Source organism: Orrella marina (assembly GCF_003058465.1).
In the GTDB taxonomy this organism is placed as follows: domain Bacteria; phylum Pseudomonadota; class Gammaproteobacteria; order Burkholderiales; family Burkholderiaceae_B; genus Algicoccus; species Algicoccus marinus.
The window spans coordinates 1,383,458-1,614,143 of sequence record NZ_CP028901.1 but is presented as its reverse complement, the minus strand read 5'-3'; the positions used below and the strand labels follow the sequence as shown (position 1 = coordinate 1,614,143).

194 protein-coding genes, 2 tRNA genes, 9 pseudogenes and 1 riboswitch (2 of these 206 cut by a window edge) are annotated in these 230,686 nt (G+C 55.0%); of the genes and pseudogenes, 123 read left to right on the top strand and 82 right to left on the bottom strand.

All coding sequences use genetic code 11. The annotated features are described in order from the left end of the window. Positions 1-1,499, bottom strand: partial view of a bifunctional [glutamate--ammonia ligase]-adenylyl-L-tyrosine phosphorylase/[glutamate--ammonia-ligase] adenylyltransferase gene (glnE, locus tag DBV39_RS07200; protein WP_108620960.1) — the 5' portion only. Its footprint begins 1,315 nt before the window's first position; 1,499 of the gene's 2,814 nt are visible here — the first part of the coding sequence; its start codon is at positions 1,497-1,499; the stop codon falls past the left edge of the window. Positions 1,500-1,606: 107 nt separating this feature from the next. Between glnE and DBV39_RS07195 the strand changes: the two genes are divergently transcribed. Both DBV39_RS07195 and DBV39_RS07190 read left to right on the top strand, forming a co-directional pair. Beyond that, complete coding sequence (locus DBV39_RS07195; protein WP_108620959.1) at positions 1,607-4,549, top strand: YhdP family phospholipid transporter; 2,943 nt, start codon at positions 1,607-1,609, stop codon at positions 4,547-4,549. Further along, positions 4,543-5,523, top strand: a complete 981-nt coding sequence (locus DBV39_RS07190) for a YhdP family protein (RefSeq protein ID WP_108620958.1) — start codon at positions 4,543-4,545, stop codon at positions 5,521-5,523. The genes DBV39_RS07195 and DBV39_RS07190 overlap by 7 nt, the downstream gene beginning before the upstream one ends. A 190-nt stretch (positions 5,524-5,713) precedes the next feature. Here DBV39_RS07190 and tnpA (DBV39_RS07185) read toward each other — a convergent pair. Beyond that, positions 5,714-5,992: pseudogene (gene tnpA / locus DBV39_RS07185) on the bottom strand (IS200/IS605 family transposase); the annotation flags it as partial. On the opposite strand from tnpA (DBV39_RS07185), the gene DBV39_RS19700 reads away from it, so the two are divergent. After that, complete coding sequence (locus tag DBV39_RS19700; protein ID WP_193853095.1) at positions 5,936-6,283, top strand: transposase; 348 nt, start codon at positions 5,936-5,938, stop codon at positions 6,281-6,283. The pseudogene tnpA (DBV39_RS07185) and the gene DBV39_RS19700 sit on opposite strands and share 57 nt — an antisense overlap. Before the next feature lie 5 nt (positions 6,284-6,288). Beyond that, on the top strand, positions 6,289-6,609 hold the full coding sequence (locus DBV39_RS07175) for a hypothetical protein (protein ID WP_108620956.1): 321 nt from the start codon (positions 6,289-6,291) through the stop codon (positions 6,607-6,609). Positions 6,610-6,736: 127 nt separating this feature from the next. On the opposite strand, the pseudogene rho reads toward DBV39_RS07175, so the two are convergent. Continuing rightward, positions 6,737-7,992: pseudogene (rho, locus tag DBV39_RS07170) on the bottom strand (transcription termination factor Rho). Positions 7,993-8,109: 117 nt separating this feature from the next. Then, positions 8,110-8,436, bottom strand: a complete 327-nt coding sequence (trxA, locus tag DBV39_RS07165) for a thioredoxin TrxA (RefSeq protein WP_108620955.1) — start codon at positions 8,434-8,436, stop codon at positions 8,110-8,112. 1,086 nt (positions 8,437-9,522) lie between these two features. On the opposite strand from trxA, the gene parE reads away from it, so the two are divergent. The 16 genes from parE (at position 9,523) to DBV39_RS07090 (ending at position 31,131) form a co-directional block, all read left to right on the top strand. Next, positions 9,523-11,487, top strand: a complete 1,965-nt coding sequence (gene parE / locus DBV39_RS07160) for a DNA topoisomerase IV subunit B (protein WP_108620954.1) — start codon at positions 9,523-9,525, stop codon at positions 11,485-11,487. A gap of 67 nt (positions 11,488-11,554) precedes the next feature. Next, the gene (gene parC, locus DBV39_RS07155) at positions 11,555-13,876 is read left to right on the top strand and encodes a DNA topoisomerase IV subunit A (RefSeq protein WP_108620953.1); all 2,322 of its coding nucleotides are present in this window, start codon (positions 11,555-11,557) and stop codon (positions 13,874-13,876) included. 12 nt (positions 13,877-13,888) lie between these two features. After that, the gene (locus tag DBV39_RS07150; protein ID WP_108620952.1) at positions 13,889-14,929 is read left to right on the top strand and encodes a CDP-6-deoxy-delta-3,4-glucoseen reductase; all 1,041 of its coding nucleotides are present in this window, start codon (positions 13,889-13,891) and stop codon (positions 14,927-14,929) included. Between the two features lie 48 nt (positions 14,930-14,977). Beyond that, complete coding sequence (locus DBV39_RS07145; protein ID WP_108620951.1) at positions 14,978-16,234, top strand: D-amino acid dehydrogenase; 1,257 nt, start codon at positions 14,978-14,980, stop codon at positions 16,232-16,234. Between the two features lie 72 nt (positions 16,235-16,306). Beyond that, entirely contained in the window at positions 16,307-17,593 is a 1,287-nt protein-coding gene (locus DBV39_RS07140) for an extracellular solute-binding protein (RefSeq protein WP_108620950.1), read from the top strand. A 576-nt stretch (positions 17,594-18,169) separates the two neighbouring features. Next, a complete protein-coding gene (locus tag DBV39_RS19450) occupies positions 18,170-18,445 on the top strand; it encodes a hypothetical protein (protein WP_159078854.1) in 276 nt (91 codons plus the stop codon). Positions 18,446-18,678: 233 nt separating this feature from the next. Continuing rightward, positions 18,679-19,434 (top strand): TcpQ domain-containing protein, encoded by a 756-nt coding sequence (locus DBV39_RS07135; RefSeq protein WP_159078853.1) that lies wholly within the window; start codon positions 18,679-18,681, stop codon positions 19,432-19,434. Between the two features lie 2 nt (positions 19,435-19,436). After that, positions 19,437-21,011, top strand: a complete 1,575-nt coding sequence (locus DBV39_RS07130; protein WP_108620948.1) for a type II secretion system protein GspD — start codon at positions 19,437-19,439, stop codon at positions 21,009-21,011. A gap of 1 nt (position 21,012) precedes the next feature. Further along, positions 21,013-22,422, top strand: coding sequence for a type 4b pilus protein PilO2 (locus DBV39_RS07125; RefSeq protein ID WP_159078852.1), 1,410 nt, complete (start codon positions 21,013-21,015; stop codon positions 22,420-22,422). An 82-nt stretch (positions 22,423-22,504) separates the two neighbouring features. Next, positions 22,505-22,801: a hypothetical protein gene (locus DBV39_RS07120; protein ID WP_159078851.1), complete on the top strand. Its 297-nt coding sequence runs from the start codon at positions 22,505-22,507 to the stop codon at positions 22,799-22,801. Between the two features lie 113 nt (positions 22,802-22,914). Beyond that, positions 22,915-24,690: an ATPase, T2SS/T4P/T4SS family gene (locus tag DBV39_RS07115; RefSeq protein WP_108620945.1), complete on the top strand. Its 1,776-nt coding sequence runs from the start codon at positions 22,915-22,917 to the stop codon at positions 24,688-24,690. Positions 24,691-24,697: 7 nt separating this feature from the next. Next, positions 24,698-25,864, top strand: coding sequence for a hypothetical protein (locus DBV39_RS07110; RefSeq protein ID WP_159078850.1), 1,167 nt, complete (start codon positions 24,698-24,700; stop codon positions 25,862-25,864). Positions 25,865-25,983: 119 nt separating this feature from the next. Beyond that, complete coding sequence (locus DBV39_RS07105; protein WP_322348752.1) at positions 25,984-26,868, top strand: type 4 pilus major pilin; 885 nt, start codon at positions 25,984-25,986, stop codon at positions 26,866-26,868. Between the two features lie 196 nt (positions 26,869-27,064). Beyond that, complete coding sequence (locus DBV39_RS07100) at positions 27,065-28,126, top strand: hypothetical protein (RefSeq protein ID WP_159078849.1); 1,062 nt, start codon at positions 27,065-27,067, stop codon at positions 28,124-28,126. A gap of 121 nt (positions 28,127-28,247) precedes the next feature. Further along, positions 28,248-30,875 carry an alanine--tRNA ligase gene (gene alaS, locus DBV39_RS07095; protein ID WP_108620942.1) on the top strand — a complete coding sequence of 876 codons (2,628 nt, stop codon included), beginning with the start codon at positions 28,248-28,250 and terminating at the stop codon, positions 30,873-30,875. A gap of 1 nt (position 30,876) precedes the next feature. After that, positions 30,877-31,131 (top strand): sulfurtransferase TusA family protein, encoded by a 255-nt coding sequence (locus DBV39_RS07090; RefSeq protein ID WP_108620941.1) that lies wholly within the window; start codon positions 30,877-30,879, stop codon positions 31,129-31,131. A gap of 53 nt (positions 31,132-31,184) precedes the next feature. Here DBV39_RS07090 and DBV39_RS07085 read toward each other — a convergent pair whose 3' ends face one another. Then, positions 31,185-32,357 carry an IS4 family transposase gene (locus DBV39_RS07085; protein ID WP_407669199.1) on the bottom strand — a complete coding sequence of 391 codons (1,173 nt, stop codon included), beginning with the start codon at positions 32,355-32,357 and terminating at the stop codon, positions 31,185-31,187. A gap of 212 nt (positions 32,358-32,569) precedes the next feature. On the opposite strand from DBV39_RS07085, the gene rpsP reads away from it, so the two are divergent. Genes rpsP through trmD form a run of 3 tightly spaced genes read left to right on the top strand, consistent with a single transcriptional unit; the run spans position 32,570 to position 34,461 of the window. Then, positions 32,570-32,830, top strand: coding sequence for a 30S ribosomal protein S16 (gene rpsP, locus DBV39_RS07080; protein WP_108620940.1), 261 nt, complete (start codon positions 32,570-32,572; stop codon positions 32,828-32,830). 47 nt (positions 32,831-32,877) lie between these two features. Continuing rightward, complete coding sequence (gene rimM, locus DBV39_RS07075) at positions 32,878-33,693, top strand: ribosome maturation factor RimM (RefSeq protein WP_108620939.1); 816 nt, start codon at positions 32,878-32,880, stop codon at positions 33,691-33,693. A gap of 6 nt (positions 33,694-33,699) precedes the next feature. Then, positions 33,700-34,461 carry a tRNA (guanosine(37)-N1)-methyltransferase TrmD gene (gene trmD / locus DBV39_RS07070; RefSeq protein WP_108620938.1) on the top strand — a complete coding sequence of 254 codons (762 nt, stop codon included), beginning with the start codon at positions 33,700-33,702 and terminating at the stop codon, positions 34,459-34,461. 192 nt (positions 34,462-34,653) lie between these two features. Here trmD and DBV39_RS07065 read toward each other — a convergent pair whose 3' ends face one another. Then, the gene (locus DBV39_RS07065; RefSeq protein ID WP_108620937.1) at positions 34,654-37,545 is read right to left on the bottom strand and encodes a valine--tRNA ligase; all 2,892 of its coding nucleotides are present in this window, start codon (positions 37,543-37,545) and stop codon (positions 34,654-34,656) included. A 251-nt stretch (positions 37,546-37,796) separates the two neighbouring features. Between DBV39_RS07065 and ndk the strand changes: the two genes are divergently transcribed. The 22 genes and pseudogenes from ndk to DBV39_RS06950 all read left to right on the top strand — a co-directional run bounded on the left by ndk (position 37,797) and on the right by DBV39_RS06950 (position 62,313). Continuing rightward, a complete protein-coding gene (gene ndk / locus DBV39_RS07060; protein ID WP_108620936.1) occupies positions 37,797-38,222 on the top strand; it encodes a nucleoside-diphosphate kinase in 426 nt (141 codons plus the stop codon). A gap of 94 nt (positions 38,223-38,316) precedes the next feature. Beyond that, positions 38,317-39,498: a 23S rRNA (adenine(2503)-C(2))-methyltransferase RlmN gene (rlmN, locus tag DBV39_RS07055; protein ID WP_108620935.1), complete on the top strand. Its 1,182-nt coding sequence runs from the start codon at positions 38,317-38,319 to the stop codon at positions 39,496-39,498. Further along, positions 39,495-39,989 (top strand): helix-turn-helix domain-containing protein, encoded by a 495-nt coding sequence (locus DBV39_RS07050; protein ID WP_108620934.1) that lies wholly within the window; start codon positions 39,495-39,497, stop codon positions 39,987-39,989. The genes rlmN and DBV39_RS07050 overlap by 4 nt, the downstream gene beginning before the upstream one ends. Further along, positions 39,986-41,263 (top strand): flavodoxin-dependent (E)-4-hydroxy-3-methylbut-2-enyl-diphosphate synthase, encoded by a 1,278-nt coding sequence (gene ispG, locus DBV39_RS07045; RefSeq protein WP_108620933.1) that lies wholly within the window; start codon positions 39,986-39,988, stop codon positions 41,261-41,263. The genes DBV39_RS07050 and ispG overlap by 4 nt, the downstream gene beginning before the upstream one ends. Positions 41,264-41,488: 225 nt before the next feature. Further along, a complete protein-coding gene (gene hisS / locus DBV39_RS07040) occupies positions 41,489-42,784 on the top strand; it encodes a histidine--tRNA ligase (RefSeq protein WP_108620932.1) in 1,296 nt (431 codons plus the stop codon). A gap of 108 nt (positions 42,785-42,892) precedes the next feature. Continuing rightward, the gene (locus tag DBV39_RS07035; RefSeq protein WP_108620931.1) at positions 42,893-43,528 is read left to right on the top strand and encodes a YfgM family protein; all 636 of its coding nucleotides are present in this window, start codon (positions 42,893-42,895) and stop codon (positions 43,526-43,528) included. 5 nt (positions 43,529-43,533) lie between these two features. Continuing rightward, positions 43,534-44,694, top strand: coding sequence for an outer membrane protein assembly factor BamB (gene bamB / locus DBV39_RS07030; protein ID WP_108620930.1), 1,161 nt, complete (start codon positions 43,534-43,536; stop codon positions 44,692-44,694). Positions 44,695-44,766: 72 nt separating this feature from the next. After that, positions 44,767-46,040, top strand: a pseudogene (gene der, locus DBV39_RS07025) (ribosome biogenesis GTPase Der). Positions 46,041-46,048: 8 nt separating this feature from the next. Beyond that, entirely contained in the window at positions 46,049-47,125 is a 1,077-nt protein-coding gene (hisC, locus tag DBV39_RS07020) for a histidinol-phosphate transaminase (protein ID WP_108620929.1), read from the top strand. Positions 47,126-47,236: 111 nt separating this feature from the next. Further along, positions 47,237-47,476 carry an RNA chaperone Hfq gene (gene hfq / locus DBV39_RS07015; protein ID WP_108620928.1) on the top strand — a complete coding sequence of 80 codons (240 nt, stop codon included), beginning with the start codon at positions 47,237-47,239 and terminating at the stop codon, positions 47,474-47,476. Positions 47,477-47,515: 39 nt separating this feature from the next. Beyond that, a complete protein-coding gene (hflX, locus tag DBV39_RS07010) occupies positions 47,516-48,622 on the top strand; it encodes a GTPase HflX (protein WP_108620927.1) in 1,107 nt (368 codons plus the stop codon). Continuing rightward, positions 48,588-49,904: an FtsH protease activity modulator HflK gene (gene hflK / locus DBV39_RS07005; RefSeq protein ID WP_108620926.1), complete on the top strand. Its 1,317-nt coding sequence runs from the start codon at positions 48,588-48,590 to the stop codon at positions 49,902-49,904. Before hflX ends, hflK begins: the two co-directional genes overlap by 35 nt. 11 nt (positions 49,905-49,915) lie before the next feature. Further along, positions 49,916-50,812 carry a protease modulator HflC gene (gene hflC / locus DBV39_RS07000; RefSeq protein ID WP_108620925.1) on the top strand — a complete coding sequence of 299 codons (897 nt, stop codon included), beginning with the start codon at positions 49,916-49,918 and terminating at the stop codon, positions 50,810-50,812. A gap of 254 nt (positions 50,813-51,066) precedes the next feature. Continuing rightward, positions 51,067-52,230: an ATP phosphoribosyltransferase regulatory subunit gene (locus DBV39_RS06995; RefSeq protein WP_108620924.1), complete on the top strand. Its 1,164-nt coding sequence runs from the start codon at positions 51,067-51,069 to the stop codon at positions 52,228-52,230. Between the two features lie 30 nt (positions 52,231-52,260). After that, the gene (locus tag DBV39_RS06990) at positions 52,261-53,556 is read left to right on the top strand and encodes an adenylosuccinate synthase (RefSeq protein ID WP_193853053.1); all 1,296 of its coding nucleotides are present in this window, start codon (positions 52,261-52,263) and stop codon (positions 53,554-53,556) included. 4 nt (positions 53,557-53,560) lie between these two features. Beyond that, positions 53,561-54,094 carry a phosphoribosyltransferase gene (locus DBV39_RS06985; RefSeq protein ID WP_108620923.1) on the top strand — a complete coding sequence of 178 codons (534 nt, stop codon included), beginning with the start codon at positions 53,561-53,563 and terminating at the stop codon, positions 54,092-54,094. Positions 54,095-54,291: 197 nt separating this feature from the next. Beyond that, positions 54,292-54,504, top strand: a complete 213-nt coding sequence (gene rpsU, locus DBV39_RS06980) for a 30S ribosomal protein S21 (RefSeq protein ID WP_108620922.1) — start codon at positions 54,292-54,294, stop codon at positions 54,502-54,504. Positions 54,505-54,560: 56 nt separating this feature from the next. Further along, entirely contained in the window at positions 54,561-56,450 is a 1,890-nt protein-coding gene (gene dnaG / locus DBV39_RS06975; protein WP_108620921.1) for a DNA primase, read from the top strand. 678 nt (positions 56,451-57,128) lie between these two features. Then, complete coding sequence (gene rpoD / locus DBV39_RS06965; RefSeq protein ID WP_108620919.1) at positions 57,129-59,426, top strand: RNA polymerase sigma factor RpoD; 2,298 nt, start codon at positions 57,129-57,131, stop codon at positions 59,424-59,426. A gap of 46 nt (positions 59,427-59,472) precedes the next feature. Beyond that, positions 59,473-60,204: an SIMPL domain-containing protein gene (locus DBV39_RS06960; RefSeq protein ID WP_108620918.1), complete on the top strand. Its 732-nt coding sequence runs from the start codon at positions 59,473-59,475 to the stop codon at positions 60,202-60,204. 110 nt (positions 60,205-60,314) lie between these two features. After that, positions 60,315-60,878: a DUF2062 domain-containing protein gene (locus DBV39_RS06955; RefSeq protein ID WP_108620917.1), complete on the top strand. Its 564-nt coding sequence runs from the start codon at positions 60,315-60,317 to the stop codon at positions 60,876-60,878. 100 nt (positions 60,879-60,978) lie between these two features. Beyond that, positions 60,979-62,313: pseudogene (locus tag DBV39_RS06950) on the top strand (IS4 family transposase). Between the two features lie 138 nt (positions 62,314-62,451). Here the strand turns inward: DBV39_RS06950 and DBV39_RS06945 are convergent. Then, a complete protein-coding gene (locus DBV39_RS06945; RefSeq protein ID WP_159078848.1) occupies positions 62,452-63,033 on the bottom strand; it encodes an HdeD family acid-resistance protein in 582 nt (193 codons plus the stop codon). Positions 63,034-63,194: 161 nt separating this feature from the next. Then, complete coding sequence (gene tnpA / locus DBV39_RS06940) at positions 63,195-63,668, bottom strand: IS200/IS605 family transposase (protein WP_108620915.1); 474 nt, start codon at positions 63,666-63,668, stop codon at positions 63,195-63,197. Between the two features lie 129 nt (positions 63,669-63,797). Between tnpA (DBV39_RS06940) and DBV39_RS06935 the strand changes: the two are divergent. Further along, a pseudogene (locus DBV39_RS06935) lies at positions 63,798-64,298 on the top strand (transposase); the annotation flags it as partial. A gap of 1,153 nt (positions 64,299-65,451) precedes the next feature. On the opposite strand, the gene DBV39_RS06930 reads toward DBV39_RS06935, so the two are convergent. From DBV39_RS06930 to DBV39_RS06915, 4 genes are all read right to left on the bottom strand, one after another. Next, the gene (locus DBV39_RS06930) at positions 65,452-66,027 is read right to left on the bottom strand and encodes a YceI family protein (protein ID WP_108620914.1); all 576 of its coding nucleotides are present in this window, start codon (positions 66,025-66,027) and stop codon (positions 65,452-65,454) included. Between the two features lie 98 nt (positions 66,028-66,125). After that, on the bottom strand, positions 66,126-66,695 hold the full coding sequence (locus tag DBV39_RS06925; RefSeq protein WP_108620913.1) for a YceI family protein: 570 nt from the start codon (positions 66,693-66,695) through the stop codon (positions 66,126-66,128). Between the two features lie 94 nt (positions 66,696-66,789). Continuing rightward, positions 66,790-67,353: a cytochrome b gene (locus tag DBV39_RS06920; RefSeq protein ID WP_108620912.1), complete on the bottom strand. Its 564-nt coding sequence runs from the start codon at positions 67,351-67,353 to the stop codon at positions 66,790-66,792. A gap of 114 nt (positions 67,354-67,467) precedes the next feature. Further along, on the bottom strand, positions 67,468-68,181 hold the full coding sequence (locus DBV39_RS06915; RefSeq protein WP_108620911.1) for a pirin family protein: 714 nt from the start codon (positions 68,179-68,181) through the stop codon (positions 67,468-67,470). A 171-nt stretch (positions 68,182-68,352) separates the two neighbouring features. Here DBV39_RS06915 and DBV39_RS06910 point away from each other — a divergent pair, with 171 nt between their 5' ends. From DBV39_RS06910 to DBV39_RS06885, 6 genes are all read left to right on the top strand, one after another. Then, complete coding sequence (locus DBV39_RS06910) at positions 68,353-69,321, top strand: LysR family transcriptional regulator (RefSeq protein ID WP_108620910.1); 969 nt, start codon at positions 68,353-68,355, stop codon at positions 69,319-69,321. Positions 69,322-69,677: 356 nt separating this feature from the next. After that, positions 69,678-70,229: an NADPH-dependent FMN reductase gene (locus tag DBV39_RS06905; RefSeq protein WP_108620909.1), complete on the top strand. Its 552-nt coding sequence runs from the start codon at positions 69,678-69,680 to the stop codon at positions 70,227-70,229. 275 nt (positions 70,230-70,504) lie between these two features. Beyond that, positions 70,505-72,100, top strand: coding sequence for a UxaA family hydrolase (locus DBV39_RS06900; protein WP_108620908.1), 1,596 nt, complete (start codon positions 70,505-70,507; stop codon positions 72,098-72,100). A 280-nt stretch (positions 72,101-72,380) separates the two neighbouring features. Further along, positions 72,381-73,799: an MmgE/PrpD family protein gene (locus tag DBV39_RS06895; RefSeq protein ID WP_108620907.1), complete on the top strand. Its 1,419-nt coding sequence runs from the start codon at positions 72,381-72,383 to the stop codon at positions 73,797-73,799. A gap of 57 nt (positions 73,800-73,856) precedes the next feature. After that, positions 73,857-75,026 carry an acyl-CoA dehydrogenase family protein gene (locus DBV39_RS06890; protein WP_108623150.1) on the top strand — a complete coding sequence of 390 codons (1,170 nt, stop codon included), beginning with the start codon at positions 73,857-73,859 and terminating at the stop codon, positions 75,024-75,026. Beyond that, positions 75,023-76,243, top strand: a complete 1,221-nt coding sequence (locus DBV39_RS06885) for a CaiB/BaiF CoA transferase family protein (RefSeq protein WP_108620906.1) — start codon at positions 75,023-75,025, stop codon at positions 76,241-76,243. Before DBV39_RS06890 ends, DBV39_RS06885 begins: the two co-directional genes overlap by 4 nt. A gap of 48 nt (positions 76,244-76,291) precedes the next feature. Here DBV39_RS06885 and DBV39_RS06880 read toward each other — a convergent pair whose 3' ends face one another. Continuing rightward, positions 76,292-76,606 (bottom strand): DMT family transporter, encoded by a 315-nt coding sequence (locus DBV39_RS06880; RefSeq protein ID WP_108620905.1) that lies wholly within the window; start codon positions 76,604-76,606, stop codon positions 76,292-76,294. A 192-nt stretch (positions 76,607-76,798) separates the two neighbouring features. Between DBV39_RS06880 and dtd the strand changes: the two genes are divergently transcribed. Beyond that, on the top strand, positions 76,799-77,248 hold the full coding sequence (gene dtd / locus DBV39_RS06875; RefSeq protein ID WP_108620904.1) for a D-aminoacyl-tRNA deacylase: 450 nt from the start codon (positions 76,799-76,801) through the stop codon (positions 77,246-77,248). Between the two features lie 6 nt (positions 77,249-77,254). Then, a complete protein-coding gene (locus tag DBV39_RS06870) occupies positions 77,255-78,217 on the top strand; it encodes a PCC domain-containing protein (RefSeq protein ID WP_108620903.1) in 963 nt (320 codons plus the stop codon). Positions 78,218-78,451: 234 nt separating this feature from the next. Here the strand turns inward: DBV39_RS06870 and DBV39_RS20600 are convergent, their stop codons facing one another. Next, positions 78,452-78,649 carry a transposase gene (locus tag DBV39_RS20600; protein ID WP_227870849.1) on the bottom strand — a complete coding sequence of 66 codons (198 nt, stop codon included), beginning with the start codon at positions 78,647-78,649 and terminating at the stop codon, positions 78,452-78,454. Between the two features lie 288 nt (positions 78,650-78,937). Between DBV39_RS20600 and DBV39_RS20595 the strand changes: the two genes are divergently transcribed. From DBV39_RS20595 to DBV39_RS20590, 10 genes are all read left to right on the top strand, one after another. After that, the gene (locus DBV39_RS20595) at positions 78,938-79,402 is read left to right on the top strand and encodes a hypothetical protein (RefSeq protein ID WP_407669272.1); all 465 of its coding nucleotides are present in this window, start codon (positions 78,938-78,940) and stop codon (positions 79,400-79,402) included. 10 nt (positions 79,403-79,412) lie between these two features. Continuing rightward, on the top strand, positions 79,413-80,828 hold the full coding sequence (locus DBV39_RS06855) for a hypothetical protein (protein WP_227870848.1): 1,416 nt from the start codon (positions 79,413-79,415) through the stop codon (positions 80,826-80,828). After that, entirely contained in the window at positions 80,822-81,763 is a 942-nt protein-coding gene (locus DBV39_RS06850; protein WP_108620901.1) for a hypothetical protein, read from the top strand. The genes DBV39_RS06855 and DBV39_RS06850 overlap by 7 nt, the downstream gene beginning before the upstream one ends. Beyond that, positions 81,760-82,620, top strand: coding sequence for a hypothetical protein (locus DBV39_RS06845; RefSeq protein WP_108620900.1), 861 nt, complete (start codon positions 81,760-81,762; stop codon positions 82,618-82,620). Before DBV39_RS06850 ends, DBV39_RS06845 begins: the two co-directional genes overlap by 4 nt. A 171-nt stretch (positions 82,621-82,791) precedes the next feature. Continuing rightward, positions 82,792-83,805 (top strand): Flp pilus assembly protein CpaB, encoded by a 1,014-nt coding sequence (gene cpaB, locus DBV39_RS06840; RefSeq protein ID WP_108620899.1) that lies wholly within the window; start codon positions 82,792-82,794, stop codon positions 83,803-83,805. Further along, on the top strand, positions 83,805-85,556 hold the full coding sequence (locus tag DBV39_RS06835; RefSeq protein ID WP_108620898.1) for a type II and III secretion system protein family protein: 1,752 nt from the start codon (positions 83,805-83,807) through the stop codon (positions 85,554-85,556). The genes cpaB and DBV39_RS06835 overlap by 1 nt, the downstream gene beginning before the upstream one ends. Then, positions 85,553-87,178, top strand: coding sequence for an ATPase, T2SS/T4P/T4SS family (locus DBV39_RS06830; RefSeq protein ID WP_108620897.1), 1,626 nt, complete (start codon positions 85,553-85,555; stop codon positions 87,176-87,178). Before DBV39_RS06835 ends, DBV39_RS06830 begins: the two co-directional genes overlap by 4 nt. A gap of 31 nt (positions 87,179-87,209) precedes the next feature. Then, on the top strand, positions 87,210-88,082 hold the full coding sequence (locus tag DBV39_RS06825; RefSeq protein ID WP_159078846.1) for a type II secretion system F family protein: 873 nt from the start codon (positions 87,210-87,212) through the stop codon (positions 88,080-88,082). After that, a complete protein-coding gene (locus tag DBV39_RS06820; protein ID WP_108620895.1) occupies positions 88,079-88,963 on the top strand; it encodes a type II secretion system F family protein in 885 nt (294 codons plus the stop codon). Before DBV39_RS06825 ends, DBV39_RS06820 begins: the two co-directional genes overlap by 4 nt. After that, entirely contained in the window at positions 88,953-89,312 is a 360-nt protein-coding gene (locus DBV39_RS20590) for a DUF192 domain-containing protein (RefSeq protein WP_108620894.1), read from the top strand. Before DBV39_RS06820 ends, DBV39_RS20590 begins: the two co-directional genes overlap by 11 nt. Before the next feature lie 84 nt (positions 89,313-89,396). Here DBV39_RS20590 and DBV39_RS06810 read toward each other — a convergent pair whose 3' ends face one another. The 3 genes and pseudogenes from DBV39_RS06810 to DBV39_RS06800 form a co-directional block, all read right to left on the bottom strand. Beyond that, positions 89,397-90,203: a BPSS1780 family membrane protein gene (locus DBV39_RS06810; protein WP_108620893.1), complete on the bottom strand. Its 807-nt coding sequence runs from the start codon at positions 90,201-90,203 to the stop codon at positions 89,397-89,399. Next, positions 90,203-91,179: pseudogene (locus DBV39_RS06805) on the bottom strand (homoserine kinase). The gene DBV39_RS06810 and the pseudogene DBV39_RS06805 overlap by 1 nt, the downstream one beginning before the upstream one ends. Positions 91,180-91,464: 285 nt before the next feature. Further along, positions 91,465-92,820, bottom strand: a complete 1,356-nt coding sequence (locus tag DBV39_RS06800) for an NAD(P)/FAD-dependent oxidoreductase (RefSeq protein WP_227870847.1) — start codon at positions 92,818-92,820, stop codon at positions 91,465-91,467. Positions 92,821-93,392: 572 nt separating this feature from the next. Between DBV39_RS06800 and DBV39_RS06795 the strand changes: the two genes are divergently transcribed. Next, positions 93,393-93,605: a heavy-metal-associated domain-containing protein gene (locus DBV39_RS06795; RefSeq protein WP_108620892.1), complete on the top strand. Its 213-nt coding sequence runs from the start codon at positions 93,393-93,395 to the stop codon at positions 93,603-93,605. 516 nt (positions 93,606-94,121) lie between these two features. Then, positions 94,122-95,615 (top strand): hypothetical protein, encoded by a 1,494-nt coding sequence (locus DBV39_RS06790; protein WP_159078845.1) that lies wholly within the window; start codon positions 94,122-94,124, stop codon positions 95,613-95,615. Between the two features lie 63 nt (positions 95,616-95,678). Here DBV39_RS06790 and DBV39_RS06785 read toward each other — a convergent pair whose 3' ends face one another. Further along, positions 95,679-96,473: a YdcF family protein gene (locus tag DBV39_RS06785; protein ID WP_108620890.1), complete on the bottom strand. Its 795-nt coding sequence runs from the start codon at positions 96,471-96,473 to the stop codon at positions 95,679-95,681. Between the two features lie 626 nt (positions 96,474-97,099). Between DBV39_RS06785 and DBV39_RS06780 the strand changes: the two genes are divergently transcribed. Both DBV39_RS06780 and DBV39_RS06775 read left to right on the top strand, forming a co-directional pair. Further along, complete coding sequence (locus DBV39_RS06780; protein WP_108623147.1) at positions 97,100-98,014, top strand: YihY/virulence factor BrkB family protein; 915 nt, start codon at positions 97,100-97,102, stop codon at positions 98,012-98,014. 698 nt (positions 98,015-98,712) lie between these two features. Continuing rightward, a complete protein-coding gene (locus DBV39_RS06775) occupies positions 98,713-99,753 on the top strand; it encodes a TAXI family TRAP transporter solute-binding subunit (protein ID WP_265416041.1) in 1,041 nt (346 codons plus the stop codon). 72 nt (positions 99,754-99,825) lie between these two features. Here DBV39_RS06775 and DBV39_RS06770 read toward each other — a convergent pair whose 3' ends face one another. The 5 genes from DBV39_RS06770 to ahpC all read right to left on the bottom strand — a co-directional run bounded on the left by DBV39_RS06770 (position 99,826) and on the right by ahpC (position 105,211). Further along, on the bottom strand, positions 99,826-100,320 hold the full coding sequence (locus tag DBV39_RS06770; protein ID WP_108620888.1) for a hypothetical protein: 495 nt from the start codon (positions 100,318-100,320) through the stop codon (positions 99,826-99,828). Between the two features lie 309 nt (positions 100,321-100,629). Continuing rightward, complete coding sequence (fghA, locus tag DBV39_RS06765; protein WP_193853052.1) at positions 100,630-101,472, bottom strand: S-formylglutathione hydrolase; 843 nt, start codon at positions 101,470-101,472, stop codon at positions 100,630-100,632. A gap of 28 nt (positions 101,473-101,500) precedes the next feature. Beyond that, a complete protein-coding gene (locus DBV39_RS06760) occupies positions 101,501-102,610 on the bottom strand; it encodes an S-(hydroxymethyl)glutathione dehydrogenase/class III alcohol dehydrogenase (RefSeq protein WP_227870908.1) in 1,110 nt (369 codons plus the stop codon). A 373-nt stretch (positions 102,611-102,983) separates the two neighbouring features. Then, positions 102,984-104,564, bottom strand: coding sequence for an alkyl hydroperoxide reductase subunit F (gene ahpF / locus DBV39_RS06755; protein WP_108620885.1), 1,581 nt, complete (start codon positions 104,562-104,564; stop codon positions 102,984-102,986). Between the two features lie 83 nt (positions 104,565-104,647). Next, positions 104,648-105,211 (bottom strand): alkyl hydroperoxide reductase subunit C, encoded by a 564-nt coding sequence (gene ahpC, locus DBV39_RS06750; protein ID WP_108620884.1) that lies wholly within the window; start codon positions 105,209-105,211, stop codon positions 104,648-104,650. Between the two features lie 668 nt (positions 105,212-105,879). Between ahpC and pncA the strand changes: the two are divergent. After that, a pseudogene (gene pncA, locus DBV39_RS06745) lies at positions 105,880-106,511 on the top strand (bifunctional nicotinamidase/pyrazinamidase). 167 nt (positions 106,512-106,678) lie between these two features. On the opposite strand, the gene DBV39_RS06740 reads toward pncA, so the two are convergent. The 3 genes and pseudogenes from DBV39_RS06740 to DBV39_RS06730 all read right to left on the bottom strand — a co-directional run bounded on the left by DBV39_RS06740 (position 106,679) and on the right by DBV39_RS06730 (position 111,355). Further along, positions 106,679-108,892: an AsmA family protein gene (locus DBV39_RS06740; protein ID WP_108620883.1), complete on the bottom strand. Its 2,214-nt coding sequence runs from the start codon at positions 108,890-108,892 to the stop codon at positions 106,679-106,681. Positions 108,893-109,457: 565 nt separating this feature from the next. Then, a complete protein-coding gene (locus DBV39_RS06735) occupies positions 109,458-110,702 on the bottom strand; it encodes an MFS transporter (protein WP_159078844.1) in 1,245 nt (414 codons plus the stop codon). Between the two features lie 246 nt (positions 110,703-110,948). After that, positions 110,949-111,355: pseudogene (locus DBV39_RS06730) on the bottom strand (VOC family protein). Between the two features lie 404 nt (positions 111,356-111,759). Here DBV39_RS06730 and DBV39_RS06725 point away from each other — a divergent pair. From DBV39_RS06725 to DBV39_RS06700, 6 genes are all read left to right on the top strand, one after another. Further along, the gene (locus DBV39_RS06725; protein ID WP_108620881.1) at positions 111,760-111,981 is read left to right on the top strand and encodes a hypothetical protein; all 222 of its coding nucleotides are present in this window, start codon (positions 111,760-111,762) and stop codon (positions 111,979-111,981) included. Positions 111,982-112,304: 323 nt separating this feature from the next. Beyond that, positions 112,305-112,583 (top strand): hypothetical protein, encoded by a 279-nt coding sequence (locus DBV39_RS19445; protein ID WP_159078843.1) that lies wholly within the window; start codon positions 112,305-112,307, stop codon positions 112,581-112,583. Positions 112,584-112,600: 17 nt separating this feature from the next. After that, positions 112,601-112,960 carry a DMT family protein gene (locus tag DBV39_RS06715; RefSeq protein WP_108620879.1) on the top strand — a complete coding sequence of 120 codons (360 nt, stop codon included), beginning with the start codon at positions 112,601-112,603 and terminating at the stop codon, positions 112,958-112,960. Positions 112,961-113,020: 60 nt separating this feature from the next. Beyond that, positions 113,021-113,536 (top strand): GNAT family N-acetyltransferase, encoded by a 516-nt coding sequence (locus DBV39_RS06710; RefSeq protein ID WP_159078842.1) that lies wholly within the window; start codon positions 113,021-113,023, stop codon positions 113,534-113,536. Positions 113,537-113,772: 236 nt separating this feature from the next. Continuing rightward, on the top strand, positions 113,773-113,898 hold the full coding sequence (locus tag DBV39_RS20260) for a hypothetical protein (protein ID WP_265416040.1): 126 nt from the start codon (positions 113,773-113,775) through the stop codon (positions 113,896-113,898). Positions 113,899-115,747: 1,849 nt separating this feature from the next. After that, on the top strand, positions 115,748-116,809 hold the full coding sequence (locus DBV39_RS06700; RefSeq protein WP_108620876.1) for a helix-turn-helix transcriptional regulator: 1,062 nt from the start codon (positions 115,748-115,750) through the stop codon (positions 116,807-116,809). A 30-nt stretch (positions 116,810-116,839) separates the two neighbouring features. On the opposite strand, the gene DBV39_RS06695 is transcribed toward DBV39_RS06700, so the two are convergent. Further along, positions 116,840-117,649: a GntR family transcriptional regulator gene (locus DBV39_RS06695; protein WP_108620875.1), complete on the bottom strand. Its 810-nt coding sequence runs from the start codon at positions 117,647-117,649 to the stop codon at positions 116,840-116,842. A gap of 693 nt (positions 117,650-118,342) precedes the next feature. On the opposite strand from DBV39_RS06695, the gene ectA reads away from it, so the two are divergent. From ectA to ehuA, 8 genes are all read left to right on the top strand, one after another. Beyond that, positions 118,343-118,912: a diaminobutyrate acetyltransferase gene (gene ectA / locus DBV39_RS06690; RefSeq protein ID WP_108623146.1), complete on the top strand. Its 570-nt coding sequence runs from the start codon at positions 118,343-118,345 to the stop codon at positions 118,910-118,912. Between the two features lie 133 nt (positions 118,913-119,045). After that, on the top strand, positions 119,046-120,311 hold the full coding sequence (ectB, locus tag DBV39_RS06685; protein WP_108620874.1) for a diaminobutyrate--2-oxoglutarate transaminase: 1,266 nt from the start codon (positions 119,046-119,048) through the stop codon (positions 120,309-120,311). Positions 120,312-120,393: 82 nt separating this feature from the next. Further along, entirely contained in the window at positions 120,394-120,783 is a 390-nt protein-coding gene (locus DBV39_RS06680; protein WP_108620873.1) for an ectoine synthase, read from the top strand. A gap of 11 nt (positions 120,784-120,794) precedes the next feature. After that, positions 120,795-121,724 (top strand): ectoine hydroxylase, encoded by a 930-nt coding sequence (thpD, locus tag DBV39_RS06675; RefSeq protein ID WP_108620872.1) that lies wholly within the window; start codon positions 120,795-120,797, stop codon positions 121,722-121,724. Positions 121,725-121,890: 166 nt separating this feature from the next. Beyond that, positions 121,891-122,748 (top strand): ectoine/hydroxyectoine ABC transporter substrate-binding protein EhuB, encoded by an 858-nt coding sequence (ehuB, locus tag DBV39_RS06670; protein WP_227870846.1) that lies wholly within the window; start codon positions 121,891-121,893, stop codon positions 122,746-122,748. A gap of 66 nt (positions 122,749-122,814) precedes the next feature. Continuing rightward, entirely contained in the window at positions 122,815-123,537 is a 723-nt protein-coding gene (ehuC, locus tag DBV39_RS06665; RefSeq protein WP_108620871.1) for an ectoine/hydroxyectoine ABC transporter permease subunit EhuC, read from the top strand. Next, entirely contained in the window at positions 123,537-124,214 is a 678-nt protein-coding gene (ehuD, locus tag DBV39_RS06660) for an ectoine/hydroxyectoine ABC transporter permease subunit EhuD (protein WP_108620870.1), read from the top strand. The genes ehuC and ehuD overlap by 1 nt, the downstream gene beginning before the upstream one ends. Beyond that, positions 124,211-125,035, top strand: a complete 825-nt coding sequence (gene ehuA, locus DBV39_RS06655) for an ectoine/hydroxyectoine ABC transporter ATP-binding protein EhuA (protein WP_108620869.1) — start codon at positions 124,211-124,213, stop codon at positions 125,033-125,035. Before ehuD ends, ehuA begins: the two co-directional genes overlap by 4 nt. A 367-nt stretch (positions 125,036-125,402) precedes the next feature. Here ehuA and DBV39_RS06650 read toward each other — a convergent pair whose 3' ends face one another. From DBV39_RS06650 to DBV39_RS06620, 6 genes are all read right to left on the bottom strand, one after another. Continuing rightward, on the bottom strand, positions 125,403-126,428 hold the full coding sequence (locus DBV39_RS06650) for a DctP family TRAP transporter solute-binding subunit (protein ID WP_108620868.1): 1,026 nt from the start codon (positions 126,426-126,428) through the stop codon (positions 125,403-125,405). Between the two features lie 70 nt (positions 126,429-126,498). Beyond that, positions 126,499-127,797, bottom strand: coding sequence for a TRAP transporter large permease (locus DBV39_RS06645; protein ID WP_108620867.1), 1,299 nt, complete (start codon positions 127,795-127,797; stop codon positions 126,499-126,501). Then, positions 127,794-128,294 (bottom strand): TRAP transporter small permease, encoded by a 501-nt coding sequence (locus DBV39_RS06640; RefSeq protein WP_108620866.1) that lies wholly within the window; start codon positions 128,292-128,294, stop codon positions 127,794-127,796. The genes DBV39_RS06645 and DBV39_RS06640 overlap by 4 nt, the downstream gene beginning before the upstream one ends. Positions 128,295-128,520: 226 nt before the next feature. Further along, positions 128,521-129,408 carry an outer membrane protein gene (locus tag DBV39_RS06635; RefSeq protein WP_108620865.1) on the bottom strand — a complete coding sequence of 296 codons (888 nt, stop codon included), beginning with the start codon at positions 129,406-129,408 and terminating at the stop codon, positions 128,521-128,523. Positions 129,409-129,707: 299 nt separating this feature from the next. Further along, positions 129,708-131,396 (bottom strand): FMN-binding glutamate synthase family protein, encoded by a 1,689-nt coding sequence (locus tag DBV39_RS06625; RefSeq protein ID WP_108620863.1) that lies wholly within the window; start codon positions 131,394-131,396, stop codon positions 129,708-129,710. 104 nt (positions 131,397-131,500) lie between these two features. Then, on the bottom strand, positions 131,501-132,448 hold the full coding sequence (locus DBV39_RS06620; RefSeq protein WP_108620862.1) for an AEC family transporter: 948 nt from the start codon (positions 132,446-132,448) through the stop codon (positions 131,501-131,503). A 113-nt stretch (positions 132,449-132,561) separates the two neighbouring features. Between DBV39_RS06620 and DBV39_RS06615 the strand changes: the two genes are divergently transcribed. After that, entirely contained in the window at positions 132,562-133,080 is a 519-nt protein-coding gene (locus DBV39_RS06615) for a GNAT family N-acetyltransferase (RefSeq protein WP_108620861.1), read from the top strand. Positions 133,081-133,157: 77 nt separating this feature from the next. Here DBV39_RS06615 and queE read toward each other — a convergent pair whose 3' ends face one another. From queE to katG, 4 genes are all read right to left on the bottom strand, one after another. Next, positions 133,158-133,799 (bottom strand): 7-carboxy-7-deazaguanine synthase, encoded by a 642-nt coding sequence (gene queE, locus DBV39_RS06610; RefSeq protein WP_108620860.1) that lies wholly within the window; start codon positions 133,797-133,799, stop codon positions 133,158-133,160. A 60-nt stretch (positions 133,800-133,859) separates the two neighbouring features. Beyond that, positions 133,860-135,005 (bottom strand): 6-pyruvoyl trahydropterin synthase family protein, encoded by a 1,146-nt coding sequence (locus tag DBV39_RS06605; protein ID WP_108620859.1) that lies wholly within the window; start codon positions 135,003-135,005, stop codon positions 133,860-133,862. Positions 135,006-135,180: 175 nt separating this feature from the next. Further along, complete coding sequence (queC, locus tag DBV39_RS06600; protein WP_108620858.1) at positions 135,181-135,882, bottom strand: 7-cyano-7-deazaguanine synthase QueC; 702 nt, start codon at positions 135,880-135,882, stop codon at positions 135,181-135,183. A gap of 484 nt (positions 135,883-136,366) precedes the next feature. Then, complete coding sequence (gene katG / locus DBV39_RS06595) at positions 136,367-138,553, bottom strand: catalase/peroxidase HPI (protein WP_108620857.1); 2,187 nt, start codon at positions 138,551-138,553, stop codon at positions 136,367-136,369. Between the two features lie 780 nt (positions 138,554-139,333). Here katG and DBV39_RS19880 point away from each other — a divergent pair. The 3 genes from DBV39_RS19880 (at position 139,334) to DBV39_RS06585 (ending at position 140,303) form a co-directional block, all read left to right on the top strand. Beyond that, a complete protein-coding gene (locus tag DBV39_RS19880) occupies positions 139,334-139,681 on the top strand; it encodes a tRNA-specific adenosine deaminase (RefSeq protein WP_227870845.1) in 348 nt (115 codons plus the stop codon). A gap of 139 nt (positions 139,682-139,820) precedes the next feature. Beyond that, on the top strand, positions 139,821-140,069 hold the full coding sequence (locus tag DBV39_RS19875) for a hypothetical protein (RefSeq protein ID WP_227870844.1): 249 nt from the start codon (positions 139,821-139,823) through the stop codon (positions 140,067-140,069). A gap of 12 nt (positions 140,070-140,081) precedes the next feature. After that, the gene (locus DBV39_RS06585; protein ID WP_108620856.1) at positions 140,082-140,303 is read left to right on the top strand and encodes a DUF3820 family protein; all 222 of its coding nucleotides are present in this window, start codon (positions 140,082-140,084) and stop codon (positions 140,301-140,303) included. An 83-nt stretch (positions 140,304-140,386) separates the two neighbouring features. Here the strand turns inward: DBV39_RS06585 and DBV39_RS06580 are convergent, their stop codons facing one another. Next, positions 140,387-140,887: an aminotransferase class III-fold pyridoxal phosphate-dependent enzyme gene (locus DBV39_RS06580; protein ID WP_108620855.1), complete on the bottom strand. Its 501-nt coding sequence runs from the start codon at positions 140,885-140,887 to the stop codon at positions 140,387-140,389. On the opposite strand from DBV39_RS06580, the gene DBV39_RS06575 reads away from it, so the two are divergent. Next, positions 140,868-141,119 (top strand): zinc ribbon domain-containing protein, encoded by a 252-nt coding sequence (locus tag DBV39_RS06575; protein ID WP_407669271.1) that lies wholly within the window; start codon positions 140,868-140,870, stop codon positions 141,117-141,119. The two genes, DBV39_RS06580 and DBV39_RS06575, sit on opposite strands and share 20 nt — an antisense overlap. A gap of 235 nt (positions 141,120-141,354) precedes the next feature. Next, a riboswitch (yybP-ykoY riboswitch) is annotated at positions 141,355-141,522 on the top strand. Positions 141,523-141,531: 9 nt separating this feature from the next. Beyond that, complete coding sequence (locus DBV39_RS06570) at positions 141,532-142,107, top strand: TMEM165/GDT1 family protein (protein ID WP_108620854.1); 576 nt, start codon at positions 141,532-141,534, stop codon at positions 142,105-142,107. 300 nt (positions 142,108-142,407) lie between these two features. Here DBV39_RS06570 and cadR read toward each other — a convergent pair whose 3' ends face one another. Next, positions 142,408-142,848, bottom strand: coding sequence for a Cd(II)/Pb(II)-responsive transcriptional regulator (cadR, locus tag DBV39_RS06565; RefSeq protein WP_108620853.1), 441 nt, complete (start codon positions 142,846-142,848; stop codon positions 142,408-142,410). A gap of 784 nt (positions 142,849-143,632) precedes the next feature. Here cadR and DBV39_RS06555 point away from each other — a divergent pair. Both DBV39_RS06555 and DBV39_RS06550 read left to right on the top strand, forming a co-directional pair. Beyond that, positions 143,633-145,834 carry a heavy metal translocating P-type ATPase gene (locus DBV39_RS06555; RefSeq protein ID WP_108623144.1) on the top strand — a complete coding sequence of 734 codons (2,202 nt, stop codon included), beginning with the start codon at positions 143,633-143,635 and terminating at the stop codon, positions 145,832-145,834. A 182-nt stretch (positions 145,835-146,016) separates the two neighbouring features. Next, on the top strand, positions 146,017-146,298 hold the full coding sequence (locus tag DBV39_RS06550) for a peptidylprolyl isomerase (protein WP_108620851.1): 282 nt from the start codon (positions 146,017-146,019) through the stop codon (positions 146,296-146,298). Positions 146,299-146,643: 345 nt separating this feature from the next. Here DBV39_RS06550 and DBV39_RS06545 read toward each other — a convergent pair whose 3' ends face one another. Continuing rightward, positions 146,644-147,453, bottom strand: coding sequence for a TlpA disulfide reductase family protein (locus DBV39_RS06545; RefSeq protein WP_108620850.1), 810 nt, complete (start codon positions 147,451-147,453; stop codon positions 146,644-146,646). 285 nt (positions 147,454-147,738) lie between these two features. On the opposite strand from DBV39_RS06545, the gene DBV39_RS06540 reads away from it, so the two are divergent. The 8 genes from DBV39_RS06540 (at position 147,739) to DBV39_RS06505 (ending at position 156,402) form a co-directional block, all read left to right on the top strand. Continuing rightward, positions 147,739-148,776 (top strand): MBL fold metallo-hydrolase, encoded by a 1,038-nt coding sequence (locus tag DBV39_RS06540; protein WP_108623143.1) that lies wholly within the window; start codon positions 147,739-147,741, stop codon positions 148,774-148,776. A 166-nt stretch (positions 148,777-148,942) separates the two neighbouring features. After that, entirely contained in the window at positions 148,943-149,413 is a 471-nt protein-coding gene (locus tag DBV39_RS06535; protein WP_108620849.1) for a YaiI/YqxD family protein, read from the top strand. A gap of 178 nt (positions 149,414-149,591) precedes the next feature. Beyond that, positions 149,592-150,494: a class I SAM-dependent methyltransferase gene (locus DBV39_RS06530; RefSeq protein ID WP_108620848.1), complete on the top strand. Its 903-nt coding sequence runs from the start codon at positions 149,592-149,594 to the stop codon at positions 150,492-150,494. Positions 150,495-150,553: 59 nt separating this feature from the next. Beyond that, complete coding sequence (locus tag DBV39_RS06525; protein WP_159078841.1) at positions 150,554-151,870, top strand: NAD(P)/FAD-dependent oxidoreductase; 1,317 nt, start codon at positions 150,554-150,556, stop codon at positions 151,868-151,870. A 138-nt stretch (positions 151,871-152,008) separates the two neighbouring features. Beyond that, complete coding sequence (locus DBV39_RS06520; protein WP_108620846.1) at positions 152,009-153,139, top strand: ligand-gated ion channel; 1,131 nt, start codon at positions 152,009-152,011, stop codon at positions 153,137-153,139. 733 nt (positions 153,140-153,872) lie between these two features. Beyond that, the gene (locus tag DBV39_RS20255) at positions 153,873-154,649 is read left to right on the top strand and encodes an ABC transporter substrate binding protein (protein WP_265416039.1); all 777 of its coding nucleotides are present in this window, start codon (positions 153,873-153,875) and stop codon (positions 154,647-154,649) included. Then, a complete protein-coding gene (locus DBV39_RS20250) occupies positions 154,613-155,140 on the top strand; it encodes an ABC transporter substrate-binding protein (protein WP_407669270.1) in 528 nt (175 codons plus the stop codon). Before DBV39_RS20255 ends, DBV39_RS20250 begins: the two co-directional genes overlap by 37 nt. After that, complete coding sequence (locus DBV39_RS06505; RefSeq protein ID WP_108620843.1) at positions 155,137-156,402, top strand: GGDEF domain-containing protein; 1,266 nt, start codon at positions 155,137-155,139, stop codon at positions 156,400-156,402. The genes DBV39_RS20250 and DBV39_RS06505 overlap by 4 nt, the downstream gene beginning before the upstream one ends. A gap of 69 nt (positions 156,403-156,471) precedes the next feature. On the opposite strand, the gene DBV39_RS06500 is transcribed toward DBV39_RS06505, so the two are convergent. Next, positions 156,472-157,437, bottom strand: coding sequence for a Bug family tripartite tricarboxylate transporter substrate binding protein (locus tag DBV39_RS06500; RefSeq protein ID WP_407669282.1), 966 nt, complete (start codon positions 157,435-157,437; stop codon positions 156,472-156,474). A 136-nt stretch (positions 157,438-157,573) separates the two neighbouring features. On the opposite strand from DBV39_RS06500, the gene DBV39_RS06495 reads away from it, so the two are divergent. Next, a complete protein-coding gene (locus tag DBV39_RS06495; RefSeq protein WP_108620841.1) occupies positions 157,574-158,740 on the top strand; it encodes a mandelate racemase/muconate lactonizing enzyme family protein in 1,167 nt (388 codons plus the stop codon). Positions 158,741-158,754: 14 nt separating this feature from the next. On the opposite strand, the gene DBV39_RS06490 is transcribed toward DBV39_RS06495, so the two are convergent. Continuing rightward, on the bottom strand, positions 158,755-159,594 hold the full coding sequence (locus DBV39_RS06490) for a hypothetical protein (RefSeq protein WP_159078838.1): 840 nt from the start codon (positions 159,592-159,594) through the stop codon (positions 158,755-158,757). Positions 159,595-159,758: 164 nt separating this feature from the next. Here DBV39_RS06490 and DBV39_RS06485 point away from each other — a divergent pair, with 164 nt between their 5' ends. Continuing rightward, positions 159,759-159,998 carry a hypothetical protein gene (locus tag DBV39_RS06485; protein ID WP_108620839.1) on the top strand — a complete coding sequence of 80 codons (240 nt, stop codon included), beginning with the start codon at positions 159,759-159,761 and terminating at the stop codon, positions 159,996-159,998. 77 nt (positions 159,999-160,075) lie between these two features. After that, entirely contained in the window at positions 160,076-161,299 is a 1,224-nt protein-coding gene (locus DBV39_RS06480; protein WP_108620838.1) for an ISAzo13 family transposase, read from the top strand. Between the two features lie 233 nt (positions 161,300-161,532). Here the strand turns inward: DBV39_RS06480 and DBV39_RS06475 are convergent, their stop codons facing one another. From DBV39_RS06475 to DBV39_RS06460, 4 genes are all read right to left on the bottom strand, one after another. Continuing rightward, entirely contained in the window at positions 161,533-162,123 is a 591-nt protein-coding gene (locus DBV39_RS06475; RefSeq protein ID WP_108620837.1) for a hypothetical protein, read from the bottom strand. Positions 162,124-162,260: 137 nt separating this feature from the next. Then, on the bottom strand, positions 162,261-162,812 hold the full coding sequence (locus DBV39_RS06470; RefSeq protein WP_159078837.1) for a hypothetical protein: 552 nt from the start codon (positions 162,810-162,812) through the stop codon (positions 162,261-162,263). Positions 162,813-162,892: 80 nt separating this feature from the next. Then, complete coding sequence (locus DBV39_RS06465; RefSeq protein ID WP_108620835.1) at positions 162,893-163,558, bottom strand: hypothetical protein; 666 nt, start codon at positions 163,556-163,558, stop codon at positions 162,893-162,895. A 435-nt stretch (positions 163,559-163,993) separates the two neighbouring features. Beyond that, the gene (locus DBV39_RS06460) at positions 163,994-164,965 is read right to left on the bottom strand and encodes a GGDEF domain-containing protein (protein ID WP_159078836.1); all 972 of its coding nucleotides are present in this window, start codon (positions 164,963-164,965) and stop codon (positions 163,994-163,996) included. A 467-nt stretch (positions 164,966-165,432) separates the two neighbouring features. Between DBV39_RS06460 and DBV39_RS06455 the strand changes: the two genes are divergently transcribed. From DBV39_RS06455 to DBV39_RS06445, 3 genes are all read left to right on the top strand, one after another. Then, entirely contained in the window at positions 165,433-165,822 is a 390-nt protein-coding gene (locus DBV39_RS06455; RefSeq protein ID WP_159078835.1) for an NAD(P)-binding domain-containing protein, read from the top strand. Positions 165,823-165,919: 97 nt separating this feature from the next. Next, positions 165,920-167,605: an IS1634 family transposase gene (locus DBV39_RS06450; protein WP_108623142.1), complete on the top strand. Its 1,686-nt coding sequence runs from the start codon at positions 165,920-165,922 to the stop codon at positions 167,603-167,605. A gap of 49 nt (positions 167,606-167,654) precedes the next feature. Then, entirely contained in the window at positions 167,655-168,257 is a 603-nt protein-coding gene (locus DBV39_RS06445) for an NAD(P)-dependent oxidoreductase (protein ID WP_108620832.1), read from the top strand. 193 nt (positions 168,258-168,450) lie between these two features. Here the strand turns inward: DBV39_RS06445 and DBV39_RS06440 are convergent, their stop codons facing one another. The 7 genes from DBV39_RS06440 to DBV39_RS06410 form a co-directional block, all read right to left on the bottom strand. Continuing rightward, positions 168,451-169,668: an FAD-dependent oxidoreductase gene (locus DBV39_RS06440; RefSeq protein ID WP_108620831.1), complete on the bottom strand. Its 1,218-nt coding sequence runs from the start codon at positions 169,666-169,668 to the stop codon at positions 168,451-168,453. A gap of 3 nt (positions 169,669-169,671) precedes the next feature. After that, on the bottom strand, positions 169,672-170,394 hold the full coding sequence (locus tag DBV39_RS06435; RefSeq protein ID WP_227870843.1) for a TIGR04282 family arsenosugar biosynthesis glycosyltransferase: 723 nt from the start codon (positions 170,392-170,394) through the stop codon (positions 169,672-169,674). A 15-nt stretch (positions 170,395-170,409) separates the two neighbouring features. Continuing rightward, complete coding sequence (locus tag DBV39_RS06430; protein WP_227870842.1) at positions 170,410-171,198, bottom strand: TIGR04283 family arsenosugar biosynthesis glycosyltransferase; 789 nt, start codon at positions 171,196-171,198, stop codon at positions 170,410-170,412. Further along, positions 171,174-172,019 (bottom strand): S-methyl-5'-thioadenosine phosphorylase, encoded by an 846-nt coding sequence (gene mtnP, locus DBV39_RS06425; RefSeq protein ID WP_108620829.1) that lies wholly within the window; start codon positions 172,017-172,019, stop codon positions 171,174-171,176. Before mtnP ends, DBV39_RS06430 begins: the two co-directional genes overlap by 25 nt. 40 nt (positions 172,020-172,059) lie before the next feature. Beyond that, positions 172,060-174,405, bottom strand: a complete 2,346-nt coding sequence (locus DBV39_RS06420; protein ID WP_193853051.1) for an FAD-dependent oxidoreductase — start codon at positions 174,403-174,405, stop codon at positions 172,060-172,062. Beyond that, a complete protein-coding gene (gene arsS, locus DBV39_RS06415) occupies positions 174,405-175,439 on the bottom strand; it encodes an arsenosugar biosynthesis radical SAM (seleno)protein ArsS (RefSeq protein WP_108620828.1) in 1,035 nt (344 codons plus the stop codon). Before arsS ends, DBV39_RS06420 begins: the two co-directional genes overlap by 1 nt. A gap of 359 nt (positions 175,440-175,798) precedes the next feature. Continuing rightward, a complete protein-coding gene (locus DBV39_RS06410) occupies positions 175,799-177,499 on the bottom strand; it encodes a YncE family protein (RefSeq protein WP_159078834.1) in 1,701 nt (566 codons plus the stop codon). 433 nt (positions 177,500-177,932) lie between these two features. Between DBV39_RS06410 and DBV39_RS06405 the strand changes: the two genes are divergently transcribed. Continuing rightward, entirely contained in the window at positions 177,933-178,697 is a 765-nt protein-coding gene (locus tag DBV39_RS06405; RefSeq protein ID WP_108620826.1) for a fumarylacetoacetate hydrolase family protein, read from the top strand. Positions 178,698-178,750: 53 nt separating this feature from the next. Here DBV39_RS06405 and DBV39_RS06400 read toward each other — a convergent pair whose 3' ends face one another. The 5 genes from DBV39_RS06400 to hydA form a co-directional block, all read right to left on the bottom strand. Next, complete coding sequence (locus DBV39_RS06400) at positions 178,751-180,202, bottom strand: amidase (protein WP_108620825.1); 1,452 nt, start codon at positions 180,200-180,202, stop codon at positions 178,751-178,753. Beyond that, on the bottom strand, positions 180,181-181,473 hold the full coding sequence (locus DBV39_RS06395) for a TRAP transporter large permease (protein ID WP_108620824.1): 1,293 nt from the start codon (positions 181,471-181,473) through the stop codon (positions 180,181-180,183). The genes DBV39_RS06400 and DBV39_RS06395 overlap by 22 nt, the downstream gene beginning before the upstream one ends. An 11-nt stretch (positions 181,474-181,484) precedes the next feature. Further along, on the bottom strand, positions 181,485-182,123 hold the full coding sequence (locus tag DBV39_RS06390) for a TRAP transporter small permease subunit (protein WP_108620823.1): 639 nt from the start codon (positions 182,121-182,123) through the stop codon (positions 181,485-181,487). Positions 182,124-182,233: 110 nt separating this feature from the next. Further along, on the bottom strand, positions 182,234-183,286 hold the full coding sequence (locus tag DBV39_RS06385) for a TRAP transporter substrate-binding protein (RefSeq protein WP_108620822.1): 1,053 nt from the start codon (positions 183,284-183,286) through the stop codon (positions 182,234-182,236). A gap of 121 nt (positions 183,287-183,407) precedes the next feature. Beyond that, positions 183,408-184,826, bottom strand: a complete 1,419-nt coding sequence (gene hydA, locus DBV39_RS06380) for a dihydropyrimidinase (RefSeq protein ID WP_108620821.1) — start codon at positions 184,824-184,826, stop codon at positions 183,408-183,410. 641 nt (positions 184,827-185,467) lie between these two features. Here hydA and DBV39_RS06375 point away from each other — a divergent pair. The 3 genes from DBV39_RS06375 (at position 185,468) to DBV39_RS06365 (ending at position 187,604) form a co-directional block, all read left to right on the top strand. Next, a complete protein-coding gene (locus DBV39_RS06375; RefSeq protein ID WP_227870841.1) occupies positions 185,468-186,190 on the top strand; it encodes a maleate cis-trans isomerase family protein in 723 nt (240 codons plus the stop codon). A gap of 65 nt (positions 186,191-186,255) precedes the next feature. Next, the gene (locus DBV39_RS06370) at positions 186,256-186,948 is read left to right on the top strand and encodes a GntR family transcriptional regulator (protein WP_407669281.1); all 693 of its coding nucleotides are present in this window, start codon (positions 186,256-186,258) and stop codon (positions 186,946-186,948) included. Beyond that, on the top strand, positions 186,945-187,604 hold the full coding sequence (locus DBV39_RS06365; protein ID WP_108620819.1) for an aspartate/glutamate racemase family protein: 660 nt from the start codon (positions 186,945-186,947) through the stop codon (positions 187,602-187,604). Before DBV39_RS06370 ends, DBV39_RS06365 begins: the two co-directional genes overlap by 4 nt. Here the strand turns inward: DBV39_RS06365 and DBV39_RS06360 are convergent. After that, positions 187,585-188,262: a GntR family transcriptional regulator gene (locus DBV39_RS06360; protein WP_108620818.1), complete on the bottom strand. Its 678-nt coding sequence runs from the start codon at positions 188,260-188,262 to the stop codon at positions 187,585-187,587. The two genes, DBV39_RS06365 and DBV39_RS06360, sit on opposite strands and share 20 nt — an antisense overlap. 218 nt (positions 188,263-188,480) lie before the next feature. Here DBV39_RS06360 and DBV39_RS06355 point away from each other — a divergent pair, with 218 nt between their 5' ends. The 3 genes from DBV39_RS06355 to DBV39_RS06345 all read left to right on the top strand — a co-directional run bounded on the left by DBV39_RS06355 (position 188,481) and on the right by DBV39_RS06345 (position 191,218). Continuing rightward, a complete protein-coding gene (locus DBV39_RS06355) occupies positions 188,481-189,722 on the top strand; it encodes a pyridoxal-phosphate-dependent aminotransferase family protein (protein WP_108620817.1) in 1,242 nt (413 codons plus the stop codon). A 295-nt stretch (positions 189,723-190,017) separates the two neighbouring features. Continuing rightward, positions 190,018-190,581: a sigma-70 family RNA polymerase sigma factor gene (locus tag DBV39_RS06350; RefSeq protein WP_108620816.1), complete on the top strand. Its 564-nt coding sequence runs from the start codon at positions 190,018-190,020 to the stop codon at positions 190,579-190,581. A 67-nt stretch (positions 190,582-190,648) separates the two neighbouring features. After that, on the top strand, positions 190,649-191,218 hold the full coding sequence (locus tag DBV39_RS06345; protein WP_159078833.1) for a DUF1109 domain-containing protein: 570 nt from the start codon (positions 190,649-190,651) through the stop codon (positions 191,216-191,218). A 274-nt stretch (positions 191,219-191,492) separates the two neighbouring features. On the opposite strand, the gene DBV39_RS06340 is transcribed toward DBV39_RS06345, so the two are convergent. From DBV39_RS06340 to DBV39_RS06330, 3 genes are read right to left on the bottom strand one after another with little or no spacing between them, the layout of a single operon-like run. Continuing rightward, the gene (locus DBV39_RS06340; RefSeq protein WP_108620814.1) at positions 191,493-192,239 is read right to left on the bottom strand and encodes a sulfite exporter TauE/SafE family protein; all 747 of its coding nucleotides are present in this window, start codon (positions 192,237-192,239) and stop codon (positions 191,493-191,495) included. Beyond that, positions 192,239-194,704, bottom strand: coding sequence for a serine hydrolase domain-containing protein (locus DBV39_RS06335; protein ID WP_159078832.1), 2,466 nt, complete (start codon positions 194,702-194,704; stop codon positions 192,239-192,241). The genes DBV39_RS06340 and DBV39_RS06335 overlap by 1 nt, the downstream gene beginning before the upstream one ends. 36 nt (positions 194,705-194,740) lie before the next feature. Beyond that, positions 194,741-195,634, bottom strand: a complete 894-nt coding sequence (locus tag DBV39_RS06330; protein WP_108620812.1) for a LysR family transcriptional regulator — start codon at positions 195,632-195,634, stop codon at positions 194,741-194,743. 124 nt (positions 195,635-195,758) lie between these two features. Here DBV39_RS06330 and DBV39_RS06325 point away from each other — a divergent pair, with 124 nt between their 5' ends. Next, positions 195,759-196,655 carry a DODA-type extradiol aromatic ring-opening family dioxygenase gene (locus DBV39_RS06325; protein WP_227870840.1) on the top strand — a complete coding sequence of 299 codons (897 nt, stop codon included), beginning with the start codon at positions 195,759-195,761 and terminating at the stop codon, positions 196,653-196,655. A 578-nt stretch (positions 196,656-197,233) separates the two neighbouring features. Here the strand turns inward: DBV39_RS06325 and DBV39_RS06315 are convergent. From DBV39_RS06315 to DBV39_RS06300, 4 genes and pseudogenes are all read right to left on the bottom strand, one after another. Further along, positions 197,234-199,096 carry an amidohydrolase gene (locus tag DBV39_RS06315; RefSeq protein WP_108620810.1) on the bottom strand — a complete coding sequence of 621 codons (1,863 nt, stop codon included), beginning with the start codon at positions 199,094-199,096 and terminating at the stop codon, positions 197,234-197,236. 184 nt (positions 199,097-199,280) lie between these two features. Beyond that, positions 199,281-199,490 carry a hypothetical protein gene (locus DBV39_RS06310; RefSeq protein WP_108620809.1) on the bottom strand — a complete coding sequence of 70 codons (210 nt, stop codon included), beginning with the start codon at positions 199,488-199,490 and terminating at the stop codon, positions 199,281-199,283. Next, positions 199,487-199,999 (bottom strand): annotated as a pseudogene (locus DBV39_RS19865) (Zeta toxin family protein). Before DBV39_RS19865 ends, DBV39_RS06310 begins: the two are co-directional and overlap by 4 nt. A gap of 474 nt (positions 200,000-200,473) precedes the next feature. Further along, positions 200,474-200,558 (bottom strand) — tRNA-Leu (locus DBV39_RS06300). A 156-nt stretch (positions 200,559-200,714) separates the two neighbouring features. On the opposite strand from DBV39_RS06300, the gene rnr reads away from it, so the two are divergent. From rnr to aspT, 6 genes are all read left to right on the top strand, one after another. Then, on the top strand, positions 200,715-203,093 hold the full coding sequence (rnr, locus tag DBV39_RS06295) for a ribonuclease R (protein ID WP_227870904.1): 2,379 nt from the start codon (positions 200,715-200,717) through the stop codon (positions 203,091-203,093). 87 nt (positions 203,094-203,180) lie between these two features. Beyond that, positions 203,181-203,930 (top strand): 23S rRNA (guanosine(2251)-2'-O)-methyltransferase RlmB, encoded by a 750-nt coding sequence (rlmB, locus tag DBV39_RS06290; protein ID WP_108620807.1) that lies wholly within the window; start codon positions 203,181-203,183, stop codon positions 203,928-203,930. A gap of 470 nt (positions 203,931-204,400) precedes the next feature. Beyond that, positions 204,401-205,660: a cystathionine gamma-synthase family protein gene (locus tag DBV39_RS06285; RefSeq protein ID WP_108620806.1), complete on the top strand. Its 1,260-nt coding sequence runs from the start codon at positions 204,401-204,403 to the stop codon at positions 205,658-205,660. 217 nt (positions 205,661-205,877) lie between these two features. Further along, a complete protein-coding gene (locus DBV39_RS06280) occupies positions 205,878-206,150 on the top strand; it encodes an HU family DNA-binding protein (protein WP_108620805.1) in 273 nt (90 codons plus the stop codon). 380 nt (positions 206,151-206,530) lie between these two features. Then, a tRNA-Val gene (locus DBV39_RS06275) sits at positions 206,531-206,606 on the top strand. 947 nt (positions 206,607-207,553) lie between these two features. Then, positions 207,554-209,245: an aspartate-alanine antiporter gene (gene aspT / locus DBV39_RS06265; protein ID WP_108623137.1), complete on the top strand. Its 1,692-nt coding sequence runs from the start codon at positions 207,554-207,556 to the stop codon at positions 209,243-209,245. A 64-nt stretch (positions 209,246-209,309) separates the two neighbouring features. Here the strand turns inward: aspT and DBV39_RS06260 are convergent, their stop codons facing one another. Continuing rightward, the gene (locus tag DBV39_RS06260; RefSeq protein ID WP_108620803.1) at positions 209,310-210,086 is read right to left on the bottom strand and encodes an enoyl-CoA hydratase/isomerase family protein; all 777 of its coding nucleotides are present in this window, start codon (positions 210,084-210,086) and stop codon (positions 209,310-209,312) included. A gap of 332 nt (positions 210,087-210,418) precedes the next feature. Here DBV39_RS06260 and DBV39_RS06255 point away from each other — a divergent pair, with 332 nt between their 5' ends. Together DBV39_RS06255 and DBV39_RS06250 are read left to right on the top strand one after the other, a co-directional pair. Beyond that, on the top strand, positions 210,419-210,625 hold the full coding sequence (locus DBV39_RS06255; protein ID WP_108620802.1) for a cold-shock protein: 207 nt from the start codon (positions 210,419-210,421) through the stop codon (positions 210,623-210,625). 317 nt (positions 210,626-210,942) lie between these two features. Then, the gene (locus tag DBV39_RS06250) at positions 210,943-211,599 is read left to right on the top strand and encodes a peroxiredoxin (protein WP_108620801.1); all 657 of its coding nucleotides are present in this window, start codon (positions 210,943-210,945) and stop codon (positions 211,597-211,599) included. Positions 211,600-211,787: 188 nt separating this feature from the next. On the opposite strand, the gene DBV39_RS06245 is transcribed toward DBV39_RS06250, so the two are convergent. The 5 genes from DBV39_RS06245 to DBV39_RS06225 form a co-directional block, all read right to left on the bottom strand. Then, the gene (locus tag DBV39_RS06245) at positions 211,788-214,838 is read right to left on the bottom strand and encodes a diguanylate cyclase domain-containing protein (protein WP_108620800.1); all 3,051 of its coding nucleotides are present in this window, start codon (positions 214,836-214,838) and stop codon (positions 211,788-211,790) included. 492 nt (positions 214,839-215,330) lie between these two features. Next, positions 215,331-216,686: an MFS transporter gene (locus DBV39_RS06240; protein WP_227870839.1), complete on the bottom strand. Its 1,356-nt coding sequence runs from the start codon at positions 216,684-216,686 to the stop codon at positions 215,331-215,333. Positions 216,687-216,841: 155 nt separating this feature from the next. After that, positions 216,842-218,062, bottom strand: coding sequence for an argininosuccinate synthase (locus DBV39_RS06235; RefSeq protein ID WP_108620799.1), 1,221 nt, complete (start codon positions 218,060-218,062; stop codon positions 216,842-216,844). A gap of 67 nt (positions 218,063-218,129) precedes the next feature. Then, positions 218,130-219,071: an ornithine carbamoyltransferase gene (gene argF, locus DBV39_RS06230; RefSeq protein WP_108620798.1), complete on the bottom strand. Its 942-nt coding sequence runs from the start codon at positions 219,069-219,071 to the stop codon at positions 218,130-218,132. A 17-nt stretch (positions 219,072-219,088) separates the two neighbouring features. Continuing rightward, positions 219,089-220,270: an aspartate aminotransferase family protein gene (locus DBV39_RS06225; protein ID WP_108623135.1), complete on the bottom strand. Its 1,182-nt coding sequence runs from the start codon at positions 220,268-220,270 to the stop codon at positions 219,089-219,091. A 383-nt stretch (positions 220,271-220,653) separates the two neighbouring features. Here DBV39_RS06225 and DBV39_RS06220 point away from each other — a divergent pair, with 383 nt between their 5' ends. Continuing rightward, positions 220,654-220,983, top strand: a complete 330-nt coding sequence (locus DBV39_RS06220) for a DUF3579 domain-containing protein (RefSeq protein ID WP_108620797.1) — start codon at positions 220,654-220,656, stop codon at positions 220,981-220,983. Here DBV39_RS06220 and DBV39_RS06215 read toward each other — a convergent pair. The 10 genes from DBV39_RS06215 to DBV39_RS06160 form a co-directional block, all read right to left on the bottom strand. Next, positions 220,938-221,894 (bottom strand): 2-hydroxyacid dehydrogenase, encoded by a 957-nt coding sequence (locus DBV39_RS06215; RefSeq protein WP_108620796.1) that lies wholly within the window; start codon positions 221,892-221,894, stop codon positions 220,938-220,940. The two genes, DBV39_RS06220 and DBV39_RS06215, sit on opposite strands and share 46 nt — an antisense overlap. A gap of 654 nt (positions 221,895-222,548) precedes the next feature. Further along, a complete protein-coding gene (rpsT, locus tag DBV39_RS06205) occupies positions 222,549-222,812 on the bottom strand; it encodes a 30S ribosomal protein S20 (protein ID WP_108620794.1) in 264 nt (87 codons plus the stop codon). Between the two features lie 345 nt (positions 222,813-223,157). Beyond that, positions 223,158-224,741: a murein biosynthesis integral membrane protein MurJ gene (gene murJ, locus DBV39_RS06200; protein WP_108620793.1), complete on the bottom strand. Its 1,584-nt coding sequence runs from the start codon at positions 224,739-224,741 to the stop codon at positions 223,158-223,160. Further along, the gene (locus tag DBV39_RS06195; RefSeq protein ID WP_108620792.1) at positions 224,738-225,496 is read right to left on the bottom strand and encodes a 3-hydroxyacyl-CoA dehydrogenase; all 759 of its coding nucleotides are present in this window, start codon (positions 225,494-225,496) and stop codon (positions 224,738-224,740) included. The genes murJ and DBV39_RS06195 overlap by 4 nt, the downstream gene beginning before the upstream one ends. Before the next feature lie 77 nt (positions 225,497-225,573). Beyond that, the gene (gene adk, locus DBV39_RS06190) at positions 225,574-226,224 is read right to left on the bottom strand and encodes an adenylate kinase (protein ID WP_108620791.1); all 651 of its coding nucleotides are present in this window, start codon (positions 226,222-226,224) and stop codon (positions 225,574-225,576) included. Between the two features lie 104 nt (positions 226,225-226,328). Continuing rightward, on the bottom strand, positions 226,329-227,108 hold the full coding sequence (gene kdsB / locus DBV39_RS06185) for a 3-deoxy-manno-octulosonate cytidylyltransferase (protein ID WP_108620790.1): 780 nt from the start codon (positions 227,106-227,108) through the stop codon (positions 226,329-226,331). Continuing rightward, a complete protein-coding gene (locus DBV39_RS06180; RefSeq protein WP_108620789.1) occupies positions 227,108-227,293 on the bottom strand; it encodes a Trm112 family protein in 186 nt (61 codons plus the stop codon). Before DBV39_RS06180 ends, kdsB begins: the two co-directional genes overlap by 1 nt. 324 nt (positions 227,294-227,617) lie before the next feature. Continuing rightward, positions 227,618-228,790, bottom strand: a complete 1,173-nt coding sequence (gene lpxK, locus DBV39_RS06170) for a tetraacyldisaccharide 4'-kinase (protein WP_159078831.1) — start codon at positions 228,788-228,790, stop codon at positions 227,618-227,620. A gap of 22 nt (positions 228,791-228,812) precedes the next feature. Further along, entirely contained in the window at positions 228,813-229,223 is a 411-nt protein-coding gene (locus DBV39_RS06165) for an ExbD/TolR family protein (RefSeq protein ID WP_108620786.1), read from the bottom strand. Between the two features lie 11 nt (positions 229,224-229,234). After that, on the bottom strand, positions 229,235-229,834 hold the full coding sequence (locus DBV39_RS06160) for a MotA/TolQ/ExbB proton channel family protein (RefSeq protein ID WP_108620785.1): 600 nt from the start codon (positions 229,832-229,834) through the stop codon (positions 229,235-229,237). Positions 229,835-230,386: 552 nt separating this feature from the next. On the opposite strand from DBV39_RS06160, the gene xseA reads away from it, so the two are divergent. Then, positions 230,387-230,686, top strand: the 5' end (the start) of a protein-coding gene (gene xseA, locus DBV39_RS06155) for an exodeoxyribonuclease VII large subunit (protein WP_407669269.1). Its footprint extends 984 nt past the window's final position; the window shows 300 of its 1,284 coding nt (coding positions 1-300); it begins with the start codon at positions 230,387-230,389; the stop codon falls past the right edge of the window.

Sequence of the window (230,686 nt, the reverse complement as noted above, 5' to 3'; positions counted from 1 at the left end):
GCCGACAGGCTGCGTATCCTGTGACCGTCCAGAAACGCATCAATCCTGGATTGCACTTGTTCGCTGCTCGCACCGAACAGCAGGATCATGGACTCGAGTGAATCATCCTCGGCCACTTGGTTGACTGCCTGGGCAGGGTCTGCGCCATTCTCCTGTAGCGGGTCAGTATCTGGTAACGGGTGCCCGGCGAAGTGGCTGCCCGTCAAACCAGCCAGCCGGAACGCATCCCTGAATGTCGCTTCAACAAATCTGCGGTGCTCGGCAAGCTGGGCTTCGAACGCACGGGGCTCCATGCGCAGCGCCTGGGCGAGGCTGGCACGAGACATTTCATCGCTCGGCAGTAGATGTGTCTGTCCGTCTTCACGGTATTGCAATGCGTGCTCGACCTGTCTTAGAAACACATAGGCTTTTTTCAGTGAGTGGGCGATCTGGGCAGGCAGAACTCCTGATCTTACCTGCGCACTCAGGGCCGACAATAGTCCTCGCTTCTGCAGGGCCGGCATCTTGCCGCCACGTATCAGTTGAGTGAGCTGGACAACAAACTCGATCTCCCGGATGCCACCATCACCGAGTTTGATGTTGTGCTGGGCATCTACCCCGGTTCGGGCACTCGCCTTGCGGTTCCAGTCTTGCCGGATTCTTTCACGCAGATCCCTTAGCGCAGACAGCGCGTCGAAGTCGAAATACTTGCGATAGACAAAGGGCAGTCGCATGCTCTCGACGTGCTGCAACGTGACGGTGGATTCGCTATCCGCAAATGCCTGTGCCTCGATGACTCTGCCCTTTAACCATGCATATCGTTCCCACTCGCGGCCTTGCGTGAAGAGGTAATGCTCGAATGCGTCCAGACTCCAGGCCAGTGGACCAGAATCTCCGTCTGGCCTTAAACGCAAGTCTGTCCTGAACACCTGTCCGTTCTCGTCGGGCTCGGACAGGATGGGCATCATCATTCGCGTGAGCTTGCCATAGAACTCATGATGAGAGATTGGCCTGCTGCCAGAGGTTTCTCCTTCCTCGCCGTACAGCATGATCAGGTCGATATCTGAAGAGACATTGAGTTCTCGTCCACCGAGCTTGCCCATGCCAACAATGATCATTTCCTGTGGCCTGCCGGTGTCTGGATCAACCGGGTGCCCATGGCGCTCGCACAGTTGCGCCATGACCGATCGATAGGCCTGCGCAATCGCAAGGTCTGCCAGACTGGTCATGGCACGGGTCACTTCTTCAAGCGAAGCCAGACCGGCGAGATCACGAACCATCACGCCATAGAAAACTCGCTCCCGGAGCTTTCTGAGAACCCGGCGACAGTCTGGCGTGGCGAGCGCTTGCTCGCTCATGGGCTGTCCCCCAAGCTCTTCTAGCCATGTGCGAATTCGCTGGTCGGTGATAGGCGCTTCGCAATGGATCTGCAGCCATTGCATAAAATCTGTGTCATTGAGCGTTCGGCGCGAAAGCGCTCCAGACCATTGGAGCGCGGGTTGCAGCAGGGGTGTTTGCATGAGTTTCTACGTGCTACAAAAAGCTTGACCTACAAGGTCAATCATATGTTGGTAACTGTTAAAACACGGTAACCTTATGCTATCTGAAACCTGATGAATAGTCCCCCATGACTTTACGAGTGCTCAAAGGATTTTTACGCGTCGTTCTGCTACTGATCATCGTGTCCTACTTTGTGGTGGCTGGGCTCTTGCTTGCTACAAAGTACTGGTTCATGCCCCGGATCGATTCATGGCGCCCCACGATCGAGTCATCTTTGTCGGAGGCGCTCGGAACCAAAGTGGTGCTCGACAAGATCAAGGCTGAGTGGGGAGGTCTGTCTCCGGCTTTCGAGCTTGACGGTTTGACTGTATATGACAGCCAGGGACACGAAGCGCTAGTTGTGCCGAGAATACACGCAAATTTTTCATGGCGCTCTGTCCTGGCATTTGAGCCTAGCTTCAGCTATATCGGTATCGAGGGGTTGGCGCTAGCGATTCAGCGCAGCAAGGAAGGTGTCATCCGTGTAGCAGGGTTCGATCTTGAACCGGCGTCTGATCAGGATGCTCCGTCACAGTCTGATGAGACGGACCAAGTCTGGCACAGAGCCGAGCCGGTCCGGTGGTTGCTTTCCCAGCGTCGTATCGATCTGAATGACGCCATCATCGTCTGGATCGATCAGGAACGCGAAGCCCCGCCGCTTGAAGTCAAGGGCTTTTCATTAAGCCTTAGAAACAGCCTGCTTTCACACCGCTTTGAGGGGGAGTTCGAGCTTTCTTCAGCACCTGAACAGAAGGTCGAGTTCGCGATGACGAGCGACCGGCTGGGGGGGCGGTTTGACCTGGTGGGTGATGAGGAGATTGACGGAGAGCTATACGTTGAACTGTCGGATATTGTTCCGGCGTCACTTGCTCCATGGGTTGATCTGCCTGAGGTGAAAGGTCGTTACTCCGCAAGAAACTGGCTTTCCCTGGAGCAGGGAAAGGTTGCCAATGTCACGCTGGAGGCGGCGGGAACTGATGCGGGAACAGGGGTGGCCAGCCCTGAGTTGACGTCCTGGACAGCCGATTACGTCAAACTTCGGCTCGATGGTCCTCTGGGCATGTTTCTGCCGGTTTCCGAGTACGCCGCATACATTAGCGAGATCGGAGTTGGCAATCCCGTCGCACTGCAATTTGACGGGCAGGGCCTCACGATTGATCCTCCCGCTGACGTGATGGCCACTGTACGGCTTGATGAACTTCGCACAAAGGCGCAGGTTCGTCAGAGTCCGCAGGGAGACCTAACCCTGACGATTGAGGACGTTAAAGCACAGACCCCTGATGGTCTTTTGACATTGCGAGGTGGATGGAACAAGCGGCACGACTCAGAGGCCGGTGACCTGAATCTGCAAGGGTCGCTTGCCGAGTTCAATGCTTCGCGTCTCTATCATTACATGCCAGCAGAAGTTGGAGGGGATGTGATTGGCTGGATGAAACAGGCTTTCACTTCTGGCACGATCCCGAAGGCATCATTTGTCGTTCGCGGGCCGCTTGCCGAATTTCCGTTTGAGGGTGAGTCCAAAGGTGTTTTCACGTTAGATGGAAGCGTGCAGGATTTGACCATTGATTACGCGCCGGCAGAAGGAGACAAGGAGCCAGGCTGGCCAGCACTTGTCGGGTTGAACGGCAAACTCAGTTTGAACCGGGATATCCTCACGGCATCAATTCAGTCCGGTGGACTGGCGGTTGCTCCGGACACCCGGGTTGATGTGACTCGCCTGGATGCGTCGTTGGAGAATCTTTTCTCGAATCCAGTGCTCAAGGCACAGGCTCGGACCCGCTCGCCGGCGCAAGGTTATCAGAAAGCATTGACAGATACGGCGCTGGCAGCGTCATTACCTGATATGGTGGCCGATCTCAAAGGTGCTGGTGACTGGACCTTGAACCTTGATCTGACTATGCCGCTCGATGATCTCGAGGCTGTCGCTTTCAAGGCCTCGCTGGATCTGCATGGAGGCACATTGCAGCTCGCAGATTTTCCCGCGCTTGAGTCTGTGACCGGCCAGGCGATCTTTACGGGAAGTGGTTTCAGTAGCAATAACCTTCAGGCAAAAGTGCTGGGCAGTGATTTGCGAGTTTCGGGCGCATTTGGCGAACCTGATTCGACACTGGCCATTCAAGGTGAACTGGCCATGCAGCCGCTGAACAATCATTTCAAAATGCCGTCCCTGAATCAGTGGGTCAGGGGCACTTTGCCATTTGAGATGACGGTGGCCCAGCCGGTTGCTGATGGACCTTTCAGGATTGCACTGGATTCCAGCATGAAAGGAGTGCAGCTGCTGTTTCCAGCACCTCTGACACTGGCATCCGGAACACCACTGAACACGCGTGTTCAGTGGGAAATCGATCCGAGCAGTGCATCGGTTGGATCTGGTACGTTGCGCATTGGCAATCTGATTCAGATCAATGCCTCTGGCCGAAATGGTGGCCAAGGCTCTGCTTTGTCCGCTGTTGCTGTCGGCATCGGCACAGCGCCGATTGCATCCAAGGATTCCTTGACAGTCAACATCGCCACCAACACGCTTGATGCGACGGCCTGGATGGCGGTTCAGGAAAGCCTGATGAAAGACCTTGGCACATCGAGTCCGTCTTCACAGCCGTTCATGCCTGCGCTCAGTTCAGTGCGGCTTTCGACAAAGTTGGCGAAATGGGGTGACAATAAGCTGAATGATGTTAATGCAACCATGCAGGTGACGGGAGATCGGTATGCTGTCAATTTCTCGTCAACGCAGACGAACGGTGCCTTGAACTGGCAAATGGAGAATGGTGAGTTCGTGGGCCGGCTGCAGGCTCGTGTGGCCAGGCTCGAGTTGGGGGCAGACCGGCCAGAAGATGCAACGGTAAAAGCTTCGTCAGCCCAAGCGAAGAGCTCAGCCCCCGTTTTGCCTGACGAAGCGACGCTTTCAACGATTCCGCCCGTTGATGTGGTGGTGGATGACTTGGTGCTCCACGGCATGAAGCTTGGCCGACTCGAACTGATTGGACAGAATGCCCCGGCAATCGGCATTGGAATATCGAGAAACTCATGCTGACCGGACCGGCGGCCTCGTTAAGTGCGACCGGGCAGTGGCGTTTTATTCAGTCCAATCCAGGCATGAATGCAGACATTGAGCTTGATATCAAGGATCTGGGAGAGTTTATGGGTGCGCTGGGTCACCCAGGGCAGATTCGTCGAGGCAAAGGTACTGTAAAAGCCCAGATTGATTGGCAGAATTTTCCGTGGTTTCTTGGATATGAAGGTATGCAAGGCAAGGCGCAGATTGATCTGAGCGAAGGTATTTTCGATCACGTCAACTCGGAGAGTGCCCGTGTGCTGGAGTTGTTGTCCCTGCAGTCGTTCAACCGGATTCTGAATATAAATGTGAATCGCGGTGAGACGTTTGCAAATGGTTTCCCATGGAGCAGCATCCGGGGCAATTTGGATATCAACAAAGGGCAGATTAATACAGCGGATCTGCTGATTGACAGTCCAGTGGCGACTATTGCGTTCAATGGTGGAGCAAACCTCGTGTCTGAACAGTTGAACATTCGTGCAACCGTCCGTCCTAATCTGGACATGAGTGGAACGGCCATGGCAACGGGTTTTTTACTGAATCCGGTGATTGGTCTGGGAGCGCTGGTTGGGAACTATCTCTTGCGTACCCCTCTTGAGAGTGCGTTGTCTCTGCGATATGAAGTCAGGGGACCGTGGACTGATCCTCAGCTCAAGGAGGTTGGCGCGACTGAAGAACCGCTTCCGGATAGTGTGCGTGAGCTTCAGGAGCAGGCGCTGAAAGAAAGTGGCAAGCAGGATGCCGTTCCTGGTGATACGCCCGCCTCAGTTGATTCGAAACCCTCCAGTCCAACGGGCACAAGTGATGCAGCCCAGAGTAGCTCGACTGAGGAGCCTGCACCCCGTGTTGAGCGGGAGGTTTACAGGATCGAACTAGGCAGGGACTCGGGGTTTGATCCGAAAGCCACCAGTGGGGTTCAGGGAAAGGCGCAAGCTCAGCAACCTGCTCAGTAGATTCGCACCTGGAAAGATACCCGGCGCACTCTGGGAGGGTTCCCTTACGCTGGAAAATTTTAGCCAGTCCGCAGTGAACCCTCGCTCCAGTCGGTCCCGGACGCGTAGCGTCCTTTAGCCGGAGGTGACCCGATTGGGCGGGGATACAAGGTGGGGATACAAGGCGCGCACGCCAAGGGCGTCCTTGGGTTTAAGTCGGTGTTCTCTGTCGCTCGACATACTGCGGAATGATTTCCAGTGGTGCACCGCCGCAGGAAGCGGCAAAATAGCTGCGACTCCAGAGCACATTTTTTCAGTACCGATTCTCAAGCTCAGGGAACTGCTTGCGGAGCAAGCGGCTTGAAACGCCCTTGAGGCCGTTGACCAGCTTCGAGAGTTCGACGCCCGGCGGGAAGTTGACCAGCAAGTGAACATGGTCACTTTCCCCGTTGAACTCGGCAAGTTCAACATGAAACCGCTCGCAGACGCGCTTCAAGAACAAGCACGCATCCCGGCAAAGCATCGCGTACCCCAGCGCGTGAAACTTGAGGGCAACCTCGCCTGTTTGCCAAAGGTTGGCTGGGTGAAAGCTGTTGTACACCGCGAGATCGTGGGCAAAATCAAAACTGTCACCATCTCACGGGAATCGACGGGGAAATATTACGCCTCGATTCTCGGGGATGACGGCTTGCCGGAGATCGAACCGCCAACCCATATCGAGCGCGTTACCGGCGTCGATCTGGGGCTAAAGGATGCGCTGGTATCCAGCGCCGGGCGCTGAAGAACTTGAAACGCAAGCAGCAGGCCATGTCGCGCAAGATCGAAGCGGCGAAACGACGCTTTGAAGCCACGAAAGCAGCCGACCACGGCAAGGCGTGTCGGCTGCGGGACTTCTTTGGCGCGAACATCGCCAAAGATCGGAAACGGGTATCAGTCGAGCACCTGGCGTGCCCGCAACCGCCTTTGAAGTGGGAAGCCTCCGCCCTCAGGCGTGAGGAGCAGTCGCATCTCATGACTGATCAATCAAAGATATTTTTAGTTATGGCTCGGTTTTTTGTGGCCTGGCACAACTGGCAAAGTAGCAGTTTGAGTTACGTTGGATCGTAAGAAAAAGCCGGCTCCTCGCAGAGACCGGCTATGGGGAAGTGTTTGTCCGGGTTTGCAATCCTACGGGAGGATTGATCTCCCGGGCGAGTCGACGTTGCAGCGTCGGACATCGCACCTTCTGAGAGGCTTACCTCTTCATCAACTCGAAGAATTCATTGTTGGTTTTGGTCGTTCTCATCTTGTCGAGAATGAACTCCATTGCTTCTACCTCATCCATGTCATGGATGAATTTGCGCAGTACCCATATCTTGGGGAGCAGGTCAGGTTTGATCAGCAACTCTTCACGACGTGTACCAGATTTGTTCAGGTTGATTGCCGGGTAGACCCGTTTCTCGGCCAGACGTCGTTCCAGGTGGATTTCCGAGTTGCCGGTACCCTTGAACTCTTCGTAGATGACCTCGTCCATCCGACTGCCAGTCTCGATCAGGGCGGTGCCAATAATCGTCAAGGAGCCGCCTTCCTCAAGATTACGTGCAGCACCAAAGAATCGCTTGGGGCGCTGCAGAGCATTTGCATCCACACCGCCGGTGAGTACTTTGCCTGAAGATGGAACCACAGTGTTGTATGCCCTGGCCAGGCGGGTGATTGAGTCAAGAAGAATAACGACATCCTTCTTCAGTTCAACCAGGCGTTTTGCGCGCTCGATGACCATCTCGGCAACCTGAACGTGACGTGTTGCAGGTTCATCGAAGGTAGACGCCACAACTTCCCCCGAACGGTGCGTTGCATCTCGGTGACTTCTTCAGGGCGCTCGTCAACCAGCATCACGATCATGACGGCTTCAGGGTGGTTGGTGGTGATGGCATGGGCGATATGCTGCATCATCACCGTCTTGCCCGATTTGGGGCTTGCCACAATCAGGCCGCGCTGGCCTTTACCAACTGGTGCGAAGATGTCAAGAATACGACCGGTCAGATTTTCTTCACTCTTGATGTCGCGCTCAAGGCGCATCGGCTCATTCGGATGCAGCGGAGTCAGGTTCTCGAACATGATCCGGTGCTTGATTGAGTCCGGTGGCATGCCGTTCACTTTGTCGACCTTGACCAGTGCAAAGTAACGTTCACCGTCTTTGGGCGTACGGACTTCCCCTTCGATCGAGTCGCCTGTGTGCAGGTTGAAACGCCTGATCTGGGAGGGCGAGATGTAAATATCGTCCGTGCTGGCCAGATAGGAGGTGTCTGGTGATCGCAGGAATCCAAAGCCATCTGGCAGGACTTCGAGAACACCGTCACCAAATATCTGTTCGCCCTGTTTGGCGCGACGTTTCATGATGGCAAACATCAATTCCTGCTTGCGCAGACGGTTTGCGTTTTCGATTTCCAGGCTTGCGGCCATTTCCAGCAACTGCGAAACGTGCAGCGCCTTGAGTTCGTTCAGGTGCATGAATTTAAGAGAATTCTTTAAGAAAGCAGATATAGGGGCGAGTAGAGGACAATCCGGGGGAGGTGCTGGCAGGATCCGACGGGATCCTGCGCAAAGCGACTGGATTGAAGTCAGGAATCAGATGGATTTGTCGAGAAACTCGGTCAGTTGCGACTTGGACAGAGCGCCAACTTTGGTTGCCTTGGCCTCTCCGTTCTGGAACAGCATCAGTGTGGGAATGCCGCGAATGCCAAACTTGGCAGCAGTCTGAGGATTTTCGTCGACGTTCAGTTTTGCAATCGTGACGCGGTCACCATACTCTTTCGCAACGTCTTCAAGCATGGGGGCAATCATCTTGCACGGGCCGCACCACGCGGCCCAGTAATCCACGAGAACCGGTTTGTCAGAACCGAGGACATCGGTTGCAAAAGTGTCATCACTGACGTTCTTGATGTTTTCGCTCATCGAAACACTCACTATCAAAAAATGGAATCTTGTTTAGGGCAACACATGTTCAGGACAGGTGCCCAGGCCTCAAGCCTTCAGGCAAAACGCTGACTGTGGCAAGACAGTACGCGGTACATGCTGTGACGGGGTATCAGCACCTGCACGTAAAGCGTCGAACTTGGTGTTGTCTTCAAACCAATACAGCAAGACTACCAGAAAGCAGAATTGAATGAAGATCAATATGACTACCCTGGTAGTCGGTTCACTATCCGGCGACAGACAACGCTGCTTGGTCGCTTTAGCCGTAGATGGCGAGATGTTGCACCTGATCGGTGCCTTAACATCTGTTTTAACCAGACTGATAAAAGCATAACACCGATTCTCTCAGTACACGAAACACTCCACCGGGAAGAGTTGAAACGAGTCGGCTACCAGTTTTGTATAAATGGCCTTTCACATGTTTACGGGTCAGGTCTTGTGTCGGCAGACTGAACTCGCTGCGTCAAGTGAGGTGGCCGGGCCCGGATCACAGAAGGTGGTTGCATACATGGTGCTAATAAATCATGTTTTTCTAATTGATTTTTTGATTTGTACCTGATTCGATGATGATGTTGCCAGACTCGAAGCAAGGCCACTTGTTTTGCGTCACTTAAGCTCCTGCCCCCTGGCGGTGGCGTCGGATTTGATTCACGATTGCTTACAAATTTCCAGGTGCGATTTTGCAACATATCGGCGGGAATGATGCGGCAGACGTCTCGCTACTCGGTGCAAGTTCTTCCGGTAGTTCGTAGCGAGTCACCTGTTTGTTCCTATATACTGTTTAAATAATCAGATTAAATTTGAATATAAGGAACTCCGTAGCTGGCAGCTTCCGGAGCAAGGCGTGTCGTCCCGACAGCCGGCTTTGGTGCGATCCGGAGGGGAGGGCTAGATGCAAATGCGTGATGCGTCCAGGTGAGCAAATTTTAAGCAGACGCTCAGGGGCGGTAAACTTGGCGTCGAACGGGGTTTGCAAAAGTAGAATACGTTGCATCAATACGTTCAGGGCTTTATGCGCGATAGCCAATGTGATTGAGTCCAGAACATGACAGAAATGGGGATAGCTTGACTTCACCTTCCTACAACGAATCATCCATACGGGTTCTGAAGGGTCTCGAGCCCGTACGGCAGCGTCCGGGCATGTACACCCGAACAGAGAATCCGCTGCACATTATTCAGGAAGTCATTGACAACGCTGCGGACGAGGCACTTGCTGGCTATTGCAAGCAAATTGATGTCACGTTGTATACAGATGGAAGTGTGGCGGTTCAGGATGATGGTCGCGGAATTCCTGTGGGGCTGCATGCGGAAGAGAACGCACCTGTTGCTGAACTCGTTTTTACGCGTCTGCACGCAGGTGGAAAGTTCGAGAAGCACGCCAGTGGAGGCGCGTACGCGTTTTCGGGGGGGTTGCACGGTGTGGGTGTTTCAGTCACCAATGCATTGTCCCGACGCCTTGAACTCACCGTCTGGCGCGATGGTGGTCAGCACGAGATGGTGTTTGAACAGGGTAATGTTGTACAGGAATTGAGCAAGACTGGCGAGGTCGGGCGCAGGAACACGGGTACCCGTGTTCGGGTCTGGCCGGAGCACAAGTATTTTGATTCGGCAACGCTACCGACACACGATCTCGTTCGTCTTTTGCGCAGCAAGGCGGTGCTTTTGCCAGGTATCACGGTTACGCTCAGAAGTGAAAAGTCGGGCGAGCAGCAAACCTGGCAGTACAAGGATGGATTGGCAGGCTACCTGATCGATGAGATTGGTACCGACGGGTTGCTGGTCCCGCTTTTTGCGGGGGAGCAGTTTGCAGCTCAAGACGACGACACTTTCTCGCCTGGAGAGGGCGCGCAATGGGTTGTTGTGTGGAATGAAGAAGGACCGATGTTTCGAGAGTCTTACGTCAACCTGATCCCCACGCCGGCAGGCGGTACGCATGAGGCGGGCTTGAGGGAGGGGCTGTTCAATGCGGTCAAGGCGTTTGCTGAAATGCATAGTCTGCTGCCCAAAGGTACTCGATTGTTGTCCGAGGATGTGTTTTCCCGAGTGAGTTTCGTCCTGTCTGCGAAAGTACTTGATCCACAGTTTCAAGGTCAGATCAAGGAACGTCTCAACAGTCGGGATGCCGTCAGGCTTGTGAGTGGGTTTGTCCGGTCAGCGTTGGAGCTCTGGCTTAATCAGCACGTCGAGTATGGTCGCAAGCTGGCCGAGCTGGCCATCCGGCAGGCTCAAGCGCGCACCCGGGCGGCACAGAAGGTCGAGAAGCGCAAGAGCTCTGGTGTGGCTGTTTTGCCGGGTAAGCTCACTGACTGCGAGTCAAGTGATATTTCCCGCACGGAAGTTTTTCTGGTCGAAGGAGATTCGGCGGGCGGTTCGGCCAAGATGGGACGGGACAAGACGTTTCAGGCAGTTCTGCCTTTGCGTGGGAAGGTATTGAACGCCTGGGAAGTCGACCGGGACCGGCTTTTCGCGAACAACGAGATTCACGATATTTCGGTTGCGATTGGTGTCGATCCGCATGGTCCAGGCGATGACCCTGATTTGACCAGCTTGCGTTACGGTCGTATCTGCATCCTGTCGGACGCCGATGTGGACGGGTCACACATCCAAGTGCTTTTGTTGACGCTTTTTTTCAAGCACTTTCCGAAACTGGTAGAAAAAGGGCATGTCTATGTTGCTCGCCCGCCGTTGTTCAGGGTTGATGTGCCAGCGCAAGGAAAGAGGCCAATGCGCAAGTTTTACTGCCTGGACGAGGGTGAGCTTGAGGCGCTCCAGGACAAAATGCGTCAGGAGGGTGTTCGTGACGGCAGTTGGTCAATCGGTCGCTTCAAGGGTCTGGGCGAAATGAGTCCGGAGCAGTTATGGGAGACCACTATGAATCCTGATACCCGTCGACTACTCAAGGTCTCGTATGGGGATCTTGGATTTGACCAGACGCGCTCCATGTTTACCATGCTGATGGGTAAAGGTGAGTCCTCGCAGAGAAGATTGTGGATTGAAGAGAAGGGCAACCTGGCCCAGCTTGACCTGTAAACGCGCTCCATTCGAACCTGCTTTCGATTCTGCCGTATTTTAGTAATTTCTAGGACAGTAACTGTTCATGAGTGATGATCAACAAGCGTCTTTGTTCGATTTCGAATCTGACGACACATTAACCCTCGGGCTTTATGCAGAACAGGCCTATCTGGACTATGCCGTATCGGTGGTGAGGGGCAGGGCACTGCCTGATCTGGGTGATGGTCAGAAGCCTGTGCAGCGGAGGATTCTGTATGCCATGCAGGCGATGGGGCTCAGTGGTGGCGCACGACCTGTCAAGTCGGCTCGCGTCGTGGGCGATGTGCTCGGAAAATATCACCCTCACGGCGATCAGGCGGCATACGATGCGTTGGTACGCATGGCACAGTCCTTTACATTGCGCTATCCGCTGATCGACGGTCAGGGCAATTTCGGTTCGAGAGATGGCGACAATGCGGCGGCCATGCGGTATACCGAAGCCCGACTTACCCCGTTTTCGCGCCTGTTGCTTGATGAACTCAACGAAGGAACTGTCGACTTTGTTCCGAACTACGATGGCAGCCAGATGGAGCCCGCAGCATTGCCAGCCCGTCTGCCCGTCATGTTGCTCAATGGTGCCTCCGGGATTGCAGTTGGAATGGCAACCGAGATCGTTTCGCACAATCTGAGGGAAGTTGGCCAGGCCTGCGTTGCGCTGGTCAAAGATCCGGGTCTGGACGATGAGGCGCTCATGCGCTTGATTCCCGGGCCGGACTTTCCAGGGGGAGGCCATGTCATCAACGCGCCCGAGGACATCTCTCAGGTCTATGCTTCAGGGCGTGGATCGCTCAAGGTGAGAGCGCGCTGGCAGTTTGAGGAAATGGCGCGCGGACAGTGGCAACTTGTTGTCACCGAACTTGCCCCGGGGACTTCCGGACAGCGAGTGCTCGAAGAAATTGAAGACATCACCAACCCCAAGGTCAAGGCTGGCAAAAAGACACTGACTCCCAAGCAACAGCAAGCCAAGGCAATGATGCTGGGCCTGCTTGACACTGTGAGGGATGAGTCAGGCAAGGATGCGGCAGTGCGTCTGGTCTTCGAGCCCAAGACTTCAAGAATCGATCGCGACGAGCTGGTCAACACGCTGCTGGCCCAGACAAGCCTTGAAACCAATGTTTCGGTCAATCTGGTGTGCGTGGGAACCAACGGACTGCCGCGACAAAAATCTCTGCGTGACATCCTGACTGAGTGGGTCGAGTTTCGCTTGCAGACCATGTTGCGACGCAGCCAGCATCGCCTGGATGCAGTCAATGACCGGATCCATGTGCTTGAAGGTCGCATGATCGTATACCTGAATGTAGATGAGGTGATTCAGACGATCAGAGAGTCAGACGAGCCACGACAGGCACTGATGTCACGCTTTCACCTGACTGAGCGCCAGGCGGAAGATATCCTTGAGATGCGGCTGCGACAACTCGCCAGACTCGAGGGTATTCGCATCGAACAGGAGCTTGAGAGCAAGCGCAAGGAAGGTGTGCAGCTAGCTGAACTTATCGATAAGCCATCGGCTCTTAGACGTTTGATGATCAAGGAGGTCGAGGCGGACGTCAAACAGTTTGGTGATGATCGTCGTACCTTGATTGAGCCAGCACAACGTGCAGTGCTCGAGGTCAAGGTGGTTGACGAGCCTGTGACAGTGGTTGTGTCGACCAAAGGCTGGCTGCGAAGTCGCCAAGGGTGGGGGCACGACGCGAGTCAGTTCAATTTCAAGAACGGAGACGGATGCTACGGCGCATTTGAGGTACGCACGACTGATCAGCTTGTTGCAATCGGCTCAAACGGTCGCGTCTATTCAGTGCCAGTCGCTTCGTTGCCGTCAGCGCGCGGGGATGGCAGCCCGGTGACAGCAATGATCGATCTCGAGCCTGGGACACAGATCATTCACTTTCTGGCCGGAAACGAGGACTCAGTCTGGCTGTTCGCGCACTCTGCCGGATTCGGTTTCCGAGCACCCCTACGTGCAATGAGTACTCGACAGAAAGGTGGCAAGCAGTTCATTACACTGGAGCCTGGAGAGTCACTGCTTAAGCCTTTGCAGCTGGTTTCTCAGGCCAGCCACCTTGCGCTGCTTTCGTCCAACGGCAAACTGGCCGTCATCGATCTTGCCGAAGTCAAGAAGCTGTCAGGCGGTGGCCGTGGAACAGTATTGATGGCGCTTGATGCAGCCAGCATGCTTGCGCAGATTGCCGCGGTCGATGCGCAAGGCTTGCGCGTCGAAGGGGTTTATCGTAACCAGACGAGAATCGATGTCCTCGTCGGTGATACGCTAGAGCCCTATTTGAGCAAGCGTGCACGCAAGGGCCGGGTGTTCCAGACCAGACTGAAGTCTCCCGTGCTTTTGAATCCGCAATCCCCATCGAGTATTTGAGTTATTACAGATATGGCAACCTTTCAGATCAAGATTGAACCCAGTGAACATCAGTTCAGCGCAACCGATGACCAGAGTGTTCTGGACGCAGCGCTAGCCGCTGGCATAGTTCTACCCTACAGCTGTCGTAGCGGGGCATGTTCGAGCTGCAAAGGCAAGGTCCTTTCTGGTGAGTACGATGCAGGGAATGCGCCAGAGCAGGTTCTGTCGGCTGACGAACTAGACGCTGGCTTCACGCTATTGTGCCAGGCCATGCCGCGCTCGGATATGGTGATCGAGTCCCGGGAGGTCCGGATGGCTTCGGATATTCAGATTCGAAAGTTGCCTGTGCGGGTTGTCGGAATCGAGATGCCATCGCACGACGTGGCAGTGCTCACTTTACAACTGCCGGCAGCAGAGACCTTTAGATACTACGCTGGCCAGTATGTTGACTTGCTGCTCAAGGACGGCAAGCGGCGCAGTTTCTCAATGGCCACGCCGCCTGAGGGCGCCAATCAGCTTGAGTTGCATGTACGCCACATGCCGGGAGGCTATTTTACGGATCATGTGTTTGGTGCTGGAGCTACCAAGATGAAAGAGAGGGAGATCCTGCGCTTTGAAGGGCCTCTCGGGTCGTTTTTTCTGCGTCAGGATAATGACAAACCTATCATCTTCCTGGCTAGCGGGACTGGATTTGCGCCTATCAAGGCAATCATCGAACAGATGATCGCGCAGTCCAATCCCAGGCCTGCGATCCTGTATTGGGGAGGTCGACGTCCCCGTGACCTTTACATGAGCGATCTGGCGAGCAGTTGGCAGGAGAAGCTGCCTGGTTTCCGTTACATTCCAGTCATCTCTGATGCCCTGCCGGAGGACGGCTGGACGGGGCGGACAGGTTTTGTACATCAGGCTGTTCTGGACGATTTTCCTGATCTGGGCAGTCACGAGGTGTATGCTTGCGGCAATCCGGCCATGGTCGAGGCGGCTCGCCACAGTTTTGATGCTGCAGGACTGCCGGAAGAGGCATTTTTTATGGATGCTTTTACGCCAGCAGCTGATGCAGCACAAGGCTGAAGCTAAACTAAGTTGATCTGATAACCATAGAACGCCGGGAGGCTTTTCATGAAGGTTGTCGTACTTGGCAGTGGGATTGTGGGCACCAGCTCCGCTTGGTGGCTTCGTGAAGCCGGCCATGATGTGGTGGTCATTGATCGCGAGACGGGAGTCGCCCAGGAAACCTCTTTTGCCAATGGTGGGCAGATATCTGTTTCGTATGCGGAGCCCTGGGCGAATCCGCAGGCGCCTCTCAAGTTGCTCAAGTGGCTCACCAAAGATGACGCACCTCTGCTATTCAGACCACAGTTCGACTGGCGGCAATGGATCTGGGGTCTGGCGTTTTTGCGGGAGTGTTTGCCGTCACGACTGGTTCCGAATATCGAGGCGATGGTCAGACTTGCGCAGTACAGTCATGAGACACTCAAATTGATGCGCGAATCTCTGCAGATCGATTACAAGCACCTCGAGCTCGGAATTCTGAATTTTTATCGGGATCCCAAGGAGTTTGAGGGGTCTCAGAAGGCCGCCGACGTGATGCGGGATTTTGGTGTTGACCGCAGGGTGATCACAGCTGACGAAGTTGTTCAGATTGAGCCTGCACTGGCTGCGCATCGCGCATCAATTGTGGGTGGCGATTTCACTGCCACAGACGAGAGCGGTGATGCCAGGGTCTTCACACAGGAACTCGCCGAGAGGGCTGAGTCTAAAGGTGTGAAATTTATGTTCTCGACACGAATCACGCGGGTGATCTGCGAGAACGGACGTGCGGCAGCTGTCGAGATTATTCGTGATGATGGTAGTTATGGGCGGGTCGATGCTGATGCATTCGTGGTTAGTCTGGGGAGTTTCACTCCTCAACTGATGCGCCCACTCGGTGTTCACTGCCTGATCTATCCGACCAAAGGTTATTCAGCCACGTTTCCGATTCTTGATCCTGATGCAGCACCCAAGGTCAGCCTCACGGACAGCTTGAACAAGGTGGTTTTCTCCCGTCTTGGCAACGAGCTGCGCATGGCTGGCACTGCGGAGCTTTCAGGATATTCGAGAACGCTCAATCCAGCTCGTTGCACAAGGATGTCAGAACTGGCCCGGGAACTATTTCCCGAAATTCTTGACTTTGACAATGTCAGATACTGGTCCGGGCTTCGTCCGTCCACTCCCTCTAACGTACCGCTGATCGGTAGGACACGAATTCCCAATCTGTATCTCAACACTGGACACGGGACGCTGGGCTGGACGATGGGCGTGGGGTCGGGCAGAGCTCTGGCAGACATCGTCAACGGGCAGAAGCCCGAACCGGAATTTCCGTTTGTAGGAATCTGAGTTTCGCCTGCAGCGCCATCTTGGCTATAGTCTGCAGGTTTTTTGTAAAAGGAAGGGTCTGTGAAATATTTGATGCGCAATTTGATTGCTACATCCGCAGTCATGATCGGTGGTGCAGTCATTCCCGTACATGCGGTCGAGATCGAGGTCTGGCACTCCCTGACCGGACCGAATCGTACGGCCTTTGAGGCACTGGTTTCTGATTTCAACAAGCAGGCCAAAGGTGCTTCGGTTGATCTGACTCGTTTCTCCAGCCAGCAGGACTTGGTTGAGGCGGCCCAGAAAGCCATCAAGGGAGATCGCAAGAAGCCTGATCTTGTGCAATTGCACGATACACATGCACCGGAAGTGATTGCTCAGCACAAGGAGGTGTTGCCTCTTTACCGGCTTCTGTCCAAGTATCCGATCAAGGATGCCTCCTGGTTCCTCGAGAAAACGACTTCTTTTGTGAGAGACTCGAAAGGACGGCTGCTGGCGTTCCCTTTTATGGCTGAAGTTCCGGTCATGTTCTACAACACGGACGCTTACCGAAGTGCCGGGCTGGACATTAACAAACCGGCAGACACCTGGGCCGATCTGCAGCATCATTTGCTTGAGCTGCGCAATGTCGGCAATTATCAGTGTCCATACGCCTCGGCCCAGCAAGTCAATGTCCATCTTGAAAACCTGGCTCCTGTTAACGGGGAGCTTTATCTCAAGCCGGATAACGGGTTGACCAATGCAAAGAATCTGAGCTTTAACTTTGGCACCTTGTACATGCGGCATCTTTCGCTAATGGTGTCCTGGAAGAAAACAGATCTGCTGATCATGAGTACCGATGATAGCGAGCCGGACCGTGCATTTGCTGAAGGGCGATGTGCCGTCCTGACCACGACCTCATCTGCGTTGGGAACACTGCGCCCGTCGGGCGTGCGCTTTGGTGTGGCGCCTGTACCCTATTATCCTCAAGAGACCAAGACCCCAGGTGCCCCATTCGTGGGTGGTGGCGCTCTGTGGCTGTTGAGTGGTCAGTCGGCAGACCGAAACAAGGCTTCTGCGGAGTTTCTTGCTTTTTTAGCGACACCTGTAATTGCAGCCAGATGGCATCAGCAGACAGGTTTTCTGCCGTTGACTGATGCTGCTTTCCGAGCATCAGATGTGGCTTTTTACGATCGTGCGCCCGGCGCACGTGAGTTCATCGAGAAGATGCATAAGACTCATAACAAGGATAGCCGCGGATTTCGTGCGCCCCACTATCCCCGCGCGCGTGCAATCTTGAATACGGGCTTTAACCGTGCGATTAACGATGAGGCCCCACCTATGTCAGCCTTGCAGGAAGCGAAAGCTCCAGCTGAGCGGATGATCAACACTGGTAAGTAAGATCTGCTCAGCCTTGCGTCAAGGCTGAGCGACTCTCGATCGAAGTAAAAGGATTGCTCAAGCGCTGAGTGTACGCCCACCAGGGGGTGGGCGTGATCGGACTCCCTGTTAACTCCATGTCCCGGCAGCCCATTATCGGAAATGTCTCCTATAAAGCACCTGCCAACTTGAGCAAGCTTCGTTTTCCCAGGAACCTGTCGGACTCAGGATTTCTCGGCACGCCACGAATGCGATTCGCTAAGCTTTTGCGAAAACCCGCCTCACGAAATCGCTGTATTTCGTCAAAAACAACTAAGTAAAAGTTTATTTTTGACCGGTCTCAATCGATTTTTGAGAAGTCCGATAGACTCCAGGAGGGGAATGTGTTCGCTATTTATCAAAGCAGCATCAAGGCTTGTCAGTAGGGCCGCGTGGTTTCTCGTTTCGAAACCTTGATATTTCGAGGCTCCATGACCTTTGGCACGTCTGACAGGCGACTGTTGGGTGTCATAAGTGATTCAGATAAACCTGATGCTCAGATTGCTTCGGCTTGTCAGATGCCTTGGAAGGCGATGAGTTTTCTCATCGGTCGTGACGATGCGAGAATCAAAGAATATTTCATCTGTCCTACGCTACGTAGTCAGCCGAACCTATACGCGGAAGCCAGTCCGGTTTCGCTACTTTCATCGAGTGTTCAGCAAACTCTCTGTTTGCTTACGATGGCTCTCTCCTGCCTTGTTGCTCGATGAGCTGCGTGGAGATCTGTACCGTAGCGTGGGTATTCCGGTCGATCGTGACCACCTTAGGGTCATCGGTTGGGTCATGAGTGCAGCGTTGGGTCTTGATGTCCGACTCGCCTGGAAACAGGACTAAACCGGAACTCATCCTGCTCGCGAACTTCCTTCTGTTACAAAACAGGGTGGTGTTGCTCATAGTATTTTTCGTACTGTGGCATTTTCTATTGTTGCTCAACACAATTGTTGATCTGCCCGGCAAGGTGCATGATTCGGCCCTTGATCAACAAAGGGGGTCGTCTTTGATCCTCTCCCGACAAGTGTGTCGCGGTATCCGGGAGTATTGTGATGAGCAGGAGATGTCTTTGCGCGATGACAGCGGCCTTGGCAGGTGTGCTCGTGCTATCCGGTTGCAGTTCGGATAAGGATGGCTCTGCACGTACCCTGCGTCCACCAGCAGACCAGTTTCAACTGATTGGCGAGCCCGATTTCGACTGGTATCTCAGCGGTGATCGCCGGGTTGCCCCATTACAGATTTTCTCGGATCAGTGGCGTGTATGGCTACAGTGGCACCCAGGCCAGCCAGTTCCCTCCGTATTTGTGCTTGATGCCGGTCAGTGGCAAGTCGCTGAACCGCGCAGGCACGGCAAGTTCTCGGTGATTGACGGGCAGTGGCGCCAGCTTCGCTTTCAAGGAGGAATGCTCAGGGCTGATGCCAGACATGGTCGCGAGCATTTCAACGCCAGTCGCCAACCTCAGGTCAGGGAGCGACCTGCTTCAGCGATCGCCAGCTCTGCCACAGATACACAAGGCGCAAGACAGAAATTTGAGGCGGATTTGTTTGAACTGCAGATGCAGGATCAGACTATTCGGCAGGCGCTGATGCGATGGGCGGCAGACCATCGATGGCATTTCGAGAATGGTCACTGGGCTGTCCCGGTTGATTTGCCGATTACAGCTAGCGCCCGTTTTGAAGGGAGTTTCATCTCTGCGGTACGTGCGTTGCTTGCTGCTACCGACATAGCAGGTCGGCCCTTGCAACCGTGCTTCTATGCCAATAGAGTGCTACGCGTGATCTCGGCAAACGAATCCTGCGACCCTACCGCCAAACAGATCGGAGGGCAGTGATCATGCGTCCTCTCTCGATGCTCAGCCTGACTTTTGCATGCGTCTTAAGCGCATGCGGACTTGACCAGGATCTCGCTCAGAGTCAAAACACCATCGAAGTCGCCAAGTCCCAGATGGCGATGGCGCGTGAAACTTTCAACGAACCACGTGCGAGCGAGGGGGCTCAGATTGTCTCCAAGCCATGGGTGTCCGGAAAGCCAGTCGCACTGGCTAGTGAAGTGACTATGCCAGAGGCTTTGCGCACTCAGTTAAAGACAACTCTTGTTTTTCAGGACAAGCGAGGTTCGCTACAACAAGTTGCGAACAGGATCGCGCTTGCGACATCGATTCCAGTCAGAGTTCTGCCTGATGCACTGCTGCCTGCTCATCACTTCATGCCCAGATTGCAAGGCCTGGAGTCGGTTCAGCATTTGTCGCAGCCGATGCAAAGGCAGATGCCAAGTGGAACATTCCCACTGGCTACTATCCTGGATGTTGTGGCCGCCGAGCACGATGTTCACTGGCGCTATACCTCACGCGGCATTGAGTTCTATCGAACTCAGACCCGTGTGTTCGATGTGAGGGCTCTAACCCTTTCAGCGGCAAGCGAGATGAAGCTCGGACGTGGTGGGTCGTCTGCCAGCGAGGGCTTTCAAAGTGCCGCTCAGACGACGTTGACTCTGGATCGAGAACCCGTTCTGGATGCGATCAGGCATCGTCTGGAGCCGTTTCTGACCCGAGCAGGTAATGTCTCGGCCCAGGCGGGATCCTTGACATCTATTGTCGTGACCGATACGCCAGCGGCACTAGAGTCGATCGCGACTTATCTCGAAGCAATTAATCGATCGATGAGCCTGCGGGTCAGACTTGTATTTGAGGAGATGACCGTTACTCAGAAGGCGGGACAGGAGCAAGGCCTTGACTGGTCTCTGGCGTTTGCGCACGGTCTCATGGCTGTCGGCGGGGGCAATCACTCAACTGGTTCTGCGCCTGCAGTCATGCAAGCAAATGCGAGCGCCGGGATGATAAGCGCCAGCTTGACGGTAAAAGCATTGGCCGACTATGCCAACGTATTGCGTCACACGGTGGTTCCAGTCGTCACACTTAACCGACGACCAGTGACTCACGCAGTTCGATCCACTTTCACGTATGTGGATCAGGTTCAGGCTCTCTCAAGCACCACTCGCAAGGGTGAGGAAAGCGTGAATCAGCCCGGGGTAGCTGTCAGCCAGAAACGTGAGACAACCGGGGCGTTCCTGACGCTCGTGCCAGATGTCCAGGACGATGGGCAGATTCTGCTCTCTGTGGCCTATGACAACACAGTTGCGATGCCGCTCAAAGCACTACAGTTTGGCAGCGAACGTAATTCCTATCAAATTCAGCAGCTGACCGTCCACGGAAGCGGGACCGTCCAGCAGGTTGCGTTGCGTCCAGGTAGCCCCGTTCTGATTGCGGGTTTTGAAGAGCGAGAAGAGCAGAATGAGGGTAGTCGGCTCGCTCCCGATATGCCCCGAGCAACAGGTGGGCACGACCGACTGGCCAAACAGCAGCGAATGACGTTGATTTTTGTCACTGCCCAGATCGAGGAGGGACTCTGACGTGGATGCCATAGAGACCACGACCTCCGTCACGGATCCGGGTTGGACCTGGCACGAGTACGCACCTGGTTGCAGGGTCTTGCACTGCCCAGGCAAACGTCAGTATTGGGTGTTCGGGTTGAAATGGTTGCCCACGGTTGGAGCCAGAAGCCGGAAGTTGCTACTTAGACAATTGCGTCGGGAGCGTATTCGGTGGTGGGCAGGGCCGCAGACAGGCGCCGGTACTGTCGGCTTTCTGCCGCATGCTCCAAAAGGATCGATACGGGAGGCACACGGGCACAGTGCGGCGGTGCAGTATGCAAGTCAACGCCCAGTCGGGGCGCACATGCTGATTCTGCGACTTCAGGGGGGACGGCATTGGGTGGTTGCAGTCAGCGAGGGAAATGTTCTCAGCCAGACGGATTGTTGGGTTGACTCGCAAGAACAGGTGCAGGATATTGAGTCCTCAATCCGCCAGCGATTTATAAATTTGCAGATCGATCAGCACGATTTGCCAGAGTCCGATCTGAGTTCGGCATCAGCTTTGGATTTCCTTCGCAATCCCCGCGCCGACTCCAGAGCAACACTGCGCCGGCTTCGCACGTTCCCCGCAAAGTGGATCTTGCTTCTTGCTCTGGTTACTTTGTGCCTGATCGCATGGGTGAGATGGGCTCCGTCTGTTGATGGGCGTGGCTCGCACCGTGAGAGCGCACACCATCAGTTGCACATACCTCCGAACGAGAAAGCAGTGATTGAGCTAATCACTCCTGCCGATGTGAGCCGAGTTGCGCAGATCTGGAATGGCCTTCCCGTTGATCCACCTGGATGGCTTCTGGAGCGTGTCTTTTGTGACTGGGGACTCCGAACGGTGGATTGCCGTGCCATTTATTCGAGGCAGGCGCCAGGTGTGACGAATCTCCATTTGTCATCAGTTGTCGAGGCTGGTTGGCAAATTGTTCCATCCTCGATCGACAGAACCGAAGCAGTTCGAAGTCTGCCTTACCGGCCACGCCGCCTGAGGCATGATGAACTTTCATCTCAGCCGGTGGAAAAGGAGGCAGGATCCGGATGGCTTACAAGCTTGCAGGATCTTTCTGCATTCACTTATTCAATCGAGCTCAGCCAACCAGTTCCGGTGATCGATCTGATCTCGGCAAATGTAGCGGACGAGCTCGGCTCACATTCCCAAACTGACGGAACGGGGGCGTATGACGGGGATGGCCGGCCTGCCAGTTCTCTGCCTGCACAACGACTTCAACGCCGGATGATTCGGCTGAGCCTGCCTTTGCGTCATCTGTCCAGAGTAGAGAGTCTGCCCGTTCTTGTTCGATGGAAATCCATGCATCTGGAAGTGCTCAGCCCAAGCTTAGAACAGTCCAGAACAACTCGGCTACGTGCCTATCTTGAAGGAGATCTGATTGATGTGTCATAAGCAACCTGAATCGATTAGAAAATTGGCCGTCCGTTTGTTTTCAACTGTTTTGTTGTCTGGTTTGCCGGTTCTGGTCTCGTCAATGACTGTAGGTGACTTGCTGCACGAAGAGTCTGTGGCTATGTTGCGCGCTCAGAACCGGGCACCGTCCGGCGTGGTAACTCCTGTGTTTGAGCTGGTTGGGATCTGGGGTGTTGAGCCCAGCCTTCATGCACAGGTGCGCTACCGGGGTAAGACGGTGGAGTTTGTTCAGGGTCAGCGATCTGCCCAAAAGCCGTTCGAGCAGTCATTCCAGCTAGTTGCAATTCAGCCGCCTTGCCTGGCCTTCAGGTTCAAAGGGACTCGCCAGAAGATGTGCATCAACGGGGGCCGATCGTGACGGTTCAATATGTTTAGGCCGCTTTGATTGAGCATGTTGTCGTCAATGGTAAACGGGACTGAAACGCCGGTTTCCTCGTGCAGCAGTGTCCTGGAAATGAAGGAGTATATCCAATGAGGGCTTTTTCTCAATCTCGCCATACTGCTTTGAGTGATGTGGACCGGACCGTTCGATGGTGCGAGTACAGGGATCTTCCTGAATTGCAGTCTGGTCAGTTTGTTTCAGTAATGCACAGACTCGACGTCGACAGCAGTCAACTCGCAGACAGAATGTGCGCAGTACAGTTGCCAAGTCAGGAATGCGTCATTCTTGTCCTGCCCGAGTATTTGCATGACGACGGTGTCCTGGCCTTGCGCATTGCGATGGGACAGGTTGGGCTCAGACTCGCGGCAAGATCCGTGGTCACTGTGCCAGCGTCCGTGCTTAGTGCGATTGCTCGCAAAGGGCGCATCGAACAACGTGCGGGTGTCTCGCAGTCTCGTCTCAAAACCGGCTCTACCTCAGGGCATGTCCTGTTCAGTCTGCTCGACGATTTGCTTGGCTGGGCAGTCAGGCATGACGCCAGTGACGTCCATATTGGCGTATTCCGAGGTCAGGCGCATGCAGATGTTGCCTTCAGCGTACGTGGTGTCCTGGTGCGTCCAGTGCAATTTGCCAAGCTCTCAATAGAGATCATGCACGAAATGTTGTCAGTTGCATGGATGCGGGTCCAGGGGGGTAACGGCGCAGTGTTCGAACCTCAGTACGAACAGCAGGGGCGTCTTGAACGATTGGTTGGTGGTAGTCGGGTTAGTTTGAGGTGGGCGTCAATTGTGAGTCACAAAGGACCGAGCGTTACGCTTCGTCTGTTACAGCGGGAACGAAGTGTGGCGACGACTGATCTGAGTGGTCTTGGGTACTCAGAGCCTCAACTTCAGTGTCTTTACCGTGCGCGGCTTTCGACGGGAGGAGCGGTCCTGCTTGCTGGCTCAGTTGGTAGTGGAAAGTCCACCACGCTGGCAGCATTGATTCGTAGTCTGCCGCCGGAACGCAAGGTGATCACGCTGGAGGATCCAGTGGAGTTTGATCTGCCCAACGCGATTCAGTGCGGTATCACTGCGTTCGGTGACGGCGAATCAGATCGTGCTCGATTCGATATCAAACTTCAGGCTCTTAAGCGCAGTGCGGCTAATGATGTGCTGATAGGGGAGATCAGGGATCAAGGTAGTGCGCGGGCTCTCGCTGATCTCCTCTTGGCGGGAACCAATGTCTATTCGACTGTGCATGCGGGCTCTGCATTACAGATTGTTCCAAGACTGTGCTCGCCCACCCTGGGTGTCTCACCCGACCTCCTGGCTGTTCCAGGAGTTCTCAAGTTGTTGGTTTATCAGACATTGCTCAACGCACTTTGTGTCGAGTGCTGCCTGGATCATTCGCAATGGTTGAGTGAGGGTGAGCGGACCTGCCCGCTTGGGATGCCGATCACTCATGATCATGCTGCTGCATGGCTGGAAATGATTGAGGGGTGTCTTCAGATAGACCGCAGTCAGTTCCGGTTTCGACACCCTCAAGGATGTTCGCGATGCCAGCCACTACTTGCCGTTTCTGATTCGGGCATGTCTGGCAGGCACCCGGATGGTGAGGTTCGTGCCCAGGTTTCATGCGCTAGCGGGCATCATTCGACTGGATATCGAGGTAGCCTGATGGCTGCAGAGTTCATCGAGCCTGCTCGGATCGTGCACTTCTGGTCCTGGATCCAGAGCTTGTCCCGGATGACAGACGTTCGTGAGCAAGCTCGTCATCAATCTTGGATCGATGAGCAGCAAAAGGCTTCTGAAATGGCGAAAATCTATGTCAGTCAAGGTCTACTTGACCCCCGGGAGTATGTTTTGCGATTCGGAAGTGCCTGAGATGTTCATGAAAATTCTCGGTCGACAAAACAGTCTTAATGCGGCCCATCAGCGCACTGAAGCAACTGCACAACCTGGTCGGCTACCGCTTGGTGTCCGGTGGGCGGCATGGCGATTTTCTGGAGAGCGCAGCGACTATTACGATTATGTAGCGTCGAGCCTGTCTGCCGGATCCAGGCATCGTTCGTTACTTGATCTGTTTCAGGCTGACGCAATCAGGCACCCGCCACGCTCGGCTCGAGCTGTGCTCTCGAACTGGTGGGCGTCACGTTATCTGGCGTCTGGTGCAAATCTGGGTGAAACATTTGAATGCACCTTGCCTGTCGAGGACGTTGCGTGCCTTGAAATGTCTCGACTGGCGGGGCAGCAAGCATTGGTGCAAATTTTGCAGTCCATGTCGAACCGCGGCACTGCGCTTGAAGAATGCCGTCGCGCGTTTCTGCAGACGGTGCTGGCTGGCGTCATTGCGATGGCGACGGCGATGCTCGTTATGACGATTTTTCCGCTCTTTACTCTCAAAGAGTTACTGAACGCGTTCTCTTCGGTCGATCCTCAACAGGCAGGAACGGCCACCCGTTCATTGATCGCCTGGGTGCACTGGTTGCAATCGTTTGGTTTTTGTCTGCCGATTGTGCTCGCCGGTGCGACCGGGTGGGTGGTCTGGTCGCTGCGTGGATGGGTGGGGGACACCCGAGACCGGTTCGATGGGTTTGGAATCTGGAGGCTGGAGCGAGATCGACAGGCGCTTCAGTTCCTCAGCCTGACGGCGACTTTGATCCGTAATCTCGGGCCTCACGGTGTTTCCCTTCGGGCCATTGTTGAGATGCAGTTGGCATGCGCCCAACCTTGGATAGCCCGGCATCTGATGAAAATGCTGGCGATGATGGATCTTGGTGCAGACCCACTGGATGCAATGAATACCGGATTGCTCGATGTCGATAGCTGGGCAAGGCTCAATGATGTGGTGCTTGGATACGGGCTGACACAAGGTTTCGCGCAAGCGGGTGATCGGGTTCAGTCTTTGCTCGTGACTCGAGTAAATCGTCAAGGGGCCACTTTGCGCTGGTTAATGCTGCTGCTCTCTGCCTTGATTGTGCTCTTGATGGGGGCTTGGCATGCCAGCGTGATGGAAGAATTGAGGCAGGCAATGCTGCTCGGACTGGCGGAGTATTAGGCCGATCAGTTCGTCTTCTGGTCAGGGCGAACGGGTGATGGCTGTGAGTATGTGTTGGCGGCAATGTCCGTTGCAAGGTGGGTGTGAACAGTTTCGTTGGCAAGTCTTTGGGAGAAAGAATGGAAGAGCAGTTGCTTGAGTGTGAGGGTGAGGTGATTCGGGGTTGCGTCAGAACCCGAGGGCTGGCATCGAGGCAGGTGCGACATGAATCAGGAACCGGTTTGACCAGCGGTGGTAAGCGTGCGAGGAAAAGTCAGAGGCATTCACCAAACGATCAGGTGCAAGAGCATGCAGTAGGGGAAACAAGGTTCGGGTTGACGATTCCGCAAGTCAGAGTAGTCATGGCAAGGGCGATCCGGGGGCGATTGTCAGCCCGGTCGATCACGGAGGTGAATCGGCGAGCCACCGTACCCATTGTCAATCTGTTTCGACAGCGAGGCTTTTCGCTGGTTGAAGTTTCAATTGTCACCGCACTCATGATTCTGATTGCAATCATTGGTATTCCCGCGATTCAGGGGTATGTGATCGAGAACAAGGTGCCAAGAGTCGCAGAAGACTTGCAGCGGTTTATCGCGCGGATGAAAGTGTCTGGGATTGGTGCGGGTCCTGCTCCTTATCTGAGTGTAAGTCAGCGCACGCTGGTCAATGGCCTGCGTGACGCTGCTGCGATCCATGTTCAGTCTAAGGACCAGGCCGTGGTGCATGGGCTCGGCGGTGCGGGTCAGGCAGGCAAAGGTACGGTGTCGTTGCTCCCGGCGACGTTGCCAGGCGGTGTGGAGGGTAGCGCGTTCAAGCTGGTCCTCACGAATGTGAATCATGCAGCGTGCCCGGCACTTGCGGCTGTCATGCAGCGAATGGCGGTTCAGGTCAAGGTCGGCGGCCAAGGGCCTGGACAGGAGGTCAAGAATAGCGCGGCGATTCCGGCTCGAGAATATGACCCGATTCTGGCTGATGCACAGTGCATGGCTGGTGATGTGAATACTTTCGAGTTTGTCATTCAGTAGGGCCAGCGCAGTTTGTCCAAATCTGATCAGATCTGGCTCGCGAATTGCCCGGGCCAGATCTGGAATAGTGCTTGGCGAACTGTAGGAGTATCGGATCTGAGCCACCTGATCCTTCGGGGTTTCTTAGGGGTGTGGTATGTGCAGTGTTGGTCTGTTGGAAAAGAAGAAAGAGCTGGATGTCGCAGGAGTTAGGTGTGTGTTTGTGAGAGGAGCCGCAAGCCGGCAGCAAGGACAGGCTCTGCTTGAGTGTGTGCTGGTACTGGCGATCTTGTTGGCGGCGGCAATATGGGGGGCGTCACAGTGGCAGGGGCGTGTGGCTAACACCCGTATCCGTGCGATGGCTGCCTGGATTCTCACGATAGAGAGGGCCATCGGGCAGGACACTGATTTCATGGCGAATACGAACAGTGGCTTGTTTGACGATTTGGCTGGTCGCGGGGGTGACACCGGACTGGCGTCGCCTGTGGCGCTCGTGCGTGCGCTAAAGCGCTCTTCCCGGTTGCCGCCAGGTTTTAGCGAGGCGCCGCCGATGTCCTACGACCTCGCGTTGCTGCCAGTCACATCAGGCCAGTGCGCTGCGGGAGCGCCGTGTGTCCGTGAACTGCTTCTTGTGCTTAAACCAGTGGCTGGGCTGGGCCAGGCCGATGCGCAGATGCAGGCGCTGGATCTGTTGATGGCTCTCGAAGGCAAGGGGGCTGCTGTTTTGGAGGAGTCTGCGAATGTGCTCAGGGGTGCCACCATACAGTTCACGAATCCGCTTTCAGGGCATCCTGTATTACCAGTTGGTAGCGTAGGGCTGCTCTTGTGGCGCTCGGGATATCAGGCGCCCTATGTGCGCCTCGATGAGGACCGTCCAGTGCGTTTTCGGGGTGATGTGGCGTTTGACGGGCCGGTCTCGGTGACCCGTCCTTTGCTTGCCAATGGTGGGGTTGTACTGGGGAGACAGGTCCGTCAGGACGACGCATGTCATCCTTCAGGGCTACTTGCGACGCTGGTCGACGGTAGTCTGGTGATATGCAAGTCTGGACGCTGGGTTCAGGATGGGCTTAGGGCCAGGTCGTTCCAGTCTTGCAGACTATCGAGATCGCGCATGACATTGGGGAACGAATTGTTTGATTTCGTACACCCGTTTGCGGGGCCGACACGTCCGGGTGGCCATTGTGAGTGTGACGATGGCCAGGTGCCACGTTACCTAGGGCAAGATGTGACGATGTTTCAGGGGGTGCAGGTGCATGATGGTTTTGTATGTGAGTCGTGACGGGATGTGTGAGCCGACCTTATCAGTTTGCATCCAGACTTTGGCGTCGCAAGGTGTTGGCAAGCCACTATAATTGGCTTTTTATTGAGCACTTCCGTCTCAAGTTGCGAGAGTTTTTCTGATGAAAGCGTCCGAAATACGTGAGAAGTTCCTGGGTTTCTTCGAGTCCAAGGGGCACACGATTGTGCCGTCCTCCTCTCTGGTGCCAGGCAACGATCCCACATTACTGTTTACCAACTCTGGTATGGTCCAGTTCAAGGACGTCTTTACTGGCCAGGAGTTGCGTCCCTACAGTCGAGCAACGACTTCGCAGCGTTGTGTCCGTGCTGGAGGCAAGCACAATGACCTTGAGAACGTGGGCTATACCGCCCGGCATCACACTTTTTTCGAAATGCTGGGGAATTTCAGTTTTGGTGACTATTTCAAACGTGATGCAATTCACTACGCGTGGGAGTTGTTGACCAAAGTTTATGGGCTTGCGCAAGAACGTCTCTGGGTCACTGTCTATCAGGAAGATGATGAGGCCTACGACATCTGGCACAACGAGATCAAGGTACCGGCGGACCGTATTGTCAGAATTGGCGACAACAAGGGCTCGCGATACGCTTCGGATAACTTCTGGCAAATGGCCGATACAGGTCCATGCGGGCCGTGTTCAGAGGTTTTCTTCGATCATGGGCCTGATGTTTGGGGAGGTCCGCCAGGATCGCCTGAAGAGGACGGAGACCGGTATATCGAAGTGTGGAACCTCGTCTTCATGCAATTCGAGCGCGATTCGCAAGGTGTCATGCACCCACTTCCCAGACCGTGTGTTGATACCGGCATGGGCCTTGAGCGCATTGCGGCAGTCTTGCAACGAGTGCATTCGAATTACGAGATTGATTTGCTTCAGTCTTTGATCCGGGCAGCTTCGCGCGAAACAGGCTGTCAGGACTTGGCAAACAATTCTCTCAAGGTCATTGCAGACCATATTCGCGCGTGCTCGTTTCTGGTGGTTGACGGTATTATCCCGAGTAATGAGGGGCGTGGCTATGTCTTGAGGCGCATTATCAGGCGAGCACTCCGTCATGGGTTCAAGCTTGGTCAGACCGAGCCGTTTTTTTACAAGATTGTTCCAGATCTGCTTAAGGAAATGGGTCAGGCTTATCCGGAGCTTGAGCAAAATGGCCAGCGTGTTGCCAAAGTGCTGATGCAGGAGGAGGAGCGGTTTGGTGAGACGCTCGAGAATGGCATGCGTATTCTGGAAGCTGCGGTTTCCGATTTAAAGCCGGGGCAGCGTCTTGATGGACAGACGCTGTTCATGCTTTACGATACATACGGTTTTCCGGTGGACCTCACCGCCGATATTTGTCGTGAGCGCGAACTGGAAGTTGATCTTGAGGGGTTCGAGCAGGCAATGGCGCGCCAGCGGGAGCAGGCGCGTGCAGCAGGTCGGTTCAAGTCGGTCGAAGGGCTGCAGTATGACGGTTCCCAGACAGTCTTCGAGGGGTATGAGAGCCTCGAAGCGGACTCGGAAGTGGTCGCTCTCTACGTAGATGGCTCACAAGTGGATGTGGTTAAGCCTGGTCAGAGTGCGATTGTGGTGCTCGATCGCACGCCGTTTTATGCAGAATCAGGTGGGCAGGTTGGTGATGCAGGTGTGCTCACGCTCGGAGATACTGTCTTTGTTGTCTTTGATACCCAGAAAGTGCAGGCTAACGTTTTTGGGCATCACGGTGAAATTCGGCAGGGATCGCTGGCAGTGGGTGACCGGGTGCATGCTGTCGTTGATCAAACGCGACGTGGCCGCACAGTGCGCAATCATTCTGCAACTCATCTGATGCACAAGGCGCTCAAACAGGTTCTTGGCGAGCATGTTCAGCAGCGTGGTTCGCTCGTCGATCCTGAGAAGACCCGTTTCGATTTTGCTCATGATGCGCCGATGAGTGCGGATGAAATCGCTCGCGTCGAAGAAATTGTGAACAGAGAAATTCTGAGCAATGCACCGGCACGCGCGAGTGTTATGTCTTATGAGGACGCAATCAAGACGGGCGCGATGGCGCTGTTTGGAGAAAAGTACGGCGACTCTGTTCGAGTGCTGGATATCGGGTTTTCCAGAGAGCTCTGTGGTGGTACGCATGTCAGGCAAACCGGCGACATTGGTCTCTTCAAGATAGTGTCAGAGTCCGGCGTGGCTGCGGGTGTGCGTCGGGTCGAAGCCATCACGGGTGACAACGCATTGCATTGGCTACAGAAACTGGAGCGGACCTGCAATCAGATTGCGGCCCAGGTGAAGGCGACAGTGGCAGACGTGCCCCAGCGGATCACTCAGATCCAGGAGCAAATGAGAAGTCTCGAGAAAGAGCTCGAGCAGGTGCGGGCCAAGCTCAATGCTGGTACGGGTGCTGCACTTGCGGATCAGGCGGTTACGCTTGATGCAGGGTTTCGCCTCCTCTCTAAAGAGGTTAAAGGAGTCGAGCCCAAGGCCTTGCGAGAGATGGTTGACCAGTTGAAGGATAAACTCAAGTCTGCCGTGATCCTGCTTGCAGTCGCAGGTACGGATGGTAAGGTCAGCCTTGTGGCGGGTGTGACAGCAGATTTGACCAGTCGGATCAAGGCAGGTGAGCTCGTCGGGCATGTTGCGCGTGAGCTAGGTGGCAAAGGTGGTGGTCGTCCGGATATGGCGATGGGTGGTGGATCTAGTGCACAAGGGCTTGCGCAAGCGCTTTCGGGAGTCCGAAACTGGGTCGAATCGAGGGTTGAGGTCTGACATGAGTGGAGAACAGATTGATGTTCCTGTTCCGACCCAGACCGTCGATGCGAGAGGTCTTGCGTGCCCTTTGCCCATCCTGAAAGCAAAGAAGGCTTTGTCGGCGATGCAGTCGGGTGATGTGCTCGAGGTTATCACCACTGATCGCCACGCAATGCGCGATTTTCAGGCGTTTTGCAAGCAGACTGGCAATCCTTTGTTGTTACAGAGGCAGGAGGATGATCTTGCGTATCACTATCTCCAGCGCCGGGCATGATGCAGGAAGTAAAAATTCCGTTGAAACCAATATTCATGCTCACTGCTGTCCGGTTAACTTTCGAATAATTTCAATTGCTTAGGAAGATCGGTTCGTTCATTCTGGTCATCAGTCTCTCGAAAGACGCATAAAAGCTGGGTTTTCTCGAAGACAGACACCGACAGAATCTGTAGCAAAGTGTAGAGTGAGGCCTCAATTTGAAGTTCCTTTTTCACAATGGCAATCAGTACGTAGGTCGAGACAGCGCACCAGATCTGCGTCTTGACCGCGTTCTCGCTGTTGCCCAGGAATTTCTTGATCCTGAGGTGTTGCTTGATCCACTTGAAGAACAGTTCGACCTGCCAGCGATTCTTGTAAAGCGTGGCAATCGTCAGGGGCGCGAGCGCAAAGTTGTTGGTCAGAAAGACCAGCGTTTTGCCCGTCGTGGGATCTTTGAACCGGATCCTTCGCAGTTGCTCTGGGTAGTGTCGTGCGGCAAGAAATCCGTTGAACACCACCGTCTGATCGCAGATGACGCCACTCTGTCGATCGGTACGCCGCGAGTAGATCCTTCGCATCCGGGTATTGGACTTGGCTCGGGTGACAAAGAACGCGCCGCGCTGATGCATCGCAAACAGACGAGCAAAGTCGAGGTAGCCGCGGTCCATGACATAGAACGAACCTGCCTCCACAGGCATGACGTCGAGCACGTTGACGTCGTGCATCTTGCCGTTGCTGATATGGATGAAAGCCGGGATGCTTCCTCGAAGATCGAGCAGTGTATGCATCTTGACCGCTGCTTTGGTCTGTCGAAAGCTGGCCCAGTCGAACAGACTCAGGCAGAGGTCGATCGTAGTGGAGTCCAGTGCATAGACTGTGTTCTTGAGATCGAGGCCGACCAGATCCGTGTCGCTGTACAGTTTGCGGGCACGTTTGATCAGCAACGCCGCAAGATCGGACCAGATGCGCCAGTCCCGAGACTCGTTGGCATCGGCCAGGGTCGAGCGACGAATGCTGTGACGAAAGCCCATACCGTAGAGCTTGCTGGGATGTGCACCGAGCGTGACTTCGATATCTCTCAGACTTTCTCGCCAGGTCAACTGCGCAAAGGCCATGACTCGAAATTGCTCTGCACAGCTCAACCGGCGAACCCGTGTGTTGCCACCGTAGCGCTCGACAATCCGGCCAAAGCTCGTCCAGGGCACGAACTCCATGAGTTGCGCAAACAAGGTCTTGCCGACGTTCATGAGCCACTCCCAAAAGGTCTACCCTTTCGAAAGTACTCAAAAATGAAGAATTCAGTTTCAAATCGGCACCAAACAAAATCGTCTCGAAAGCCGCGCCAATACTGGCTTTCACTGAAAAAATTACCGGTTTAACCGGACACTAGTGATTCATGCTAGAATCTTGGGCTTGGTTCTACATTTGATTATCTTCACTTATTTAAAAGGGATTACCTATGGTGGTGATTCGTATGGCACGCGGCGGCTCCAAGAAGCGCCCGTTCTACAGTATCGTTGCAACTGACTCGCGTGATCGTCGCGATGGTCGCTTTATTGAGCGCGTCGGTTTCTATAATCCAGTCGCCAACGAAGGCGAAGAGGGTCTGCGTATCGCGATAGATCGTCTCGAGTACTGGAAAGGCGTAGGTGCTCAAATGTCGCCCGCAGTGGCTCGTTTGGCCAAGCAGTACGCCGGCAAGGTGACCGCGGCCGTTTGACGGGTGTTCGTGGAAATTGAAAGCCTAAAGATTGTTGCTCCTTCGGTATGACTGACTCGCGAGCGCAATCTAAATCGCCTCAATCTCACGAGGCGCAATATGACCCGCCTGCAGACCTTGTCGAAGTCGCTCGTGTTGCGGGTGCTCATGGGGTTCGTGGCTGGGTTAAGTTGCAACCGTTTTCTGCAGACTCCACGGTTCTGGATTCGGTCCGGACCTGGTGGGTCAGCGCGCCTCAGAAGGCGCTGGAACAGGCCTTGCGTGTGTCTGCCGATCGCGATGCCCATCGCTCGGGTGAGATGCCTCTTGGCCCTGTTGTTCCCCACCGAGTTGTCTGGAGCAAGGTTCATGGATCCACGTGGCTAGCTTGTCTCAAAGGGCTTGTTGATCGTGATCAAGCCCATGCGCTGAAAGGATCATCTGTCTGGGTGTCCAGAAAGGACTTCCCCGAACCTGATGCCGGTGAGTATTACTGGGTAGATCTTGTCGGGTGTGAGGTTTACTCGACAGACGCGGGTAACCAGCCTGCCGATTCAGGCGATCAGCCAGGAAGGTCCAGCATTTCTCTCGAGCAAGACGCGTCGATAGGGTCTGATAGTGTCGACTCTTCTGAGCCGCCAGTCACACTTCCGTCTGATCAACCCTCCTTACGCATTGGAGTCGTGGATCAGATTGAGGACAATCCTGCGCATCCCTTGCTTTCGGTTCTGCGGCAAAAGCCTGGCGCCGGCGGTCAATGGGTGCCTGATCTCAATGCACGTGGCAAGCCCATCCATACGCTCATACCATTTGTTGCTGCTCACGTTTTGTCCGTTGATCTGGAACGAAAGCGCATCATGGTTGACTGGCCAGCGGACTTTTAGTCTTCGATGCGAATAGATGTTCTGACTCTGTTCCCAGAGTACTTCGATGTATTGACCCGTCTGGGTGTGACGTCTCGTGCAGCGGACCGAGCCTTGTGGTCTTTGCACGCGTGGAATCCTCGCAATTTTGTTCATGATGTGCATCGGACGATAGACGATCGATCCTATGGTGGGGGTCCTGGCATGGTCATGCTAGCCTCACCGTTGACTGATGCTTTGCTCGCTGCCCGCGAGTCACGCGCTGATTCGGCAAAAGTAATTCTGATGGCGCCCGGGGGCAAACGATTTACTCAATCCGTTGCTTCGGAGCTCGCAGAGTCCTCTGGTGCGATTTTTGTTTGTGGACGTTACGAGGGAATCGATCAGCGCTTCATCGATCGTTTTGTTGATGATCAGTGGTCCCTTGGGGATTTTGTATTGTCAGGTGGTGAGCCCGCGCTTGTCGCGATGCTTGATGCTGCCATTCGCCTGCTTCCCGGTGCATTGAATCAAGGAGATTCGCACGGTCAGGACTCCTTTCAGGAGGCTCTGGATGGATTACTTGATTGTCCTCACTACACTCGCCCCGAGGTGCTCGGTGGTGATCGTGTGCCAGAGGTGTTGATGTCCGGGCATCATGCTCGGATACGTCAGTGGAGGCGCGAGCAATCACTTAGACTGACCCAACTCAACCGACCTGATCTTATTAAAACAGCGCGTGAGAAAAAACTCCTTTCCGATACCGATGAGGCGTTCTTGCGCGGTATGTTTCAGAACCATGAGTCGTGACTTACTCGAAACGCCGACCCCCTGACTATGCTGGAACTGCTTAACTATGTTGCGTCATCTTGCAAACAGGATGGGCATAAGAAGTCTGGGTGTGAGATTGGCGCGTGAGAAACAGCGCAAGTGCGCCCGGTTTTTCCTATAGGAATGCCATCCGGGTGCCAGCGCCACCCGGATGTGCTTTAAAGGCAGAAATCAGTTCGACGGGCTGTTTTCGGCCAGTCGGACTCTCTGCTGTCTGACGTTTTCCAGCGTTTGAGTGAAGTTCGCCACACGTTGCCTTTCCTGTTCGACGACGTGGGTTGGCGCACGTTGCACGAACGATGGATTGCCAAGTTTGCCATTTGCCTTGGCAATTTCATTCTCAAGCCTTGCGATCTCTTTGTCCAGTCTGGCAAGTTCCGCCTGAACATCAATTTCGACTTTCAGCATTAGCCGAGTTTCTCCAACGACTTGGACAGGTGCTCCTTGATCTTGCGGTAATGCGTCAACAACTTCCACCTCGGAAAGCTTGCCCATGAACGCCAGGTACGGCGCATGGGTTTGCAAGATTTCCATGGACCCTTCAGCGTACAGAGGCACCCTCTGGGCTGGAGATAGCTGCATTTCGCTGCGTAATGCACGAATGGCTTCTATCTCGGATTTGAGTGATTCAAATGCCTTCTCTGCCTGTTCAGAAATGCGGTCGATCTGTGGCACAGGGAAGGGTTGAACGCTGACGCTGGTTTGTTCGCCGGGGTTGCGGGTCCCAGTCACTAGCGAGATTTTTTGCCAGAGCTCTTCTGTAATGAAAGGTGTGATTGGATGTAACAACAGGAGAATCTCTTCCAGTACTTCGATCAGGGTCTGTCGGCATCCTGCTCGTACCTTTGGGTCATCAGACTGAAGCTGGACTTTTGCGAGCTCCAGATACCAGTCGCAGTACTCGTCCCAGACAAAGTGATAAAGCGCGTTTGCAATGTTGTCAAACCGGTAGTCGGCGAATCCCTTTTCTACCTGGGTCTTGACCTGTTGCAGGCGAGAAAGGATCCATTGTTCCGGTAGACCGGAGATGTTGACTTCCGTGCCAGACTCGTGTTTGTCCTGTGTGTGCATAAGCACGAAGCGAGCGGCATTCCAGAGTTTGTTGCAGAAGTTGCGATAGCCTTCGCAGCGCTTGAGGTCGAAATTAATGTTGCGGCCGAGAGATGCGTAGGCAGCCATGGTAAATCGCAGTGCATCTGTTCCAAACGAAGGGATTCCATCCGGGTAATGTTTCCGTGTTGCCTCTTCGATGGAGCTGGCTTGCTTGGGATTCATCAGTCCATACGTGCGTTTGGCAACAAGGTCTTCAAGCCCGATTCCATCAATCAGGTCAACCGGATCAAGTGTGTTGCCTTTGGATTTGCTCATCTTCTGGCCGTCGGCGTCCCGAATGAGTCCGTGCACGTAGACATGCCGGAAGGGCACCTTGCCCGTCAGGTGGGTGGTCATCATGACCATTCTGGCCACCCAGAAGAATATGATGTCAAATCCTGTGACCAGAACGCTCGATGGCAGGTATTTCTCAAGATCCGGTGTGGACTCTGGCCAGCCGAAGGTGGTGAATGGCACCAGCGCTGAGGAAAACCAGGTGTCAAGAACATCCGGGTCGCGGACAAGCTTGCCGGTGTAGCCTCCATCCCTGGCTTTTCGGTAAGCCTGATCTTCGTCGCGTGCTACAAACACCCGTCCATCATCTGCGTACCAAGCCGGAATCTGATGGCCCCACCAAAGTTGTCTTGAAATGCACCAGTCCTGGATATTTTCCAGCCACTGGTTATATGTACTAGTCCAGTTGGATGGGTAAAACTGAATCTGGCTGTTCTCCACGACATCAAGCGCCACCTCGGTGATGCTGCGTCCCGGATGCATGCTTCCGCTTGGAGCGGGTTTGCTCATTGCAACGAACCACTGATCTGTGAGCATCGGCTCCAATACCACGCCGGTGCGATCTCCTCTGGGCTGCATCATGGTGTGAGGATCAACCTTGATCAGATAGCCTTGCTCCTTCAGCGCGGCAACCACTGCCTTGCGAGCTTCGAAGCGCTCCATTCCTCGAAACGCCTCGGGTCCGTTCTCGTTGATATGCGCATCCGGGGTAAAAATCTCGATCAACGCAAGTCCATGGCGAAGCGCGCACTGATAGTCATTGAAGTCGTGGGCGCCAGTGATTTTGACCACACCGGTCCCGAACTCCGGGTCAACAAACTCATCTGCGATGATCGGAATCTGGCGATCGCACAAAGGCAGATCGACCATGCGTCCGATCAAGTGCTGATACCGATCGTCCAGGGGATGAACGCACAGTGCGCCATCTGCGAGCATCGTCTCAGGGCGCGTCGTGGCGATTGTCAGTCCACGTAGCTTGACCTTTTCTCCGTCCTGGTGGATTGTTTGTGGGCCTTCTACAAACGGGTATTCAACATGCCAGAGCGATCCCTGGGTCTCGACCATCTGAACTTCCAGGTCCGATACAGCTGTCAGCAACACAGGGTCCCAGTTCACCAGCCGCTTGCCACGATAGATCAGTTCCTCTTCGTACAGACGGACAAAGGTCTCGACTACCCCGACAGACATCCGCGCGTCCATCGTGAAGTATTCGCGTGGCCAGTCCGCTGAAGCCCCGAGTCGACGAACCTGGCTGGTGATCGTGCCACCTGACTGCTCTTTCCATTGCCAGACTTTCTCGACAAACTTTTCCCGACCGAGGTCGTGGCGGGAGACTTTCTGTGCGTCAAGTTGTCGCTCGACGACGATCTGGGTGGCAATTCCCGCGTGATCCGTGCCAGGTACAAACACTGTGTCATGTCCTCGCATGCGGTGGTACCGAATCAGGCCGTCCATGATCGTCTGATTGAAAGCATGCCCCATGTGCAATGTTCCTGTCACGTTTGGTGGAGGGAACTGAATCACGTAGGGAGCTTGTCCGGCGTGTGTGCTATCGACATGCCTGCCTGCCTGAAAGTATCCCGCCTGCTCCCAGCGTGGGTACCAGTAGGATTCAATCTGCGCGGGTTCGAAACTCTTGGGTAAGTCCTGGTCGGGTGTATCGGGTTTATTGGTCATTGAAATGCAACTATGGTCAGAGTGTCTGGTCGATCACAGGAGCGCCACTCCAGTTGTATGCAAGAAAAGGTCAGTGGATCGCACTATTGCTTGCGGCAACACCTTTCTTGCGGGCAGGTTTGTGACGAGCGATTAATCCTCTATTTTAAGGTGCTGGGCCGATCTCGGTCATGTTAGAATCTTCGGCTAACTTTAATTTTTAAAAGTCCCTGTTTTTATTGGGAATTACTGGTGCCCTTTAGGAGTTTCTGATGTCAGTTGAACGTACATTGTCGATCATTAAGCCCGATGCAGTAGCAAAGAACGTGATCGGCCAGATTGTCAGCCGCTTTGAGCAGGCTGGTTTGAAGGTGATTGCCGCGCGCATGATGCAGCTTTCGCGTGAAGATGCAGAGCGTTTCTATGCTGTGCACAAAGAGCGTCCTTTCTTCAAAGATCTGGTTGATTTCATGGTCTCCGGCCCTGTTTTTGTGCAGGCTCTGGAAGGGGAGTCGGCCATCCAGAAAAATCGCGACCTGATGGGAGCAACAGATCCAAAGAAGGCTGACAAGGGTACGATTCGTGCCGATTTTGCGGATAGCATTGATGCCAACGCCGTACACGGTTCTGATGCCCCCGAAACTGCTCGTAACGAGATCGCCTTTTTCTTCCCGGAAATGAATATTCACAGCCGTTGATCTGGCTATTGCCTTTTCAGCAAGCAGGGTGCGATAGGGAAAATCAATACCGTCCAGCACCCTACATTCTTTAAAAGTCAAACCGGAAAGCCTCATGTCGACGCAACCAATCAACCTGATGGGGATGGATTCAGCCAGACTGGCCGAGATGGTGGCTCAGTGGGGCGACAAGCCGTTCAGGGCTCGCCAGCTCTTGCGCTGGATTCACCAGCGGGGGGTGTCCGAGTTTGACCAGATGACCGATCTGGCCAAGGCATTCCGAGCCAGATTGCAAGAACAGTGTGTGATTCAGGCTCCGTCGGTGGTGTCACGTCATGTCTCTACTGATTCGACTCGCAAATGGCTCTTTGATGTCGGACAGGCGAATGCAGTGGAGACGGTTTTTATCCCTGAGGATGACCGCGGTACCCTTTGCATATCGAGTCAGGCAGGTTGTACTGTAGCCTGCCCGTTTTGCTCCACTGGTCATCAGGGTTTCAACCGTAACTTGACGACCGCAGAAATCATTGGTCAGCTCTGGTGGGCGCGACATGAATTGTCAGCCACCGGAGCGGTCACGCGTCTGCAGGCAGGCATCAATCAGGATGAGGACGGTGGTTCGGGCTCTCCGGATCCACGCATCATCACCAATGTTGTGTTCATGGGCATGGGAGAGCCTCTGCTCAATTACGACGCCGTGCTCGGTGCTCTGCGTCTGATGCTGGCGGACAACGCCTGGGGGCTTTCACGGCGCCGAGTGACTGTGTCGACCTCCGGAGTTGTCCCTATGATGGATCGACTGGCACTTGACTGCCCGGTTGCTCTGGCTGTTTCATTGCACGCGCCAAATGATGAGCTTCGTGATCGACTCGTTCCTTTGAACAGAAAGTATCCCTTGGTGGATCTGCTTGAGTCCTGTCGTAATTATCTTGTGCATGCGCCGCGTGATTTCATTACATTTGAGTATGTGATGCTTGACGGAGTCAATGATCAGCCCGAGCATGCCGAGCAACTGATTGAAATCTCCAGACAAGTGTCATGCAAACTGAATTTGATACCCTTCAATCCGTTTCCGCAGTCCGGATTGCGTCGCTCTCCTCTGTCCAGAGTAAGAGAGTTTGCTGATCGCCTGCAGTCTGCTGGTGTGGTGACAACTGTTCGCAAGACACGTGGCGATGATATTGACGCAGCTTGCGGTCAGCTTGCCGGAGAAGTGAAAGACCGCACGCGACTTGCCGAGAAACGTCTGGCTGCGGCTGGTTTACAACCGATTCGTATGGTGGAGAAGTCTTCATGAGCGACCAGGGTGAGCTCGAGAATCCTTTAAAGGTGGCATCTGAGCCGATGTCGGAAGTACCTGGCAACGCGTTGGCGGCACTCAAAGCCATCCGCCAGTCCAGGGGCCTGAGTCTCGAAGATGTTTCAGCCCGGCTAAAGTTTGCACCCCGACAGGTCGAAGCATTTGAGAACGGACAGTGGGATGCGCTTCCGAATGGCATTGGGCTGAGAACGCTGGCCAAGAATTATAGTCGTCTGCTCGGTGTGGACATGATGTCCATCGAGCCTTTGTTGCCGAAACAGGATGTGCGAGGTGGTTCCACGATTGCCCGTCAGCACTCGTCAGGCCCTGGCCTGGGTATGACGATGGAGCAGGTGGAGTCTCACCGGTCATGGCCCTGGATGCTGATCATTATCCTGGTGGTGGTGGTGGTGCTTGCTATCGCAATCTGGCAGGGCATCCTGCCCCGGACAATGCTGCCAGAGTGGGTGAGAGGATTATTTGAATGACAGGCTTGATCGCAAACAGCCACGACACCGTTGTTGGGCCAGCATCGCGTAGAAAGACCCGTTCCGTCACATGTGAGTGGGGTGACCATCGTGTGCAGATTGGGGGTGATTCGCCTGTGGTCGTGCAGTCGATGACGAATACGGATACTGCCGACGCCATTGCAACTGCGATACAGGTTAAGGAGCTTGCGCTGGCCGGATCGGAGATCGTTCGCATCACGGTTAATTCGCCAGAGGCTGCAAGAGAGGTTCCTGTCATTCGCGACCAACTCGACAGAATGGGTGTAAGTGTTCCTCTCTGTGGGGATTTTCATTTCAACGGACATAAATTACTGACCCAGTACCCCGAGTGCGCGCAGGCCTTGTCAAAGTATCGTATCAATCCTGGCAATATGGGTGGAGGTAAGCGACGCGACGACAATTTTGCGCAAATGATCGAGGTAGCCTGCCGCTGGGATAAACCAGTCCGGATCGGGGTGAACTGGGGAAGTCTTGATCAGGAACTGCTGGCACGCATGATGGATGAGAACAGTGGTTTGTCCAGACCACGTGATGCGCAGGCAGTGATGCGAGAGGCTTTGGTCGTCTCGGCGATCAACAATGCGCAGCGTGCCGAGGAACTCGGGCTACCTGGCAACGCGATCGTGCTCTCATGCAAGGTTAGTCATGTTCAGGACCTGATTGCTGTTTACCGCGAACTTTCAAGCCGATGTGACTACCCATTGCATCTCGGTCTGACCGAGGCCGGAATGGGATCTAAGGGAATTGTGGCATCCACGGCCGCTTTAAGCGTGCTCTTGCAAGAAGGTATTGGAGATACGATTCGGATCTCTTTGACACCGGAGCCAGGCGGAGACCGCTGCCGTGAGGTGGTTGTTGCTCAGGAAATACTGCAGACCATGGGGTTGCGGGCTTTTACACCGATGGTGATTGCATGTCCTGGCTGTGGTCGCACGAGTAGCTCATTTTTTCAGGAGCTTGCCGATCAGATTCAGAGTTATCTGCGTGTGCAGATGCCCGTCTGGCGTTCTAAGTATCCGGGGGTTGAGAGCATGAATGTGGCCGTGATGGGATGTGTGGTCAACGGACCTGGCGAGAGCCGTCACGCTGATATCGGTATCAGCCTGCCAGGAACTGGCGAGATGCCGGCGGCACCCGTATTCGTGGATGGCGTCAGAACTGTAACGCTCAAAGGGGATGGAATTGCCCAGGAATTTCAGGCAATTGTCCAGGACTATGTTCAGCGGCGATATGGGTCAAAGGCCAACGCCTAAGACGCTCTCAGGCTGAAGGCGGCCGACTTGGTTCCATCGACGTGGGTAGATGTGCATGACAAGCCCGATCTTTTGTGTGTGCAGACACCTGGCGCGAACAGAGCAGTTTTGGTTCGAGTTTCAAACAGAAAGATATTTTGAAAGGAGATACGGGAATACTGGGTAGGCTGAGCCTTTGCATCACCTGCCGCCAGGCGATAGTGGCGAGCGTTTCCGTATATTAGGATGACAGAAAGTTTCAAGAAAGTATCCGCCATTCGTGGCATGAATGACTTGCTTCCTGATGTGTCGCATCAGTGGGAAGCGCTTGAGTTGACCTTGCAGAAGTGGCTGCATCTTTACGGCTATCGCAATATGCGGGTCCCGGTGCTGGAGCACACGCGTCTTTTTACACGCGGTATCGGTGAGGTCACTGATATCGTCGAGAAAGAGATGTACACGTTCACCGATTCGCTTAACGGTGAGTCGCTCACATTGCGCCCCGAGTTCACGGCGGGTGTGGTGCGGGCGTCGATCGAGCATAACCTCCTGTACGAACGCCCTCAGCGTATCTATAGCATTGGACCTGTTTTCAGGCATGAGCGACCACAGCGCGGACGCTATCGCCAGTTTCATCAGCTTGACGTGGAAGGTCTGGGATTTGCCGGACCAGATATCGATGTCGAGATGATTCTGATGACCGCGCGTCTTTGGCGCATGCTGGGTATTGATGGTATCGAACTGGAGTTGAACACGCTTGGTCAGCTTTCTGAACGACAGGCTCATCGGACAGCGCTGATTGCTCATCTGGAAGCGCACAAGGATACGCTGGACGAGGACGGTCTGCGTCGTATGTATTCCAATCCTCTGCGTGTACTTGATACGAAGAATCCTGCCATGCAGGAAATGGCCAACGCAGCGCCAAGGCTGTTTGATTTTCTGGGCAAAGAGTCAAGGGCGCACTTCAAGAGCATTTGTGATCGTCTTGACGATGCAGGGATTGCCTATCGGGTCAATCCTAGAATGGTTCGCGGGCTCGATTATTACAATCTGACGGTTTTCGAATGGGTGACAGATCGACTCGGTGCCCAGGCAACGGTTTGTGGAGGCGGGCGCTACGACGATCTGATATCTTTGCTTGGCGGAAAGCCGGCACCGGCTGTTGGTTTCGCTATTGGACTCGAACGCCTGGTCGACCTGTGGTCGCAGTCACAGGAACTGGGGGCACCTCCTCAGTGTGATGTCTACGTCGTACACCAAGGGGATTCAGCGTTGACGCAGGCGTTGCGTCTTGGTGAAGCTATCAGGGATGCGGGTATGCGAGTCATTGTTCATGCGGGGTCTGGCAGCTTCAAGGCCCAGATGCGCAGAGCGGATCACAGCCAGGCTGCAATTGCGGTTATTCTAGGCGAGTCGGAAATCGAGTCAGGTCAGGCGTCAGTCAAGACGTTGCGCCGTGCGGGCGAGGCGATACAGGGCGATCAGGCAAGCGTATGGTTTGCTGATGTGCCGGCGTATCTTCAAAGGCAGATTATCGGTTGAGGGCATGTGGTCTGGTCAGACCAGGACTTCAATACATGAATATCTTGTTTGGACAAAAAGGGCCGAACAAGATTTGCAGAAATAGTGAATTAGATAAGGTTCAAGTGCATGGCATACGATCTGGAAGAGCAGGAACAAATTGAACAGTTGAAAGCCTGGTGGAGCAAGTACGGCACGTTGACCTTGCTGCTCCTGTCATTGGCTCTGGCAGTTGTTCTTGGCTGGCAGGGATGGAACTGGTATCAAAACCATCAGGCGACTCAGGCCAGGGGTTACTTCGAAGCGCTGCAAAAGGCTTCGACCCAGATGGATTCGCCGGAGTCTGTCAACAGGGTGCAGGCCGCTATGACAACCTTGCAGTCTGACTTTCCCGCAACCGACTATGCAGCCCGGGCTGCTCTCGTGGCTGGAGATGCTCTGGCGCGTGACGGTAATAATGCCGGGGCCGAGGCGGCGCTTGCCTGGCTGGCACGCAGTGAGCATGAGGCGTTTGCGCCGATCGCACGCCTGCGTCTGGCTGGTTTGCTGATGGATCAGAAAAAATTTGATGACGCACTCGCTTTGCTGGATGAGCCACCACCCTCATTTGAAGGGGTTTTTGCGGATCGTCGTGGCGATGTGTTGCTGGCCAAGGGTGATGTCAAGGCAGCGAAAGCGCAGTGGGGGCGTGCTCTAGAGTTGCTGGGGGCAGCCAATCCGCTCATCAGCATCGTCCAACTGAAAATTGAAACCTCAGGTGCCTGATTAATATGTTTCGTACAGATTCTCTGAGATCGGTAGTTCGCGGCCTGGTCCTTGTGACAGCGTTAGTCGCTTCGGGATGTTCATGGTTTGGCTCTCGCGACACAAGAAATGATCCCGCACCATTAGTTCCGCTTTCGAGTGCGACATCACAAGGGGCGATTGTCTGGCGTGCCCCGGTTGGTGTGGGCACAGGTTTCGGGTTTGCCCCGGCAGTCGTGGGTGACTCCGTTTATGCTGCCGCGGCCAACGGTGTTGTCACACGAGTGGATCTCGCTACTGGCGCCACGGTCTGGACGAAAACCGTCGCACCAAAGCTTCAGGCAGGTGTGGGTTCTGATGGCGAGACTGTAGTGGTTGTGACGCCTCAGGGCGAGGTGGTTGCTCTTGATGCCCAAGGCGAAGAAAAATGGCGCGAACAAGCGACCAGCGAGGTGGGTGTGCCTCCCTGGGTTGGTAAAGGTGTTGTGATTGTTCGTTCAGGCGACTACCGGATTCAGGCCTTCAACGTGGAGAATGGTGATCGGATCTGGAACTTTCAGAGACCAGGTCCGACGCTGGCTTTGAGGGCACCGACCCGCATGACGATGGTGCAAAATTTGGTCCTCGTGGGGATGCCCGGAGGACGCCTGCTCGCAGTGGAGCCAGTTATTGGTGCTGTGGTGTGGGAGGGAATCGTTGCTGTGCCCTATGGAGCAAGTGATCTGGATCGGGTCAATGATGTTGTTGGCATTCCGATTGTTCAAGGTGATCGATTGTGTGCCGTCGCTTACCAGGGCAGGGCTTCCTGCTTTAACCTGGAAGAGGGCGGTGTGACGTTGTGGACCCAGAACTTCTCAAGCGTGGTCGGAATGGGTGCAGATTCCCAAAAGCTGTACATTCCGAACTCCCGTGACAGCATCGTCGCGCTTTCCATTGTGGATGGCGAAGTTGTGTGGCGGCAGGATACGCTGCGTAACCGTAAGCTTAACGAGCCTGCAGTGAGTATGGGTGTGATAGTGGTGGGGGACCTCGAAGGTCAGGTTCACCTGCTTTCGACAGAAAATGGTGAGCCACTTGGGCGTTTGCCAATCGGTGGGGGGGCAATGATTGCGCCTGCACAGGAAACATCCCAAGGCGTGTTGGTGCAGGCGGGCGATAGTTCGCTTGCCATGATTCGAGTGAATTGATCCGTGATCTTTAAGCCTGTAGTGACCCTGGTGGGTCGTCCCAATGTCGGAAAGTCGACACTTTTTAACCGCCTGACGCGTTCGAGGGCAGCGCTTGTCGCGGATTTTTCCGGCCTGACCCGCGATCGTCATTACGGGGAGGGGCGTGTCGGCGACAAGCCTTTTATCGTCGTTGACACAGGAGGGTTCGAGCCAGTTGCCAAGACAGGCATTCTGTCTCATATGGCACGACAGACCGAGCAGGCGATCGCCGAATCAGATGTGGTCATTTTTCTGGTTGATGCGCGTAATGGTCTGAACGCGCTCGATCACGAGATTGCGGCCATGCTGAGGAAAACCGGACAGAAGGCTATCTTGTGTGTAAATAAAGCCGAAGGCATGTCGCACAATGCTGCTGTGGCCGAGTTTCACGAGCTGGGTCTGGGAGAGCCGCATGCCATTTCAGCGTCTCACGGTGACGGGGTCGTTGACCTGATCGAGCGAGCATTGGCAGAGTTTCCTCAGGTCGAGGAAGAGCCAGTTGATCCGGATCTGCCGGTCGATCACCGGATCAAGCTAGCCGTGGTGGGCAGGCCCAACGTTGGAAAGTCCACACTGATCAATACTCTGGTGGGTGAGAACCGTGTTATTGCATTTGACATGCCAGGAACCACCCGGGACGCGATAGAAATTGAGTTTGAACGACAGGGTAAAAAGTACACGCTCATTGACACGGCGGGTCTGCGCAGGCGTGGCAAGGTGTTCGAGGCAGTCGAGAAATTCTCAGTAATCAAGACGTTGCAGGCGATCGAGGCATGTAACGTGGTCTTGCTCATGCTGGATGCCCAAGCCGAGATCTCGGATCAGGATGCACATATTGCCGGATTTATCCTAGAGTCTGGAAGGGCGCTTGTCATTGCCATTAACAAATGGGACAACATCGATAGCGACCAGCGCGAGCGGGTGCTGAGAGAGTACGAGCGCAAACTGCGTTTTCTGTCGTTTGCCAAGGTTCATCACATCTCCGCTTTGCGGGGTCAGGGCGTCAATGCGGTGCTTCGCGCTGTCAACACGGCCCACGCGGCCGCCTTCACGAAACTGTCAACCCCCAGGCTTACGCGGGTCCTGCAGGATGCTGTTGAACAGCAACCGCCGCCAAGAAAAGGAATATTCCGCCCGAAAATGCGCTACGCACACCAGGGGGGCAAAATCCTCCCCGTATAATCATCCATGGCAATGCGCTGGATTCCATATCCGATTCTTATCGCAGATATTTGGAGGCGCGTTTCAGGGATGCGTTTGAGCTTGCTGGTACGCCATTGAGAATCGAGTTCAAATCCTCCTATAACCCTTACGTGGATGCGTAATTCATAACATGAGTCGTTTTTGGAGCCGGTCAGTCAGTTCACTTGACCCATATGTTCCGGGTGAGCAGCCATTGGTGCACAATCTCATCAAGCTCAATACTAACGAGCATCCGCTCGGGCCTTCGCCTCGGGTGCTGGAGGCGATCGCCCAAGCGAGTACTGCATCGTTGCGTCTGTACCCTGATCCCAATGCGACTGCCCTGACTCAGGCGATTGCCCGCCGGTACGGGCTTGCTGCTGCTAACGTGTTTCTTGGCAATGGTTCGGATGAAGTGCTTGCACACGTTTTTTACGGGTTGCTCAAGCAGGACCGACCGCTTTTTCTGCCTGATCTGACGTATGGTTTCTATCCAACGTACTGCCGGTTGTACGGGATTGACTATCACTTTGTTCCGCTTGATGAGCAGTTTCAGATTCGCGCGGAAGATTATTTTCCAGGTCAGGCCGAGGTTCAGGCTGGTGCCATCATTATTGCAAATCCAAATGCTCCTACGGGGCATGCCCTCAATCTAGGGCAGATCAAGGATATCCTGAGTGGAAACCCTGATATACCGGTTGTGGTTGACGAGGCGTACGTTGATTTTGGTGCGCAGAGTGCTGTTTCACTCATCTCTGATCATCCAAATCTGCTGGTTGTACATACATTTTCCAAATCTCGCTCGCTTGCAGGGTTGCGTGTCGGATATGCGATGGGATCTGCGGAGTTGATTGACGGGCTTGAGCGCGTCAAGAACAGTTTCAATTCCTATCCTCTTGACAGCCTGGCTCAGGCTGGAGCACTTGCAGCAATTGAGGATGACGCCTACTTCGAGGCGGCATGTCGTCAGGTAATCGAAACGAGAGAGTCCTTGAGGCAATCATTGCGGGAATTAGGCTTTGAGGTTTTGCCATCAAGCACCAATTTCTTGCTCGCTCGGCATCCCGATCACAAAGGTGAAGATCTAGCCGCCTGGCTGCGGGAGCGGGCAATTCTGGTGCGCCACTTCAATAAGCCCAGAATTCGTGATTTCCTACGTATCACAGTTGGAACTCCGGAGCAGTGTCGGTGTCTGATTGAGGCACTGATTGCGTGTGTGAAACCCTGACAGGGCTGGAAAGCGATTTTCCTAAAAATTCATTAGAATCGAATCGCTTTTCCCTGCATTGGGTTTAGGCACCACTATTTCCAGAATAATTACTACACATTGGAGTTATCAATGAGCAACAAGGGGCAGACCCTGCAGGATCCCTTCCTGAATGTTTTAAGAAAAGAACACATTCCCGTCTCAATTTATCTGGTGAACGGAATCAAGCTTCAGGGCCACATTGAGTCATTTGATCAGTATGTCGTATTGTTGCGAAATACGGTGACTCAGATGGTATACAAACATGCCATCTCCACGGTCGTTCCTGCCAAGCCGGTTTCCTTGCCTCTGGAGGCCAATGAGGCAAGTTAACTTTCACGGTTTAACCGGGGCCAGTGTGAGAGAGTGTCAATGCGCGCTTTGGTGATTGGCGTAGATCTGGGACATCCGGACTATCTGGCCCAGCATGAAGAGTTTGAGCTGCTCGCCAAGAGTGCAGGTGCGCAACTGTGTGCAGACATTACTGTCCGGCGTGATCGTCCCGACGCAGCGTATTTTATCGGTACCGGAAAAGTTCAAGAGGCGGTCGAACTATGTAGTCTTGCACAGGCGGATATTGTGCTGTTCGATCAGCCCTTGTCGCCCGCCCAGCAGCGTAACCTTGAGCGAAAACTCGGTGTTCGAGTCGTTGACCGTGTCGCATTGATCCTCGATATCTTTGCGTTGAGAGCCCAAAGTCATGAAGGCAAGCTGCAGGTTGAGCTCGCCCAGTTGCAGCATTTGGCGACTCGCCTGACAAGACTCTGGACTCACCTTGAGCGGCAGCGCGGTGGAATCGGCATGCGCGGACCAGGCGAATCACAGCTAGAGATGGACCGCCGTATGATCGGGACGAAGGTCAAGATGCTCAAGGAGCGTCTCGAAAAAGTTCAGAGGCAGCGGGCGACCCAGCGACGTGCGCGTGCAAAGGGACCGACGCTCTCTGTTTCCTTGGTCGGTTATACCAACGCGGGAAAATCTACTCTATTTAACGCAATGACGCGTGCCGGTGCCTATGCAGCCGACCAGTTGTTCGCGACACTCGACACCACGACGAGGCGAGTCTGGATCGAAGGGGCAGGTCAGGTCACACTGTCTGATACCGTCGGATTTATTCGCGATCTTCCTCACACGCTCATTGCGGCTTTTAGGGCCACGCTCGAAGAAGCTGTTCATGCTGACTTGTTGCTGCATGTCGTTGACGCATCCAGTGAGCAGCGTGATGAGCAGATATTTCAGGTGCAGCAGGTTCTGGAGGAAATTGGTGCGAACCAGATTCCTCAGATTCTGGTCTATAACAAGATCGACAGCACTGGCCTGGAACCAAGGGTAGAGCGTGACGCACATGGTACGATTCGAAAGGTTTACATCAGCGCGCGGCAACGCCAGGGCCTGGACCTTTTGCGGCAGTCTATAGCCGAATTTGCATCATCTTCAGGAAACCATGCGACTTCTAACGAGAATTTTCAATTTGAATGATCCCGGCTGGGGCCGCGGTTCGGGCGGTCAGAATGGATCGGAACCGCCCAAGCGCCCCAAGCAGGACGGTCCACCTGATCTGGATCAGGTCTGGAGTGACTTCAACCGCAAACTGAGTAATCTGTTTGGCAAGGGGGGAGCAGGGGGCGGTCGTCCACGCGGGCCATCAGACGGAGGACCTTCTGGCCCGACGCCAAGGCAGGCTAAGGCAGGGTTTGGCATCGTTGTGGCTGGTGGCATACTGCTATGGCTTGGAAGCGGTTTTTTTATCGTCCAGGAAGGTCAGGTAGCGGTGATCACCCAGTTTGGTGCATATAAGAGTACAGCTCAGCCTGGCTTCCAGTGGCGTATGCCGTATCCGATCCAGGCACAGGAAATCGTGGATGTGTCCCAGTTGAGGACCTATGAAAGCGGTTTTCGTGGCAATGCGCGCAACAAGGTCCCATCCGAAGGGTTAATGCTGACCGAGGATGAGAACATCGTCGATGTTCAGTTTGTGGTTCAGTATCGCGTGCAGCCCAACGGAGCACCTGATTACCTGTTCAAGACGCGTGACCCGGATGATTCTGTCCATCAGACAGCTCAAAGCTCCATGCGTGAGATCGTGGGTCGTCGAACCATGGACTTTGTCCTCTACGAAGGTCGTACTCAAGTTGCGTCGAGTGTCCAGAATCTGATGCAACAGATTCTGGACCGTTATCAGACGGGAATCCTTATCAGTAGCGTGGCCATTCAGAACGTTCAGCCGCCCGAGCAGGTGCAGGCTGCTTTTGATGATGCGGTTAAAGCCGGTCAGGATCGTGAGCGTCAGATCAACGAAGGGGAAGCCTACAAGAATCAGGTTGTCCCGCTCGCTCGCGGTCAGGCATCTCGAATGCTTGAAGAGGCAGAGGGCTATCGTGCTCGAATCGTGGGTGACGCGCAAGGTGATACCGCCCGTTTCCTGAGCGTACTCATGCAGTATCGTCAGTCTCCTGGCGTGCTCAGAGAAAATATGTATCTGATGACTATGGAGGATGTGTTCCAGCGTTCCAGCAAAGTGTTTATCGATACCGAGCAGAGCAATAACATGCTTTATCTGCCATTGGATCGAATCATGCAGCAAGCGGCAGCGGGTGCCGAGTCGTCGAGAAACATGACTCAGCCAGCTAGTACGATGACGCCAGCAGCATCGACGCCACAATCGACAACCTCGATGCCGGCACGATCAAATAGCACGGGTCGACCGACGCTATCCGAGAACTATCCGAACACGCTTTCGCGTGATCGCACAGCTCGTTAAGGAGTCTATGAATGAGTAACAAATTGACTGCCTTGCTGGTCGCGATTGCGTTGATTGGTGGGCTATTGTCGAGCATGATGTTCACGGTCGGCGAGCGTAACTATGCCTTGGTCTTTGCTTTGGGTGAAGTCAAGCGCGTGATTCGTGACCCCGGTCTGCATTTCAAGCTACCCCCACCGTTCCAGAACGTTGTGATGCTTGATCGGCGGCTGCTGACCATCAGCTTTCAGGAGCCTGAGCGGATTCAGACGTCCGAGAAGAAGAACCTGTTGATCGACTCGTTCGTAAAGTGGAGGATTGCGGATCCCCGTCTCTACTATGTGACCTTTGCGGGTAACGAGCGTGCAGCGATCGCCCGCTTGCAGGCCCAGATTCGAGATGCGCTTAACGCGTCGGTGAACATCCGCACCGTCAAGGATGTTGTTGCCCTTGAGCGTGATGTCATCATGACTGAAGTGCTTGAGAACGTGAAACGTCGTGCGGAGCCACTTGGTGTAGAAGTCGTGGATGTGCGTCTTATGCGAATCGAGTTCGCTCCTGAGATCGCCGAGTCTGTCTTCAGGCGTATGGAATCTGAGCGTCTGCGTGTTGCAAACGAACTGCGTTCGATTGGTGCGGCCGAAGGCGAGAAGATTCGTGCCAGTGCCGATCGTGAAAGGCAGCAGATACTTGCCGAGGCGTATGCCCGTGCTCAGTCCATCATGGGTGAAGGTGACGCCCAGGCCGCAGAGCTTTATAGAAAGGCTTATGGTCAGGACTCGGATTTCTTCAGCTTCTATAGAAGTCTTGAAGCGTACCGTGAGGCATTTGGCAAACAGAGTGACGTGATGGTGGTTGATCCGAGTTCAGATTTCTTCCGTTACATGAAGTCGGCCACGGGTGGGGTGGTGCCAGCGTCAGTCCGGTGATCTCGACCTCGCGCCCGTGCAGAGAAATCTCGCGGGCGCATGGCCTGATGCACTGCGAGGTTTGTTGTGCACGTTATAATGCGCTGCAAGCCTAGGAATAGGTGTGAAGTGGCGGCTTGTTGGGTTCTTCCCCAAGCCGCTTTTCTTTTGTTTTTCCTGCAAATCAGGGATTGTTTGCTTCGGCCTGCACAGGCAGATGAGGCAGGGTCATGGTTTGCAACAGGAACTGAATTCGGAACCGGGACTCGTTTGACATGAACGGCCACTGGCTACTACCTGAACATCTGGCAGATGTGTTACCTGCCGAAGCACGGCGCGTTGAAGAATTGCGTCGGTCTTTGCTGGACCTTTTTCGTACCTACGGCTTCGAGACTGTATCTGCTCCAATGGTTGAGTATCTTGATTCTCTGCTCGCAGGTGCGGGAGAGGACCTTCGTCTGCGTACCTTCAAGCTTGTTGATCAGCTCTCTGGACGTACGCTTGGTTTGCGCGCAGACATGACTCCGCAGGCCACGCGCATCGATGCTCACCTGTTGAACCGTCAGGGTGTCACCCGTTTATGCTACTGTGGGCCGGTGTTGCACACTCGTCCGAATGGTCTGCTTGCAAGTCGTGAGTTGTTGCAGATCGGGGCCGAGATCTATGGTTATTCGGGGTTTCAGGCTGATCTTGAAATTATCCGACTGGCTATTGCGACCTTGAGCAAGGCAGGAATCACGAATAGCCATCTGGTTCTTTGCCATGATGGTTTGATTCAGGCCATCATTAACTCGGATTCCGCCGCGGTTGCGCGTGCGGATGAGATCATATCCCTGCTGCGTGACAAGGATCTGCCGGGCATCTCCGGCCTGGCTGACATCGAGGGCGGGTTGCTCGGACAGACGGTTGAGGCTCTGCACTGGCTTGCCCGGTTGAATGGGGGGGTTGAGGTTCTGGAGTCTGCCAGAGAGCACTTGCCTCCCTTGCCAGAGGTTACGCAAGCCTTGCAGACGCTGGAGGCCTTGCTGGCCGGACTGGATATGACATCCCTGAGTATCGATCTGGCGGATGCCGGCCAGTATGGATACCATTCGGGAGTGACTTTCATGTTCTATGCGCCTAACTGGCACGATGCGCTGGTTCGTGGCGGGCGCTATGACAATATCAGCATGGCTTACGGCCGTGCACGAGCGGCGACAGGATTCAGTCTTGACCTTCGTCGTCTGGCAGCATTGCTTGAGCCTGCTGCACCTGTCCGCGCTGTTCTCGCACCTGCGGGCTATGATGCGGAGTTGAACAAGTCGATCGACAAGCTTCGAGATTCCGGCGAGATCGTAGTGCAGTTGCTGCCGCATGAATGTGCCGAACATGCAGAATTTGAAATTGACCGTGAGCTGGCAAATGTGGGCGGCCGCTGGATCGTCAGGCCGTTGAACTGATAACCGTTTTGGGTTTGAGTGAATATCATTATGGGTAAGAATGTTGTCGTGATCGGCACTCAGTGGGGTGACGAAGGAAAAGGAAAGATTGTTGACTGGCTTGCCGAATCTGCACAGGGTGTCGTGCGGTTCCAGGGTGGTCATAACGCAGGTCACACGCTGTGGATCAAGGGGCGAAAGACGATTCTGCGATTGATTCCCTCAGGGATCATGCACGAGGACAAGCATTGTTTTATCGGGAATGGTGTGGTTCTCTCACCCCAGGCTTTGCTGGGCGAGATAGAGGAGCTTGAGCTTGCCGGGCTTGATGTTCGTACCCGCTTGAAGATCAGTCAGGCTTGTCCGCTCATCCTTCCATATCATGTGGCACTTGATCAGGCTCGCGAGGTGCGTAAAGGGGCTGGAAAGATCGGTACGACCGGACGCGGAATCGGCCCTGCTTACGAGGACAAGGTCGCACGACGTGCCTTGCGAGTGCAGGACCTGTTCAGGCCTGATCATTTCCGCAGTCAGCTCGAAGAGGTCCTTGATCTCCACAATTTTGTACTGACTCAGTATTTGAAAGCGGACGCGGTTTCAGCTGATGAGGTGTTCGATCAGGCGATGGCGCTTGCGGAGCGGCTTGCTCCCATGGTCACAGATGTCAGTGCTGAGCTTAACCGGATTCAGAAGGATGGTGGCAGTCTGTTGTTCGAGGGCGCTCAGGGTGCTCTTCTGGATATCGATCATGGGACCTACCCTTATGTCACAAGTAGCAATTGTGTGGCAGGTGCTGCAGCAGCGGGGGCTGGTGTCGGTCCGCAGTCGCTTCAGTATGTGCTTGGTATTACCAAGGCGTATGCGACCCGGGTTGGTTCTGGACCATTCCCCACCGAGCTTGATGATGAAGTTGGCGCACGGCTTGCCAGTGTCGGCAAAGAGTTCGGTTCGGTTACTGGACGCGCCCGACGTTGTGGCTGGTTTGATGGTGCCGCGCTCAAACGGTCTGTCCAGGTCAACGGTGTGAGCGGTCTTTGTATTACCAAGCTCGATGTGCTTGACGGTCTGGAAGCGATTCGTCTTGGTGTTGGTTATCGAGTCGATGGCCAGTTTACAGAATTGTTGCCGTTTGGTGCGCACGCGGTCAGCCAGGTCGAGCCGGTATTCGAAGAGTTGCCAGGCTGGTCGGAATCAACGGTGGGTGTCACAGAATTTGATAAACTTCCAGCCAATGCGCGTCAGTACCTGATGCGTATTTCGGAAGTATGCGAAGTACCGATCGATATCGTGTCCACAGGGCCGGATCGGGACGAGACAATTCTGTTGAGACACCCGTTCAAAGGTTGATTCGATGGCACAACAGCCCGATACTCCCCAGGATATCTGGATTAGTTGGGATCAGTACAACAAGCTGATTGAGCAACTCGCCTTGACTATTTATAAGTCAGGGTGGGAGTTCGACCAGATCATCTGTCTGGCTAGAGGTGGTATGCGAGTGGGAGACGTGTTGTCGCGTCTTTATCGTATTCCGCTGGCCATCCTGTCAGCCAGTAGCTATCGTGAGAATGCAGGAAAAGACCAGGGGCAACTGGATATTGCGCCATACATTTCCATGGCGTACGGTAGTCCGGAGGGAAGGGTTCTGCTTGTCGACGATATGGTGGATACTGGTCTGACGTTTGGTAAGGTGCGTGGCCACTTGCTATCAGCCTATCCGCGCATTACGGAATTACGCAGCGCCGTTGTCTGGTGGAAATCGCATTCTGTCGTGTCACCGGATTACCATGCCCAGTACCTTGAGAACAACCCCTGGATTCATCAGCCATTTGAGTCGTACGATACCCTGACGCTGAATGAATTGCGCCATGCCCACAATCGAGACTGACTTTATGTCTTTGGGGCCACACTTCAGGGCGACCGAGCGCAACCTTTGCGCAAGTTTGCCAGGATAACTCCAGTGCAGATGTGTTTGTGAATCTGGAAGAAGCCCTGATCTGTCACAAAAGCTAGCCTTCCTGTGCTTGTGTATGTTATAGTCACGGGCTATCCAATCGCAACCTTAACGTAATCACAAGACCTTATATGCCTATTGTCCGTCTGAAAGAAAATGAACCGTTCGAAGCCGCTCTGCGTCGCTTTAAGCGCACCATTGAAAAAACCGGCCTCCTGACCGAACTGCGTGCGCGTGAGTTCTATGAGAAGCCAACAGCTGAGCGCAAGCGTAAGCACGCTGCTGCGGTGAAGCGCCATTACAAGCGCATTCGTAGCCAGCAACTGCCTCCGCGCATGTACTGATCGCGGGCACGAGCTCTGGCGCGTGCCTTGGTGATAGCGCTTGACTTGAACCCGAGTTGATACCCGACTCCTTCATTCAGTCACTGCTGGCCCGGGTCGACGTCGTAGACGTCGTGGGTCGTTACGTGCAGTTGCGTAAAGGTGGCGCAAACCTGATGGGTTTGTGCCCCTTTCATAAAGAAAAGTCCCCTTCCTTTACCGTAAGTCCCACCAAGCAGTTTTATCACTGTTTTGGGTGCGGGGCGCACGGTAGCGCCATCACGTTCCTTATGGAGCATACAGGCGCAAGCTTTCCGCAGGCTGTAGAGACTCTGGCACAGAGCGTAGGCCTGCAAATTCCCCAAGAGAAGCAGTCACCTGCCGCCCGGCAGCGGTCCGCTCAACGTCGTGATGAACGTAATGCGCACACGCGTGTGCTTGACTCTGCAAGCCATTCTTACCGGCAGTCGTTGCGCTCGTCTGAGCCCGCGATTCAGTATCTAAAGCAGCGAGGGTTGACTGGCCAGATCGCAGCTCGCTTCGGGCTGGGCTGGGCACCGGACGAGCGGCAGGGGCTGTCAAGCGTATTTGCTCGATACGACGATCCGATCCTTGTTGAAGCTGGACTGGTGATTGAATCTGATGACGGTCGACGCTACGATCGGTTCAGAGGGCGAATCATGTTTCCGATTCGTAATCAGAAAGGTGAGCTGATCGGGTTTGGTGGGCGCATTATTGGCAAGGGTGAGCCCAAATATCTCAACTCCCCGGAAACCCCTGTTTTTAACAAGGGAAGCGAGCTTTATGGGCTATGGGAGGCGCGACAGGCAATTTCCCGAGCGCGCGAGGCGATCGTTGTCGAAGGGTACATGGATGTTGTCGGACTGGCGCAGCTTGGTGTCGAGAACGCTGTAGCGACGCTTGGCACGGCGACGACTCCCGAGCATCTGCGCAAGCTGGTGAGATTTACGGATCGAATCGTTTTTAGTTTTGATGGTGATGCTGCAGGCCGTCGAGCTGCCTGGCGTGCACTGCAGGCTGCGTTGCCGATTTTACGTGATGATCTGTCTGTGCGGTTCTTGTTTTTGCCGGCTGAACACGATCCTGATAGCTATATCAGGGCGTTCGGTCAGGCGGCATTTCGTGCTTGCCTGGACGAATCGGTCGCCTTGTCCGGATTTCTCCTTCAGGAGCTTTCAGGCAGACACCGTCTTGATGAGCCTGAAGGACGTTCTGCATGCATTCATGAGGCGGCACCGTTGTTTGCCGAGATTCCTGATAGTGCGATCAAGAGGCAGATCATGAACGAATTTGCGCATCTGGTCAGGCTCACTAGCCAGGAGCTCGAGCAGGCGTTGACTGGTACGTTGAACAAGCGCCTGATCGCACCTGGGCGACGACCAGGCGCAGCAACCGGGTCGGAGCCGTATGTGTCGCAGGACAGTCGCCTGCACAGTCAGCGAGACGCTGAAAGTGACTCTCCCCGGCGAAGAGATAGAGGGTCGGTGATGTCGGATTTTGAGGCACCTTCGCGACCACACAAGCGTTCCGTGACTTCACTTGCCAGACGACTGCTCACCCTGCTGCTTGCGCACCCTGAACTTGCGAAGTCAGTTGGTGAACAACAGCTTGAAGTGCTGGATAATGGAGCGCACCTTGAGTTGGTCAGGGATTTCATTCTCTTAGCACAGTCCAGTTCGGCTTCCCATCTTGGGGCTCTGATTGAAGCCTCTGATCCCGATGCGGATCTGACCGAGGTCCTGAAGGGGCTGTCGGCAGATCTGATGGGGCAGGCTGACTTGCCTGATCCCCAGGCTGAATGGGAAGATGCTTTGCAGCGCATCGAACTTGATAGTCTCAAAGCCGAACAGGCCAGACTGGTTGAACATGGACTCGACAGTGAGTCTGCCAGGACGCGCTATCAGGAACTTTCAAGACGCATTCAGAGTCTAATAAAAATACGTTGATTTTTCCGTAAGCTCCGGGACCAACAAAACGCGGATGACCTCAGGTACAATCAGAAGTCATTTCTCCGTTTCTATTGTTGGTTGCGGCAAGCCGCAATCGTCCTTCAGGTTCAGCCAGATAAATCCGCTGGGATGTCAGCACACCCGCCAATGCTTGCGAGGTCTGCTCTCCCACTGACTTCATAGTCAAAAGTGGCTGACAATCGAGACGACATAACGGGAAGCGAAGCGTATGAAGGAGACGTCGGGCGTTCGCGAGATCGAAAGCGTTTGTATGAGAGACGACTTGTGTCGTATTCGTGTATGAATGCTTTCTTTTCGTAATGAGGCCTGAGCGGTGCTTTGTCTCGACTGGGCCTCAGTGGCTCCGGCTGGGACAGGGTTGCGCCTGGACCGTGACGGCTTGAGTTGATTTCAATCCAGGTCATGAATGAAATCGGTCGGGCGGTTTGTTTGCAGTTGTAGATGTACGTATCAAGAGACTCATTTGACAGGGCTATGATGACGACAGTGCGACGCCGGACGACCACCAGAAAAGCTCCTTCTGCTACAGACCAATCCGCCAGAAAACGTTCGCCGGGCGATACAGGCCCCGGAAGCGGGTCCATTTCTCAAATCGAGTCAGTGCTGCAACCTGACCGGCATGCAGCCAAAGCCAGAATAAGTTCGAAGGACACTATGAAGTCACAATCCAAGGCAACATCCAGCGAAGATAACGACGTGACCGCCAAAACAGCGACCACGAAGGCAGTGAAGGCCACCAAAACTGCGCGCAAGACGACGGCTACCAAGACAACCGCGACCAAGACCGCCCGTGCCACCAAAACGACACGAGCTGCCAGCAAGACCGCCAAATCAGCAGCATCAACAGAGAAGACGGCAACCCGTCGCAAGGCGAGTGCGACTAGCTCCTCGAGTGATGACGATTTTGATGGTGATGACTTAGAGGCGGCTGCTCCGGTTCGCAAGAAGCGCGCAGCCAAGTCGACGGGGCGCCGTCCAGGTCGTCCTGCCAAGAACGCCAGTGTCGATCAGGACTTCGATGACGGACTGGACAATGATGACGGTGAGGTGATTCCTGATATCAAGCCTGTCAAGCGTGGCAAGCGTGGCAAGGGCGATCCGCGAGACATCATCTCCAAAGGTCCTCTCACGCCAGAAGAGTACGAAGCCCGTCGTAACCGCCTCAAACAGCTGATCAAACTGGGCAAGGATCGTGGTTATCTCACCTACGGCGAGATCAACGATCATCTGCCAGATGACCTTGTCGACGCCGAGGCGATCGACGGCATCATCAGTACTTTTAGCGACATGGGCATCGCGGTCTATGATCAGGCACCAGACGCCGAGACGCTGCTCATGAGCGAGAACGCGCCCATGGCGAGCAACGATGACGACGTTGAGGACGAGGCTGATGCCGCGCTGACAACGGTTGATTCAGACTTCGGTCGAACAACAGATCCAGTTCGTATGTACATGCGCGAAATGGGTACGGTCGAGTTGCTGACCCGTGAAGGCGAGATCGAGATTGCCAAGCGAATCGAGGATGGCCTCAAGCATATGGTGATGGCAATCTCGGCTTGCCCGACTACGATCAACGAGATCCTCAGCCATGTTCAGCGCGTACACGAAGGCGCTGCACAGATTGACGAAATTGTGGATGGTCTGGTAGACCCTGATGACGGTTCCGAGTATGCGGGTGCTGGAGTCAGTGACCCCGGCGATGATGGTCCTGCCGGGGGCATGAGCAGCAAGCAGCTTGAAGACCTCCGGGTACAGGCGCTGGACAAGTTCAGCATCGTTGGCAAGCAGTTTGAAAAAATGCGCCAAGCCTATCAGAGTGAGGGTTACAAGTCTGCTGGTTACCTGGCAGCCCAGGAGGCCATCCAGAAGGAAATGATGGGCATCCGCTTCACAGCCAAGATGGTCGAGCGCCTTGCTGACACATTGCGTGGGCAAGTAGAAGAGGTGCGTGAACTTGAGCGCGCTGTGCTCTATACCTGCGTGCAACGGGCAGGGATGTCACGTGCGTACTTTATCAAAGTATTTCCGGGTAACGAAACCAATCTTGACTGGGTCCTTCGTGAAGTCGAGGCCGGGCATGCCTATTCAGATGTGCTCGAGCGCCATATTCCTGCTGTGCAGGAACTCCAGCAGAAGCTGATCGATTTGCAGACCCGCGTGGTTTTGCCGTTGAAGGATCTCAAGGAAGTCAACAAGCGCATGGCGACTGGTGAGGCCAAGGCACGCAAGGCCAAGCGCGAGATGACGGAAGCCAACTTGCGTCTGGTGATCTCGATCGCCAAGAAGTACACCAATCGCGGTCTGCAGTTTCTGGATTTGATTCAGGAAGGCAACATCGGGTTGATGAAGGCTGTGGACAAGTTTGAATACCGTCGTGGTTACAAGTTCTCAACCTATGCGACCTGGTGGATCCGCCAGGCGATCACTCGCTCGATTGCGGATCAGGCTCGTACGATTCGTATTCCGGTTCACATGATCGAGACGATCAACAAGATGAATCGGATCAGCCGCCAGATTCTGCAGGAAACGGGTGCAGAGCCTGATCCAGCAACACTGGCAGCCAAGATGGATATGCCTGAAGACAAGATCCGAAAAATTCTGAAGATTGCCAAAGAGCCGATTTCGATGGAGACACCGATCGGGGACGATGATGACTCCCATCTCGGCGATTTCATTGAAGATCTGGCAACACTTGCACCTTCGGATGCTGCCTTGCACGGATCCATGCGCGATGTGGTCAAGGAGGTCCTTGATTCGCTTACACCACGTGAAGCAAAAGTGTTGCGGATGCGTTTCGGTGTTGAGATGAGCTCTGATCAGACACTTGAAGAAGTTGGTAAGCAGTTCGATGTGACACGTGAACGGATCCGTCAGATCGAAGCCAAGGCACTGCGCAAATTGCGTCACCCGAGTCGGGCTGACAAGTTGCGTAGTTTTCTCGAAGGTCAATAAACCTGGGTTTGGCCTGCAAGTTCGCAGGCAGCAGGAGGGATGAACCATGTCAGCTCTGGTACAGAAATGGATACCCGCTATCATTGTGGCAGCCGGTCTGGCCGGTGCTGGCTGGTTTGTCGGACAGGGTGTCGAGGGATTTCGCAAGGCGGACCGATACATCACGATTAAAGGGCTTGCCGAGAAGGATGCCAGAAGTGATTACGCGATCTGGGTGATTTCATTTCGCAGAGCCTCTCAGACGTATCAGGAACTACAGCAGGTTCTGATGAAAGATCGTGAAGAGGTTGTTTCATTTCTGAAAAACCAGGGCTTTAGTGAGCAGGATATCGAAGCTCGGTCCTTGCAGATGACAGATCTGATGGCAAGGGAGTACGGCCAGCAGGACGGTTTTACTTTCAGGTATACCGGTCAAGGCTCGGTTGTTGTTCGCACAAGCCAGGTCGAGGAAGTCTCGAGGATATCCAATCAACTCGACCCTTTGATTCAGGCGGGCGTTCAGATTTCTTCTGATGGCCCGAATGGCGGGGCACCGCGTTATCTGTTGCGCGGTTTCAATGACATCAAGCCTTTGTTGCTTGAACAGGCAGTGAAGAACGCTGCCGAACAAGCGGAAAAATTCGCTGCAGATGCAGGTGCCAAGCTTGGCAAGATCAAGCAGGCCAATCAGGGTAGCATCCAGATTCTGGACGATGATGGTACGGATGAGTATTCCTCCGGTATGACAATAGGCAAGCGCTTGCGTGTTGTCAGTACGTTCGTGTATTCGCTGGAGTGATCGCGATCAGGATGTTGCTAAAATTCGCTTGCAGGCAGCAGTGAAACTGCGATAATTCACCCTCCGTGCACGGCACGCCTCATCAATATCCATGCCCATAACGGGGACTCATGTTTGGTAAGTCTGTAAAGCGATATCTGCCTGCCCCTGAAAAGGTAGCAAATAACCGATGGTTACGTTGGTTGGGCCCAAAACTTACCCAGCCAAGTCTGTGGCAAGCTAACCGCCGAACTATCGCACTGGGCTGTGCAATCGGTGTATTTATGGGTTTACTGATCCCGCTGGCCCAGATCCCCGCCGCGGCCTTACTCGCCGTTATTTTGAGGGCGAATCTGCCGATGGCAATGGTCAGTACACTGGTTACGAACCCGTTTACGTTCGCGCCAGTCTATTTTCTGGCATACAAACTAGGGAACCTCGTATTGAGTTTGGGTGAGTCTGACCTTAGTGACGAAGCCATCGATCAGAGGCTTGCTGCAGTGACCGAGGGTGTTGACAGTTTGTCCTGGTTTGATCACATTGGTAACGTAGGAGCCCCACTTTTTACGGGGTTATTCATCATCGCTACAGTAACGTCTGTTGCGCTTTATTTTGGAATCAGCTTTCTCTGGCGCTTAGGTGTGGTGTTTCGGCAAAGGAAGCGTCGCAAGTTGCGTAATGGTGAGTCTGTCTGATACGCGTCAGATTATCAGGGCAGCGGGCCAATTCAGCGCATCCCATTACACACAACTTTAGGAATAGTGCGTAACATACTGACTTTGTTTTGAGTTACGGATGAATGGCGTGAGTTGGGCAGCAGATGAATTCAAGAATATCGATCTGGGCGACAAGCGCCTGAACAAACATACGGCGCTGCTGGCCGAGTAAATGGCAGCCAATCCGATGGCGAACATCCCGCAAGCGTGTGGTGGCTGGGCTGAAACCCAGGCGGCCTATCGGTTTCTGGCGCAGGATGAGATCGGATGGGAAGACATTCTGACGCCGCACTGGAAGTGTGCCGAGACGCGCATGCGAGCGCATCAGGTGGTGCTATGTCTGCAAGACACCACGGAGCTGGACTTCAACGGTCAGAGCATTGATGGGCTGGGTCCGTTGTCCTATGAGGCACAGCGCGGGATGTATCTGCATCCCACGTATGCTGTCACCCCTGAGCGTGAACCACTGGGCGTGCTCGATGCCTGGATGTGGGCACGGGAGCCACGCGACGAGAGCGGCCAACGAGCAGGCGTCACCGAGAGTACGCGCTGCAGCGATGGCTACAGCTGTGTTGCAGAGCTGGCATCCACTCTGTCCGAGACCCGGCTGGTGTATGTGGCCGATCGCGAAGCTGACATCGCAGCACTGATGGCGCAGGCCCGGGATCTGGGTCATCCGGCCGACTGGCTGATCCGCTCGCAGCACAACCGGGCATTACCGGATGGTGGCATGCTGTGGTCGACGGTGACCGAGGGCGACCCACTGGGAGGTATCTGCTTTACGATGCCCTCGCGCCAGGGCCAGAAGGCTCGTGAAGTGCGGCAACGCATCTGGGCGCGACGATTGATGATTGCCGATGGCAAGGGTGGCGAAGTCGAAGTCAGTTGCCTGGTCGCACGCGAAGACGAGGCGCCCAAAGGTGTCAAGCCAGTCGAGTGGCGGTTGCTCACCAATCGTGGGGCACAAACACTCGAGTCAGCCATTGAGCTGATTGACTGGTATCGGGCGCGATGGGAGATCGAACTGTTCTTTCATGTGTTGAAAAATGGCTGCAAGATCGAAGCCTTACAGCTGAGTACCGTGAATCGACTGGAGCGGGCACTGGCCTTGTTCATGGTGGTGGCGTGGCGCATTGCGCGACTGATGCGTCTGGGCAGAACCTGTCCGGATCTGGATGCAGCTCTGCTGTTTGAAAAAGACGAATGGCAGGCCGCATACATTCTAAATCGCAAGAAAGTGCCCAAGTCACCCCCTAAACTCAATGAGGTGATCCGCCTGATTGCCATGCTCGGCGGATTCCTGGGTCGCAAGGGGGATGGGGAGCCCGGCGTCAAAACGGTCTGGCTCGGATTGCAGCGGGTGGTCGACTTTGCTGCCGGACTCAAATTTGCCCGGGAACTTCAGGACGAATGACTTGTGTGTAATGACATGCATTCAACGATCTCCCAACCGTTACATCCTAATTATGACGCGAGAACAATGGCCCCTCAAAGGGGCCATTGTTATGACTGGCATGGACTCGTTCGTACTCCGTCATTTTTTCGAAACGAATCAGGCACTGCCGCTGCGTTTGAGCGCGCTTCCCAATGCAATCAGTGCCCATCCTTGCAAGAGCAACTCTATCGCCAGTAGCATTCCAGGAACCCATAGGCTCGCTTCGGGCCAGTTGTTCAGGATAAGAATGCCGAGAACGATCGACAACCCGCCTGAGATGGCAGACCACATTCCATTCCCGAGTGACCAGTTCTGGAACGCCGAGATCAGTCGCATAACACCTGTCACCAGAAACAGGGCCGCCAGCCAGATCGTCAGTCCTTGAAGCGCAGCGACTGGTGCCACCCAGATGAAGATTCCCAGCCCGATATAGAGAGCAGCAAACAGTGACTGAATCAGAAACGTTTTCCAGACTCCTGCCTGAAACGCGTGCATGCCCATCAGTACGCCACCGATAATCGCAACGATGCTCAGGATGGTAATCGAAGCGAAGGAGAACGCGACCTCAGCTAACAGGCCAATCGTCCCGCAAACAACCAGAAGAATCCCAATCACGACCAGCTTGCTTGCGTGTTGTGACGCCTGCTTGAATAGCCGCTTCTGGCTTTCGTTGAGATTGGAAAAAGGATCGTTATTCATCAGATGCTCCGGTGAAGCTCCAGCCGACAAGGTGTTATGGCTGGGGTGGAAGGGGCGTAGCCGACTGGCCACGCGATTGAACACTTGCCCGCGCATTCCCCTTGCTAGTCCGACTGGTTCGCGTGCGAACCTTTATGCGAAGCCGACCGGACAGGAGGGGGTCAAGCGGGCGGTCTGGTAATGGGTGACCCTGAACCATTTGCCTTGGCGACTGTTTTGCGGGCATGCTCTTCGGTTCCCTGAGCGTCGACATAGGCCCGCACTGTCTCAAGCGTTACGCCGCCGACACTGCCGACAAAATAGGCGCGGTGCCAGAACTGCGGTTTCTTGTAGAAAGCCGCAATATGTTCGGTAAAGCGGTTTCTGGCACGGCGGGCGCTGGCCGTCTTGAGGTTGTTGATCAGTACCGAGATATCCAGCGCCGGATGGATATCGACCAGCAAGTGCACATGATCGGGTTCCCCGCCAAATTCCACCAGATTGCAGCGCCAGGCGGCGAGGCAATCCGCAAACGCTTCCTTGAGATAATCAAGCAGTTCCGGCGTCAGCGTTTCGCGGCGATACTTTGTCACTAAAACGATATGTAGCTTAATGTTATAAACAGCGTTAGAGCTTGATTTGTTAGCATTTTCCATGCTTGCGCCTCAACGAATTGTGCTAGTGTAACAGCACTTGATTGGAAACGAACCTCAGCTAGGCTGGTGTGCTTCTCCAATCTCACGTGTACTGATCTAAAAAATCAGTATGCTTGATGAGATGGCACGATGGCGATGAATCGAATTCAATTTGAACCGGGACTCTCCTTGCCGGAATTCATTCGGCAGTTTGGCACAGAACCTCAGTGTGAGTCAGCTCTTGAGAAGGCTCGCTGGCTCAGCGGATTTGTCTGCCCACGTTGTCATGAGTCCAGTCACAGCAAGACTGGCGGTCGTACGCATGCCTTGTTTCAATGCCAGGCCTGCCGGCATCAGACATCACTCATTGCGGGCACCGTGATGCAGGGTACCAAGTTGCCATTGACCACCTGGTTTCTGGCCATTTACCTGATCAGTCAGGCCAGGACGGATCTTTCAGTACTGGCGCTCAAACGCCATCTGGGCGTGAGCTACCCGACAGACTGGCTCATGCATCACAATCTGAGGCGTGCCATGGCTCAGAGGGAGAGACGCTATACCCTCGAAGGGCTAGTGCAACTGGATGATGCCTCCTGCTGCGCTCTCAGGCTGCAAACGCCTGAGTCACAGGAGTCACAGCGGCGCGCTCCAGGTTCACTGGACGGCCTGATTGCGCCGTTGTTTCGCTGACCATGAAAGCATGCCCTGTTGTCGCTAGTATATCCATCGAGCTGGACCAGATAGAAGTTATCCTTAAATCACCCGGGAGGGGGATAAGTCGCTTTTCGCCTGATCCCGCCCGGGTTGCTGCATCGCATCCGGTTATAGAGCAAACATTCTTGCACGTCGAGCTGGAGTCAACTGGAGGCAAGACTGTCACATGCCAATCTTCGTCTTTATCAGGGGATTCGGTCTTTTTGTGCAAACTGGGTCTTAGGTTACAATAGCCACGCTTTGTAAGCTGACGTTTGTATCGGACGTGATGTCCTGACAAAGGTTATTCGTCAAAGCGGTTGGGCCTCTAGCTCATGCCTGGTTAGAGCAGCGGACTTGATGGCAGATAGCCTACGGAATTTTCTACGGCTGTCTGCGTATGGGTTGCATTGGGGCAAGTTAACTCTGCCCTGATGTAGAACTACTCAAATTCGGGGAAGCCTCTGCGTAATGCGTGGTGATCCCGAGCCAAGCGTTGACCTGTTGGTTGACGAAGGTGTAGAGACTGTACGGGTAGGTCGTAATGACAAGAGACAGTCCAGACCACGAACCGGAAACGGGCAGTGAAAACTGAAGTGGTAAGCATAATCCGTTGGTGCTCGGTTCGACTCCGAGGGGGCCCACCACAATTTTAAAGTCGTTGTTACGCGATTGGTGCCGAATGTGCGTGCCTTCCCGTTGTGTCCGCGTTTCTTGATGCATTTCATGTTCCCGTTGTCCAGAGGATAGTCCAGCCAATCAGGGACGATGCCTGCCTAGGAGTCTATTGGACTTGAGGTTTGTCGGCGCGCCACGAATGCTACCCGCCATACTTTTGCGAAACCTCTCACGAAATCGCTGTATTGTGTCAAAGATCGCTAAATAAAAGTTTAATTTCGACCGATCTCTACCTGTTTTTGAAAGGTCCGACAGGCTCCTGGCTCCGGTGATCAATAGTGCCGGGTCTGTCGTGCTTTTTTACTCAGGCAGCCGTACGTTGATTTGGAAAGGGCCTGCCCGCAAAATTCGGACAGGCCCTTTATGATGAGCGTTCACCAAGATCTACGGATCAGCTCAGCTGATGTGGTTTGTGACGACATCAGACCTTGCTTTACTGTTCAATCGCTTCGATCGCGATGTCAATGCGGACTTCGTCACCCACGGCTGGTGCGAATTTGCCGGCATTAAATTCCGAACGCTTGATTGTGGTGTAGGCGTTTGCACCGATCGCATTCTTTTTGAGCATCGGGTGTTCCTTGTTAGTGAACGACGTGACAGTCAGCGTCACAGGCTTGGTGACACCCTTGATCGTCAGGTCACCATTGATCCTGGCAGGCTGGCCATTCTCAAAGAGTACGCCAGTGGATTTAAAAGTTGCTTGCGGAAATTGGGCAGTATCGAGAAAGTCAGCGCCCTGGATATGTTCGTTAAATGTCGGAAAACCTGTTTCGACCGAGGTAGTATCGATGACGATATCGACAGATCCTGTTTGCGCTTCTTTATCAAACACAACCGTTCCGGCTGTGTCCTTGAATTTGGAAAGCTGCGTTGACAGTCCCATATGGTTGTATGAGAAGCTCGGGAACGTGTGCGTGTTGTCGATGACATAAGTCTGGGGAGCAGCCCAGACAGATGTGGCGGCCATTGATGCGATTGCGAGTGCTGCAAGTTTGTTTTTAAAGCTCATTGAACTCTCCTTCATGGGTAAATGGGTGGAACCTTCGGGTCGGGTTCCGCTTCAATATGTACTGCATCGAATCCGAAGCAGTTTCACTATTCTGTGGGTCAGTTAGGCAGTGCCGTGATCTGGAATTTCACTGTTACGTCGTTTGCAACAATGTCGTATTTTGCCCACGAACCTTCACCAATACTGAACTGACCACGCTCAATCGTGAACTGCCCTTCAAATATGCCTTTTTCACCGTCCTTCTGAAAGGATGCAGGTACTGTGATGGTCTGGCTCTGGCCTTTGATAGTGAGAGTACCTGACACGTCATACAGGTTGTCTGCCGTCTGGGAAATGACGCTGGACGTAAAAGTGGCAGTAGGGAAATTTGCAGCGTTGAACCAGTCAGAACTCAAGGCCTCTGAGTCAAAGTCGGGCGAACCGAGATCAACGCTGCCTAGAGCAACGTGGATCTCAGCCGATCCTTGTGCCGGGCTATCAGGATCAAACTGCAGTTTCGCGTCGAACTCGCGGAACTGACCATCCATACGAACGCCCATCTGTTCAAAGGTGAAGGCGACCTGACTATGCTCAGGCTGTAGTTGTCCGTATGTCTGAGCATGTATGGAACTAACGAACGCCAGTGCGGCACTTGCCACCACGAACTTCATTTGTGTGCTTGATAACATTCTTGATACCTTTCGAATTAAACAATCGAACAAATCGCAAACCGCAACGTCAGAAAGCCAAAGCGGTTGACCAGTATTCTTCAAACCTGCACTGCTATTGCTGAGGATCTCCGGGCAACATGCGCTTCATCACCTGGTCTTTGTCTATGAAGTGATGCTTCAATGCTGCGGCTACATGGCCGACAACCACGATTGCAAGGAGAACATTTAGATACCAATGGGCGCTTTGCAACAGATCACCAAGGTCACGATCGCGCTGCACCAGGTCGGGAAGTGCCCAGAGGCCAAAGAGCACCGTTGGTACACCTTTGGCTGAGCTCATCAGCCAGCCGGAGACCGGGATCGTAACCATCAGTAGGTAAAGTCCAAGGTGACCAAAGTGGGCGCCGGTCTTTTGCCAACGACCCATTGTTGCTGGCATGGCAGGAGGGCGATGGGTAAACCTCCATAACAGACGAAATACCACCAGTGCCAGAGCAATGATCCCGGCCCATTTGTGCCAGGAGATCAACTTGAGCTTTTCCGGTGAGAACGATAGTCCCGTCATATAAAGACCAAGCGCAAAAATGCTGGGCAGTAGCAAAGCCATCAACCAGTGCAAAAGCTTTGCTACCGGGTCGTATCTCGCGGAAGTGACTGAAGAAGGTTGTGATGTCATGGATATCGGATGTTTCAGGATCGTCAGTTTCAGGTGTCTGGTAGTCCTGATATTTCAGGCCTGCCCTCACAAGACTGCTTCAAACGCTTGATTTCTGATCTTCTTTGTCGTTTCTCATTGCTGTGGATGATTACTTAGGTCAAACAGCAGAACTTCCGCTTTGACTGCATCATTGAGAACCAGTTCACTTTCATCGGCTAGTCTGGCAGCATCTCCGCTTTCAAGCGCCTGGCCGTTGACAGCAACCCGTCCCTGAACAACATGCAGGTAATACCGACGCGAGCTGTCGAGCTCAACCGACACTTCATCGGTTTCGTCCAGCAACGAGCCATATAGAAGTGCGTCTGCATGAATCGTGACTGAACCATCGCGGCCGTCAGGTGAGGCAAGCAGGCGCAGGCGACCACGTTTCTCCTCGTCACTAAATGACTTCTGTTCGTAGCCTGGTTCGATGCCGGCCTGATCAGGTTCGATCCAGATCTGCAAAAAATGCGTTGTCTGTCCATCTGCATGGTTAAACTCACTGTGTCGCACTCCAGTGCCGGCACTCATTCGTTGCACCTCTCCTGGTTTAATCGAGGCGCCATTTCCCATGCTGTCGCTGTGTGCCAGTTCCCCTGATATGACGTAACTGACGATCTCCATGTCTCGATGACCATGGGTGCCAAAACCCGTTCCAGGTGCGATCCGGTCTTCGTTGATGACCCGCAGGTTTCCCCACCCCGTGTGCTCCGGGTCGTAGTAGCCCGCAAATGAGAAGGTGTGAAAGCTTTTGAGCCACCCGTGATCGGCGTAACCTCGGTCGTTTGATCGACGAATACTAAACATGATGTTTGCTCTCCTGAATCTTGTGTCTGGCACTTGCAGTGAGCACGACCTTTGTGGATCGGGGCCTTGCTGTGCGATTGTGATGCAATACCGTAACTTTAGATCCGTGCGGTTGTTTTGCAGGTGAGCCGCTTTGATGGCATCATTCAATTTATTTGAATTAATCAGCGCATGAAACTAGAAAGTAATTCGACTCCTCGCGATGTTTTGACACCTGAAGCGCTAACCATGTTGCAGCATATTGCCGACTGCGGAAGCTTTGCTGCCGCCTCCCGACTAGTTGGAATGGTGCCAAGCGCATTGACCTATCGGGTCAGGCAAATCGAGGATGCCCTTGATGTGCTGCTGTTTGACCGGAGCTCCCGTCAAGCCAGACTGACTCCGGCCGGAGAGGAATTGATCCGTGAGGGTGCGCGGCTTCTGGATGAAATTGACGCTGTTGCCAACAGGGTCAAACGAGTTGCAACCGGGTGGGAGCCTCAGTTAACCGTCGCGGTGGACAGTATCGTGAATCTGAACGTAGTGATGGAACTCTGTGAAGCATTCTTCTCAATGGATCCGCCCACCCGGATACGGCTGCGCTCCGAGACGTTGTCCGGTACTCTGGAGGCGCTTTCACTCGGGTACGCAGATCTCGCCCTAGGTGTTGTGTCCGATGTTATGAGCAATCAGGGGTTGCAGAGCAAGCCACTGGGCACACAGTCATTTGTATTTGCAGTGGCTCCCCATCATCCGTTGGCGCATGCCCCTGAGCCCCTGAGTGATGATGTGATTGTCGGGCACCGTATTGTTGCTGCGGCCGATACTGTTCAGCGAGGTAGCGGCATGAGTGTTGGTCTGCTCAGGGGTCAGAACGTGTTCACCGTCACAACACTCGAAGCCAAGTTGCAGGCCCAGCTCAGAGGGTTGGGGTGCGGATTCTTGCCGCAAGCCATGGCCAGACCTTATCTTGAGACTGGGCGTCTGGTAGCCCGGCGGGTCGAGCGTAAGGTTCACCAGATCAATACAAGCTATGCGTGGCGCCGGACCGCGCCATCCGCCCAAGGTCAGGCACTGAGTTGGTGGCTTGAACAACTGGACAAGCCGGCGACACGGGCTGCGTTGATGAGCATGAATCCAAATACGCCAGGAGTTGATTGATTCACTTGGTTGGAGGTCCTGGTGCGAGGGCTGAATCCCTCCAGGGCTATGAACAACCCGGGTTGATTCTGATGTGCGAATTCCGGAATGTTTGTTTGATTGCCGTGTTTAAATTCAAAAATTTTGAAGATAAACGTGAAATCATTTCGTCCCCCTGATCCGTTGAATAAGCAACAATAGAAGTGTTGGCAGTCAAGATCGAACGCATTCAAATACGCACTTCTTTCTGCTGCCGTAAACGCAGATATTGATTCGGACTGCAACGCGGTCTGGTTTTAGTTCAGTTTTTCTGATATCGAAAGCTGTCACTCTATCGAATGAGGCTGCTTGTCTGAGTTAAAAAATGGAGCTGTTACATGTCACAATTTAAAATTGCCATTATCGCTGGAAGCCTTCGCAAGGACTCTTATAACGTCCGTCTCGGACAGGCCATTTCATCCATGCTCCCTGAGGGATTCGAGGCCAAATTGATTGAGATCGGCGATCTGCCACTTTACAACCAGGACGAGGACTACACTCCGGCAGCTTCTGTGGCTCGCCTGCGTGAGGAAATCAAAGGCGTAGACGCAGTGATATTTGCAACACCTGAGTACAATCGTTCAATCCCCGGTGTTCTGAAAAACGCTTTGGATCACGCATCTCGTCCTTGGGGTGAAAGCGTATGGCAAGGCAAGCCAGCTGGTGTCATCGGTGTTGCAGGTGGAGCAATCGGAACCGCCATGGCGCAGCAGCATCTGCGTAACATTCTGGCTGCTTTGAATATGCCCACGATGGGTCATCCCGAAGCATTCCTTCAGTATAGCGATGATCTGTTTGATGATCAGGGTGGAATTGGAGCCAAGAGCCGTGACTTCGTTCAAGGCTGGGTGGACTCGTTCGCCAAATGGGTCAAGACACATGTGAAGTGACGATCAGTCCTGACGGACGAACAAGTTCGAACAAAGCCCCGCAAGCGTTTGATGCTTGCGGGGCTTTGTTTTGCGCAACCGGCATGGGCGAACCCGGTGCGAGGGAGCTGGGCCAGTGAGCCCCCTTGTTGGCTGCCCACTATGCCGATTGCATACTGCTCGGAGAATCGGGCAAATATATCTCCAGTGCTACAAGGGTAAGGCCGGATACAAGCCAGTCACGCCAACCGATAGGCTAGATGATCATGTTCCGTGTCTCGTTAGGAGTACCGTCAATGCCTGAGTCGTCCCTTCAGTTGTCCAGTGTTGATCCAGTCGGATCGCAGGCTGCAGATCAAGGCCAGAGCCCATCTGTCAGTCCAGTCATCAAGCTTGATGCGGCAGATAACGTCGTGGTCGCTCGACAGGAAATTGCGGCAGCGGTATCGCTGCCAGAATTCAATGTGGTGACGCAAGGTGTCATTCCACTTGGGCACAAAGTTGCGATTCACGCTATCAAACAGGGTGAACCGGTTCTCAAGTACAACACCGTTATTGGGTATGCCTCTGAGGACATTGCTCCTGGTATGCATCTGCACAGTCATAACATCGTGTTTGATGAGGTCATCAAGGACTACGCGCCGGGACGCGATTATGTGCCGACAGACCTACTGCCCGTGGAGCAGCGTGCCACCTTCATGGGTTATGTCAGGGCGGATGGCCAGGTTGCCACCCGCAACGTAATCGGGATATTCATCACGGTGAACTGTTCAGCGACGGTCGCCCGCAAGATCTCGCGTTATTTTGATGAAGAGCGGATGGCGCAATATCCAAATGTTGATGCCGTGGTGGCATTTGTCCATGAGCAGGGATGCGGCATGGAGATGACGGGCGAACCCATGGATCTGCTGCGCAGAACCTTGGCAGGCTACATCCGCCATCCCAATGTCGCTGGTGCACTGGTAGTCTCGCTTGGCTGTGAACGTAACAATCTTGCGCAGTTTTTCAAAGAGCAGGGGCTGCAGACAGGCAAGATGCTCAAAGCGCTGACGATGCAGGAGGTGGGCGGAACGCAGGCGGCTGTGAAGCAGGGGATTGCTGTGGTTAGGGATATGCTTGAGCAGGCCAATCAGGCTGTTCGTACGCCTTGCTCAGCCGAGCATCTGATTGTCGGTCTTCAGTGTGGGGGGTCAGATGGGTTCTCCGGGTTGTCGGCCAACCCGGGGCTCGGGAAGGCAGTGGATATTCTGGTGCGTCATGGTGGCACCGCAATACTGTCAGAAACGCCGGAGATCTTCGGCGTGGAGCACACCTTGACGGCCCGATCCAGAACACCTGAAGTCGGGCGCAAGTTAATTGAGCGAATTGACTGGTGGCTCAAGTACAACGAAGGGCGGGATACCCAGATTAATGGCCGGGTCTCGCCAGGCAACAATGCCGGCGGACTGGCCAACATACTTGAGAAAAGTCTGGGCGGAGCCAAGAAAGCGGGTTCGAGCGGCATGATGGAGGTCTACAAATATGCGGAGCCCGTCACAGAGCGTGGGTTTGTGTTCATGGATACGCCTGGCTATGACCCGGTTTCCGCGACCGGTCAAATTGCGGGTGGTGCCAATCTGATCTGCTTCACGACTGGCCGGGGCTCCTGTTTTGGGTCTTATCCAGCCCCAACCATCAAGCTCGCGTCCAACTCGACCATGTATGAACGCATGAGAGAGGACATGGATATCAATTGCGGTGGAGTCATCGATGGAACCCAGACACTCGACGAGTTGGGGCAGGAGATATTCGAAACGATCCTGAAAATCGCTTCCGGCAATCACTCCCGTAGTGAGGCGCTGGGTGTGGGAGAGGAAGAGTTCTGTCCCTGGCCTATCGGTGTCGTTGCATGATGCCTGACAGCTCCGCTTGAAGGGAAGCAGGGCGGGCGAGCCCGTGTTACGGGTCTGAAGCACTTGTCGAGATAGGGTCGCTTGACAAGCGGTTATCTGTCGTTCAAACTTTGTCCAGACAAACTAACAATGATGATGAAGTGATGTTCGAGCGGCATGCAAGCGTCTATGGCAACGAGGTAACCAACTAGGTGGATCGCCTTTTCAATGACCCTGGCAGGCAGGTCGTAGCTCGACAGATCGGCCTTTCATTATCACAAGCATTTCTTTGGAGACAATCATGACTGAGACAAGCGTTCCTGCACCCGGACAGTCCATATCAGAACAGATCGCAGCCTATGCTGCAGAATTCGATGCCAGTCATATCCCGCGCGAAGCTCAGGCCAGGGCGCGCGAACTGATGCTCGATGCAACAGGCATTGCACTGGCGTCTCATGGCTATCCATTTTCAGAGAGAGCGATGGCGGCGATTGCATCGCTCAATGCAGGTGGGCAGTCTGCGGTGATCGGATCGGCAACCCGCCTCGATATTCGTAATGCGGCGCTCATGAATGGCATTCTGATTCACGGGCTGGATTACGACGACACGCACGCAAGGGGTGTCATTCATGCGACTTCTTCGATTTTTCCGACTGTGATGTCGTTAGCGGCCGACCTGAATCGCAGCGTCCAGGATATGGTGTCGGCTTATGTACTGGGTGTCGAGGTCGCCACCCGGCTTGGCTCTGTTGTCAAAGGTGGGTTTCACCAAGTCGGTTTTCATCCGACTGGCTTGATTGGCGCGTTCGGGTGTACGGTGGCTGCGGGCTGGCTGCTTGGTTTGAATGAGCAACAACTGGTCGATGCGCAAGGACTGGTGTTGTCGATGGGAGCTGGCAGCATGGAGTTTCTTGAAGACGGCGCCTGGAACAAACGCATGCACCCAGGGTGGGCTGCGGTGTCGGGGATCACGGCAGCGACGCTTGGCAAGCACGGATACAAGGGAACGCGGCTCGCCTACGAGGGACGGTTCGGGCTCTATCGCAGTCACCTGGGAGAACATGCAGCCTGTGATCTGGCTCTTGCCACGCAAGGGCTTTCTAAAGAGTGGGAAGTTACACAGATCAGTGTCAAACCGATGCCAGCGTGCCACTTCACTCATGCTGCAGTGGACGCCGCGATCCGCATTCACAGGCAGGGTGTTCGTCCGCAGGACATTGAGCGAATCGAAGTACTGATTCCTCAAGAGGTCATCAAGACCGTTTGTGAGCCACAGGACTCCAAGCGCAAACCAGCCAACTCATACGAGGCGCAGTTCAGCATTCCGTATCTGGTTGGAACCGCTCTGGTGCATGGTCGCCTGACACTCGACGACATTGATCCGCCTGCCTTGTTTGATCCGGCTGTTCTCGCGCTCGCACAACGCATTGATTACCGAGCAGATCCAGACAGTGCCTTTCCAAAGTACTACGACGGCGAGGTCATTGTGCAATTACGTGACGGCACCACGATCCGGGAGCGGGAGCCCGTTAATCGCGGGGCCAGTGATCGACCGCTCAGCCGTGACGACATCTGCATCAAGTTTCGGGATAACGCCCATAGACAAGTCAGCCCCGAGCGCGCAGAGGTCATCGAGTCCCTGTTTATTGGCAGTGACGCAGGGATGAGTGCCCGGGCGCTAGCAGAAAGTCTCGGCCAGACTGAGACGGTGTCTGCCTGAGATATTGACGAAACGATCACAGAACATAAGACTTCCAGGAGAGTACGTAACATGAGCATGCAGCACGACCAGACGCAGGATCAGGATCAGGAGCAGGAACAACTCATCCTGGACGGGCTTGAACGTTTTCTTGAGCAGGTTGTTGAACCTCACGCCTGGCAACTCGAGCACGACGATGAGTACCCAGCCGAGATCGTGGAAAAGATGAAGGACATGGGGTTGTTTGGTTGTCTGATCGATACGAAGTATGGCGGACTGGGATTGTCGACCCTGACCTATGCCAGGATGATCGAACGCATCTCGCGAGTCTGGATGTCGGTCGCGGGCATTATCAACTCGCATTTGATCATGGCCATGTGCGTACAACGTAATGGCACGGAGGAACAGAAAGCGTATTTCCTTCCAAAATTTGCGACAGGCGAATTACGAGGGGGGATTGCGCTGACCGAGCCTGATTGCGGAACGGATCTGCAGGCCATTCGTACTGTTGCCAGACGGGATGGAGATGTCTACATCGTTAACGGGACCAAGATGTGGATAAGCAATGGTATTTACGGAAATTGCTTTGCTGTCCTGGTCAAAACTGATACCAGTGCAACGCCAGCCCATAAAGGAATGTCTCTATTCATTGCCGAGAAAGGCGATGGGTTTACAGCCAGTCGCAAGCTTGAAAAACTCGGGTACAAGGGTATCGACTCTGCAGAGTTGGTGTTTGGCCAGTATCGCGTGCCAGCATCCAATCTGATTGGCGGCAAGGAAGGCAAGGGTCTGCAGATGATTTTGAATGGTCTGGAACTTGGCCGTATCAACGTAGCAGCCCGTGGTGTTGGTCTGGCGCAGGCAGCTCTGGACGAGGCGGTCAAGTACTCTCAGCAGCGCAAGACCTTTGGCAAGCCGATTTGTGAGCACCAAGCCATTCAGATCAAGCTGGGAGATATGGCAACCAGAACCGAAGCCTCGAGATTGCTGGTTGAGCGGGCAGCAAGAGCATACGACCGCGGCGAGCGGTGTGATATGGAGGCGGGGATGGCCAAGTTGTTTGCCACTGAAAGCGCCATGGAGAACAGCGCAGAAGCGATGCGCATTCATGGTGGCTACGGATATTCCAAGGAGTATCTGGTTGAGCGCTTTTACCGGGACGCACCATTGCTGGTGATTGGAGAAGGTACCAATGAGTTGCAGCGAATCATCATCGCCAGACAGTTGATTGAAAGGAACAAAATATGAGTTTGCCGCTTGCCGGGATCCGGATTCTGGCGGTTGAGCAGTATGGGGCCGGCCCGTTTGGTACCCAGCATCTGGCCGACATGGGTGCTGAAGTCATCAAAATCGAGAACCCCCACGATGCAGGAGATGTCAGCCGCTCGGTCGGACCCCATTTTCTGGAGAATGGGGACAGTCTGTTCTTCGAGGGATTCAACCGTAACAAGAAGAGCATCCAGCTTGATTTGAAGCACCCGGAGGGTGTGAAGGTATTGCACCGGTTGCTGGAGGGCGCTCATGTCCTTTTCAACAACCTGCGTGGAGATCTTCCAGCAAAACTCGGCCTAACCTATGCTGACGTCTGCCACATTCGCAAGGATCTGGTTTGCGTTCACCTGTCCGCCTATGGCAGGGATGGCTCGCGGGCTAGTTGGCCTGGATATGACTACCTGATGCAGGCCGAAGCCGGTTATCTTTCCCTGACGGGTGAACCCGATGGTCCACCTAGCCGGTTTGGGCTTTCGATGGTTGATCTGATGACTGGTACGACCGCAGCGCTGGGGATTGTGAGTGCCTTGCTTGGCGCGCGCGAGACAGGCAAGGGGATGGATGTCGATGTCAGTCTGTTTGATGTGGCGCTCCATAACCTCGCTTATCTTGCAACCTGGTATCTGAACGCTGGTCATATGACCACCCGCGCACCAGGTTCAGCTCACCCGTCACTTGTTCCAAGCCAGTTATACAGGACTCTGGATGGCTGGATTTTCATCATGTGCAACAAGGAAAAATTCTGGCCAGTCATGGCTGAGTTGATGGATCATCCTGAATGGGCGCAGCGACCGGAATACAAAACCTTCGCTGACAGGCTTGCCAATCGCGAGGCGTTCAATCAGGAAGTCGAAGCAGTCATGCAAACTCGCACGACTAGTACATGGATGGAGAAATTTGCAGGAAGTGTGCCAGCAGCACCTGTCTTCGACGTGGCTCAGGCGCTGGAGAATCCCTTCGTAAAAGAGCGTCAAGGCATTCTGGCGGGCGAGCGATCCGGTCATCTCGGTCAGTCTGCAAGCGTTGATGCGGTGTCTCATGTCAAGGCAATCGCTTCGCCTCTGCGATTCTCCGGTGCCAGTGCGCCGGCCAAGGCATCGCCTGCGATGGGGCAGCATACAGACGAAATTTTAAACAAGGCTGGTCTCACGCCCGATCAAATCCGGTTTCTCAAAGAAAACGGAGTAGTCTGACAATCCGGTAGACTCACTGGCACTGAAACTAGTTCAGTACCTGCGGTTTCAGGAAGCTAGTTTCATCAGCACAATGCCAGAGGTGATGAGAATTGCGGCTGCGATTCTCATCGGTGAAACTGATTCGCCCAGAAACACGACACCCATCAGAAATGCACCGACCGCACCGATGCCAGTCCAGATCATGTATGCAGTTCCAAGTGGCAACTGTCGCATTGCGGTCGCGAGCAGACCAAAGGAGCCCAGCATGGTGACCAGCATGATGGTGGTGGGAATGATGCGAGTAAAGCCATTGGAAAGCTTCATGGCGTAAGCCCACGCCACTTCCAGAAGCCCTGCGATGCCAAGCAGAAGCCAGGCCATGATGACACTCCATGACCGGGTCGTCCCGGGAGATGCCCACAGATCATCCGAAATGTGATCGACTCGAGCGACAGCCAGAGGTCGTCCTCAGGCCCGGAAGGGATTCTAGCGCATAAACTTGTGGTTTTGGTTACACGGGGACGGGGCATGCCCGTGATGGTGTGATGCGTTCAATATGCCAGGAGGCAGACGTTGCGAGTTGTGATTCAGAGGGTAAACCAGGCGAGTGTGCAGGTTGATGGCGAAATAGTCGCTGCAATCAATCAGGGGTTGCTGGTGCTGGTGTGTTCACAGCCGGGGGATCATCCCGATCTGATTGGTCGCATGCTGGGCAAAGTTCTCAAGCTCAGGATATTTTCTGACGAGACCGGCAAGATGAATCGCTCACTGCAGGACGTGCAGGGGGGGCTGCTTCTTGTTTCGCAGTTCACGTTGGCGGCAGACGTTTCCAAAGGCAATCGCCCAAGCTTTACTGGTGCCCTGCCTCCCGAGAAAGCGCGGCAGGATTACGATCTGCTGGTCAGTCTAGCCAAAGCCGCCCACCCCGTGGTGCAATGTGGTGTCTTCGGGGCTGACATGAAAGTCAGTTTGCTCAACGACGGACCGGTGACCATTCCAATCGAGATGACAGGTGAGGTTTGAACCATCATGCGTAGCATTCGCCATCCAGGACCTGTAATTGAGCCAGCTGTGCTGGCCCTGCCTGCACAGTTGCGTACTGTTAGAACTCGTATTGAGGCGGGCAGCACGCTGCTTGAAGGATTTGCAGGTCTGTTACGGCAGTATGCATGTCAGAGCGCGGTTGCGCGGTTAGGGAAGTCTTCGCTCTGGCCGGTCGTCTATGTGTTGCCGGCATTATCCAGATCGCCCGAGCATGCCGTGTACTACAGCGATCGGCATGTGCCAGATGCACCGCTTGCACTTGAAACCGGCGCAGTCACCATCGGACTTAAAGGCGACGAGCTCTGGTTGCATTGCCACGCGAGCTGGTACGACGCCGATGGCTTCTGGCATTGCGGACATCTTCTGCCGGATGAAACTGTGCTTGATGCGCCAATGGAGGTCGAACTGACGTTACTAGGTGGTGCGGGATTTGTGGTCTGTCAGGATGTTCATACCAACTTCAGTTTGTTCAAGCCGCGAGAACTGGCCGAGATGCCCAGGTCGTCGAATCATTCAGACTCCTTGAACTCTACCGGAACAACCGCAGCCAGTGTGTCACATTGTGGTGAGACGAGCGAGATCCAGGCAGGGTGGTGCTTGCGCATTGCGCCCAACGTGGACCTCTGTGAGGCAATCGAGACTTTCTGTCGGGACAATAACCTTCGTCAGGCGCAGGTGCTTGGCGGTGTTGGCAGTACGGTCGGCGCAATGTTTGACGATGGGCGAGTTGTCGATCCATTTGTTACGGAGCTTATGATCGAGAAGGGTCTGGTCACGAGTGATTTGATGCGAAACGAGACAGATCAGATGGCGTCACGGGAGTGCGTCGTCGCACAGCTGGATGTGGCACTGATTGATTATCAGGGAGGTGTCCATCGTGGAAGGCTATCGCGTGGCGAGAATCCGGTTCTGGTGACATGTGAACTGGTAATTGCTGAACTCAGGTGACAGCAAGTCGTCTTCATGGGAAACAGGTGTTCCGACAACCCGCTCCAACCTCCCGCAACGCAGTCTCGGTATCCGACGAGCCTCGCTGACCGTTATCTACCTGGGTCGCACACAATGAAGATGGCGCGATTGACATCCTCTTATCGATGACAGGACTTGGCCCGAACCAATCTCTTGGGAGGCCCTCTGTACCGATTGATCGACACTTGAACAATTGCCCGCGCATTGCCCTTGCTAGTCCGACTGGTTCGCGTGTGAACCTTTAGGCGAAGCCGACCGGACAGCAGGGGGGGCAAGCGTTGCGCTGCCGACACTGCCGACAAAACAGGCGCGGTGCCAGAACTGCGGTTTCTTGTAGAAAGCCGCAAGGTGTTCGGTAAAGCGGTTTCTGGCACCGCGGGCGCTGGCCGTCTTGATGTTGTTGATCAGCACCGGTGGGAGAGTTCATAGACTTCAAGTCCGACAGTGTGATGTTTTGAGCCGGATCAAGAGCGACAGTGTTTGAGCAGAAATACGATGTCAGGCGATCTGGGATCAGCCTTGGAATGGCTTGTTTTTCTGTTTTATTTCAAATTGTTAGTGTTCTCCTGGTGGTCACCGCACACGTAGTTCCCGGATTGGGAGTGTTCCTGTTCGCAGTCTTTGCAACGCGGTCATTGCGAATTGAGATGCGTGGCTGTTGACTGCAAACTCTCGTCTCCTTGTCGCAGGAGACCATTCATGCCTTCATTTCAATATTTTTCTACCGATGCTGCACGCTACAACGCTGATAAACGCGATGCTGTCCTAGCGCCAGTTCATTCCAAAGCCAATTGCTTGCACGGTCACGGGGTCCCATCGGTTGAGTCCACGGCCCAATCCGTACAAGGGGAGCGGGCCCGGCTTGCAGCGATACCTGCGTCTGGACATCGTCGTCCAGTGTGTCACTCTCAGCAGGGACTCAGGCGTCAGCGCGGTCAGGCCATGACCGAGTATCTCGTTATTGTTGCATTGGTTGCAGTTGCGGCGATTGCTGTTTATCAGTCTTTTGGGCAGGTCATCCGAGCGCAGGTGGCCGGACTGGCCAAGGAGCTCTCGGGAGAAAGTGCCACCCAGGCGGTTGATGCAGCGAGAACTGCATCAGGCGATGCGATCAAGCAAAAGCGTCTGAAGTCACTCAAGTCATACGGCAACCAGGAACAGTGAGACTTTGATCGTGCAACGAGTGCGGCGTGTACGACGCGAGCGTTTGAGGCAACAGCGTGGTGCGATCATGGTGCTGGCCGTCCTGATGATGGGCGTGGCTGTGATTGCCTGGCAGCATCGCGCGTCACTGTCGCAACTGCTCATGACTCAACAGTCGCTTGATCAGGCGACTGCCGCCGCTGCGCTCGGTGCTGCCCAATGGCACGCCAGAATAATGAATGCGCATGCCATGCTGAATCGAACCGAGATGGCACATCAGGTCGCTATGGCTCATTTGATGACGCTAGCCAGTGCCTGGGAGATGAGGCGGAGAATGGCGCAGAAGGTGGAGCAAAGAGATCCGCCTCCTTCGTTGATCGGCAGCTTCTTTGGAAAGCAGTATGCGGATGCGTTCACGAGTTCGACCAAGGGCAAGGATGCCAATGCCATGAAGGACCTGAAGAAAGCGTTCGAACATCATGATGAACTGCTAAAAATCCGGCTTTTACAGGCACGACGCAGCTTGCACAAACAGCTTCCCGTAAGAACCGAGGCCATTGTGCGTGAGATTTTGCGCAGAAACCTGGGGGCAACTCGGGGGGCCGATCCAAAGGTATCGGTTCAGGTTGTCAATGCGGGAGGTTTGCCAGCCAAGGTTCGAGCCGTTCAGGACAGCGATCGCTGGCAGGCCTGGGTGGACGCTGTCATCGAGCGGCATGAGTATCTCGACGCCCGAATGGATTTCAAGTTTGCGGGATCCCCGTTCTATCCAATGTGCCCATGGCTCAAACATGTCCTGGTTCGCAGGGGTGAAACCGTGATCAAGGCAGATGGTAACTGGAGCACCGAGGATACCGAGGCATATCACAAAGTCATGCCGTTGCCAGAGTATTGCTACTTCAGGGAGTACCCGATGGGCTGGGCGGATCTGACGGTCAAGCATGTCGGGCGACGTAGTGTGGGCATGAATGATGATGACGACACACAGCGGACCGTCATCGATGTGCCTGAGAATTTCAGCAAGGTCACCTTCAGGGGCTTTGTGACGTCCCTTGGAAACGCAGCATGGAGTCTGGTTTATCCGTTCTCGAACGGCATGTCACGCGCCCGTAGCCTTGTGGACTCTATACAGTGGAAGCGCACAGCGTATCCCGTTCCTTACGAACTACCGCATCAGGAGGCTGACGCGATTATCACGATCCATACTCAGATCCCCTTGTCCACACTGAGTGGGCGCGCCTGGCGTATACGCCTTGCACAGAAGGGATTGATTGACGCCGAGCGAGCGGACTGGCCTTCCTATCTTAGAGCAAGCGCCGCTGCAACAGTCGAATACGACCGGTTCGATGGGCGGTCCGGGTCCACCTCAGAGCGATTCAGCCTGCTGCAGCCATTCTGGTTAGCCCGTCAGGTTCCAGTGACTGATGAAGGCTGGCGGCCATGGTAAGAGCAATTGTTAGGGGGATCTCATCCGGCCAGGGTGTGCGGTCAGGGCAGGCTGGGCAGGCTCTCGCTGAAGCGTGCGTGGTACTGACACTGGCGACCACGCTGTTTCTCGCCGTAAAAGCAGGGTTCAGGGAGCAAGCGCAATGGCATCAGGATCTGGTTGGCACCCACACTGCTGCATTGGTCGTGGCGCTGGGTCATCAGGACGTATCGACAAGCAGTATGACGGGTCCAGAGCAGGGGGTGCCTCGCACGATATGGGATAGCGTCAAGAAGATTGGCATCAGTCTGATCGATCCATTGCTGAGTCGTGTGGGGGCAAAGATTCCCCTGCCGGGTCAGAAGACAGGAGTGGGAGTGGCAATCGGACGTTCCATCTTGCAATCCGGCCGAAGCATGGGCGCAGAAATGCTGGCAGACAAGATTGATGAGATCGAACCCCATCGTGCATGGCGAGCATTGAATCGTTTTGGCGCGAAGGTGCTCGGTACGGATAGAAGGTCTCGTGCCTGGATTGGTCAAGGGCGGCAAGTTGATACGCAGGACGTCGACCGAGCGCTGTTAGGTGAGAACCTGCATTTGACTCAGATCATGGATGGCCCGATGCAGTGGGTGCAGGCGAAATCCCTGTCTATCTATGGCAATCACGCCTGGCAGCTTCGTGGAAGCGCTGCTGTTGCCTATACCCACGACACGATCGACCGGATAGATGTGTCCGAGGACCTCTGGCAGAGCGCGACCAGGCCGAGCCGGGCACTGGTCAAGCGGCTCTCCCCAATGACCACCAAGGTCGATCAGCCGTGGGATCGCAAGGCTGCGCCAACGGACTGGTTGTCCAGATGGAGTGATGTGTCTGATTTTGAAGTTCCCGAAAAGCCAACTGGCGTGATGGCCGTTGTGAAAGAGATTGTTGACGTAGCTGGAGATATTTTTTGAAGAATGGTTCTGTTTGTCAGACAGTTGGTGTGCCAGCAAAGCGGGGTGTCCGCCGCACGGTGCTCTTGATCTCTATCAGCCTCCTGCTGTTGCTGGGGATCATGACGCGTTTGACTGGTTATGCCTACGCATCAACGGGTTACTGGAGCGTTCCGATCACGCTCATGTCATACACATTTTCCATTCTGACCGGTGGGGATAGTCCGATGGACTGCTACTACGACGAAACCGAGCCCATGTTCTCCATGGGCAATGTTTCGCGATGCGTGGTGCAGCCGGTTGCCCGGATTGTGGGTGGTCTGTGTGTCACCTTCGAGAGCTTCTGCTCAAAACAGTCTGTGGAGGAGTGGACGCAAGAGTTTCTTGATCGCAACGAGGGTGTGACAGATGCCTTTGTGGGAGAGTCCTCTGTCACATTGCTGGGTCAGGACAAAGATGTTTCATGGCGTCTTCACGCCCTGGTTGATGAGCTTGATGAAGACCAGAGCAGAATTCTCTACTCCTCTTTGCGTGAGGTCGGGTTGCATGGCCAAGATCTGGTTGGTGAAGAGGGCTTTGCAGCCATGCGTCGCAATGCGCAACGCCAGCGCAACTCCGACAGCAACAGAAGGCTCAACAGTGATCTCCACGCAGGAAAGGGTCCGGACCTGTCTGATCAGCTTGAGCCTGACTGGTTGCTTGAGGATAGTTTGAGCCGTGCAGACGTATCAAAGACAGATCCGGTCGAGCGTGAAGTGCAGGGCGATTCGGCACTTGAAAATCAGGAGAAGCGCCATCCTGTTTCCTCAAAGATCCAGACATCCAGGAAAGCAGGCAGGTCTACGCCGCCACTGAAGCGATACAGGGAAGGAAGTTGATCCTCCGGCGTTCGCGTGGCCAGACAGCCCGGCCCGGCCTGGACTGGCTGGCCATTGCCGGGTTCACGCTTGACAGACCGGGTGTCACTTTGTCTTGTGTACCGTGAGAGGTGGTATCTGGTCGAATCTGACCCACCCGCAAGTAACTAACTGTTTCAGTCAATCGCTCGTATGACATCATCTGCATCGCATCCCAATCCGGATAAAGTGTCGGCGGGGCCATCTTCTGGTCCGGCAGCGCCACCAGCCAAAGGAATGGCGGGGGCTGTTCAGCGCAGCCTGCCACCAGGTACCCAGGCCTCGCAGGTCTCGACAGTCGTTTCTTCCCGGCACCGTCAACCCTCTGCACTCAGAAAATGGGGTTTGCGTCTGGCCGCGCCAGTCGTGCTTGCGGGCGCGACGATCTACGCAGTTAATCAGTATATGAACACCCGGCAATCCACGTCACCGGGGACCGAAGGCCCGACACTGGTCGAGCGCATCGTGGCGGCGGAAAACCTGCAATCAGGAATCGAAATTGATATTCATAATCTAGCCTTGCGGGAAGTCCCTCATAGTTGGGCGGGTCCTGATTCGGTTGCACCAGACGAGATCGAATCTTTACTGGGTATGCGTCTGACACAAGACCTCGCAGCAGGAACGCCGCTCACATTCTCCATGATCAGACGTGCCCAGCCCAACGAGTTTCTGGATCTTCTGGAACCTGGGCGCAGAGCCGTGACATTGCCGGTGGGCAGAATCACTGCAAGCGCTGGCCTGTTGCAGCCCGGGGAGTACATTGATCTCTTTGTTACGTTTGAGCATCGTGGACGGCGTATCACATCGCTGCTCATGAGCCAGATCCGGGTCCTGCATGTCAGTCGCTCTGATGGAGAGGGCTATCAAAATGAGCAGGAGCTCCTCACTCTCGATGTGACAACCGAGCAGGCCGCAAAACTGATTGCTGCACAGCAAGGTGGGGTTCTGACGGCGGTCCAGATGCCCGCGCCTGCATTGACAGATCAGGGGAGTGCTCATTCCCAGACTCGTACGTCTCGGTCAAGATCGGGTCAGACCCTCCATACGCGACCGGCGGCCAATCATCTGGCGGGTTTCGCGGGTGTTGAGGCGTCGTTTGAACAACTGGAGGTTCCGGACATTCTGTACGGAGATCAGGAATCTGCTTCAGCACAGGACCACTCGTGATGCGCGCATATCGGTTTGATGATCAAGGTATTCAGGCTGGCGCTGAGAGTGAAATCGGGGTGCACCGAATGGATTGCGAGCTTTCGGGGCGGAGGCAGTCGAGGCGCTCGGCGTGGATTGCCATGGCAGTCCAGATTCTACTGATTACAGCTCCCGGGATCGATCGGGTCTCTTGCGCAGGCAATGTTCCGAAGGCTGCGCGGGCGCAATCGCAGACGCAAGCGGCAAGATCTCTGATTTCTCGACAAGTGTCTGCAACTGGATCGGAGTCTGCCGCGGCTAACCAGAGTGTCTTGGAGCTTGAAGTCGGACATGCCCATGTGCTGAAGGTTCCAGGCGCACGACAGGTGGCGGTGGGCAACAGCCAGACACTACAGGCGACTGCGCACAACTCAAACGAAGTCATCCTTTTTGGCAAGCGTGCCGGTACAACCAGCGTAGATGTATGGAGTCAAAAGGGAGCGCGGCAATCATTTCGAGTCGTCGTGCATGCAGCTGACCGCTCACTGGTGCTTGATGAAATACAGTCGTTGCTCAAGGATGTGGGTACGGTCCGCGTCCTGACTGCAGGGAGTCACATTCTGTTGCAGGCAGAGTCGCTCACCAGTAGCCAGCGACAGATCGTTGACAGGATACTCGCAAGGTTTCCTGACGTTGTGGACATGACAGCGAGCATGAGTTGGGATCCCATGGTGATGCTGGATGTCATGGTCATCGAGATGCCGACGTACAAGCTGAGTGAACTAGGCGTGCGATGGCAGACGGCTCAAGGGTCGGGAGGCATTGCTGGTCTCGCATGGCAGACCGGACAGGCCTCGGCCTTCGGGCAAAGCGCTATGCAGCAGTTTGGCCTTGTGTCGACAGGTAGTGAGGTTAATAAGGGCGGTATAGGCAATTCTGGCAACGTCGGTAACGCCCCTGGTCGCATTGCCTCCTGGTTGGGGCTGAACACTGTTCTACATTCCGAGTTGCAGGCCATGGCTGACCGTGGCGAAGCGCTGCTATTGGCACAGCCCCAGCTCATGACTCGCAGCGGCAAGACAGCCTCGTTTCTTGCTGGTGGAGAGGTTCCGTACGCATTGACAGACGATAAAGGTCGCACCCACACAGAGTTCAAAAAGTATGGGGTTTCCCTGAGCGTCACACCTGAACTTGGAGAGCAGGGCCGGATAGTCGCGAGCGTGGAGGTGGAGGTCAGTGCGGTAGATTCATCGATCATCACGCCCGCAGGTCCGGCCATGCGGGTGCGCAAGGCCAATACCCAGTTCAATGCCTATTCGGGTCAGACCATGGTTCTGGCGGGATTCATGTCCAGCGATCGATCGAGTAACTATCGTGGAGCGCCGAGTCCGGAAGGTAGCTTTCTGGAGAGGTTGACGGGTGTTCAGGATGAGCGATCCAGGCAGACCGAGCTTGCCATTCTGGTTACACCAGTTATCACGCAGGCTGACGACCCGTCCATGCGTGACCGGGTGCGACGCGCTCAGACATTCGCACAGGTCGAGTCTGAGCCGTCTAGGCGATTGCTTGAACCCATCGCTGCAAATCAGGATGTGACGCGTGCTGACTGGATTGGTGAACACAGTGATGAGATTCTTGCGGGTCCAGCGGGTCAGGATCAATGGGGTGCACATGCAAACCAGTCAAGCCCGTGGGAGCAGTTTAAGCCTTCGATGCGCTCGGACCAGTGGGCCGATCAAGATGTCACTCGCACCATGCATGATTCCGACGGTCCGGGAGAGACGCCATGATCGAGATCTACCTTGATTTTGAGGATGGGACGAGTCGGATCGAGCGCATTGAGCCTCCCTGCCTCATCGGGCGCGATAGTGAATGTCACCTGCGTATCAACCACTGGAGAGTGGGGCGTGAGCATGTGCGATTGACGCGACTGGGAGAGTACTTGCAGCTTGAGGACATGGGCTCGCTGGGAGGTACGCGTGTCAACGGCACACGGGTGGCCCAGCACTTTCCGTTGCTACCCACCGATGATGTCGTATTCGGACCTTGCAGGATGAGGGTGCAATCAGGTTCGCTCATGGCGGAACTTGATCACGATGGATTTGCTCACTCGGGCGACTACGCAACATGCGATGCGGTCTCGGCTGTCGACAAAGCTGCAGTCGATCAGTCCTTGCGGGCCACGCTTCATGCAGCACTGGTGCGGCAGATGGACGTGCGCAAGCACGACCTGGCCAACCTGCCTGATGGCATGCTCCGGGAGCGGTGCGATGCCATTGTGCGAGACTTGATTGGGCAGCATGCGCCCGAGCTGAGCGAGTCGCGGCGAGAACACCTTGTCGGTGCGGTGGTATCGGATGCTGTGGGTTATGGCCCCCTGCAGAGCCTGCTTGAGGATGCGAGTGTCAGTGAAATCATGGTGAATCGTCACGACAGGATCTTCGTGGAGTCTGGTGGTCGTGTCCACTTGCACACGGCGACCTTCTCTAGCGAGGCGGCAGTGCGCTCGGTCATTGAGCGCATTATCTATCCGATCGGGCGTCGCATCGATGATGCAAGCCCCATGGTTGATGCTCGACTTCCAGATGGATCGAGGGTCAATGCTGTGCTCACGCCGATCAGTGTTGCTGGTTCCTGCGTGACGATTCGGAAGTTTCCCGTCAACCCTATGCGGCTTGCAGATTTACTTGACCGCGGATGCATCAGTCACAGCCTTGCCAGATTTCTGTGCCGCTGCATCGAGCAGCGCGTCAGTCTTCTGATTTCTGGTGGAACTGGCTCAGGCAAGACGACTTTGCTCAATGTGCTGACCAGTCAGGTGCCAGACCATGAAAGGCTGATCACGATAGAGGATGCAGCGGAGTTGCGGATAGAACATCCCCATGTGTTGAGTCTCGAGGCGCGGCCGAGCAACGCAGAAGGTCGAGGGGAAATCAATATTCGATCCCTGGTTCGTAACGCATTGCGGATGCGTCCGGACAGAATCATTGTCGGTGAGTGTCGTGGTGCCGAAGCCCTGGATATGTTGTCTGCCATGAATACGGGCCATGAAGGATCAATGAGCACGTTGCATGCGAATACGCCCAGAGACGCCGTGTCGAGACTTGAAACCATGGTTCTGATGGCAAGTGCCCAGTTGCCGTTGCTGGCTATTCGCGAGCTTGTTTCCCGGTCTGTCCAGATGATTGTGCAGCTTTCGCGCCTGCCAGATGGGTCGCGTATGTTGGTTGCAGTCGACGAAGTAACCGGGATGGAGTCCGGTCAGATACAGATGCAACCGATCTTGCGGTTTCATCGAGGCTCGCGCAAGTTCGTCTGGCAAGGAGTGGTGCCGAGCTTCGTGGAGAGTTGGCGTGAATGCGATGTCCCGGTGGATCCGGATTGGTTTGGGGATCAAACCGAGGCTGCCTGAGGCAGATCATATGGCAAACAGGAAAGAATTCATGAGCGATGAAATGGATATGGGACGCCTGACCATTCTGTTATGTGCAGGTGTCTCGACCGGTCTGTTGACGCTGAGTGTCCAGCGTAGTTTCGTGCGTGCCATGCAGCGGTATCGCGAACGTTATACACATGATGCGGCCCACAACTTGCGCGATCTGTACGTGTTTCTTGATGTCAAGCTGCTCTGGCCGGCCATGGCATGGCTAGCCGTCACCGTGTTTTTTTTCTCGTTGTGGCTGGGGGCGAACGGGTTCATTGCTGTGTTACTCGCGGTGACCTGCCTGACGGCACCTGGCTTACTGATTCGCTACGCCAAATCTCGGCGGCTAAAGCGCTTTGAGGGGCAGTTGCCAGATGCGCTGCAGTCCCTGTCTTCATCACTGAGCGCAGGAACTAGTCTCGTTTCCGGACTACAGATGCTGGTGCAGTACTCGCCGGCCCCCTTGGCACAGGAATTCTCGGTTGTTGCACGCGAGATCAGACTCGGTGTGAGTCTGGAGAACGCTCTGCAACATCTGATGATGCGCATGCCTTGCCCAGGGGTCCGGGCAGTGGGCGCAACCATGATGGTCGCGGTTCAGACCGGTGGTCCAATGGCTGACATGCTATCCCGCACGGCGTCGAGTCTGGTCAGTGAGCACCAAGTCCAGCAACGAGCCCAGGCACTGATGTCACAGGGCTGGATGCAGGCATGGGTGATGGGTTGTCTGCCTGTTGGATTGATGATGGTGCTTGCGCAGATGGATGATCGCTTCTGGCCGATGCTGGTTCAGACAACTCCGGGGCAGTTACTGTTGCTGACACTCGGTGTGCTTGAAGGGCTGGGATTACTCTGGCTCAGAAGAATTGCACACCAGGTGGCTCATGGATGATGGATATGGCTGATGTGGTGGATGCCGGAGCGGACTCCGCGATGCTGCTTCTGCTGGTTGTCATGATCGGATGGAGTGTGCTTCTGATCTGGCTGTTTTCTGGTGTGCGAAGTAAGTCGAGAGCTGATAATCGAAATGGGTCTGGGCCAGTCGGAGGGACGGCTGCAGTACAGTCACCCATGGAGTGGGTTCGGAGTTTTACCTTGCGTCAGATGAGTTGGTCGATGCGCATAGCGATCGAGCGCAAGCTGATGCATGCCGGGTTGATTCGCTGGCAGGTGACCGATCTTGTTTTGCTTCATGTCGGGTGCGTTCTGTGCGCAGGCATCCTGGGCGTTCTGTGTGAGGTGTCCACATGGATGATCCCTGTTTGCATGTTGATAGCAGTGTTTCTGATTGAGTCCTGGGTTGGTCAGCGTCAGCGGGCCTACAGTTCAAGGATCGCGATGCATCTGCCCGGGTTTCTAGACATGCTGTGTTTGTGCCTGAGTGCCGGCATGAGCTTCAATGCTGGCTTGTTGGTGGTGCTGAAGTACATGCCTGACGGTCCGTTGCGTATGTTGTGGCGCGACTGGCTGTTTGACGTGCGAGCGGGCAGCACCCGTGTCGAGGCTCTTACTCGTCTCATGAACAAGAGCACCCAGGGCTCACTTCAGCGCCTGTGTATCGCGATGATTCAGGCAGAGCGGACTGGCTCGGCGTTGGCGGCCAGCCTCCATTCCCAGTCTGGTCAGCTCAGACAGGATCATCTACTGGCGGCAGAGCGTAGGGCTGCTCAGGCACCCATGCGGATGTTGTTGCCGCTGGTGATGTGCTTCTTTCCCAGTACGTTTCTTGTGTTGGCATTCTCGATCTGGGTCGGAGTGGCGGATGCTTTCTAAGCCAGAAACAATCTCACTGGAGGTAGCTGGCACCTGGCGTACGCGTCTTGCTGGCCTGCTCGGCGTGCGAACTATGTCAGGCACTCAGGGGCTCTGGATACGACCATGTAACGCAGTGCACACATTCGGAATGCGCTTTGATCTCAGCATATATTTTCTGGATCAATGTGACCAGATTGTACGTGTCTATCCTAGGGTGTCACCTGGTCGAATGCTTGTTTGTGCGCAAGCTTGCTCTGTCATCGAATTGATAGCTCTGCAGTCAGATCAGTGTCTTTGCGAACAGTTACGACGCCTGAAAGCGGCCATTCAGCAACAGCGAAAGATTGATTCACCTATGCACATCTGAACCTCCAGGCGCGGTGAATGAACAGTCTTGTCGAGTGACCAACTGTGATCGCAAGCCCCTGGCTTTAGCCATGGGGTGGTTCAGTCAGCGCTCTGTGCCTGAAGTGGATTGATCGATCTCTCGCGCAATCCTGTCCTGTCCGAATACGGTGATATATGTCGGATAGAAGCTGCAATACAGCACACTACCTGCCAGAATGTTGGCGGGAACCTGCAGCGCAGCGATAAGACTTATCGGGATACCGATGGAGATCATGATACCTAGCAGCAGATCTACCCCGCTGAAAATGAATGCCCAGATCACGGCGTACACGACCAGTGCCCACTTGTTTCGCCAGCACGCGACCGCACTGAAAAAAAGAGACTGCGAAATGGTTGTTCCATGCCAGCCAATCAGAACCGGGGCATACCAGAACAATGCCGCCAGTAAGAAATAGAACACCCCGAAAATCATCATGGGCGTATTCAGTGCTTCCATGAGCGGAGCGAGGTCTTCTGTATCGACCACAATTTGCATGGCTTCAGACAATTGCGCCGAGAACGGAAGAAAGGCAATGAGACCCGCAATCAGGCAGATGGCAACATAGATTCCGCCAAGTTTGATCAGCTTTCGGAACAGGCCTTTTTGTTTCAGTGGCGCAAACCACTCTGAAGGTAGTAGCCGCTTGCCGGTGTGTACGCTACGGCACGCCGACAAGGTCAGGTATGTGATGGTTGGTACGAAAGCGATGAAAATTAGCGGGCCGATCGGTGCTGCCATCATCGAGAAGATCAACACCAGGCTGATCAGCATTGTCCAGGTCAGAATGGCAGCTGGCTGGAGTCGGAACAGCTCCCATCCCATTCTGATCCATTGCCATCCAGCGGCAGCAGGCAAATTAACAGCTTGCATCAGTACTTCTCGAGTAAAGGTTCGATCACACTCTCGGTGCGAAGTCGCAAAATGCGTTCGAACTGAGTTGGATCATGTGGTTTGAGCGTTTCCGCAGGTCGCGGGTTGTAAAAGTCAAAAAGCCGCGAAATCCAGAACCGCAAGGCGGCTGCCCGGAGAAACTGTGGCCAAACTGCACGTTCACAAGGCTCGAACGACCTGATCGACGTGTATCCGCGCAACCAGGCGTTCAGAAGGACTGAGTCCAGTTCACCGGTCTCGATATCGACGCACCAGTCGTTGACGGCGACGGCCAGGTCGAAGAGCCAGTGATCACATCCTGCAAAATAAAAATCGATCACTCCCCCATTTCAGGAGCTTCTGGAGTGCCACTAAACAGCACGTTGTCTCTGAAATAGTCGCAATGGGCTGGACCCGCGGGTAAGGTATCCAGTTTTCCGTCAGCAGCGAGTTCAGTCTGGTCGAGCAGGGTACTTTCAAGCAAGTCGCGCTGGCTCCTGGACAGGTGATGGATGATTTTGGGAGCTGTGACTTTCCACCAGTCGAGCCCCCGAAGATTAGGCTGGTGAATCACAAAGTCTTTGGCCGCGAGATGCGTTTGCGCCATGGTGCGTGCAGCAATTTCGCAATGAGCGGCCGAAGGCTGACGCACCCATCCACCCGCTAACCGGGTCACGATGATAGCCGGCTTGTCGTGAAGGTTGCTGATGCGCACTCCATCACGACGAGTCTGAGGCATCGGCACAGGGACTTGGCGGCTGGCAAGGTGGTGCATGAGTTCGACGTAAAAGGGCAGTTGGGCTGCTTCCAGTACCTCAAACACAGTCAATACAAACTCGCCTTGCGAGGTGGTGAGAAAAAAATTCGAGTTCTCGATTCCGGCAGGAATGCCCGTCAGACTGACGAGTGAGCCCAGATCGTAGTCAGCTAGCAACTGATTCGCGTCGCTTTCGCTGACATGTGTGAAGACAGCCATGAGTGTGGTTTCAGGTTATGGACCACGAACGATGTGGTCTGCAATGAAATCAGGAGAGGTTCATAAAGTAATCAACAGCCGCACTTGCCAAGCCTATCGTGTCGCTGGTTTCTGGTCCGGCCGATTCTCTGTCAGGCAGTTGTTGCAGGAGACTGGACCATAGGTGGCTTGTGATTCCCGTTGGAGCAGATTGTAGACCAGTGGGCTGTTGGAATCAGTTCTGCGCATCTCTTGCTCACTAAATAACATGTCGAATCATTTCGCAACCGCAGAATGCCAGGGCGCTCACTCAGTCAGAAACTTCCAGGCACCCCTGAAAGTGAACAATCGGGCTGGATTGGCTTTCTCTTCGAGTACCAGACTCATCCGGTTAACGAGTCTTGGACTGGCGTTGCCACGCCTGATGGCCAGGTTGATCAGCCATGGCATCTGGTTGATGATGTTGGCACGCTGGTAAATTGCAAACTTGGGTCGAATGCTATCGAGTGCCTGTTGATACGCTTGACTGACTTTTACTTGATCAGACGTGTTGGACAGAATCGCCTGTGCGGCGAGCATGCCAGTTTCCATGGCCTTGCCAATTCCTTCTCCTGTCAGTGCGTAAGTGCTACCGAGTGCCTCGCCGGTGACCAGCATCCCTGGTCTGGATGGAGAGGCCCCTTCCAGCGAACAACGTAGTGGCGCCCCTTTGATGTCTGCAACAATCTCACCTCCCTCGACGAGATCGCGCACGCGAGGGCTACTCTGCACAAATCGTTCAAAAAGTCCATGTAGATTCAATTTATTGGTTCGAGCGGGAGATCCGCTGACCATGTGTCTGATCTTGTCCTTGAGCGTCGGGTTGTGCATGCCATACAGGCCCACGCCGACATTGAACAGTCCGTCAGGGGCTGGAAACACCCAGCCATAACCTGGGGCGTAAGACCGGTGCCAGCTGATCTCCAGGTGTTCGAGCCGGTCGGCCCAGTCAGGGTTGCGCACATATGTCCGGAGCGCCATCGCAGATGGCAATGAGCGTTCGCAGACCTGGGCCGCTTTCAGTGGACCTGCAGCGGCGCCTGTTGCCAGGATGACCCAGCGGGCGCGCAGATCCAGTTGAGACCCTGTTGCCCTGTCGCCGATGGTGATATTCGCACCAACTACCTGCTCTTGTCCCTGGCTGTCTTGCTCGGTTAGCACCGCATTGAAACGAGCCGATGCAATCATCTCGGCACCCTCGTCGAGTGCCTTTCTGACCAGGATCATGTCCAGATCCCTTCTGGGCAGCACGGCAAGCTTGCCTGGAATATGTAGCGTTCCGCCAGCCGGACCATGACACGCGAGACCTTTGACAAGTGTTGCCCGTTCCAGGACAGTGTCAAGCACCCCAAGGGCTTCGAGTGCTTGCAGGCTGTCAGGTATGAGTCCGTCACCGCACACTTTGTCACGCGGGAAAGTGTGCTGGTCGATTATTCGCACTTGTCTGCCTGCTCGTGCGAGCGTGATCGCAGCTGCACAACCCGCAGGTCCTGCGCCAATGATGAGAACCTCCGAATCTGCTTTGATTGGTTGGTCAAATGTCGGATCAACAGGCGGACTGTTGGAGCGATCGACATTGACATCAGAGTTGGTCATGCCGGCGGGCAAAGGTGTATGGATCATGGTGGTTCAATAGCAGCGAGTTGGCAGTAGTGTAAGCAATCTGTGCATGTGACAAGCGACGTAAGTGGATACCAGTAAACGTACCAGGCAGGGAAGGCTTCCATTGGGTTGTTGCTTAGCCCCGAGCTCGAACGAGATTTCTGGAGGATCGCTATCTGACATCGCAAAAGTAGTGCTCGTCGGACAGGATAGAGCGATCGTGCGTAATCAAGGACGTACAACATATGAGTTTTGGTGGATGGAGACGACGTGTGGACGTATGATGCCACTTGTCAGTAATTATCTAGAAGTTCTCTTTGTCGCTGTCAGAGCAACTGTCAGCGAGCACAGCCGCGCAAGAGAGAGTCTGGTTTCTCTGCCGACAGTCCAGTCGCCTGATCACCCGCATAGTTTCGGTATGATCAACGGTTCACACGCGCGGAAGTAGCCAGAGGTTGTCCGTTCTGTTTGGGCTCCATTGCAAGGACGTACGAACGAGCCACCGCATTTGATTTGCTATCTATCCTGACGCTAGCCGGGCCGCGCGTGAGCCTGATTCGATTAATGTTTTTATATAATCTTGGAGACTCTTCATGAAGTTTCATGTTCCAGATATGAGTTGCAATCATTGTGTTGCCAGCATAACCAAAGCCATCAGGGAAGTGTCCTCAGATGCACACGTGGTTTGTGATCTGCATGAACGGATCGTCGAAGTTCTGAATCTGGTCGAGAAGTCTCCTCAGGAGATCATTGCAGTGCTTGATGAGGTGGGTTACGAAGCTACATTGATCGAGGCACAGGCCTGAGGCGGTCAAGCGATTATGATCCTGACAGGTGATCGGGACTCACGTGAACTATCCTGAATTTCGGGACGGCGTTGTATCACCATTCGGTGCCGCTCTAATTTGATGAACAGATTGACCATGCCAGAGTTGCCTTGCAGTCGTCCAGCCATGATTGTTGTTACCCCCGTAGATCGAAACTCGCGTCGATACAAACGTTGTGCTGGTCAGCAATCCGCGCAATCAAGGTTGCGTTCGATCAGCAGGCGTTTTGGCGTCGCGCCGATTCTGGCGAGCAGTCTGATCGCTGCTTCTGCTGGACTGGCTTTACCTGCAGTAGCCGACGCCCAGGGCACAGGACAGACCCCTGAGACGAGTTCTGGAGTTATCTCGAAGACTCCTGGCAATCCATCTACCTCGTCCACTGGCTCAGGATCGGTTTCATCATCAGGTATTCAACGGCGGGAACAAAGCAGGTCAGGAGCTGGCAGGTATCCGAAAGGCCGGTATGAGACGGGCCGCTATGGCGATCCTCACGGAATGTACTCACCCTGGGTGCCTGCTGATATACCTGCCAGCAATCAAGCTGATCGTATCGTTCCGTCCGGAAGCGTGTTTCATAATACCTTCGAGGTGTGGCGTTTGCCTGGGGGCGAGCGCATGGGCATGCTCGGGTCGAATCTGCTGTTTGATGTTCACGAGAACCTCCGGCTAGGCGTTGGGACCTACGGTGCATTGACAGGCAACCGGGGTGGCTTCATCACACTCGGATTTGCCGGCGAGGCGCGTCAGGAAGTCTCGGAGAGCTGGCAGCTCAACGGTGGTCTGTTCGTCGGTGCCGGGGGTGGGGCTGGAGGACTTGAGCTAGCCGGTGGCGGTTTCATGTTTCGGGCATCTGGTGGTCTGACATACAAGATGGGCAGGCTGGGCAATATCGGGGTTGGCGTTTCATGGGTCACGTTTCCGACCGGGTCGGTCAAGAGCGTGCAGCCGTACATCATGTATGAGTATCCTTTCTACACGGCTCTGACCAAGGGCTGGCCAAAAGGGAATCTGGGTCCGAAGGGCGGCCTGATGGCGCCGGCAAACAGGCAGGAGTTCGCGGTCGGATGGACCGGATACAAGATCCCTTCGTCAGTCAAGAATAGCGGTGGGGGCGTGCAGAACGACACGATGCAGCTGGTTGGGGCAAAGTGGACGTCCTACCTGGACGATCGATGGTTCATGACAGTGGGTGCGGATGGTGCCTTTGCTGGTGACAGTGCCGGATACATGCAGATTCTGGGTGGTCTCGGATACCGGATTCCGCTTGGAGAATCGACCGGACTGAAGGTCTACGTCAACGCAGGTCCTGCTGGTGGTGGCGCGGTGGCAACCGGTGGCGGTCTGATCTACGGCGGCGGGATAGCGTTGCAGCAGATGATTACCGATCGCTGGGCACTTGAACTGGCGCTGGGCGGCATGAAGGCTGGATCTGGTGATTTCAAGGCCATGCAACTCGGGCTGAATCTGAGCTATGTTTTTGGGACGCCCAGAATTGCACGAGGTGATCAGCCTCTGGTCAATCTCTCTTCCTATCGGGCTTCTCCCGTTCGTATTCGGGCATTAAACCAGACCTACCTCAAAGCCGACGATAACTGGCGCACCCAGTCCACCAACTCGCCTGTGAATAACATGGGCGTTGCGCTGGACTATTTCATCAATCGCAACTTGTATGTGACTGGACAGGGTCTGGCCGCCTACACGGGGGATGCTGGGGCGTACATGACAGGTCTGCTCGGGCTAGGTGTCCAGGCCGACCTTTCCAGCAAGTGGTTCCTGACTGCCGAGGCTCTGGTTGGTGCAGGCGGGGGAGGCTCTCTGGCGACTGGTAACGGCTCTGTCTGGCAAGTTAACGCCGGTATTGGCTACCGGATCACTGACAATCTGGCTTTCACGCTGACCGGAGGACGCATTCAGGCACCTACCGGTGATTTCAAGGCCAATGTGATTGGCGCGGCGCTGTCCTATCGATTCGGTGTGGTCACCAAATAGCTCATTCATGTTCCTGGCTATGCTTGTGAGTAAGCCTGGATCCTTGGGATGGGTGTGCGAGTTTCAATAGTCTATGAGATAGGCAAGCCACTCTTTCAGGGCAACCTCGGACTGGCTCAGGGCGCTTGCACTGGGCAACCAGGGCAGCGCGTGGAGCATCAGGCCATGACTTCTCCAGTCTGTCGGAAAACCTTCAGCATCAATCCTGAGTGTTTGGGCATTGCGGATTGCTCTGGGCATGTGGCTGGCCGAAGTGACCAGCGCCAGCGGCCCATTGATGCCGTGTTGTTTGAGCAGAGCGTCTGTGTACAGAAAATTTTCTCGAGTTGTTCGGGAGCGCTCTTCGACCAGAATGTCCTCGGCCGGCACACCGAGATGGATCAGCAACTCCCGAGTGCTTGAAGCTTCGCTGGGCCTGTCGGTATCTTCGAGGCGCCAGTTGCCACCAGTGATGATGATCCTGGGCGCCACGCCTTCTCGATACAGTTGTGCTGCATAGAGAATCCGGTCAACGGCGTCACCGAAATCTGCATGCCCGAAGGTGCTGGCAATCGAGGACGGGAAAGACTGTCCAGCGCCGCCCAGAAGCAGAATGCCAGCAAAGGGTTGCTGTACAGATCGCTGCGCCACAATCTGATGAGCCTGGTGTTCCAGGCCACGGTGTAACCACGCTGCCACGCCCGGGAGTGCAAAAAATATCAGCTGCAGACAAGCCAGCAGGATGACCCAGGTCCGGAACTTGCGGGCCTGGTGAAAGACAAGCAGAACGAAAGACAAGAGCGCACAGGCTGTAAACGCACCCATCGGTGATGCGAGCCAGGTCAGAAATTTGATCAGGGAGTTCAGGTCAAATGACATGGTTTAGATAGAATGATTCGGACGGGTTGGTTGAGAAGTGGCGGTGTGCGTAAACGGCAAATCGCCCCTGCACGCAATCAGTCTGGCAGCGTCACACCGCGATACGCGAGATCCCTGGGATGACAGCAGCGAATCCATACCGACTGGCGTTTCTTTCTCGCTTTGTCAGATATGCCATTACCACGCGATCGAGTGTATACCGCTATCTAGTCGGTTGTGGACAGGTGCGCTGTTCTTCATGATTCTGAAAGTATTCTCGCAGACTATCCCGTTCTTTATCTCAAGCATATAGTCCTGGCCATTGGTGTACACCAAGGGCTGACTCAGATTGAATTCCTGACTGGGGTAAACTAAGCAGGGTTTCGCCTTGCTCAGTGCCGGGTGGCAACGTTGCTGGCCCTTAGGCAATGGCTGCGTGGGCGTCGACGAAGTACTGGCGGATCGCAATTGGTCACCAGCAATGCTGCGAATTCCTCATCCAGAACGTTGAAGGTGCTCGAATTCCAGTTGAGCATGAGCCCATTTTTCGTGAAACTTTGACCGTCAGATCATGAAATGTTCTACGGGTAACTGGTTCGCAGCGATTGTGCAAGTTAATTGCACCGCAGAACAATTATGATTTCGCAATGCAGAAAAACTTAACCCATATCTATCGCCACTGGCTCGGTGTGTTTCGCACTACGCTCAAGATCTGGCTTGAAGGGCGTGTGTTCGTGCACGCGGCAGCACTCGCCTTTTTTACAGTCTTTTCAATCGCACCTGTGCTGATAGTTGCTGTCATGCTGGTCGGCCTGGTGTTTGACGAGAACGTTGCGCTAGTTCAGTTGACTGATCAGTTGCGAGCAACCATCGGAGATCAGGCTTCTCTGGCTGTCCAGACGGCGATAGAGAACAGCAGGATCGAGAAGGCCGGTATGTTGCCGGCCATCGCTGGATTTGGGGCGATGCTATTCGGCGCGACAACCGTGTTTGCCCAGATGCAGGGTGCACTTAATTCAATCTGGGGTGTGGCACCCAAGCCAACACAAAGTGGCATTCTTGTTTACGTCATGCGACGGTTGTTATCGCTGACGGTGGTACTCGGTATCGGATTTGTGATGCTTGTCTCGATGACCTTGAGTGTGGCAGTCAGGGCGACAATTGAGTTCACGCAGAACTGGTTGGCGGTTCACTCTTTTTTAGTACTTGCGATCGACTGGGTCATTTCGTTGCTGGTGATCACCCTTTTGTTTGCGTCAATTTTCCGGATCCTGCCGGACGTGCTGCTCGAGTGGCGAGACGTTCTTGTGGGCGCATTCGTCACTGCGCTGCTATTTGTCACCGGGCGCGCACTCATTGCAATCTACCTGTCGACGGCTGCCCCTGCGTCCACTTATGGTGCGGCAGGGTCTCTGGTTTTGCTTCTGATGTGGGTCAACTACTCGTCTCTCATTCTGCTTTTTGGCGCAGCTTTCACTCGAGCCCAGTTAGAGGCTAGAGGAGGCACGATTCGGCCACGCTCGAACGCCGTATGCGTTAGTTATCAGGTTGTCGCTGACTGAGTATCGACGACCGAAGTGCAGGGTCTGCCCAGTCGAAAAGTATCCGTTTACTTGACTACCTACAAAGGCGCAGACGGCTCTCGCTTGTTTCCTGTCCTCATCGGTTACTGCGTCTGTAGTGCACCGCGTGATCAGGCTTCGATCAGGTCTGGTGTTGCCCACAATGCCTGATCGCTAGGTGGAGTAGGACCTCTAGATATTTCCTTAAGAAAATCGTAATGAACCCCTCGTTAGCTGGGTGTTGCGGTCTGGAGCGCGGTGCAGTCACCACAGGAACAAAGTATTTTCGTATCAGGAATTACCCGTTTTTTGGGCCGGGAAGCTTGACCATACTTGAGCCAGGTTGCATCGTACAGGCACTTGGGTAGAGATTGTCTGGGAAGCACTGCTTCATCATACAAACTTTGCAGGCAGCAGAAACAGGAAATGCTGGTCCGAATGAGTTGTGTTTGTGGATTTCGGCCATCACCCGACTAAAAAGATTGCCGTCATTGCCCAAGTTTAAATTTGACCGCCAGAAAGGCGTATCGATGTTGTGTAGTTGTACGGCAGGGTGACCTGCAGCAGAAAACCACAAGGAGGAGGCAACACATGAAACATCCCAAGCAACAACGGGCTCAGCGTCACATCACAGGCATTGCAGCATGTCTGCTGATGGCATTTGGTGCTGGTGCGGCGGCGCAGAATCTGCCCCCAGCATGACCTGGTCGTCCTACGATGTAGGGTCTGCCGGATACGCAGAAGCATCGGCGATGGCCGATGCATTCGGTAAAAAGTATGGAACCAAAGTCCGGATTCAACCATCAGGTTCGTCGATCGGACGTCTTCAGCCAGTTGTACAGAAGCGGGCCGATGTTGGTTTTCTGGCAACGGAAGCTTTCTTTGCAACGGAAGGGACCGAGGACTTTGCCGCCAAACGCTGGGGGCCTCAGGACTTGAGAGTGCTCGCCGGACGTCCATCTTCGTTTGGCATGCCCACTGCAAAGGATGCCAACATCAAGACGTTTGAAGACCTTCGGGGCAAGCGTCTGGCTCTGGTTGCAGGCAACCCATCTCTCAACGTCAAGTGTGAGGGTTACATCAGCTTTGGTGGTCTGACCTTTGACGACGTTGAGATAGTGATGTTTCCGACTTATGCTGCTGGCATGAGTTCGATCGCTGCGGGTCAGTCCGATGCGACATGCACGACGACTACGCCAAGCCAGATGTATGAACTGGCCGAGTCGCCCCGTGGCATTCACTGGCTCGGTGTGCCGACAGATGACAAGAAAGGTTGGGACAGGATGCAGGCGGTTGCTCCTTATCTTGGCCCCATTGTCGAAACAGTTGGTGCTGGCCTGTCCAAGGATAATCCGGTGGAGATTGTGTCCTATCGCTACCCGGTTCTTATCGCACGGGCCGACATGACCGATGAGCAAGCGTACAACTTTGTTAAAGCGATGGACGAGACTTTCGATATGTACAAGGATGCGACGGCCGTCATGCCACGCTGGAACCTTGAACAATCAGGTAAGCCGCCAGCCGATGCTCCTTATCACCCAGGTGCGATCAAGTACCTGAAAGAGAAGGGGATCTGGGACGACCAGGCAGAAAAGTGGAATGACGCCCGTCTCAAGCGCCTGAAGGCCCTGCAGGCAGCTTGGGAGACCACCATGAACGAAGGCAAGGATCTGCCTGACGAGAAGTTTGCTGAACTGTGGCAGAAAAATCGTAGTGCAGCCTTGGCCAGCTTGAACTGAAGGTGACCGTGGTGTCCTCTGTCAAGATGACACCACCTGCCTTTAAGCAGAACGGTGAGCTTGCTTGTCTGGTCACTCGGCTTCGATGTCGACGATCCTGTGTAGCAGGGAGTAGGACACTCGCCAGCGGCGTTGTCCAGCGTCCAGAGTCACCGTCCGGTCGTTCAGACGGATGATTCGTCCACATTGCTGTTCATTCTCGGCATCCATGAATCCGACAAGATCCCCGATCGAGAGCGACTGGCGGCTCAGCCCTTCGTGGGGTTGTTCACGAATTTCCACATCAGCACCATCCAGATTGATCGCGGCATATGGAATCAGCCAACTCTTGCCTGTATCGAGATCCTTGACTGCTGCATTCTTTCTTCGGAACTCGAGCAAGAGTGCTTTGACCAGGCGGTTCGTACCAGGGTTGAAGTACGTGACTTCCTGTCCCGGGCGAAGCTGCGCCTGAATGGACATGATCCATCTAGGGCGCTCAAGCTCCGTATCAATAGCCGCCCTCAGACGATACAGGTCGAACGCCGAGGCTTTTTGCAGTTCTTCGAGAATTTGTGTGTAGTTCACTTGGTGCAATCCCTCTCTTACCTGTTTATGTTCGGATGTGGAGGGCTTCGCTGACCCGGGATGTGCATCCTCTCATATTCTGATTTTGTGATACTCCCATGAGTGTCTCGCTTGAGGCTGGCAGCAGCAAGTGCTCAGAAAAGACCGAATGGCACAATCGAAAGGAATGAAGAAATATTGTCATCGAACAAAAGCCGCATTTTGATGTCGTTCCAGCCATCAGACCGATGGATACAGAAACAGGTAAACGCACAGAACACTAAAAATAATTGGGATGTTTTCTGCTGGGTGAGTACTGAGTTGAAACCCTCAGTCTCTCAGCAACACTCTGGCGTGGTGGTGCAGGTGATCCTCGATGAAACTGGCAATGAAATAATAGCTATGGTCGTAGTCTGGCTGCAAGCGCAGGGTCAGTGGATAGTCAGCCTGTCGGGCCGCTTCAGCGATACGCTCTGGTTTGAGCTGAGTGTCGAGGAAGCTGTCAGCCAGCCCCTGATCGATCAGAATCGGCAGGCGCTCTGTGGCACGACTGATCAGCTCACAGGCGTCCCATTCGCGCCAGGTGGCCGCATCGTCTCCCAGATATCCTGTGAGCGCCTTGATGCCCCAGGGAACCTTTGCCGGATTGGTGATCGGTGCAAAGGCTGAGACCGATTCGTAGAGTCCAGGGTTGCGAAAGGCGCAGACCAGTGCCCCGTGTCCACCCATCGAGTGACCGCTGATCGCACGCCTTTGTGAGACAGGAAACTCGGACTCCACCAGTGCTGGCAGTTCTTTGACAATGTAATCGTGCATCTGGTAGTGAGCAGCCCAAGGCGTTTGTGTTGCGTTGACGTAAAAGCCAGCGCCCAGCCCGAAGTCCCAGGCATTGTCCGGATCGGCGGGAATGTTCTCTCCTCTGGGGCTGGTGTCAGGTGCAACGATCACCAGTCCCAAGGCTGCTGCTACGCGTTGAGCACCCGCTTTCTGGGTGAAGTTCTCGTCGGTGCAGGTCAGGCCAGAGAGCCAGTAGACCACCGGCAGTCTCGCACCAGGCTCTGCCTGGGGAGGCAGAAACACGCCGAAAGTCATATCGCAATCAAGCACCTTGGATCGATGGCGGTAGCGATTTTGCTGACCCCCAAAACAGCGCTGCGAAGCAATTAATTCCATTGAAGACGTTCCCGGATTGACTTGATTTTCAGAAATGGATGACTGAGCGAATGCTCTTGCCTTCATGCATCAGATCGAAGGCGCTGTTGATGTCCTCAAGTGGCATGGTATGCGTGATGAAGACGTCAAGCGGAATCTCACCCGATTGTGCTTTGGCCACGTAATCCGGCAATTCGGTCCGGCCGCGAACGCCACCAAAGGCGGATCCGCGCCAGACTCGCCCCGTCACCAGCTGGAATGGACGTGTGCTGATCTCTTGTCCGGCACCTGCAACCCCTATGATGGTCGACTCACCCCATCCTTTGTGGCAACTCTCTAGCGCGGCTCTCATCAGGCCGACGTTGCCAACGCATTCAAACGAGTAGTCCACGCCACCATCGGTCAACTCGACAATCACCTCCTGAATGGGCTTGTCGTAGTCTTTCGGATTGACAAAGTCGGTTGCGCCCAGTTTCTCGGCGATCGCGAACTTGTCCGGGTTGATATCAATGGCAATGATGCGGGATGCGTTGGCCATCGTGGCACCGATAATGGCAGCCAGACCGATGCCACCAAGCCCGAAAATGGCAACGGTGCTGCCGGCCTGAACTTTGGCGGTGTTTAGTACGGCACCGATACCGGTGGTGACACCACAGCCAAGCAGGCAGACTTTCTCCAGCGGGGCCTCCTTGTTGATCTTGGCCAGCGAGATCTCGGGAACGACGGTGTACTCCGAAAAGGTAGAAGTACCCATGTAGTGGTAGATTGGCTTGCCTTGATACGAGAATCTTGTCGTTCCGTCAGGCATCAAGCCTTTACCTTGCGTTGTTCGCACGGCCTGACAGAGATTGGTCTTACCAGATGTGCAGAACTTGCAGCGGCGGCATTCAGCTGTGTAGAGAGGAATAACGTGGTCTCCCGGACTCACTGACGTAACGCCTTCACCGACGGCCTCGACGATGCCACCACCCTCGTGTCCCAGTACGGCCGGAAAAATGCCTTCCGGATCGTCTCCTGACAAGGTGAACGCATCAGTGTGGCAGACACCCGTTGCGATGATGCGAACCAGGACCTCGCCGGCTTTTGGTGCCTGGACATCCAGTTCAACAATTTCCAGTGGCTTGCCAGGAGCAAAGGCGACAGCAGCGCGGGATTTGATACTCATGTTTGCAACCTCATGTTAGGGCTGACTGACAGCAGATGTCAGCAAACTCCAGTCACTATTCTTTATTCAGCGCAGGTCGGTGGGGACCCGCACGCAGAGATAAACCATTTGCCCAGATACGCGGACTTGGAACGTTGAGTCGGTGTCTAGTCGATACGTACTTTATAAACCTTGATTCTACACCCATGACCATTCAAGGGTTTGCGTAAACGCGCATGCCAGACCGGCATAGGCAAGCAGTCAGGCCAGTCTGGCTGTACCCAAAAAAAAACACCGCCTTCTCAGCCATAAAACGGCTGGGTGAGAGCGGTGCTCAAAGGTGGGTACACGCTCAAAGGCCCACCTCAGGTACAGGAGACAAGTTCGTTCAGGCAGAGACAGCTGTCACCGGTGCCGGGGTGCGGATGAGGTAGTCAAAGGCGCTTAGGGCAGCTTTGGATCCATCGCCCGCAGCGATGACGATCTGCTTGTATGGGACTGTGGTGGCATCGCCCGCTGCAAATACACCAGGTATGCTGGTGGCGCCGCGCGCATCCACGACAATCTCACCATACTTGCTCAACTCGAGGGTGCCCTTGAGCCATTCGGTGTTGGGCACCAGTCCAATCTGGATAAATACTCCTTCCATCTCGACGCGATGGCTCTCGCCGGTTGTACGATCCTTGTAATTCAGGCCATCAAGTTTGCCGTTGGTTCCGGTAAACTCGGTTGTCTGGGCGTTGGTGATGACCTCAACGTTGGGCAGGCTCTTGAGCTTGCTGATAAGAACCGCATCGGCACGCAGATTCTCTGCAAACTCTAGCAAAGTGACGTGACCTACAATTCCAGCCAGGTCAATCGCTGCTTCAACGCCAGAGTTGCCACCACCGATCACGCCTACACGCTTGCCTTTGAAGAGTGGACCATCGCAATGCGGGCAGTAAGCCACCCCCTTGTTGCGATACTCGGCTTCGCCAGGTACGTTGACGTTTCTCCAGCGTGCACCGGTCGAGAGGATCACACTGCGGGACTTGAGCACACCACCGTTGGTCATGTGTACTTCGATCAGATCACCTGGCTCCTCGCCTGGGACCAGTTTTTCTGCAGTCTGCAAATTCATGACGTCGACTTCGTACGCCTTGACGTGGGCTTCGAGTGCCTGTGCAAACTTCGGGCCATCTGTCTCAAGAATCGAAATGTAGTTCTCGATTGCGTTCGTGTCGTTGACTTGTCCGCCGAAACGCTCGGCTGCGATGCCCGTTCGTATTCCTTTGCGAGCGGCATATACGCCCGCTGCAGCTCCGGCTGGACCGCCGCCTATGATCAGGACTTCATATGGATCCCTGGCGTTGAGTTTCTCGGCTTCGCGAGCAGCTGAGTTTGTGTCGAGACGGGCGACGATCTCTTCCACACCCATTCGGCCTGATTCGAACATCTGTCCGTTCAGGAATACCGTCGGTACAGCCATTACCTCGCGCTCGTTGACCTCATCCTGGAAGAGGGCACCGTCGATCGTAACAACGCGGATCCTGGGGTTCAGTACAGCCATGACGTTGAGTGCCTGAACCACATCAGGGCAGTTGTGGCAGCTCAGCGACATGTAAATTTCGAACTGGTACTCTCCATCGAGCGACTTGATCTGCTCAATGACGTCGGCCTCGATTTTTGGGGGGTGACCGCCAACCCAGAGTAGCGACAGGACCAGTGAAGTAAATTCGTGGCCAAGCGGGATCGCTGCGAACTCAACTCCCATGTCCGAACCGATTCGATTCAGGCGAAAGGATGGTTTGCGCGAAGCCTGACCGTCTGTACGCAGTGTGATCTTGTCGGACAGACCGTTAATGTCTTGCAGCAGCGCCAGCAACTCCTGCGATTTCTCGTCCTCGCCGAGTGTGGCAACCATCTCGAATGGCTGGGTCACCCTTTCCAGGTGGGCTTTGAGTTGAGTCTTTAAGTTATCGTCCAACATGATCAGTTTCCTTGTACAGCACAACGGTTCAAAGTCTTGAGTGATTCGGGCGCTCAGCCCGAACCACGTCGGGCTTGCTGTGCTTAGATCTTGCCGACCAGGTCAAGTGAGGGAGTCAGCGTCTTGGCGCCTTCGTTCCACTTGGCGGGGCAAACTTCATTGGGGTGAGCAGCTACGTACTGGGCAGCCTTGAGCTTGCGCAGAGTCTCTGAAATATCACGAGCGATCGCGTTGTCGTGGACTTCCATGGTCTTGATCACGCCTTCCGGGTTCGTGATGAAAGTGCCACGAAGTGCCAGACCTTCTTCATCGATGTGCACGTCAAATGCGTGTGTGAGTTGATGTGTAGGGTCGCCGACCAGCGCGAACTGGGCTTTGCCCACAGCGTCGGATGTCTCGTGCCACACTTTGTGCGAGAAGTGGGTATCGGTTGTGACGATATAGACTTCTGCTCCAGCCTTCTGGAATTCTGCGTAGTTATCTGCAGCGTCCTCAACTTCGGTCGGGCAGTTGAAGGTGAAAGCTGCTGGCATGAAAATCAGGACTGACCACTTGCCTTGCAGGTCCTTCTCGGTCACTTCGATGAATTTGCCTTGCTTGAAAGCCTGTGCTTTGAAGGGTTGCACTTGGGTGTTGATTAATGACATATCAATTACTCCATAGGTGAGTCAGTGGAAAACTTAAGGTTTGCTGGTGATTTGCCTCACCAGCGGGTGGCTATCGGCCATGTATGAATATTAGTTGATAACTATTAAAGTTTGAAGTTTAATTTATTTATGTTATTCATAGGTATTGTCAATCGCAAGGCAGTCGGTGTTCGTTGACAAGTAAGTTCTGGTCTGGAAATTGCAAGATAAAGTCAGGGTATACCCTGAGCATACACTGCAAGAGATGATAGTTCAATGTGTACGGAAACCTGACCATCTGTCTGTGCCGATGCTCGACTGAGTTAGCCGGGAGTGCGTGCAGTGAAGAGAGGAAGGTGAGAGAGTAGTGAGAGCGCAGTTGTGCAAACAGTATGGCCTCCAGGCGATCCGGGAAGTGCTGGACCAGCACTTGTCTGGAAACGGAATTTGGCAATTTCAGCAAAACCGTCTTGACGCTCTATAGCTGGCCAGCGCTCTTTTGTCGGGAACCAACAAGCCCCAGCAAAACACAACAAGCTAAGTGATCGTACTCACAGAGGTGCGCGAACGACTGAGCTGGGTTAAAGTTTCGCTTATGTAAATGGCTTGGAGCCTCCCAGAGACTCAAGGGTGACTCAGGCTGCCCTTTCTGTTGGCTCAGTCGATTTGGTAACAGGATAAGGGGTTTCATGAGCGTTTCGATGCGCAAAGCATTGCTGGTCGTTGATATTCAGAACGATTTTCTACCTGGTGGTGCGCTTGGCGTTCAGCATGGTGATCAGGTCGTCCCGGTCATCAACAAGGTTAGTTCCCGGTTCGAAAACATCATCGTGACGCAGGACTGGCATCCTGACGATCATGTTTCTTTTGCGCAGCACCACCCTGGTCGCCAGCCCTTTGAAACCATTCTGCTCGATTATGGTGAACAGACCCTATGGCCGAGTCACTGTGTTCAAGCCACCCGAGGTGCAGAACTGGCGCAGGATCTCGATTACAGGCGCGCGCAGTTGATCATTCGAAAAGGTCATCACCGGATGATCGATTCCTACTCGACCTTTCTGGAAGCGGACAGACAAACACAGACCGGTTTAGACGGTTATCTCAGAAGCCGAGGGATTGATCATCTGGTGATCGGGGGCTTGCGACCGACTTTTGTGTATTGTGGTCGGTGCTTGATGCATTGACATATGGCTACAAAGTGGATGTGCTGGAAGATGCCTGCCGAGGAATCGATCTTGAAGGCTCTGTTGCCCGCGCCTGGAAAAAAATGCTTGCAGCAGGTGCAAGAAGGATTCACTCTGACGAGTTGCTGTTCGGCTGACACCCGGACCAACGGGTTGATACCTATGGTTCAGTCCGATACGGTGAGGGGGCGATTTGGACTGTTTCTTGATTCGTCCGACGGTCGTGACCTACACCTGGACCGCCATACTTCCGAGCGTTCTGTACTGTCAGGGCGAGCCCCATAAAGTGCTCGCCCGATCGATCCTATTGACTAAACAGTCCTTTAAGCTTGTTGGAAATATCGGGACCTAGCAGTTGTTCGATCTGTTCGGTGCGCTCCGGTCCGATCGCTTCCTCGATCTTGTTGGTGATCGTTTTGCCAGCTTTTGATTTGGCAATCTCTGCAGCGATGGACGCGATATCAAGCTGGTATCCGATATTGTCCAGGGGACCTGTCAGACGCACCGGAATCGTGACACCCCGAAGCATTTCCAGTTCCGGGCCGCCTTGACCCTGGGTGGTGTCCACGACGGATAACCTGGCAAGGTAATTGACCTGAGAAGACACAAGATTGATGTCGCCCTGACCTTGAACACGGAACAACGGTGCTTTCATCGAAAGGTCTTTGTTGGTCGCCACGCCTTGATTGATGTTGAACGAACCGGACAGCTCGCTGAAAACGGTGCGATCCTCGTCTGAGAACTCGGGCAGTTTTCCAGTCGTAATGATTCCCTGGATGCTTCTTAGCAGGCGAGCAATGTCAACGCCGCGTATGGCGCCATCAGACACATTGAAATTGATCACCCCGCCCAGGTTCCGTTTGAATTGATCGACATTGTCACCACGAGTGGTCAGGTCAAGAGCAAGATTGGCCTGACCCTCGATACGCGACTCCTGACCGAGTTCTTTCAGAAGTTGCCCGATTGCGATCTTCGAGACTGTTTCCTTGAGTTGTATCTGGTTGTTGCGTGCATTGATCGAGAGATCACCTTGAATGCTTCCGCCGGAGAGTTGCACAGAATGTGGGCCTAAGCGAACCAGACCATTGGTCGCGTTAATGTCTGTCTTGAAATCGGTAAGGGTCAGCCCTTGAGTTGTTATTTGTCCGATGTCGATCTTGGCCTGTACGTTCAGGTCGTTCAGGGCGCTCAGGTCAATTTTGCTCGGAGCGCTGGCGTTTGCGGATGTGTTCGAGCTTTCTGCACCGGCATCACTCGATGGATTGCCAGCGCCCGCGCCGGTCAGATATCGATCCAGATCAATCTGGTCAACCTTGACGTCCGCGCGTACTGCTAACGGCGCAAAACGCGGGAGAGTTACGGTGCCGTTAACTTTGCTGTCGTCCACTGATGCGCTGAACGTTGATTGAAGTGTCTGCTTGGCCAGATCGATGGTCAGGTTGCCTTGCAGCGGTACGTTCAGCGGTTGAGCCAGTGTTGCCGGCATGTCTGCCTGGAGTGTACTCGTGAACTTGTTCATGACAAGTCGCTGGGTCGTGCCGGTGATCTCAGGTGTCTGAAACTGCAATCCGTACTTTTGACCTGGCCGCTCCATGTTCGCCGAGGTATCCAGTTGCTGGATGGTGAGGTTGTCCCCATTAAGAATCAGCCCGGCACTTCTGATGCTGGCCTTGAAGAGATCCTTGGCTGAGGCATCAATCTCGATACCTTTCAGATCAAAACGATTATCCGCCAGGTTGGCCTGCAAAGAGGTTTTGAGTGTTGCGGCAAGATTCTGCATCTGCACCGCGTAGCCATTGACGCCAAGAACAGCACCATCGAGCGAAAAAAACTGTTCAGGAACGTTCAGCGTGTACTTGCCTGTCAGGTCGATTCTGGCATCAACAGGAACAGCAGGGGCCTGTAACTGCCCTGAGAACTTCAGATCACCGCTTGCCTGCAGTGCCAGTTGCCCGGTACTCAAGTTCAAGTCGCGAAGGTTGATTTGCTCGCCTGTGGCCTGGTCGAGGTAGGATAGTGAAGACTTCTCCAGTTTGACTGATGCGACATCGAAGGTGATTTCGGCAGATCCACCCTGCGCTCCGGTGACCTCGACCGGTTCGATCGCCTCTTGCTCGGTTGGGTCGCCGGTCAGGTCATCAAAGTTGAAGCGTCCGTTCTTGTCTTTGACGATGTTGGCTACCAACCCAGACAGGTTGACGCCATCGACGAGAATCTGGCGCTTGATAAGCGGCATCAGGGCGACCGACACCTGCGCGGATTCGACACTTAGGAAGGTTGTTTTTCCGTCCAGTTCGGTGAGCCTTGTTGGGCCAAGTCGCACGCCGAGGTTAGGGTACAGCGACATCTCGATATCGTCAGACAGCACCAGAGTCCGGCCGGTCTGCTCAGTGACCAGTCGTTCGATATCGCCCCTGTATTGTTTGGGATCGAACGTGAATATGAAAACGGCTGCGGCAATCACGACCAGCGCTAGGATGCCAAGAATGCCGAGTAAGGTGTAACGAACGACTTTCATCAGATGCTCCGGGAAGCCCTGACCATGAGGCCGGGGGACGTCAGTTTTGTTGATTGATTTTTATGATTAATTTGGTTGGTTAGAGAGCAGATTGAACCAACGGGAATACAAAAGATGCCTCAGTTCCCGCCGTAAACGGTGGCCCGCGTCAATACGGCTTTCAAAAGCAGACAGCCTACCTTTTTGCCGTGACCGTTTCAAATCAGACTAGTGTTGAGGCCATATGGCAGGCAAGAGCGTGCTGCCGGTCCTAGGCCACGTCGCCGGGGCAAAAACTCGAAAACCAGAAGGTGACTACTGGCTAGCAATGGTCAAGTCAGGCCTCGCCGTCAACGGACAGCGTAATCTGACAGCGTAATCTCTGGCCCCCTTGCGCCAATCGCACCCGACAGGTCGACGTGGACTCAGGTCCATGAGCACAGACTACGCCTTTTCGCGTCAGGGTTGTATGTTCTACTCAGAAATAGTCTTTATTTACCTGTTTTGCTAAAACTTTTTTGAGTTTAAGCTCTGTGTGCATTCCCGAGTACAAATGCCAGTAACATCGTGTCGGGAATTCTGGACATCAGCGAGCCGGTGAACGCTTAATCAGGCAAAGCGCGGCGAAAGTGCTCAGCCCAAGGATACCTGTCATCCAGAGTGTGCCTGTTCCCCAGTCCGTCAGTGCCATTCCGAAAAGAAACGGTGCACATGCCTGAGCGAGTTTGGCCGGTAGCATGAGCCAGCCCTGCATACGCCCGTACCCTAGCGCACCGAAGATAGCCAGTGGCAGCGTGCCGCGTGACATGATGAGAACGCCGTTACCGGTCCCGTGCAAGACGACAAACGCTGTCGCAAATGGTGTTCCGAACACCAGCATCAGTGCTGCACCCACTGGATGAGTCAGGGCTGCAAGGCGCGTCCCGACGAGCGGATGCCATTTACGCATCACAAAAAAGTCCATCAATCGTCCCAGGACCTGAGCAGGGCCAACCAGAGAACCGATGGTGAAGGCTGCCGCCATGCTTACGCCAAACACTTGTAGCAGACCCGGCAGGTGCATCATGAGTCCCATGCCGACAAAAGCGTTGGCAGCAAAGACATAGGCCATCAGGATGCCCTTGACGCGGTTGCTCTGGATAGGTGTCGCGGGGCCTGGTCGCTTGTCATCTTGTCCCATGCGACGGCTTGGTTCTGTCACGGCCGCGCCTGCCGGGCTGCCGGAACCTTGCACACTCTTGTCCAAAGCAGGCTCGGACTGTCTGGCAGCAGGGATCAATGCGTGTAACGGCAAGGCAAACAGCAGGTGAACGCCAGCCCAGAATCGACAGACTCCCTGCCAACCCCAAAGCTCCAGAATCTGGACCGAGACGGTCCATCCGACAAAGCTTGCAAAGCCTGCAATCAAGGTGATTCCGGTGATTGCGTTGCGCGAATTCTTGCCAAACAACATCACCAGGGTAGCAAAAGCTGCCTCAAACTGACCACACGCCAGCGCACACCCGAGTACCAGATTGGCCACCATGATCATCGTGATGCCATCAGCCATGGATAGCAACAGAAGACCGATCGCATACAGGATGTTCGAGAGCATCAGCATTGGGCGCCCTCCAAACTTGTCGACCATTCGCCCGACAGTCGGTCCGACAAGCGCTGAGGTCACCAACGCGACAGAGACGCCTACAAAGAATGTTGTTGGTGAAATGCCCAGCGCTTGTCCGCCAGGCTCGGAGATGACGGCTGGAAGGTACTGACTCGACGCACTTGCAACGACCTGGGCAAGGCCTATCAGGCTGATGGTTCGTAGTTTGTGGGTATCAACAGAAATCAAGGTAAGTAACTCGCGGTGACAGCTAGGCAGACAGAAGGGGGCATTACAAGCGCAAACGAAGACGTGGACCGTAGACTGGCTAGCCCGTGCCGGGATGCTGGCCCGTGGTATCCGGGCAGTCGCAGGACGGGATTAGCCAGTGACTACTTGAATTCCTGGCAGGCTTGTTGCGCGTGTTCATGGCTACAAGCTTTTGTGCGCAACATCAAGACGCCAGTCTGATTGCATGCGTTTTGGGTGTGGACTTTATTGTGGTGTTTGTGGGGTTGCCTCACAAAGTTCAATCAGGTTTTGATCCGGGTCTCTGACATACACAGAACGAATCATGCCAGTCGCTCCGGTGCGGGGGACAGGCCCCAGCATGATGGGCCATTGTTCCTTGTTCAGGTGGTCAATCATCGCATCAAGAGGGACCGCCAGCATGAAGCACAGGTCCTGGGATCCCACGGTCGGACGATGTGCCTTCGGATCGAACTCGGCGCCCGCAACATGTATGTTGATTTTCTGGGGCCCGAAGTGAAGTGACTTTCTGGCCCCTGGGGCTTGCCTGCCATGAATGTCTGGAGAGACATTCCCAGAACGCGTGTGTAGAAGTCGACGCAGGCATCTTCATCGCCGGTTGTGATGACCAGATGGTCCAGATGACTGATCATAGTGTTACTTCCTTGATCGGGTTGTTGGGCTTAGGGCGTTCCTTGAAGTTCATGGATTTCATGAGGCTTCTGGATTCTATGGGGGATCAGGATTCTCAACTGTTCAGAGATATCCCGAAACGGGTTTCGCCATTGTAAAGAATGGCAACCTTGAAAAAGACCAGTCCGGGTTAATTCAGAAGTGTGTTCCACGCAGTAACTGGCGTTGCACTGTCGGAAAGCTGACCCTGTATCCACCCTGGCCCTGAGTGTGGTCGGAGCATGAGGTGCATCTGCAAGGTATAGCGGGTGAATGGGCATTCGCTGATAAACTAGAGCCGTCGTGTCAGATAGTGTCTGCAATCTGTTTGGCAGTTTCAGTTTTCGATGCAAGTATTAATGCAGTTTGATTGAGGGGAATCCATATGAAGAAACTTACACTCGTCCTTGCTATTTGTGCGCCGATCGTCTTGGCTGGTTGTACCAACATGTCCCGCCAGCAACAGGCGACGGTCTCGGGCGGCGCGATTGGTGCTGCAGCTGGTGCTGGCGTTTCGGCAATCGCCGGCGGTGATGCGGTTGTAGGTGGTCTGGTAGGTGCCGCTGTTGGTGCAGGCGCAGGTGCCATTTCCGAGAGAAATCGCTGATCGGCTCACTTCGATCCTGATCAGAGGCGCGACAGGCACCCATCGAGGGCAGGTAGTCTTTGTACGACTTTCTGTTGAGGTGCTCTGCCTCAGGTGGGCGGGAAGAACTTTGCTGGCGTAAGCGTGCAGCGATTTTTAGGAGTCGCTGCAGCTTGATGCCCCGTCGAGCGATGTCGCCAGGATTGACACGGGACGAAAGCAATGCTTTCAAGCTGACATCGCCGCCGCCCTGAATGTCAGGGTTTCCTGGGCAAGGCGGTAACGAAGACTCTATGTGAGTGAATTGTAATAAACAGTGTCAGTCCCATCCTATGGAAGTGATCTTGCAGACTAAGCCTGTTCTCTCTCTGATCTTCATCAGAGCCCGCTTCCCCAAAACCGGTAAATTACATGTTCAAGATAGACGCGCCATCACGCTTGTTGCGATGTCTCGCGAGCGCAGTGCTGCATGCAATGTTTGCTGTGAAATCCGGCAAGATGAGCGGATCGACTTTGATTGGGGCGAGGTCAATGACCGGGACAGATATGGTTCTGGCAAAGTGCTGGCGAAGGCTTTTGTTGCTGTACATTGCCGGCGTGTAGAAGGAGCTCCCGTCCGTTAGGGCCGGGATGGTGTCAAATGCTGCCAAATGGTCTCGTTTCAGGTCCGGTGCTGTTTGTGGGCTTGTTGGTCTTGTCCAACGTTTTCATGACGTTTGCGTGGTATGCGCATCTGAAGAATCTGGCCGACAAACCATGGTGGCTTGCTGCTTTGGTGAGCTGGGGGATCGCACTATTTGAGTATATGTTGCAGGTCCCGGCAAATCGTATTGGTTTCGAAACATTCAGTCTTGCACAATTGAAGATCACGCAAGAGGTCATCACGCTGGCGGTATTTGTTCCGTTTGCCATGATATACATGGGTGAACCTTTCAAAACTGACTATATCTGGGCTGGACTTTGTCTCATGGGTGCTGTGTACTTCATCTTCAGAGGCTGATCAGCCGTCAGTGGGGGTATTGCGTTGATGGGTCAGGGCCCTTCCTTTGAGTATGACCGTTTGTCAACAATCCGGTGGAGCGGGCCGGATGGTCAGCTTTTTGTGATGCGTGAGGTTACCTGCACCGATGTGGCTGATCTGAAGCAGTTGGCACGTGATCTCTCCCCTGCGGCACGGTATTTCCGATTTGGTCGTTTCAATATCGCAGATCTGGGTGATGAGCAGATCAAGGCCATCTGTGATGGAGATTCTGGCAGGGCGGCGCACTGGATTGTTCACGCTCAGGATGGAGTGGATTTGACGCCGGTTGCGAATGCCCGCTATGTGGCCACCAGATCAGATCCCAAGCAGACTGAGATCCTGATGCTCATCACAGATCGCTGGCAGAAGTGTGGGATTGGCAGGCAGCTTCTGGCTCGACTCTCACAATGCGCTCGTGCTCACGATTTTGAGTCGCTTTGTGCCCAGGTTTTACCGACAAACCAGCCGATGCAGACGTTTCTGGTCTCTCAAGGCTTTGATCCGGTTGTAAGAGAGGCCGGAAGGCCAATAGTGTATGTAAAAAAGTTGATTTGACCTGACGCCGACTCACATGATCAGCCCATTTTCTAAAAATATTTTAATTGTGATTTGATTTCTGGAATTCCTTTAAGGATTATTGAACACTAAGGATGGGTCGCATCCGAAACATGTGTATCAATTCTGTTCAATGTCGAGTCCCTGTCCTCGGCGCATCCAGTCCATTGACCCCATGATTGCGGGTTGATCGTGCCTGGTGGATCATGTGGCTGACATTTTTCAGCATCAGACACATGACACAGCACGAACCGGCCGGGCGGCGAATCCACCTGCAACTCACCGAAGAAGAAACGATCCGCATCAGAGTCTGTGCGCAGCGTGGAGGTATGGACCTTCAGGTGCTTTCACTCGCGCAGTAAATGCACAACCCGTTCGAGGAAGTCAAGCGACGTCCGGATTTGCCACTGACTGTTTGTCAACGCACTGTCTGTTATGCCGATGATTCCCGTGCGACCAGATTTATGGCGAGATCCTCGTCATGAATATTCCACAGCAACAATGCTTCGTAGTCATCCGCGATGCAGATAGACTGATCCAATGTTGTAGCCCGGGTGCATCAGCGTTGCCCTCCACTCAGACCACCCAGTTCGTGTGTCAGGGCCGTGATCCAGCCAATGCTGGGCAGGTCTGACATCTCCAGGCGTACACACGAGGGCAGAACCAGACAGCAACGTGAGGGTGACTGGCTCGTCAGAACGTCGACGCTTCAGTTTGTGCCGCCACTGATACAAATCCTGAAGACTCAGCCCCTAGCGTGCTGCGTAGGCTTTGGTGCTGATACCTTCCTGGTCAATCTGCTCGAGATGGAACTGCCAGTGTGAAGTTTCCTTGCTGATCATTTGCCTTGCTCCGAAAAAAACGTCAGGCAAATGATCCGCCAGGTGCGGTTACGAAACAATTATGTGGTCAATGGGCTGGATACTCCTCAGCTTGCTGGCCAGTGGGCAAAGCCTTCAAAGATTCGGCTCTGGAGCACTGCGACTGCGGTTTGATGGTCGCAAGAGGCGACTTTACCGGGCTGAAGGTCAGACTCATGTAGTGCGAAGGGTTGCATAAAAATCCTAAAATTTAATTTACCTTGCCACGAATTCCTGAAGTTATTTGTGCAAATCGGAATAGCTCCGCTAGAGAAATGGACGAATGTGGGGTCGCTTCACCGAAGGAAGAGGGCGCTCAAACCAGAGCAAACTTAGTGGGCGAAAGGCGCCATGCGAATCCCGGGCAGTGACAAGCTCCAGCAAAGCCGGGGGATTGTTACTACGCCCTTGGGGCCTTCTCTCCTGTGTTCAGGTTGCAAACGGTGAGTCTTCGAGGGTGCTCTGAGTGGCCGGCGTATGCATAAAGTACAAAGTAGGTGCAAAACAAGTCTAAATTTAATTTATATTGATGGTGAGATTGTGAATTTGTTTATTGATTCCGGAAAGGCTGCGGCACATTCTCCTTCCCCCGTTCTCCTGCCATTTCCCGGGGTGACTCAGGATGCCTCGGGTGTTCGAGTCAAACTATTTCTAAAGCTGTAAGACTGAATCCCTGGTCCTCATCTTGACGCGCTCTGCCATGTCACGGCCGAAGTCGATCCGGCGTTCACTCGGATCAATGGCTTCGGGCCAGACGGTTGACGAGGCTCTCTGGTTCATTCTTTTGGGTGAGGGGTTTCCCTTCGAATGTGCTGGACCGATATCCAGTTGCATTCAATGCGCTCGCATTCCCTAAAAATATGTTTATTTTCATATGAGACTTTGAACGAAATTATGCAGATCGGAAAGACAGTTCGATGTGCGCGCAACACGAATCGCTCACAGAATCTCTCGTTGAGTGAGTAGGAAGTCATAAACTAAGACGATACGCGCACCCGACTGGACAGGAGGGGGTCAAGCGGGCGGTTTGATTTTTGTCCTGGCTTTTGAGAGGGCTTTTTTGAAAGGGCTTTGCGGGCGAAAAAGAAAAATGCTCCGTGCGCTCCACAACAGGCCGGGATTTGCAAATTTTCCGTTGTTTCGTAAACCGCAACAAAGTGTTAACGTCAGGTATCGAGTGTGTTCAGATGTACAGAAAGTTGGAATTGCTTTCAACGTAGTCCTTGCACTGATCCCATATGTGTGGGTTGGTTGTTGCTGTGCTCGGACACGGGTGGTGGTGCGCCCGGACACTCAGAGCTTGCAAGTCTTCAATAACGTGTAACCATCGACAGTAAGACCGAACATCCACATGCACGCGCCATTCAAATCTTTGATGATCGATCTGCTCGCCAAGGCAGAGCAACCCGTTAACCGGCTTGCGGATGATGACTATCTTCACGGTGATATCGAGTGGTACCAGTACCCGCTCTCCCATGGACGAGCTGGGTTTACAAGTCTGAAGCTTCATGGTGGCATCACCTTGCACCGATCCAAGGTTCAGTTCGATTCCTCTGTGCGATCCCCTGAATGTATCGACTACTGTCGCGCCCGTATCGATTTCACGGAGCCAGTGCTTCAGGTTCACTGCTCGCTTGGCGGAAGAGCTGTTCGGCGAGACACTCTGGTCAGGCGTGACTTTGCTATTGATGAGCAGAACGCCTACGTCTGCGTTTCGAGCTACGCCGAGTTCATTACAGCGGTCCATACTGACGCACCGGTGGAGTCGCTCCATCTGGGGGTTAGTCTGAGTGCACTGGGTGAATTGCTGGGTTTTGATGCAGCCAGTGAACTGTGCGCGACAGTCGAGCGCGCGCAGGGCTCTACTCATGATCTTGGCCGTTCAGTGTTGAGCCCTCTTCGGTATTGTCTTGAAGAGGATTTGCCATTCTCGGTCAGAAAGCTACGCGCTCACGCACGAGCGCTGGAGTTTCTAAGTGGTCTGGCCATGTACTTCCTCTCAAGAGGAAAGCCAGTTGCAGCCAGAAAGGGTCCGATCAACGCGCAACAGATTCGGCAATTTATCCGTCAACACTACCGTGAGTGTGTAACGCTTGAGGACCTGGCGCGAGCCTTTGGTGTATCAAGCAGGACGATTCACAATATTCTGGTGCGTGAAACCGGCATGCCGGCGGCACGTATGATGCGCGAACAACGCTTGGCCCTTGCACATGAGATGATCCAGCAGACCGATATTCCCTTGACAGAACTCGCAGACCGAATGGGATATAGCCAGCTCAGCAATTTCAGTGCGGCATTCAAGAAGATGTTCGGTTATGCGCCGAACGTTCTGCGTCAGTCTGAATACGCCTATCGTTCCCCATCGCTCGCCCAGTTCAAGATTCCCGGGATATCCTTCGATCCTAAAAAGTAGGGTTGCGGCGGGTGGGCTTACCCGTCACTGTTAACGTAGCTTGTGCCGTCTTGCTGTTGAGGGATTCGATCCCTCAAAAGAGGAGGTTCGATCATACTGGCGTAGCAATCCCGATCGCAGGATCAACTCGCCCGCTTCCCGGATATCGGCAATCAGCGCCTGACGCGCACGTATAGAATCGCGCTTGTTGATACTCTCGACCAGTCGGGTATGGTGGCGTTGTGCGTCCCTGAGTGTCAGGCCTTGCGCTGTGTATCGGATCGCCAGAGAAAGCACAGGAGAGACCTGAACCCAGAGATTCTCGATGAGGTTGATCAATTGAGGCATTTTGCTCGCTCGATAGATCCCGAAATGAAAGTCCCGATTGATCTTGGACAGGACTTCCGGATTGGGGCGTAGTCTCAAGGTCTCTCGTTCGAAGCGTTGCTCGATCTGCCGGATTCTGGTGATCTCGGTGTCACGCATCCGCTTGACCGCATTCTCACATGCCAGTCCTTCGAGCGCCGTCCGGATCTTGAGCATTTCCTCAAATTCTTCGCTTGAAGGGGCGTTGACCTGGATGGTCCGATTGGCATTGATTTGCAGCCCGCCTTGAGCGCTCAAGCGTCTGACCGCGTCACGCACAGGCATCATGCTGGTGCCGAACTCCTGGGCGAGTGCGCGTAACGTGAGCTTTTGTGCAGGCAGATAGGCACCTGCAATTAGTCGCGACCGCAATTCCAGATAGACATCGTCCGCAACGGTCTTGCGCTGGCTGGTAACCGAGCCCGTGTGTGAGAGGGGCGAGTGTCCGGATTTGCGTGCAGAGTTCGGGGAGGCAGGTGCAGGTGAAGCGGCCATCGTCAACTGGTCAGGATCGGGGGTAGTAGAAGGTTGATTGGTTTGTGCATGAAAGATCTGCGCAAGGCATTCGAAAGAAAGGTCTGTACGAATAGCTCATATGACAAAGTCTCTTGTTACGGTTGCATTGTAGGACGATGCAGCCTCCTCGGTCATGAGTCGAGCAGGTTGAAGCCTGACAAATCACGAAACGACGACCGGGTTGATGCATAGGCGTCTTGTTGTGACGGTCAGATTTCTCACGCGTTCATCACCATTTCCGCTGGTGCTGGTCTGCCGGTTCTGGCTGTCGGGAGTTTGTCAGTATGCTTCTGCTCATGCCCGGACTCGCTGGCTTCGCCGTGTCATTAATCTGTCTTGATTGATCACAAAATATATTATTTGTGATCACAAAATATATGCTGGGTTTGCGTGCATCAGATTCTGTGGTTAACCTAAAAAACGTCGCAGCAAGCCTGACAGCCGACCAGCGGGAACGTCAGTGCAACAGACAAGCAGATCACTGCGACACACTTTTCTTTCGGATCAGGACATCGATCCAAAAGATCTCTGGACTGAATGCTGGTCAGGCAGTCCGCAGTCGCTTCTGTTTTGGCAGAAGCACATGTCGGCCGAACGCTTGGAGTCGGTCAGGTGAGCAAGCCCGGAAGGTTATTTGCATCCGGGCCCAGACATCGGGGATACAACGGACGCATGAACGAAACAGAGACATCGTATCAACAGAACGTCGAAGCTTTGCAGTACCGCTGTGCAAGACCCGAGGATGGGATTGCTGTCTGGAAACTGGTTCAGGCAAGCGGAACACTTGAGGCCAATACAGCCTATTTCTATCTCATCTTCTGCAGTGATTTTGCGCAGACCTGCCTGATTGCCGAGTACGAAGGGAAACCCGTCGGCGTGATTGTCGGCTACCACCCACCCAAGGAAACAGACACTGCCTTTTGCTGGCAGATCGGCGTCCATCCAGACTGGCGTGGTCTGGGCGTGGCCTCTCGTTTGCTAATGCAATGGTTGCAACTACCTGCCAACAGGGCGGTGCGCTACGTCACTGCAACCGTTGCAACGGACAATGAGCCGTCGGATCGACTGTTCAGGAGTCTTGCCCGCAGGCTGAACGTCAATTGTGACGTCAAGCCGCATTTTACCGAGAGTTTGCTGGAGCCGGGACATGCCCCGGAACCTTTGTATCGCATTGGTCCTGTCGACAGGAGTCGTGAACAGGATGCGGAAGAAAGCATGCAGTCAGCTCGTGTACGCGTGTGAGTAAGAAAAATTTGCTTTTTGGGCATCTTGACGCATCAGACACGAGCCCGCCCGTATATGAATCCGTCACGCTGACCGGTAGGTCAACATTCTGAAGATCAGCCTCGCGTGGCCCAACTGGAGGTAAAACCCCATGAATATATTTGAACAATATGAATCCGAAGTTCGCGGTTACTGCCGTACTTTTCCGGCTGTCTTTTCCTCAGCGAAAGGCGCCTGGATGACCGATACGGGAGGCCAGCGTTATCTGGACTTCTTCGCAGGTGCTGGCGTTTTGAACTACGGCCACAATCCTGAGCGAATCAAGCAACCCTTGATCCGTTATTTGCTGGGCGACGGCATCACCCACACACTGGACATGTATAGCGAAGCCAAGCAGCGCTTCATCCAGCGCTTCAATGATGTGGTCCTCAAGCCTCGCGGACTGGACTACAAATACCAGTTCCCCGGCCCAACGGGTACGAATGCGGTTGAAGCTGCACTGAAACTGGCTCGTAAGGTCACAGGTCGTCAGACCATCGTGAACTTCACCAACGCATTTCACGGCATGACCCTTGGTGCGCTGTCGGTGACAGGCAATGGCTTCAAGCGCGCTGGCGCAGGGGTGCCGCTGCACCACACCTCGGCGGTTCCTTTTGAAGGCTATCTTGGTGACGACGTCGACACGCTCGAGTATCTGGAAGCGATGTTGATCGACAATGGCAGTGGCATGGATATCCCTGCGGCCGTCATTCTTGAAACGGTTCAGGCCGAAGGTGGCGTGAACGTTGCGTCTAACGAATGGCTCAGACGCCTTCGCGAAGTCACAGAAAAGCATGGCATCTTGCTGATTATTGACGACATCCAGGTCGGATGCGGACGTACCGGTGCCTTCTTCAGTTTCGAAGATGCAGGTATCAAGCCTGATATCGTGACATTGTCGAAATCATTGTCCGGCTATGGATTGCCGCTCGCACTGGTGCTGTTCAAGCCTGAGCTTGATGTGTGGGCTCCAGGTGAGCATAACGGTACTTTCCGCGGTCACTGCCCGGCATTTGTCACCGCGACGGCTGCACTCGACTTCTGGCAGGACGATTCGTTCGAGAAGGACGTACGTCGCAAGGAAAAGATTGTTCGCAAGCATCTGCAGGAAATGGTCGATGAACTTGGTGTTACTGCCAGCGTTCGTGGCCGTGGCCTGATCTGGGGGGTTGAGTTCGAGGATCGCGAGATAGCAGGCAAGATCTCGGCCGCTTGCTTCGAGCGTAGTTTGATCATCGAGACAGCTGGCATTGATGACCAGGTTCTCAAGCTTCTGCCCAGCCTCACGATCGAGGACGAAGACCTCCAGAAAGGGCTGGATATCATCTCCGAGAGCGCAGCGGCGGTCATGAACAAGGAAGTTGCCGAGACCGAATAAGGGTTCGCCAACGTTTACCAGAAGAATCAACCCGCAGGCATTGCCGAGAGGCAGAGCCTGCCAGCACAAAGGAATAGCATTCATGATAGTCAAACACCTTGATGATGTGATCGGAACCAAAGATGATGTGGATACCGAAGGCTGGAACAGCCGTCGCCTGATCTTCAAGGATGCAGGTGTCGGTTACTCCGTCAACGACACCATCATCAAACCAGGTGCCGAACTGGAGATGGAGTACCGCAACCACTTCGAGACGGTTTACTGCATCGAAGGTGAGGGCGAGATCGAAGAAGCAGCCACTGGCAAGGTGCATCCAATTCGTCCCGGAACCCTTTATGTTCTGAACAATCATGATCGCCATTTTTTGCGTGCCAATCGCGGTACCCATATGCGGATGGTTTGCGTTTTTAACCCACCGCTGACGGGTCGTGAAGTGCACGACGAGACTGGAGCCTACGCATTGAGTGAATGAGGAGGACAGAGATGTCAGAAACGGCTTTAAAGCAGGAACAGCCCAGTGCAGATCGTTATCCATCCCGGGTCGGTCTGGAGCCCAAGGTGAGTGCCCGACTTGATCCCGTGGTCTATGGCTCCGCAGCCATGGGACCACTGGATCAGAAAACCCTGGATTTTTACCAAGATAACGGGTTCCTGCATTTTGAGTCATTGCTGTCATCGCAGGAGATTGAAACCTGCGTCGCCGAGTTGCAACGTATGCGCTCGGACGAGTCAATCAAGGTCCGGGAAGAAGCGGTGATCGAGCCAGACAGTCGTGATCTGCGTTCGATCTTTGCCGTGCACGAGATCAGTGATGTCATGCGAAAGTTGTGCGGACATCGGAAACTCGTCGGAATTGCCGAGCAGTTGCTCGGCAGTGAAGTCTACATTCACCAGTCACGCATTAATTACAAGGGTGGATTCCGCGGAAAAGAGTTTTACTGGCACTCGGATTTTGAGACCTGGCACGTCGAGGACGGCGTGCCAGCCATGCGAACAGTCAGCTGCTCGATCAGCCTGACTGATAACACGCCGCACAATGGCCCTTTGATGCTGATTCCAGGATCCCACCATCGGTTTGTTGCCTGCGTCGGGCAAACGCCTGATGATCATTACAAGAGTTCCTTGCGTCGCCAGGAGCTTGGTGTACCCGATGATGAGAGCTTGACCCGTATGGTTCAGGATTTCGGCATAGAGGCTCCTGTCGGACCGGTGGGATCGGTGACGTTCTTTGAATGCAACGTTATGCATGGGTCTAATTCCAACATCACTCCGTTGCCTCGCAGTAACCTGTTTATTGTGTTTAACAGTCTCGAGAATAAACCTGTCTCGCCATATTGTGGTCTGAGTCCCAGACCAAACTTCATCGGCGAGCGTCAGAACTTCATGTCGGCCCGCATGCTGGCCAGGTATTGATGCGGTACCGACTGCGTTGATACCCAACGCAGTCTTGGTGAAGCGGACCGGACACCGGGCAGAGATGTTTGGTCGAGATCCGTAACCATCAAGATAACCACAAGACAGAAGTCCTCTCGTTTAGAGCGAGTCTTCTTCACAAGCAGCCATTCTGAGGAGAACAAGCATGCAATCATCACAACCATTCAAGAAATTAGTCGGCTGGACAATGGGGCTGGCGATGCTCGCAGGCTCCGGCCTGGCCTATGCACAGAATACCCTGGATAAAGTCCGTGAACAGGGCTTTATCCGGGTCGGTTTTGCGAATGAGGCACCGTATGCCTACGCCGACAGCTCCGGCAAATTCACGGGTGAGTCACCGACCGTGTTCCGTCATGTCATGAAGGAGCTTGGTGTGGACGAGGTCGATGCCGTGCTGACGGAGTGGGGAGCCTTGATCCCAGGTCTCAGAGCAGGTCGCTTCGATGCGATTGTGGCTTCCATGTACATCACACCGACTCGCTGCAAGCAGGTCATTTTTGCCAATCCGACCTACGGGGTGGGTGAGGCGTTCGTGGTCAAGACTGACAATCCGGATGGAATCAACACCTATCAGGATGCCGTCGAGAAAAACAAGAAGATTGCGTTCATCGCGGGTACGGCAGAGGTCGAACACGCCCGAATGGCTGGTATGAGTCGCGATCAGATGTTGATCGTCCCCGATTTCGCGGCCGCAATTGCGGCAGTCAAGTCCGGACGTGCCTCGGCAGGTGCATTTACGGCAATGACGGCCAAAGATCTTGCCGAGAAGGATGATGCGGTAATGCGTGCCAAACCGTTCACTTTTGAGCACGATGGCAAGAGCTATCGCGGCGAAGGTTCGTTCGGGTTCCGTCCGGAAGATACAGCGCTGCGTGATGCTGTCAACGAGAAACTTGAGGCCTACCTTGGTACCCCAGAGCATCTGGAAGCGATCGCCGTGTTTGGCTTTGATGAGTCCAACATGCCAGAGATGACGGCAGAGCAACACTGTGCCGGTGACTGATCACAGGCAGCAGCAATGTCCCGATCCGATGACGCTGCTTGACGGGATGCCCTCATGAGGCAGCAGATGACGTGGCTGGTCGTGATCGCCATTCTGAGTTTCACGCTCGGTTTGGTGATCGCGTCTCTCACCAGCATTGGTGATTTTGTGCCTGAACTCTTGCGCGGTGCCTGGGTGACAATACAGATCACCGCAGGTGGTTCTGTCGTTGCGGTCGTCGCTGCTGTCATCGCTGCGATGGGCAAGATGTACGGGCCTTTGCCGATACGATGGCTCAGCGTCGCCTATATTGAGACTTTCCGGGGTACGTCTGCACTGGTACAGCTCTTCTGGCTGTTTTATGTTCTGCCGTACTTCGGTATCACACTGGGTGCGATGGAGGTTGGCATTTTTGCCTTGGGTCTGAACGTTGGTGCTTATGGCGCGGAGGTTGTCCGAGGCTCAATTGGATCTGTTCCCAGGGGGCAGTGGGAAGCGTGTGTAGCGCTGAACATGACGCGAGTCCAGACGCTGGTCCGTGTGATCCTGCCGCAAGCACTGGTTGCCATGATTCCACCTTGGGGTAACCTCTTTATCGAATTGCTCAAGGCTACGGCACTCGTATCGCTGATCACGCTGTCGGATCTTGCATTCAAGGCGCAGCAACTGAATCAGAACACGTTGCGGACAATCGAGATCTTTACAACTGTGCTCCTGGCGTATCTGGCGATCTCTCTGCTGATCACCCTAGGTATGCGTGCACTTGAGCGCCGTGCAGCACGTGGTCTAGGACGCGGGAGAGTGAGTTGATGGGTGGTCAGGTGTGGGACTGGGAGTACGCGTGGGAGGTCTTGCCTGTATTAGGTGAGGCGGCCATTATCACGGTGCAGGCAACCATACTCGGGTTTCTTCTCGCATTGGTGATCGGACTGATATTGGCTGTTGGTCGTATGGTGGGGCCCATGCCCTTACGCATGCTGGCAACGGGCATTGTGGAGTTCGTTCGTTCGACACCTCTTCTCATCCAGATCTTTTTTTTGTTCTATGTCATGCCGCAGTTTGGCGTTCAGATGGATGCGCTGTTGACCGGTATCCTGGCGCTTGGCCTGCATTATGGCGCCTACTGTGCAGAGGTTTATCGGTCAGGTCTGGAGAACGTGTCAAAGGGGCAGTGGGAGGCCAGTATTGCGCTGAATCTGTCTCCTGTGACCACCTTCAAGGACATCATTCTTCCTCAGGCGATTCCGCCCATTGTTCCCGCACTCGGTAATTATCTGGTGGCCTTGTTCAAGGAAACTCCACTTTTATCAGCAATTGCCGTGCTTGAACTGATGCAGACCGCCAAGATTCTGGGGTCAGAGAGCTTTCAGTACACGGAACCTATCACGATTGTAGGTGTGTTCTTTCTGGTGTTCAGCCTGATATCAGCGTATTTTGTGCGTCGACTCGAGGCCCGCCTCAGCGCCCGTCACGGAGCAAGAAGATGAGTGAGTTGCAACAGGGTGAGACTTCTGTTTCAAGGGATTTTTCTGATTCGCAGACCATGATTCATTTCGAGAAAGTCACCAAACGCTATGGCGATCTGGTGGTGCTTGATGAGCTGGAACTCAAGATCGCAGCCAATGAGAAGGTGGCCATTATTGGCCCCTCCGGGTCTGGCAAGACGACTGTGCTGCGGATGCTGATGACCCTTGAGCGCATTAATGGCGGTGTGATCTATGTTGATGGTGAGCCGCTCACACACATGAAACAGGGTGAGCGTCTGGTGTCTGCTGATCGTGCACACCTGCGCCGCATGCGAGCATCTATCGGCATGGTGTTCCAGCACTTCAATCTGTTTCCTCATATGTCAGCGCTACAGAACTGCATGCAGGCACCGGTCAGTGTGCTGGGCTTGTCCAAGCCCGAAGCCAGGGAGCGTGCGGTCGAACTGCTGGAGATGGTCGGGTTGGGAGACAAAAATGAACACTACCCCGCACAACTCTCAGGTGGTCAGCAACAGCGTGTGGCAATTGCGCGGGCACTGGCCATGCGCCCCAAAGTGATGCTGTTTGACGAAGTGACGTCCGCACTCGATCCGGAACTATGCGGGGAAGTACTGCAGGTCATACGCAAGCTGGGTGAGCAATATAATCTGACCATGCTGATGGTGACCCATCAGATGGGGTTTGCCAAGGAGTTTGCGGATCGCGTCTGTTTCTTCGATAGTGGAAGAATCGAGGAACAGGGGCCTGCCGATGTTTTCTTTGACAATCCGAAAAACCCCCGCACCCAGCAGTTTCTCAAGGCAGTGCTCGAGGCGACCTGAATCAAATCGCAAGCGAAATGATTGAGTCCGGTCAGGGCGATTGTTTTGCTACAACACCGCTTTTCAGGCAGAAAGAACACACTGGGCCGCATTTTGTGCGGCCCAGTGTGCATGTCCAGACTCTGGTCAAACGAGGTCAGCTCACATTACGCCAAGCGGTCGTGTTCAAGAACGCAAGGGCAGAAATGGACCTGCGCCAGAGACGGGCAGAAGTGCCCGCTCTGGCCCGAAAACGCCTGTCACCCGCTCGACTCTGTGGAAGATTATCGCTTCTCAGGGCGAGGAGAGTGAAACCCCGCTGATGCGTGGGAGCGTTCACTAGTGCCTGTTACTATCTGTTTTTTTTGACCTTTCGGCATTCAAGATATCAGCGCGTGGAGGCGACCGCCTTTTCAGCCTTCTCGACCAGGTCCGGTCCAATCTGCTTCTTCCACTTGTCATAGACTGGCTGTACGGCCTTCTTGAATGCGGCTAGCTGCTCATCTGTCAGATAGCTCACACCCACACCTGAGTCAATGATCTGCTTGACCATGGGCTCTCCGGGTTCGATCAGTCCTTTACGGGCCAGTTCAATTTGCTGTTTGCCAGCGTCGATCGCAGCCTGCTTGACGATCTCCCGGTCTTGCGGCGTCCAGGATGCCCATACATCCTTGTTGACGACATAGATCAGGGGATCATTCATGTAATTCCACATGGTGATGTACTTCTGGTCCAGTGTCTGCATTTTGGCTGCGATGAAGATTGACAACGGATTCTCCTGACCATCCACCGCACCACTTGCCAGTGCTGGCTGTGCATCTGCCCAGCTCATCTGGGTCGGGTTGGCACCCAGTGCAGTGAATGTGTCGATAAACAGTGGGGAACCAACGACGCGAATCTTCATGCCTTTAAGATCGTCAGGCATGCTGATGATCCGCTTGGAGTTGCTGAGCTGGCGGAAGCCGTTCTCGCCCCAGGCCAGTGGCAGTACGCCACGTTTGTCGATGGCATCGAACAAGGTTTTGCCAATCTCGCTGTTGATGATGGCATCGGTACCAGCGTAGGTTGTTGTCAGAAAGGGCATCGAGAAGATGTTGAGTTCTTTGACTTGCGGTGACCAGTTGATCGTTGATCCGACAGCCATGTCGATAACACCTTGGCGGATGGCGGAGAATTCGCGTGTCTGATCGCCTTGTACGAGTGAAACGCCCGGGTAAAGTTTGATATTTATGCGGCCATCGGTACGTTCGCGAACCATGTCAGCCCAGATCTCGCCACCCTTTCCCCAGGGAAAGGCTGTGCCAACTACGAGAGAAAGACGATACTCGTCCTTGTAATTCTGAGCCAAGGTCACGCTTGCCATGGCCATGGTGCCGGCTGCCAGCGCCATCTTTGCAATAGTCTTGAACTTCATGAGTTTGTCTCCTTCGAGTTATAAAAAGTCTTACATCAAACATAAGCCGCCCGATATGGGCTGGCCTTGATCAGTAGCCTAGTCGATCAGGCAACCAGAGCACAATTTCAGGGAATACGATCAGTAGCAGCAGGACCAGGAATGAGGCTAGCAGCAGCCACATGACCCACCCGACGGTTTTTTCCAGTGGGACCATTGCAATCCTGCACGAGACCATCAAGTTGACCGCAATGGGTGGAGTGAACTGTCCAATGGCTACCATGACCGTCAGAATGACACCGAACCAGACCAGGTCCCACTGAAAATGCATGGCGATCGGCATCAGAAGCGGTACAAAGATCAGAAAGATTGACACACCGTCCAGGACCATGCCGACCAGAACCAGCAACAGCAGCAAAAGCACAAGAATGCCGTACTCACCTAGACCGGAACCGACAATCGCCCGGGTAACAGGGTCAATGATGCCCAGCGTAGACAGGGAGTAGGCAAACACGCCAGCCAGGCCGACCACGAGCAAAATAATCGCTGACAGTTCAGACGAATCGCGCAAAATGGAAAACAGGTCGTTGAGCCGGATCGTCCGATAGATCACCATCCCGACAAACAGGCCATAGAAAACCGCCACGACTGCGGCCTCTGTGGGGGTGAACAGGCCCGCTCGCATGCCGCCCAGGATCAGTACAGGTGCGGCCAGCCCCCACACCGCCTCCTTGAAACTCTTGCCCAGTGGTGGCCTGGGCTCATGGCTTTCAGACAATCCCATCTTGTGCCTGCGTGACAGGATGTATGCAGGAATCATGAGGGCAATACCGAACATGATGCCGGGTAACATTCCGCCGGCAAACATGGCAGGTACGGACGCGCCCGGCACCAGCACCGAGTACACAATCAACGCAATTGATGGCGGGATCAAAATGTCAATGGCCGATGCCGCACCAATCACACTCGCCGAGAATGAGGGTTGATAGCCTGCCCGGGTCATAGCAGCAATCATGACCCCGCCCACGGCGGCAGCCGTCGCAGGGCCGGAGCCCGAGATGCCGCCCAGCATCATGGCGACCAGAATGGCTACCACTGGCAAAATACCCGGACCGCGGCCGAGGATAGCCACCATGAGATTGACAAGACGGGCCGCGACACCAGATCGCTCGAAGATTGTGCCCACCAGCACGAACATCGGCAGCGCTAGCAGAGGATACTTTCCAAGACTCGCGTAAAAATTCTGGGGAACCGCCAGTAGTCCAAACCACATGGCATCCATATTGGCCAGTCCGATCGCGACCGTCGCTGCCAGGCCCATGGCTACGCCGATAGGTACTCCAAGCACCATCAGTGCTACAAAAATCCCGAACAGGACAATGCCGGTCATGACGACTTCCCGTGACGGAACGCCTGGATCGCAATCCGTAAAAAAATCACCGTCGAGAGGATCGGCATCCATACTGAGTACCACCACTGTGGCAGACCAATGGCAGGAGATGTTTCCTCGAAACGGTAGTCGTCCCAGACCAGTCTGGCGCTCAGGATGGCTAGTGCGCCGAACATCAGCATGCCCATAAACAGTGCCAGACGGGAAAGTGCTTCACGTCTGGCAGGCCGACTGCGTTGCGCAAAGAATTCGATGCGGATATGGCTGTTGCGGATGAATGCAGCCGAGCCACCGACCATTGCCAGCACGATCATGAGAAAGATCGAAATCTCCTCTGTCCACGCAAACGACTGGTTGGAGAAGTATCGAACCAGAACATTGCCAAACGTGATCAGGGCCAGGGCGGCCATCACCGCAGCACCGACGTAATCCTCGATCCGGTTTCTCGATGCAGATGGGTGTGCTTCTCGGGCTCCCGGGTGTGCACTGTCATCCATGTCGTATGTCCCTGGTCTGCTCGGGTGAGCAATTTGGTTGAACAGCCAGGTCGGGTACGTGGAATACGAGGTTCATGTCTTTCGGTCAGTGTTGGGTGATGATGTCCAGTAATCGCACAAAAACATGCCAGAGGAGGTGTTCTGCACAAGCCGGTTTGCAAGCATACTCTGAGTCAGTTCGCTAAGCATATCCGCAGTTACCATAGGACGAGGCGCCTTGATGGCATCAGAATCGATACTGCAATCCGGTCACGAACAGGTTGTAGTTCAGGCGTCCCATATTCACGCTCCATGGCTTGGTCGGAAGATGAGCGCCGGGGTAAACCGTAGAACCGAAGGTGTAGCTTGTCGGATTAATTGAAATCAGCCGGTATTCTGCGAACCAGGCCAGATTGCTCTGAAGTTGAGCCCGCAATCCAACCTTGAACTGAGCTGCAAAAGCGGTTGCACGGGCATTAGGGTCGGAATTGAAGTGGTTGATACCTGGTTCGGACGGATTGGCGGAATCAGCACCGGAGATCGATATGAAGGCAGCACCAGCCCCCGCTCCAATATAGGGAAATACAGTATCAGAGTAGGGCGTCCGAATGGTCAGGACGGCGTTGGCCATCAGCAATTGTGCCGTCATGGGCATCTTCACGTACTGGGTGCCCAGGAAGCGCGGCATGATGGGCATGTTGCCAACAGGAGAGTGCTGACCGATCAGAATACCTTCAGCTTCAAGCGCAGGTCTGAGCGCCCAGTCCTGGCCAGATAACCCAACTGGGTTGCCTTCGTACCCGGCCTGGATCCCGGTAAGCCAGACACCCGTGTGGCCAGTTGAACCTTGTGCATCAATCGGAAGTATTCGCCTGGACGTGAGATACACGCCGCCGCGTTGTTGCAGCGACGTATCAGCAAGTGATCCTGTTCCCCCTAGTACACCCAGGTAAAAGCCACTCTGGGCGCGCGACTGCCCTGTGCTTGCAGACGCTGAACCCAGACCCTGTGCTGAAATGGGCAAGGAAATCACTCCCAGCACCAAAACACTCAGAGCACAACGCAGAAACAGTTGAGGCTGGCGCTGCAGCCATGGCACACACGACAGCAGCCTTGAGCGATTGTTGGCGATCATGCACATCTCCATCGAGGATCGTTCCCTTCAGATCAACTCCATCTGCGAGAAAGAAAACCGGGCACCGACAGCACTGAAAGGCCCTGAAGGGGTTCCAAGAATATTCCCTTTAGACTTGATCGTAGTTCTTCTGTCTGTAATGGAACATACCCCGGGGCATCGTCGGGCGCAACAGGTAAGTCAGATCAGGTGTTTCAGTTCGGCACTTTCGATCCGGTCTGCTGCAGGTGGTCCTGCACTCCAGTTTGTCTGATACTGGTGCCAAACGACCGGATTGAGGTGACAGGACCTGCTCGTGGCTAGACGATCGGGGTGAATCCCGAATTCATAGAGGGTGGCGACTGGGATGGGTTCATTTCCCCAAGCTTCTGCGCAAGATCGGCATCGACTGTGAAGCTGTCCGGGCTGGCAATCGGCCAGCCAAACTTGAACACACGAGTGCGCAGATCTTCTCTCAAAAGCTGTCCAGGCTCCATTTCCGGGAAGATCGTCGAGTAAAGCGTGACGTGGCTCGAAGAAATTCGACAGGCGATGTGGTGGACCTTCAGATCGGACGGGTGAGCAATGCCCGCCGTGCCAATCAGTTCGCCTAGCGCTGCCAGCGTGTTTTCGTGGAAATTGGCCACCCGAGGCGCTTTGTCACCAACGACCAGTGCTTTCTGACGAACCGGGTCCTGTGTGGCGACACCCGTCGGGCAACGTCCGGTGTGACAGGACTGAGCCTGGATGCATCCGACCGCGAACATGAATGCACGCGCGCTATTGCACCAGTCTGCTCCGAGGGCCATCACTCGGGCCATGTCAAATGCGGAAACGATCTTGCCAGATGCGCCAATCCTGATCTCATCCCTGATGTTCAGTCCCACCAGAGTGTTATGAATCAGACGGATGGCTTCGCGCAAAGGCGTGCCGACGTGGTTGATGAGCTCGACCGGGGCCGCACCCGTGCCACCCTCCGCTCCGTCGACCACGATGAAGTCTGGCTTTATGCCAGTCTTCATCATAGCCTTGGCGATTGCAAACCATTCCCATGGATGACCGATGCAGAGCTTGAAACCAACCGGTTTGCCTCCGGAGAGCCTACGTAGCTTTGCCACAAATTCGAGTAGTGTGATCGGTGAGTCAAAGGCACTGTGAGCGGCTGGAGAGTTGCAGTCCTTGCCGACAGGCACACCTCGTGCCTGCGCAATCTCGGGCGTCACCTTGCTTCCCGGAAGAATACCTCCGTGACCTGGTTTAGCGCCTTGAGAAAGCTTGATTTCGATCATTTTTACTTCTGGCCGGGTGGCGTTGGCCACAAAGGCTTCCTCCGAAAAGTTGCCATCCTCATCTCTGCAACCGAAGTAACCCGAACCGATGTTCCAGATCAGGTCTCCGCCGTTACGCAAGTGATAGGTGCTAATTCCACCTTCTCCTGTGTCGTGCGCGAACTTGCCCATCTTGGCGCCGGCATTGAGTGCCAGAATCGCGTTGGCGGAGAGTGCTCCAAAACTCATGGCGGAGATGTTCAGCACGGAAAGACTGCAAGGCTGGGTGCACTCCTTGCCACCTACCTGGATCCGGAAATCGGTGTCTTCCACATGAGCAGGCACCATCGAATGGTTGATCCACTCGTAGCGATCACCATAGACGTCCATCTTGGTACCAAACGGCCGCTTGTCAATCTGCTTCTTGGCTCGCTGGTACACCAGCGAACGGGTGTCACGCGAGAATGGTGTTTCGGTGCTGTCATCTTCAAAGAAATACTGGCGTAATTCCGGCCGGATAGATTCGAAGAAATACCGCAGATTGCCCAGAATAGGATAGTTGCGACGCACGGCGTGACGGGTCTGCTGCAGATCGTAAAAACCGAGTAGTAGCAGGATTGAAAAGGGAACTGCGATCACCCACCACGCGACACTTACAAACAGGGCCAGCAGAATTGTGATCGCTGAAAGTACCAGAGCAGCCCAGAAGGCTGCGAACTGTCCTTTGAATGGTGGCAACATCGTGTCTTCTCTCCAATACGTTTACATCTGTCAGGCTATTGTCGCTTAACAAGCAAAATTTAGTAATATTGTCCGGTCTGCATGGGTGGCCTGATGTCTCAGACTCAGACAATATTGGCATAGTTCACCCACGCCACCAACAAACTGAGGGAAAGTACTGATCCGATTGTTGAAATCAGAATGGCCCGGGCACTGGCAGAAGCATCCTGCTGGTAAAGATTGGCAAGCATGAACGGGCCGGTACCAACGGGCAGGGCCGCCGCCAGAATGGCAGTCCAGGCCCAGACCGGATCGACATCAAAGACCCTCAGGGCAAACAGTCCGACCAGTATCGGGTGAACCAGTAGCTTGATCCAGACGATCTGGGGCACACTGCGACTCGAGCTGGCAACCGGGGAGCGGGCCAGGAACAGGCCGATCGTAATAAGTGCGCAAGGCGTTGCGGCACCAGCGAGCAAGTCAATGAGACCTTCGGCTGCCGTCGGAATGGGAATCTCGTACGCCGAGAACAGCAAACCTGCGACAGGTGCAACGAGGATTGGGTTCTTTGCCAGGGAAAGACTGACTCGCTTGAGGGCTGGAACGAGATCACGTCCTTTGGCCTTGAAAACTTCAATCGCGATAATCGTGATGCCAAAAAGCACTGCAACGGTCATGATGCAGACGACAACGGCTGCCGGCATCGCCTGTTGACCAAAGACAATCAGAATCAGCGGGATGCCCATGAAACCCGCATTGGCGTAGCTTGCGCTCATGCTGTTGATGCTACGGACCACGGTGTCGAGTGACTCCCTGCGACTGACCCAGAGATAGATCAGGCTTGCCCCGAGCGTGCCAAGGCCGAAGCTTGCACCGAGCCCGAATTCTGAGAGAACGGAAACATCCGAGCGTGCCATGGCCATGAATAGCAGGGCGGGCAACGCCAGAAATATGACGAAACGGTTTAGTGCGTCGGTCGCGGAGTCTGGCAGCCACTGTCTGCGGGCTGCAAGCCAGCCAAGCAGAATGAGCCCGAAGACCGGAACGACTGCGTCGATGACGGCTAGAAACATGCGATGTCGGTAGAATGATGGACGCAGAGTCGGTGCTGGCGAGTGTAACTGGTAGCGTATGACTGTGGGTCAGAATCAAGGGAATTTTTGAATCAGGGTTGCTGGAGAGAACATTGAACGATCGCCAGGACAGATATTTTGACTTGCCAGATCAGGCTGGATTCCTGGAAAGTACAGGCGGCTGGGCGCTTCTGGGCGCAGATGCGTTGAGTGTGCGAGAGGATGTATTTGTCAATGAGCAGAATGTGCCGCCCGAGATTGAGCAGGACGATTTTGATGTCACCTGTATGCACATCGTGATCTACAGTCGGGGTGCGGGTCACTACCCAAAGGCGATCGCAACGGGTAGAGTCGTGGTGCAACCTTTTGGTGAAGCGTTAACAGGACCCGTGGCACGCATTGGTCGACTGGCTGTACGCAAGGCGTTCAGGGGGATCGGTCTGGGCACGCACTTGCTTACCACACTGATTGAGCAGGCGGAGAGTCAAGGGCTCAATCAGTTCGAGCTCCATTCCAGAGTCGACGCTATGCCGCTTTACCAGCGGTTCGGTTTTTTGCCGAGCGGTCCGGCTTTTGATGAGGCGGGTACGCCTCACATTCTGATGGTCCGGTCCGCGAGAAGCACAGATTAGAGTGTGGGTCCGCGCGAAGGGCTGGCTTAGCGTGAATCGGTCACCGAAGCTATTGGCGACCAGAAGGCATAAGAAATCTATCGAATACCTGTCATCTTATGGGTTTGTACGGACAGACGCCAGGCAGGATTAGCCTGGCAGAATGCGATCGCCTTCTCGGTGTTGGTACGCTGTAATGGTCCATCCATGGGTTGCAGCAGAAAATGCTCGAACGCCAGGTCTGCCAGATTCAGATCATCCGGCATGAGGCCCGGTTGCGGAAATACCAGCTTGAGCTCATTGCCCGTTCGCTGAACCCAGTCGGCGCCCGCTTTGGGGCTGACACAGATCCAGTCCAGACCCTCAGGCGCCTGAATCGTACCGTTGGTTTCAATCGCAATCCGGAATTGCCGGGCGTGTAATGCAGCAATCAGGGAAGGGTCGACTTGTAGCAATGGTTCTCCACCGGTCATGACAACCAGTCTGTGGCGGGTGTCGTCTGAAGGCCAGAGCTGCAGGATGGTGTCGGCCAGATCGTCTGCACTCCTGAACTTGCCTCCCAGCGTTCCGTCTGTGCCTGTAAAGTCGGTGTCACAAAATTGACAAATCGCCTTGGGACGGTCAACCTCTCGTCCAGTCCAGAGGTTGCAGCCAGCGAATCGACAAAAAACGGCTGGCATGCCTGCTTGCAGTCCTTCGCCTTGCAGGGTGTAGAAAATCTCTTTGACTGAGTAGATCATCGAATGTGGTGGGTTCCGTGATGCCGTTAATCGGCGGGGGTGTCAGGTCTTTCTCTGCTTTCAGGCGGGTAGCGCTGCACCAAGGGACCCACTAAAAACGATTGCACCAGCCCCCTGACTGTCAATCACATCAACTCGTGAGAGTTGGGGGATAGATTTGTGTGCAGTTCCGAGCGTCCAGCGTGCAATGGCTTCGGCATCTCCTCTGGCCAGGGCTTCGTTCTCGTGCAATGGGCGGTGGTCTAGTGCCTGAAACACGGGGTTGAAGGCCGACTTGACGTCACCAAAATCAACTGTCCATCCTTTGACGGTATCTAGATCTGCGCTCAGGTGAAGTCTCACCAGAAAGGTGTCGCCGTGTATCATGCTTCTCGGATCACCTGAGGGGGCTGCATTCATGCGGATAGCACTGTCAATCGTGAAGTCCTTCCAGATCTGGTATCGCTCGCCATCAAACTGTGCGCCACATGAGGCCGTTTCAAACACGGTGACCCAGGAGATTGATGGCAGACTGGGTCGAATCCGCTCCCAGATCCAGGCAGAAATCATTTCGCTGGTGGGGTTGGATAATCCGTTGATGTCGTTCAGGCAGCGTCGATCCAGTTGCGCTTGCAAAGTAGACCACGCCGAGTCCAGATCATCATAGCTGATGACACCGTCAGTATCGACGTGCAGAATGACCTGAAACCCATGTCCATGCATTCGTCCACATTTGTGATCCGGCCCCACGTTGGGTAGCTGGTGTGCTGCCCTGAAGTGGTACCTGCGCCAGATCCGGATGGTCTGGTTCGCGGGCGCAGATGCCTCGGGCAAGTCAAAGGATCCAAAGTCATCTAGTCGGTTGCCTGATTTCACGGCAATCTGCACCCCCTGATCGGGTGTGCTTTGAATGCCGACATAATCCAGACTGTCCAGACCAATGTGATCCCGTATCCATCTTGCCAGTGCCAGATCGTCCGGGTGGTCGATGATTTGATTCAGATCGCTGTAATCGATCTGCTCTACACACGCCCGAAGTCGCTCTGCGAGCACATGAGACTGGGCTCCAGCAAACGGTATCTCTCGTGGAGTGAGATACCCATGGGCGGTTGCCACAAACCCGTGGCCATGCAGCGAACGCCTGCGATGCCCGTTTGGCAGGCTTGTCAGACGGCGAGCCGCCTCGAAACGGGCTTGGGCAGTCGTGAGAGAAATCGGTTCAGACATGGATCGTTATATGTGAATTCGGTTGCAGTATTGCGTGATGCGAGCCAGCGGACGTGCAGTCAAGCTTTGCTTCACGCGTCCTGATATTGCCTTGGCTTTACTCGAGATTGGCTGACAGCGGGCATTCTGGACAACATGCAGTTCGCTGGGTCGGTGAGCTTTGCCTGACAGGTCTTCATTTGCCGGCAGCCCGGAAATGTTCGTGTCCGGTGCGCCTGAGTTCACACGCCGGGCAGGACCCGCAACCATACCCCCACGCATGCCGGTGTGTCCGGTCTCCCAGGTAGCAAGTGTGGGTGTCGGATTCGATCAGGCTGACAAGGCTTTCACCGCCCAGGTGCTCGGCAAGTTCCCAGGTCTGAGCCTTGTTTAGCCACATCAACGGGGTCTCGATCACCATTCTGGTGTCAAGGCCCAGGCCAAGCGTCACCTGCAGAGATTTCAATGTGTCATCCCGACAGTCCGGATAACCCGAGTAATCTGTCTCGCACATTCCGCCGACCAGAACGCTGAGCTCTCGACGGTAGGCCAGTGTCGCGGCCAGTGTCAGAAACAGGATATTGCGTCCTGGCACGAATGTGTTGGGCAGACCATTGGCCTGCATTTCGATGGCCCTGTCCTCAGTCATGGCACTCTGGCTGATCTGGGAGATCAACCCGACATCGAGCATGTGATCCGGACCCAGACGGTCGTTCCAGTCCGGACGCTGTTCTCTCAAGCGTTCCATGAACACTTGCCGACACGCCAGTTCGACTACGTGTCTCTGGCCGTAGTCGAACCCGACGGTTTCAACGCGCGTGAAACGATCCAGGGCCCAGGCCAGACAGGTGGCAGAGTCCTGACCGCCAGAAAAGAGGACAAGTGCTCGGGTGTGCATGATTAGACGTCAAACTTATAGAGGTTCTGACACTGCCAGAAACAAATGCAAGATCAGAACAGGGCCAGGCATAGGGACCCGCCTGCAGGTTGCGTGTCCTCGCTCGGTGTGGGCTGCAACATCCAGAGTCGGATCAGGTTTGCTCAACACCAGGTACGGGTGAATAGCATGCACTGCGGCGATAGATTCTGAGACAAGTTATCATTTTAACTAACATTGAGTGCCTGGTAGCAGCAGGGGTCGTGAGCACGGCTGTCCCGGGCCGGAATACGACAGGCACAGGGCCACAGGCGCGGCCATCTTAGTTCGTGTCAGCCAGCCGGCAAGAGGCCAGGGCGGACGCAACGTGGCCAGGAGAACTTTCATTTCCCCGGAATGATACGCTCCCGGGGCGCATCAAAAAAAGAGCCCCGCAAATCCGGCGGGGCTCTGCTGTGGCGATCAGGAGCAAATCGCCACGAGATGCTCAGCGGTGCATTCTTGCCTATCTCTTCAGATCGAAGCGATCGGCATTCATGACCTTCACCCAGGCGTTGATAAAGTCCTTGATGAATTTCTCCTTGTTGTCGTCCTGTGCATAGACCTCGGCGTAAGCACGCAGGACCGAGTTTGACCCAAACACCAGATCAACGCGAGTGGCTGTCCAGCGTTTTTCACCAGTCTTGCGGTCGACGATCTCGTAGAGGTTGTTGCCGGCAGGCTTCCAGCTGTATGCCATGTCCGTCAGATTCACGAAGAAGTCATTGCTCAGCACGCCAACCTTGTCTGTCAGCACACCGTGACTGGTCCCACCGTGATTGGTGCCCAGAACACGCATTCCACCAACAAGAGCGGTCATCTCAGGTGCGGTCAGGCCCATGAGCTGGGTGCGATCGAGCATCATCTCTTCGGGCGAGACGATGTAGTCCTTCTTGAGCCAGTTGCGATACGCATCATGTAGTGGTTCGAGTACGTCGAACGAGTCAGCATCGGTCATTTCCTGACTGGCATCGCCACGACCCGGCGCAAAAGGTACCGTGATGTTCACACCAGCCTCGCGCGCAGACTGTTCCACCGCCGCCGTGCCACCCAGCACAATCAAGTCAGCCAAGCTGACTTTCTTGGGCAGTGATGCCTGAATTTTTTCAAGTGTGGCAAGAACTTTCTTCAGGCGCTCGGGCTCATTGCCTTCCCAGTCCTTCTGTGGCGCCAGACGGATACGGGCACCATTGGCACCCCCTCTGCAATCTGAACCGCGGAAAGTGCGGGCGCTGTCCCATGCCGTGTTGATCAGCTCCTGGCGTGTCAGTCCGCTATCGAGCAGACGCGCCTTGAGTTCTGCGATTTCCTTGTCATTCAGCGTGTAATCGACTGCCGGGACAGGATCTTGCCAGATCAGATCTTCAGCAGGAACATCCGGGCCGAGATAGCGGGACTTGGGCCCCAGGTCGCGATGGGTGAGTTTGAACCATGCGCGCGCAAACACTTCAGAGAAATACTCTGGATCCTTGTAGAACCGCTCGGAGATCTTGCGATACTCTGGATCCATCTTCATGGCCATGTCAGCGTCAGTCATGATCGGATTCAGACGGATCGAGGGATCCTCGACATCAACCGGCTTGTCCTCTTCCTTGATGTCAACGGGCTCCCATTGCCAGGCACCAGCTGGGCTCTTCTTGAGCTCCCATTCGTGGTTGAGCAGCATTTCAAAGTAACCGTTGTCCCACTTTGTGGGGTGCGTCGTCCAGGCACCTTCGATACCGCTGGTGACTGCATCGCGGCCACAGCCTTTGCCTTTGGGATTTTTCCAGCCAAGACCTTGCTCGGTCACATCGGCTGCTTCAGGCTCCGGTCCGAGTCGCGATGCGTCACCATTGCCGTGGCACTTGCCAACGGTGTGGCCGCCAGCTGTCAGTGCAACTGTTTCCTCGTCGTCCATGGCCATGCGAGCGAAAGTGACTCGTACGTCATGTGCTGTTTTGAGTGGATCGGGCTGTCCGTCGACACCTTCCGGGTTGACGTAAATCAGACCCATCATGACCGCCGCAAGCGGGTTCTCCAGATCGCGTTCACCGCTGTAACGGCTACCTTCTCCGCCACTTTTCTGGAGCCACTCTTTCTCCGAGCCCCAGTAAATGTCCTTCTCGGGATGCCAGATGTCCTCGCGACCACCCGCAAATCCGTAAATTTTCAGGCCCATGCTTTCGTATGCAATGGTGCCTGCCAGCACCAGCAGGTCTGCCCAGGACAGCTTGTTCCCGTACTTTTTCTTGATCGGCCATAGCAGGCGCCGCGCCTTGTCCAGGCTGACATTGTCGGGCCAGCTATTGATCGGTGCGAACCGCTGATTTCCGGTGCCGGCTCCGCCACGACCATCTGCGATTCGGTAGGTTCCAGCTGCGTGCCAGGACATGCGGATCATCAAGCCACCATAATGACCCCAGTCGGCTGGCCACCATTCCTGACTATTGGTCATCAGGTTACGCAAATCCTGCTTGACCGCTTCGAGGTCAAGTTTCTTGAATTCTTCTGCGTAGTCAAAATCGTTGCCCAACGGATTACTCTTGGCGTCATGCTGGTGCAGGATGTCAAGGTTCAGGGCGTTCGGCCACCAGTCCATGTTCGAATTGCCAGTTGCAGTATTGCCGCCGTGCATCACCGGACATTTACCGGCTGCTGATTGATTGTCCATATGCTGGAACTCCTGTTCTGAAGATTGTTCGTCCCAGATCACTCGAAGCAATCTGGATGGTACAAACCACGTCGATAACCGGTTCGCTGGGTACTTGCTTGTTTACTTGCTTGAGGCCATTCCATCACCTTGGGTGTGCCAGGATAACCGTGCAATCATGCGTCAAAAGGGTGATATCTTCACGCAGATCGCTACCTGAGTGCTGAGCGAATTCGATTTGCGAAACTGACCCGGCCATTTCGCTGTCACTGCCCGGCTAATGTGTGTCTGACTCATGTTTTCTTATAAGGTTCTTTTATCCCACTATACGGTAGTGCTGTTTCACCTACAAGCTTGGCCGTGTGGAAACTTTGTCGGTGATCAACCGCGCAGTTGGTGGCAGGTCTGATGGTTCAGCTGATGGGCTGATTGACCGCGAAATCTGACGATCGAAACGACTGTGTGCGAGAACCACAAGGCTCAAATCTAATGGTGCACTTACCATCTCCTTGGTAACATTTCACGCAAACCTGGCTCGTCTGGTCGTTCGTTATATGAATTTGCCGTCTCCTGCTTTACATTTGGCTAATATGATCTTCGAAGCCCGGCGTACTTGTCATCACTCAGAAACGCATTGTCACAATTACGCCTGTCGAATTGATCTGCCGCGTCTGTGAGTGGTTTGTTTTGCTTTGGCTGCCACACCTGTTTTCAGTCTGGTGCTCGCTCTGCACCCGGGGGTCATCCCGGAATCACTCCGGAACCATCCTTAATCCATCCCGATACAACCTGAAGGATTCCATGACTGTACAGCCTGCCAATGTCTCTTCCAGCTGCGTTTCAGCGACCCACAACAGTACAGATTCGCCCAGTTCCGCTGGACGTGTTTACATTCAGGAGGCGGCTCGACTGGCGCTGGAGTCGGTCGAGAAAGGGCGGGGTGGGCCGTTTGGCGCGGTGAGCTTCAGGGACGGAGAGATTATCGGCAGGGGACAGAACCGTGTGTTGCTGACAGGCGTTCCCATCTATCATGCTGAGATGACGGCGATCCTTGATGCCTGTGGGCGAATCAAACCTAAGGATTATTTTTGTTTTGATCAAGCCGCAAGCACCACACTGGAACTCATCGCGGGTGAGGTTGGAGCGTGAGGCTGGATCAGATGATCCAGCACCCGGGTATGCTCGTATGCTAAGGGGATGCGATATCTACATCACCGCGGTTCCTTGTCCCATGTGCATGAGTGCGATTTACTGAGCTCGCATCGACAGGGTGTTTATTGCGGAAAACTTGGATGATGCCATTCAAGCCGGGTTCGATGATGCGTTTCAGTACGAGGACTTCAGCAAGCCGATACAAGAGAGAAGGCTCGAGATCATCACCGATTTTGAGCAGGAACTGGGTATGCAGGCTTTTGAAGCATGGAAGAAGAAATCAGATCGGCATCCGTACCAAGTGCAACGAGCGGCTATCCGGGATGCCGTGCTATCTCCCCGGAAATGTAACTTCTGTATCTTCCAACCCAACCAGACATATTAGGCAAGCCTTTTGATGCAAGCAGACGACCTCGAGACGCTGGTTCGCCAGACCATGCCCTTCGGAAAGTACAAGGGCAGGCTTTTGGTCGACTTGCCGGGGCATTATCTAAACTGGTTTGCACGGAACGGGTTTCCAAAGGGTGAGTTAGGTCGTCTGTTGGCACTGATGCAGGAAATTGATCACAACGGTCTCAAGCCGATACTCGCACGATTGAGGGTTCCGCCACAGGGCTGATCGATCGTCTGAGCAGGAGGGTGTGTGATCACGAAATCGTTCTCTTATTGGCAACAATTTCTGTCATGGTGCGGGACTTCACTTCACTCAAGGCCTTTCCTGCGCAACTTGCTATCGGCTCGCGTCGCGGGTGACCTGCCCATTGTAGCGATCACCTCGTCCAGTCTTTCCAGTCCCGTCTCGATGTCTCTTAGGGAGATGTTGAGTGCGGGCATTAGCCGCAGGCAGTTTGGGCGCGGTGCGTTGATGAGTAATCCCACTTGCATTGCACGGGCGACAATCGCTGGCGCGGTGTCTGGCGCGACTTCGAGTGCGAGCAGGAACCCTGAGCCTCTGGTTTCACCTAGACCATGCTGGCTGCTGAGGTCTGTCAGACCCTCGCGCAAGAAGGCTGCGTTGTGCGCCGCCATGGCCAAGAAGTCAGGATCAATCAGCGTGCGCATGACTGCCAGCCCAACCGCGCACACCAATGGGTTGCCGCAGTAGGTGCCACCTTGATCACCGTGTTCGAAGCAGCTTGCAGCTTTGCTTGCAAGTATTGCAGACAAGGGGACGCCACCGCCGATGCCTTTGCCACGCGTCATGATGTCGGGCTTGATCCCGTGGTGCGGTCATGTGTCGGCGCAGAACCGCCAGACGCAAGCCCGCTTTGCTTGTGTCGACTGTGGATTCGAGGAAAACGCCGATCTCGTCGGCGCGATCAATATCTTAGCGGCAGGACATGCCGTGTTGGCCTGTGGAGGAACGGTGCAGTCGGGCCGTCCGACGAAGCAGGAACCCGCCGAAGCGACTACGCAGGAGCTTGCTCTTGTTTAGCGCCGTAGGAATCGCCTTTCTTCAGGTGGGCGAGGATGTCAATTAAATCATCGGGCCAACATCAGGGGTTGTCAATCATGCCAGCAAGGATTTGTGGCGTGTTCAGAGAATTCGGGCGCTGGATCATCTTTTTGTTGCGTCGATCACGCTGCTCTGATATTCGATCACCCGCCACCGTTTGATGAGCGCAGTCTTTCGCCAGCATACTGCGCAACTTCTCAATCCATGTAAAATCCTCCTCGTCATTGGGGAGTAGCCTGTCTCAACTTCCGAGATGCCCTTGTCAACACACTTGCCCGTCCCGGGCATGGCACTGGCGATTACAGCAATCTGGCAAGACCTTTGATCACAGCACCTTCCAGGTCGGAGGGGTGTGGTGATCATTCGTCTGTATCCGGCCAGGACCCTTTCAATGGAAGCTTTTCTTGTCTCAACTGGCGTCGTCGCGCTCGCAGAAATCGGCGATAAAACACAGTTGCTTGCGTTCATTCTGGCTGCCAAGTTCAGGCGTCCGTGGCCAATCATTGCCGGTATTCTGGTCGCAACGCTGGTCAACCACGGATTTGCCGGTGCGCTCGGGGCTTGGCTGACCACGTTGTTTGAGCCTCAGACTTTACGCTGGATACTCGGTCTGTCTTTTATTGCGATGGCGGTCTGGATTCTGATTCCAGACAAGATCGATGCTGATGAGAGCTCACTTGCACGCTATGGCGTGTTTGGCACCACGCTGATTGCATTCTTTCTGGCGGAAATGGGTGACAAGACCCAGATTGCCACCGTCGCGCTGGCTGCGCAATACCAGGCATTCTTTTCTGTTGTGGTGGGAACCACACTTGGCATGATGATTGCCAATGTGCCCGCTGTGTTGCTGGGCGACAGAATCGCCGAGAAGCTTCCCGTCAGGCTGGTTCATGTCATCGCTGCCTGTATATTCGCCACGATTGGAATCATGACGTTACTGGGGGCCGGGGAGCGTTTCGGGTTCTGAAGCAGACTCCCGGCGCATCACGATACGACGTGTATCCGTCAGATCTGCTGGAGGAGTGCGAACGCACCCACAAAATTGATAGCGAGGCCGAGTGAAACTTGCAAGGGGCGCTTTATGATGGCTGCCTGTACGGAATGCATGATGTCGCTCCTGTGTGACCATTGTTGACTGAAGATCAAACTCGATGATGGTTCAACGAATCTCGATTTTGCTATACAAATGAGAATTATTCAACATTATTATTGCAAATGTCGTGATTGTCTAAATCTATCGGTTCTGACTTATGTTGACCCTGGTGTATCAGTTTTCTGCGCAGAGAGACTCACACAAAATGGCTGAGTCTGCTCTGGCTGCACGACTCAGTTCGCAAAGAATCCCGCATTCCGACGAGGTTCGACCACCTTTGCACCGCTGGCGCAGTGCATCCAACTGGTTTTTAAGGTGTTCGAGTTCTTCAAGTCGCCGAGACACTTCTTCGATCTGTCGATCCAGCAACGCATTGACTGTTTCGCATCCTTGCACTTCCGAGTCCTTGAAATGAAGCAGTACTCTAAGCTCCTCAAGCGGCATTCCCAGCTTTCTGCCATGGCGGATAAACAACAGACGTTCCAGATGACCCGGGGTGTACGCACGGTAGTTGTTCGCCGTTCTTTCAGGCGGTGGTAACAGACCTTCTTTCTCGTAGAACCGGATTGTCTCGACACCGGTCGAGGTTATTCTGGATAGTTCGCCGATTCTCATGGTTCGCACTCCTTCTCGCAGCGCGGGGGATGCTGCCTTTTGTTTTCCCGATCAGCGCGAGGCAGTATGTTCAAAGGTGCGGTCTGCTCAAAGATACGATCTGGTCGGGATGGACTACCAGGAAGTATAACGCTTGACTCTGTAGCTACTACAGGGTTTTAAATGTCCTTGAAGTGCGGAATCATCGGCTCTCAGCGGAACGGCAGGTGGATGATTGACATCACATCAGTCGAAGAGTCCGTCACAGGGCTGGAAACACGACGAAAACATAGCAGGCATCTGGCCAGCCCAAAGCACTGCGCCAATGGGTTCGTCGAGCACTTGTAACCAGTCACAACAGACTTCAAGGGTAGATCAGGTAATGCAAGCCAATCGCAAACAATCCTGCGCGCAAAGTTCCAGCAATGACCTGACCGAACCAGGTGTCAGCTCTGAGGTTTCGAGCGAGGAGATTTCAACCCGAGCCGCTGCACATCACGCTTGCGACCAGCAGCAAGGTGATCGTTGTCATGGCGAACATCAGGCTGAGTCACAGGTGCGCCAGTCCTCGCAGACATCTTGCAGCAATGTGCAATCGGGATCCGGTCATTGCAACGATTCATGCGATGAGCCGGACACGCAACAGAACGTATCTCCCAGTCCGTCGGATGCGTGTTGCGCTGCAACTGCAAGTTGTTGCGATGGCGCTTCTGTAAGATCAGCGGCAGCGGCTGGAGCGTCGGATCCTCGCGTCGCACCAGGTTCCACCAGGTTCAGCAATGGCTTGCTGCTGCATATTCCGGCCATGGATTGCCCGGCTGAGGAGGGGCAGATCCGTGGTGCACTCAAAGAAGTGAGTGAGATTCGATCCTTGCAGTTTGACCTGACCGCCAGGACACTGGAAGTTGACGCGCCTGAATCAGTATGGGACGAGGTGGCCACCCGGATTACTTCGCTCGGGATGCCTTGCCGCCGACTCGAGACGATCCAGTCGGTAGAGCAGGCGAGAAACCTGCAGCGTCAGGAACTGTTTCGAGCCATTGCTGCGCTTGGCATCGCTGTTGTAGCTGAACTGATTCACCTGATGGCGGCTGACACCATAGCGTGGAAGGCGACTGGTATGGGCTTTGCAGCATTCGCCATTGGTCTGGCCGGGTTTGGGGTATTGCGCAAGGGTTGGTTCGCCTTGACTCATGCAAAGATCAACATCAATGCCTTGATGACCGTGGCGGTTGTCGGAGCGTTCCTGATCGGAGACTGGCCCGAAGCCGCCATGGTGATGGCTCTGTACAGCATTGCCGAACTGATCGAGGCCCGCGCTGTATCGCGTGCGCGCAATGCAATCAAAGGCCTCCTCAACCTTGCACCCATGCAGGCAGAGGTGCGACAGCGTGACGGGAGCTGGGCAAGGACAGGTGTTCAGTCAGTTCGGCCCGGGGCGGTGGTTCGTGTCAGGCCAGGTGAGCGCTTTGCGTTTGATGGCACTGTTCTCAAAGGACACAGCTCTGCCGACCAGTCTGCTATCACAGGTGAGAGCGTCCCGGTCGAGAAGTCTTCCGGTGATCCGGTTTTTGCCGGGACGGTCAACCAGTATGGAGAGCTGGAGTTCGAGGTTGACAAGCCTGCCAGCGACACGGTGCTGGCTCGCATCATTCATGTCGTTGAGCAGGCCCAAAGTGCACGCGCACCGATACAGCGATTCGTGGACCGGTTCGCGGCAGTCTATACACCAGCCGTGTTTGTGATCGCTCTTCTGGTAGCCATAGGGGGGCCATTGGCGTTTGGGATTGCCTGGTCCGACAGTATCTACAAGGCACTGGTGCTACTGGTGATTGCCTGCCCCTGCGCATTGGTGATTTCGACACCGGTCACGATCGTTAGTGGACTTACATCCGCCGCCAGGATGGGGGTGCTGATCAAGGGAGGTGTTTTTCTTGAGCGCGCTCATCATCTCACGCACATTGCGCTGGACAAGACTGGAACGTTGACGCGAGGCAAACCCGAGATGGTGGCCAGTCAGATTCTGAGCCAGACTCAAAGCGAGCATACTGTTCTGAAGATCGCGCGAGCCCTGGCCGGGCGGTCAGATCATCCGGTGTCTTTAGCGATAGCGAAAGGGTTGACAGTGCACGGGTCCGACCCGGAGCAATCAAGCCAGGACGGCATACATCACTTCTCGGCCGAACCCGGAAGGGGGGTGGTAGCAAGAGTCGAAACCGCGCTCAAGAGCGATGACTCGGGGGAGTCTCGTGTGATGACCTATCGCCTGGGTAATCACCGCTGGATGCACGAGCTGGGTTTGTGCACAGAACAGGTTGAGATCATTCTGAACGGCTATGAAGCACAAGGCTACACTTTGAGCCTGCTGGCTGATGATCGGTCCGTGCTGGCTGTCTTCGCGGTCGCCGATACGATCAGAGAAAGCGCTCGTGAGGCTGTCAATCAACTTCAGGCTCTTGGGGTTAAGGTTGTGATGCTCACAGGCGACAACGCATTGACCGCCCGAAAGATCGCCGGGCAAGCGGGCATAGTCGAGGTTCGCTCGGAGCTCTTGCCACAGGACAAGCTGGATGCGATACGAGACATGCAGGAAACCGCAGGGCCTGTCGGTATGGTGGGTGACGGCATCAATGACTCGCCAGCGCTGGCTAGTGCAGACATCGGATTTGCCATGGGGCAGGCCGGTACGGACATCGCAATGGAGGCAGCCGATGTGGTCATCATGAATGATGATTTGCGTAGGGTGTCGCGCACGATTGAGCTGTCCAGAAAGGTTAACCAGGTACTTTGGCAGAACATTTCTCTCGCTCTGGGTATCAAAGCGGTTTTTCTGGTGCTTGCCATTTTTGATCACGCAACCATGTGGATGGCGGTGTTTGCAGACATGGGAGCCAGCCTGCTGGTTGTACTGAACGGATTGCGACTGATTCGTTCGTCACCCATATCTGGACAGTCTGGTGGTGTGACGGGAAGATATGATTCTCTGGAGGCAGGACGCGTGGGTTAACCGGTTGAGATTCCCCGGGCTCAATGGGGTGGTGTCCGGGGCGGATTTTAAAATGCGTTACTCTGCGGGCTTGTATCACTTGAAACGCTTGAAAAGATTGCTTCCTCAGAGAGGGGCGGTGTGATGCGGATACAAATTTTCTCAATGCCAAAGTAAAGATTACGTCAAAAAGGGAGTTCCATATGTCACAAGCTAGCGCACGCCACATTCTCGTAGACTCTGAGGAGAAATGTGCTCAGCTGAAAACAGAAATCGAGAATGGTGCAGATTTTGCGGAAGTGGCTCGTGCCAACTCCCGTTGCCCGTCAGGTCGTGAAGGGGGCGCGCTCGGCTCGTTTGGTCGCGGTGTGATGGTTCGTGAGTTCGACGAGGTGGTCTTCAGTGCACCGGTCGGCGAGGTCCAGGGACCGGTCAAGACCCAGTTTGGCTTTCACCTTCTCGAAGTGACTGAGCGTCAGGACTGATCACGTTGTCACAGTCGTTTCACAGCTGTGATTGGTCTGTCATTGATCTGTCATCGTGAACGTCGACCTGCCTCCTCAATTTCGGCTCTGCGCTTTGGGTCATGATCGAGAGCTTCACCCGCGTCACTTGAGGTGCGGCAGGTTGGCCAATATACGTATCTTCGGGTGTGCGTGCGTCGCACTCTTTTTGCTTTTCCAGATCTTTCCCGCTTATTCGATCTGCACATCCCTTTGGTCACGCATGCGGTGACCCATGCGGTCCCTGTGTCCGCATGTGCCTGTGCTCTCGCGACTTGAGTTTCTCTGTTTTCTGAATGAGGAGTTCAGGGTTGTTCACTTCCAGCCTCAGTGCGATATCTGCTCCAGTCTTTGCGCAAGCGTCGCTTTTGATAGCTCACCAAGGCGAAGGTCCACCAGTTTTCCGTTCGCATCAAAGAATAAGGTTGTAGGTAACAGTTGGCTGCCGTAAGCTCGCCCAACCTCTCCAGTTCTGTCGAGTAGTAAATTGTCGAACACCATGTGGTGGCGATCGAGAAACGTCTGGATCTGGTGAACAGACTCCCCTTGATTCAAAAATACAAACGCCACGTCCGGATGTGCCAGTTGCGCCTGTTGCAGTACTGGCATTTCTCGCACGCACGGTGGGCACCAGGACGCCCAGAGATTGACCACGAGCGGCTTTCCATGGAATGTTTGCAGATCGAGGGACTGCCCGTTCATGTCCGCGACAGAGAATGATGCGAGTTCTGGCGTCTGGTGACTCGTCAGTCTCATGCCGGTTGTTGTTCCCATTCCAAGTAGCAACACAGTTGCCAGTCCTGCAGCAATCGGGCGAGCCTGCGGACTGCGACGCAAGGCGGCCACAACCATCAGAAAGGCCACAGCCGCAAAACCAGCCCATGGTTGCCATCCACCATCACGAATGTTCAGAATTGTGATCGGATTTGCCAGATACGTATCCAGATGCTGGACGACAAACCCCAGCCTGGCTGCGGTCAAGCCAAGGACCAGCACGGCATAAGTCTGCCAGTACATGTGGACAGCGTGACGGCGCGCGACTCGGGATGCAACCCAGAGTCCGAACCAGAGCGAGCCCATCCATATCAGGATGTTCAGTGAAAGGGCGAGAGGGCCTAAAGAGATGGCACGGTCCAAGGGGCAAGGTCTCCTGTGTGCATATCGGTTGTCGGGGTTTGACGGGCAGAATATTAGAGAAATGCGATACTAAACCGTGATAAGTTAAACAGGTCAAGCAAGCCCCTGCCCAAGTGCGGTTGACTGTCGTGTGTCACATGGTGTTGAGGCAAGTTTCCGGATGAGAATGAACCGCCTTTTGGTTCCATTTTGTTCGGAGTGGATCCGTGACGTGAGGTGGACGGCATGCTTGCTGTGGCTGACCTGCTCCGATGCCCTATTGAGAACGAACGGGAGAATGACGCAATGATTTTCAGACAGTTGTATGACACGACTTCTTCGACTTACACCTATGTGCTGGCAGATGAAACTGCACGCAAGGCTCTGATCATTGATCCTGTATTTGGTCAGGTTGATCGAGATCTCGCGCTCTTGCACGAACTCGGTTTGACGCTGGAGCTGGTTGCTGACACCCACGCGCACGCCGATCACATCACGGCGGCCTGGCTGCTCAAGCAGAAAACAGGATGCACGATTGCTTCTGCCGAGGTGATCAACGCTGAGCATGTTGATCTTTATCTGAAAGATGGTGACACGTTTGGTGTGCCAGGGGTGACGCTTCGAGCGCTCTCCACCCCGGGGCACACAGATGGCTGCATGAGTTTTGTGATGAATGATGAGTCGATGGTCTTCACCGGTGATGCTTTACTGATACGGGGGTGTGGTCGGAGCGACTTTCAGCAAGGTAGTGCGCACAAGCTCTATCAGTCCATCACCGGCAAACTCTTCGCTTTGCCAGACCGTTGCGTGGTGTATCCGGCACATGACTACCAGGGCCGAACGGTAAGCTCGATTGATGAAGAGAAGCAGTTCAACGCCCGTGTCGGCGACGGCGCAAATGAAACTGATTTCGTGCAGTACATGCAGGCCATGAAGTTGCCCCACCCCAAAATGATCGATGAGGCAGTGCCCGCTAACCTGCGTAGTGGCGCGCCAGAAGATGGCCGCCTGCCTGTCACCCCGGACTGGGCTGAGATTCATCTTACCTACGCAGGGGTGCCCGAGCTGGACTTCGAATGGCTTGAGCATCACCTCGATGATGTGACGGTTCTTGATGTGCGTCTGCCTGCCGAGATCAAAGACTGTCCGGTGCATGCGCGATTGGTGGATGTTCATATTCCCCTTAACGAGTTAAATGACCGCATCGGTGAAATCCCGAAAGACAAGCCGGTGGTGGCACTTTGCCGCTCGGGCCGGCGTTCGTCCCTGGCTGTGACGATCCTCAAACAGAATGGTTTTGAGAAGGTCGCCTCGCTCAGTCATGGGCTCAGGCAGATCGCCTGACACCGGAATCCCACATACGGCTGTCATCCTTTATGGGAGCTGGGTGGGGTTGGCGGGGAAGTCGTCGTTTGCGCGCCAGAGATTCCTGACGGATACTCTCAGGTGTTGGCTGGTGATCGGTGCTATTGATGGGGTATCCCGGCGTGTCTGATTTGAGGAGCAGTGTTTGAATGTCTGGGTTGATGCTGATGCGTGCCCCGTAGTTATCAAGGAAATTCTTTTTCGGGCGGCCAAGCGCTGGGAGGTCCAGGTGACACTGGTCGCAAACCAGATGTTGAGGGTCACGCCTTCTCCCTGGATTCGGTCGGTTCAGGTCGAGCGGGGATTTGATGTCGCGGACCAGTACATTGTCAGCCGCGCGAATCCGGGTGATCTGGTCGTGACAGGAGACATTCCGCTAGCGGCAGAAGTGCTCGCAAAAGGTGGCATGGCCCTCAGTCCCCGGGGCGAAATGTTTGACTCTGACTCGATTGGGCAACGACTGCAGATGCGGGACATGTTGCAGGAGTTGCGTGATGCTGGCATCCAGACGACGGGTCCTGCAACCCTTAGCCACTCAGATCGGCGTGAGTTTGCCAACGCGCTCGACGGGCTGCTCAACGTGCGTCATCGCAAGCAGCGTGCCAGACCAACTTGATTGATATGGATTCAGATCGGGTGCGTCTGGTTGTCTGTCTTTGATACTCGTAATTCCATCAACTGAACTCAGGATATCGACCTGTGTGCAGACCCCCTTGTATAGTCAGTTCAGATCAGGCATGTTCAGATCACGGCAAGGCGATCAGTTCAGGCGTTATTTAACTGGGAGATTCAGTATGGTTTTTGGAGATAGCGTACGAAATCAGACAGGATCTGCACGAAAATTTCAGGCGCTTGCTGCTGCAATGCTAGCCGGGGCATTCCTGACCGCTCCTGCACAGGCAAGCGAAACAGCGGCTTCCAGCACGACGTTTGAGCCCACGGTGGGTCAGTCGGGCAAGGATGTGGTCTGGGTGCCGACTTCCCAGTCCCTGGTAAACCAGATGCTTGATCTGGCCAGACTCACGCCAGATGACATTCTGGTTGATCTCGGCTCAGGTGACGGTCGAACGGTCATCACGGCGGCGCAACGTGGATCGACTGCGCGAGGGGTTGAGTACAACCCCGATATGGTTGCCATCTCCAGAAAAGCTGCCCAGGATGCGGGCGTGACGGACCGCGCGACATTTATTCATGGGGATATCTTCGAGACGGATTTCTCGGATGCAGATGTTCTGACGCTGTTCCTGCTACCGTCGTTGAACGTCAAGCTGCGTCCGACCATACTGGACATGAAGCCTGGCACCCGTGTGGTCTCCAATTCGTTTGCCATGGGTGACTGGGATGCTGACAAGTCGATCAATGTCACAGAAGGATGCTCAAGCTACTGCACGGCGCTTTTGTGGATCGTTCCGGCCAATGTTCAGGGAACCTGGGGTCTTTCAGGGCAAAAGCTTGAGTTGAGCCAGATGTACCAGAAGCTTCAAGGCAAACTGATTGATGCCGGCCAGGACACACTCATCACGGATGCCAGCCTCGACGGAGAAAATATTGAGTTCAAAGTCAATGGCAAACACTATGTCGGCAAAGTTGATGGTGACACGATGGGTGGCATGATTGATGGCTCGCAAGTCTGGGCAGCCGTGCGGGAGTCGACGGAGGTCGCGGGCGGCCCACCCAAGCCTTGGTTTGGACAGTAGTTCACCCGACATGGTCTGGTGAACAACGATGAGATGCCACCACTGTTTGAGAGATGGCTATGACTGAACAGGATGGCGATCAAGCGTGCACGCGGTCAGGCAATCCAACTGGCGCTGCTGACGTTGCCGTCATCGGTGCTGGAATCGTCGGCGTCTGCACGGCCTATGAACTGCGCAAGCGAGGCCAGCGGGTCATTCTGATCGACAAGGCGGAGCCGGGGCAAGGTTGCAGCTTCGGCAATTCTGGCGCGATCAGTCCGAGTTCAGTGACGCCTCTGGCAATGCCGGGTGTGCTGGCATCGGTTCCCAGGATGCTTGGCAAACCTGACAGCCCCTTGTTTCTGCCCTGGTGGTATCTGCCTAGCGCTGCGCCATGGTTGATCCGTTTTGTGATGGCTGCGAGGCCGCACATCGTGCGTCAATCAGCAGCCAGCCTGGCTCGCATACACACGGCTGCTGTCCAGAGGCATGAGTGCCTGGCCAGGGAGGTCGGTGTTCCGGAGTTGGTGCTACGGCGCGGGCATCTGCATCTTTATCGTGATCAGTCCGCTCTGGATGCTGACCATGCGGCGTGGGACCTCCGGGCTCAGCATGGCTACACGTTCAGCCGCCTTTCCAGGCAAGCGCTTCAGGCGCTCGAACCCCGGGCGCCTGAGCGCTACAAGGTAGCCATGTTCCTTGAGGACCAGGCAACGATTCTCAATCCCTATCGTTACGTTAGAGCGATTTTTGCGCAGTTCCTGGCCAGAGGTGGGGAATCGTCGCGGGCTGAGGTGAGAGCGCTCAGGCGCGATGGCGAAGGGCTGTGGGAAATCGTTACCGACGCACGACCGATCTTCACACGCCAGGTCGTGGTTGCCGCTGGAATCTGGTCGCGCGCATTGCTTGAGCCGCTCGGCATCCGGCTACACATGGAAACCCAGCGTGGCTATCACGTACAGTTCACTCATCGCGAATCGCCGGTCTCCAGAACGGTCATTCTGACTGACCACAAAGTATTTTTGACGCCAATGGAGGACGGACTTCGGATTGGAGGCACGGTCGAGTTCGCAGGCACTCAAGCGCAGCCTAACGAACATCGTGCCCGGATTCTACTGCGTGTTGCTCAGGAGAATTTCAGCGAGCTTGTCGACAAGCCACATCAGACCTGGATGGGGCATCGGCCCTGCATGCCTGACACGGTTCCTGTCATGGGCCCGGCCGATGCCTTTGTATCAGATAACGCTGACAAATTGCCGGGTTTGTGGGTCGCTACAGGCCACGGCCATCTGGGATTGACCGATTCGGTCGGAACGGCCAGCCTGATTGCCGATGGGGTTTGCTCAGCCGCTAACTCCGGCTTGAAGACGCGCGCAGGACAGGCACAATACGGCTAGCGGGTAACCGCGTGTCAATTGCGTCGATCGAATGGTGCCTCCGTATGTTTCTAGGTGCTCTGAGGACCGAGAGGACGGTGTGTTCCGTGTGATGTGATTGTTTCAAGCTTTTTCGAAGCGATCTTTCAGGAGATATCTATGACATTGTCGGGTATGGACCCCGTTGAAACGGAGTTTGCAGATCGCGTCGCAATCAGATGCGCAGATGGTTCCTTGATTTTCAGGTACGGGTTGATGATCGGTCTGCTCTTGCTGAGCCTGCTGGTTGCCTGTCCTGCAAAAGCGGATATCACGCCGCCCAATCCTGACGGCCCGACCATTGTTACGGTTGATATGTGGATTGATGATATTAATGACATCAATCTGAGTTCCGGAACTTTTGATCTGACCGCCCAGTTTGGCATGCGCTGGAATGATCCCAGACTGGCCTACGACTCAGAGGTGGACCGACCGCGCATCTGGATGAGCTCCCGAGCCGAGCAGCAGCTTAAGTCGATCTGGTATCCAGTACTGGATGTTAGTGGAGAGAAAGGGCTGTCCTCTGCACGGGTTTACTGGCTGGCGATCTGGCCAAACGGCGATGTTGAAATCAGGGAGAAGTTCACGGCACATCCCAGGTTCGATGGTGAGTTGCACTATTTCCCGTTTGGCTCGCTGGATCTGAGTATGGCACTGTCTAGTGCTGCCATGGACAACAAGCAAGTCTGGTTTGAGCTCGGAGAGCTCACCCCCAAGGACGATCTGCAGGCGGTCGACCGCATACTGCACGGCAACTGGTATCCGACTGAGGTCAACTGGTCTGTCAGTGCACAGCCCGGATTTGCCCACTCGAAACGCTCATTTGCCCAGATTGATCTGAACATTCTGGTTAATTACGACGCGCATGATGGCGTCCAGAAAGTTCTGTTGCCGCTGATCGTGATTGCGCTGGTGTCGTGGGGGTTGCTGTGGATCGATCTGACGTTTCAGGCGGCGTACACCTCGCCCCGTATCGGTGGAACCACGACGTTGATTCTGACCACGATTGCCTTGAAATTCGTGCTCAACAGGGAGTTGCCTGTGGTGCACTATTTCACACTGTCGGATGTGCTCTTCAATACCACCATCATCATGCTCAGTGTCAGCTTGCTAGCGTCCTGCCTGATTGTGGGGCTGTTGGTGGATGGCAAACCCGAACCCGCAAAACGGATCAATATTCTGGTCAGGCGATATTATGCAGTCGCGTATGTGTTGTTGCTGCTGGTTTCGATTCCCTTGTTTATTGGTTAGGGGGCTGGCCTGGCTGGCGTGCTGACAGGTACTTGATAACTCGGTGCGAGGTGGCTGGCTGTTTGTTTGCAACCTTGCAAAGGTTTGTCACCTCCAGTGTCTTCCAGGGTGAGAAAACCTCACAATAGCTGACAGAACGGTTCGCTGATTGTCTGCGGCATATCTGTGGCAACTGACAGCGTGCGGCTTGCCTCTGATCGTGATGCTGAGTCCATTCACGGCTTCTTACGTGGCTCTCAATGTGTCAGGCAAGTTCGTGTGTCTTTGTCGATCCCGCCCACTACGGGCGACTCCTAATAACGAGGATGCACCTGTTCGGGGGAGAATGCGCACGTGCGCTTGAAACGAGCCACAACCAGCCGAAACCAGCCGAAACCGGGTAAGGCCCCCGCCAGACGCAGATGATCTGACCAAAAGATCAATATCATGCGCCAGATCAAACTGCTGAGGCAGGTTTGTCCAGAACAATGTCTTCCCAATAACATTTTTGAAACTGCGGGCTTGTGTCGGGCGCGTTTGGGGCCCGGTAATGAATTGGCTGGCAGTGCAAGGGTGATTCTCTGTAGCGATTGATGCCTGAGCGGTTTTTCGTGTCAGCAAGAATTGTCTCGTGATCTGGGTCGTTGATGGCATCGAGTGATATTTTTCGGATGGTTTGCACGGCAGGGGCGCGGTGATACAAGCCCGGCAGCAGAACGTATCAACAATACAAATATGGGGTTCAGGGAAGGCCTTGAACAGGATTGTGCAGCGAATCCCGACTGGTATGGCTAGCGTGAAACGCTGCCTGTGGCGGCGTGCGCCGTGGCGTTCTCAACGCTGTCAACAGCAACATGAGCAATGGGTCGCCCGGAAGATATTGGCACGTGGCGTTGCCAGGCCAGACAGTGCTGGCGCGGAATCAGTGCTCTGGTGGTGTCGTCAGTTCATGTGGCTTGGTGTTGTGCTGTTTTTTGGCACGAGCACTGTCCTGGCACAGCCGGTGTTTGTCATTGGCGAGAGCAAGATTGCCTCTCATGCCGCACTCGATGCTGACCAGGCGGGATTTGTTGCAGGTCTGGCCGATAGCGGATTTGAAGAGGGCAGGAATCTTCGAGTCATCCGGACCGACGCTAACGGCAGCATGCAGGCAGCCAGGAGAATCGCCAAAGACTTTCTGGATCAAGGGGTCGATCTTCTACATACGATCTCCACGCCGAGCACGTTGGCCGGTCTGGAATATCAGGCAGACATCCCGATCGTCTTCTCGTCTGTCACTGATCCGATCAGTGCGGGAATCGTTGTTGCGCCAGTCAGTGCACAGCAAGGTGTGCGCGATATTCATATTGGTACGGGCGGGGAGAGTTCGGGTCGCAACCTCACCGGCGTCAGTGATCTGTGGCCGGTTGATATGCAGATGCGACTGTATCACAGCGCATGCTCCCGTCGGCACAGGTGTGGGGTACCATTTACAACCCGTCTGAACCAAACTCAGTGCGTCACATCCAGAGGATGCGGGCCATTGCGATAGAGTTGGGACTTGTCCTGCTCGAAGCCACTATCGATGATTCCAGTCAGGTCTACGCAGCCGCACAGTCTTTGCTGCCCAGGGTGGAGGCGTTTGTCATCACCTCGGACAATACTACAGTCAACAACCTTGACGCGTTGATTGATTTTGCGAAAGAACACCAGACCCCTGTCTTTGCTGGTGATGTCGATAGCGTACGCCTGGGCGCCGTGGCTGCCTTTGGCATGGATTACTTTCTGGTGGGGTATGCCGCAGGTCGTAAGGCAGGATTGATTCTTCAAGGCGTGAAGCCGGTGGATATCCCGTGGGGACCGCTTGCCAACTTCAGCTTCGTGATCAACCGGCAAACCGCTCGCGAGCAGGGGCTGAACATTGATCCCCGGATGCTCAAGATTGCAGATGAGGTTCTGGACTCCGATTCAGACATTCGCGATGGACTGTCAGCCATGCCAGGGGCGAGGGGCGAGCCTGGTGCCAAGGATATGGCATCATGAGACGGATTGATGTCAGCCTCTGGGTAGCGGTTTGTTTACTCCTGTCGAGCGTCAGTATTGGCATCTACACCGACGTGCGCAGCATTGATACCCAGCGAATCAAGACCGCGATTGACGCGCGTTTGCTACGTGTACAGATCCTTAACGAAGCGATCAACAACACACTGGCAACCACTCTGTTTGAGGAAAACATTCTGCGTTCAGCCAACTATTTGGCACAGACTGATCAACTCGATCAGATTTTGCGTGAAATCAGGGGTCTGACGGCCGGCATGCGCATGGCTGCAGAAGCTGAACGACTCGCCCAGGAAAGCGAACGACTGCAGGCAACGCGTGATCTCGCCATCATGCTCATGAATGAAGAACGCTGGCTACAGGCCAGGGAACTCCTGTCATCGGAGGAGTATCTGCGCGCGCGCAAGATTTCGGAGATCAGTAGCGAGCTGGCCATCACTGCGGTCACAAGCGAGGTCTCAGAGATGTCGCTATGGCAGGAGCGTCAGCGCCTAGGTGCGCTCTGGTTGATTCTGGTGGCGGTGCTGTTACTGTTGTGGATCGGATACCGGCATTCTGTTGGCTTGCGAGCCCAGGCCGGGGAGCAGAATCGTCTGCGTGAGGCCCTTGCCCAGGCCAACCAGGAACTTGAGCGACGAGTCGAGGAACGTACCGCACAATTACGTGAGGCCAACGAACGTCTCGAACAGCTGAGCATGGTTGACGGATTGAGTGGACTGGCCAATCGGCGCAAGTTCGATCAGATGCTGGAGCAAGTGTGGCAGCGAGCGAAGGCTGAGGCAACGCCGGTTGCCCTTGTCATGCTGGATCTGGATGAGTTCAAGGCTTATAACGATTTATACGGTCATCAGGCCGGTGATGCGTGTATTCAGGCGCTTGCCAGAGTGCTGTTGTCACGCAGCAAGCGTCAGGATGAACTGGCGGCACGCTACGGTGGCGAGGAATTCGCACTGATCCTTCCTTCGTACCATCTGAACGCCGCGCAAAAGGCGGCCGAGTCGGTTCGTCTGGCATTTGCAGGACTCGGCCTGGTGCATGCTTCGTCGAGTTGTGCGTCGGTTGCAACGATCAGCCTCGGTGTGGCTGCCCTGATTCCCGGCGAATCCTCAAGCGTTGTGGACTTGATATGGCTGGCCGACCAGGCTCTCTATGAAGCAAAACACACCGGCCGCAACAAGGTATGTGTCGCCACCGGCACGGACATCGTACCCACCGAGACAACCATGAACCCGGCAGGTACGACATAGGTACGAGTGGCTGAATGGCTTTCTGTCACGCGGCGTTGTATGCCGACAGGTTGCCATTGCGAGCCTGGGTCAGTCGACCTTTGCGCCCGACTGTTTGACTGCTGTAGCCCATTTGCCGATCTCGTTTTCCAGGAAGGCACGTCCCTGTGCAGGCTGATAGTTCATGGGCTGGGCACCGCGAGACTTGATGGCATTCTGCATCTTGGGTGTTTCGAGAATTTTGGTGATCTTCTCGTTGAGCAACAAGACAATGTCATCGGGCGTTCCTGCTGGCGCCAGAACAGTTGCCCAGCCAGTGGCTTCGTAGTCTGGGTAACCAAGTTCGGCAACGGTCGGAACATCGGGTAGCTGCTCGATACGCTGAGCGGTTGTCACAGCCAGGGGAACGGCACGACCTGTCTGAATGTTTGCCAGGGCAGCGGTGACCGAGTCGACCATCAGGGGCACATGGTTGCCCAGGAAGTCTGACTGGGCAGGTCCACTGCCACTGTACGGAATATGGCGCATCTTTACTGATGCCGCGGCGTTGAGCATTTCAGCCGACAAGTGCTGACTGCCACCCACACCTGCGCTGGCGTAGGGCAGCGAATCCGGTTCGGCCTTGGCTTTTTCGATCATCTGGGTCAGAGATGTGATGCCTGATTCCGGATTTGCCAGGAAGATCAGCGGGACTGAGAAGATGCCTCCGACTGGCTGGAAATCGTCCAGGAGCGAGTAGCCCGGCTGGCTATACAGTGTTTGGTTGACAGCACCCGCACTCGGGCCGACCGCCAGTGTGTAGCCATCAGGTTTGGACCGGGCAGCGTACTGCATACCGATGTTGCTGCCAGCGCCACCGCGGTTTTCGACAACGACGGGTTGGCCGAGTTCGCTGGTGAGTTCTTCAGCCAGAATGCGGGCGAAGATGTCAGTCGCCTGGCCAGGTGGATATGGAACGACAAGCTTGACGGGACGTTCCGGGTAGGCTGCGTGAGCAAGTGTTGCACTACAGACCAGTGCTGTGGCCAGAATGGCCTTGCGATAAAACTTCTTAATCATTGTTTTCCCCCCAAAAAAAGGCTGCTCATTCTAGATCATTTCATCACTGTTACCGGCATTTGACGTAAACGCGCCTTTGTTCAGGTAAATTCTCGGGCGAGCACCTTTCATGTCCAGATCAAGGAGGCCTTTCATGAGAATTGTCGAGATTCGGGAGATCACCGTTCCCATCAGCTCTCCGATTCGCAACGCGTATATCGATTTCAGCAAGATGAATGCAAGCCTGGTCGCCGTGGTCACCGATGTGATCCGTGGGGGTCGTCCGGTTATTGGATACGGTTTTAATTCCAATGGTCGCTACGGTCAGGGATCACTGATGCGTGAACGCTTCATTCCCCGCATCATGGAGGCGGATCCGGACGCCTTGCTCGATGAGTCCGGCGAGAATCTGGACCCGCACAAGATCTGGTCGACCATGTTTGTCAACGAAAAACCTGGTGGACATGGCGAGCGCTCAGTGGCGATGGGAACCATTGATATGGCCGTGTGGGATGCCGTTGCCAAGATCGCAGACGAGCCGTTGTTTACGCTGCTTGCAAAACGCTATGGCAATGGCACCCCTGACAAGCGCGTATTTGTATACGCAGCGGGTGGCTACTACTACCCTGGCAAGGACAACGCCATGTTGCAGGACGAGATGCGCCGTTACCTGGATCTGGGTTATACCGTCGTCAAGCAGAAGATTGGCGGGGCCAGCCTGGACGAGGATTTGAGACGTATCGATGCTGTGCTGGACGTCTTGCAGGACGGCCAGAAGCTCGCAGTAGATGCCAATGGGCGCTTTGATCTCGACACTGCGATTCAGTATGCCAAGGCACTCTCGCAGTACGATCTCTTCTGGTACGAGGAAGCGGGTGATCCGCTGGACTATGAGTTGCAGGCAATCTTGCGCAACTATTACGACAAACCCATGGCAACTGGCGAGAACTTGTTTTCGATGCAGGATGCGCGCAATCTGATCCGTTACGGCGGTATGCGTGCCGACCGGGACTGGTTGCAGTTTGATTGTGCACTCAGCTATGGTCTGGTCGAGTATCTGCGAACGCTGGAGATGCTGCGCCAGCATGGCTGGTCAGCCAGTCGTTGCATACCGCACGGTGGACACCAGATGTCACTGAACATCGCGGCTGGACTCGGACTGGGAGGTAATGAGTCATACCCTGATCTGTTCCAGCCCTACGGCGGGTTTCCAGATGGGGTACGAGTCGAGAATGGTTATGTCACCATGCCGGAATTGTCCGGCATTGGTTTTGAAGGCAAGTCGGATCTGATCAAGGTGATGCGCGAGCTTGCCCAGTGACATCGGTTCGGGCGTCAAAACAGTTTCTTGATGTCCTCGATGCACTGGTTTGCTAACCGGTAGTTCCTGACTAACGGGTCGACTGCATTGGCGAGTTCGCCTGGCGTTCGGGTGACTCCTTGCCAGGATGCAGGCCTGGCTTGTGCCAGTCCTGTGTTGTACGCTGCCTCAGCCTGCTCCGGGTTAGCTTTTTCGGGCCGGGTCTGTTCGATCACTTCCAGGAGGACTTGTCGCGAATCGAGCAACCCTTCAATGATCAGATCGGTCATGTCCCGCACTTTGTTGATCTCGTCTCGAATAATGGCTTGGTTCTGACCAGTCGCTGTGTTCCTGACCTGGGCCAGTGCGGTGGAGAATTTGCGAGTTTCGACCAGTGAAGCTATTGTGAGACCCAGGCATCGGGAGGCCTGCGTATGTATCTGGGATTGTGCACCGTACGCCTTTTTTACGTGCTCAATGACCCGATTAAGATCCAGCAAACTCGTATCCATTCTTGCTTGCGACAGGCCAAGTTCCATGAACTGATTCAGCACGCTCGCTTCAAACAGCATATTGTCTATTAAATCTCTGACTCGCTGCTGAAACTGTTTCTGGTTGTCATGAGTGGACTGGCTACGTGCGAACACGCGTATCGTCAGGGTGTCTGGACCTATGCCGGGAAGGTCTGCGGCATAGATCGCCCTGGCGGTCGCCTGTGCCAGCCACTTTCCGACGGCATCGGCCGGGTTCGATCTCAGGACGCCAGCCGATGTTACTGAAATCGTAGTCCCTGACTCGCTCAGTCGGACGCCTTGCTCGCGGGCGGATTCCTGCATCCTGGATGCTGGCTGGCTCAAATCAATCACAGCGAACATATCCGACTCAGCAAAAACACTCAACAGATGCACGCCGTCAACCGCGACCAAACGGCCTGCGACCGCAACCTGGCGAGGGGGGCGCCGGCCTGCACCATGACAAAACTGCTCAGACCGAGTGGGTCTTTACCATCGCCAAACCTTCTGGCACGAATTGATACGCCATGCTCGTCAACACCAAGGCTGTGCAAGCTGGTATGCCACCCTCGTGCCTGATCGTCCCATTCGAGGGACAGACAGGTTTGATTGTTTCGTTCGGCCACGAGCACATCGATCGGGATGTACTCCTTGCGGGGGATGAACGTAAACTTGATCTCGCAGTAAATACCATCCTGAATGACGGGGGAAGTCAGCGCGTTCTGGGGTGTGATCAGGGGAACCTGAGTTTCAAGACAGCCGGTTAGCAGGAAAGAGCTGGCGAGGCTAAGAGACTGTAAATATTTAACTTGGTTATTTATTGGGAATCGGCTATGCTTATCGAATGCCGAATATCTCACCAATCGCTTTGCGCTGGGAGGCGCTGAACGAGACACTCAATGAGCGTCAGAGAAGATTGTTGCTCGGCGCAGAAGCCAAAGCACTCGGTCGAGGTGGCATAGCCGAGGTGGCATCGGCCACTGGTGCATCCCGCACAACGGTAGCCGCCGGTATCAAGGAGCTCGGCTCGTTGAAAAGTATCGACGCGGCGGATGACTCTCGGTCCACGACGGCAACAGGATCGCGTCGACCGGGAGGTGGCCGCAAGCGACTCGAGACAACCGATGAGACCTTGGTTGCAGACCTTTTGGCTCTGGTCGAGCCGACCACGCGAGGTGACCCGGAGTCACCGTTGCGCTGGACATGCAAGAGTCTGCGCAATCTGGCCGATGAGCTCAAGACCAGACATCATCAGGTCAGCCATGTGGTGGTGGGCAATATATTGCGTAGCCAGAATTTTAGTCTGCAAGCAAACGCCAAGGTGCTCGAAGGCAACCAGAGTCCTGATCGAAACGCACAGTTTGAGCACATCAATGCAGCCGTGAAGATCGCACTGGATGCAAACGAACCGGTCATTTCGGTCGATACCAAAAAGAAGGAGCTGGTTGGGGCCTTCAAGAACGCGGGCCAGCGATGGCTGCCTAGAGGTCAACCCGATCAGGTCCAAGTTCATGACTTTGTCGACAAGGATCTGGGGCGCGCCAATCCGTACGGCGTTTATGACATAGGTGCTGATGAGGGTTGGGTCAGCGTGGGAACGGATCACGACACGTCGGCATTTGCCGTGCAAACTATCCGGCGCTGGTGGTTCTCGATGGGCCGAGCGCGCTATCCTGAAGCCAGCCGATTGACGATCACAGCAGATGGTGGTGGCAGCAATGGCCATCGGGTTCGGCTATGGAAGTATGAGTTGAGCCAGTTAGCCAGGGAACTGGGGCTCGAGATTCACGTGCATCACTTTCCTCCCGGGACCAGCAAATGGAACAAGATTGAACACCGCTTGTTCTCGTTCATCACCATGAACTGGCGCGCGCGCCCACTGATCAGTCACGAAGTCATTGTCAATCTGATCGCCAACACACGAACCCGTAGCGGCCTGTCGGTTAAGGCCGAGCTCGATACTGCCGCGTATCCGAAGGGAATTTCTGTCACTGACGCCCAAATGGCGACGATCAAGATCGATCGAAGCGATTTCCATGGCGAATGGAATTACTGCATACGACCCTAGTCATTCGACTATATTATTTGTTAACAGTCCCTAAGCAGAGCAACAGGCCGTAGTCGTCCCCCTCGACGTTCACGGCTTTCTGGGCAGGTCAGCCGACCGGCTTCGCTAAACAGGGGATGAGCGTCTTCCATGGTCGTCATTGCAGTCCGTTCTGGTGCAGGCACGGGCTTGCTCACTGTAAGTCATCGCTTGCTGTGAGGCCTGGCGCTATAAAGGTCAGGGCACCGTACGGGTCAATTTTCATCGGCCTGGCTGGCAACGACAAAACCATGTGAGTTACTCAGGCGGTGGATAATGCTGTGGGAAGGCCACGCAGTCGCTTCGATCGAGATCCAGTTCATACGCTTTCCCATTCTTCCGGGGGCGATTGGTGTCGGACCAGACAGAGAGGGCGTATTCGCCGGGTCGTGGATTCCCGGCCAGAACTCAAACTCTTCGTATGGTTGGTCGAGCCAGCATTCGAACAGCGGTTCGTCAGATTTGGCCGCATCGGCCGGGTGTATCGTGATTCGTAACCAGCCACTCGGGTCGGGAGTGATCGCCAGTATCAACTCGTGGTTGGTCAACGTGATGGCGAGTGTCAGACTGTTTCGCGGATCATGGGACAGAATCTTGAGTGTGATTTCGCCGCCAGGGCCTGTTTCCAGACACCACCTGGACTGATATTCGATCTGGGACGCGATGGATTCGATCACCTCACGTGCGCGCGTAGCTGACCTGTCCAAACCGCCTGTCAATCTGTTGAACCAGGACGGTTCCAGGACCGGGCGCTTCGGATCTGCCGCATCTGGGGCGTTGGGTTCGGCGGGCAGGTTATTGTGCATATTGATCTGGTCAGGCTGGCTTACCTCAGGTTTTATCGGAATTGCGGCCTGGGGTCAATCAATACTGCGTGAACCTGCGATCAACCTGACTCGACGTGGTCTGACTGTAGAGGTTTGCTGGGCTTTTTGTGCAAGCTTTAAAACTGTCGGCGACATTTCTCGAACATATCAATCACTTGCCCGGTGCCGTAGCCGTTGAAACTCACATCAAAGTGGGTTGTGCTGGATTTGACGCTGACCCGAACGGAGTCCGATATGGCGAAGCGTTCTAGCAAATTCTCGAATCCTGGCCCGTCGGTTTGTATCAATATCGGCGACCCGGTGCTGTTGGATCGCCGGTAGGGTATTGAGACTTGGTGTCCATCCGGAAACAAGATTTCTGCCTGGCCTGTACGAAGACTGTCGGGTATGGTGTCAGCACGCACAACAATGACGTGGTGGTTGATGCCATCCGGTTGTCTGATCTGCATGAAGTCGATACGCGAAGGCGTCTTTGCGGAATAGGCAGTGCAGGTCTTATCGCCATTCTTGAGGATTCTGGGCTTGGACGACACGAACCAGTTGCTGGCGTGGGCCGGAGCAAGACTCAAACCGATTAACAGTAGGGCAGCATATCGCGCGAGTCGTGTCGAGTTGACTCGGCCATGATCCATCAATCCCGGGTTTGATTCTTTATCTATTCGTGCCATCTCGACCTCCCTGGTGTCATCTTGCCTTGTGTCGTGTCTTAAGTTGCTCCCGCCCGTCGTTAAAGGTCTGATCGACCGCTTCAATCCGGAATTGGCCGATGGGGGGTGACCAGGCATCCCGTCCGTTTGAACATCCCCCGAGGCATTGGGTCGCGGTCGGCACCAGCTGAATCCGTGAGAGCAGCTGTGTTGTACCAGAGCGTCTGTCCAATCTCTGGCATCATGATGAGAGGTGGCGCTTCGTCACCGCTGACAGGAGGTTCAAACAGGACGGTCAAGGACTCGTCAAATACTAGGAACCGGAGTGTGGAGAGCACGTCAGGATCCTGGGTCCCGTCAGGGTTGTCACCAAAAGGTGGCCCAAGCAGGTCTCGTGACCCTGTGTCGGAGTAAGGGTCAGTGACCGGCAGCACTGAAATCCCGGAATAGCCTTGACTGACTTCGAACTTGAACCAGTAGGTGCGTACGGGCGTCACGAGCTTCATGTAAAGGTCAGAGGCAATGCTTCGCGTGTTCTGTGCAGGCACCAGTTCTATGCGCCAGACATCGTCGCTGTCCGGCACCCTCAGTTCGTAGACCGCACGCTCGGCTGGACAGGTGGCCGGACCGGCTACAGGGACACTCAAGCTGCCGGATGCTAATCGGGGGGCAGGGTTTGACTGGACTTGCGTTGCCCAGGCCACGCTCATGAATGCGGCCGTCAGCATCCATGCGAGCAGTCTTGATCGACCTGATTTTCTTGACATGTCCGGATCTTTTGACAAAGAAGGCTCCACTTTGGTCAGGGACGTTGATGTCTGGTGCGTCGGTCAGATCCGACCGGACTGGCTGTTTCCAAATAAATCATGCTGCAGTTCTTTACCGAGGTTGTATACCGAAAGCGTGCGGCATTCAACGTCCACAGCCACTTTCTGATGCGAATCGCTATCTGGCAACAGTGTGCAATCAGCCACGTCCGGCAAATCCGCACGGGTATGGGCAGAGCTCGCTCACTGTGAGACGGCCACGGTGAATCGGTCGCGGTGCAACAGCCTTCCCGGGAATGGTCCTGAAAACGGCCCCGATCGTCAGCGCAACCGGAAAGCCGAGTTATTGATCAGGTCAGATCATCGCAGCGTCTTGCTCGAGCCGCGCCAGCCAGCGTTGTGAATGCCGGCTCCAGGTGCATGACCGAAAGAGGGTCAGGCGCCAGATTTGATCCGGTACATGGCCCTGTCGGCTGCCTGCACCGTTTCGTTCATCGAGCGGTGATGCAGACGCATTGCGTAGCCCACGGACGAGGGGACTCCGGCCTGTCTGAGTGACTGGGTCAGGCGGGCCGCTAGCTTTCCTGCCGCGTTCTTTGAGAGCTCGGGTGACATGACGCCGAATTCATCTCCACCGAGCCTTGCCACCACGTCATTTTCACGAATTTCCTGTTGCAGAATGCTGGCTGCCTTGATCAGCAAAGTGTCTCCAGCGGCGTGGCCAGCGTGATCATTGACTTCTTTGAGATTGTCCACATCAATGATCGCAATCATCGCGTTCTGTGCCGTGCGCGCGGTCGCCATCTCCTGGTCGTTGAGCGCGAGCTCCCATCCGCGGCGGTTATACACGCCGGTCAGTGCGTCGGTCTGTGCCTGGTACTGAAACTTCTGCGCGCGCCGTCTGGCCGTTTCGGCCTCGGCATAAACCATCTGCAGCGTACTGAGCGAACGTGTCAGTGTCAGAACCAGCATGCGCTGCTTTTCCGTCAGTGGTTGCTGTGGGGCAGGGTCGAGCGCGCACAAAGTGCCATGCAATCGCCCATCCTGACTCAGGATCGGCATCCCGATGTAGGCCCTAATCGGTAAAGGAACGTCAAGATTGATCGCGGCATTCCGATATGTCTCGATCAGGCTCGCATCCTCAGCGAACATGGGCCCTTCGCCGCGGACCATGCTTGAACAGTAAGACCTGCTCCAGTCAAATGTCATGCCCGCAACAGTGCCATAACCTTCGTCGAGACTGCGTACCACGGTCCAGTCATTGTCATCAACGCGCGTGATCATCCAGAGTTTGAAAGGAATGTGGGCTTTCAGGCACAAGAGAATGCTGTCGAACACGTCCTCTGCGCTCTGAAACGGGCGGGCACGAAGAACCGCCTCTAGTGGATCAGTCAAAGAGGAAGGCATGATTGTTTCTGTCTGTTCGAGAAAGCACGGTGGGCCAGATAAATTGAAGGCTGGGTGAGTTTGCTTGATACGAACCAAACCCTGTTGTGATGTCCTCAGTCGAAAATCCTGCGGTCCTTCATTAACTCAGTCCCAAGTAAAAATTCGGGACTGACTCAAGGCGAGCCAAGCGTTTGGCATACTTGGACTGAGGCCGTCAACGCGCTCACAGACCACTATTGCGTGAGTTTTTGTCAGTATAACGGAGCCAGTCATGGATTGCGCCAGGTTGGATGAACCGATTCTCTGGCCAAAGAGTCCGGGCCAGGGGCAAATCTGTTCAATATCGAGGCATATCCTTAGCGGGCCAGGCGCTGGCAGTAAGAACTGCCCCGAATTTGTATCCACACGTCCGACGCGAGGATGCCCTTCAGGGACGCCAGAGGATATTGTTACTTCATCCATCGCAATTTACAGGAGACAAAAAAATGAGGGTTGGTTTTATTGGACTGGGTGCCATGGGATTGCCCATGTGCACCAGCCTGGCTCGATCGTTCGAGCAGGTACTTGCCTATGACGCGAGCGATGCCGCGCGAACTAGAGCACGAGACAGAGGGGTGTATGTCGTGCCACTTATCGATCATCTGCAAGATCTGGATGTCCTGATCACCATGCTTCCTGATGGTGGGGTCGTGCGAGACTGTCTGCTTGGAACGGACGGTGCACGGGCACCCGTCGAGCACATGCTTCGTAAGGGTGGTGTGGTGGTAGACATGAGTTCGAGTTCACCAGTCGACAGCCAGTGCATGGCGACTGACCTCAGAAGTTCGACACCAAATGCCATTTTTCCCGGATTCTCGCCGGCCGAGGTGTTTTGAATCAACATGTTAGCCCGATCAGTTTCAGATTTTTGTAGTGGCAACAAATTATATGATGGGTGTTGGCAACCATTCGGCGATTTGCTACACTCCTGTCATGTTCATCAAACTCACCACCGCCCGCGGCCACCAGTACGTCCAGCTGGTCGAGTCCTACCGTAACGAAGAAGGCAAGGCTCGCCAGCGAACCATTGCCACCCTGGGTCGCCTGGACGACGCCGGCGGTCAGGTCGATGCCTTGCTGGCCTCTCTCTTGCGCGCCAAGGGCCGTGGTACCGAGGTGGCGGGCCCGCAGGTTGCCTTCGAGTCTGCCTTGACGCTGGGCGATGTCTGGGCACTACACGGTCTGTGGCAGGAAGTCGGGTTTGACTCACTGGCTGGCGTGTTTCGCAAGGCACGCTACACCACGGCGGTTGAACATGCCATTCGGGTGATGGTCTTCAATCGACTGTGTGATCCGGATTCCAAGCTAGGGGTGCTTCGCTGGCTGGAGACGGTCAGTTTGCCGGAAGTCGATACCAAGGCACTCACGCATCAACAGTTACTGCGCAGCATGGATGCCCTGATGGATCACCAGGATGCCGTCGAGGCTGTCGTGGCCCGACAACTCAAACCCATGGTGGATCAGGATCTATCACTCGTCTTTTACGACCTGACCACCATCCGGGTGGAAGGCCAGACAGAGCTCTCTGATGATGTACGCCATTACGGCATGTCCAAAGAAGGTATGGTGGCCCGTCAGTTCATGCTCGGCGTGGTGCAGACCGCCGAAGGCTTGCCGATCTATCACGAAGTCTTCGATGGCAATCAGTCCGAGACCGCTACTCTGTTACCCACCATCAGGAAGGTGCTGGCACGCTATCCCCACATCCGCAAACTGATCATCGTGGCCGATCGAGGACTGCTCTCACTGGATAACCTGGAGGAACTACTCGCGCTCAAGCTCGATGAGGGCCAGACACTCGAATTCATCCTGGCGGTACCCGCCAGGCGTTACGGCGAATTCCACGACATCCTGCAACGGTTCAATGACACCATTACCGACCAGGAGAACGAAACCATCAGCGAGACTCGCTGGCAGGATCTTCGCCTGGTGGTCGCTCACAATCCCCAGACTGCCCAGCATCAAACCGAGTGGCGACGTTCCAAAATAAAGGAACTGGAGAACAAGGCAGACCAGTGGGCCAGCAAACTCGATGGGCAGGATTCCGGCAAAGTCAGCCGAGGTCGCAGACTCTCGGACAGTGGCGCCAAGGCGCGCTTCTATCATGAGGTCAAGCAGGCCCACCTGGCGAAGATCATCAAAGTGGATCTGACTTCTGATCTGTTTACCTACCAGATTGACGAGAAAGCGCTCAAACAGGCGGAGCTGGTCGATGGCAAGCTGCTGCTCGTGACCAACGCCAACGAATTCACCCCGAAGGAGGTGGTCGAGCGTTACAAGTCACTGGCTGACATCGAGCGTGGTTTCAAGGTGCTGAAGTCAGAAATTGAAATTGCACCGGTGTTTCACCGGTTGCCGCATCGGATCAAGGCTCACGCCATGATCTGTTTCATGGCTCTGATCCTGTACCGGATCATGCGCCACCGTCTCAGACTCGCCAATACAGGACTATCGCCAGAAAGAGCCCTGGCACAGTTGCGTCGCATCCAGCGCCATCAGGTGAAGGTCAATGACCAGACGGTTGAAGGGGTATCGACGGTCTCAAAGGAACAATCAGGAGTTCTCAGTGCACTGAAGCTAAAGAAACCTTCAATGCCCGAGCAGCTGACGCTGCTGTAGTGGCAATTTAAAAACTGATTTCAATGAAATCAGGTGTTTATGAAGGCTCGTGTCGAAGTCCAGTGACCTTGCTCGCTTTGACATTACGTTTGCCGATGCACCCGTCTCAGGTAGCGTTCCCAAGGCGAAGTCCGCGACGCTTGCCATTATGGTGGGGGCCAGTGAAGCGGTGTACCTGAAGATCGAACCCGTGCTAAGGGCAATGGGCACTGAACTCATCAGGACCGGTGATGTCGGGACGGCTCATGCCATGAAGACCCTCAACAATTACGTCTATGCTGCGGGCCTGCTTGCAGCGACCGAGGCCATGATGATCGGTGAAAAAATGGGGCTGAACCTTGACCGCCTGGTCGATGTCTTCAACAGCTCCAGTGGACGCAATGTGGCGACCGAGACCAAGCTACGGCAGCATATGCTCAAGGACGGCCAACTCGGGGAGGGCGACCTTAAAGGCGGATTTGGGTTGCATTTGATGGCCAAAGACCTGGGGGTCAGCGCTGGCCTCAAGGAGCGAACCGGTTTTGCGCCGGAGCAGATCGCTCTGTGTCATCGAATCTGGCAGGATGCGGCGCAGGCATTGCCAAAGGGAGCAGACAACCTCGAGATCCTCAGTTATCTGCGCAAGCGGTATCCGGGTGAGCGGGGCGGATGACTCCTTGAGTTAGCCAGGCATCGGTTGTGCAATCACGGTTGCAACAGTGGTTGAACACTTGCGCGAGCATTCTCCTTGCTGGTTCGACTGTTGGCGTGCGAACCTGTCAGGCAAAGCCGACCAGACAGGAGGTGGGGTAAGCGTGCGGTTTGGTTCGTGTCCAGGTCCAGGTCCGTTACCTCAGAAACTCCCACTACAATCGCCCAGGCGGTTTGGCACTGGGAGAATTCATTCGCTCGACAAATGCAGTGTCGATGCGGTCTTTCCAGCACATGGCCCAGTGTCCAGCGGCAGCCACCGGACCGCGTGCGGCAATCGCACGGCCGTCTGCTGTGTTCAGAATCGTCAGAAAATGCTTTTGTGGGCGATAGCTCTGGAGTGAGTCTGATAAAGACATGCCGGTGCCCCTGTGTCCGTATGGTTGATTGAGAAGGGTCAGCAGGTTGTGCGTCAGTATCGGACCCATTCGAACCGCATAGACGCCGGCTTTGGGCAGGCCGCAGCCGCGCTTTGTGAACTGATCCGGTGCGCCTTCCCAGTGTGCACAGTCTCCAGCCGCAAAAATGTCCGGGTGTGAGATCGACCGTAACTGTGAGTCGATCCTGATATAGCCGTCCTTGTTGACAGCGAGCGATCGTCTGCGGTCGGGATCACGCTGCCAGGAATGTGCTGCAGCGCCCGTGGCCCACACCACCAGATCGTCTTCGCGTCGCAGATGATTTGACCAGGCCGTGTTTGTCTGACACTGGACGGCATTGCGAGCAAGGCACCGGTTTGCCAGCAGGCGGGTCATGGTTCCATGCTCCGGCAAAACAGACTGTCCCCGTGTGATCAACCTCGCAGTGATGCTAGCCTCGGTGCGCCCCATCGTCTTTTTGCTCTGTTGCGCAACGATGCGAAGCCTGGCCTGAAGTGCCAGCAGTACCTCAAATCCGGCTGCGCCACCACCCACAACCGTCAGGGACCGCGGTCGTTGCCCAGGATTGTCTGCCCATGTTGCAAGCAGCGATTCAAAGCGCTGTTTCAGATTGGCCAGCGGTCGCAGTGTCAGCATGTCGGAGTCTGGTGGCTGCAAATTTGACCCGATGTTCAGGGACAGTGTGTCGTACGCCAGCGTGGACCCGTCGGTCAGGTCGATCGTGCGTGCATCCGGGTTCAGTCCCGCAAGCTCAGACGCTAGCCAGGTCGCCCCGGCTGCCCGGCTCAATCTCTCGAAGTCAATTGCAATCTGGTCGAAACAATAACGTCCTGACAGCCATCCTGGAACCATACCCGAGTAGGGAGCCAGCTTGTAGGGTGAGAGCACCACGACTTCAACACCGTCTGGCAGGCCATGCGGGTGCTCGCGCGCCATTTGCAAGAGGACTTGTGCGTGAGCATGACCGGCTCCTGCAAGAATTAGCCGTCTCATGCGTCAAACCTCCTGGCGAACTGGCCGCCGCACCCCGGCAGGCCATAGAAACGTCGGCAGATGAGCAAGATCCTGCGGCTCATCAATGTCGTGCACTGGATCAAGCTCTGTCCACGACCATTGCTGTTCTCGCAGTCGTTGCCGGGTTGTTGCCATGACTGCGGGTGTGCTCCAGGCCATGTTCTCGAACAGGAATGGGGCTTCTGTCGTCATCCCGACCAGTGCGTAACCACCGTCATACGCCGGCACGAAAACAGCGGGAGACCGGTCGAGCGCTGCGCTGGACTGTCTGAGCTTGTCAGCTGTGAGCGCTGGTGCGTCGGTTCCAATCAGCAGAACCTTCCCATGATGAGCCAGTAGCCGGCTGATCGAGTGGTCCATGCGATGTCCCAGGTCACCGGGTGGTTGTCGACTCAGGTGCAAACGCGAGTTCGCCCATCCGCTTACACGATCAAGCGCCTGCCTGATTGACGGGTGAGTCGGCTCTGGACTTGCGCACAGTTCGATCCGATCTGCGTTGCTCTCGATGGCCTGACCCAGGGTATGAGTCAGCAGTGACTCGGCAATCGCTGCGGCACCTGCACTGCCGACAGCGGGTATCAGACGTGTCTTCACAAACCCGGGCACTGGCGCCTTGGCCAGAATGATCAGTGCTGTGCCCGTCCTGCTGGCTGGCCTGGCCACCTCCGAACGCACTTCGGTGCGTACCTGAATCGACTTCTGCACGTTCACCTTCCTTGGTTAACGATAGCGTTTTGCCAGATTGCTGGCTGACTCGCCACGCCAGTATCGCCAGCGTAACTCCCACATCAGCCAGATGGTGCGCCAGACGCCATGTTTCTCCCAGCGGCGCCCTGATGTGCGGACTTTGTGGCGCAGACAGACAGGCGGGATTCGTTTTTTCAGGCGACTGCTTAGCGCAATGTCTTCCATCAGAGGCTGCTCTGGAAAGCCTCCCGTCGTGTCAAACGTATGCCAGATCATGAAGATCGTCTGGTCGCCGGTGCAGATATGCGTCAGTCGTGAGCGCATATTCATCATGAATGCGATGATCATTAGCATCCAGTGCCGACCGTCGATGGCAACATCAAATCGGCCCCACGCAGGGCGGTCGTGACTGTGATCAACAGGGATTTTGTGTGACTTCACCGACGCGGTCAATGCCCGTTCGATAATCAGATCTGCATCATCGGGCAGCAGGGTGTCAGCGTGCAGAAATACCAGGATCTCGCCCTGGGCATGTCGGGCACCGACATTCATCTGCCGTGCGCGCCCTGGCGGACTTGAGAGAAATCGATCAACCCGTGACATGCATCGAACAACCGTGCTGTCCTGACTTCCACCATCGACCACGATGACTTCCACGCCGCGCTTGCGCATGGGCTGCAGCGAAGCCAGCGTCTGTGCGATGACGCTGGCTTCGTTCAATACCGGAATGATGATGCTCAGGCGTCGTGGCTTCTTCAGGAACACCGGATCCATGATTCGTGGCTGCTCGCCTGGCGTTACCTTTGTAGAACTGTGACCCATGCTTTCTGATCACTGGATAATGAGTCGAAGGAGGTCAGCATGGCATTTTTCAGCGCAGTGCGGATTTCCGGCTCTGGCTCAGGGAGATCCCCCTCCAGCAGGGACTCGAGCACGTTAAAGGCTTTCTTAAGGGTTGTGCCGTAGAGTTCAAATATGCCGGTTGCGCTGACGTGTTGCGCTGAGTCATCAAGCCAGCAGTCATAGTCCGTCACCATTCCTATGGTGGCGTAGGCGAGTTGTGCCTCACGTGCCAGAAACACCTCGGGAATGTTGGTCATGCCCACAAGGTCGCAGCCTGCGTTCCTCAGAAACAGGCTCTCGGCTCGCGTGCCCAGTCGTGGGCCTTCCACGCATGCGTAGGTGGCACTCCGGTGAATGGTTTGTCCGATCTTTTCTCCGGCCTGCACGACAGATTGCACCAGGCGAGCGCTGACTGGATGAGCTGTTGAAACATGGGCCGCGATTCCGTTGCCAAAGAATGTTTGTGCACGCCGTCCCCGGGTCCAGTCAAAATATTGTTCCGGGATGACCAGGTCGCCAGGTTCGATTTCCTGGCGCAGGCTACCGACTGCGGACAGTCCCAGCAGCATGGTGGCTCCGGCGGCTTTGAGTGCAAACACGTTGGCGCGATAGTTCACTTCGTGAGGCAGGAGTCTGTGGCCCGATCCGTGACGGGCCAGAAACAGGATGGGGTGATCCCGGTATCGGCCACGAACCACCGATCCGGATGGTTCTCCGAACGGGGTCTCTACCACCTGTTCATCATCAATGATCATCTCCGGCAGTTGGTAGATGCCCGTGCCACCCATGATTGCTAGCATTGGTCGCTCCTTGTGCTTACTTTGACTGGATTCTTGATTGTCATTCACGTCGCTCCCAGGTGTGCAGGCGTTCAACCCAGGGTAGCAGCCATCGGGGAGCATGCGACTGCTTCCACACCCCTGCCGCAAATTTGCCTGCTTCACTCCAGGTCGGATAGGTGTGCACGGTGGCCAGTATCTTGTTCAGGCCCAGACCGTGCCGCATCGCCAGCACAAACTCGGCCAGCAACTCGCCTGCATGTTCCCCGACGATGGTTACGCCGAGTATCTGGTCTTTGCCAGGCACAGTCAGAATCTTGATGAACCCGTGCGCTGCGCCATCGGCAATCGCACGATCCAGATCGTCGAGATGATACCGGGTCACTTCGTACGGGACATGATGGCGAATCGCTTCGGGCTCGGTCAGCCCGACCTGGGCCAGTTCCGGATCCGTGAAAGTGCACCGGGGGATGGCGGCGCTGGCTGGGCGAACTCCGCGGTGCGCATGACTGTGGTTGGGAAATCGTTTGAAACGTCCGAACAGGGCGTTGACCGATGCGTACCAGGCCTGGTGAGCCGCGGCATGAGTGAGCTTGTAAGGACTGCTGACATCGCCTACTGCGTAGATGTTCGGCAAACTGGTCTGCTGAAACATATTCGTGTCGATAGTCTGACCTGGACGCAGAGCAATGCCCAGGTCTTCAAGCCCGTATCCTTCGACACGGGGTCGTCGTCCAAGTGCGCACAGAATGGTGTCGCACTCGACTTGCATGCCAGCATTAGCAGTGCGATCGGCACTGGCCAACCCCGCGCGATGTAGTATGAGACGTTTGCAAGACGAGTCAGGCAGGGTAGTCACAGATACGACAGTCTGATCGTTCAGAATCGTGATGCCATCTTCCTTGAGCGCCGCACGAACGACCTCGGCGGCTTCGGGATCCTCCTTCGAAAGCAGATGGGCATGCTTTTCAATGAGTGTCACCTGACTGCCGAGTCTCGCAAAACTCTGGGCCAATTCGCAACCAACGGGTCCACCGCCCAGAACAACCAGCCTTGCAGGAAGCGTCTCAAGGCTCCATACTGATTCACTGGTCAGAGCTCCCGCCTGCCTGAGTCCGGGGATATCGGGGATGAAAGGTTCCGCACCTGTCGCCAGAATGATGTTTCGGCTCGTCAGGCGCCGCACATTCTCTGCGTTTCTGGGTCTGTTGGCTGTCGCCGCAGACGGGACTTCCTTTTTTGCATCTGCTGCGCTCTTTTGCAAACCGGGGGCGTGTCCGCTAAGCGTGAGCTCCACCTCCCATGGAGAAATTAGACGGGCGTGGCCTTTAAGGACCTCCACGCCCATGCCTTCGTAACGTTCGACACTGTCATGTGGCTCGATCTGTCGGATGACAGATCTGATTCGCTCCATGACTGCCTTGAAATCTGTCGTGCCCGAGGCATGGTGGATCCCAAATGATTCAGCGTGTCTGATTTCCTTTGCAATCTTCGCCGCTCGAATCAGTGACTTGCTGGGCACGCATCCCGTATTCAGGCAGTCGCCGCCCATCTGATGGCTTTCTACTAGCGTCACTTTTGCCTTTACCGTTGCTGCTATGTAGGCCGAGACCAGTCCGCCCGCGCCCGCACCGATCACAATCAGGTTGCGGTCGTACCTGGGCGGTCGATTCCACTTTGCGTAAAGCTTGCGTTGCCTCGCCCAGGCGACCAGCGACCGCGCGATGACCGGGAATACGCCAAGCAGAATCAGGCTGCCCAGTAATGCGGGTGACAGGATCTCTTGCGTGGATTCCAGCGCAGCGATCTGCGTACCAGCGTTCACATAGATGATCGTGGCTGGCAACATGCCAAGCTGGCTGACCACGTAGTACCGACCCGATTTCATGGGAGTCAGACCCATCACCAGGTTCACGAGCCAGAATGGAAACAGTGGGACGAGCCTGAGTGTCAGCAGGTAGAAGGTTCCGTCGCGCTCGATCCCTTCATTGATGCGTTCAAGCGAGCCTGAAAAACGTCTTTGCACCGCGTCTCGTAAAAGGTAGCGAGCAACCAGAAACGCAAGCAACGCGCCAATCGAGGAGGCAAACGAAACCATCAGGAGTCCTGGCCCGAACCCGAAGATGGCTCCAGCCCCGAGGGTGAGGATGGTCGCGCCTGGAATGGACACTGCTGTCGCAATCGCGTAGATCAGGAAGTAGATGACGAGCGCGCGTGCAGGGGTGTCTTCGTACCAGCCTTGCAAGGATTGATGGCTTTGCTTGAGCGTCTCAAGATTGAGCCACTGGTCGAGATCGAAGGCCATGTAGGTCCAGACCAGCGCAGCCGCGATGAGCGACACAAGCAGCCAACGCAACCATGGCAACCACGCACGCGGGGTCGGGTTGCCAGCATGGTCGGATTTCATCAGGCGACCTTGTTTACGTTCATCACCGCAGTCCCGCTTGGTGCAGGACTTGAGGAGTCAAGTGCGCCCGTGCAACTGCTGCCCTGACCCGCAGTACAGCCATAGCAGTGGTCGGCAATGTGGACAGGCAGGCCATTGGTCCGGTGAGTCAGCAAGTCCCGGATGTGCCCACGTTTGCTGGCTGCTGGATCAGATGAAGACGCCAGCTTGAGTCCAAGCCCGAGCATCTGGTTGAAGTCGCAGTCATACAGGTCCCCCTGCCAGTCGACACTGATCGTGCTGCGGCACATGACCGTATCGAGGTTCTCGGGCCGGTATGCGCTTTTGAGTAGCGTCATGTACTGCCTGAACGTACCTTTGCTGACCAGCGTGCTGCCAAACCGTTGTATCGGCATGTTGGTAATAGTGAAGAGATGATTGAACTCGACGCCGAAATGCGCCTTGAGTTCGCGTTTGTAGTCCTGCTCAAGCGCGTCTTGTGGGGGCGGCAGCGATGGTCCTTGCGGGTTGTAGACCAGATTCAGAACCAGTCCTGAACCGGCTTTTCCATACCCAAGTAGGTTGAGCATTTTCAAGCCTGCGATGCTGCGCTCAAAGACGCCGTCCCCTCGTTGTCGGTCGACGTTGGCGGGTGAGTAGCAGGGCAGGGAAGCCGTGACCTGGACTGCCTGTTCAGCTAGAAACTGTGCCAGATCTTGTTGCCCTGGTTCGCTCAGGATGGTGAGATTGCAGCGATCAATGACTGTGACATCGAGCGCCCGGGCCTGGCGAACCAGATGCCGGAAGTGTTCATTGAGTTCAGGCGCGCCGCCTGTCAGGTCAAGCGTGTGAGGTCGACAATGCCGAAGCACGTCGATAACATGTCCGATCGTGTCAAGTGTCATCATCTCCTTGCGATTTGGCCCGGCATTGACGTGGCAGTGCAGACAGGACTGGTTGCACTTGTAGCCCAGATTGACCTGTAGCGTCTCAAGCGAACGCCGCTTGATGGCCGGAAAGTCAGTCGCCTGCAGTAGCGGGAGTGTGGGTCGCATATAAGGTTCTCGGTCAGTCGGGTTGGATATGAGTGAGTTCGCGCTGACAGTGCAACTGGTTACAGCCAATCGCAGCTGGTGGCATCAGACTCTTTCTTCGGATCAGGCTGTTCAGGCGGTTCCAGGCCATGTAACACGTTAACGTGTTGCGGCATCAAACTCGCGACAAGTCCGGTTCGCAATCGGGTCAATGAGGTCGCCTTGACGGGCGCAGGTTTGAATCTGGTGAGGTACGCCGGAGCACGGTTGTCAGATCACACCACAAGATCCGCACGGCATGCTTCAGCCCAGTAACTCAGTAGCCCGGAGGATGGTGCATCAAGTTCGTTGGCCGATGTTCATAGTGATGACATTTGTTCTCAAGGCATGCCATCCTGAATGACTCGTTTCACCCCTGTTTCGTTGATCTGAAACAGAGTTGCTTTGTCGTCCTCCTGGACCAGAAACTTGCCGCTTTCTGATGTCGGACTGAAGATGGCATGTGCAGCTGATTGATCAGAGCGCTCCTTCACGTCACCTCGGCCATAGTCGTAGCGGAAGATGTTCTTGTCGCTCGTCACGTCGTACAGGGTGATCCACTTGTATAGGGGTTCCAGCATGAGAAATCGCTTGCCATCGTCCGCAAAAACAAGGTCCAGACTGCTCAGCCGATTGCCGCGTTTGGGCAGAGTGATTTTCTGGCCGGTGCGTGCTTGTCTGACCTCAGTCGTGTTTCTCGTATTAAAACTCACCAATTCGCCCTGACTGCTCCATGCTGCGTTGACCGGTCGCTCGAAGTCGTCGTATGAAATGCTCTCCTTCCATAGCATCCGGCCGTTCAGTGTGTCATAGGTTGCCACGAAGTACGCTTTTTTCGATCGGTCATCGCCCATGATGAGCAATTTTGAGCCGTCGGGTGAAAGAAGCATGACCTCGGGGTCAATGTCCATGGTGATTGGTCTGTTCGGTTTTCCCTTGTCCAGTGTAAAGCTTGAGACATAGATTCGGCCTCGGCTCGCTCTCGTGATGCGGTCGTCATCCGACAACGAAACAAACACAGCCTGACCGCGCTTGCTATCGATGGCAATCTGCCTCGTGCGTGCGGAGATTGGCAGCTCACCCGGATCCAGCGTCAGGGTGGTACTGGTGTTCAGGTCATGCAGGGTGAGATTCTTTCTGTTCAAGGTCATGACGTAGCGGCCATCGGAACTGACGGTGGCGGAATCTGGTTGTTCAGTGGAGTCGAGATCCTGGCTGCCTAGCAGTTCTCCTTTGCCATCTCTGACGATGACTCGCAATCCTTTCCCGTTCAGCGAACCAGTTGAATAAAGCCGGCTACCGTCGGGACTAAATCTGAAGTTCGCTTCTGCCCTGATTACCTTGACAGGCTCGGCGGCAGGCGTCGTGCGCTCTACCGCCGTCACGCGGCATTTGCCATCGGGGTATCGCTTCAGGTAGTTGACCCAGATCTGGTAGGTGCCTTTGCTGCGAGCTTGAGCACAGGCGACGTCGTCAGACGCCTCAAGAATCAGGTGCCATCCAGACACGTCCCTTTCCATAAAAACGTCAACCGCTTCTTTCTGGGATATCGCGGGTTGCCCGCCGGCTGATGATGGCTCAACGAGGGTGCACTGCAGGCTTGCCTGCAGCACCTGCAGATCCTCGTGCCATCTGGGTGATGCCAGCACGCACGCATGGGGTGTGAATTTCCTCTTGAAGTCGGAGACGATCTTGTCAATCTCGGCAGAGCTGGCCTGGCTGGCTGCATAGCTGATCAACATTGCCCGAAGGTGTTCCCAGTAGAATTCAGAGAGTGACTGGCTGTCTGGTAGAGGGCCAGGCAATCCTATTTGATCGACAGCGACAGGCGCAATCAGTGTAGAGTTCGGATCACTCTGAATCTGGTACTGCGAATGATCGGCGCTCACAATATCCCTGGCCAGCACTGCCGACAGCAGGAACTGTGACAGACCCATCGCCGTCAGTGATGCCAGCCAGATGGCTCGAGGCGAAATCCCGTGAAACTTGTTGCGCGTCGGCAAACGAGACAAGACGGAGCGAGTAGGAGTGGGCGCAGACATATCGATACGTACTGGGTTGCTGGTTTGACAAACAAGGTTCGCACAGCCAGTTTGATCCCTTCGCGCAATGGTAACCGGGCAAAGAGGAAGTTTGCATTCACTCAGATTTGAGCTCAAAACTCGTACTATCAGTGTGCACACGGAAAGTTCGAAGCAAGCAAGCATTGCTTTTTTGAGAAACAAGCCACGTTTCCAACGTGTCCATGTGGTGATGCGCAAAAAAGACCGGAAGTCGGGCGCGCCTCGAACGTTACTGCTGACATCACTGTGAACATTGCTGTCGGTATGTTTCTTGCTTTCATCGTTCTGATTGCAAGTCTGCTTTTCAATCGCAGAGCTGCCTGGCCTCATTTGTGTGACAAGTCATGCGGGTGAATCTGTGGCCCAGGTTTCTGCAATACAACAATTCATCATTCAAAGGTAGGAAGATCAAATGGCTGGAATCGATACGCTCGTTGACGCATTGGTGGCCGCACGGGCCAGACATGAGCCTTGCGATCAACTTCTGCTTGACGGCACCCTGGTTACCGTAGCAGATAGCTACGCGGTCCAGAAGCAGGTTGCCCAGCGCATGGGATGGCTAACGACCCCGTGTCCCGCGTACTGGAAATCTGGCGGACCGTCCCGGGAAGCTGTCCTTACTCATGCAATGCTCCCCGAGTCCGGAGTCTGGGAGAGCCCGGCAAGTGCAAGTGCTGATCTCTTTTTCACCCCGGAGATCGAGGCTGAGATTGCGCTCAGACTGGCTGAGGACGTTACCCCGGAAAGTGCTCAGAAGCTGGAGTCAGGCGTGACGGATCATCTGGTTGACTCGATGACGGTTTCAATTGAAGTCGTCGATTCACGTTGGCGTCAGGGGCGCACCGTTTCTGCGCTGTACGCACTGGCCGATATGCAGTCACACGGTGCGCTGGTGCTGGGTGAGTGGGTACCTTATATCCGGCGCGACTGGTCTGCGCAGACATGCTCGGTCAAGATCGGTCAGAGAAAGGCGGCCATCTTTACGGGTACGCACCCCTTGCAGGATCCGCTCTGGGGCCTGGCTCAGTGGCTACGTCATGCAACATCGCAGTTTGGAACGGTTCCAGCCGGAACCGTGGTCACGACTGGAACCTGGTGTGGTTTGCTGCCAGTCTCAGCCGGACAGGCAGTTCAGGTCGAGTTCGCCGGTGTCGGACAGTCCAGTCTGCAGCTCTGAATGGTCTAATGTTTTCAGGCTCGCTCGGTCTGGCTATTGTGTGGACCAGAGGGTCACAGGATATCTGGCCAGCGATGTGCCCACGGGGAGTGATTCTCGTAGGCGCGTGCCAGCTCAATCAGGAAGTCATCTTCGGCGTATGCGGCGATCAACTGCAGGCCGATCGGCAGTCCTTCGTCTGATGGAGGGGTCGGGACTGATATGGCAGGAAGTCCGGCTACATTGACCCAGCCTGTAAAGACGGCATGACCTCGTGGTCCGACAGCATGGCCATCAATTTCGGGTGGGTAAGCTTGTTCGGCTGGCCACGGTAGCGCGGCTGCGCTAGGCATTGCGATGACATCCCATTGTTCGAACAGGTCCACGCATGCCGCACGCAGATTCGTGACGGCATCGATCAGTGTCAAGAGTTCCGGGGCCCGAACCTGCGCACCTGATTGAGCCATCTGCAAGTACTTGGGCGATGCTCCGTCGCTCCACTGGGGGTGCTGCTCAAACAGGGCGGCCAGCCCGACCTGTCCGACGGTGGCCCATCCTGTCATCACAGGCGAGAGGTCCATTGGCATTTCGCCGACCGTGACCTGGTGACCCATGGTCTGAAAGTGTTCCATGGCACTCTGGCATGACCGTGCGATCTGGGCGTCAACTGGTGCAGCACTCAGCGTGGGTACATACAGTATCCGTAAAGGCTTTGATGCACGCGTGTGCGCATCTGCCACGGATTGCCGGGTCTGGGCGGCGAGCGAATGGCGATCCAGAATATTCGGTCCCCGAAGAACCTCAAACAGCATACGCAGATCACCCACGGTTCTGGCAACGGGTCCCACCACCTCGAAGTCCAGCAACAGGGGAGGCAGCCCTTTGTCTCTTGCAACAGATCCGATGGATGGTTTGAGTCCTGCCAGCCCGCAATGCGAGGCTGGACGACGAATCGAGCCACCGCCATCTGTGCCGATCGCCAGTGGTGTACACCCGGCGCTGACGCTGGCAGCCGCGCCTCCACTGGATCCACCCGGGGTCAGAAGCGTATTCCAGGGGTTGCGTGTCACGCCAAAGAGCGGGTTGTCGGTGTAGCCTTCTAACGTGAACTCAGGAACATTGGTTTTGCCGACGATGAGAGCTCCCGACGCACGCAGCCTGGATACCGGAAGCTCGTCAATCCGGGGGCGGTAGTGCTGCAAGGCCGGTGTGCCCCAGGTTGTTGGCATGTCGGCTGTGCACAGATTGTCTTTGATGGAAACCGGGATGCCATCCAGATTGGATCGAGGTTGTCCACGCCGGTAACGCTGGGTGCTGGCGTGCGCATCCTGCAGAACATGCGTGTTTTCAGCCACGAACGCATTGATGACAGGGTTGATTTCGGTAATCCGTTCAAGGCAGGCTGTGATGGCATCGACTGGCGTGATGGATCCATCCAGATAGCCCTGGCGCAGCGCGGATGCCGACCACTGCCACAGAGGACGGCCTTCAGGATAGTTGCCCGTTACATGAGGTTCGGTAGCCATGTCGCAATCTCCGGAAGCATGATGAGCAGCAGACCAAAGCCCAGCATGATAAATACGTAGGGAAGTGAACCGTTGATGGTGTCGCGCATGGAGCCGTTGTCAGTCCGGATACCTTGCACGACAAAGAGATTCATGCCCACGGGCGGGGTGATTAGTCCCAGTTCGCACATGAGCACGATGAAAATGCCGAACCAGATCGGGTCCACGCCCATGGCAACCACCATCGGGAACGTGATCGGGATCGTGGCAACCATCATCGAGAGTACATCCATGAACATGCCGAGCATCAGATAAAAAAGGACCAGGATCAGAAGCATCTGCATCTGCGATAGCCCGAAGGATGTGATCCATTCGGTCATGATGTCTGCGATACCAGTCAGGCTGATGGTGAGGTTCAGGATGAAGGCAGCGGTGATGATCAGAAGGATCATGCCGGTTGTCTTGGCAGTCTGAATGAAACAGTGCTCAAGCAGCTGCCATGTCAGCTTCTTGCTGCTCCATGCAAAGAACAAGGAGGCAACTACACCCAGTGCAGCAGATTCTGTCGTGGTTGCCACGCCTGAGTACAGGCTGCCCATCACGATAAAGAACACCACACCGGGAGGTACGAGATCTTTGAGCAACCGCAGTCGGATCTGGAGCGGGACTTTTTCCTCGCGGATGCTGTCGGCTGACGACAGGCTCTTGACAAGGATGTAACCCATGAAGAGCGATGACAGAAGAAGACCTGGAATGATCCCCGCCATGAACAGCTTGCCAATTGAGGTTTCCGTGAGAGAGCCATAGACGATCATGTTGACCGAAGGAGGAATCAGAATCCCGAGGGTGCCACCTGCTGCGATCGAGCCCAGCGACATCGGCATGGAGTAGCCGCGTTTTTTTAGCGATGGCAAAGCAACCGTGCCAATTGTTGCTGCGGTGGCGACTGAGGATCCGGATGTTGCGGCAAAAACTGCACTGCATCCGATGTTCGTGTGCAGTAGCCCACCAGGCAGTCTGCCGAGCCAGGCAGCGAGTGCGCCAAACATGCGATCAGCGATACCCGAACGCAGCAATAACTCTCCCATCAGGATAAACAGCGGAATTGACGTTAGCAGATTGTCATTGTGTACGCCCCAGATGACTGGTGCGATGGAGTTGATGAACGGGGCCCCATAGGCCATCATGCCGCCCAGAATGCCGACTGCAGCCATGGATGCGGCGATCGGTATGCCGAGGAACATGAGTCCGAGCATCAGTGAGAAGCCGAAAAAAACATAGGTCACTGTCATGATCGATGCCTTCAGGAAAGTGGCGTGGCTGGCTTGGCAGGCGATAGGGATGTATGCCGGGTCGTGGAGGCGCCTGGCTTGACCTTGGCAGCGCCGCGTCCCTGAAGATCCTGCAATTCCTCTTCAAGCTCCTCACGGGCGGATCTGGGTTCAAGCATGCGATCCATTTCGCGCGTCTTGCCATGAACAAGCAGCCAGGTGGCGTACATGGCAGTGGCAAACGTGAGGCAAGCAAACACGATCAATCCGAACAGCCAGGCTGACTGTGGGTAGACCAGCGGGACCGCCCAGGGTGTCTGCGACACACTCTGATAGCTGATAGTGTCCTGAATCACGAACCATGCAAGCCATGCCATCAACGTTGCAAATGCGGCGAGGCTGATGATTGAGAGCCAGTTCAGAAACGTTTTCAGGGGTTTGGGGAACAGGTGGTAGAAGACGTCGACCCGGATATGGTTTCGACCCAGTAGCGCCATGCTGAAGGCGATGGTGGCACCAAATGCCAGAGCATAGCCACCGAGTTCGTCGGCTCCTTGCAGGGATACGTTAAACAGTTTGCGGATCACGGTCTCGACCGAGACAACGAGTGACAGGGTCAGGAAGATGAGTCCAAACAGGATGCCTAGTCCTCGCTCCAGCGCGTGTTTCATGGTGCTTCTCCAACGGGTGGAGCCGGTGCCGCACGAGCGATCGACGGCACACGGCTCTATTGCTTTGTGATACTGCCAGGTACGACTGCGGGTGATGCAAGGGCTGGCGATTACTGGATACCGACAACTTTTCCGACTGTGTTCTTCCAGTTCGTCGAACATTGCGGGTTGGCTTTGTCGCAGATTTCTGCCCAGGTCGGGACCGAGATGGCCTGGACGGCAGTACTCAGGGTTTCCTGGTCTTTGTCGCTGACAGGCACGTTCGCCAGGTTGAACTTCTTGCCATTGACGCAGGGCTCCTGGCCCGCGTTGCAGTTCATGGCGTCCTGTGTCAGTTCCTCGGAGTAGGTCCAGATGTCATCGGTCAGCTCCGTGAACGCTGCGAGCATCTTGCCTTGCTCCTCAGGGGTGAGCTTGTTCCAGGCTTTCATCGAAATGGCGTAGCCGTTGACGGCCATCTGAAAACCGAGGGGGTACTGGTGCGTTGTCACCTCAGGCCATCCGGAGCTGTTGGCTGAACTTGGTCCGGTGATGGCGCAGTCCACGACACCCAGAGACAGTGCCTGGTGGACCTCGGTAAAGCCCAATGGCACGGGAACGCCACCAACCGACTCGATGAACTTCGCCAGATTCTGGTCATAGACGCGGACTTTCATACCTTTGAGGTCTGCCAGTTCACTGATCGGCTTCTTGCAGAAAAGAATTTGTGGTCCAAAGGGCCATGCGCCGAGAAGCTTGATCTGGAATTGCTTCTGCAGGCGTTCGTCAAGCGTGTCAAAGTATGCTTCATAGACCTTGCGAGCGGTTGCATAATCGGGTGATACACCAACGAGGTCGAGACCGAGTAGGGTGGGCTCGTCGCGTGAATTCTGTGAAACGCGCAGGGACACGATGTCAAACAGCCCCGCTTTCATGATTCGCAGCTGTTCGGTGTCCTTGATGCCCAGTTGGTCCACGGGTTTGTAGTCAGCGTTGATGGGTAATCCGGTTCTTTCGGCAAAATTGTCAAAGAAGGGCTTTTCTTTGTTCTTCTGGACCAGTCCAGTCGCAGCAGGCTGGCCGATGACTTTATAAGTGGTGTCAGCCTGTGTCGCGACCGATGTTGTCATGGCCAGTGCGGCGGCAAGTGGCAGCAGACAGTGTCTGAGGTGTTTTGTGATCATGATGCGTTACTCCGGGTCAGAAAAAAACAGGATAGGTCGTGCAAATAGGTCTGAACAGCGGAACTGTGAAATAGCTGGTTGCACAGTGCTGTTGCTGGGCTGAGGTGACTGACAGGCATGGTCAGCCTATGCGTGCAAAGATGCTGGGTGCGTCACATGGCAGGAACTGGCCATGCTCTCGGGCCGGATGAAACTGCCCATCCCAGATGACTCGCCCTCGCGATAATGTGATCGCAGGCCAGGCACGCAGGTGCATACCCTCGTATGGGGTGTAGTCGACTGCGTGGTGCAGGTTTTGATTGGTGATGGTGAACTCGCCTTCCTCCCAGATCACGAGATCGGCGTCCGCGCCAATCGAGATTGAGCCTTTGCGAGGGTGCAGTCCGTATGCCTTGGCCGGATTGGTCGCGATCAGTTCGACGAATTTCTCCAGCGTGATCCGTCCGCCTAAAACTCCTTCCGAAAACAACAGTGCCATGCGAGTTTCAATGCCCGGGATGCCGTTCGGTATGTACCTAAACGATGCCTGCGAACCGTCCGGGTGCTTGCCATCGGAGCCTTCATAGGTGAAGGGGGCGTGATCGGAGGAAAACACGGCAAACAGTCCGTCTGACAATGCATGCCAGATGACCTCCTGGTTGGCGCGATCCCGTGGTGGTGGACTGCAGATGCAGCGCGCACCCTCGTATTGATCATCCAGACCTAGATCATCAGCCGTCAGAAACAGGTATTGCGGGCATGTCTCTGCAAGAATGTTCAGACCGTGTGCACGTGCCCAGCGGATCTGCTCAACTGCCTCGCGACCCGACACGTGAACGATCAGGATGGGTGTGTCGACAAGTTCGGCCAGCGAGATTGCGCGATGCGTGGCCTCACGCTCAACGAGCATCGGCCTTGAATGGGCATGAAATCGTGGTGCAGTATGGCCAGCCGCTTCAAGGCGTCGCGTCAACCACTCGATGCAGTCGGCGTTCTCTGCATGAATCATGGTGAGCGCCTTGTGTGCCCGGGCAACCGCCAGTACGTTCAGGATCTCGATATCATCGAGCTTCATGTCTTCGTAGGTCATGTAGATCTTGAACGAGGTGTAGCCCTGGGCGATTAACGCCGGCAGTTCTTTATTCAGGACCTCGGGGGTGGGGTCACTGACAATCAGGTGAAATGCGTAGTCGACATGGGCCATGCCTGCTGCGCGCTGGTGATAGTCCTCGACCGCTGCAAGCAAAGACTGTCCTTTTTGCTGAGCTGCGAACGGGATCACGGTAGTGGTGCCACCACACGCTGCCGAACGCGTCCCACTATCGAAGTTGTCGGCCATCTTTGCCGGTGGCTCCATCGGCTGGTCGAGGTGGCAGTGCGCGTCTACGCCACCCGGCGTCACGACTCGGCCAGAGGCATCGATTTCGTGCGTACCAGCACCAAGCTGTGCACCGATCTGGGTAATCTTTCCGCCGACTATGCCGATGTCTGCACGATACTGCTCACTGGCTGTGGCAATCTGAGCGTTGCGTACGACGAGATCAAAAGATTCTTTGGGCATGTCTGTTCTCTGTAGCGAAGATTGTCGATAAGGTTGTCGACAATCATTGGGGAAAATTTGTAATCAGTTCAGCCGTGTCAAGCAAAAGCCGTGCCAGCCTTCCGGGAAAGTTAGTGATTGCTTGCAGGATCACAGCCATCAGGCACTTGGCTATCGTCGCGGTTGCAATGTTCATCTGGTGCTCTACGCAAGACAGTCGCCGGGTGAGGATTGAATCAAGGTGGACTCATTTGTCAGCGATCCAGGTTGCTGGACGGCTCCGTGGGGATTTGCGAGAGTCGATGGTCCAATAATCCGGATGCTGTCCGTATGCTTGTGAAGTGGTCGACGCACGACTTTGATAGATGCAACGTGGGCAGAATGACCCAGTTCTGGAACAACGTATCTGGCTGGCACGAAATGTGCTTTGTCCAAATCAGTTGCAGACAGAACATGCCAGATTTTGTGAACGATTGGTGATGAAGCAATCGGTTATTCATCAGTCCTGATGACTGCGCTCTGGCGAAGATGGTCACGCGGCCAGAAGGGTCGGATGGGGGTATCTCAAAAGTGGCTGTGCCATGCGTGTTCACCTGGCGACTTTGATCAGGCACGCCGGTCTGTCTGTGCAAATGGCTAACTTTCTAATTAAAGGACTTTTCGTGGCGAACACCCTGCGTCTTGGCGTTCTGACGCCTTCATCGAATACGGCGCTTGAGCCGCTCACCAGTGCGTTGGTTGCAACGATCCACGGTGCGAGTGCTCATTTCTCGCGTTTCAAAGTGACCGAAATCGCGCTATCTGAGCGGGCGCTCGGCCAGTTCGATGACAGCAAGATACTGGCAGCAGCAGAACTGCTGGCTGATGCCAGGGTGGATGTCATTGGCTGGAGTGGAACGGCTGCTGGCTGGATGGGGTTTGACACGGACCGGCAACTGGTTGAGCGAATTGAGGACCGTACAGGGATTCCTGCGACCACGGCTGTACTGGCGCTCAATGAGCTGATCGGGTTGCGTGATGTCACGCGTCTCGGGCTAGTGTCGCCTTATACAGACGACGTTCAGCGGCGCATCATTGCCAACTACGCAGATATCGGTGTGCAAGTGGTTGCTGAGCGGCATCTGAACATCTGTGTCAATCATGATTTTGCATTGGTCAGTCAGCCTGCACTGTGTCAGTTGCTCGAGGAAGTCAGTCAAGAACGCCCGCAAGCCAATGTGACTTATTGCACCAATCTGCGGGCAGCTGACCTTGCCGGGCAGATTGAACAACGTACGGGTGTGCCATTGCTCGATACGGTTAGTACAACAGTCTGGGGAATGCTCAGGCGCGTGGGTGTGTCACCCGCACAGATCCACGGATGGGGGGAGATGTTCACGTGGTAGCGTCATCCCAAGCTGACGTTGTCAAGGGGGGGCGAGCCGGTCTGACCCAGGCATCCAGACGCCTCGTGTCTCAGGACAAGGTGTCGCGTGAACGATTTCACGACGAGATCTACGAGCGTATCTATATAGCGATTCTTGAGCACCGGCTTGCGCCAGGCACCAAACTGGGGGAGGAGCAACTGGCCCGGATATTCGAGGTCAGCCGCGCGCGAGTGCGTGAGGTGCTGAGTCGTCTGTCACACGAGCAGGTCGTTCAGCTTTTCCCGCAGCGTGGCGCTTTTGTTGCCAAACCTTCGCCAGAAGAAGCCATGGACGTGTTCGAGACCAGGCGTCTGCTCGAGCCAGCCGTGGTTGGGCGGCTCATTGACCATCTCACCAAGGATAAGGTCGCCCGGCTGCGACAGCACCTTGAGCTTGAGCTCGACGCGCGTAGACGCGAAGACCGTCGCGCGGTTGTGCGCCTGTCGGGAGAGTTCCATGTCCTGCTTGCAACTCTCTGTGGTAATTCCGCCTACCACCGCATGATGCGCGAGCTCACGACTCTGACGTGTCTGATCATTTTTCTGTACGACGCACCGACTGCCATGAGTTGCAGGGCTGACGAACATGCCGAGATCGTGGACGCGATTGCACGTCGGGACCTTGGCATGGCGTGCCAACTTATGACCGAGCATTTGAACCACATCGAGAGCAGTCTGATTCTGGATAGCCTGGATCAGGAGATTGATCTCGCCGCCGTTCTTGGAGATTCACGTTGAATATTCTGATTCTGAACCCTAACACCTCGAAACACATCACGGAACGAATGGTTTCGGTTGCAAAGCCCTTGTTGCCTGCGAGCTGGTCTGTCACAGGATTGACCGCCGGGAATGGTCCCAAAGTCGTCAACGATCCCTCCAAGGTTGAGCAGGCCACTCAGACCATCCAGGAGATGGCGCGTGCCGGCATGAATGAGTGTGACGGCATCATCATCGGAATTTCCCTGGATTGTGCGCTGGAAGAGATCAGAGCCGTTTCGTCTGTTCCTGTGGTTGGTATGACTGAAGCGGCCTGCCTGATGGCTTGTGCGCAGACACGGCGATTTGGTGTGTTGACGCTTGGTGCCGCAATGGCAACATCCTATGAAAAGCTTGTTGATGATCGAGGCCTTGCGTCCCGTTCGATCGGGGTTGAGGCGCCTGATCTTGGAAAGGCGTTCGAACCCTCAGGCGCGCTTGTAGATGAGTCGATTGCAGAGGTGCTGACGCACAGCGCCCGACAACTGGTCTCGCGGGGCGCGCAGTCTGTTGTGTTGGCTGGCGCCGTCCTGTGCGGGTATGCGCCGGTGCTTTCCAGGCGTCTCAACGTTCCTGTGTTTGATGGGGCAAGCAGCGCGGCCTTGTTGATGCGTTCTCTCAAACTGCTGGTTGTTTGAGTTGTTCGAGCAGCGCGTCACGTTTTTCTCGAATGTGCGCCTCGAACAGGCGGCGCAGCTCGTTCGCATCGCCTTGTTCAAACAGAGCGATCATCTTGCGATGTTCATCGAGTGCCTGAGCCCACCTGGACGGGTTCTGATTGGTCCGGTAGCGCAGGACGTGGATTCGGTCATTGAGTTCGCACCACGTTTGTCGCAAGACTGCGTTGCTGGCATATCGGCTGACCAGGTCATGTACCTCGGAGTTGGCTTCGGAATATACCTGGAGATCGCGTTTCTCAAACGCTGACTCCATCCGGGCTTGCAGATTGTGGAGCGTCTGCAGGCCACTGGCATCGATATGCTGGGCTGCCAGCTGTGCCGACAACCCTTCGAGCGTGGCAATCACGTCGAATGTCTGACTCACGACCTCCGGCTCAGGCGTGGGCACAAACGTACCGCGGCGAGGCTCGATGACCAGCAGTCCCTGTGCAGCGAGTTTGCGAATCGCTTCTCGCAACGGGGTGCGCGAGACGTTCAGCTCTTCGCACAAGACTCGCTCGTTGAGTTTGCTACCTGGCGCTAGGGTGCCGTTGATGAGTCGTGCACGAAGTTGGTGCGCAATCTGCGCGGGCAGTGCATCGGTTACAAGTACCGGGGGCGAAGCGTGATCTCTCATGGGGGCATGTTTCCAGGTGTCAGTCCATGGACGCTGAGCTTAACCATGGATTGCTGATTCATTGTATATTGTATACAAAATACAATATTGGCCTGAGCATGATTTGCTCGTGACTCGCCAGTGGCGAGCGATCGAACTTATATCAGGATGATCGGGCAGCTGACGTGACAGGGAAAGGGCAAGCACCAGAACTGCACTTCTCACGACAAGGAAATGTTTTGAAGAATCTGAATTTTCATCCGGCAGGTCGCCACTTTCTGCACATCCCTGGTCCTAGTCCGGTGCCGGACCGCCTGCTGCGGGCGCTGAGCTATCCGACGATTGATCATCGCGGACCAGAGTTCGCCTTACTGGCGCGTCAGGTTCTTTCTGGCATCGCGCAGGTTTTTCAAACACAGCATCCCGTTGTTATTTATCCGGCATCAGGCACCGGCGCATGGGAGGCGGCGCTGGTCAATGTGACCAATCCTGGCGATGAAGTTCTGATGTACGAAACTGGTCACTTCGCGTCCTTGTGGAGTCAGCTCGCCGCCCGGATCGGACTAAAGCCAGAGATTGTTGCCTTGCCAGGGAACTGCTCGCAGACCGGGTTCCCCAACAGCTGGCGACGTGGCGTTCAGGCCGATCTGATCGAGCGGCGGTTGCGTGAAGACAGCCAGCACAAGATCCGTGCAGTTTGTGTGGTTCATAACGAGACATCGACCGGCGTGACATCAGACATTGCCAGTGTGCGCAGGGCCATTGATGCCGCAGGGCATCCCGCCTTGTTGCTGGTTGACACCATATCCGGGCTAGGTAGTGCAGATTACAGGCACGACGAATGGGGCGTGGATGTCAGTATCAGTGGTTCGCAAAAAGGATTGATGCTGCCGCCCGGTATCAGTTTCAACGCGCTGTCGGAGCGGGCAATCGAACGTAGCAAGCTCAGCACCATGCCGCGATCGTTCTGGGCCTGGGATGAAATTCTGCAGGCCAACCAGGCCGGCTCCTGGCCTTACACGCCAAATACCAACATGTTGTATGCACTGGTCGCTGCGATTGATATGCTGATCAATGAAGGGCTTGATTCGGTGTTTGCACGACACCAGCGACTGGCAACAGCCTGTCGTCAGGCCGTGCATGCATGGGGACTGGAAGTTCAGTGCGCGGAGCCGTCGGCCTACTCACCTGTGCTGACCGGCGTGGTCACACCACCGGATGTTGATGCAGACGGGGTCCGCAAGATCATCTATGAACACTTCAATCTGTCGCTTGGCACCGGCCTGGGCAAGCTCAAAGGTCGCATGTTCAGGATTGGTCATCTTGGTGAGTGCAATGATCTGAGTCTGTTGGCGGCGCTGACGGGGTGTGAAATGGGACTGCGCCTGGCCGGTGTTTCGCTCAGTGGCAGCGGGGTGAGCGCGGCAATGACGTATCTGGCAAGCACCAGTAGCGTTCAGGCGCGCTATCACGCACCGTAATGTTCCGTAATGTTCCTGCGACAGACTGCGTGCGCACCTTCCCGTCTGAAAGTCACCAACATGGCGCCCTGCGCATCTGCCTTGCGTTGTCGATTGCTTACGGATAGTCGGGTCCGTCAACATTGACATTCTCTTCAATGATTGCTTGCACAGAATCAACCGGTGCTCGTCTTTCACGCGCGGACGCAACGCGCGAGTCGTGATGGACGCGTTCGGTGTATGCGCAGGATGGCTAGGGGTAGCGAGGTCTTGGTTTGTAACCTTTTGGTGAGCTGCGTCGAATTTGGATTGATCCATGGCGGAAACCTCTCTGAGTGAGTTCGAGCGGATACTCAGGCCGCTCTGGATGCGATCGCAAAGTGGTGACGAGGTTGCTTATGAGGGCGCACTCAAGCAGATCGCGTCGCGACTGCGCGGCTATCTGAGTAGAAAAATGACGAACAACCTGAGTGATGTCGAAGATCTCGTGCAGGAGATTCTGCTTGCCGTGCATTTGCAGCGAGGAACATACGATGCTTCGTTTCCGGTTTCGGCATGGGTATATGCGATTGCCCGTCACAAACTCATTGATTTCTGGTGTCGTCGCGGCAGACGAGAAAACCCGCATGATGAGTTCGATGAAATGCATCTGACCCTGGACATTGAGCCGCAAGAGACTGGGCAGGCGGGGCTTGATCTGAACAAGCTGCTCGGGCGCTTGCCCGAGGCGCAAGGAACTGCGATCAAACTGACCAAGATCGAAGGGCTGTCGATCAGAGAAGCCGCACGCCAGACGGGTTCCTCGGAAGCGGCCATTAAAGTCCAGGTTCATAGAGGTCTAAAAAGGTTGATGGCGCTAGTCAGAGGGGGGCGGACATGATATGCGTCAGTCCGGGCGAGCAGACAAGCAAAAAGACAAGCAGGCCAACAACGGAGGCCAAATCCTGATGAGAACAGACAGTTTCGCTGAGTTTCTTGCCAGAGGTACCGAATCTGCCCCACGACATGTCGTCGCCCGGCGACTGGGTCCCGGCGTTCTGGTGGGCGTTGCAGTCAGCGTCGCCCTGGCTTTACTGGTGGTGGGTCCGCTGCCAGCGACTGTCTTTGCAAGCCCAGCCCCCTGGATCAAGTTGGCCTATGTTATTTGCCTGTTCGTGCCAGCCCTTGTCTTGATGGCAGGCCTGGCACGACCGTTGTCACGTTCTCTGTGGCCGTTAGTGAGTGTTGCGGTCGTGTTTGCATGCATGATGGCCTGGGGATCTCTCGAACTACTCGGGGCGGCGCAGTCGGATCGCTCGGCGATCCTCTTCGGTCAGACCTGGCTGATCTGTCCGTGGATGGTGCTTGGTCTGTCAGTTCCGGCGCTCGCGAGTTTGCTGTGGGCGGTCAGGGGCCTGGCTGCGACCCGCCTCAGACTGGCTTCTGCAGGAGCAGGGTTTCTGGCGGGCTCGGCTGGCGCACTGGGTTACTCACTTGTTTGTCCCGAATCGTCTGTTATGTTTGTAGCGATCTGGTAATCACTGGGGATCCTGCTTTCAACGATCCTTGGGGCATTGGCGGGGCCAAGGTTTATCAGTTGGTAGGTCGGTCAGCAGTGCTTGTGGGCCTGGTTCGCATCGATCGCTTTGTCCGCCCGTCCGGCTTTTTCACTCCTTCAGGAAACAAGCCCTGGGGATATTTATGTGAACGCCAGAACGCAACAGAATTACCGGGCGCAGTTCGGGGCTCGACTGAACAGTTGATCAATTCGATTGGTGCGATGTGGCTCGCACGTTCTTTCGGCCGGTGGCATCAAAAAAGAGATCTAACAATCATTTCCAGTCCGAGTGTCAGCAAGAACAGCAGAAAAATCAACCGGAACACCTGAGCACTGATACGTGCGCGAATGACCTGGCCCAGCCACATGCCAATCAAGGCCGGGAGTACAGCAACCGTTGAAATGCCAATCCCGCCCGCCACAAATGCTCCATGAAACAGGAGTCCGGCTGCGAGTGCTACAGTTGAGACGGTGAACGAAAGTCCCAATGCTTGCACCAGATCGTTCTTCTCCAGATTCAGTGCCTGATAGTATGGAACGGCTGGAATTGCGAAAACTCCTGTTACCCCGGTAATGGCACCTGTCACAAGACCAATGACGGGAGAAAGCCAACGCTCAGCAGCAGGTGAGATGGAGATCTTAGGGGATTTCAATGCATAGAGTGCGTAGGCTACCAGCGCTGCACCGAGTGCAACCCGAGTGATTGTTGGGTCAGCGCTGACAAGAAGACGCGTACTGATGGTGGTGCCAACCATGATGCCGACCATCGTTGACCAGAATCGTCGCAACACCTTCATCGCTGCGGGACCAGCAATGAGTTGCCAGAAATTGGTGATAAATGAAGGAATTAACAACATGGCTGCCGCAGTTGCTGGCGACATGATAGAGCCCAGCAAGCCCATCGCGACGGTTGGAAGCCCCATGCCGGTGACGCCCTTGACCAGGCCTGCAACCAGAAACACTCCCGTGATCAGTAACCAGTATGTGAACGCGTCACTCATCAGGTTGTTGTCGCCTGTTTATGCTTTTTCTGGGTGTTCGGGCTGCGTGTTCGGGTCAGTGCTGTTTCAGGGGAGCGGGAACGCACAGTGACGGTTTCTCCGGGGTTGCCATAAACGAGAACCAGTCCTGCTTTTGGTAAGGACAAGATTGTGGGCTCTCGCATGGTCGCCAGTCCTCTTGCCTGGGTCAGAGTGCCATCGAAGTGAGCTCTGAACTGGATCGGAAACACAGATTTGAATGTGTCGTCGTACACAAAAGCAGCTATGGCCCCATCGAGTTCGATGTCGATTGCATCAGGTGCGCGAAAAGCAAGCGAGAATCCGTTCGTGCCAATTGTTTGTACTTGCGTTGTGTCCGCGAGCAGGGAAGGGATGTCTCCAAGGGCCCGAAAAAGCATTCTTCCCCAGCGCAAGTGCTCCATACCGTCGTGATGCTCGACCAGCAAGTCGTTCAGGTCCCGACTCATGGTGTAAGGGATCTTGAAAATCATTCTTGCTGCATCGGGTTCATTGGCGACAAGCAACTGGTTTTCAGTGGTTGAAGGTGCAACGTTCACGCCAAGATGGCCTGGTATCTCAGGAATGGTAAAGAGTGTGAGAATCGGGCCACTCCACGCCAGCGCGAGTGACGTGTAGCGTTCGTTGATCACAACCCAGGTCTGATCGATGCGAGTCTGCCAGACGTCAGGGATTGCTGTGCCGGGCTCAACAGCCTGCGCGAACGCCAGATCGAGCCAGGCGTACCCGGCACCGGAAGATGTGCGCAGACTGAGGTACTTGTGGTTACCGGCATGAGCAACGCCAAATCTGGTCTGAGGGGCATCAGGGTCGTAGAAAAGTCCGTCTGCTCCTCTTTGCCAGCGAGCGTGCCTGGCCCATTTCTTTCCTTCCCATTTGTCGACGTTCACTGTCTGTGGGTCGGCGGTCGTGCAAACCCTGAAAACGGCCTGTGAGTTGGCGTAAATGGCCGGCATCGTTTGCGAGGTTGCTGCATACGGACTTGCCGACGTTGATGCAGACGGTGTCCGGATAACTTCTTGCGGTGGGGCGGTCAAGGAGCCCTGTTCAAGCAGCGCCTTGAATAACACTTGTTCTGCAATCACATCCGGCTGGTAACCGGTACTGGTGCCAGTGATCATGAAGGCCAGGCCATGGTCGGGGAGTACGTAAAAGTCAGATCCATACACCGAGGTTCCACCGTTCTTTCGCCACGCTCGCATGCCTTGAGAAGCAAAAGCGCGCTCCCTGACATTGTCCCAGCCCAACCCGAAACCCCATTCAACCGGAACTGGACGCAAGGTCTCGCCCAGGGCCTGCAACTCAGCCATCGACTCGATCGCCTGTCCGGAAAGTATCCCTGCCCCGTCAACCACCCCCTGGTTGAGAAACAGACGCGCAAACTGCGCCATGTCGGTGGGGGTGGTAAAAAGTCCACCTGATGCGTACACATTGATGCATTCGAGAAAGGCGTCACCCGACGGTGAGCGCCCTGGGGCGAAGCTGCCTTGCGGGAACAGTTGCACTGCATATCGGCTGTTTGTCATGCACAGAGGATCCAGCACATTGCGCTGGATGTAATCCACATACGCGACACCGGTCACTGCTTGCACAACTTGTTCGATCAAGGTGAAACCATCGTTGCAGTAAACCGACATCTCCCCAGGTGCATGCTTGAGTCTTGCCATCGACAATGTTTCGACGACCTGTGTGGAGTAAGCGGAATAGGGCAGTGTCGTGAATGCGTTGCTATAGTCGGACCCCGGAAATCCAGACTGGTGGTTAAGCAACATTCTGACCGTGATGTGCCGGTACTCGGGAGAGTGCATGGCAAATATTGGCAGGTACTGCTTGACTGGTGTGTCGAGATCGACCAAGCCACGATCAACGAGTTGCAAAGCAGCAACCGTGGCAAATAGTTTGCTGCATGATCCGATGCAGTAAAGTGTGTCAGTGGTGACCGGCTGCCCGGCTGAAGTGTCAGGATCCTGCGCGTTCGCTTGTTTCCTTTCCTGCTCTTTGCCCAGCGTTCCGATTGCACGAGCCCAGATCAGCCCGTTCCTGGATATCAGCGCCATTGAGACAGATGAAGTGCCCGTCTGCTCCATCGCCTTTTGGGTCAGGGTGATCGCAAGCGCTTGACTGCCAGCGTATGCTCCATCCAATCCAGCCATTTCGGTCGAGCCTGCTTCTAACGCCTGACTGGTCGATGTTCCTGTGCTCGACGCCAGGGCTGCCCATGGCAGTGTTCCAGTCAACCCGGACGCAGTGAGTCCGATGGCTGCCAGTATTCTGCGACGCTCTGGCTGGTGCCGATCCGGACAAGCAATGACGGGGCGCTTTAAAGATGAGGGTCGATCCGGCTCTGTCTTGACTATTGCAGTCGACTTGATGGGACGGGCGAACATGAGCAAGAGACTCCTCGCAATCAAGCCCTGTGTCATGGCTTGTTGGTTCGAGTCTAGCACGCTGCATTCCGGTTGTTGCCAGCCATTTCAGTTCAGTCAGTCTGCAAATACTTCGACCAGATAGTCGATCATGGCGCGTGTCTTTGCCGGCAGGTGACGATCAGACGCAAACAGCACGTGCAGTCCACCGAGGTCCTGGGTTGGGTGGTCCAGTTCGAGTGCGATCAGTGAACCATCGGCGAGCGCCTTGCCAACGATGAAGTCTGGTTGGTAGATGATGCCTTGGCCGTCCATGGCGGCCGCCAACAGGGCATCCCCGTTATTGGCGGTGAGATTACCGTGCACGGGGACCAGAACTTCACCTTTGCGACCGAATCGCCAGGTGTGGTCGCGTTGCGAGGAGGACAGTGTGTAACTCAGGCAATTGTGACTTGAGAGATCGCTAGCCTTCAAAGGAGTACCATGACGTTTGAGATAGACTGGCGATGCACAGATTCGCATCGGGCAGTTACCCAGTCGCCTTGCTTTGAGTGTATTGTCTGTCAGGTGCCCAATTCGGACGACAAGATCCCATCCTTCTTGAAGCAACCCTTGCTGCGCGTCGCTCAGGCCGAGTTCGATCTCGACACGGGGATATCTCTGGCTGAACTCGGCTAGTAGAGGTGCGATGAAGCGCACGCCAAACGATAGCGGTGCATTCATTCGTAGTTTCCCGACTGCTTCCACGCCTTGCGCGGCAACCTCTGCCTGTGCTTCATCGAGTTCCTGCAGGATCCGCTGACAGGCATCGTGATGCATCGCGCCCGCATCGGTCAATGTCAAACGTCGAGTAGTTCTATGTAACAGTTTGACTCCCAGATTGGCTTCAAGTGCGTCGACGTGTTTGGCTGCCATCGCGGGTGACAGGCCCAAAGTGCGTCCTGCGGCCGACAGGCTTGCGCGATTTACCGCTTCTACAAACACGCGCATGCCTGTGAGTTGATCCAGCATCGTATTTATTACTCTGATGATAAAGTGTTTGCAATCATAGCCTGTTCTCTATCTATGGCAATAAGGTTAAAGTGAACTCCTTGAACTGCTCAGATCATCAGAAGTACTGAGCGCAGTGAAATCCATGACCGAGAGGCCCTACATCATGACCAATGCGACAAGTCAGCCTGCGTCGGCACAACAATCGCAGACGCTTGCTCAAGTGCGCCAGCCACAACAAGCACATCGTCAACCTGTTCTGTTTATCCCACACGGAGCGGGTCCCTGTTTCTTTATGGACTGGGAGCCGGCCCATATGTGGGACGGAATGAGTCAATATCTCAGGAACATCGCTGAGCAGTTGCCACAGCGTCCAACCGCTATTGTGATGGTGTCTGCACACTGGATGGCACCGCAGTTCCATGTCACCAGTCATGCGAACCCTGATCTTGTTTTTGATTACTACGGATTTCCGCCACACACTTATGAGTTGACCTATCCAGCTGTCGGGCAGCCCGCGCTGGCTCAGCATCTCGTGCAGTTAATCAATGGTGCAGGGCTGGCAGCCGAGGTGGATGGCGACCGGGGATTCGACCACGGAATGTTCATCCCGCTCAAGCTCATGTTTCCAGATGCGGATATCCCGGTGGTGCAGTTGTCTTTGCGCAATGATCTTGACCCCGCCGCGCATGTGGCTGTGGGACAAGCGATCGCGGACCTGCGCGACGAGGGCGTACTCATCGTAGGCAGTGGTATGAGTTTTCATAATATGCGTGGCTATGGTGATTCGCGTTTCACGCCATTGTCTGAGATCTTTGATGATTGGTTAACCGAGGCTGTCGAGGCGGATGCCGAAACACGCAATGACCATCTGACATCCTGGGCAAAGGCGCCGCATGCCTACGCGTGTCACCCGGCGGGTAAGGAAGAACACCTGATTCCGCTTATGGTTGCAGCTGGTGCGGCCAGGAGTGATGTAGGTCGTAAAGTCTATTCTGAGCAGGTACTCAAAACCCGGCTTTCAGGGTTTCAGTTCGGCTGATAGCCGGGACCGGATCTGTAACGTGAATGGGGGTGGGCTGGTTTAACAGAATAGAGTGGTTATCCAAATACTCCGGTCAGAACCGTATCGTTAACCAGATGCTCATCTTCGACACCCGGTACAGCAAAGCGTGTGCCCGCAGCGAAATCAATCTTGATGGTCAATACCTTGCAGGCGGAATTGAAATCGATTGCTTTGACACGCTCCGTGCCGTAGATGCGAGATACACAGTGCGGATTCGAAAATTGATGCCTGAATGACTGACTACCTTGGAACACTGGTATAGATCTGAGAGATACAAGAGACCACTCGCTGACAGGTTTGACATGGCTGGATGGACGCTACGCTGCATCCAGCCATGTCACCAGCGTGGCTCTGATCGTGTTTGCTAAACGATCATGGCCCTTGACGTCATCGGCCTGACCACACAACTTTTCTGTGCGCAGTGCAGTCATTCCGCAGGCTGTACCGGTCGCCCGACCAGTCGGCTACGGCAGCAGACGCCGATGCAACAGACAAGAGCCGCAACGCAGATACGCCAAGTCACTCACTCCACACGACAAACATTTGCTGAAAACTCATTGGTCCAGGCTTTGCAGCAAGGCGCCCATCAGCAACTCGGGACCATGACCATGGCTGCCGTGGCCAGCCTGCTCTTCACTGTGCTGCCACTGGTTCAGCAGCCTGGCCAGCACATCGCCGATGGCTGCGCTATTGGCAGCCGAACTCACGCAAGCCGAGGCGTTATCGTGCCGATAGATGACCTTACCCTTTTTGACGGTCTGCATCACATTCAGCGTGTCGAGTATTTCCGGGTTGACCGCAGTGGGATCGTCCGACAGGATGACGAAATCAGCCAGTTTGCCAGGTTCGATTGACCCCTTGATGTTTTCCTCGAAGTGCTGGTAGGCCGGCCAGATTGTCATCGCCTTTAAGGCGGTCATGACATCGACACGCTGATCGGGCCCAAGAATGTCACCGGAACGCGAACGCCGTGTAACCGTGGCTGAAAGCACCCGCATGGAATCGGGAAACGCAACTGGCGCGTCGTGATGCGTGGAAAACATCATGCCGCGCTCGCTCACCCAGCCGGTGGGCGAAATGTTGTCGGCATTCACCGGACCCACCGTGCGATCGCGATGCCAGTCACCCCAATAGAACGTGTGCATTGGGAATAGCGACGGGAACACATCCAGTTCGTCGATAGTGGCTATTTGGTCGCGGCGTAGAAACTGCCCATGAATCAAAACCGCACGGCGGTCTTTCACGCCATGCTTCTCGCGCGCAGTCTTGATGGCGGCCAACAGCATGTCTGAAGCGGCTTCGCCATTCGCGTGGGTCAGAATCTGGATGTCATTTGCGAAGGCCCAGTCCACTGAGTCGAATACTTGGTCTGGGGTGGCGGCCGAATAGCCTCGATAATCGGCCCGATACTCTGCGGGCGGCTTGTAATAGGGCCGGTCGCGGTACGCAGTGAACCCTTGGGGCGAACCGTCGATTGTCAGCTTCGCACCGCCAACGCGAAAGCCGTCCGTGTAGTCACTGCTGACATTCTTTTCAATGAAATCACGATCCTGTAGCACGTCGACATAAGTCACCACATCGATGGGGATATCACCCGCCTTTGCTGCCGCGCGCATGAACGGCACGATGCCTGACGTGGCACGACCTTCCTGCCCTGTGGTGTAGCCGTAGCGACTCAGCAGGTTGGTACCGGCCACAAACAGTGCCTGAGCCTGGGCTGCAGTCATCTTCTTGAACTGGCTGGCCAGCGCGCCAAAGAAGGCGGCCTCTTCCAGAACTCCGTTTGGGCTCTTGCCGTCCTGTTCGCGTCGGATGACGCCGCCTTCCGGATTGACTGCGCCTGTCTGAATACCGGCGGCCTGCAAGGCCTTGCTGTTCATGACGCCAAGGTGGCCGGACTGGTGAATGATGAGAATAGGCACGTCTTTGGACACAGCATCCAGGTCTTCACGAGTGGGGTGGCGCTGCTCTTTCAGCTGGGCGTCGTCGTAGCCGAAACCGATGATCATGCCGATGCTCTTTTGCGTGTCGGCATGCTGCTGCGACCAGGCTTGCAGCGTTTCCTGAAGGTCGGCCATGTCGGTCACCTTGCCATCGGGCGGCGACAGCAAGTTGGCCGACATGGCCTGAATGCCGATCATGAAGGCGTGGCCGTGCGCGTCGACGAAGCCCGGCAACATCGCCTGGCCATTCAGGTCCATCATCTGCGTCTGCTCGCCGCGATGCTTCTGCAGCGCTTCGTTGCTGCCCACCGCCAGAATGCGCCCGTCTATCACCGCCACCGCCTGCGCTACGGGCTGGGCGTCGTTCATCGTCAAAACCGGACCACCCGACCAGATCTGGTCGGCCACTTGACCCACAGCAGGTGAAATCATCAACAAGCCTGCGACTAACACTGCGTTCTTTGCTATCTGCATGTTTTATCCTCCGGACCTGCGACGGCGCTCAGTGCCTGGCGAGTGCTCAACAAACTAAAACTGAAATAAAACCTCGGAACGTACTGGGGAAAAATCTGTTGTTCCCCCAAAAACCACAGTCAGGTCAGAAAAGGGAAGGGCGGGGATGGTTTGTGCGTGCCTCAGATGTCGATCAGGTTCCCATTCAGTTGTCCAAGGCTCCTGGTGCATTCCGTTCCCGCTCCTTACGTAGTTCGGCAGCAGTGATGCGAATTCTTTGGCCGTTGCGTACGACAATGATGGCGGTGTTGGTTTGAATGGCAATGTCGCGTGCCGATTGGGCTGCTCGCTGCATTGCTGCCAGCGACCCTCTGAGGTCCGGGTTTTTGGCTTTGATAAGGTCGTCTTGCTTCACGTGCGCTCACTCCATTCCAAGAGCACAGGGGGGACCTCTGCGCTATCGTACACAGCCCAGAAATCAACAGCATGACGGTAACGCTGCTGAAAGCTCTTCCATCCAGATGCGAAACGCCGCCTGATAACCGACTCAGGAATGTCGTGCCCACCTTGACGTACGCGTTCAGACACGGTCAATTGCTGTTTCTGGGTCTGGAAGTTTTAGAAAGTATAGGCCAACACTGTACCCACAGCTCCGCCAGTCTTCGATATGTCTCAAGTATCCCAGTCCTCCTGCCAATGTGGTTTCGAAGGCGAAGTTCTCTCTACGCATTCGCGTATTTCCTCTAGCATCAACCGTCCAGCTTTGATCGCTGTCACCTCAGGCTGAAAGGGTGAGAGCCCAGCGGCAATGAGATCGGCATTGATAAAGCGGGTTAATTTGGCCTCAGCAGGCAGAAACGCGCGAGCAAAGGTGGTTTTGCCCGCCCCGTTTGGGCTCGCGATAATCAGGACTTTTTTGGTCACGTGGCGTGCCTTCGTGACATTGATAAAGTATGGAACCCGATTTTAGATGGTTGCTGGGTAGCCTTGGAAGCTAGGTAGGATACGGCTTTATCTATCCACCTTCGATGCAACCCAGGAGTACTGATTGTGGGCGCACAAAAAGTAACCCGCCGGTTTGAGGATACGCATTCGCGCATAGCCTTGGCGGGTATTGTTGAATATAAGTGTACGCGCGATGCGTTCGTAGTGGTGCCTCGAAGCGGTAACCCCAAAGCAGCCGGACGATCGAGCAGTTTGAACAGAGCCCGGCCCGGGCATTGGCCCAGTGCGGTTGGAGCGGTGTGATCAACTGTGTCTGATGGGTGGCCATCCCCAGTTAACGGGGTAGAGCCAAGAGCCGTTGGTTGGCAACGGTGAAGAGCCCTGAAAGATGGCGTCGCAAAGCAAAAAACCCAGCTAAACAATAAGCTTAGCTGGGTTCTCTGTGTACAGCGGTGGTGCCCAGGAGAGGACTCGAACCTCCACACCTTGCGGCACATGGACCTGAACCATGCGCGTCTACCAATTCCGCCACCTGGGCCTCGTTGTCAGGCATAATGTCGCTGACGAGAAACGCATTATAGACGAGATTTTAATTTTGGCAATTCAGCCCTCAAAAAATGTTTCAGCCGTTCGTGGACGGCGTGGCAAACGAACGACAGATCAGTCAAGCAATCATCCTGAATACGATCCGGATGTGCCGAGTCGGGAGCAGATTCTGGCCGTGCTGCGCAAGGCCGAGACGCCATTGACACCCGTGGAACTGGCTGAGCGGCTATCCCTGACGCGCCCCGAAACGCTGGTGGGTTTTGAGCGTCGTCTTGGCGCCATGGAGCGGGACGGTCAGTTGATGCCCAATCGCAAAGGGGTCTTGCTACTGGCCAACAAACTTGAGTTTGTGGCCGGAAGAGTACTTGGACATCGGGATGGATTTGGATTCCTGCAGCGCGATGATGGTGGTCAGGATATTTTTCTATCTCCCCGGGAGATGCAGAAGGTCCTGCATGGTGATCGGGTGCTGGTCAAGCAGACGGGCGAGTACCGTGGTAAGCCGGATGGCACGATCGTTGAGGTGCTTGAGCGCCGTACCAACCGCCTTGTTGGGCGGTTTTTAAATGAGCGCGGCCTGTCGATTGTGGTGCCAGAAGATCAACGTATCAAGCACGATGTGCTCATCCCGCCGGGGGAAACGGGTGGTGCGCAGCATGGTCAGGTGGTGTCTGTTGATATCATCGAGCAACCGACCCGTCACACTCAGCCACTGGGCCGGGTTGAAGAAATTCTTGGTGAGATTGACGATCCAGGCATGGAAATCGAAATTGCAGTACGCAAGTTCGACGTTCCGGTCGGGTTCAGTGATCGGGCAATGCGGCAGTCGGACTCACTGCCAGAGATGGTGCGCACCTCTGATCTGAAGTCCCGAGTCGATCTGCGGGATGTTCCGCTTCTGACTATTGACGGCGAAGACGCCCGAGACTTTGACGATGCGGTTTACTGCGAACCAGTTGATCTTGGCAGTGCAAGCCGCAAGCGGCCTGGGTGGCGATTGCTGGTCGCAATTGCCGATGTCAGTCACTATGTGCAAGATGCGGATGCACTGGATGACGATGCCAGAGAGCGCGGAACGAGTGTCTACTTCCCGAGGCGCGTCATTCCGATGCTTCCAGAAAAGCTCTCCAACGGGCTTTGCTCACTGAAGCCCAATGTTGAGCGTCTGACACTGGTCTGCGATATGGTCATTGCTGGCAGTGGTGCAAAGGCCGGGCAGGTAGTTGCCTATCAGTTCTATAACGCGGTCATCAACTCACATGCCCGGACCACATACAACCAGGTCTGGGAGGCTTTGCAGCAGCCCACTGGGCCGGTTGCGCGATCAATGGAGCACGTGCTTGAGCCTCTGCAGAACCTGCACACGCTTTACCAGTTGTTCAGCGCCGCGCGCAAAAAGCGTGGTGCGATTGACTTTGAAACGATCGAGACCAAGATTGTCTGCAATGAGCTGGGACGTATTGACAACATCATTGGTCATGTACGCAACGATGCACACAAGCTGATCGAGGAGTGCATGCTGGCTGCCAATACTTGCGCGGCGGACTTCATCCTTCGTAGCAAGCATCCAGGTCTGTTTCGTGTACATGAAGGGCCGACGCCCGAGAAACTGCAGTCCTTGCGAGCGTTTCTCAAGACGCTTGGACTTGGGCTCGGTGGCGGTGACTCTCCTGAAGCCAGCGATTACGCGGCGCTCATCGACAAGGCAAGGGCGCGCCCGGACTTCGATCTGTTGCAGACGATGTGTCTGCGATCCATGCAACAGGCAATCTATTCACCCGACAACGCGGGTCACTTCGGCCTGTCCTACCCGGCGTATACCCATTTCACGTCCCCCATCCGGCGTTACCCGGACCTCACGACACACCGGGTTATCAAGGCATTGCTGGAAAAACGGCGATATGTCCCGGATGCCCCTGATCACGTAGTGGTGCCTGGTATGACACGGCGAGAGGTCGAGCATGATATCTGGGAGAAGCTTGGTATTCTGCTCTCGGCCAGAGAAAGAAGGGCTGATGATGCTTCCCGTGATGTCGAGGCGTGGCTCAAGTGCTGGTTTGTCAAGGAGCGCGTTGGCGAGGTTTTCAGTGGCCGGGTCACCGGGGTGGCCAGTTTTGGGATATTTGTCACGCTTGACACACTGCACGTCGAAGGCATGGTGCATGTGTCCGAGCTCGGAACGGAGTACTTTCAGTATAGCGACGCGATGCATGAGTTGCGTGGCGAACGAACCGGGATGCGCTACCGTCTGACCGATTCGGTTCAGGTCCAGGTTGCAAAAGTTGACCTCGAAGCGCGCCGGATCGAATTCAGACTGGTGGACGGCACATCTTACTCAGCGCTCAAGCGCGCCTCACGCCGGGTCGATCCGCAGGCGCCTCCAAAGCGCAAGAAGCCTGCAGCCCCTAAACCTGCAGAACTCAAGGGGACTGCAGGGCAGAGAAGGGCTCAGGCCAAGCGTGCCGATAAGCAGAAGGCAAAGGTTGCTGCCTCCCCTAAGAAGCCTGGCTCCCGCAAGAAGCGTTGATATCGTGGATTGCCAGTGCGCACAGAAATTGCCGACGGATTTTTGCGATTTGCTCGGCAGTAGACACTATCAGACAGAAATTAAAGAATGAGTCAGAATCAGGTATTAGCAGGGTTTCATGCGGTCACTGCACGCGTGCGTCACGCTCCGCAGTCCATTCGCCAGGTTTATGTTGACGGGCAGCGACGTGACAAGCGCATGCAGAGTCTGATTGACCGAATGGTCAAGGCTGGCGTCAAAGTTCACCCTGTTGACGGTGCCCGGATTGATGAACTGGCTGGTCAGGCCAGGCATCAGGGGGTGGTGGCGCTGGTTGAGCCAATTGATCTGGCGCAAGACCTTGATGACGTGTTTGAAGGGATGGCTGAGCCCCCTTTCTTGCTGGTACTTGATGGCATTACCGATCCCCATAATCTTGGAGCATGCATGCGTACGGCCAACGCGGCTGGGGTGCATGCGGTGATCGCTCCCAAGGATCGGGCAGTAGGGCTTGGAACAGTCGCCCAGCGTATTGCTTGTGGAGCAGCCGAGACTACGCCCTATCTGATGGTAACCAATCTGGCGCGCTGCCTTCGTGATCTGAAAGCACGCGGAGTATGGATCGTCGGTACTGACGAGCGGGCTGAGCAGACTCCGGATCAGGTAGACCTCAGCATGCCTGTGGCCTGGGTCATGGGGGCTGAAGGTGAAGGTATGCGCCACTTGACACGTGAGCTCTGCGACATGCTGGTTCGCATTCCAATGGCAGGTTCGGTCGAGAGCCTGAATGTCAGTGTTGCAACCGGCGTGTGCCTGTTTGAAACCGTTCGCCAGCGTCGCGTAGTCACTTCGCGGTAAATCCTGGGCAGTCTGGCGGGCTGATCCGACATGGACGCGACGTGCTCCTCCTTGCTTGCGCACGGGCTACACGTAACACACTGTCTATGTGGTGAGCAGTCACGGCAGCATGGCGGGTTGATTCGCAGTTCAGACCCGCAAAGTCAGTAACCAGGTCAGTGACACCACTGTGAGCGTTAAAATCGAGTCTGATTCGCAATCAGTCATGAGCCATGAGTGCTCCGGTTGGATTTTTTTCTGGCCAATCATGTCGAGTTTCTTTTGCGCCGATGAGTGCAACCGGAGTCACCGCTGCCTGAGCAAGGAATTGAGTCCAGTCTGGTTTTGATTCGTGGTGAGTCAGACCAGACACCAGGTGCCAATCTCGAGTCTTGCATCTGATTGCCTGTCAAGCCTGTATTTCTGTATCGCCCGCTCTCCCCACCTGTAGGCCGTTGTCGGGTTTTCCATATTTTTTGCACCATCATTTCATGACACAAGATAGCCACTCAGAGGGACTGACCACCCGGATCCTGCATGCCGACCGGCGGCAGGGCGCCGAGCATGGTGCAGTCCACAAGCCGATCCACACATCATCCCAGTATGCGTACAGCGACGCGCGCGAGCTCGCAGCGGTGTTTCAGGGCAAGCCAGGATTTTCGTATGCGCGTCAGGGAACCCCCACCACGGCAGCGCTCGAGAGCAAACTGGCGATCATGGAGCAGGGCCGAGCAAGTATTGTTTTCTCGACCGGCATGGCCGCGCTGGCAGCCATGTTCACGACCTTGCTCAAATCAGGGGATCACCTGATTTCGAGCCAGTATGTTTTTGGCAATACCAATAGTTTGTTTGGCTCGCTGCGCCAACTCGGCATTGAAGTCACGCTGGTGGATGCGACTGATGTCGAAGCGGTCAGCGCTGCAATTCAACCCAACACCCGGATGGTGTTTGTCGAAACGATTGCCAATCCTGGAACCCAGATCGCGGATCTTGCCGGCATTGGTCGACTTGCCAAAGAAAACGGACTCCTTTACGTGATTGATAGTACGCTGACCTCCCCGTGGCTGTTCAAGGCGCGTGATGTTCAGGCAAGTCTGGTGATGCATTCCTTGTCCAAGCACATTGCCGGGCAGGCACAGGCGCTCGGTGGTGCACTGATTGACACGGGGCTCTTTGACTGGTTTTCCTATCCGAACATCCTGGATATCTACAAATCAGGTGACCCAGCCGGATGGGGGTTGACGCAGATCAAGAAGAAGGGCTTGCGCGACATGGGCGCGACGCTCGCGGCCGAACCCGCACACCGTATTGCACTGGGAGCGGAAACACTGGCGTTGCGGCTTGAACGTGCGTGCGACAACGCATTGGCGCTTGCCAGAATGCTGCAAGCGCACACGGCTGTCGATATGGTTTCTTACCCGGGGCTGGCCGGTCACCCGCAGCACGAGCGGGCGAAGGTGCTTTTTGGGGGGAGGTATGGCACTTTGCTGTCATTTGCGCCTATCTCCAAGGTCGATTGTTTTGACTTGCTTAACCGCCTCAAGGTTGCCGTGCTGGCAACCCACCTCGGTGACACCCGAACACTATGCCTGCCTGCGGCCCATACGATCTACTTTGAAATGGGTCATCAGATGCGCGCTCAGATGGGTATTGCGGACAACCTGATTCGTGTCTCGGTAGGCATTGAGGACGAGGCGGATCTACTGCATGACTTCAGTTCAGCGCTGACCTCTTGTGCAGACGGCCTGTGATTGTTACCGGCGGAATTGTGCTTGCCGGGATTGGTTGACGGTACAGTCTGAGGTCATTCTGGATGCGGTTCTTCGGGTGATCGTCACTTGACAGACCATTGTTCACGGCGCTAAATATCAGGTATGCGACGAGTGCCGATCGGCTCGCGCTCGAACCAGGTCGAGTCAGATTCTGGTTATCTGCAAATCCAATCTCAAGATAAGGGGTAAACCTGACATGAACAAAACCGAATTGATCGACCACATTGCTTCTGAGGCAGATATTTCGAAGGCAGCGGCAGGTCGTGCCCTTGAAGCGCTGATTGGCGGTGTCAAGACCACCCTCAAAAAAGGTGGCACGGTAACACTGGTCGGTTTTGGAACATTTGCAGTTTCCGCGCGTGCTGCGCGTACTGGTCGCAATCCCCGCACTGGAGAGGAGATCAAGATCAAAAAGGCAAAAGTGCCAAAGTTTCGTCCGGGCAAGGCGCTCAAGGATGCAGTGAACTGAATGGCCTTGGCTTATTAGCCTCCAGTCAGTTTGACGTTTTAAAAAGGTCCGCTATAATGCGGACCTTCGGTTGAGGAGCCTCTGGTATTGGTTGATATGCCACGGCGCTTCATCAGGATTCTTTGACGGTCATTGACAGATTCGTCTGCCACACACTTGGACAGGTGAGTAGTGCCAGTTTCCTCACGTGAAGGTTTCGGCTGGGTTTTGGTGTCAGTTGGAAGCTTGGATGGTGCGGGAAAACGAGCGCCCTGGTCGGAGTGCAACCGAAAGTAAGTATTGTGGAGCAAGTATTGTGAAGCGTTAGCTGCTTAAACGCGATTTTCCAAGATGGTTTACAATGCTTCACGTGAACTGAAAAAACAGTCACTCATATTCGTGGGTGCTTAGCTCAGCTGGTAGAGCGGCGCCCTTACAAGGCGTAGGTCGGGGGTTCGAACCCCTCAGCACCCACCACGAATTTTCGAAGTAAAAAGGTGCCCAAGCCAACGCCGGGCGCCTTTTTTGTTGCCTTCGAGAAACTTCAACGGGTAGCGAAGTGAGCCTTAACCAATCAAAACACGCTCGCAACCAGCGGTGCTATGCTTGGGCAAGCACATTTTGAGGCGGGTTTTGATCGGTAGAAGCAAGCACCAGCGAAGCGGGTATGGCTTTTCAGGCGCGCTTCTGCAACAGTCGGTTTTGGTAGGCCGCGACAAGTTCGGCAAGCCGCTTGCGTCCTGGGGAAATCAATCCCGTTTAAGATCAAGCAAGCGAGCAGGGTTCCGTTCAAGCATCTTTGATTTAGCGTTTTCCGACCTTGCCAAGGGATCCTGGATCAGGACGAACTGCTCCCAATGTCTGGCAGTCTCGCTGGTTCGGTGAATAACCTATTCTTGAAGGCTGATGTCGAACAGCATTTAGCCGCTATCCTGCAAGGGTTCACTATCAGGCTATGCTGCTATTACTGAAGGCACACGGAATCGAAATTCTCGCCTTCCAACTCATCCTGGACGGCCTTTTGCATGAGACGCGGCAAGACTGTGTTCATTTAAAACTCCGTTATCAAGTCTTAAATGAATTCCGTGGCCAATGCAAGAGATCAGTCGGTGATCTTGTCCCGGTGCATGGTGGGTGCTGTGTTGTATTTTGCATACACCACTGACCGGGATCTTCGCGGGTGTGACTGCCTGCGCTCAGGTGAAGTGATTCTAAATTCTTTTTATTCTCGCATTGGACCGATTGGTCTGGATTGACATGGGCTATGCGCACAGGTTACTCAGAGATTACGCTACGACAACTGACATGTGATGCGCCACTCGAATAGACGGGGAGGTGCTGCCTCATCTGGAATCTCAAGTCTCATCCTTTGAGGTATGGTTCCGGTGGATGTTGTTCTCAACCTTTCTAATAGTCCTGATGCCATGATCGACTCTCTTTTGCACGCATTTCGCGAGAACCCTGAGATTGCGATCTTTCTTTCAATCGCACTCGGAACGCTGGTTGGTCGACTCAAATGGAGAAGTTTTCATCTAGGTACCGTGGCGGGATCGCTGCTGATGGGCTTGCTGATCGGGCAGATCGATATCGAGATACCGAGCATTCTCAAAGCTGTTTTCTTCGCGCTCTTCATTTATGCCGTGGGATTCAAGAGCGGCCCAGGTTTTTTTGGAAGCTTGAGCCGTGGCACCTTGAAACTGGTCATGTTGTCGGTGGTGTTGTGCGTTACCGGTCTGTTATGCATTCTGGCCATGAATGCTTATTTTGGTTTTGATGCCGGGTTTGCCGCCGGTCTTGGTGCGGGTGCGTTGACGGATACTGCCATGATGGGAACGGCGTCGAGTGCGATGCATAGCTTGCCCATTTCGGCGGATGAGTTAGAGACACTCAACAGTCACATGGCAATTGCCTACGCCGTTACCTATCTGTTTGGAACCATCGGTCTGATCATTTTTGTCAGCTCAGTCGCGCCGATGCTCCTCGGTATTGATCTGAAAGCGTCCGCCCGAGAGCTTGAGGCAGAACTGGCTGGCAAGGGCAATGCTGGCAAAGACGAAGAAGTCAACACCTACAAGATGATGGTCGGTCGTGCCCATCTGGTGAAAGCAGGTATGCCAGCTGATGGCAAGTCGATCGAAGAAGTTGAAGCGCAGAGCAAGCATCTGAGCATTGAGCGTGTCATCCGCGGCAATCGGATCATTGAGCGCGACATCTCTTTGAAGCTGGAGGCTGGGGATATTGTTGGTCTGGTTGCGCGTCGCGATTATGTCAGCGACATGGATTATCTGTTTGGACCTGAGATCGACAGTCCTGTCGCATTGTCTTATCCACAAAAGACGCTGACTATTGTGCTGAATCGTCGCCAGTATGCAGGCAAGACGCTGGGTGAGTTGAGGGCTGAAACAGGGCCGCTGAGCCGGCACGGTGTATTTCTGAATCGAATTGTACGATCCGGATTTGACCTGCCTTTGATAAACCATACCGTCTACCGGATCGGTGACCTGGTCGAGATCTCTGGCAGACCTTCGCAAGTCGAAGCGATTGCCACCAGATTTGGTCGTGTCAAGACGGGACATTACAAAAGCGATATCGCCATTCACACGCTCGCAATTGTGATTGGAACGCTGCTTGGATTGCTTTCTGCTCACATTGGAGTGGTTCCTATCGAGCTCGGCGTGGGAGGCGGTATTCTGGTTGTGGCGCTGGTGGTGGGGTGGGCGCATTCGCGTTACCCCGGCTTTGGGGATCTTCCGCCGGCGGCCCAGTGGGCGTTTTCCGAGTTGGGCTTGACCGCATTTGCTGCTGTGGTCGGGTTGATGGCTGGTCCTGCAGCGATTGCCGCAATGCAAAAACATGGACTAGCGCTGGTTGGCGCAGGCGTGTTCGTGACGCTGATCCCACCGATTGTGGCATTTTATTTTGGCAAGTATCTGCTCAAGCTGCACCCTATGATATTGCTCGGTGGAATAGCCGGGGCACAGACCGAGGCTGCCTCAATGAACACGATTATCGAAGAATCTGGAAGTCAGACACCGGTGATTGGTTTCACGGTCTGTTACGCGGTATCTAACGTCCTCTTTGCCGTATGGGGCCCGATTATCGTGGCGCTGGCATAGCTAGCGCGATGACATTTGCTTTGAGCGTTTGAATCAGGCCGTGACGGATCTGGTTGATGGCAAGCTATTTGCCCTGAAAGCGGGCAGGGCGCTTTTCCCGAAACGCCGCGACCCCCTCCTGGAAGTCTTCGGTTGTGCGCATCAATGGCTGGATCAGCGCTTCATAATCCAGAAAACTGTCCAGGCTTGGTGACAGGGACAACTGCAGCATTTTCTTGGACATGGCTACCGAGAGGGTGGGGAGCTCGGCCAGCTTCGCTGCATATTCGGTTGCACGGGACTCGAGGTGCTGGTCTTGAACGACATGTGTGACCAGTTCGAGTGCGTGCGCCTCCTGGGCGTCAAAAAAACGTCCTGTGTAGATCAGATCTCTTGCCTTCATCGGGCTGACCAGGCGACTTAGCATGAATGCGCTACCCGTGTCAGGGGCCAGTCCCCGCCGGCTGAACACACAAGAGAATCGGGCATTCTCGCTTGCCAGGACGAAGTCACACGCCAGCACCATTGATAGCCCCATTCCGACAGCCGGGCCTCGTACAACAGCGGTCACCGGCTTCTCCAGCGCATACAGGCTTTTGATCATTCTGTGACTATGAAGCTGGAGGCGTTTACGGTCTTCAAACGCGCTCAGCTTGCCCATGGCTTGCACATCGGCGCCGGCACAAAAGCAATCGCCTCGAGCCTCAAGCAGGACCGCACGCACAGATGTGTCTTCATTGGCCCGGTCAAAGTATGCGGTCAAGTTGGCTCGCATATCCCCGCCGATGGCGTTCTTTCGGTCGGGTTTGTTCAGAATGATGCGCGCGATGCCGCCGGTTTGTTCCCAGAGAATGTCGCTCATTGCCTCGGTCTCCTGATTTGTGTGAACGGTATGTGTTGGATTGACAAGTGTATTCGGCTGGCAGTGTCAGTCCTGTAGGCTGCTGAGGACAAAAACGCACAGATTCTGTGTGCGTTTGATCGCTGTGTGAGGAAATTGCCCAAGGAACGTAAAAAGTATTTGACGCAATCACAGATGCCGACTACATTAGCTAGGCAAGATTCTCAAGCGACGCGGTTTTCGATTTTTATCTGTCGCCCAGTGCGGTACGAGTAGTCCTTTACCTTCCTTGATCATCTGGCATTCTTGGCGCAAGCCATTTTTAATAAATCTCTATCAAGGAAGTGTCTATCATGGCAACCGGTATCGTTAAGTGGTTCAACTCAGAAAAAGGTTATGGTTTCATCATGCCTGATGGTGGTGGCAAAGATCTGTTTGCTCACTACTCGGAAATTCGTGCTGATGGCTACAAGAGCCTTCAAGAAAACCAGAAAGTCAGCTTTGAAATTGGTCAGGGCGCCAAAGGCCCAAGTGCGACCAACATTCAACTCGTCGACTAATCTGCTCGAGATCGAACCTGTCTAAGGTTCTCTCCATTAGTCCGAAGAAACCCGCGCGAGTGATCGTGCGGGTTTTTCTATTTCGGGTGCTGAAATGCTCAGCAACCAAACTGTCGTTCAAGTGATCGCGAAAGCCAGACAAGCATACGTCGTTGCTTCCTTCTTCGGTATGGTTTGGGGGTTGCAGGTTGACATGAAATGGATTACGAGTAGGATTAAAGATTAATCTTTTAATAAGATTGTACTCATATAATGAGTCAAGCTTAGATCACTCATCGTTCGAGTGTTGCAGGCTTTTACAACAAGGAGAAGTATCTATGTCTCTCAGAATCAATGATGTTGCCCCCAATTTCACCGTGGATTCCACGGCAGGAAAGATCTCCCTGCACGACTGGATCGGCGAAAGCTATGCCATTCTTTTTTCGCACCCCAAAGATTTCACACCAGTATGCACGACAGAGTTCGGTGCAGTCGCTCGCCTGTCTGGCGAATTCGCCAAGCGCAATACCAAGGTGATGGGTGTGTCTGTCGACAACGTTGAAGAGCACCACAAGTGGAAGCGCGATATCGAAGCGTTTTCCGGATCGCCGGCAGACTTCCCGATCATCGATGACACATCACTCGAAGTCTCCAAGCTTTACAACATGTTGCCAGCTGACGCCTATCTTCCAGATGGCCGCACACCCGCCGATAGCGCAACTGTCCGCACGGTTTTCATCATCGGTCCAGACAAGAAAATTCGTCTGACAATGTCCTACCCGATGTCTGTTGGTCGTAACTTTGCAGAGATCATGCGGGCACTGGATGCGATTCAGGCGACCGATGGTGTACCGATTGCCACACCAGCAGACTGGGTGCCTGGTCAGGACGTGATTGTTGCGTTGAGTCTGAACGATGAACAGGCGAAAGCCAAGTTCGGTGAGATCGATATCAAGTTGCCATACTTGCGCTTTGCCAAGGCACCTTCCAAGTGATTTGTAGATGAATCCTGATCGTCTTGTCGGCTAGTATCGAGATTTACAACGACGACGTAACGTTCAGAGTTTCAGTCGCATTGAAGCAACATAAAGGCCTGCGTACGCTGGCCTTTATGTTGATCAAGTCTCGTTTCGATCATTTTGCCAGTCAGTCTATTCAATGTCCGAGAACGGTGCGACGCGGCTCAGCGATCCAGGCTTGCTGTCCATACAACAGTCTTGTTTCGGCCATTGGCTTTCGACGCATACAGCGCACGGTCCGCTCGGCGCACTGTCTGATCAAGGTCCTGGATGTCGATGTGAGTCAGACCGATGCTGATCGTCATCGGAATGTTGTCTTCACCCATGATGAAAGGTGTTTGTTCGATGTGCTTGCGAATACGCTCGGCAACAGCCTGACCGATCCGCAAGTCAGCTCTGGGAAGAAGAATGGCGAACTCTTCCCCGCCGAGTCTCGCCGGGAGGTCATCCTCGCGAAGACAGAGTCTGATCAGTTGCGCAGCGTGAATCAGCAACTGGTCCCCGACAGTATGACCATATGAGTCATTAAGTTTCTTGAAACGATCAATGTCGAGCATTAGCAGCACACCAGGCTGAGCGGTGCTGACGTCATGTTTTTCCTTTAGCATTTCAAGGGTTTGCATGAAACAGCGACGGTTCGGCAGACCAGTCAAACTGTCGGTTTCGGCCAGTTCAATCAGTTTGAGAGCCTCTTGCTTTCTGTCTGTCATGTCCCAGAGCAGCCAGACAGATCCTAGCCTGGTTCCATCGTCTTTGATTTCCAGAAATTCAATTTCCAGATACTGGTTGGTTTCAGTCCTGACTTCGAATATGGTCGGCTGCGCCTCCTTGTCCCGGGTGCGTGCCTGCTCGAGCCAGGAAAACGCCTGCTGACCGATCACGTCCGGTAACAGAGCTTGATTCAATCCAGTGATGTAGTCTGGAGAGATATGAACCCCGAGCATCTGGGCTGCTTGCTCATTCATCAGAACGATCAGACCATCCGTGTCAATGATCAATACTCCACCCGGAAAGTGCTGCAGCAGAGTGCGCAGTCGCAGTCGCTCGGTTGTGAGGGCCAGATCCGCGGCGTGCCGATCTGACACGTCGATCCACGTCCAGATCACATCGCTTTGCGGGTTTCCGGCTTCCTTCAGAACACCATGCATGTCAAACCAGTGAACCTTGCCGCTGCGGTCTTTCATCGGAAACTCGAAGCGAGTCTGGTTCTGTTCACGGATAATTGGATACTTCTCACCAAACGCGTTCCAGTGTGCATCATCGACGTGTAGTTCCCGGAAATCAAAGCTTTCAAGGTCGTGCAGGTTGTCTTTGAGAAACATTGACTTGAACTGATTGTTTGCGTCAAGCAGTCGCCGGTCCCGGCTCACAAGAGTAATGGATGCAACGCTGCGATTGAGCAGAGCATCACGTAACTGTGTTTCTGCTACGCGTTCGCTAATGTTGTGAAGCAATCCCATCGAGCGGACCGGCTGATTGTCTGCCCCCCACTCGATGACTCGTCCCCTGGCTTGAACCCAGAGCCATTCTCCTGAGTTCGACATAAGCCGAAGAGAGATGTCCATCAGACTTGCGCTGTCTGCAAGCTGAGCTCGTGTAACTTCCTTTGAGATCCGTTCCATATCGTCCGGATGAACCAGCTTGGCAATAAGTCTGGCGTCGACAGTTTCGTATTCGGGACCGTATCCCAGCATCGTGCGAATCCGCTCGTCCCAGTGTGCGACGTACGCTGCGTGCTCAAACTCCCAGATTCCGTCCTGCACTGCGTCCAGCGCAAGGTCGAGTTGCATCTCCCGTGATTTCAGGGCCTCATCGACTTCGTGTTCATGCGTGATGTCGTGCAGGTAGCCATGCCAGAGGGTAGCTCCATCAGACAGGCGCTCCGGGTTGGCTCGGGCCTGAACCCAGCGGGTTTGTCCATCCTCACGAATAACCCGAAACTCGAGTACCCAGGCGGTAAGTGTTCGAGAGGATTCGCGAACTGATTCGACCATGGACATCCGGTCGTCCGGATGCACCTTCTCGAAGATTGTCTTGGCATTACCATCGTAGGTGCTGGCGTCAATCCCGTAGAGTTTTTCAACCCCGCGGCTGATATACGGAAAATACGACGACCGGTCGAGGTTGAGTTGGTACTGAAACACCGCGCCAGGGATCTCAGCGATCAGCTTGGATAACCTTTCCCGGATTTCATTTACTTCAGCCGATTTGCGGCTGCGCTGAACCCAGAGCGTCAGAACTGTTGTGCCAAGTAACACTAGCAAGATGGTTGCCACAGCGTTCTGCCAGATACTTTCGCTGATCGCCAGCTCGACCGGGCGGGTTGCCTGAGCGGTATCCATGCCAACGCTGACAACCAGCGGGAAAGTGCTGCTACGGTGCCAGTTGTAGAACCGATGGATGCCATCGATCATTGGCGCGTCTTCGAAGGATCCTGTTTCCTGGCCAGGGTGGTCGAGAAAGTGCGCTCTTCGTACGGTACTTTTACCGATCGTCTCGTGATTCATTGCTGAGCGGGCAAGGTAAGTGCCGTCCGATTTCAGGAGTACTGCGACATCGCTACTGTTCTTGAATATCGCCTTGAGCACTGAGGCGATATAGTCTGCCGATACCAGAAAGCTGACGATCGCAGTCACGTTGCCATTCTGCATGACAGGCCTGGAAAACCGGATTAGCCAGGGACCTGTCGGCGATGGTTGCAAAGGTGGACAAATGTAAACCGAATCCGGGTTCAGAAGTTGGGGCCGGCTCGCCCATTCTGGAGCTTGTAGGGGGTGTAGGTCATTTTCTTGTTCCGCCGAACGGGTAAAGAGAGACTCTCCTGACGGCGTGTAGACATCGACTTGTGCCAATGATCCCGGTGCAAAGGATTCGAATGCAAAGTTGACCGCCTCCTCAAACAGTGGCGGGGGCTGATTCAGCCAGATATGCCCGAGCGTTGCTGTGGCGTAGTCAATTTTGCGCACAACGCTGTCGATCTTGAGCGAAACCGCCTGAGCCGACTGGGCAGCAAGTCGATACGATTCCTGCCGGACGCCCTCGCGCATATTGTCATAGGATGCAAACAACTTCATCCAGTAGCCAGCCAGCAGCATCAGGCATATCACACCCACCAGTGCAGGCACACGTGCGTGCGCAAACCAGCCGTCGCGTGACTGGCTTGCGCGCTGGTCTGCCTGCCCGTGAAGGGCGCTTGCATCGTGACCGGCTTTCAACGCCCACCTCTCAACAACACGTATCTCCTGAGTCTGAGTCAGATAAGTTGTTCATCATTGAGCGCAGTGCCGGGCTCATGCTCTGTCACATGCTGCTCGCTGATTTGACTAATGTTCATGTTCTGCAGTTATGCCAAACCCCGTATGGCAATCAATGACTTGCCGGTCGCTTGTCGAGCCCCTTGATCAGCTGAACGACAAAGGAATCCGCGTGCGAATCTGACGTTGTAAAATTTGGGTGAAACTGGCAGGCGAATGCCGCCTTCAGACTGTATTTGGGCTCAGTTCAGTCACTGGAGTACGTGATTGACCTGGATTGACCTGACCTGATATGAACCCAAGATATTTCTTAGGGTAACGTATCGGTCATGCTTATGACTAGACATTGCCTCGTCCACTCGCAGGAAAAAAGTGGAATCCAAGGGTTAACGATCATTTGTGCGCAATCGTGAGTCTCACTCATGCAACATCTCGCCAGAAGATCCAGGCATGCTAACCCGATACATCCTTCCAGCGCAGACTCATCCACGCGCCTGACAACCCCGCCAATGCGAGCAGGATCAGGGCAGCCTGGGTCGATACCGAGGCGACCAGACCTGCCACTAACCCGACAACCAGTAGCAGTGCGCCAATGACGGTGTTGCTGACCGCAACATAATCAGTCCGTTTGTTTCCTTGTGCCATGTCAACCAGATAGGTCTTTCTGCCAAGCCGCACGCCCGCGTGCGCGATGCCGAGCCCAAAGAACGCCAGCAGGTAAAACGCCTGGTGTGCGAGATCAGAGGCGGGTACCCATGACCAGATGGTGACCATGAGTGAGAGGATACTGGCCATGGCACAGGCAGTGGCGAAGACCTGTTTGCTCGAGCGGTCTGCCCACTTTCCCCACACGGGTGAGCTCACGAGACTGGCCAGGCCTTCCACCGCAATGAAAAGGCCCAGCAGGCTGATCGCGTCACCAAGACTGTCGCGCGCGAGCACGACGTAGAAGGGGGCAGCAAGTCCGGTGCCAAGCGCGAGTGCTCGGGCGAAAACGAAGCGCCGAAAGGGGAGATCGGTTCTCAGCAAGGAGAGCTTGTCGAGCGCAGCTCGCCAGCCGTCCGCACCGCCTTCTGTCGCACCGGGTTCTTCAATCATTCTTGAAAATACAATTGCTGCGAGTAGCCAGAGCAGAGCGGCTGCCGCTAAAAGCATCACAAATACTTCCTGCGAGCTATCAGACTGGAGTCCGCCGACCAGTACCCCGACCCCAAGTGCGGCCAGTCCCGATATCATGCTGATCCACCCTGAGAGTCGACCGCGCCGGGTCTTGGGTATGGTCTTTCCCTGAACGTCCTTGAATGCGACGGAGCAGGCCCCTCGGGAGACGCTGAACACGACAAGGAGCGCAACAATCAGTGCGCCTGCACCCCAGCCCTCCAGTGCCATGGCGACCCAGCCCATAACCAGCAGGCATAGTCCTTGGCTGATGCCGCCAGCCACCCAGATCCACTTGCGAACAGCGCGTTGTCGGATCGAAGCGCCAATCCAGAGTTGTGGAAGCATGGAGCCAGATTCCCGAATCGGGACCAGCAAGCTGAGCATCCATGCTGGTGCCCCCAGTTGCATCAGAAGCCAGGGCAGGGTGGTCTTGGCACTCGCTAACCTGTCGGCCAGGTTCGAAAGCGTGTTGGCAATGAGCATTCGTACAAAGTTGCCCGGAGATTCGCGGCAGGCATTGTCGCTGATCGCCTTGCAGACCCGTCCCTCATCGTCTTCAGCAAGCCTTTCGTATATGGATTCCACCCATTGAGGGTGTGATGGCCTCTCTTGTCTGACGTTGGCAGCATTCATCTTGTCGGTTGTCATCGCTCTGCATCAGGCCGGCTCGACTCTCAGGCCGACAGGCCAAACCCTCCTTGAACTTCTGGTTACAGGCTCACGCGGTTCTGGCACTTGTCCACTCTCAAAAAAATCGGGACTCAAACCTGGTGCCTGAGTCCCGACTTCCGAGCGTATGGTGATCAACCGCGCTGTAGTTTTCCTTCAATCCGCATGCGCAATGCGTTGAGTTTGATGAAGCCGGCGGCATCGGCCTGATTGTAGGCGCCACCATCATCATCAAATGTCGCGATCTCCTGATCAAACAAGGAATTGTCGGAGTCACGTGCAACGGTGGTGACGCTTCCCTTGTAGAGCTTCAGACGCACCCAGCCATTGACATGCTGCTGGGTATGATCGATCAGAACCTGCAAAGCCTTGCGTTCGGGTGACCACCAGTAACCGTTGTAGACCAGAGCTGCGTAGCGTGGCATCAGGTCGTCTTTGAGGTGTGCAACTTCGCGGTCAAGTGTGATCGACTCAATTCCGCGGTGCGCCTTGAGCAAGATAGTACCTCCCGGGGTTTCGTAACATCCGCGAGACTTCATGCCGACGTACCGGTTCTCAACCAGATCCAGACGTCCGATGCCGTGCTTCCCACCAAGCTGGTTCAACCTTTCGAGCATGCTGGCCGGGCTCAGCTGTTCGCCATTGATGGAGATCGGGTCACCTTTACGAAACTCGATGTCGATGAGCTCGGGTGCATCGGGTGCCTCTTCGGGCGAGACCGTCCAGCGCCACATTGACTCTTCAGCCATGGCCTTGGGGTCTTCAAGATGACGGCCTTCATAACTGATATGCAGCAGGTTTGCATCCATGGAGTAGGGTGCGCCACCTTGCTTGTGTTTCATCTCGACCGGGATGCCGGCTGCTTCTGCGTAGTCCAGCAGCTTCTGGCGTGACAGCAGATCCCATTCGCGCCATGGTGCGATGACCTTGATGCCCGGCTCGAGTGCGTAATACCCCAACTCGAAACGTACCTGATCGTTACCCTTGCCGGTAGCACCGTGCGAGACGGTGTCCGCACCGACCTGTTGGGCAATCTCGATCTGTCGCTTGGCAATCAGCGGACGGGCAATCGATGTGCCGAGCAGGTATTCGCCTTCGTAAACTGCATTGCAGCGGAACATCGGAAACACGAAGTCGCGCACAAACTCTTCACGCAAATCATCGATGAAGATGTTCTCAGGCTTGATGCCGAGTTGCAGCGCCTTGGTACGCGCGGGATCAAGTTCTTCGCCTTGCCCGATGTCGGCGGTGAAAGTGACTACTTCACTGTCGTAGGTGTCCTGCAGCCACTTGAGGATGACGGATGTATCAAGCCCGCCGGAGTAGGCGAGCACTACTTTGTTCACATTGCTCATGAATTGCCCTATTAAAACCGGTCGCCACCGGCAAACCTGTATTTTAGCCTTGGTATTCCTGTATCGATCAATCGATCTGGCCAAGCAGCAGAAACTCCATCAGTGCCTTTTGCGCATGCAGTCTGTTCTCTGCCTCATCCCATACCACACTTTGAGGGCCATCAATGACCTCCGCCGCCACTTCTTCGCCCCTGTGTGCGGGCAGGCAGTGCATGAATACCGCATCTGGCTTTGCACGGGCCATCAGGTCCGCATTCACACACCAGTCAGCAAATGCTTTGCGTCGGGCTTCGTTTTCGTCTTCGTAACCCATGCTGGTCCATACGTCGGTCGTGACCAGATCGGCTCCGTCGCAAGCCTCGAGAGGGTCGTCAAACGATCGCCAGCAGTTTTGCGGCACGCCAGCCAGCCGGGTCGGGTCAAGCTGATAACCCTTGGGTGCGCTGAAATGAAACGTGAAACCCAGCATAGCTGCAGCCTGAATCCAGGTGTAAGCCATGTTGTTGGCGTCACCGATCCAGGTCACGATCCGTCCCTTGATGGACTCCCGATGCTCGATGTAGGTGAAGACATCGGCCAGGATCTGGCATGGGTGGAACTCGTTGGTCAGGCCATTGATGACCGGGACACGGGAATAACGAGAGAAAGTCTCGATTCGCTCCTGCTCGAAGGTCCTGATCATTACCAGGTCGACCATTCGGGACACGACGCGCGCCGTGTCTTCAATCGGCTCGGATCGTCCGAGCTGGGAATCATTGGTGGTCAGGTGGATGACCGCACCGCCCATTTGATACATTCCCGCTTCGAACGAAACGCGTGTGCGAGTGCTCGCCTTCTCGAACACCATTGCCAGGGTTCGGTCGTGCAGAGGGCGATGCGGCTCGTAACGTTTGAATTTGCCCTTGATGATGGCGGCGCGCTTGAGCACATAGTGCAACTCGTCTGCGCTGAAATCATCAAGACGCAGGAAGTGCCGAATACTGGAGGTCGTTTCTACGGTGTCAGTCATAGTTTGCGTCTCTCTGATCAGGCTTTATTGGCCAGAAACTGCTGGATGAGTGGCACGAGTGTGTCGACAATCTGGTCCGCCTCTTCGCGGCTTAGTACGAGAGGCGGAAGCAGGCGGACCACGTTGTCACGGGTGACGTTGATCAGCAAGCCTTCAGTCAGCGCGCTACGCACCAGTTCTGCGCAAGGGCGTGCCAGTTCAATACCGATCATGAGGCCACGTCCACGAATTTCACGCACACCATCAACAGCATCAAGTGCTTCGTGCAGGCGTGTTTGCAGATGATCGCCGATGGCTTGTGCGTTCTTGAGCAGATCCTGCTGCTCGATCGCATCAAGGACCGCAAGGCTGGCTGCGCACACCAGTGGGCCGCCGCCAAAGGTGGTGCCATGATGGCCTGGTTTGAGCACGCCCGCTGCTGGTCCGCGTGCACCCACTGCCGCGATGGGTACGCCGCCGCCTAATCCTTTGGCCAGTGTGATGACGTCAGGCAGAATTTCTGCCCACTGATGCGCCAGCCACTTGCCGGTGCGTCCGATGCCAGACTGTACCTCGTCGATCATCATCAGCCATCCACGCTCATCGCAAAGCTTGCGCAATGCTTTCAGGTACTCGATATCTGATGGCCGGATACCGCCTTCACCCTGCAAGACTTCAAGCAGAACTGCCACAACATCAGGGCACTGCGCTGCTGCTTTCTCGATGGATTCAATGCTGTTGTAGCGAACCTGCACGAAACCGGCGGGAAGGGGACCAAACCCTTGACGGGCCTTGTCACTTCCGGTGGCTGCCAAGGTGCCGATTGTGCGGCCGTGCCAGGACGATTCCATGGAGATGATGGTCGGGGTTTCAATGCCCTTGTTACTACCGAACATTCTGGCAAGTTTGATGGCGCCTTCGTTCGCTTCGGCACCGCTGTTGCCAAAGAAAACTTCGGTCATGCCTGAGATAGCCACGATGCGTTGCGCCAGTTGCTCTTGTAGCGGAACTTCGTAGATGTTCGAGGTGTGAATGACCTTTGCGGCTTGATCGGAGATCGCCTTGACGAGACCTGGGTGCGCATGACCGAGACATGAAACACCGATGCCAGAGAGTCCATCCAGGTATCGCTTGCCCTCGCCATCCCAGAGCCAGACGCCCTGGCCATGAGTGAAAGCAACGGGAAGCCGTCCGTAGATGTTCGAGAGCGCTGAAGTCATATGAGTGAAATCCTGTCGAATAGAAACCAGTAACAAAATCAGAAACCAGGGCACAGAACAAGCCAGATGCCGAGGCAGAATCGATGCATCCAGATATCTGGTTGCCCGACTCAAGCGGGTCAGATACTTCCTGCGACGCCGTCATTGTCCACAGGGCGGATAGCCTGAACACAGGGCATTCACAGGCGTGGCGACACAGTCAATGCCTAATCTGCCGGTTCGCCGGCCCTGATCGATGAGTCCCTATCAAACTTCACCGATTGCCGAGTGCAAGGTCAAGAGAAAGTATCAATCATATACAATTCCAGCGACACCGCGTGAATCAGTTGCGCTGCAGCCACTCGAGCTGGCTGCATACGGTTCAGCTACCAGAGTCCCTGCCAATGAGCAATAAGCAGCAGTACTTCGTCATATACGGCAAGACATTGAGCGGTCAGCGGTTTCGACCCAGTGACTGGGCTGAAAGACTGGCCGGCGTGCTTGCTCCTTATCGTCCTGCGGGCGCGGGTGCAAGCCACATTTCCTATTCACCCTACGCGGTTCCCCGAAGTATCGACGGAATACGGTGCGTAGTGGTTGACGGGCGGCTTCGCGATATCGAACCGCTGGCGTGGAAGTTCGTCCACGATTTTGCGCTGGATAATCAACTCGAAACCGCAGCAGGTGGTCAGGAGTTGCTGACCGGCGTCAAAAGTGGTTTGCCAGAAAAGTAGGCCTCGACATTGGCCAGAACGAGATCCGTCATTGCCTTTCGGGTTTCGGTTGTTGCACTCGCCACATGAGGCATCAGCACTACCTGGTCCATTTTCTTGAGTTCGTCTGGTACCCTGGGTTCTTTATCGAAGACATCAAGTCCGGCACCTCCAAGTTCGCCTGATGCAAGTAGCTCCACCATGGCCGTCTCATCGATGACTGACCCTCTGGCAATGTTAACCACAATGCCGTTTGGTCCGAGTGCCTTCAGCACACTCCGGTCGATTAGCGCTTGCGTGCCGCTTCCACCGACGGTGGCAATGATCAGAAAGTCGGACCAGCTGGCAAGCTCCTCCAGGCTGTTCATGTACTGGTAGGTGACGTCATTTCTGGGGGTGCGGTTGTGGTACCGGATGTTCATGTCAAACCCGGTTCCTCGTTTGGCAATAGCCAGTCCAATGCGCCCGAGTCCGACAATGCCGAGCTTCTTGCCGGATACCCGTGTTCCAAGGGGAAGTGGACCACGCTTGCCCTCCCAGTTGTTGGCGCGTACATGACGATCAGCGTGGGCGATACCTCTGGCACAGGCGATCAGTAACCCCCACGCCTCGTCCGCAACGCAGTCATTCAGAACGTCCGGCGTGTTGGTGAGCAGTACGCCTTTCTCGCGTGCGGCTTCCAGGTCGATGGAGTCGTATCCGACCCCCCAGCTGCAGATGACTTTCAGATTTGGCAGGCTTTCTATGACTTCTCTTTTGCAGCCGTGGCCGGCAGTCGTAACGATCACCTCGACGTCGGCTGCACTTTGCAGGCACGCCTGTCGGTCACCTGCTTTCCAGAGTTCAATGACCTCATACTGCTCGCGCATGCGTGTGTCAGCACCAGGGGAGCCTGCGAGAGAGCCGATCTGAAGAATGCGTGGTCGGGTCATGTTGTAACTATCCTTGCGTTATTGTTGGTACGGACGGCTAGTGTTCGATGAACAGGAACGAGAGTTCGCCATGGATTGGCAAACTTAGCATTCAGGACGACCAGTGGGCAACAGCCAGACACACTCATTATTTCCGCTTGGTGATCGCGAGCGGGATTTTTATCTGGGAGTGGTTGTGAGTGCAACCGATGTGAACGAGATGGGCATTTGGAAAGGCCCGGACGATGGCTTGTGTGAGTGTGGGATGGAACAGGGTCCAGATCGCGCTCGGGTGCTTGTGGAAACAGATTTTTGAAAGGGAGTGAGGTTCCCCGGTTGATGTGCGTGCAAAGAGGATTTGCGATGTCTTGACGGGTTGCGTAGGTGTTCGGATCGATGCCTGAACACGCGGGGCTGGCCCTAAAAGAGGCTTCAAATGATGCACCGCTGGTGACAGTTATGCCGAGCAATGTCGTACCGCCCGTGCACAGTCGATGATCTGTGAAGACAGTAGATGAAAGGTGGAGCTGAAGGAAACCAGCCTTGAAACGGGAAGCCAGCCGTAAAAATGAAGCGTATTCTGAAGCTAAGAACGCAAAAAAGCAGACGCAATTTTTTGCGCCTACCTTATTACGGTACTACCAGAAGCCGAACTTCTGAAGATGATTCAGACAGTCAGGCCAGTGCCTTCACTGCAGCAGCCAGACGGCTCTTGTGGCGAGCTGCCTTGTTCTTGTGAATGATCTTCTTGTCAGCGATCCGGTCAATCACGCTGGTGGTCTTCTGGAAGGCTTCCGCTGCAGCAGCCTTGTCACCAGCGGCGATCGCAGCACGCGTACGCTTGATGGATGTGCGAAGCATGGAGCGCAGGCTGGAGTTGTGCTTGTTGCGAGCAACGGATTGACGGGCGCGCTTGCGTGCTTGTGCGGTATTAGCCATAGTAGTTTCTTGTTACCTGATAGATCTTGAAAAGGATCGATTAAAAATTTTATGACACGTCGAAAGTCAAATCATAAAAGCAGATTCTGCCGACTTGTCCCGATGTTGTCTGGCATGCTGCGCGTCGTCATCTGGACCGGGTGAGTGAAGCCCTTTTAACCGGACCCTGTCCGGCGGCCCAGAATTTCCCGGTGCGAGCATCCATTCCTGAAATCTGGATAATCGCGCATTCTAACATGATAGGCTTGAGTTTGGCTATCATGATCTATAGGTTGGCGAGTTTGCTGGTGTTGTTTGACCGGACTCGTCAGACACTGTTCGAGCCTGGTCAAACCGTTCTGGGTGTCATTGGACCGTTGTGCTGGTCACGGGCGCAGGTCTTCGCATGAAATCCCCTGGACGAACGCCCAGAATCATCAGAGTGGCCAGATATCCGACCCCGCCTGCACTGAGTGTCAGTCCTAGCCATGCAGCCCGCCCGAGCACAGACAGGCTCCCATCAGTCCAGTTCACCTGGTTGCCGAGCCAGTGAAGACAACCGGCCATGACTAGCAGGGCGATCACTTGTCGGGCAAGAAATAGCAGCCAGCCTGTTGCTGGACGGTATATTCCACGCTTTCTGAGTCCGATGTAGAGCGCTGATGCATTGATGCAGGCCCCGAGCCCGATAGCCAGTGCCAGCCCGGCATGATCAAGCAGGGGAACCAGCACAACGTTGAGCAGTTGTGTGCCTATGAGTACGCCGATCGCAATCTTGACTGGTGTGCGGATGTCCTGTCTTCCATAAAAGCCTGGTGCAAGAATCTTGACCATCAACAGTCCGATCAGTCCGGCTGAATAAGCCATGACAGCCGTCTGCGTTTGCGCCACATCACGTGCATCAAATGCACCGTATTGAAACAGGGTGGCTACCATGGCGTCTGCAAGCATCACCATGCACAAGGCGGCAGGAAGCCCGAGCAACAGTACAAGGCGCATCCCCCAGTCGAGCAGATCACTGTAATGTTCATTTTGCTTGTTCGCATTCGCTTTGGACAGTGTGGGCAGCAGCACAGTACCAAGAGCGACCCCGATTAGTGCCGTCGGGAACTCCATGAGGCGATCGGCAAATGAAAGCCAGGTCACGCTACCCGGGGTGAGCCAGGTCGCGATGTTGGTGTTGATGAGCAGAGAAATCTGGGCGACGGACACGCCAAGGGTTGCAGGGGCCATCTGGCGAATGACGCGTCTCACGGTGGAGTCTTTAAAAGCTGCACCAGCGGGTGTCATCAGGCGAGGTCGCAGGCGCAGACGCCATAGTGCGAACCATTGTGCCGCGAGTTGGGCAATGCCTCCGATCATTACCCCGGCAGCCAGCGCATAAATGGGCTGGGCAAAGTGTTCCTGTAGCAACAGGCTGCCACCGATCATGCTGAGATTCAGCAAAACAGGGGTGAGTGCGGGAATGGCAAACCGCTTGTACGTGTTGAGGACGCCCGATGCAAAAGCGACAAGTGACATGCAGATGATGTAGGGAAACATCAGCCGCGTCATCCAGACCGCCGACTCATACGCCTGCAGACGGTCTTCTCCTGCCATGCCGCTTGCCATGAACAGTACGACCGCTGGTGCACCCACGATACCGAGCACTGTAACGGCGGTCAGCGTCAGAAGCAGGACCAGGGCGACCCGGTCAATAAAGACGCGCACAGACTCCTGGTTCTGACTGGTCTCCTTGACTTCACCCAGGATCGGAATGAAAGCCTGAGAGAACGCGCCTTCCGCGAATAACCGACGCATGAGGTTGGGTATGCGAAAGGCAACCCAGAAAGCATCAGTCAGTGCACTGGCGCCAAAAAGACGGGCAATGATGATGTCGCGCGCCAGGCCCGTGATCCGAGAAAGCAGGGTCAGGCTGCTGACAGTCGCAGCCGCGCGCAACAGGCTCATCTGGGAGGCATGCGGATCGCGCCGTCAAGGCGGATCGTTTCACCGTTGAGCATATCGTTGGTAATGATCTGGTGCACCAGTTTGGCGTAGTCCTCAGGACGACCCAGACGCGACGGGAAGGGAATGCTGGCCGCGAGTGAGTCCTGTACGTTCTGGGGCATGCCAAAGATCATAGGTGTCCCGAAAATACCCGGGGCGATTGTCACGCAGCGAATGCCCTGCGGAGCGAGATCGCGAGCAACTGGCAGCGTCATGCCGACGACAGCCGCCTTGGAGGCGGCGTAGGCCGCCTGACCAATCTGGCCGTCGTAGGCAGCTACCGATGCAGTGTTGATCAGCACTCCGCGCTCGCCTGTTTCGAGTGGTTCGTTGGTCTGCATGGCCTGAGCCGCCAGACGGATCATGTTGAACGATCCAATCGTATTGACCGAAATCACTTTCTGGAACAGGTCAAGGGCGTGTGCGCCATGCTTGCCGACTGTTTTGGCGGCCGGTGCAATCCCGGCGCAGTTGATTAGCCCAAAAACAGGCCCCAGGGCCTTGGCAGCCTCGACAGTTGCCATTGCATCGGCTTCCTGTGTGACATCGCAGTGCACGTATGTCTGACCGAGTTCCCTGGCCAGTTGCTGGCCGGCCTCATCCTGAAGGTCAGCCATCAGTACCTTGGCACCATTCTCTGTCAGCATGCGTACCGTGCCTGCGCCCAGTCCGGATGCCGCGCCTGTCACGATAAATACCTTGTCTGCAATCTGCATAGTGTTTTGTCCTTTCACAAAGTGAATCCGGGCAGAAGGCGGGTGTCGCAATCGTTCTGCCGCATGTGGGTGGTGGGTCAGGCGAGTGCGCTCAGAAGGCGTTGGTGAATTTCGTCAACCGAGCCGACACCACTGATTTTGCGGTAACGTGCCGCACTGCCATCTCCGTCAGCCAGATCAGAGTAGAAATCGACCAGCGGGCGAGTCTGCTCACGGTAAACGGTCAGTCGGTGCCGCACGGTTTCTTCCTTGTCGTCATCTCGCTGAACCAGTGGCTCACCAGTCTCATCGTCGACGTCTGGTGTCTTAGGTGGATTGAACTTGACATGATAGGTTCTGCCGCTGGCAGGGTGCACCCGGCGTCCACTCATGCGCTCGATGATGTCCTCTTCCGGAACGTCGATTTCCACCACGAAATCCAGCTTCACGGCGGCATCCTGCAACGCCTGGGCTTGCGGAATGGTGCGCGGGAAACCGTCAAACAAGTAGCCGGACTTGCAGTCATCGGCCTGAAGGCGATCCTTGACCAGTCCGATGATGATGTCGTCCGACACCAGAGCGCCTGAATCCATGACTTTCTTGGCCTGCAGACCGAGTGGCGTGCCAGCCTTGACAGCAGCCCGAAGCATATCACCGGTCGAGATTTGAGGAATGCCAAAGTGTTTGGTCAGAAATCCGGCCTGTGTGCCTTTACCGGCTCCGGGTGGTCCAAGCAGAATGAGTCGCATGGGTGCTCCTGTTATATGACAAGTTATTTTGTGGGCGGCATTGATTATGCCGCATCATCGCTAGATGAAAACTGTTCAGGTCTCAAATTTCTTTACATCCGGCGCTACGCTGATGGCTGTGGACTGAACATGCGCCTGACACGCTCAAGATCATCGGGTGTATCGACCCCTCCGAAGCTTGAATTATCCGTAACACAGACATGGATTTTGAAGCCATGTTCGAGCGCACGCAACTGTTCGAGCATTTCCAGGCTTTCCAGTAAGCCAGGCGTCAGTTGCGGGAAGGCTTCAAGAAAGTTTGAGCGATATCCATAGATGCCGATGTGGTGCAAATAGGGGGTTCTTGATACATCTGTCTGGACGTCGCCACGCACGTGAGGAATTGCCGATCTGGAAAAATACAACGCCCGTGCTCGCAAGTCTCGCACAACTTTGACGACATTTGGGTTGCTCAGTGCACTCTCGTCCGAGAGCCGGCTCGCACAGGTCGCTATGGACGCCTCGGTATCCTGGGCCAGTGCATGGGCAACCTCGTCAATGATCGCCGGGTTGATCATAGGCTCATCGCCCTGGACATTGATGATGTGGGCATCCTCACGCAATCCCAGAAGTTCGGCGGCTTCGGCGAGACGGTCTGTGCCGCTCGGATGATCGGAACGCGTCAGAACGGCATCAATGCCGTGCTCGAGCGCTTTGCCGATGATGCGGGCATCATCGGCTGCAATCGTCACGCTGCGGGCAGACGATTTTCTGGCCTGCAAAGCGGTTCGCACGACCATGGGCAGGCCGCCGATGTCGGCCAGCATCTTGCCAGGCAACCGGCTCGACTGCCAGCGGGCCGGGATGATGACATGAAATGGCTGGTTTACACCGAGCGCGCTCATCAGGGTGCCTTGCCCAGTTCGCCCTCGATCGGCTTTGCTTTGGATTCAAGCATCACTGGAATACCGTCTTCGATCGGGAATGCGAGCCTGTCAGCGCGGCAGATAAGCGAATCGCGCTGGGGGCTCATCTGCAGTCGCCCTTTACAGATCGGGCAGACCAGAATATCGAGCAATTTGTGATCCATGGAAAATCCTGTAAAAAAAACAATAAGTTGCCGTCAATCTGGCAGGCAGTGTTTTCGGGCAAGCCCTGGCAAACCCACCTTTTTCTCAGGGTTGTCGCTGCATCTGAACCCTGGATTCACGCGTTCAGATTCACGCCTTCACTTGGCCCTTTAGCCTTTGAGGCAGTAGTGCCTCTACCTTTGCGGCTGGAGCATCAGGATGCGTGGCAGTCGGGTTCACGTCAGGTTTCGCGACCAGTCGCGCCATACTCCCGTCCCGCGAACCTGGCTGCCAGATTCATCCTGCTTTTCACTAGACTGCAAGAGGAGACACGGTAATCAGGGTTAACGCTTCTGCGACAACTGACCATCGCGCTTCAACCTCTCGTGTGACACTGTTTGCAACCGGGTCTCGACCCAGTCAAAAAACGAGTCGTCACACCAGGCGGTACGAGCCGTTGCAACCCAGATCCGGTCGTGCACGCTGTCTGTTTGAGGTCCTGCGGCTTGCATCGCCGTTGTTGCTTCAATTGCTGCCCTGCGCGTAACCAGTTTTACTGCATCTTTTTCGGTCATCAGTATAGTGCCTTCGGCCTGTCTGGCCAGCCAGGCTTTGTCAATGTCACCATGATCGGGCAGTGCAAGTGTTCGGTCAGGATTGACTCCCAGCGATCGCAGATTGGCAAAGAACCGTTCAGGTACGCCGATCCCGGCAATGGCCAGTATGCCACCGGCTTTAGATCCAGCCTCTGCCACCCATTGCTCGGGTGAAAGCTCACGTCCTGTTGCCAGGTGTCTGAAACGATCTACCACTACCGCAAACCTTGCATGAACGACTGGATGCGAGGATCGATCGTTGCCGGGGCAGGCTTCTCGGGAGTTCGTCGATTCGTCCAGCAGGCCGCTTTGACGCTGGCTCAGCTTGTCATGAGGCTGACGAGTCAGGACTGCGTCCACTTCCAGCATGCGAGCAGGTGGTTCACGTAACGGGCCGGCGGGAAGGGTCAGCCCATTGCCGCAGCCCCGTTCATCTTGCACCAGGATCTCAATGTCTCTCGCGAGTGCCCAGTGTTGCAGGCCATCGTCACTCAGAATGACGTTGATGGCCGGATCGAAGTCGAGTAAGGCCTCAACAGCAAGCGCACGATCCGGGAACACGGATACTGAAATCCCCGTCAGCATGCTGATCATCGCTGGCTCGTCGCCAAACTCGGCAGCATCGATTGTTCCCTGACCACACAAAGGGCGTCGCTTCGATCTCGAACCGTATCCGCGGCTCACAAGACCCGGACGCCACCCCCTGGCCGTGAGTGCTGCCAGCAGGCTCAGAATCACCGGTGTCTTGCCTGTGCCACCCACGTAGATATTGCCCACGACAATCACCGGTACCCGCGCCTTGAATGCACGCTTCAGTCGGCTGGAGTAGAGCTTTCGTCGGGCAGCTCCTGCGATCCGGTATACAAGGCTCAACGGAAACATCAGCCAGGCGAACAAGCCACGCTTTTGCCACTGAGACATGATCCATGCGCCAGACATGGCGTCAGTCAGGCGTGCGCGCGGCAAAGCTGATCTTGCCAAGCCCCGCGGCACGCGCGGCCTGCATTGCATTGACCACGCTCTGGTGAGTCGCGCTGGCATCTGCCCGGATAATCAGGATCGTCTGTTCGGTAATGTCCGGAGTGCTGCGCAACGATGCAATCAGCGTCTGCTGGCTGTTGTCTGCCAGCAGACGGCCTTGCAGGGCAAACTGGCCATCAGTTGTGATGGTCAGTTCCAGCGACTCAGGCAGATCGCCTTGTGTCTGTGCTTGCGGCAGACTGACTTCGATGCTGCGTTCGACCGAAAACGTGGTCGAGACAGCCAGAAAGATGATGATGACCAGCAATACGTCAATCAACGGGATGAGGTTGATCTCGGGTGGCTCATCAAAATGGCGGCGTCGGATATGCATGCCGTTTCGTCCTATCGGGCGTCAAGGCGGGCGATCACCTGACGCGCGGCCTGTTCGATACGCATGAGTAAGTGATCCACGTGTACCCGGAACATGCGATGCGCAATGATGGCGGGGATCGCGATCAGGATGCCAAATCCAGCGTTGTAAAGTGCAATCGAGATCCCTCGGGCAAGCTGACCGGGGTCGGCTCCGCCTGGTTCAAACGCTGCAAATATCTCGATCATTCCCACGACTGTTCCAAACAGCCCCATGAGTGGGGCAACGGTACCGATGGTGGCCAGCACTGGCAGAAATCGCTGTAGTGCAAACGCCACATCGGAGCCGGTTTCCTCGGCGGCAAGACGGACTTCCTCAACTGGCTTGCGACGTTCGCGCAGGATCGTTGCGAGAACTTGACCACATGCGGACGAGTTTGAAAGTCGTTCGATCGAGTCCAGGTCGATGGATTCGGCTTTGATCATTCTTTCGACGTCCTTGACCAAGTGGGCGGGGACCACGCGGGCGCTACGCAAACTCAGGGTGCGCTCGATAATGATGGCGATCGCCACCACGGAGAGCAGCAGTAGGGGCCAGATGGGCCAGCCGGCATCGGCAATAATGGCTTGCAATGTGAATTCTCGGTATCAGGTGATAAAAACAACAGGTAAAGAAACGACAGGGATAGAAGCATCAGAACGTGATCATCGCAGATTGAGTGAGAACGGATGCAGTCAATGCCTGACTGTCAATGCCCACACTGTACGCTGCTCAAAGGCGACAGCCAGCGTGTTGTGCTGTTTCGCGCCATGCCTGGCTCCAGGACTGCCAGTTGCCTGCGTCATCTGGCGCAAACAGAAGCCCCGGTATCGTAAGGTCGGACCGGGTTCTGATGCAAGTGGGAACCATCGCGGATTCCCGCATGAGAAGTATCCACATTTTCTGTGGATAACTCAGTGGGTAACTTCCAGTGGACCGATAAATCAATGGTACTTAGGTTCTTTGGTCAAAAAATAATCAATTTGCTGTAATTTTCCTTTAATTCATTGTAAAACAGTAACTTATAGGTGTAACGAGATATTTCACATTAGAAATATTCCGGAACTTGCGATTCATTTCACCTGTATGGAACCCGTGACACCGTATTCATGCGGTCTGTGGACAGGTTTCCCCCAAAAACGCAAGTGTCACTTAAAATTCGGGCTATGAACCCATCCCAGAACGAAACATATCTGACCGTCACCGAACTGAATTCGCTGGCATCGCAAGCACTTGCGAGCCAGTTCGGCCTGGTCTGGCTGAGAGCCGAGATCGGAACTTTCACGCGTGCGGCCTCTGGCCATCTTTACATGACACTCAAGGACGCATCGAGTATCGTCAAGGCGGTCATGTTCCGGTCCAGGGCGTCTTTATGTGAATTTGAACCTGCAGTAGGCGACTCTGTACTGGTGCAGGCCAGGGTCGGTCTATACGAACCCAGAGGA

What these genes read in the sequence shown, in the direction of transcription:
- DBV39_RS07195 (WP_108620959.1), top strand. Translation starts at nt 1,607, where the DNA reads ATGACTTTACGAGTGCTCAAAGGATTTTTACGCGTCGTTCTGCTACTG.
- DBV39_RS07190 (WP_108620958.1), top strand. Translation starts at nt 4,543, where the DNA reads ATGCTGACCGGACCGGCGGCCTCGTTAAGTGCGACCGGGCAGTGGCGT.
- DBV39_RS19700 (WP_193853095.1), top strand. Translation starts at nt 5,936, where the DNA reads ATGGTCACTTTCCCCGTTGAACTCGGCAAGTTCAACATGAAACCGCTC.
- trxA (WP_108620955.1), bottom strand. Translation starts at nt 8,436, where the DNA reads ATGAGCGAAAACATCAAGAACGTCAGTGATGACACTTTTGCAACCGAT.
- parC (WP_108620953.1), top strand. Translation starts at nt 11,555, where the DNA reads ATGAGTGATGATCAACAAGCGTCTTTGTTCGATTTCGAATCTGACGAC.
- DBV39_RS07150 (WP_108620952.1), top strand. Translation starts at nt 13,889, where the DNA reads ATGGCAACCTTTCAGATCAAGATTGAACCCAGTGAACATCAGTTCAGC.
- DBV39_RS07145 (WP_108620951.1), top strand. Translation starts at nt 14,978, where the DNA reads ATGAAGGTTGTCGTACTTGGCAGTGGGATTGTGGGCACCAGCTCCGCT.
- DBV39_RS07140 (WP_108620950.1), top strand. Translation starts at nt 16,307, where the DNA reads ATGCGCAATTTGATTGCTACATCCGCAGTCATGATCGGTGGTGCAGTC.
- DBV39_RS19450 (WP_159078854.1), top strand. Translation starts at nt 18,170, where the DNA reads ATGCGAGAATCAAAGAATATTTCATCTGTCCTACGCTACGTAGTCAGC.
- DBV39_RS07135 (WP_159078853.1), top strand. Translation starts at nt 18,679, where the DNA reads ATGACAGCGGCCTTGGCAGGTGTGCTCGTGCTATCCGGTTGCAGTTCG.
- DBV39_RS07130 (WP_108620948.1), top strand. Translation starts at nt 19,437, where the DNA reads ATGCGTCCTCTCTCGATGCTCAGCCTGACTTTTGCATGCGTCTTAAGC.
- DBV39_RS07120 (WP_159078851.1), top strand. Translation starts at nt 22,505, where the DNA reads ATGACTGTAGGTGACTTGCTGCACGAAGAGTCTGTGGCTATGTTGCGC.
- DBV39_RS07115 (WP_108620945.1), top strand. Translation starts at nt 22,915, where the DNA reads ATGAGGGCTTTTTCTCAATCTCGCCATACTGCTTTGAGTGATGTGGAC.
- DBV39_RS07110 (WP_159078850.1), top strand. Translation starts at nt 24,698, where the DNA reads ATGAAAATTCTCGGTCGACAAAACAGTCTTAATGCGGCCCATCAGCGC.
- DBV39_RS07105 (WP_322348752.1), top strand. Translation starts at nt 25,984, where the DNA reads ATGGAAGAGCAGTTGCTTGAGTGTGAGGGTGAGGTGATTCGGGGTTGC.
- alaS (WP_108620942.1), top strand. Translation starts at nt 28,248, where the DNA reads ATGAAAGCGTCCGAAATACGTGAGAAGTTCCTGGGTTTCTTCGAGTCC.
- DBV39_RS07090 (WP_108620941.1), top strand. Translation starts at nt 30,877, where the DNA reads ATGAGTGGAGAACAGATTGATGTTCCTGTTCCGACCCAGACCGTCGAT.
- DBV39_RS07085 (WP_407669199.1), bottom strand. Translation starts at nt 32,357, where the DNA reads ATGAACGTCGGCAAGACCTTGTTTGCGCAACTCATGGAGTTCGTGCCC.
- rpsP (WP_108620940.1), top strand. Translation starts at nt 32,570, where the DNA reads ATGGTGGTGATTCGTATGGCACGCGGCGGCTCCAAGAAGCGCCCGTTC.
- rimM (WP_108620939.1), top strand. Translation starts at nt 32,878, where the DNA reads ATGACTGACTCGCGAGCGCAATCTAAATCGCCTCAATCTCACGAGGCG.
- trmD (WP_108620938.1), top strand. Translation starts at nt 33,700, where the DNA reads ATGCGAATAGATGTTCTGACTCTGTTCCCAGAGTACTTCGATGTATTG.
- DBV39_RS07065 (WP_108620937.1), bottom strand. Translation starts at nt 37,545, where the DNA reads ATGACCAATAAACCCGATACACCCGACCAGGACTTACCCAAGAGTTTC.
- ndk (WP_108620936.1), top strand. Translation starts at nt 37,797, where the DNA reads ATGTCAGTTGAACGTACATTGTCGATCATTAAGCCCGATGCAGTAGCA.
- rlmN (WP_108620935.1), top strand. Translation starts at nt 38,317, where the DNA reads ATGTCGACGCAACCAATCAACCTGATGGGGATGGATTCAGCCAGACTG.
- DBV39_RS07050 (WP_108620934.1), top strand. Translation starts at nt 39,495, where the DNA reads ATGAGCGACCAGGGTGAGCTCGAGAATCCTTTAAAGGTGGCATCTGAG.
- ispG (WP_108620933.1), top strand. Translation starts at nt 39,986, where the DNA reads ATGACAGGCTTGATCGCAAACAGCCACGACACCGTTGTTGGGCCAGCA.
- hisS (WP_108620932.1), top strand. Translation starts at nt 41,489, where the DNA reads ATGACAGAAAGTTTCAAGAAAGTATCCGCCATTCGTGGCATGAATGAC.
- DBV39_RS07035 (WP_108620931.1), top strand. Translation starts at nt 42,893, where the DNA reads ATGGCATACGATCTGGAAGAGCAGGAACAAATTGAACAGTTGAAAGCC.
- bamB (WP_108620930.1), top strand. Translation starts at nt 43,534, where the DNA reads ATGTTTCGTACAGATTCTCTGAGATCGGTAGTTCGCGGCCTGGTCCTT.
- hisC (WP_108620929.1), top strand. Translation starts at nt 46,049, where the DNA reads ATGAGTCGTTTTTGGAGCCGGTCAGTCAGTTCACTTGACCCATATGTT.
- hfq (WP_108620928.1), top strand. Translation starts at nt 47,237, where the DNA reads ATGAGCAACAAGGGGCAGACCCTGCAGGATCCCTTCCTGAATGTTTTA.
- hflX (WP_108620927.1), top strand. Translation starts at nt 47,516, where the DNA reads ATGCGCGCTTTGGTGATTGGCGTAGATCTGGGACATCCGGACTATCTG.
- hflK (WP_108620926.1), top strand. Translation starts at nt 48,588, where the DNA reads ATGCGACTTCTAACGAGAATTTTCAATTTGAATGATCCCGGCTGGGGC.
- hflC (WP_108620925.1), top strand. Translation starts at nt 49,916, where the DNA reads ATGAGTAACAAATTGACTGCCTTGCTGGTCGCGATTGCGTTGATTGGT.
- DBV39_RS06995 (WP_108620924.1), top strand. Translation starts at nt 51,067, where the DNA reads ATGAACGGCCACTGGCTACTACCTGAACATCTGGCAGATGTGTTACCT.
- DBV39_RS06990 (WP_193853053.1), top strand. Translation starts at nt 52,261, where the DNA reads ATGGGTAAGAATGTTGTCGTGATCGGCACTCAGTGGGGTGACGAAGGA.
- DBV39_RS06985 (WP_108620923.1), top strand. Translation starts at nt 53,561, where the DNA reads ATGGCACAACAGCCCGATACTCCCCAGGATATCTGGATTAGTTGGGAT.
- rpsU (WP_108620922.1), top strand. Translation starts at nt 54,292, where the DNA reads ATGCCTATTGTCCGTCTGAAAGAAAATGAACCGTTCGAAGCCGCTCTG.
- rpoD (WP_108620919.1), top strand. Translation starts at nt 57,129, where the DNA reads ATGAAGTCACAATCCAAGGCAACATCCAGCGAAGATAACGACGTGACC.
- DBV39_RS06960 (WP_108620918.1), top strand. Translation starts at nt 59,473, where the DNA reads ATGTCAGCTCTGGTACAGAAATGGATACCCGCTATCATTGTGGCAGCC.
- DBV39_RS06955 (WP_108620917.1), top strand. Translation starts at nt 60,315, where the DNA reads ATGTTTGGTAAGTCTGTAAAGCGATATCTGCCTGCCCCTGAAAAGGTA.
- DBV39_RS06945 (WP_159078848.1), bottom strand. Translation starts at nt 63,033, where the DNA reads ATGAATAACGATCCTTTTTCCAATCTCAACGAAAGCCAGAAGCGGCTA.
- tnpA (WP_108620915.1), bottom strand. Translation starts at nt 63,668, where the DNA reads ATGGAAAATGCTAACAAATCAAGCTCTAACGCTGTTTATAACATTAAG.
- DBV39_RS06930 (WP_108620914.1), bottom strand. Translation starts at nt 66,027, where the DNA reads ATGAGCTTTAAAAACAAACTTGCAGCACTCGCAATCGCATCAATGGCC.
- DBV39_RS06925 (WP_108620913.1), bottom strand. Translation starts at nt 66,695, where the DNA reads ATGTTATCAAGCACACAAATGAAGTTCGTGGTGGCAAGTGCCGCACTG.
- DBV39_RS06920 (WP_108620912.1), bottom strand. Translation starts at nt 67,353, where the DNA reads ATGACATCACAACCTTCTTCAGTCACTTCCGCGAGATACGACCCGGTA.
- DBV39_RS06915 (WP_108620911.1), bottom strand. Translation starts at nt 68,181, where the DNA reads ATGTTTAGTATTCGTCGATCAAACGACCGAGGTTACGCCGATCACGGG.
- DBV39_RS06910 (WP_108620910.1), top strand. Translation starts at nt 68,353, where the DNA reads ATGAAACTAGAAAGTAATTCGACTCCTCGCGATGTTTTGACACCTGAA.
- DBV39_RS06905 (WP_108620909.1), top strand. Translation starts at nt 69,678, where the DNA reads ATGTCACAATTTAAAATTGCCATTATCGCTGGAAGCCTTCGCAAGGAC.
- DBV39_RS06900 (WP_108620908.1), top strand. Translation starts at nt 70,505, where the DNA reads ATGCCTGAGTCGTCCCTTCAGTTGTCCAGTGTTGATCCAGTCGGATCG.
- DBV39_RS06895 (WP_108620907.1), top strand. Translation starts at nt 72,381, where the DNA reads ATGACTGAGACAAGCGTTCCTGCACCCGGACAGTCCATATCAGAACAG.
- DBV39_RS06890 (WP_108623150.1), top strand. Translation starts at nt 73,857, where the DNA reads ATGCAGCACGACCAGACGCAGGATCAGGATCAGGAGCAGGAACAACTC.
- DBV39_RS06885 (WP_108620906.1), top strand. Translation starts at nt 75,023, where the DNA reads ATGAGTTTGCCGCTTGCCGGGATCCGGATTCTGGCGGTTGAGCAGTAT.
- DBV39_RS06880 (WP_108620905.1), bottom strand. Translation starts at nt 76,606, where the DNA reads ATGGCCTGGCTTCTGCTTGGCATCGCAGGGCTTCTGGAAGTGGCGTGG.
- DBV39_RS06870 (WP_108620903.1), top strand. Translation starts at nt 77,255, where the DNA reads ATGCGTAGCATTCGCCATCCAGGACCTGTAATTGAGCCAGCTGTGCTG.
- DBV39_RS20595 (WP_407669272.1), top strand. Translation starts at nt 78,938, where the DNA reads ATGCCTTCATTTCAATATTTTTCTACCGATGCTGCACGCTACAACGCT.
- DBV39_RS06850 (WP_108620901.1), top strand. Translation starts at nt 80,822, where the DNA reads ATGGTAAGAGCAATTGTTAGGGGGATCTCATCCGGCCAGGGTGTGCGG.
- cpaB (WP_108620899.1), top strand. Translation starts at nt 82,792, where the DNA reads ATGACATCATCTGCATCGCATCCCAATCCGGATAAAGTGTCGGCGGGG.
- DBV39_RS06835 (WP_108620898.1), top strand. Translation starts at nt 83,805, where the DNA reads ATGCGCGCATATCGGTTTGATGATCAAGGTATTCAGGCTGGCGCTGAG.
- DBV39_RS06830 (WP_108620897.1), top strand. Translation starts at nt 85,553, where the DNA reads ATGATCGAGATCTACCTTGATTTTGAGGATGGGACGAGTCGGATCGAG.
- DBV39_RS06825 (WP_159078846.1), top strand. Translation starts at nt 87,210, where the DNA reads ATGAGCGATGAAATGGATATGGGACGCCTGACCATTCTGTTATGTGCA.
- DBV39_RS06820 (WP_108620895.1), top strand. Translation starts at nt 88,079, where the DNA reads ATGATGGATATGGCTGATGTGGTGGATGCCGGAGCGGACTCCGCGATG.
- DBV39_RS20590 (WP_108620894.1), top strand. Translation starts at nt 88,953, where the DNA reads ATGCTTTCTAAGCCAGAAACAATCTCACTGGAGGTAGCTGGCACCTGG.
- DBV39_RS06810 (WP_108620893.1), bottom strand. Translation starts at nt 90,203, where the DNA reads ATGCAAGCTGTTAATTTGCCTGCTGCCGCTGGATGGCAATGGATCAGA.
- DBV39_RS06800 (WP_227870847.1), bottom strand. Translation starts at nt 92,820, where the DNA reads ATGATCCATACACCTTTGCCCGCCGGCATGACCAACTCTGATGTCAAT.
- DBV39_RS06795 (WP_108620892.1), top strand. Translation starts at nt 93,393, where the DNA reads ATGAAGTTTCATGTTCCAGATATGAGTTGCAATCATTGTGTTGCCAGC.
- DBV39_RS06790 (WP_159078845.1), top strand. Translation starts at nt 94,122, where the DNA reads ATGTACTCACCCTGGGTGCCTGCTGATATACCTGCCAGCAATCAAGCT.
- DBV39_RS06785 (WP_108620890.1), bottom strand. Translation starts at nt 96,473, where the DNA reads ATGTCATTTGACCTGAACTCCCTGATCAAATTTCTGACCTGGCTCGCA.
- DBV39_RS06780 (WP_108623147.1), top strand. Translation starts at nt 97,100, where the DNA reads ATGCAGAAAAACTTAACCCATATCTATCGCCACTGGCTCGGTGTGTTT.
- DBV39_RS06775 (WP_265416041.1), top strand. Translation starts at nt 98,713, where the DNA reads ATGACCTGGTCGTCCTACGATGTAGGGTCTGCCGGATACGCAGAAGCA.
- fghA (WP_193853052.1), bottom strand. Translation starts at nt 101,472, where the DNA reads ATGGAATTAATTGCTTCGCAGCGCTGTTTTGGGGGTCAGCAAAATCGC.
- ahpF (WP_108620885.1), bottom strand. Translation starts at nt 104,564, where the DNA reads ATGTTGGACGATAACTTAAAGACTCAACTCAAAGCCCACCTGGAAAGG.
- ahpC (WP_108620884.1), bottom strand. Translation starts at nt 105,211, where the DNA reads ATGTCATTAATCAACACCCAAGTGCAACCCTTCAAAGCACAGGCTTTC.
- DBV39_RS06740 (WP_108620883.1), bottom strand. Translation starts at nt 108,892, where the DNA reads ATGAAAGTCGTTCGTTACACCTTACTCGGCATTCTTGGCATCCTAGCG.
- DBV39_RS06725 (WP_108620881.1), top strand. Translation starts at nt 111,760, where the DNA reads ATGAAGAAACTTACACTCGTCCTTGCTATTTGTGCGCCGATCGTCTTG.
- DBV39_RS06715 (WP_108620879.1), top strand. Translation starts at nt 112,601, where the DNA reads ATGCTGCCAAATGGTCTCGTTTCAGGTCCGGTGCTGTTTGTGGGCTTG.
- DBV39_RS20260 (WP_265416040.1), top strand. Translation starts at nt 113,773, where the DNA reads ATGACACAGCACGAACCGGCCGGGCGGCGAATCCACCTGCAACTCACC.
- DBV39_RS06700 (WP_108620876.1), top strand. Translation starts at nt 115,748, where the DNA reads ATGCACGCGCCATTCAAATCTTTGATGATCGATCTGCTCGCCAAGGCA.
- DBV39_RS06695 (WP_108620875.1), bottom strand. Translation starts at nt 117,649, where the DNA reads ATGGCCGCTTCACCTGCACCTGCCTCCCCGAACTCTGCACGCAAATCC.
- ectA (WP_108623146.1), top strand. Translation starts at nt 118,343, where the DNA reads ATGAACGAAACAGAGACATCGTATCAACAGAACGTCGAAGCTTTGCAG.
- ectB (WP_108620874.1), top strand. Translation starts at nt 119,046, where the DNA reads ATGAATATATTTGAACAATATGAATCCGAAGTTCGCGGTTACTGCCGT.
- DBV39_RS06680 (WP_108620873.1), top strand. Translation starts at nt 120,394, where the DNA reads ATGATAGTCAAACACCTTGATGATGTGATCGGAACCAAAGATGATGTG.
- thpD (WP_108620872.1), top strand. Translation starts at nt 120,795, where the DNA reads ATGTCAGAAACGGCTTTAAAGCAGGAACAGCCCAGTGCAGATCGTTAT.
- ehuB (WP_227870846.1), top strand. Translation starts at nt 121,891, where the DNA reads ATGCAATCATCACAACCATTCAAGAAATTAGTCGGCTGGACAATGGGG.
- ehuC (WP_108620871.1), top strand. Translation starts at nt 122,815, where the DNA reads ATGACGTGGCTGGTCGTGATCGCCATTCTGAGTTTCACGCTCGGTTTG.
- ehuD (WP_108620870.1), top strand. Translation starts at nt 123,537, where the DNA reads ATGGGTGGTCAGGTGTGGGACTGGGAGTACGCGTGGGAGGTCTTGCCT.
- ehuA (WP_108620869.1), top strand. Translation starts at nt 124,211, where the DNA reads ATGAGTGAGTTGCAACAGGGTGAGACTTCTGTTTCAAGGGATTTTTCT.
- DBV39_RS06650 (WP_108620868.1), bottom strand. Translation starts at nt 126,428, where the DNA reads ATGAAGTTCAAGACTATTGCAAAGATGGCGCTGGCAGCCGGCACCATG.
- DBV39_RS06645 (WP_108620867.1), bottom strand. Translation starts at nt 127,797, where the DNA reads ATGACCGGCATTGTCCTGTTCGGGATTTTTGTAGCACTGATGGTGCTT.
- DBV39_RS06640 (WP_108620866.1), bottom strand. Translation starts at nt 128,294, where the DNA reads ATGGATGACAGTGCACACCCGGGAGCCCGAGAAGCACACCCATCTGCA.
- DBV39_RS06635 (WP_108620865.1), bottom strand. Translation starts at nt 129,408, where the DNA reads ATGATCGCCAACAATCGCTCAAGGCTGCTGTCGTGTGTGCCATGGCTG.
- DBV39_RS06625 (WP_108620863.1), bottom strand. Translation starts at nt 131,396, where the DNA reads ATGTTGCCACCATTCAAAGGACAGTTCGCAGCCTTCTGGGCTGCTCTG.
- DBV39_RS06620 (WP_108620862.1), bottom strand. Translation starts at nt 132,448, where the DNA reads ATGTTTCTAGCCGTCATCGACGCAGTCGTTCCGGTCTTCGGGCTCATT.
- queE (WP_108620860.1), bottom strand. Translation starts at nt 133,799, where the DNA reads ATGATCTACTCAGTCAAAGAGATTTTCTACACCCTGCAAGGCGAAGGA.
- DBV39_RS06605 (WP_108620859.1), bottom strand. Translation starts at nt 135,005, where the DNA reads ATGTCTGAACCGATTTCTCTCACGACTGCCCAAGCCCGTTTCGAGGCG.
- queC (WP_108620858.1), bottom strand. Translation starts at nt 135,882, where the DNA reads ATGCACACCCGAGCACTTGTCCTCTTTTCTGGCGGTCAGGACTCTGCC.
- katG (WP_108620857.1), bottom strand. Translation starts at nt 138,553, where the DNA reads ATGGACAATCAATCAGCAGCCGGTAAATGTCCGGTGATGCACGGCGGC.
- DBV39_RS19880 (WP_227870845.1), top strand. Translation starts at nt 139,334, where the DNA reads ATGACTGTACAGCCTGCCAATGTCTCTTCCAGCTGCGTTTCAGCGACC.
- DBV39_RS06585 (WP_108620856.1), top strand. Translation starts at nt 140,082, where the DNA reads ATGCAAGCAGACGACCTCGAGACGCTGGTTCGCCAGACCATGCCCTTC.
- DBV39_RS06575 (WP_407669271.1), top strand. Translation starts at nt 140,868, where the DNA reads ATGCCTTTGCCACGCGTCATGATGTCGGGCTTGATCCCGTGGTGCGGT.
- DBV39_RS06580 (WP_108620855.1), bottom strand. Translation starts at nt 140,887, where the DNA reads ATGACGCGTGGCAAAGGCATCGGCGGTGGCGTCCCCTTGTCTGCAATA.
- DBV39_RS06570 (WP_108620854.1), top strand. Translation starts at nt 141,532, where the DNA reads ATGGAAGCTTTTCTTGTCTCAACTGGCGTCGTCGCGCTCGCAGAAATC.
- cadR (WP_108620853.1), bottom strand. Translation starts at nt 142,848, where the DNA reads ATGAGAATCGGCGAACTATCCAGAATAACCTCGACCGGTGTCGAGACA.
- DBV39_RS06555 (WP_108623144.1), top strand. Translation starts at nt 143,633, where the DNA reads ATGGATTGCCCGGCTGAGGAGGGGCAGATCCGTGGTGCACTCAAAGAA.
- DBV39_RS06550 (WP_108620851.1), top strand. Translation starts at nt 146,017, where the DNA reads ATGTCACAAGCTAGCGCACGCCACATTCTCGTAGACTCTGAGGAGAAA.
- DBV39_RS06540 (WP_108623143.1), top strand. Translation starts at nt 147,739, where the DNA reads ATGATTTTCAGACAGTTGTATGACACGACTTCTTCGACTTACACCTAT.
- DBV39_RS06530 (WP_108620848.1), top strand. Translation starts at nt 149,592, where the DNA reads ATGGTTTTTGGAGATAGCGTACGAAATCAGACAGGATCTGCACGAAAA.
- DBV39_RS06525 (WP_159078841.1), top strand. Translation starts at nt 150,554, where the DNA reads ATGACTGAACAGGATGGCGATCAAGCGTGCACGCGGTCAGGCAATCCA.
- DBV39_RS06520 (WP_108620846.1), top strand. Translation starts at nt 152,009, where the DNA reads ATGACATTGTCGGGTATGGACCCCGTTGAAACGGAGTTTGCAGATCGC.
- DBV39_RS06505 (WP_108620843.1), top strand. Translation starts at nt 155,137, where the DNA reads ATGAGACGGATTGATGTCAGCCTCTGGGTAGCGGTTTGTTTACTCCTG.
- DBV39_RS06495 (WP_108620841.1), top strand. Translation starts at nt 157,574, where the DNA reads ATGAGAATTGTCGAGATTCGGGAGATCACCGTTCCCATCAGCTCTCCG.
- DBV39_RS06490 (WP_159078838.1), bottom strand. Translation starts at nt 159,594, where the DNA reads ATGTTCGCTGTGATTGATTTGAGCCAGCCAGCATCCAGGATGCAGGAA.
- DBV39_RS06485 (WP_108620839.1), top strand. Translation starts at nt 159,759, where the DNA reads ATGCTCGTCAACACCAAGGCTGTGCAAGCTGGTATGCCACCCTCGTGC.
- DBV39_RS06480 (WP_108620838.1), top strand. Translation starts at nt 160,076, where the DNA reads ATGCCGAATATCTCACCAATCGCTTTGCGCTGGGAGGCGCTGAACGAG.
- DBV39_RS06475 (WP_108620837.1), bottom strand. Translation starts at nt 162,123, where the DNA reads ATGCACAATAACCTGCCCGCCGAACCCAACGCCCCAGATGCGGCAGAT.
- DBV39_RS06470 (WP_159078837.1), bottom strand. Translation starts at nt 162,812, where the DNA reads ATGGCACGAATAGATAAAGAATCAAACCCGGGATTGATGGATCATGGC.
- DBV39_RS06465 (WP_108620835.1), bottom strand. Translation starts at nt 163,558, where the DNA reads ATGTCAAGAAAATCAGGTCGATCAAGACTGCTCGCATGGATGCTGACG.
- DBV39_RS06460 (WP_159078836.1), bottom strand. Translation starts at nt 164,965, where the DNA reads ATGCCTTCCTCTTTGACTGATCCACTAGAGGCGGTTCTTCGTGCCCGC.
- DBV39_RS06455 (WP_159078835.1), top strand. Translation starts at nt 165,433, where the DNA reads ATGAGGGTTGGTTTTATTGGACTGGGTGCCATGGGATTGCCCATGTGC.
- DBV39_RS06450 (WP_108623142.1), top strand. Translation starts at nt 165,920, where the DNA reads ATGTTCATCAAACTCACCACCGCCCGCGGCCACCAGTACGTCCAGCTG.
- DBV39_RS06440 (WP_108620831.1), bottom strand. Translation starts at nt 169,668, where the DNA reads ATGAGACGGCTAATTCTTGCAGGAGCCGGTCATGCTCACGCACAAGTC.
- DBV39_RS06430 (WP_227870842.1), bottom strand. Translation starts at nt 171,198, where the DNA reads ATGGGTCACAGTTCTACAAAGGTAACGCCAGGCGAGCAGCCACGAATC.
- mtnP (WP_108620829.1), bottom strand. Translation starts at nt 172,019, where the DNA reads ATGCTAGCAATCATGGGTGGCACGGGCATCTACCAACTGCCGGAGATG.
- DBV39_RS06420 (WP_193853051.1), bottom strand. Translation starts at nt 174,405, where the DNA reads ATGAAATCCGACCATGCTGGCAACCCGACCCCGCGTGCGTGGTTGCCA.
- arsS (WP_108620828.1), bottom strand. Translation starts at nt 175,439, where the DNA reads ATGCGACCCACACTCCCGCTACTGCAGGCGACTGACTTTCCGGCCATC.
- DBV39_RS06410 (WP_159078834.1), bottom strand. Translation starts at nt 177,499, where the DNA reads ATGTCTGCGCCCACTCCTACTCGCTCCGTCTTGTCTCGTTTGCCGACG.
- DBV39_RS06405 (WP_108620826.1), top strand. Translation starts at nt 177,933, where the DNA reads ATGGCTGGAATCGATACGCTCGTTGACGCATTGGTGGCCGCACGGGCC.
- DBV39_RS06400 (WP_108620825.1), bottom strand. Translation starts at nt 180,202, where the DNA reads ATGGCTACCGAACCTCATGTAACGGGCAACTATCCTGAAGGCCGTCCT.
- DBV39_RS06395 (WP_108620824.1), bottom strand. Translation starts at nt 181,473, where the DNA reads ATGACAGTGACCTATGTTTTTTTCGGCTTCTCACTGATGCTCGGACTC.
- DBV39_RS06390 (WP_108620823.1), bottom strand. Translation starts at nt 182,123, where the DNA reads ATGAAACACGCGCTGGAGCGAGGACTAGGCATCCTGTTTGGACTCATC.
- DBV39_RS06385 (WP_108620822.1), bottom strand. Translation starts at nt 183,286, where the DNA reads ATGATCACAAAACACCTCAGACACTGTCTGCTGCCACTTGCCGCCGCA.
- hydA (WP_108620821.1), bottom strand. Translation starts at nt 184,826, where the DNA reads ATGCCCAAAGAATCTTTTGATCTCGTCGTACGCAACGCTCAGATTGCC.
- DBV39_RS06360 (WP_108620818.1), bottom strand. Translation starts at nt 188,262, where the DNA reads ATGAGAGATCACGCTTCGCCCCCGGTACTTGTAACCGATGCACTGCCC.
- DBV39_RS06350 (WP_108620816.1), top strand. Translation starts at nt 190,018, where the DNA reads ATGGCGGAAACCTCTCTGAGTGAGTTCGAGCGGATACTCAGGCCGCTC.
- DBV39_RS06345 (WP_159078833.1), top strand. Translation starts at nt 190,649, where the DNA reads ATGAGAACAGACAGTTTCGCTGAGTTTCTTGCCAGAGGTACCGAATCT.
- DBV39_RS06340 (WP_108620814.1), bottom strand. Translation starts at nt 192,239, where the DNA reads ATGAGTGACGCGTTCACATACTGGTTACTGATCACGGGAGTGTTTCTG.
- DBV39_RS06330 (WP_108620812.1), bottom strand. Translation starts at nt 195,634, where the DNA reads ATGCTGGATCAACTCACAGGCATGCGCGTGTTTGTAGAAGCGGTAAAT.
- DBV39_RS06325 (WP_227870840.1), top strand. Translation starts at nt 195,759, where the DNA reads ATGACCGAGAGGCCCTACATCATGACCAATGCGACAAGTCAGCCTGCG.
- DBV39_RS06315 (WP_108620810.1), bottom strand. Translation starts at nt 199,096, where the DNA reads ATGCAGATAGCAAAGAACGCAGTGTTAGTCGCAGGCTTGTTGATGATT.
- rlmB (WP_108620807.1), top strand. Translation starts at nt 203,181, where the DNA reads ATGAGTCAGAATCAGGTATTAGCAGGGTTTCATGCGGTCACTGCACGC.
- DBV39_RS06285 (WP_108620806.1), top strand. Translation starts at nt 204,401, where the DNA reads ATGACACAAGATAGCCACTCAGAGGGACTGACCACCCGGATCCTGCAT.
- DBV39_RS06280 (WP_108620805.1), top strand. Translation starts at nt 205,878, where the DNA reads ATGAACAAAACCGAATTGATCGACCACATTGCTTCTGAGGCAGATATT.
- aspT (WP_108623137.1), top strand. Translation starts at nt 207,554, where the DNA reads ATGATCGACTCTCTTTTGCACGCATTTCGCGAGAACCCTGAGATTGCG.
- DBV39_RS06260 (WP_108620803.1), bottom strand. Translation starts at nt 210,086, where the DNA reads ATGAGCGACATTCTCTGGGAACAAACCGGCGGCATCGCGCGCATCATT.
- DBV39_RS06255 (WP_108620802.1), top strand. Translation starts at nt 210,419, where the DNA reads ATGGCAACCGGTATCGTTAAGTGGTTCAACTCAGAAAAAGGTTATGGT.
- DBV39_RS06250 (WP_108620801.1), top strand. Translation starts at nt 210,943, where the DNA reads ATGTCTCTCAGAATCAATGATGTTGCCCCCAATTTCACCGTGGATTCC.
- DBV39_RS06240 (WP_227870839.1), bottom strand. Translation starts at nt 216,686, where the DNA reads ATGACAACCGACAAGATGAATGCTGCCAACGTCAGACAAGAGAGGCCA.
- DBV39_RS06235 (WP_108620799.1), bottom strand. Translation starts at nt 218,062, where the DNA reads ATGAGCAATGTGAACAAAGTAGTGCTCGCCTACTCCGGCGGGCTTGAT.
- argF (WP_108620798.1), bottom strand. Translation starts at nt 219,071, where the DNA reads ATGACTGACACCGTAGAAACGACCTCCAGTATTCGGCACTTCCTGCGT.
- DBV39_RS06225 (WP_108623135.1), bottom strand. Translation starts at nt 220,270, where the DNA reads ATGACTTCAGCGCTCTCGAACATCTACGGACGGCTTCCCGTTGCTTTC.
- DBV39_RS06220 (WP_108620797.1), top strand. Translation starts at nt 220,654, where the DNA reads ATGAGCAATAAGCAGCAGTACTTCGTCATATACGGCAAGACATTGAGC.
- DBV39_RS06215 (WP_108620796.1), bottom strand. Translation starts at nt 221,894, where the DNA reads ATGACCCGACCACGCATTCTTCAGATCGGCTCTCTCGCAGGCTCCCCT.
- rpsT (WP_108620794.1), bottom strand. Translation starts at nt 222,812, where the DNA reads ATGGCTAATACCGCACAAGCACGCAAGCGCGCCCGTCAATCCGTTGCT.
- murJ (WP_108620793.1), bottom strand. Translation starts at nt 224,741, where the DNA reads ATGAGCCTGTTGCGCGCGGCTGCGACTGTCAGCAGCCTGACCCTGCTT.
- DBV39_RS06195 (WP_108620792.1), bottom strand. Translation starts at nt 225,496, where the DNA reads ATGCAGATTGCAGACAAGGTATTTATCGTGACAGGCGCGGCATCCGGA.
- adk (WP_108620791.1), bottom strand. Translation starts at nt 226,224, where the DNA reads ATGCGACTCATTCTGCTTGGACCACCCGGAGCCGGTAAAGGCACACAG.
- kdsB (WP_108620790.1), bottom strand. Translation starts at nt 227,108, where the DNA reads ATGAGCGCGCTCGGTGTAAACCAGCCATTTCATGTCATCATCCCGGCC.
- DBV39_RS06180 (WP_108620789.1), bottom strand. Translation starts at nt 227,293, where the DNA reads ATGGATCACAAATTGCTCGATATTCTGGTCTGCCCGATCTGTAAAGGG.
- lpxK (WP_159078831.1), bottom strand. Translation starts at nt 228,790, where the DNA reads ATGTCTCAGTGGCAAAAGCGTGGCTTGTTCGCCTGGCTGATGTTTCCG.
- DBV39_RS06165 (WP_108620786.1), bottom strand. Translation starts at nt 229,223, where the DNA reads ATGCATATCCGACGCCGCCATTTTGATGAGCCACCCGAGATCAACCTC.